Source organism: Mesorhizobium sp. M4B.F.Ca.ET.058.02.1.1, assembly GCF_003952505.1.
Lineage (GTDB): Bacteria > Pseudomonadota > Alphaproteobacteria > Rhizobiales > Rhizobiaceae > Mesorhizobium.
Map to the genome: position 1 here is coordinate 6,139,538 of NZ_CP034450.1, position 230,686 is coordinate 6,370,223.

186 protein-coding genes, 1 tRNA gene and 10 pseudogenes (2 of these 197 cut by a window edge) are annotated in these 230,686 nt (G+C 62.9%); 84 read left to right on the forward strand and 113 right to left on the reverse strand.

Annotated features, from left to right (window positions below; genetic code table 11):
* Positions 1 to 150, forward strand: the 3' portion of a protein-coding gene (locus EJ073_RS29965) for an NAD(P)-dependent oxidoreductase (protein ID WP_126058805.1). Its footprint begins 717 nt before the window's first position; only the last 150 of its 867 coding nucleotides appear in the window; its start codon lies beyond the left edge, outside the window; its stop codon occupies positions 148 to 150.
* A gap of 18 nt (positions 151 to 168) precedes the next feature.
* On the opposite strand, the gene EJ073_RS29970 is transcribed toward EJ073_RS29965, so the two are convergent.
* Together EJ073_RS29970 and EJ073_RS29975 are read right to left on the reverse strand one after the other, a co-directional pair.
* A complete protein-coding gene (locus tag EJ073_RS29970) occupies positions 169 to 684 on the reverse strand; it encodes a TIGR00645 family protein (RefSeq protein WP_126058806.1) in 516 nt (171 codons plus the stop codon).
* A 283-nt stretch (positions 685 to 967) separates the two neighbouring features.
* Positions 968 to 3,229, reverse strand: coding sequence for an OmpA family protein (locus tag EJ073_RS29975; RefSeq protein WP_126059389.1), 2,262 nt, complete (start codon positions 3,227 to 3,229; stop codon positions 968 to 970).
* 199 nt (positions 3,230 to 3,428) lie between these two features.
* On the opposite strand from EJ073_RS29975, the gene EJ073_RS29980 reads away from it, so the two are divergent.
* Together EJ073_RS29980 and EJ073_RS29985 are read left to right on the forward strand one after the other, a co-directional pair.
* Positions 3,429 to 3,875, forward strand: a complete 447-nt coding sequence (locus EJ073_RS29980) for a YcgN family cysteine cluster protein (RefSeq protein WP_126058807.1) — start codon at positions 3,429 to 3,431, stop codon at positions 3,873 to 3,875.
* A gap of 221 nt (positions 3,876 to 4,096) precedes the next feature.
* Positions 4,097 to 4,480 carry a hypothetical protein gene (locus EJ073_RS29985; protein ID WP_126058808.1) on the forward strand — a complete coding sequence of 128 codons (384 nt, stop codon included), beginning with the start codon at positions 4,097 to 4,099 and terminating at the stop codon, positions 4,478 to 4,480.
* 181 nt (positions 4,481 to 4,661) lie between these two features.
* Here the strand turns inward: EJ073_RS29985 and EJ073_RS29990 are convergent, their stop codons facing one another.
* A complete protein-coding gene (locus EJ073_RS29990) occupies positions 4,662 to 5,381 on the reverse strand; it encodes an SIMPL domain-containing protein (RefSeq protein WP_126058809.1) in 720 nt (239 codons plus the stop codon).
* Between the two features lie 133 nt (positions 5,382 to 5,514).
* Here EJ073_RS29990 and EJ073_RS29995 point away from each other — a divergent pair.
* Positions 5,515 to 5,590 (forward strand) — tRNA-Ile (locus tag EJ073_RS29995).
* A gap of 6 nt (positions 5,591 to 5,596) precedes the next feature.
* Here the strand turns inward: EJ073_RS29995 and EJ073_RS32660 are convergent.
* A complete protein-coding gene (locus tag EJ073_RS32660; RefSeq protein WP_245455421.1) occupies positions 5,597 to 5,794 on the reverse strand; it encodes a MarR family transcriptional regulator in 198 nt (65 codons plus the stop codon).
* Between the two features lie 4 nt (positions 5,795 to 5,798).
* Here EJ073_RS32660 and EJ073_RS32665 point away from each other — a divergent pair, with 4 nt between their 5' ends.
* Positions 5,799 to 6,272: a hypothetical protein gene (locus tag EJ073_RS32665; protein WP_245455422.1), complete on the forward strand. Its 474-nt coding sequence runs from the start codon at positions 5,799 to 5,801 to the stop codon at positions 6,270 to 6,272.
* Positions 6,247 to 7,284, forward strand: coding sequence for an MBL fold metallo-hydrolase (locus tag EJ073_RS30010; protein ID WP_126058812.1), 1,038 nt, complete (start codon positions 6,247 to 6,249; stop codon positions 7,282 to 7,284). The genes EJ073_RS32665 and EJ073_RS30010 overlap by 26 nt, the downstream gene beginning before the upstream one ends.
* Before the next feature lie 52 nt (positions 7,285 to 7,336).
* On the opposite strand, the gene EJ073_RS30015 is transcribed toward EJ073_RS30010, so the two are convergent.
* Positions 7,337 to 8,284: a LysR family transcriptional regulator gene (locus tag EJ073_RS30015; protein WP_245455423.1), complete on the reverse strand. Its 948-nt coding sequence runs from the start codon at positions 8,282 to 8,284 to the stop codon at positions 7,337 to 7,339.
* Positions 8,285 to 8,442: 158 nt separating this feature from the next.
* On the opposite strand from EJ073_RS30015, the gene EJ073_RS30020 reads away from it, so the two are divergent.
* From EJ073_RS30020 to EJ073_RS30040, 5 genes are all read left to right on the forward strand, one after another.
* Entirely contained in the window at positions 8,443 to 9,189 is a 747-nt protein-coding gene (locus EJ073_RS30020; RefSeq protein WP_126058813.1) for an RraA family protein, read from the forward strand.
* Positions 9,182 to 10,192 carry a D-2-hydroxyacid dehydrogenase family protein gene (locus EJ073_RS30025; RefSeq protein WP_210211266.1) on the forward strand — a complete coding sequence of 337 codons (1,011 nt, stop codon included), beginning with the start codon at positions 9,182 to 9,184 and terminating at the stop codon, positions 10,190 to 10,192. The genes EJ073_RS30020 and EJ073_RS30025 overlap by 8 nt, the downstream gene beginning before the upstream one ends.
* Before the next feature lies 1 nt (position 10,193).
* Positions 10,194 to 10,982: an SDR family oxidoreductase gene (locus EJ073_RS30030; protein WP_126058814.1), complete on the forward strand. Its 789-nt coding sequence runs from the start codon at positions 10,194 to 10,196 to the stop codon at positions 10,980 to 10,982.
* Positions 10,983 to 11,015: 33 nt separating this feature from the next.
* On the forward strand, positions 11,016 to 12,332 hold the full coding sequence (locus EJ073_RS30035; RefSeq protein ID WP_126058815.1) for an MFS transporter: 1,317 nt from the start codon (positions 11,016 to 11,018) through the stop codon (positions 12,330 to 12,332).
* A gap of 81 nt (positions 12,333 to 12,413) precedes the next feature.
* The gene (locus EJ073_RS30040; protein WP_126058816.1) at positions 12,414 to 12,800 is read left to right on the forward strand and encodes a RidA family protein; all 387 of its coding nucleotides are present in this window, start codon (positions 12,414 to 12,416) and stop codon (positions 12,798 to 12,800) included.
* A gap of 22 nt (positions 12,801 to 12,822) precedes the next feature.
* Here the strand turns inward: EJ073_RS30040 and EJ073_RS30045 are convergent, their stop codons facing one another.
* Positions 12,823 to 13,341, reverse strand: a complete 519-nt coding sequence (locus tag EJ073_RS30045; protein ID WP_126058817.1) for a MarR family transcriptional regulator — start codon at positions 13,339 to 13,341, stop codon at positions 12,823 to 12,825.
* A gap of 93 nt (positions 13,342 to 13,434) precedes the next feature.
* On the opposite strand from EJ073_RS30045, the gene EJ073_RS30050 reads away from it, so the two are divergent.
* Positions 13,435 to 14,901, forward strand: a complete 1,467-nt coding sequence (locus EJ073_RS30050) for an MFS transporter (protein ID WP_245455424.1) — start codon at positions 13,435 to 13,437, stop codon at positions 14,899 to 14,901.
* A gap of 33 nt (positions 14,902 to 14,934) precedes the next feature.
* Here EJ073_RS30050 and EJ073_RS30055 read toward each other — a convergent pair whose 3' ends face one another.
* Positions 14,935 to 16,095, reverse strand: coding sequence for an FAD-binding oxidoreductase (locus EJ073_RS30055; RefSeq protein WP_126058818.1), 1,161 nt, complete (start codon positions 16,093 to 16,095; stop codon positions 14,935 to 14,937).
* Positions 16,096 to 16,205: 110 nt separating this feature from the next.
* On the opposite strand from EJ073_RS30055, the gene EJ073_RS30060 reads away from it, so the two are divergent.
* The 5 genes and pseudogenes from EJ073_RS30060 to EJ073_RS30080 all read left to right on the forward strand — a co-directional run bounded on the left by EJ073_RS30060 (position 16,206) and on the right by EJ073_RS30080 (position 22,932).
* Positions 16,206 to 17,111, forward strand: coding sequence for a LysR family transcriptional regulator (locus EJ073_RS30060; protein ID WP_126058819.1), 906 nt, complete (start codon positions 16,206 to 16,208; stop codon positions 17,109 to 17,111).
* A 90-nt stretch (positions 17,112 to 17,201) separates the two neighbouring features.
* Positions 17,202 to 19,279, forward strand: a pseudogene (locus EJ073_RS30065) (hydantoinase/oxoprolinase family protein).
* 4 nt (positions 19,280 to 19,283) lie between these two features.
* Complete coding sequence (locus EJ073_RS30070; protein WP_126058820.1) at positions 19,284 to 21,269, forward strand: hydantoinase B/oxoprolinase family protein; 1,986 nt, start codon at positions 19,284 to 19,286, stop codon at positions 21,267 to 21,269.
* Complete coding sequence (locus EJ073_RS30075; RefSeq protein ID WP_126058821.1) at positions 21,266 to 21,568, forward strand: (2Fe-2S)-binding protein; 303 nt, start codon at positions 21,266 to 21,268, stop codon at positions 21,566 to 21,568. The genes EJ073_RS30070 and EJ073_RS30075 overlap by 4 nt, the downstream gene beginning before the upstream one ends.
* Positions 21,565 to 22,932, forward strand: coding sequence for an FAD/NAD(P)-binding oxidoreductase (locus EJ073_RS30080; RefSeq protein ID WP_126058822.1), 1,368 nt, complete (start codon positions 21,565 to 21,567; stop codon positions 22,930 to 22,932). The genes EJ073_RS30075 and EJ073_RS30080 overlap by 4 nt, the downstream gene beginning before the upstream one ends.
* 39 nt (positions 22,933 to 22,971) lie before the next feature.
* Here the strand turns inward: EJ073_RS30080 and EJ073_RS30085 are convergent, their stop codons facing one another.
* Positions 22,972 to 24,297 carry an FAD-binding oxidoreductase gene (locus EJ073_RS30085; protein ID WP_126058823.1) on the reverse strand — a complete coding sequence of 442 codons (1,326 nt, stop codon included), beginning with the start codon at positions 24,295 to 24,297 and terminating at the stop codon, positions 22,972 to 22,974.
* Positions 24,298 to 24,520: 223 nt separating this feature from the next.
* Between EJ073_RS30085 and EJ073_RS30090 the strand changes: the two genes are divergently transcribed.
* Positions 24,521 to 24,997: an Lrp/AsnC family transcriptional regulator gene (locus EJ073_RS30090; RefSeq protein WP_126058824.1), complete on the forward strand. Its 477-nt coding sequence runs from the start codon at positions 24,521 to 24,523 to the stop codon at positions 24,995 to 24,997.
* On the opposite strand, the gene EJ073_RS30095 is transcribed toward EJ073_RS30090, so the two are convergent.
* The 14 genes from EJ073_RS30095 to EJ073_RS30160 all read right to left on the reverse strand — a co-directional run bounded on the left by EJ073_RS30095 (position 24,893) and on the right by EJ073_RS30160 (position 39,270).
* Positions 24,893 to 26,356 (reverse strand): FAD-binding oxidoreductase, encoded by a 1,464-nt coding sequence (locus tag EJ073_RS30095; protein WP_348627225.1) that lies wholly within the window; start codon positions 26,354 to 26,356, stop codon positions 24,893 to 24,895. The two genes, EJ073_RS30090 and EJ073_RS30095, sit on opposite strands and share 105 nt — an antisense overlap.
* Before the next feature lie 29 nt (positions 26,357 to 26,385).
* On the reverse strand, positions 26,386 to 26,739 hold the full coding sequence (locus EJ073_RS30100; protein ID WP_126058825.1) for a cupin domain-containing protein: 354 nt from the start codon (positions 26,737 to 26,739) through the stop codon (positions 26,386 to 26,388).
* An 11-nt stretch (positions 26,740 to 26,750) separates the two neighbouring features.
* Positions 26,751 to 27,443: an ABC transporter permease subunit gene (locus tag EJ073_RS30105; RefSeq protein WP_126058826.1), complete on the reverse strand. Its 693-nt coding sequence runs from the start codon at positions 27,441 to 27,443 to the stop codon at positions 26,751 to 26,753.
* 1 nt (position 27,444) lies between these two features.
* A complete protein-coding gene (locus tag EJ073_RS30110; protein WP_126058827.1) occupies positions 27,445 to 28,158 on the reverse strand; it encodes an ABC transporter permease subunit in 714 nt (237 codons plus the stop codon).
* 58 nt (positions 28,159 to 28,216) lie between these two features.
* On the reverse strand, positions 28,217 to 29,032 hold the full coding sequence (locus tag EJ073_RS30115; RefSeq protein ID WP_126058828.1) for a transporter substrate-binding domain-containing protein: 816 nt from the start codon (positions 29,030 to 29,032) through the stop codon (positions 28,217 to 28,219).
* 40 nt (positions 29,033 to 29,072) lie between these two features.
* Positions 29,073 to 29,849 (reverse strand): amino acid ABC transporter ATP-binding protein, encoded by a 777-nt coding sequence (locus tag EJ073_RS30120; protein ID WP_126058829.1) that lies wholly within the window; start codon positions 29,847 to 29,849, stop codon positions 29,073 to 29,075.
* Positions 29,850 to 30,311: 462 nt separating this feature from the next.
* Positions 30,312 to 30,791: an Lrp/AsnC family transcriptional regulator gene (locus EJ073_RS30125; protein ID WP_126058830.1), complete on the reverse strand. Its 480-nt coding sequence runs from the start codon at positions 30,789 to 30,791 to the stop codon at positions 30,312 to 30,314.
* 78 nt (positions 30,792 to 30,869) lie between these two features.
* Positions 30,870 to 32,525, reverse strand: a complete 1,656-nt coding sequence (locus tag EJ073_RS30130; RefSeq protein ID WP_126058831.1) for an ABC transporter ATP-binding protein — start codon at positions 32,523 to 32,525, stop codon at positions 30,870 to 30,872.
* On the reverse strand, positions 32,522 to 33,373 hold the full coding sequence (locus EJ073_RS30135) for an ABC transporter permease (protein WP_126058832.1): 852 nt from the start codon (positions 33,371 to 33,373) through the stop codon (positions 32,522 to 32,524). Before EJ073_RS30135 ends, EJ073_RS30130 begins: the two co-directional genes overlap by 4 nt.
* Positions 33,370 to 34,320 carry an ABC transporter permease gene (locus EJ073_RS30140; protein ID WP_126058833.1) on the reverse strand — a complete coding sequence of 317 codons (951 nt, stop codon included), beginning with the start codon at positions 34,318 to 34,320 and terminating at the stop codon, positions 33,370 to 33,372. The genes EJ073_RS30135 and EJ073_RS30140 overlap by 4 nt, the downstream gene beginning before the upstream one ends.
* A gap of 88 nt (positions 34,321 to 34,408) precedes the next feature.
* On the reverse strand, positions 34,409 to 36,019 hold the full coding sequence (locus EJ073_RS30145; protein ID WP_126058834.1) for an ABC transporter substrate-binding protein: 1,611 nt from the start codon (positions 36,017 to 36,019) through the stop codon (positions 34,409 to 34,411).
* 64 nt (positions 36,020 to 36,083) lie between these two features.
* A complete protein-coding gene (locus EJ073_RS30150; protein ID WP_126058835.1) occupies positions 36,084 to 36,806 on the reverse strand; it encodes an HAD-IA family hydrolase in 723 nt (240 codons plus the stop codon).
* Positions 36,807 to 37,046: 240 nt separating this feature from the next.
* Positions 37,047 to 38,420: an aspartate aminotransferase family protein gene (locus EJ073_RS30155; RefSeq protein WP_126058836.1), complete on the reverse strand. Its 1,374-nt coding sequence runs from the start codon at positions 38,418 to 38,420 to the stop codon at positions 37,047 to 37,049.
* A gap of 10 nt (positions 38,421 to 38,430) precedes the next feature.
* Positions 38,431 to 39,270: a GNAT family N-acetyltransferase gene (locus EJ073_RS30160; protein ID WP_126058837.1), complete on the reverse strand. Its 840-nt coding sequence runs from the start codon at positions 39,268 to 39,270 to the stop codon at positions 38,431 to 38,433.
* 313 nt (positions 39,271 to 39,583) lie between these two features.
* On the opposite strand from EJ073_RS30160, the gene EJ073_RS30170 reads away from it, so the two are divergent.
* A complete protein-coding gene (locus EJ073_RS30170; RefSeq protein WP_126058838.1) occupies positions 39,584 to 40,252 on the forward strand; it encodes a haloacid dehalogenase type II in 669 nt (222 codons plus the stop codon).
* Positions 40,253 to 40,269: 17 nt separating this feature from the next.
* Positions 40,270 to 41,544, forward strand: coding sequence for an FAD-binding oxidoreductase (locus EJ073_RS30175; protein WP_126058839.1), 1,275 nt, complete (start codon positions 40,270 to 40,272; stop codon positions 41,542 to 41,544).
* A 65-nt stretch (positions 41,545 to 41,609) separates the two neighbouring features.
* Here EJ073_RS30175 and EJ073_RS30180 read toward each other — a convergent pair whose 3' ends face one another.
* The 6 genes from EJ073_RS30180 to argE all read right to left on the reverse strand — a co-directional run bounded on the left by EJ073_RS30180 (position 41,610) and on the right by argE (position 48,184).
* Positions 41,610 to 43,067, reverse strand: coding sequence for an NAD-dependent succinate-semialdehyde dehydrogenase (locus tag EJ073_RS30180; RefSeq protein ID WP_126058840.1), 1,458 nt, complete (start codon positions 43,065 to 43,067; stop codon positions 41,610 to 41,612).
* 17 nt (positions 43,068 to 43,084) lie between these two features.
* Entirely contained in the window at positions 43,085 to 44,128 is a 1,044-nt protein-coding gene (locus tag EJ073_RS30185; protein ID WP_126058841.1) for a tartrate dehydrogenase, read from the reverse strand.
* A 10-nt stretch (positions 44,129 to 44,138) separates the two neighbouring features.
* Positions 44,139 to 45,602: an aldehyde dehydrogenase family protein gene (locus tag EJ073_RS30190; RefSeq protein ID WP_126058842.1), complete on the reverse strand. Its 1,464-nt coding sequence runs from the start codon at positions 45,600 to 45,602 to the stop codon at positions 44,139 to 44,141.
* Positions 45,603 to 45,745: 143 nt separating this feature from the next.
* The gene (locus EJ073_RS30195; RefSeq protein WP_126058843.1) at positions 45,746 to 46,099 is read right to left on the reverse strand and encodes a cupin domain-containing protein; all 354 of its coding nucleotides are present in this window, start codon (positions 46,097 to 46,099) and stop codon (positions 45,746 to 45,748) included.
* 24 nt (positions 46,100 to 46,123) lie between these two features.
* Entirely contained in the window at positions 46,124 to 47,047 is a 924-nt protein-coding gene (locus EJ073_RS30200; protein ID WP_126058844.1) for a glyoxylate/hydroxypyruvate reductase A, read from the reverse strand.
* A 12-nt stretch (positions 47,048 to 47,059) separates the two neighbouring features.
* Positions 47,060 to 48,184 carry an acetylornithine deacetylase gene (gene argE / locus EJ073_RS30205; RefSeq protein WP_126058845.1) on the reverse strand — a complete coding sequence of 375 codons (1,125 nt, stop codon included), beginning with the start codon at positions 48,182 to 48,184 and terminating at the stop codon, positions 47,060 to 47,062.
* A 237-nt stretch (positions 48,185 to 48,421) separates the two neighbouring features.
* On the opposite strand from argE, the gene EJ073_RS30210 reads away from it, so the two are divergent.
* Positions 48,422 to 49,324 carry a GNAT family N-acetyltransferase gene (locus EJ073_RS30210; protein WP_126058846.1) on the forward strand — a complete coding sequence of 301 codons (903 nt, stop codon included), beginning with the start codon at positions 48,422 to 48,424 and terminating at the stop codon, positions 49,322 to 49,324.
* A gap of 278 nt (positions 49,325 to 49,602) precedes the next feature.
* A complete protein-coding gene (locus EJ073_RS30215; protein WP_245455425.1) occupies positions 49,603 to 49,965 on the forward strand; it encodes a hypothetical protein in 363 nt (120 codons plus the stop codon).
* 212 nt (positions 49,966 to 50,177) lie between these two features.
* On the opposite strand, the gene EJ073_RS31805 is transcribed toward EJ073_RS30215, so the two are convergent.
* The 5 genes from EJ073_RS31805 to EJ073_RS30235 all read right to left on the reverse strand — a co-directional run bounded on the left by EJ073_RS31805 (position 50,178) and on the right by EJ073_RS30235 (position 52,777).
* Positions 50,178 to 50,351, reverse strand: a complete 174-nt coding sequence (locus tag EJ073_RS31805) for a hypothetical protein (RefSeq protein ID WP_189347354.1) — start codon at positions 50,349 to 50,351, stop codon at positions 50,178 to 50,180.
* A 33-nt stretch (positions 50,352 to 50,384) separates the two neighbouring features.
* Entirely contained in the window at positions 50,385 to 51,512 is a 1,128-nt protein-coding gene (locus EJ073_RS30220) for a hypothetical protein (protein WP_126058848.1), read from the reverse strand.
* A 14-nt stretch (positions 51,513 to 51,526) separates the two neighbouring features.
* Complete coding sequence (locus tag EJ073_RS30225; protein WP_126058849.1) at positions 51,527 to 51,835, reverse strand: hypothetical protein; 309 nt, start codon at positions 51,833 to 51,835, stop codon at positions 51,527 to 51,529.
* An 11-nt stretch (positions 51,836 to 51,846) separates the two neighbouring features.
* Complete coding sequence (locus EJ073_RS30230; RefSeq protein WP_126058850.1) at positions 51,847 to 52,323, reverse strand: hypothetical protein; 477 nt, start codon at positions 52,321 to 52,323, stop codon at positions 51,847 to 51,849.
* 268 nt (positions 52,324 to 52,591) lie between these two features.
* Complete coding sequence (locus EJ073_RS30235) at positions 52,592 to 52,777, reverse strand: hypothetical protein (RefSeq protein ID WP_126058851.1); 186 nt, start codon at positions 52,775 to 52,777, stop codon at positions 52,592 to 52,594.
* A 94-nt stretch (positions 52,778 to 52,871) separates the two neighbouring features.
* Here EJ073_RS30235 and EJ073_RS30240 point away from each other — a divergent pair, with 94 nt between their 5' ends.
* From EJ073_RS30240 to EJ073_RS30280, 9 genes are all read left to right on the forward strand, one after another.
* Positions 52,872 to 54,545 carry an aromatic/alkene/methane monooxygenase hydroxylase/oxygenase subunit alpha gene (locus EJ073_RS30240; RefSeq protein ID WP_210211267.1) on the forward strand — a complete coding sequence of 558 codons (1,674 nt, stop codon included), beginning with the start codon at positions 52,872 to 52,874 and terminating at the stop codon, positions 54,543 to 54,545.
* A 241-nt stretch (positions 54,546 to 54,786) separates the two neighbouring features.
* Positions 54,787 to 55,845 carry a 2Fe-2S iron-sulfur cluster binding domain-containing protein gene (locus EJ073_RS30245; protein WP_127405949.1) on the forward strand — a complete coding sequence of 353 codons (1,059 nt, stop codon included), beginning with the start codon at positions 54,787 to 54,789 and terminating at the stop codon, positions 55,843 to 55,845.
* 52 nt (positions 55,846 to 55,897) lie between these two features.
* On the forward strand, positions 55,898 to 56,956 hold the full coding sequence (locus EJ073_RS30250) for an aromatic/alkene monooxygenase hydroxylase subunit beta (protein WP_126058853.1): 1,059 nt from the start codon (positions 55,898 to 55,900) through the stop codon (positions 56,954 to 56,956).
* A gap of 17 nt (positions 56,957 to 56,973) precedes the next feature.
* Positions 56,974 to 57,342, forward strand: coding sequence for an MmoB/DmpM family protein (locus EJ073_RS30255; protein WP_040968968.1), 369 nt, complete (start codon positions 56,974 to 56,976; stop codon positions 57,340 to 57,342).
* Positions 57,343 to 57,427: 85 nt separating this feature from the next.
* On the forward strand, positions 57,428 to 58,450 hold the full coding sequence (locus EJ073_RS30260) for an amidohydrolase family protein (protein ID WP_126058854.1): 1,023 nt from the start codon (positions 57,428 to 57,430) through the stop codon (positions 58,448 to 58,450).
* A 5-nt stretch (positions 58,451 to 58,455) separates the two neighbouring features.
* Entirely contained in the window at positions 58,456 to 59,253 is a 798-nt protein-coding gene (locus EJ073_RS30265) for an iron-sulfur cluster assembly protein (protein ID WP_126058855.1), read from the forward strand.
* 76 nt (positions 59,254 to 59,329) lie between these two features.
* On the forward strand, positions 59,330 to 60,961 hold the full coding sequence (locus EJ073_RS30270; protein WP_126058856.1) for a molecular chaperone GroEL: 1,632 nt from the start codon (positions 59,330 to 59,332) through the stop codon (positions 60,959 to 60,961).
* A 38-nt stretch (positions 60,962 to 60,999) separates the two neighbouring features.
* Positions 61,000 to 62,043, forward strand: a complete 1,044-nt coding sequence (locus EJ073_RS30275) for an NAD(P)-dependent alcohol dehydrogenase (RefSeq protein ID WP_126058857.1) — start codon at positions 61,000 to 61,002, stop codon at positions 62,041 to 62,043.
* 70 nt (positions 62,044 to 62,113) lie between these two features.
* Positions 62,114 to 62,803, forward strand: a complete 690-nt coding sequence (locus tag EJ073_RS30280) for an MIP family channel protein (protein ID WP_126058858.1) — start codon at positions 62,114 to 62,116, stop codon at positions 62,801 to 62,803.
* Positions 62,804 to 62,884: 81 nt separating this feature from the next.
* Here EJ073_RS30280 and EJ073_RS30285 read toward each other — a convergent pair whose 3' ends face one another.
* The 7 genes from EJ073_RS30285 to EJ073_RS30315 form a co-directional block, all read right to left on the reverse strand.
* On the reverse strand, positions 62,885 to 64,966 hold the full coding sequence (locus EJ073_RS30285) for a sigma-54-dependent Fis family transcriptional regulator (protein WP_126058859.1): 2,082 nt from the start codon (positions 64,964 to 64,966) through the stop codon (positions 62,885 to 62,887).
* Between the two features lie 69 nt (positions 64,967 to 65,035).
* Positions 65,036 to 65,509 (reverse strand): hypothetical protein, encoded by a 474-nt coding sequence (locus EJ073_RS30290; RefSeq protein ID WP_126058860.1) that lies wholly within the window; start codon positions 65,507 to 65,509, stop codon positions 65,036 to 65,038.
* A gap of 175 nt (positions 65,510 to 65,684) precedes the next feature.
* Complete coding sequence (locus tag EJ073_RS30295) at positions 65,685 to 67,109, reverse strand: O-antigen ligase family protein (protein ID WP_126058861.1); 1,425 nt, start codon at positions 67,107 to 67,109, stop codon at positions 65,685 to 65,687.
* Between the two features lie 175 nt (positions 67,110 to 67,284).
* Positions 67,285 to 69,255 (reverse strand): asparagine synthase (glutamine-hydrolyzing), encoded by a 1,971-nt coding sequence (asnB, locus tag EJ073_RS30300; protein WP_126058862.1) that lies wholly within the window; start codon positions 69,253 to 69,255, stop codon positions 67,285 to 67,287.
* Between the two features lie 81 nt (positions 69,256 to 69,336).
* A complete protein-coding gene (locus tag EJ073_RS30305) occupies positions 69,337 to 70,128 on the reverse strand; it encodes a class I SAM-dependent methyltransferase (RefSeq protein WP_127406357.1) in 792 nt (263 codons plus the stop codon).
* A gap of 46 nt (positions 70,129 to 70,174) precedes the next feature.
* The gene (locus tag EJ073_RS30310; RefSeq protein WP_126058864.1) at positions 70,175 to 71,194 is read right to left on the reverse strand and encodes an NAD-dependent epimerase; all 1,020 of its coding nucleotides are present in this window, start codon (positions 71,192 to 71,194) and stop codon (positions 70,175 to 70,177) included.
* A 27-nt stretch (positions 71,195 to 71,221) separates the two neighbouring features.
* Entirely contained in the window at positions 71,222 to 72,502 is a 1,281-nt protein-coding gene (locus tag EJ073_RS30315; RefSeq protein WP_126058865.1) for a nucleotide sugar dehydrogenase, read from the reverse strand.
* Between the two features lie 245 nt (positions 72,503 to 72,747).
* Here EJ073_RS30315 and EJ073_RS30320 point away from each other — a divergent pair, with 245 nt between their 5' ends.
* The gene (locus EJ073_RS30320) at positions 72,748 to 73,878 is read left to right on the forward strand and encodes a glycosyltransferase family 4 protein (RefSeq protein WP_126058866.1); all 1,131 of its coding nucleotides are present in this window, start codon (positions 72,748 to 72,750) and stop codon (positions 73,876 to 73,878) included.
* 141 nt (positions 73,879 to 74,019) lie between these two features.
* Here EJ073_RS30320 and EJ073_RS30325 read toward each other — a convergent pair whose 3' ends face one another.
* On the reverse strand, positions 74,020 to 75,801 hold the full coding sequence (locus EJ073_RS30325) for an ABC transporter ATP-binding protein (RefSeq protein WP_245455426.1): 1,782 nt from the start codon (positions 75,799 to 75,801) through the stop codon (positions 74,020 to 74,022).
* Between the two features lie 177 nt (positions 75,802 to 75,978).
* On the opposite strand from EJ073_RS30325, the gene EJ073_RS30330 reads away from it, so the two are divergent.
* The 3 genes from EJ073_RS30330 (at position 75,979) to EJ073_RS30340 (ending at position 79,822) form a co-directional block, all read left to right on the forward strand.
* The gene (locus tag EJ073_RS30330; protein WP_126058867.1) at positions 75,979 to 76,845 is read left to right on the forward strand and encodes a hypothetical protein; all 867 of its coding nucleotides are present in this window, start codon (positions 75,979 to 75,981) and stop codon (positions 76,843 to 76,845) included.
* Between the two features lie 79 nt (positions 76,846 to 76,924).
* The gene (locus tag EJ073_RS30335) at positions 76,925 to 78,151 is read left to right on the forward strand and encodes a glycosyltransferase (protein ID WP_126058868.1); all 1,227 of its coding nucleotides are present in this window, start codon (positions 76,925 to 76,927) and stop codon (positions 78,149 to 78,151) included.
* The gene (locus tag EJ073_RS30340; RefSeq protein WP_126058869.1) at positions 78,152 to 79,822 is read left to right on the forward strand and encodes an O-antigen ligase family protein; all 1,671 of its coding nucleotides are present in this window, start codon (positions 78,152 to 78,154) and stop codon (positions 79,820 to 79,822) included.
* Here the strand turns inward: EJ073_RS30340 and EJ073_RS30345 are convergent.
* Together EJ073_RS30345 and EJ073_RS30350 are read right to left on the reverse strand one after the other, a co-directional pair.
* Positions 79,780 to 81,744 carry an acyltransferase family protein gene (locus tag EJ073_RS30345; protein ID WP_245455793.1) on the reverse strand — a complete coding sequence of 655 codons (1,965 nt, stop codon included), beginning with the start codon at positions 81,742 to 81,744 and terminating at the stop codon, positions 79,780 to 79,782. The genes EJ073_RS30340 and EJ073_RS30345 overlap by 43 nt on opposite strands.
* 184 nt (positions 81,745 to 81,928) lie before the next feature.
* Positions 81,929 to 83,941, reverse strand: a complete 2,013-nt coding sequence (locus tag EJ073_RS30350) for an acyltransferase family protein (RefSeq protein ID WP_189347688.1) — start codon at positions 83,939 to 83,941, stop codon at positions 81,929 to 81,931.
* Positions 83,942 to 84,352: 411 nt separating this feature from the next.
* Here EJ073_RS30350 and EJ073_RS30355 point away from each other — a divergent pair, with 411 nt between their 5' ends.
* Together EJ073_RS30355 and EJ073_RS30360 are read left to right on the forward strand one after the other, a co-directional pair.
* Positions 84,353 to 85,366, forward strand: a complete 1,014-nt coding sequence (locus EJ073_RS30355; protein WP_189347686.1) for an NAD-dependent epimerase/dehydratase family protein — start codon at positions 84,353 to 84,355, stop codon at positions 85,364 to 85,366.
* Between the two features lie 203 nt (positions 85,367 to 85,569).
* A complete protein-coding gene (locus EJ073_RS30360; protein ID WP_245455427.1) occupies positions 85,570 to 86,151 on the forward strand; it encodes an MraY family glycosyltransferase in 582 nt (193 codons plus the stop codon).
* Between the two features lie 334 nt (positions 86,152 to 86,485).
* On the opposite strand, the gene EJ073_RS30365 is transcribed toward EJ073_RS30360, so the two are convergent.
* From EJ073_RS30365 to EJ073_RS30375, 3 genes are all read right to left on the reverse strand, one after another.
* Positions 86,486 to 87,931 carry an adenylate/guanylate cyclase domain-containing protein gene (locus tag EJ073_RS30365; protein WP_126058873.1) on the reverse strand — a complete coding sequence of 482 codons (1,446 nt, stop codon included), beginning with the start codon at positions 87,929 to 87,931 and terminating at the stop codon, positions 86,486 to 86,488.
* A 127-nt stretch (positions 87,932 to 88,058) separates the two neighbouring features.
* Positions 88,059 to 90,284: a mechanosensitive ion channel family protein gene (locus EJ073_RS30370; protein WP_126058874.1), complete on the reverse strand. Its 2,226-nt coding sequence runs from the start codon at positions 90,282 to 90,284 to the stop codon at positions 88,059 to 88,061.
* A gap of 514 nt (positions 90,285 to 90,798) precedes the next feature.
* Positions 90,799 to 90,984 (reverse strand): hypothetical protein, encoded by a 186-nt coding sequence (locus EJ073_RS30375; RefSeq protein ID WP_126058875.1) that lies wholly within the window; start codon positions 90,982 to 90,984, stop codon positions 90,799 to 90,801.
* Positions 90,985 to 91,075: 91 nt separating this feature from the next.
* Here EJ073_RS30375 and EJ073_RS30380 point away from each other — a divergent pair, with 91 nt between their 5' ends.
* From EJ073_RS30380 to EJ073_RS30390, 3 genes are read left to right on the forward strand one after another with little or no spacing between them, the layout of a single operon-like run.
* A complete protein-coding gene (locus tag EJ073_RS30380) occupies positions 91,076 to 92,290 on the forward strand; it encodes a glycosyltransferase family protein (protein WP_126058876.1) in 1,215 nt (404 codons plus the stop codon).
* Between the two features lies 1 nt (position 92,291).
* Entirely contained in the window at positions 92,292 to 93,536 is a 1,245-nt protein-coding gene (locus EJ073_RS30385; RefSeq protein ID WP_126058877.1) for a glycosyltransferase family 4 protein, read from the forward strand.
* Positions 93,533 to 94,684, forward strand: coding sequence for a glycosyltransferase family protein (locus EJ073_RS30390; RefSeq protein WP_126058878.1), 1,152 nt, complete (start codon positions 93,533 to 93,535; stop codon positions 94,682 to 94,684). The genes EJ073_RS30385 and EJ073_RS30390 overlap by 4 nt, the downstream gene beginning before the upstream one ends.
* A gap of 37 nt (positions 94,685 to 94,721) precedes the next feature.
* Here EJ073_RS30390 and EJ073_RS30395 read toward each other — a convergent pair whose 3' ends face one another.
* Positions 94,722 to 95,393, reverse strand: coding sequence for a class I SAM-dependent methyltransferase (locus EJ073_RS30395; RefSeq protein WP_126059396.1), 672 nt, complete (start codon positions 95,391 to 95,393; stop codon positions 94,722 to 94,724).
* A 153-nt stretch (positions 95,394 to 95,546) separates the two neighbouring features.
* Between EJ073_RS30395 and EJ073_RS30400 the strand changes: the two genes are divergently transcribed.
* The 3 genes from EJ073_RS30400 (at position 95,547) to EJ073_RS30410 (ending at position 99,887) form a co-directional block, all read left to right on the forward strand.
* Positions 95,547 to 98,261, forward strand: coding sequence for an ABC transporter ATP-binding protein (locus EJ073_RS30400; protein WP_126058879.1), 2,715 nt, complete (start codon positions 95,547 to 95,549; stop codon positions 98,259 to 98,261).
* 187 nt (positions 98,262 to 98,448) lie between these two features.
* The gene (locus tag EJ073_RS30405; protein ID WP_126058880.1) at positions 98,449 to 98,898 is read left to right on the forward strand and encodes a cyclic nucleotide-binding domain-containing protein; all 450 of its coding nucleotides are present in this window, start codon (positions 98,449 to 98,451) and stop codon (positions 98,896 to 98,898) included.
* Between the two features lie 134 nt (positions 98,899 to 99,032).
* Entirely contained in the window at positions 99,033 to 99,887 is an 855-nt protein-coding gene (locus EJ073_RS30410; RefSeq protein WP_126058881.1) for an MBL fold metallo-hydrolase, read from the forward strand.
* Position 99,888: 1 nt separating this feature from the next.
* Here the strand turns inward: EJ073_RS30410 and EJ073_RS30415 are convergent, their stop codons facing one another.
* Both EJ073_RS30415 and EJ073_RS30420 read right to left on the reverse strand, forming a co-directional pair.
* Positions 99,889 to 100,653 carry a polysaccharide deacetylase family protein gene (locus EJ073_RS30415; RefSeq protein WP_126058882.1) on the reverse strand — a complete coding sequence of 255 codons (765 nt, stop codon included), beginning with the start codon at positions 100,651 to 100,653 and terminating at the stop codon, positions 99,889 to 99,891.
* Positions 100,650 to 101,738, reverse strand: coding sequence for a glycosyltransferase family 4 protein (locus EJ073_RS30420; protein ID WP_126058883.1), 1,089 nt, complete (start codon positions 101,736 to 101,738; stop codon positions 100,650 to 100,652). Before EJ073_RS30420 ends, EJ073_RS30415 begins: the two co-directional genes overlap by 4 nt.
* Before the next feature lie 91 nt (positions 101,739 to 101,829).
* On the opposite strand from EJ073_RS30420, the gene EJ073_RS30425 reads away from it, so the two are divergent.
* The 7 genes from EJ073_RS30425 to EJ073_RS30455 all read left to right on the forward strand — a co-directional run bounded on the left by EJ073_RS30425 (position 101,830) and on the right by EJ073_RS30455 (position 111,572).
* Entirely contained in the window at positions 101,830 to 102,990 is a 1,161-nt protein-coding gene (locus EJ073_RS30425) for a DUF3095 domain-containing protein (protein WP_126059397.1), read from the forward strand.
* 459 nt (positions 102,991 to 103,449) lie between these two features.
* A complete protein-coding gene (locus EJ073_RS30430; protein WP_126058884.1) occupies positions 103,450 to 104,790 on the forward strand; it encodes an adenylate/guanylate cyclase domain-containing protein in 1,341 nt (446 codons plus the stop codon).
* Positions 104,791 to 104,932: 142 nt separating this feature from the next.
* Entirely contained in the window at positions 104,933 to 106,828 is a 1,896-nt protein-coding gene (locus tag EJ073_RS30435; protein ID WP_126059398.1) for an ABC transporter ATP-binding protein, read from the forward strand.
* On the forward strand, positions 106,825 to 108,723 hold the full coding sequence (locus tag EJ073_RS30440; RefSeq protein WP_126058885.1) for an ABC transporter substrate-binding protein: 1,899 nt from the start codon (positions 106,825 to 106,827) through the stop codon (positions 108,721 to 108,723). Before EJ073_RS30435 ends, EJ073_RS30440 begins: the two co-directional genes overlap by 4 nt.
* A gap of 2 nt (positions 108,724 to 108,725) precedes the next feature.
* Positions 108,726 to 109,724, forward strand: a complete 999-nt coding sequence (locus EJ073_RS30445) for an ABC transporter permease (protein ID WP_126058886.1) — start codon at positions 108,726 to 108,728, stop codon at positions 109,722 to 109,724.
* On the forward strand, positions 109,721 to 110,902 hold the full coding sequence (locus EJ073_RS30450; protein WP_126058887.1) for an ABC transporter permease: 1,182 nt from the start codon (positions 109,721 to 109,723) through the stop codon (positions 110,900 to 110,902). Before EJ073_RS30445 ends, EJ073_RS30450 begins: the two co-directional genes overlap by 4 nt.
* A 190-nt stretch (positions 110,903 to 111,092) precedes the next feature.
* The gene (locus tag EJ073_RS30455; protein WP_126058888.1) at positions 111,093 to 111,572 is read left to right on the forward strand and encodes a class I SAM-dependent methyltransferase; all 480 of its coding nucleotides are present in this window, start codon (positions 111,093 to 111,095) and stop codon (positions 111,570 to 111,572) included.
* Positions 111,573 to 111,593: 21 nt separating this feature from the next.
* Here EJ073_RS30455 and EJ073_RS30460 read toward each other — a convergent pair whose 3' ends face one another.
* Positions 111,594 to 113,009, reverse strand: a complete 1,416-nt coding sequence (locus tag EJ073_RS30460) for an adenylate/guanylate cyclase domain-containing protein (protein ID WP_126058889.1) — start codon at positions 113,007 to 113,009, stop codon at positions 111,594 to 111,596.
* Positions 113,010 to 113,114: 105 nt separating this feature from the next.
* Here EJ073_RS30460 and EJ073_RS30465 point away from each other — a divergent pair, with 105 nt between their 5' ends.
* Entirely contained in the window at positions 113,115 to 114,038 is a 924-nt protein-coding gene (locus EJ073_RS30465) for a hypothetical protein (protein WP_245455428.1), read from the forward strand.
* A 173-nt stretch (positions 114,039 to 114,211) separates the two neighbouring features.
* Positions 114,212 to 114,736, forward strand: coding sequence for a GNAT family N-acetyltransferase (locus EJ073_RS30470; protein WP_126058890.1), 525 nt, complete (start codon positions 114,212 to 114,214; stop codon positions 114,734 to 114,736).
* A 228-nt stretch (positions 114,737 to 114,964) separates the two neighbouring features.
* Here the strand turns inward: EJ073_RS30470 and EJ073_RS32670 are convergent, their stop codons facing one another.
* Entirely contained in the window at positions 114,965 to 115,102 is a 138-nt protein-coding gene (locus EJ073_RS32670; RefSeq protein ID WP_245455429.1) for a hypothetical protein, read from the reverse strand.
* A 105-nt stretch (positions 115,103 to 115,207) separates the two neighbouring features.
* On the opposite strand from EJ073_RS32670, the gene EJ073_RS30475 reads away from it, so the two are divergent.
* The gene (locus EJ073_RS30475) at positions 115,208 to 116,191 is read left to right on the forward strand and encodes a hypothetical protein (protein ID WP_245455430.1); all 984 of its coding nucleotides are present in this window, start codon (positions 115,208 to 115,210) and stop codon (positions 116,189 to 116,191) included.
* Between the two features lie 79 nt (positions 116,192 to 116,270).
* Here the strand turns inward: EJ073_RS30475 and EJ073_RS30480 are convergent, their stop codons facing one another.
* Together EJ073_RS30480 and EJ073_RS30485 are read right to left on the reverse strand one after the other, a co-directional pair.
* A complete protein-coding gene (locus tag EJ073_RS30480; RefSeq protein ID WP_126058892.1) occupies positions 116,271 to 119,156 on the reverse strand; it encodes a trifunctional glycosyltransferase/class I SAM-dependent methyltransferase/polysaccharide deacetylase in 2,886 nt (961 codons plus the stop codon).
* A 219-nt stretch (positions 119,157 to 119,375) separates the two neighbouring features.
* On the reverse strand, positions 119,376 to 121,148 hold the full coding sequence (locus tag EJ073_RS30485) for an adenylate/guanylate cyclase domain-containing protein (RefSeq protein ID WP_126058893.1): 1,773 nt from the start codon (positions 121,146 to 121,148) through the stop codon (positions 119,376 to 119,378).
* 241 nt (positions 121,149 to 121,389) lie between these two features.
* Here EJ073_RS30485 and EJ073_RS30490 point away from each other — a divergent pair, with 241 nt between their 5' ends.
* The 5 genes and pseudogenes from EJ073_RS30490 to EJ073_RS30510 all read left to right on the forward strand — a co-directional run.
* Positions 121,390 to 124,689: an adenylate/guanylate cyclase domain-containing protein gene (locus tag EJ073_RS30490; RefSeq protein WP_189347385.1), complete on the forward strand. Its 3,300-nt coding sequence runs from the start codon at positions 121,390 to 121,392 to the stop codon at positions 124,687 to 124,689.
* 19 nt (positions 124,690 to 124,708) lie between these two features.
* Positions 124,709 to 125,389 carry a redoxin domain-containing protein gene (locus tag EJ073_RS30495; protein ID WP_126058894.1) on the forward strand — a complete coding sequence of 227 codons (681 nt, stop codon included), beginning with the start codon at positions 124,709 to 124,711 and terminating at the stop codon, positions 125,387 to 125,389.
* Between the two features lie 482 nt (positions 125,390 to 125,871).
* Positions 125,872 to 126,867, forward strand: a complete 996-nt coding sequence (locus EJ073_RS30500; RefSeq protein ID WP_348627276.1) for a GlxA family transcriptional regulator — start codon at positions 125,872 to 125,874, stop codon at positions 126,865 to 126,867.
* A gap of 396 nt (positions 126,868 to 127,263) precedes the next feature.
* Complete coding sequence (locus EJ073_RS30505) at positions 127,264 to 128,829, forward strand: BCCT family transporter (RefSeq protein ID WP_126058896.1); 1,566 nt, start codon at positions 127,264 to 127,266, stop codon at positions 128,827 to 128,829.
* 169 nt (positions 128,830 to 128,998) lie between these two features.
* Positions 128,999 to 129,676: pseudogene (locus EJ073_RS30510) on the forward strand (TerC family protein); the annotation flags it as partial.
* 360 nt (positions 129,677 to 130,036) lie between these two features.
* Here EJ073_RS30510 and EJ073_RS30515 read toward each other — a convergent pair.
* The 4 genes from EJ073_RS30515 to EJ073_RS30535 all read right to left on the reverse strand — a co-directional run bounded on the left by EJ073_RS30515 (position 130,037) and on the right by EJ073_RS30535 (position 133,822).
* The gene (locus tag EJ073_RS30515; RefSeq protein WP_126058897.1) at positions 130,037 to 130,684 is read right to left on the reverse strand and encodes a helix-turn-helix domain-containing protein; all 648 of its coding nucleotides are present in this window, start codon (positions 130,682 to 130,684) and stop codon (positions 130,037 to 130,039) included.
* A gap of 217 nt (positions 130,685 to 130,901) precedes the next feature.
* Positions 130,902 to 131,348: a pyridoxamine 5'-phosphate oxidase family protein gene (locus EJ073_RS30520; RefSeq protein ID WP_126058898.1), complete on the reverse strand. Its 447-nt coding sequence runs from the start codon at positions 131,346 to 131,348 to the stop codon at positions 130,902 to 130,904.
* Positions 131,349 to 131,703: 355 nt separating this feature from the next.
* Positions 131,704 to 132,318, reverse strand: a complete 615-nt coding sequence (fixJ, locus tag EJ073_RS30530) for a response regulator FixJ (protein WP_126058900.1) — start codon at positions 132,316 to 132,318, stop codon at positions 131,704 to 131,706.
* Entirely contained in the window at positions 132,305 to 133,822 is a 1,518-nt protein-coding gene (locus EJ073_RS30535) for a PAS domain S-box protein (RefSeq protein ID WP_245455794.1), read from the reverse strand. Before EJ073_RS30535 ends, fixJ begins: the two co-directional genes overlap by 14 nt.
* A 171-nt stretch (positions 133,823 to 133,993) precedes the next feature.
* Between EJ073_RS30535 and EJ073_RS32680 the strand changes: the two genes are divergently transcribed.
* Together EJ073_RS32680 and EJ073_RS30545 are read left to right on the forward strand one after the other, a co-directional pair.
* The gene (locus EJ073_RS32680) at positions 133,994 to 134,455 is read left to right on the forward strand and encodes a DUF6455 family protein (protein ID WP_245455431.1); all 462 of its coding nucleotides are present in this window, start codon (positions 133,994 to 133,996) and stop codon (positions 134,453 to 134,455) included.
* Between the two features lie 157 nt (positions 134,456 to 134,612).
* Positions 134,613 to 135,161 carry a hypothetical protein gene (locus EJ073_RS30545; RefSeq protein WP_126058902.1) on the forward strand — a complete coding sequence of 183 codons (549 nt, stop codon included), beginning with the start codon at positions 134,613 to 134,615 and terminating at the stop codon, positions 135,159 to 135,161.
* Between the two features lie 41 nt (positions 135,162 to 135,202).
* On the opposite strand, the gene EJ073_RS30550 is transcribed toward EJ073_RS30545, so the two are convergent.
* From EJ073_RS30550 to ccoN, 9 genes and pseudogenes are all read right to left on the reverse strand, one after another.
* A complete protein-coding gene (locus tag EJ073_RS30550; protein ID WP_126058903.1) occupies positions 135,203 to 135,901 on the reverse strand; it encodes a CBS domain-containing protein in 699 nt (232 codons plus the stop codon).
* Positions 135,902 to 136,005: 104 nt separating this feature from the next.
* Positions 136,006 to 136,158: a cbb3-type cytochrome oxidase assembly protein CcoS gene (gene ccoS, locus EJ073_RS30555; RefSeq protein ID WP_126058904.1), complete on the reverse strand. Its 153-nt coding sequence runs from the start codon at positions 136,156 to 136,158 to the stop codon at positions 136,006 to 136,008.
* Positions 136,155 to 138,446, reverse strand: coding sequence for a cation-translocating P-type ATPase (locus tag EJ073_RS30560; protein ID WP_126058905.1), 2,292 nt, complete (start codon positions 138,444 to 138,446; stop codon positions 136,155 to 136,157). Before EJ073_RS30560 ends, ccoS begins: the two co-directional genes overlap by 4 nt.
* Positions 138,443 to 138,937 carry a FixH family protein gene (locus EJ073_RS30565; protein ID WP_126058906.1) on the reverse strand — a complete coding sequence of 165 codons (495 nt, stop codon included), beginning with the start codon at positions 138,935 to 138,937 and terminating at the stop codon, positions 138,443 to 138,445. The genes EJ073_RS30560 and EJ073_RS30565 overlap by 4 nt, the downstream gene beginning before the upstream one ends.
* Positions 138,934 to 140,498, reverse strand: a pseudogene (gene ccoG / locus EJ073_RS30570) (cytochrome c oxidase accessory protein CcoG). Before ccoG ends, EJ073_RS30565 begins: the two are co-directional and overlap by 4 nt.
* 165 nt (positions 140,499 to 140,663) lie before the next feature.
* Positions 140,664 to 141,527: a cytochrome-c oxidase, cbb3-type subunit III gene (gene ccoP / locus EJ073_RS30575; protein ID WP_126058907.1), complete on the reverse strand. Its 864-nt coding sequence runs from the start codon at positions 141,525 to 141,527 to the stop codon at positions 140,664 to 140,666.
* 2 nt (positions 141,528 to 141,529) lie between these two features.
* On the reverse strand, positions 141,530 to 141,679 hold the full coding sequence (locus EJ073_RS30580) for a CcoQ/FixQ family Cbb3-type cytochrome c oxidase assembly chaperone (protein ID WP_019860163.1): 150 nt from the start codon (positions 141,677 to 141,679) through the stop codon (positions 141,530 to 141,532).
* Positions 141,680 to 141,690: 11 nt separating this feature from the next.
* Positions 141,691 to 142,422, reverse strand: a complete 732-nt coding sequence (gene ccoO / locus EJ073_RS30585) for a cytochrome-c oxidase, cbb3-type subunit II (RefSeq protein ID WP_126058908.1) — start codon at positions 142,420 to 142,422, stop codon at positions 141,691 to 141,693.
* Positions 142,423 to 142,432: 10 nt separating this feature from the next.
* The gene (ccoN, locus tag EJ073_RS30590; RefSeq protein WP_126058909.1) at positions 142,433 to 144,043 is read right to left on the reverse strand and encodes a cytochrome-c oxidase, cbb3-type subunit I; all 1,611 of its coding nucleotides are present in this window, start codon (positions 144,041 to 144,043) and stop codon (positions 142,433 to 142,435) included.
* 240 nt (positions 144,044 to 144,283) lie between these two features.
* On the opposite strand from ccoN, the gene EJ073_RS30595 reads away from it, so the two are divergent.
* Positions 144,284 to 144,700: a hemerythrin domain-containing protein gene (locus EJ073_RS30595; RefSeq protein ID WP_126059403.1), complete on the forward strand. Its 417-nt coding sequence runs from the start codon at positions 144,284 to 144,286 to the stop codon at positions 144,698 to 144,700.
* A 28-nt stretch (positions 144,701 to 144,728) separates the two neighbouring features.
* On the opposite strand, the gene EJ073_RS30600 is transcribed toward EJ073_RS30595, so the two are convergent.
* Positions 144,729 to 145,457 (reverse strand): Crp/Fnr family transcriptional regulator, encoded by a 729-nt coding sequence (locus EJ073_RS30600; protein ID WP_126058910.1) that lies wholly within the window; start codon positions 145,455 to 145,457, stop codon positions 144,729 to 144,731.
* Between the two features lie 134 nt (positions 145,458 to 145,591).
* On the opposite strand from EJ073_RS30600, the gene hemN reads away from it, so the two are divergent.
* Positions 145,592 to 146,965 (forward strand): oxygen-independent coproporphyrinogen III oxidase, encoded by a 1,374-nt coding sequence (gene hemN / locus EJ073_RS30605; RefSeq protein WP_126058911.1) that lies wholly within the window; start codon positions 145,592 to 145,594, stop codon positions 146,963 to 146,965.
* A gap of 18 nt (positions 146,966 to 146,983) precedes the next feature.
* On the opposite strand, the gene EJ073_RS30610 is transcribed toward hemN, so the two are convergent.
* The 5 genes from EJ073_RS30610 to EJ073_RS30630 all read right to left on the reverse strand — a co-directional run bounded on the left by EJ073_RS30610 (position 146,984) and on the right by EJ073_RS30630 (position 150,767).
* Complete coding sequence (locus EJ073_RS30610; RefSeq protein ID WP_245455432.1) at positions 146,984 to 147,400, reverse strand: potassium channel family protein; 417 nt, start codon at positions 147,398 to 147,400, stop codon at positions 146,984 to 146,986.
* A 96-nt stretch (positions 147,401 to 147,496) separates the two neighbouring features.
* Entirely contained in the window at positions 147,497 to 147,946 is a 450-nt protein-coding gene (locus EJ073_RS30615; protein ID WP_126058913.1) for a group III truncated hemoglobin, read from the reverse strand.
* A gap of 24 nt (positions 147,947 to 147,970) precedes the next feature.
* Entirely contained in the window at positions 147,971 to 148,843 is an 873-nt protein-coding gene (locus tag EJ073_RS30620; protein WP_126058914.1) for an SUMF1/EgtB/PvdO family nonheme iron enzyme, read from the reverse strand.
* Between the two features lie 71 nt (positions 148,844 to 148,914).
* Positions 148,915 to 150,018, reverse strand: a complete 1,104-nt coding sequence (gene nirK / locus EJ073_RS30625) for a copper-containing nitrite reductase (protein WP_126058915.1) — start codon at positions 150,016 to 150,018, stop codon at positions 148,915 to 148,917.
* A gap of 302 nt (positions 150,019 to 150,320) precedes the next feature.
* Positions 150,321 to 150,767, reverse strand: a complete 447-nt coding sequence (locus EJ073_RS30630; RefSeq protein WP_126058916.1) for a pseudoazurin — start codon at positions 150,765 to 150,767, stop codon at positions 150,321 to 150,323.
* A gap of 248 nt (positions 150,768 to 151,015) precedes the next feature.
* Between EJ073_RS30630 and EJ073_RS30635 the strand changes: the two genes are divergently transcribed.
* Positions 151,016 to 151,720, forward strand: a complete 705-nt coding sequence (locus tag EJ073_RS30635) for a Crp/Fnr family transcriptional regulator (RefSeq protein WP_126058917.1) — start codon at positions 151,016 to 151,018, stop codon at positions 151,718 to 151,720.
* On the opposite strand, the gene EJ073_RS30640 is transcribed toward EJ073_RS30635, so the two are convergent.
* The 7 genes and pseudogenes from EJ073_RS30640 to EJ073_RS30670 form a co-directional block, all read right to left on the reverse strand.
* The gene (locus EJ073_RS30640) at positions 151,717 to 151,932 is read right to left on the reverse strand and encodes a DUF1858 domain-containing protein (protein WP_126058918.1); all 216 of its coding nucleotides are present in this window, start codon (positions 151,930 to 151,932) and stop codon (positions 151,717 to 151,719) included. The genes EJ073_RS30635 and EJ073_RS30640 overlap by 4 nt on opposite strands.
* A 108-nt stretch (positions 151,933 to 152,040) precedes the next feature.
* Positions 152,041 to 152,124: pseudogene (locus EJ073_RS30645) on the reverse strand (DUF779 domain-containing protein); the annotation flags it as partial.
* A 48-nt stretch (positions 152,125 to 152,172) separates the two neighbouring features.
* Positions 152,173 to 153,204: an extracellular solute-binding protein gene (locus EJ073_RS30650; RefSeq protein ID WP_126058919.1), complete on the reverse strand. Its 1,032-nt coding sequence runs from the start codon at positions 153,202 to 153,204 to the stop codon at positions 152,173 to 152,175.
* 25 nt (positions 153,205 to 153,229) lie between these two features.
* On the reverse strand, positions 153,230 to 154,036 hold the full coding sequence (locus EJ073_RS30655) for an ABC transporter permease (protein ID WP_126058920.1): 807 nt from the start codon (positions 154,034 to 154,036) through the stop codon (positions 153,230 to 153,232).
* A pseudogene (locus tag EJ073_RS30660) lies at positions 154,026 to 154,951 on the reverse strand (ABC transporter permease). The gene EJ073_RS30655 and the pseudogene EJ073_RS30660 overlap by 11 nt, the downstream one beginning before the upstream one ends.
* The gene (locus EJ073_RS30665) at positions 154,935 to 156,080 is read right to left on the reverse strand and encodes an ABC transporter ATP-binding protein (protein WP_126058921.1); all 1,146 of its coding nucleotides are present in this window, start codon (positions 156,078 to 156,080) and stop codon (positions 154,935 to 154,937) included. Before EJ073_RS30665 ends, EJ073_RS30660 begins: the two are co-directional and overlap by 17 nt.
* A 1-nt stretch (position 156,081) precedes the next feature.
* Positions 156,082 to 157,740, reverse strand: a complete 1,659-nt coding sequence (locus tag EJ073_RS30670) for an amidohydrolase (RefSeq protein ID WP_126058922.1) — start codon at positions 157,738 to 157,740, stop codon at positions 156,082 to 156,084.
* Positions 157,741 to 157,898: 158 nt separating this feature from the next.
* Between EJ073_RS30670 and EJ073_RS30675 the strand changes: the two genes are divergently transcribed.
* The 5 genes and pseudogenes from EJ073_RS30675 to EJ073_RS30690 all read left to right on the forward strand — a co-directional run bounded on the left by EJ073_RS30675 (position 157,899) and on the right by EJ073_RS30690 (position 163,128).
* Positions 157,899 to 158,630 carry a GntR family transcriptional regulator gene (locus EJ073_RS30675; RefSeq protein WP_126058923.1) on the forward strand — a complete coding sequence of 244 codons (732 nt, stop codon included), beginning with the start codon at positions 157,899 to 157,901 and terminating at the stop codon, positions 158,628 to 158,630.
* A 343-nt stretch (positions 158,631 to 158,973) separates the two neighbouring features.
* Positions 158,974 to 159,344 (forward strand): annotated as a pseudogene (locus EJ073_RS33030) (cell division protein FtsZ); the annotation flags it as partial.
* A gap of 216 nt (positions 159,345 to 159,560) precedes the next feature.
* Entirely contained in the window at positions 159,561 to 159,878 is a 318-nt protein-coding gene (locus tag EJ073_RS33035) for a hypothetical protein (RefSeq protein WP_348627277.1), read from the forward strand.
* 476 nt (positions 159,879 to 160,354) lie between these two features.
* Positions 160,355 to 162,817 carry a caspase family protein gene (locus EJ073_RS30685; protein ID WP_245455433.1) on the forward strand — a complete coding sequence of 821 codons (2,463 nt, stop codon included), beginning with the start codon at positions 160,355 to 160,357 and terminating at the stop codon, positions 162,815 to 162,817.
* 29 nt (positions 162,818 to 162,846) lie between these two features.
* Positions 162,847 to 163,128, forward strand: coding sequence for a hypothetical protein (locus EJ073_RS30690; protein WP_245455434.1), 282 nt, complete (start codon positions 162,847 to 162,849; stop codon positions 163,126 to 163,128).
* 72 nt (positions 163,129 to 163,200) lie between these two features.
* Here EJ073_RS30690 and EJ073_RS30695 read toward each other — a convergent pair whose 3' ends face one another.
* A complete protein-coding gene (locus EJ073_RS30695; protein WP_189347288.1) occupies positions 163,201 to 163,776 on the reverse strand; it encodes a hypothetical protein in 576 nt (191 codons plus the stop codon).
* Between the two features lie 194 nt (positions 163,777 to 163,970).
* Here EJ073_RS30695 and EJ073_RS30700 point away from each other — a divergent pair, with 194 nt between their 5' ends.
* Entirely contained in the window at positions 163,971 to 164,507 is a 537-nt protein-coding gene (locus EJ073_RS30700) for an OmpA family protein (RefSeq protein WP_189347287.1), read from the forward strand.
* 54 nt (positions 164,508 to 164,561) lie between these two features.
* On the opposite strand, the gene EJ073_RS30705 is transcribed toward EJ073_RS30700, so the two are convergent.
* The 9 genes from EJ073_RS30705 to tagH (EJ073_RS30740) all read right to left on the reverse strand — a co-directional run bounded on the left by EJ073_RS30705 (position 164,562) and on the right by tagH (EJ073_RS30740) (position 179,147).
* Positions 164,562 to 166,202 (reverse strand): caspase family protein, encoded by a 1,641-nt coding sequence (locus tag EJ073_RS30705; protein ID WP_126058927.1) that lies wholly within the window; start codon positions 166,200 to 166,202, stop codon positions 164,562 to 164,564.
* Positions 166,203 to 166,407: 205 nt separating this feature from the next.
* Positions 166,408 to 168,828, reverse strand: coding sequence for a M23 family metallopeptidase (locus tag EJ073_RS30710; RefSeq protein ID WP_126058928.1), 2,421 nt, complete (start codon positions 168,826 to 168,828; stop codon positions 166,408 to 166,410).
* A complete protein-coding gene (locus EJ073_RS30715) occupies positions 168,825 to 169,331 on the reverse strand; it encodes a DUF1036 domain-containing protein (protein ID WP_245455435.1) in 507 nt (168 codons plus the stop codon). The genes EJ073_RS30710 and EJ073_RS30715 overlap by 4 nt, the downstream gene beginning before the upstream one ends.
* An 11-nt stretch (positions 169,332 to 169,342) precedes the next feature.
* Positions 169,343 to 170,173: a hypothetical protein gene (locus EJ073_RS33040; RefSeq protein ID WP_348627227.1), complete on the reverse strand. Its 831-nt coding sequence runs from the start codon at positions 170,171 to 170,173 to the stop codon at positions 169,343 to 169,345.
* A 38-nt stretch (positions 170,174 to 170,211) separates the two neighbouring features.
* Positions 170,212 to 171,792: a protein kinase gene (locus tag EJ073_RS33045; protein ID WP_348627228.1), complete on the reverse strand. Its 1,581-nt coding sequence runs from the start codon at positions 171,790 to 171,792 to the stop codon at positions 170,212 to 170,214.
* Positions 171,789 to 172,571, reverse strand: a complete 783-nt coding sequence (locus EJ073_RS30725) for a protein phosphatase 2C domain-containing protein (protein WP_126058929.1) — start codon at positions 172,569 to 172,571, stop codon at positions 171,789 to 171,791. The genes EJ073_RS33045 and EJ073_RS30725 overlap by 4 nt, the downstream gene beginning before the upstream one ends.
* Before the next feature lie 159 nt (positions 172,572 to 172,730).
* Positions 172,731 to 176,261 carry a type VI secretion system membrane subunit TssM gene (gene tssM / locus EJ073_RS30730; RefSeq protein ID WP_126058930.1) on the reverse strand — a complete coding sequence of 1,177 codons (3,531 nt, stop codon included), beginning with the start codon at positions 176,259 to 176,261 and terminating at the stop codon, positions 172,731 to 172,733.
* A 22-nt stretch (positions 176,262 to 176,283) separates the two neighbouring features.
* The gene (gene tssL / locus EJ073_RS30735) at positions 176,284 to 177,789 is read right to left on the reverse strand and encodes a type VI secretion system protein TssL, long form (RefSeq protein ID WP_126058931.1); all 1,506 of its coding nucleotides are present in this window, start codon (positions 177,787 to 177,789) and stop codon (positions 176,284 to 176,286) included.
* A 287-nt stretch (positions 177,790 to 178,076) separates the two neighbouring features.
* Entirely contained in the window at positions 178,077 to 179,147 is a 1,071-nt protein-coding gene (gene tagH / locus EJ073_RS30740; protein WP_126058932.1) for a type VI secretion system-associated FHA domain protein TagH, read from the reverse strand.
* A 257-nt stretch (positions 179,148 to 179,404) separates the two neighbouring features.
* Between tagH (EJ073_RS30740) and tssI the strand changes: the two are divergent.
* From tssI to EJ073_RS30755, 3 genes and pseudogenes are all read left to right on the forward strand, one after another.
* Positions 179,405 to 181,731 (forward strand): annotated as a pseudogene (gene tssI / locus EJ073_RS30745) (type VI secretion system tip protein TssI/VgrG).
* A 13-nt stretch (positions 181,732 to 181,744) separates the two neighbouring features.
* Positions 181,745 to 182,167, forward strand: a complete 423-nt coding sequence (locus EJ073_RS30750; RefSeq protein WP_126058933.1) for a DUF6484 domain-containing protein — start codon at positions 181,745 to 181,747, stop codon at positions 182,165 to 182,167.
* Positions 182,164 to 182,508 carry a hypothetical protein gene (locus tag EJ073_RS30755; RefSeq protein WP_126058934.1) on the forward strand — a complete coding sequence of 115 codons (345 nt, stop codon included), beginning with the start codon at positions 182,164 to 182,166 and terminating at the stop codon, positions 182,506 to 182,508. The genes EJ073_RS30750 and EJ073_RS30755 overlap by 4 nt, the downstream gene beginning before the upstream one ends.
* On the opposite strand, the gene EJ073_RS30760 is transcribed toward EJ073_RS30755, so the two are convergent.
* The 19 genes and pseudogenes from EJ073_RS30760 to EJ073_RS30850 all read right to left on the reverse strand — a co-directional run.
* Positions 182,509 to 183,003 carry a hypothetical protein gene (locus EJ073_RS30760; RefSeq protein ID WP_126058935.1) on the reverse strand — a complete coding sequence of 165 codons (495 nt, stop codon included), beginning with the start codon at positions 183,001 to 183,003 and terminating at the stop codon, positions 182,509 to 182,511.
* A complete protein-coding gene (locus EJ073_RS30765) occupies positions 183,000 to 183,419 on the reverse strand; it encodes a hypothetical protein (protein WP_126058936.1) in 420 nt (139 codons plus the stop codon). The genes EJ073_RS30760 and EJ073_RS30765 overlap by 4 nt, the downstream gene beginning before the upstream one ends.
* 233 nt (positions 183,420 to 183,652) lie before the next feature.
* On the reverse strand, positions 183,653 to 184,399 hold the full coding sequence (locus EJ073_RS30770) for a DUF4150 domain-containing protein (protein WP_126058937.1): 747 nt from the start codon (positions 184,397 to 184,399) through the stop codon (positions 183,653 to 183,655).
* Positions 184,399 to 185,418, reverse strand: a complete 1,020-nt coding sequence (locus EJ073_RS30775) for a 3-oxoacyl-ACP synthase (protein WP_126058938.1) — start codon at positions 185,416 to 185,418, stop codon at positions 184,399 to 184,401. The genes EJ073_RS30770 and EJ073_RS30775 overlap by 1 nt, the downstream gene beginning before the upstream one ends.
* Complete coding sequence (locus tag EJ073_RS30780; RefSeq protein ID WP_126058939.1) at positions 185,415 to 186,512, reverse strand: DUF2169 domain-containing protein; 1,098 nt, start codon at positions 186,510 to 186,512, stop codon at positions 185,415 to 185,417. Before EJ073_RS30780 ends, EJ073_RS30775 begins: the two co-directional genes overlap by 4 nt.
* Positions 186,512 to 187,039: a type VI secretion system-associated protein TagF gene (tagF, locus tag EJ073_RS30785; protein ID WP_126058940.1), complete on the reverse strand. Its 528-nt coding sequence runs from the start codon at positions 187,037 to 187,039 to the stop codon at positions 186,512 to 186,514. The genes EJ073_RS30780 and tagF overlap by 1 nt, the downstream gene beginning before the upstream one ends.
* Positions 187,036 to 190,572: a type VI secretion system membrane subunit TssM gene (tssM, locus tag EJ073_RS30790; RefSeq protein WP_126058941.1), complete on the reverse strand. Its 3,537-nt coding sequence runs from the start codon at positions 190,570 to 190,572 to the stop codon at positions 187,036 to 187,038. The genes tagF and tssM (EJ073_RS30790) overlap by 4 nt, the downstream gene beginning before the upstream one ends.
* Before the next feature lies 1 nt (position 190,573).
* Positions 190,574 to 191,905, reverse strand: a complete 1,332-nt coding sequence (gene tssL, locus EJ073_RS30795) for a type VI secretion system protein TssL, long form (RefSeq protein ID WP_126058942.1) — start codon at positions 191,903 to 191,905, stop codon at positions 190,574 to 190,576.
* A gap of 4 nt (positions 191,906 to 191,909) precedes the next feature.
* Positions 191,910 to 193,243 (reverse strand): annotated as a pseudogene (tssK, locus tag EJ073_RS30800) (type VI secretion system baseplate subunit TssK).
* A 49-nt stretch (positions 193,244 to 193,292) separates the two neighbouring features.
* Positions 193,293 to 193,745: a type VI secretion system lipoprotein TssJ gene (tssJ, locus tag EJ073_RS30805; protein ID WP_126058943.1), complete on the reverse strand. Its 453-nt coding sequence runs from the start codon at positions 193,743 to 193,745 to the stop codon at positions 193,293 to 193,295.
* Positions 193,746 to 193,748: 3 nt separating this feature from the next.
* Positions 193,749 to 195,134, reverse strand: a complete 1,386-nt coding sequence (gene tagH / locus EJ073_RS30810) for a type VI secretion system-associated FHA domain protein TagH (RefSeq protein ID WP_126058944.1) — start codon at positions 195,132 to 195,134, stop codon at positions 193,749 to 193,751.
* Positions 195,131 to 196,197, reverse strand: a pseudogene (gene tssG, locus EJ073_RS30815) (type VI secretion system baseplate subunit TssG). The gene tagH (EJ073_RS30810) and the pseudogene tssG overlap by 4 nt, the downstream one beginning before the upstream one ends.
* A complete protein-coding gene (gene tssF, locus EJ073_RS30820; protein ID WP_126058945.1) occupies positions 196,161 to 198,035 on the reverse strand; it encodes a type VI secretion system baseplate subunit TssF in 1,875 nt (624 codons plus the stop codon). Before tssF ends, tssG begins: the two are co-directional and overlap by 37 nt.
* A gap of 1 nt (position 198,036) precedes the next feature.
* Positions 198,037 to 198,792, reverse strand: coding sequence for a type VI secretion system baseplate subunit TssE (tssE, locus tag EJ073_RS30825; protein WP_126059406.1), 756 nt, complete (start codon positions 198,790 to 198,792; stop codon positions 198,037 to 198,039).
* Positions 198,779 to 199,234, reverse strand: a complete 456-nt coding sequence (tssD, locus tag EJ073_RS30830) for a type VI secretion system tube protein TssD (protein WP_126058946.1) — start codon at positions 199,232 to 199,234, stop codon at positions 198,779 to 198,781. Before tssD ends, tssE begins: the two co-directional genes overlap by 14 nt.
* 48 nt (positions 199,235 to 199,282) lie before the next feature.
* A complete protein-coding gene (gene tssC / locus EJ073_RS30835) occupies positions 199,283 to 200,791 on the reverse strand; it encodes a type VI secretion system contractile sheath large subunit (RefSeq protein WP_126058947.1) in 1,509 nt (502 codons plus the stop codon).
* A 3-nt stretch (positions 200,792 to 200,794) separates the two neighbouring features.
* On the reverse strand, positions 200,795 to 201,334 hold the full coding sequence (gene tssB / locus EJ073_RS30840) for a type VI secretion system contractile sheath small subunit (RefSeq protein WP_126058948.1): 540 nt from the start codon (positions 201,332 to 201,334) through the stop codon (positions 200,795 to 200,797).
* A gap of 6 nt (positions 201,335 to 201,340) precedes the next feature.
* Positions 201,341 to 201,865, reverse strand: coding sequence for a hypothetical protein (locus EJ073_RS30845; RefSeq protein ID WP_245455438.1), 525 nt, complete (start codon positions 201,863 to 201,865; stop codon positions 201,341 to 201,343).
* A gap of 104 nt (positions 201,866 to 201,969) precedes the next feature.
* Positions 201,970 to 202,785: pseudogene (locus tag EJ073_RS30850) on the reverse strand (type VI secretion system ImpA family N-terminal domain-containing protein); the annotation flags it as partial.
* Positions 202,786 to 203,119: 334 nt separating this feature from the next.
* Here EJ073_RS30850 and tssH point away from each other — a divergent pair.
* Together tssH and EJ073_RS30860 are read left to right on the forward strand one after the other, a co-directional pair.
* Positions 203,120 to 205,957: a type VI secretion system ATPase TssH gene (tssH, locus tag EJ073_RS30855; protein ID WP_126058949.1), complete on the forward strand. Its 2,838-nt coding sequence runs from the start codon at positions 203,120 to 203,122 to the stop codon at positions 205,955 to 205,957.
* 341 nt (positions 205,958 to 206,298) lie between these two features.
* Positions 206,299 to 207,792: an aldehyde dehydrogenase family protein gene (locus EJ073_RS30860; protein ID WP_126058950.1), complete on the forward strand. Its 1,494-nt coding sequence runs from the start codon at positions 206,299 to 206,301 to the stop codon at positions 207,790 to 207,792.
* 45 nt (positions 207,793 to 207,837) lie between these two features.
* Here the strand turns inward: EJ073_RS30860 and EJ073_RS30865 are convergent, their stop codons facing one another.
* The 4 genes from EJ073_RS30865 to EJ073_RS30880 form a co-directional block, all read right to left on the reverse strand.
* Positions 207,838 to 209,175, reverse strand: a complete 1,338-nt coding sequence (locus EJ073_RS30865) for an HlyD family type I secretion periplasmic adaptor subunit (RefSeq protein WP_126058951.1) — start codon at positions 209,173 to 209,175, stop codon at positions 207,838 to 207,840.
* A gap of 19 nt (positions 209,176 to 209,194) precedes the next feature.
* Positions 209,195 to 210,889, reverse strand: a complete 1,695-nt coding sequence (locus EJ073_RS30870) for a type I secretion system permease/ATPase (RefSeq protein ID WP_126059407.1) — start codon at positions 210,887 to 210,889, stop codon at positions 209,195 to 209,197.
* Between the two features lie 184 nt (positions 210,890 to 211,073).
* On the reverse strand, positions 211,074 to 216,881 hold the full coding sequence (locus EJ073_RS30875) for a VCBS domain-containing protein (RefSeq protein ID WP_126058952.1): 5,808 nt from the start codon (positions 216,879 to 216,881) through the stop codon (positions 211,074 to 211,076).
* A gap of 685 nt (positions 216,882 to 217,566) precedes the next feature.
* On the reverse strand, positions 217,567 to 218,364 hold the full coding sequence (locus tag EJ073_RS30880; RefSeq protein ID WP_126058953.1) for an IclR family transcriptional regulator: 798 nt from the start codon (positions 218,362 to 218,364) through the stop codon (positions 217,567 to 217,569).
* 235 nt (positions 218,365 to 218,599) lie between these two features.
* Here EJ073_RS30880 and EJ073_RS30885 point away from each other — a divergent pair, with 235 nt between their 5' ends.
* Genes EJ073_RS30885 through EJ073_RS30900 form a run of 4 tightly spaced genes read left to right on the forward strand, consistent with a single transcriptional unit; the run spans position 218,600 to position 223,109 of the window.
* Positions 218,600 to 219,652 (forward strand): ABC transporter substrate-binding protein, encoded by a 1,053-nt coding sequence (locus tag EJ073_RS30885; RefSeq protein WP_126058954.1) that lies wholly within the window; start codon positions 218,600 to 218,602, stop codon positions 219,650 to 219,652.
* A 27-nt stretch (positions 219,653 to 219,679) separates the two neighbouring features.
* Entirely contained in the window at positions 219,680 to 221,179 is a 1,500-nt protein-coding gene (locus EJ073_RS30890) for a sugar ABC transporter ATP-binding protein (protein ID WP_189347298.1), read from the forward strand.
* Positions 221,176 to 222,141, forward strand: coding sequence for an ABC transporter permease (locus tag EJ073_RS30895; RefSeq protein ID WP_126058956.1), 966 nt, complete (start codon positions 221,176 to 221,178; stop codon positions 222,139 to 222,141). Before EJ073_RS30890 ends, EJ073_RS30895 begins: the two co-directional genes overlap by 4 nt.
* On the forward strand, positions 222,138 to 223,109 hold the full coding sequence (locus EJ073_RS30900; protein WP_126058957.1) for an ABC transporter permease: 972 nt from the start codon (positions 222,138 to 222,140) through the stop codon (positions 223,107 to 223,109). Before EJ073_RS30895 ends, EJ073_RS30900 begins: the two co-directional genes overlap by 4 nt.
* Here EJ073_RS30900 and EJ073_RS30905 read toward each other — a convergent pair.
* A complete protein-coding gene (locus tag EJ073_RS30905) occupies positions 223,083 to 224,024 on the reverse strand; it encodes an amidohydrolase family protein (protein ID WP_126058958.1) in 942 nt (313 codons plus the stop codon). The two genes, EJ073_RS30900 and EJ073_RS30905, sit on opposite strands and share 27 nt — an antisense overlap.
* A gap of 65 nt (positions 224,025 to 224,089) precedes the next feature.
* On the opposite strand from EJ073_RS30905, the gene EJ073_RS30910 reads away from it, so the two are divergent.
* The 6 genes from EJ073_RS30910 to EJ073_RS30935 all read left to right on the forward strand — a co-directional run.
* Positions 224,090 to 225,412, forward strand: coding sequence for an alanine racemase (locus tag EJ073_RS30910; protein ID WP_126058959.1), 1,323 nt, complete (start codon positions 224,090 to 224,092; stop codon positions 225,410 to 225,412).
* A gap of 36 nt (positions 225,413 to 225,448) precedes the next feature.
* Positions 225,449 to 225,793, forward strand: coding sequence for a RidA family protein (locus EJ073_RS30915; RefSeq protein WP_126058960.1), 345 nt, complete (start codon positions 225,449 to 225,451; stop codon positions 225,791 to 225,793).
* Positions 225,794 to 225,802: 9 nt separating this feature from the next.
* Entirely contained in the window at positions 225,803 to 226,813 is a 1,011-nt protein-coding gene (locus tag EJ073_RS30920; RefSeq protein ID WP_126058961.1) for a succinylglutamate desuccinylase/aspartoacylase family protein, read from the forward strand.
* Positions 226,814 to 226,852: 39 nt separating this feature from the next.
* Positions 226,853 to 228,031, forward strand: a complete 1,179-nt coding sequence (locus tag EJ073_RS30925; RefSeq protein WP_126059408.1) for a hypothetical protein — start codon at positions 226,853 to 226,855, stop codon at positions 228,029 to 228,031.
* A 67-nt stretch (positions 228,032 to 228,098) separates the two neighbouring features.
* A complete protein-coding gene (locus EJ073_RS30930) occupies positions 228,099 to 229,160 on the forward strand; it encodes a glycosyltransferase family 4 protein (RefSeq protein WP_126058962.1) in 1,062 nt (353 codons plus the stop codon).
* Positions 229,161 to 229,205: 45 nt separating this feature from the next.
* On the forward strand, positions 229,206 to 230,686 hold the 5' portion of the coding sequence (locus EJ073_RS30935) for an amylo-alpha-1,6-glucosidase (protein ID WP_126058963.1). 682 nt of this gene lie beyond the right edge of the window; 1,481 of the gene's 2,163 nt are visible here — the first part of the coding sequence; the start codon lies at positions 229,206 to 229,208; its stop codon lies off the right edge, out of view.

The window sequence follows — 230,686 nt, forward strand, 5'->3', positions numbered from 1 at the left end:
TTCTACATCGACGAGGAGGTGCTGCGTGCCGAGGGCGTCAGCGATTTTTCCATCTATTCGCCGGGCGCGACAGGGCCGCTCGCCGGCGACTTCTTCGTGCCGGACGAGGTGTTTGCCCGGACGGAAAGCAAGATCAAAACCATCTACTGACGGGCAGCGGGCGAGGTCTCAGTCCTCAACTTTCTTGCCTTTGGCCAGACCCATCAGCCGGTCGATATAGGCCAGCATCAGCGCCGAGAGGACGAAGGCGAGGTGGATGATGGTCAGCCACATCAGCTGGTCGGTGGTGTAGGAGACGGAATTCAGGAAGACCTGAAGCAGGTGGATCGAGGAGATGGCGACGATGGTCGAGGCGACCTTGACCTTGAGCGAGCCGACATCGATCGTGCCCAGCCAGTGCACCTTGCCGTCATTTTCGTCGAAGCGACTGACGAAGTTCTCGTAGCCGGAGATGATCACCATCACCACCAGCGAAGCGACCAGGGCGGCGTCGATCAAGCCGAGTATCTTCAGGATGGTGTCGGTGTCGCCGAGCGACAGCGCGTTAAGGACGAACTCGTAGAGCTTCTTGCCGAACGACACCGCATAAATGGCGAGCGCGAGGCCAAGCCCGATATAGAACACGACCAGCAGCCAACGCGAAGCGAGGATGATCGATTCGATCGCGAGTTCGAGACGTTTCATGCGCCGGTTCCGCTTTTGGTTTCAGTTCGCAAGGTCAAACAAAACCCCGCCGGAGAGGGCCGGCGGGGCTCATGTGTCCCGCTGGAGTCGGGACAGGGCAGGGAACGCCCTGTCCCGAATCTGGGTACATCAATCCGGCAATTCAATGATTTCGCTCGAATCGAAGCTGAATTCTTCTTGAGCCCCAAACCCTTGTGAGCATTGCCCATCCCGGCAGGATCGGGATGGGCGCGCTGTTGTCGCACTGAATCCAGAAGCCGCACTATGCTTCTGGAACGGCGGGCTAATTCGCGCTGGCCACTGGCGCCACCAGCGAGGTGATGCGGCGGATGGCAACACGACGGTTCTCGCGGTTTGGCCCTTGCGTGTCGACCTTGAGATACTCCTCGCCATAGCCCTGCGTCGTCAGGTTTTCGGGTGGGATGCCGAAGGCATTGGTGAGCGCCTCGGCGACCGCCTCCGCTCGCCTGTCCGACAAGGCAAGGTTCGCCTCGGGCGTGCCGACCGCATCGGTATGGCCCTCGATCAGGAAGGTTTCCGCCGGGTTCTTCTTCAGCAGCTTCTCCATGGCAGTGGCTACGCCTTCCAGCTTCTGCACCTCGGTGTCCGAGATCGTCGCCGAGCCGAACTCGAAGTTCAGCGTGTCGAGGTCGATGCGGCGGGCGATGTCGCGCACGCGGGCAGAGCGCTTGACCTCGTCGACCGAGTAGAGGCGCTGCACCCTTTCGACGGGCGGCTGTTCGAGGAAGGTATAGTACTCGTCCGGGTCCTCGACATCCTCCGAATCCAGGATGTAATCGCGGCGCGAGATGGTGAGCCGCATCGGCGGCAGGTCGTCGCCGGGATCGCGCCAGTCGTCGACATCACGGTAGTAGCGCTCGTCGACATAGCTCAGCACATATTCGCGGCCGTCGGGCGTGATGCGCGAACGTTGGATGACGTCGCCATAACGGTTGCGGATGGTGACGATCTGCACGCCGTTGTCACGCTCGACGATTTCGCGAATGCGGCCGCCGGACAGATCTTCATAGTAGACATTCCTGGCGCCGCGATGCATGCGCGGCGCATCGTTGCTTTCGACGATCGTCTGGTTGTTGAATTGGATGATGACGCGGTCGCCGAATTGCTTGAGGACGTCGGCGCCTTGCGGACGCGGACGGCGGCTTACGTCTTCCTCTTCAGGCGCGCGCTCGACGCGCGTGCCTTTTTCCTCGGTCACCGGAACGATCTTTTCAGGCTGGATTGCCTGCTGGGCCGACTTGTCGTCGGTTGGCGGCGGTCCCTGATCGACAGGAGCCGGCTTCGGAGCTTGCGCCTGCTCGCCGTTCTGCCGAACGGGCTGACCGGCTCCCTCGGCGTTCTGGCCTTCGGTGGTCTGTCCGCCGGCACTCTGGCCGGCCTGATCCTTACCGCCCTTGTGCTTGCGTCGGGCGTCCTTCTGGCTGTCCAGAAGCGGCGCTTCGTCCGGGTTGGCCGTGGCCTCGCCCTGGGCCGGGGTTTCACCCTGCGCGGGCTGGGTCGCCTGTTCGCCAGCGGCAGGCTGCTCGCCGGTTGCGGGCTGTTCTTCCGTCACCGGCTGCTCGCCGACAAGTTTCTTGCCAAGCTTCTTCTTGTCCTGAGGCTGTTCGCCCTGGGCGGGAGCTGCCTGCTGCTCGGTGGGCACGGGAAGCGGTTCAGTCTGCGGGACAGGCTCGCCGGGTGCCGCCTGTTTGGCCGGCGCCTGCTCGGCGGGCGCAGCCTCGATCTGCTGATCCTGCTTGCGCTTCTTCTTGCGCAGATTGTCCTGCCGATTGTTGTCGTTTGCCGGCGCGACCTGGTCTGAAGGCTGTTCGGCGGGTGCCGCTTCGATCTGTTGCTGGTCGCCTTTCTTCTTGCGCAGTTTGAGCGGCTGCTCACCGTTCGACGGAGCCGCCTGTTCAACTGGCTGATCCGCTGGAGCTGCTTCGATCTGCTGCTGGTCACGCTTCTTCTTGCGCGGCTTGATCGGCTGCTCGTCGTTAGCCGGAGCCGCCTGCTCGGCGGGCTGTTCGGCGGGTGCTGCTTCGATTTGCTGCTGCTGTTCGCGCTTCTTCTTGCGCAGGTTGTCCTGCCGGTTGTTGTCCGCCGGCGCGATCTGTTCGGCAGGAGCCGCTTCGATCTGCTGCTGGTTGCGCTTCTTCCTGCGCGGCTGCTGCTCTTCGGCGGCAGGCGCGGCTTGTTCGGCCGGCGCCTGTTCCGTTTCCTGCTGTTGCTGTTCTACCTTGCGCTTGCGTGGTTTTTGTTCCTGCTCGGCGGGTGCGGCCTGCTCGGCCGGCGCGGATTCGGTTTGCTGCTGCTGCTCGCGCTTCTTTTTCTTGGGCTGTTCCGGTTCAGCCTGCTGGTTCTGCGCGCAGGCTTCGGCTGATTCCCCCTCGGCGCAGCTCGCTTGCGCAAGAATCAATGGCGCGGCGGCGTGCTGCATGGAGCCGAAAACGGCACCGCCCTGCAGCGGGTACGCGCCCAACGGCGCGGATGCCATCAGCAGGCCGATCGCGGTGCCTGCCAGAATCCGTGGTTGGCGTTTCATTTCAAATTCTCCTTGTGGGGTCCCATCCCTGCCCAAAACTTTCATCATCGGGATTTGGTTCCGACGTGTGGGCATTAGCGGCAACGAAGGACGATTGACCGGCGTTTTGAAGGCAACTTCGTGTTTTTCATATGATGCATGTGTCATTTACGCCACTGCCGCGCTTGACCTTGGCGCCGGCCGGGGCCACATCCGCGCAATGGGTGCGCCGTTCTGGAAAACCAAGACTCTTGAGGCGATGACGCCGGTCGAGTGGGAATCGCTCTGCGACGGTTGCGGGAAGTGCTGCCTGTCGAAGCTCGAGGACGAGGACACCGGCGAGATCTACTGGACGAGCGTCGGCTGTCGGCTGTTCGACGCCGAAAGCTGCCGCTGCGCCGATTATGCCAACAGATTGGCCCGGGTTCCGGACTGCGTTGGGCTGACTCCGCAGAATGTGCGCACTATCAGCTGGCTGCCCAGGACCTGCGCCTATCGGTTGATAGCTGAGGGGCATGACCTCTATTGGTGGCACAGGCTGGTCTCGGGGAGCGACGAGACGGTGCACGAAGCCGGCATCTCGATCCGCGGTCGGGTCAAGGCCAAGGAAACCGACCTTGCCGAGCCGGACGACTATTTTGACTATATGCTCGACGACGAGCCCTGAACCGATTTTCGCCGCAAACCGATAGGAAATAGCACGCGCCGGATCGGCCTCGGCCGGAACCGGCGGGGCCGTGGGGCGTTTGGGGTCCGGCCGCTCACAACCGATGGCTTGCCGGATGAACCGAAGATGAATGGACGGTTCGCAGAAGGTTCAGACAGGCAGGCGCATTCTCGCACCATCGGCTCACAAGGGGCGAGAGCCCTCAACAAGGAGAGAAAACGATGTTCAACACGATCAAGACGGCAGCCCTTTCGGCGCTGGTCGGCCTCGGCACGCTTGCCGCCATTCCCGCCGCCCATGCCGACAGCCTCTATCTCGGTTTCGGCAACAACCAGGATCCCCGCTTCGGCGTCTACACCGGGGACGATGACGGTTACTACCATCGCCGTCACCGCTCGGATGATAACGATTGGCGTGACGACCGCGGCTGGCGCCGGGGCTGTTCGCCGGAGCGCGCGCTCGACAAGGCCGAGCGCATGGGCTTGCACCGTGTCCGCATCGTCGATGTCGGCCGCCGCACGGTCAAGGTTATGGGCCGCCAGTACGGCGATCGCGTCGTGGTGGTATTCGCCAATGTGCGCGGCTGCCCGATCATCTATCGCTAAGGAACACAAGCCGGCCCCGGCTTGAACGCCTAGCAGAGCCCCTTTCCGCCAGGGCGGAAGGGTGCGGCTCAAGAAGAACCCCGGAGGACTGGTCCTCCGGGTTTTTCATGCGCAGCAGGGGTCGGTCACAGCCGGCCGGACCTGCGTCCGGCCCCGCCGACGCAAGCCGGCCGGACCACGCTCACTTCAATTCGAAGGTGACGGTAACCTGCACGGCGTAAGCGTTCTCGCCCGCCTGCACCGGGACCGACGCGCCCGCGGCATCGAAGGCCTTGGCGTTGATCGGCATCGGCGGCGGCGCGATGTTCTGGTCGGTAATCTCCAGCACCCGGCCGATGCTGACACCGGCGGCCTCGGCCAGCGTCCTGGCCTTGGCCATGGCGTCGGCGACCGCCTTCTTGCGGGCCTCGGTGACAGCGGCGGACGGGTCTTCGTTGGAGAAGGCAATGCCGCCACCCTGGTTGACGCCGAGCGACACCGCCTTGTCGAGGATATCGCCGGTCTTGTCGATGTCGCGGATGCGCACCGAAAGCGTGTTGGTCACCTGGTAGGCGACAAGCTCGGCCTCCTGGCTGCCGTCCGGCTTGTTGGTGTAGTTGTAGCGCGGATTGATCTGGATGCCCGCCGTCTGCAGGTCGCGGTCCTTGATGCCGGCCGATTTCATCGCCGCGATCACCGCGGCCATGGCGTCGTTGTTGGCGTCGAGCGCGGCGCGCGCGGTCTTGGCCTCGCGCATGACGCTGAGCGTCAACAGCGCGAGATCGGGCGCTGCGGTCGCATGGCCTTCGCCCGACACGACGATGCGGGGCGCGGCTTGCGAATCGGCGGCGCCGGCCGCCGCCGGCAAGGCGATGGCGGCAGCAAGCGCCAGGGGCATGAGGGGCAAAAGACGTCTGGTCATGAAAATCTCCTCGGTCTGCGAACCAGTCGCATCTGGCAACTAGAGCGCGAATATGGGCTGATTTGGGCGATCGCTGCCAGCCCGCCCGGAAAGCCTTGTGCCGAGGAAGGAAAAACACTAAGCCAGCCGCGTGGGGCCTGTAGCTCAATGGTTAGAGCCGGCGGCTCATAACCGCTTGGTTGGGGGTTCGAGTCCCTCCGGGCCCACCATTGTTGTTACAAGGCATAGTTTTCCGCTCCGCGTCGCGTGCGGTGGACACTCACGCCGCGGCGGTCTTGCGGATCGACATGCCGCTCGATCAGCCCCTTTGTTTCCAGATCACGCAGCACCGGCGACACATTGGTGCGCTGCAGGCCGGTCGCGCCGGCGATCTGGCTGGGCGTGGCCGAGGCGTGCAGGACGAGGTGGCGCATCGCCATGACCTCCGACTGCGACAGCTGCACGGCGCGCTCGTCCGCGCGGTCGATGGCCCGAGCCGGCGGGCTGCATGACCTTGGCGTGCATGTGCTGCTCGCCGGTGCCTTCCTGCCGATCGCCGATTTCTTCATCGTCAACGTGGCGCTGCCGACGATCCAGGCCTCGCCCAAGGCGCCGGCGGCGCTCGATTTCGGCCACTGCTTGAGGGTTCGGCCTTCCTTGTTAGCCTGCGCCGGCCTTCCAGCATGTCGCGCATCGTGTCCAGCAGGGGTTATTCAAGGGAGTAATAAGGCCGCCCCTGACAATGAAATTAGACGGGCTTGCTATTTCCGGGAACAGTACGCGCACGAGATCGCGGCCCGGATGCAAGACTTCGGCAACGAGGAACTTGCGGAAGGGCTTCCTTCCATCCGCAGTGCCGCGCCAGAGCGCAGACAGAGGTTGGAAAATGGTCGCCCCCCGGCTAACGCTTGATCGCCTGTTCAACGACACCGACGCCCCTGTCCAGCCCGGGTCGAGCAATAGCGATGCCGTCAATCCCACCCGTCGCGCCTTTTTGGCTGGCGGCTGCCTTTGCCTTGCCTGCAGCTTTGCGGGGCCTGTGCTCGCTGATGCGCCCATGGCGAAAAGCCGGGCGCCCGGTTTCTATCGCCTGACGGTCGGCGACTTCGAGGTGACGGCGCTGTCCGACGGCACCAATATGCTGCCCGCCACGAAGTTGCTGCGAGGCGACCCGGCGCGGATCGAAGACGCTTTGAAGCGCGACTACCTCGGCGACGTCGTGGAGACCTCGCACAATTCCTTCCTCGTGAACACCGTAGCCAAGCTGGTCCTGATCGACGCCGGTGCGGGCTCGCTGCTGGGAGCAACTACGGGCCAGCTGGTGGGCAATCTGCGCGCGTCGGGGTATCGACCAGAGCAGGTAGACGAGCTTTACCTCACGCATCTGCACACGGATCATGTCGGTGGTCTTATGGCCGGCAACGATCGGGTCTTTCCCAATGCAATCGTGCGTGTCGACAAACGGGACACGGACTTCTGGCTTAGCGAGGCAAGCCTGCGCGCTGCTCCGGCAGAGGCGAGGCGGTTTTTTGAAGCCGCGGTCGCATCGATCACGCCCTATATGCGAGCCGGCAAGCTCGCCGTCTTCGAAGGCGACACCGACCTCGTGCCCGGCGTGCGCGCCCAGGCAGCCTACGGGCACACTCCCGGGCACACCATGTACGTGGTCGAGAGCGGGTGCGAGAAGGTCGTGCTGTGGGGCGACGTCGTGCATGTCGCTGCCGTGCAATTCAAAGATCCCTCCGTCACCATCGGGTACGATGGGGACGCTTCGGAGGCCGAAAACGTGCACAGGCTGGCTTTCGCGGATGCGGCAAAGAACGGCTACATCGTCGGCGGCGCGCACATATCGTTTCCCGGCCTGGGTCGCGTGCGCCACGACGCCGAGAATGTCTACACCTATGTGCCCTTGAACTACGGCTAGACGTTTGCCGGGAGCACAGTCGCGCGTAAGTCGTTCCGCTTCGCAAGGCAGGCTACACCTGCCCAGCGGAGGCTTCTTTTCCACTCGGCGGGACACCCAAGGGTGATCCGCAAACGTCTGCTACCAGTGCCCGAAACCATTGGTGGGCGGGGTGGGTGTGCAGTCGTTCGTGCCAGATCAGCTTGTAGAGCAGTTTCTCCGTCTCGAACGGCAGGTCTCGCACCACCAACCGGGGCTCATCAGTGACGGCGCGCCAGGGCCCGCTGAAAAAGCCAAGCGGCACGCAGGTGAGAAGGTCACTGCGCGAGACGATCCTCAGCGCGTCGGAAAAATGATTGACCACGGCAGCGATCGTCCTTGTGCGCCCCGTCAGGCTGAGCCAGCCATCCACCAATCCCAGCCCCAGGCCTGATGGGGTCACCAGAACATGCGCCGCAGCGGTGAACTGGTCCAGGGTCAGGCCCTGGGCCAGATCGTGCCCGCTGCGCATGACGCAGACATAGCGATCCGTCCGCAGACTTTGCACATGCACTTCTCTCGGCAGCGAGGCAAACATGCCTACCGCGCAGTCGAGCGTGCCGCGATCGATTGCGTCCAGCGAGGCCTCATGGGTATGGATGGCGAAAGAAACGCGGGCGCGTGGGGACGCTGCCTGTAACCTCAGTGCGATCGCGCTGACCGCTTCCATCGCCAGACTGTCTGTGATCGCGATCCGGAAACTGGTCGCGCCCGATGCGGGATCGAAGTCGTCGGGCGCGAAGGAGGCACGGATTGCCGTAAGCGAACGATGAAGTTCAGGCCACATCGCGACCATGCGTGAAGTAGGTTCGACCCCGGACGCGGTCTTGAGAAAGAGCTGGTCCTTGGTCAGCTTGCGGGCGCGCCGCAGGGCATTGCTGACCGCAGGTTGACTCATCGCCAGGCTCGAGGCCGCGCGCGTTACATTTCTTTCCAGCATGATGGCTTCAAGGACTGCGATCAGGTTCAGATCGAGGCGCACGTTATTCACCTGGGAAATGATGCTCGTGTCTAAATCTAAATTGGACGCGCCGAACCGGACAGGCAATCCTGTTTCGAACGAGCAGCCGAACACATGCGAGTGAATACGTGAACCTCGCAGCCGGTGGTAAAAGCTCCGTACAAAACAGAGGACACGTCATGAATGATCTCGCTTTCGCGGACGTATTGCCGAAGCTCACCGGCAAGATCAGCGCCGAGCGCATCCGATTGATGCGAACGCCGCGGCCGTCGAAGGAATTGATCGACGGCTTCAAGCGGATCGGCGACGCCACGAGCGTCATTTCGGATATTATGGATGAGCTTGGCATCACCGGTGTCGTCGGCGCATCGACGCTGAAGCCGACCTTGCCCTCGGCTTCGATTGTCGGTCCGGCGCTCACGGTGCGCAACATCCTGCAGCGCGAGCATGTCTACGAGACGGCGAGAAACCACGTCAATCGCATGGCGGAGTTCGAAGCTCACAACCTGGCGCTGCCGGGCGACGTGATCGTCATAGACGGCGTCGCCGGCGTTTCCAACATGGGCGGGATTTCGGCCCAGACGGGAAAGAGGCAGGGGGAAGCCGGAGCAATCGTCTTCGGAGGGATTCGCGACCTCGGGCATTCGCGCCGGGTCGGATATCCGCTTTGGGCCACGGAGGTCACGCCGGCGACGGGCAAATGGCGTATCGAAACCGTGGAGATCAATGGCGACATCCAGATCGCCGGCATAAGGGTAGGGGCGGGCGACATCGTGGTCGCCGACGAAACCGGTGTCTGCTTCATCCCGATCGCGCGAGCCGCCGAGGTTCTCGCGAAAGCGTTGAAGAAGTCGGCGTTCGAAGAGGCAAAGTGCGAGGCGATCGACTCCGGCGTCGCCGTAGCGGACCTGCCCAGCAATGCGTAACGCGACAAGAAATTCATCGCGAAAACTGCGCGTCGCCATCATCAACGATTACCAGGACGTGGTTCGCACGCTGGATTGCTTTTCCAAGCTGGAGGGCCATGACGTCAGCATCTGGACCGACATCGTCGCGGATATCGACGTCCTGGCGGACCGGCTGTCCGATGCGGATGTGCTGGTACTGATGCGCGAGCGAACCCGGGTCGGTGAAGACCTGCTCTGCCGCCTGCCCAACCTGAAGCTCATCAGCCAGAACGGCCACATTCCCCACATCGATCTGGGCGCCTGCGACAGGCACGGCGTCATCGTTTCCTCCGCGGTCACAGCGCGCCCGTCCTATTCCACGGTTGAACTTACCTGGGGGTTGATCATCGCAGCGATGCGCAACATCCCGTTTGAAACCGCATCGCTGCGCCAGGGCCACTGGCAGACGACCATCGGGCTTGGTCTGAGGGGCCGTGTTCTCGGCATCTACGGTTTCGGCAGATTGGGCTCGATGGTCGCGCAGATCGGCAGGGCCTTCGGCATGGAGGTGCTGGTTTGGGGCCGCCAAGGCTCGCTTGCCCGCGCCCAGTCCGAGGGCTTCAAAACCGCTTCCGACAGGGCCACGTTGTTCAGGCTGTCGGATGTTCTCAGTTTGCACCTGCGGCTGACTGCCGAGACCGCCGGTGCGATCGGTCCTGATGACCTGGCCCTGATGAAGCCGACCGCATTGCTGGTGAACACCAGCCGCGCCGAATTGATTCAACCCGGAGCGCTGGTGGCGGCGCTGAAGAGCGGCAGCCCCGGAAAGGCCGCCATCGACGTCTTCGAACGCGAGCCGCTTACCGATGCGGCCGATGCCCTGCTCGGGCTTCCCAATGCGCTGTGCACGCCGCACCTCGGCTACGTTGAACGGGACAATTACGAATTCGCCTACGGCAACGCGTTTGACCAGATCGTCGCGTTCGCCGAGGGGAACCCGATCAACGTCCATAGTGTCCATGACCTGAGACAGGATCACTGAAATGAACCTCGAACTCGACGACAAGGTCGTCCTGATAACCGGCGGCAGCAAGGGAATAGGGCTGGCTTGCGCGCGCGCCTTCGCGAGGGAAGGTGCCCGCGTGGTGATCGTATCGCGCAGCCAGCAGAACCTGGACGCCGCAAAGGCGAAGCTTGCTGCCGATGGCCTGTCGGCGGCGAGTTTCGCCGCCGATCTGTCGGACGGGCTTGCCGCGAAGCAAATGGTCGCCATCGTCGAGGACCAGGTGGGCCCGATTGCGTCACTGGTCAATTCGGCTGGAGGCGCCAGGCGAGTTCCTCCCGACGAGCTGACGCCAGACAAGTGGCGCATTGCGATGGACGCCAAATTCTTCACCTACATGAACGTCATGGACTATGTCCTGCCTCTGATGGTGCAAAGGCAGGCCGGCACAGTCGTCAACATCGTCGGCACGGGCGGCAAAGTCGCCTCACCCATGCATCTGCCCGGCGGAGCCGCCAACGCAGCACTGATGCTCGCCTCGGCGGGGCTCGCGGCTGCCTGGGGGCCGGCGGGCGTGAGGGTCAACGTGCTCAATCCCGCCGCTACCATGACCGAACGTCTGCAATTGTCGCTCGAAGTGGAATCCAGGATGACCGGCAAGACGCCGGAAGAGCTGCTGCGGCTCAATGAGCAGCGGATACCGCTGCGGCGCTACGCACGGGCCGAAGAAGTGGCCGACGCCGCGCTTTTTCTCGCCAGCGCAAGATCCTCATACGTGACCGGCGCTTCGCTGACCATGGACGGAGGCCTCACACCATTGGTCGTTTAGCGGGCCGTCGCGAGGAAACTACGGGAGGAAGAAATGTTCACTTGGTACAAAGAGTTGACGGAGCGAGAGCGGAACACCTTCTGGGGCTGTTTTGCCGGCTGGGCCGTCGATGCGATGGATGCACAGCTCTTCAGCTTCGTGCTGCCAATTCTCATCGCGGCCTGGGGAATGTCGACGGCACAGGCTGGCTATCTGGCAACGGCAACGTTGCTCTCCGCGGCAATTGGAGGATGGGCCTGCGGCTACCTCGCTGACCGCTTTGGCCGGGCCCGCATCATGCAGCTCACGATCCTGTGGTTCTGCAGCTTCACCTTCCTTGCTGGTTTCGCGCAGGATTTTCAGCAGCTGATGTTCCTGCGCATCCTGCAGGGGCTGGGCTTCGGCGGCGAGTGGGCCGCCGGCGCGGTTCTCATGGGCGAGATCATCCGCGCCGAGCATCGCGGCAAGGCCGTCGGAACGGTCCAGAGCGGCTTCGGCGTTGGATGGAGCGCGGCCGCCATATTGGCAGGATTGGTCCTGGCGTATTTTCCCCAGGACTATGGATGGCGTGTTCTGTTGATGATTGGCGTCCTTCCTGGCCTTCTGGTTCTCTATCTGCGCCGTAAGCTCGAGGAGCCGGAGATCTTCGTCAGAACGCGCGAGCTCGTCGAGAAGACCGGAAATCGTCCGGGATTGGGCGCGATCTTCCAGCCGGAAACATTGCCGACAACGGTGCTCTCGTCGTTGCTTGCATTCGGCGTGATTGGTGTCGGTGGCGCGATCGTCAACTGGCTGCCGACCTTCATGAAGACGGTGCGCGAGCTGTCGCCGGGCGCCTCGGGATATTATGTCTTCGTGGTGACCGGCGGTTCGTTCTTCGGATTCCTGGCGAGCGCATATCTGGCCGATCGCCTGGGCCGGCGGCGGACGTTCCAGCTGTTTCTGCTGTGCTCCTGGTCGATCACCATCGCCTATATGTTCCTGCCGCTCTCGGGTTGGCCGCTGATTGTCCTCGGCGCGCCGTTCGGCTTCTTCACGATCGGAAACTATGCTGCGCTGGGGCCATTCTTCACCGAGCTTTTCCCCTCCGCCATTCGCGCGAGCGGTCAGAGCTTCGCCTATAATTTCGGTAAGGCGGCCGGCGCGGCGGCTGTGTCGATGATCGGGATACTGGCGCAGCATATAGGCCTGGCGGAGGCCATCGGCCTGGTCGCACTGCTGGGCTACAGCATCGCGTTTGCCGCAACCCTCATGCTGCCTGAGACGCGCGGAGTTCAACTGACCTCCAGCTATGAGCCTTCCGCGCTGCGTTCCGATATCGGTGCCGCTTCGCCGCAGGGCCAGACCCCGGCCTTGCGCGCGAGACGATAGCCGTGCGGATGCACACGCGGGCGCCGGGATCGCAAGATACCAATCGTTTCATCGAACACACCTCGCGAGGTCAGCAAAGCGATGCGCAAGAGCATATCGGTAAAGGGACTGAGCCACCGGCATCCAGTTCCCAATGCCTGCCGGATCGGCAGCATGGTGTTTTCGGGAGCGGTTCATGCCGTGAACCCGATCACGCACGATTTGCCGTCCGAAATGGCGGATCAGTCGGCCAACCTATTTGCCAACATGCGTGCCATCATCGAGGCCGCCGGCGGCAGCGTGGAGAACATCGTCAAGGTGGACATCTATCTCCGCGACAGCGGCGACCGGAATGCCGTGAACGAAGAATGGCTGCGAATGTTTCCCAATCCCGAGTCACGGCCGGCACGACATGTTCAACCGCTGCCGCCAGACAGTCCGTTCCTGGTGCAATCAGAATTCATCGCAGTTATCAAGGAAACTTCTTGATCTCGGCACAAGAGCCTGGGGGCTAAATGTCGTGCCGGCGGACCGGGTCTCGCACCGGCTTGTCGCTGACGTTTGGCCGCGTCGCGGTGAGGCCAGCTTCAATAGTCTTGAGAAGCGCGACCGCGGCGTCGAGACCGGCGGTATCGCCTCCGGCGGCGGCGGAGACGGCGGAGCCCCATTCCTTGCGCACCAAGGCATAGTTTTCCGCTCCGCGCCGCGTGCGGTGGACACTCACGCCGCGGCGGTCTTGCGGATCGACATGCCGCTCGATCAGCCCCTTTGTTTCCAGATCTCGCAGCACCGGCGACACATTGGTGCGCTGCAGGCCGGTCGCGGCCGCGATCTGGCTGGGCGTGGCCGAGGCGTGCAGGACGAGGTGGCGCATCACCATGCCCTCCGACTGCGACAGCTGCACGGCGCGCTCGTCGCTGTAGCCCCGGAACTGGATCTCACGCGCAACGATCAGGATGAGGTCGGCCAGGTCGGCCCAGCGGACCGTCAAGGGGCGAGCTTTGCGGGCGGTAGAATCGTCTTTGGTCATGGAAGTGGAGTTTACAGACCGCGCGCGAATATGTATATAACCATAATGATTATATAAACATAACTATCGTCATATAAGTATATGGAGACTCCCGTGACCCATCCGACATCTGCCGGTCCTGTCCGGCATTCCGCGCGGTCGATGGCCCGCGCCGGCGGGCTGCATGACCTTGGCGTGCATGTGCTCCTCGCCGGCGCCTTCCTGCCGATCGCCGATTTCTTCATCGTCAATGTGGCGCTGCCGACGATCCAGGCCTCGCTCAAGGCGACGCCGGCGGCGCTTGAGCTGGTGGTGTCGGTGTATGGCGTGGCCTATGCGGCGATGCTGGTGCTGGGCGGCCGGCTCGGCGACCGTTTCGGCCGCCACAGAGTGTTTCTCGCAGGGCTTGCCGGCTTTATCCTGGCGTCGCTCGCCTGCGGCTTGGCGCCGACCATCAATGCGCTGATCGCGGCCCGGCTGCTCCAGGGCGCGACGGCGGCGATGCTGGTGCCGCAGGTGCTGGCGACCTTCCAGGCGACCTTGCCGGGAGAGCGCAAGACAAGGGCGATCGCGCTTTACGGCGCGACCTCGGGCATTGCCGCGATTGTCGGCCAGCTCGCCGGCGGGCTGCTGGTCAGCGCCGACCTGTTCGGCACCTCCTGGCGGCCGATCTTTCTCGTCAACATCCCGCTCGGCATCATCGTCTTCTTCGCTTCCCGGCTGGTCGTGCCGGCCAACCGCTCGCCGCATCCGGCCGGCATCGACCTGCCCGGCACCGTGCTGTTCGCGGCGACGTTGACGGCCCTGCTGGTGCCGCTGACCGAAGGCCATTCGCTCGGCTGGCCGGCTTGGACCAAGGCGATGCTGGCCGCCGCCGTGATGCTCGCAATGCTCACCGCCATGATCGAGAAGGCCACGGAAGCGCGGGGCGTGGTGCCGCTTCTGCCGCCCTCGCTGCTCAGCCTGCCCTCGATGGCGCGCGGGCTTGCCATGGTCACCGTGTTCAGCGTCGGCTTTGGCGCCTTCATGTTCGTCTTCGCGCTCACCGTCCAGAACGGGCTCGGCGCCAACGCGCTGCAAAGCGGATTGGCCATCCTGCCGATGGCAATCATGTTCTTCATAGGCTCGGTGGTTAGCCCGCGCGTGATCGGGCGCTTCGGCCGCGCCGCGCTGGCGGCGGGCGGCATCGTCCAGGCGCTCGGCCTGGGATTGCTGATCGGCATCACGCTAGCCGGCTGGCCGAGGGTCAGCCTGGTTGAACTGGCGCCGGCCCTGGTGCTGATCGGCGCCGGCCAGTCGATGCTGTTTTCAGGCCTGTTCCGCGCCGTTCTGGGCGACGTTCCCTCCCATCTTGCCGGCGTCGGCAGCGGTGTGCTGATCACGCTGCAGCAGTCCGGCCTGGCGCTCGGCGTCGCGACGCTCGGCACGCTCTATCTGGCGTTGGAACCAACGGGCATCGCGCAGGCCTTCGCCACCGTCATCGCCAGCCAGCTTCTGATCATTGTTGCGCTGGTGCTGTGCATCGGGCTGCTGCCTCGGTTCAACAAGCACCAAGGACATGCTCAGCCAGTGGAGCTGTGACCCTAAAACAGCGTCGAAGCCGCTACCGTCCGCTCAGGCTGCAGGGCAATCGGTGGTCGTCGATTCCTTGCTGCTTCTCCAGGCGCGGCTGAAGCGGTCGACTCTGAAATCGTCCAGCGGCGTTTCGCAACGGCCGGTCGTGATGAGTTCGGCCATGGCGTCGCCGACGCCCGGACCGAGTTGGAAGCCGTGTCCGCAGAAGCCGAAGGCGTGGAACAGGCCCGGCGTCGTCGCCGAGCATCCCATGACCGGCAGCATATCCCGCACATAGCCCTCGCAGCCGGACCAGGTGCGGATGACCGCGACCTTTGCGATTGCCGGCAGTAGCCGTGCGACGGCGCGCAACTGTAACGGCAGGCGCATGGGGTCGGCTTTTGCATGGCCGGGTTCGAGGTCCACCGGCGCCCTTTCGGCCGCGCCGCCGAAGACGATGTTGCCGCGCTCGACCTGGCGCAGATAGGCGCCGTACTCCTTGTCGCGGGTCCAGATGCCGACTACGGGGAGAATTCTGTGCGGCAGCGGCTCGGTCACGCCCATCTGCGGGCCGCGGGCGTCGAGCGGGACCTCTTCGCCGAACTGCGCGGCGATGCGCGCGCCCCAGGCGCCGGCGGCATTCAGCAAACACTCGGCGGCGAACGCCCCTTTTGAACTGGCGACGACGAAGCCGGAGCCATTGCTGCTGATCCTCTCGACCTCGGCTTCCTCGATGATTTCCGCGCCCAGCCCGCGGGCTGCCTCGGCAAAGGCTGGCGCGATCAGCCGCGGATTGCCACTGCCGTCCCGCGGCGAGAACGACGCCGCGATCGCGTCGTGGCCGAGGCCGGGAAAGCGGGCACGGATCTGGCGCGGGGTCAGTTCCTCCAGATCGAGCCCCCAGGGCCGCGCGGCTTGAGCATAGGCCCGCATGTCGGCGAGACCGCCCTTATCGAAGATCAGCCGGAGGTGTCCGGTGGCGCGGAACTCCACGTCACGGCCAAGCATCCTATCGGCCTCGCCCCAGAGCCTGAGCGAGCGGTGGGCCAGCGGCAGCTGGGACAGATGGCGCCCGCTGCGGCGGATGTTGCCGAAGGAGGCGACGGTTGCCCCGGTGCCGATTCGGTTGCGCTCGATCAGCGTCACGCGCGCGCCGCGCCTGGCCAGGAAATAGGCCGAAGCCGTCCCCATCAGGCCGCCGCCCAGCACGATCACATCCATAGCGGCCCCTTGCAAACAGTGCCCGAATTCTGACGGATCTTGTCGGCGCCGCGCCGATGCGTCAAAGATGGGTTTGGACGCAAACCATAAGCTTGACCTATGGAGTGGCAATGCGGGCGCGGCAGCTCGAAGTGTTCATCGCAGTCATGCGCGCCGGCACCGTGACCGCCGCGGCGCGGATGCTGAACATCTCCCAGCCTGCGCTCAGCCAGATCCTGCTCCACACCGAGGACGAACTTGGCTTCACGCTGTTCGAGCGCGTCAAGGGACGGCTGCGGCCGACGCCGGACGCGCTTGAGATTTTCGCCGATGCCGAAAGGCTGTCGGCGGGGCTGGAGGGCCTGCGGCGCAAGACCACCGACCTGCGCCTGGGTCGGGCTGGCCTCGTACGTGTCGCGGCCTCGCCGCCGCCGGCCATGGCGATATTGCCGCGCGCTTTCACCAGTTTCGGCGCGCAGCATCCAGGCATTCTGCTGCGTTCCCACATGGCGCCGATCGCAGCCATCGTCGACATGCTGCGCGCCGGCGACGCCAGCCTGGGCGTCGCCTTGGACGACCGCCTGCCTCCCGATATCGAGGCGGAGGTGATCGGCAGTGTAGGCTTCGCCTGCCTGCTGCCGGCCGGGCATCCGTTGGCCAGGAAAACCGAGTTGACGCTCGCCGATCTTGCCGGAGAGGAGCTGATATCCTATCGCGGAAACACCCGTCCGGCAGACGAACTCGCCCACGCATCCCGCGCGCAGGGCGTGGCGCTTTCGCCCTCGCTCGAGATCGACGTCTCCATCTCCGCCGTCGGCTTCGTCCAGGCTGGTCTCGGCATCGCACTCGTCGACGCCCTGCTGCCTTGGCAGCAGTTTGCCGGGCTTGCCGTCAGGCCGCTGGCGGCGGGGCCGGAATTTCCGATCGCGCTGCTCACCTCGCGCACACGCGCCCTTGCACGGGCCGATGAGATGATGCGCGACCAGATCCGCGCCGCTTGCTCCGCCGTTCTGGGCGGCGGCAGGGCAAAGGCATAAGCAAGCCTTATATGTTTGCCCATCTTCCATCTTGGACCCGGACCGGCCAGCCGTGCCAGCTTTCTGCAGGCAGACAGGAAGGGACGAACCATGGATGGGGTCATCATTGGGGATGAGGCGCAAGGCGGAGCCGACTGGAAGGTCGGCGTCGATATCGGCGGGACATTCATCGATTTCTGCGCGCTCGAAGCAAACTCCGGACGCGTCGCCTCGCTGAAAGTGCTGACGACGCCGGAGGACCCGGGCGCCGAGCTGATGACGGGTCTCACCCTTCTGGGCGAACGCGAAGGTTTCGATCCGACCCATATGACGCGCTTCGTGCACGGCACGACTGTCGGCATCAACACCATCATCCAGCGCAAGGGCGCGCCACTGGCGCTGTTCACCAATGCCGGCTTCGAGGACGTCATCGAGCTGGCGCGGCTTCGCATGCCGGACATGTATTCGCTGTTCTGCGCGCGGCCGGATCCGCTGATCCCGCGCGACATGGTGTTCGGCATTCCGGCCCGCATGCGTGCCGATGGAAGCGAATCCGAGGCACCGGACATGGCGGCGGTGGAGCGTGCGGTGACGGCGGCAAAAGCGAACGGGGCGCAGGGGATTATCGTGTCCTTCCTCCATGCCTGGCGCAACTCCGCGCAGGAAGCCTCGGTGAAGGCGGCGATCACCCGTCTTGCGTTCGACCTGTTCGTCTTCACCTCGGCCGAGGTTTGGCCGGTCATCCGCGAATATGAGCGCAGCTCGACCGCCATCCTCAACGGCTATGTTCATCCACGCGTCTCTGGCTACCTGACGGCGCTGGAAGAGCGGCTGAAGCGTCGTGGCGTGCCGGCCCGGCCGATGCTGACCAAGTCGAATGGCGGGCTCATGAACGCCGCCGAAGGCAAGCGCGCCTGCGTCAACATGCTTTTGTCGGGAACGGCCTCAGGCGTCATCGGCGCCTCGTGGCTGGCGCGCCAGGGGGCGAAGACAAGGTGCTGACCCTCGACATCGGCGGCACCTCGGCCGACTTCGCGCTGATCATCGGCGGCGAGGCGCAGTTCGGCACCGGCGAGCTGATCGGCGAATTTCCGCTCCACATCCCCTCCGTGTCGGTGAGCTCGATCGGCGTCGGCGGCGGCTCGATCGCCAGCGTCGATGCGCAGGGCGTGCTGCGCGTCGGACCGGAATCGGCGGGTTCGACGCCGGGGCCGGCATGCTACGGCCGTGGCGGCACGCAGGCGACGGTCACGGACGCCATGGTGGTGTGCGGATGGCTCGGTCACAGCGAGATGGCCTATGGCCAGCTCCGGATCGATACCGGGCTGGCGCATAGCGCGGTCGGCGAGCTTGCCGCCCGGCTCGGCCGCCCGGTCGAGCAGACCGCGCAGGCGATCCTCGACATCGCGGTGTCGGAGATGTTCGTCGAGGTCGAAAAGCTGGCCTCGCGCGCCGGCGTCGACCTGCGAGAATTCACGCTCATGCCCTTCGGCGGCGGCGGCCCGATGCTCGGCGCCTTCCTTGCCCGCGAACTCGGCATGAAACGTGTCATGGCGCCGCGCCGCCCCGGCGTGGTGTCGGCGCTGGGCGGGCTGGTGGCGGACCTGCGCGGGGATTTCATACGCACCATCTTCAGCCCGCTGACGGCTGCGTCGCTCCCCGAGATTCGCGAGGCCTTCGATGCTCTCGCGCAAGAGGGGCGTGACTGGCTCGCGGCGCAGGGGCACGACGCGGCGGCTGAGCTCACTCTCTCCTGCGACATGCGCTATCTCGGCCAGAGCTATGAGATCGAGGTCGTCCTTTCACCGCAATGGCTGGCGGGCGCCAACCCGGAGGCAATCAAGCAGGCCTTCCACCGCACTCATGAGCAGCTCTACGATTTTCACGACCCCGTGGGCGAGATCGAGCTTGTGAACGTGCGGCTGTCCGCCATAGGCGCGGGGCCGAAACTCTCCTTCCCGGAGACAGACGAGATCGGCGCCGCCGCCATCCCGGCGCGCCGGCTCCCTGTCTACACCGGCGTGAGCGTCGAGACCGTCGACCTCCACCAGCGGCAGACCCTGGTGCCGGGCAGCACCTTCCGAGGGCCTGCCGTGGTCGTGCAGGAAGACACCACCTTCGCCATTCCCGCGGGAGCGCAGGCGCGCGTCGACCGCCACCTCAACCTTCTGCTGACCTTCGCGGAGTGACGCCATGTTTGACCGGACAAACCTTCAGGTTCTGGCGAACCACGCCCGCGCGGCCGCCGAAAACATGGCCCACACGCTGCACCGCACCGCGCACTCCGCCTTCGTCAAGGAGACGCAGGATTTCACCGTGATGCTGATGGACTGTGCGGGGGCGACCTTCGCCGTGCCGATGGAACTCGGCGCCACGTGGTATCCCGGACTTTCCTACCACCGCGCGATCGCGATGGTCGACGACTACCGACCTGGAGACGTCGCCTTCACCAACGATCCCTATTCGGGCCATGTCGCCACGCACGCACCCGACACGCATCTGTGGAAGCCGGTCTTCGTCGACGGCGAGATCGTCGCCTGGACCGGAGGTCACATCCACAACACCGACATGGGCGGGGCGGTGCCGGCTTCGCTCAGCCGGGCGCTGACCGAGATCCATCAGGAAGGCATCCGCTTCCCGCCGATGAAACTGGTGCGGGAGGGCGTCTTCGACGAGACGATCCTGCGCATCATGAGCACCAATGTGCGCAAGCCCGACCTCAACATCGGCGACATCAAGGCGCTTGTCGGCGCGCTCAACACCGGCGAGCGCAAGATCCAGGCAATGGTGCGGAAGTTCGGCAAGGCCGGCTTCATCGAAGGGGTTGCCGCGCTTCTCGATCATGCCGAGGCGCAGGCGCGCGACGTGCTGCGCGCCATGCCCGACGGCACCTGGGAATTCGCCGATTACGCCGACGAGGATTCGGTCGAGGCCAATCCCTGCCGGCTGAAGCTGACGCTGACGATCAAGGGCGACGAGGCGGTGCTCGACTTCACCGGCTCCGATCCGCAGTTGGGCTCCTCGCTCAACGTGCCTTCAGGTGGCGACCCGCGCCACACCATGCTGCTGGTCGGCGTCTACTACGTGCTCTACACGCTCAACCCGAAGATCCTGCTCAACACCGGCCTTACCCGGCCGTTCACCTGCATCACTCCCGAGGGATCGGTGCTGAACCCGGTCCACCCCGCAGCCGTCGGCATGCGCTCGCTCACCTGCGCCCGACTGCGCTCGGTCATCTTCGGCGCCTTCTCGCAAGCAGTGCCCGAGCGCCTGCCCGCGGCGCCGGCCGGCAACAACTGCATCGTCAACGTCATGACTGTCGACGAGCGCAGCAGCCGGACGGTCATCGCCGCGGTTAACCCGGTGGTCGGTGGCGGCGGTGCGATGCCGCATCGCGATGGGACCAACGGATCGGGCGCCGATGCCGCCTATCTCAAGAACACGCCGATCGAAATCACCGAGACCGAGACCCCGGTCGAATTCGTGAAATACGGGCTCGCCAGGGACAGCGGCGGGGCGGGCCGCTGGCGCGGCGGGCTGGCGACCGAGATGGCCTTCCGCGTCTTCGCGCCCGACTCCAGGATCACGGCGCGCAACCGCGACCGCAGTTTTTTCCGTCCCTGGGGCGTGCTCGGCGGTAAGGCGGCCGGCCTGTCGGACATGGTCGTCAATCCGGGGACCGAGCACGAGCGGCGGCTGGGCAACATCGACACCGCGGTGCTGCAGCCCGGCGACCTGCTCGATATCCGCTCCGCCGGAGGCGGCGGGCGCGGCGATCCGCATCTGCGCGAACCCTGGCGGGTCGCACAGGACGTTCGGCGCGGCTATGTTTCGGAGGCATCGGCGGAGCGCGACTATGGCGTCGTCCTACGCGACGGCGAGGTCGACGAGCAGGCGACGGAAAGGCTACGCGCGCGGCACAAGCCGTCCGCTGGCCATTTCCATTTCGGTCCAGAGCGCGACGGCTACGAAGCGCAATGGACCCCTGCGGCATACGACCGGCTCACCGCCATACTGAGGGACCTGCCGATCCACTGGCGGTTCTTCGCCAAGACCGAGATCTTCCGCCGCATGAGAGGGCGCTCCGGGCCGGAGGGCGTGCAGGCGGCCTTCGATGCGGCGTGCGAACGGTTCCCCGAACTGCCGCGTCCTCGCCCGGTGCGAGAGGCCGCTGAATGATCAGCGCCGGCCGCATCGTCCGGCTGGCCGAGCGCGACCGGGTAGAGGTGAATTTCTTCCTCGATGGCGAGATGCGCAGCGCGCTGGCCGGCGATACGCTGCTGACCGCCATGCTGGCGTCGGGACAAGCCTTACGAAAGTCCGAGTTCGGGCCTGAACCCCGCGCGGGCTTCTGCCTGATGGGAGCCTGCCAGGATTGTTGGGTCTGGCAGGAAGAGGGGCCGCGCCTGCGCGCGTGCACAACCCCTATCGATGAGGGCATGCGGCTGCGCACGACGCCGCCGGAGAGCTGGCCGTGAGTGACGCTTCATCGCCGAAGATCGTGATCGTCGGCGCCGGTCCGGCTGGCATAAGGGCCGCGGCGGTGCTGGTCGAGGCCGGGCTGCACCCGATGGTGATCGACGAAGGCAATCGCGCCGGCGGTCAGATCTATCGTCGCCCACCGGACGGATTCGTCCGCACGCCGGGGCAGCTCTATGGCTCGGAGGCGGCGAAGGCGCGCTCGCTGCATGAACTGTTCGACCGGTTGGCCAAGGAGGGGCGCCTTACCCATTGCGCAGCGAGTTCGGTCATCGCCGCGCAGGAGGGACGGCTGCACGTGCTGGGGGAGGACGGCGTGCAGCTAGTCAACTATGACCGCCTGATCCTTGCCACCGGCGCATCCGATCGCGTCGCCCCGGTCCCCGGCTGGCAGAGCGCCGGTGTCTACAGCCTCGGCGCGGCGCAGATCGCGCTCAAGGCGCAGGGCGTGGCGCTTGGGCGGCGGATCGTCCTGATGGGATCGGGGCCTTTGCTGACGCTGGTCGGCGCCCAACTCGTCAAGGCTGGAGCGGATGTGGTGGCGGTGCTGGATACATCATCCTGGCGCCAGCAGATGCGGGGATTCCGGGGGCTCGCCGCCCGGCCGCTGGTCGCGCTGCGCGGCCTGGCGCTGCGGGCGAGGCTCGGCGACCGTTACCATGCGGGCGTGACCCTCGAGCTGATCGAGGTCGACGAACAAGGTGTCACCGCGATGCGCTGGCGCGACACCGGCGGCCGCGAACGCGTCACCCCGTGCGACATGATCGGCATGGGTTGGCACTTGCGGGCGGAGACGCATCTCGCGGACCTTGCGGGATGCGCCTTCGCCTATGACGAACAGTGGCGGCAATGGCTGCCGAAGACCGACGAGATGGGTCGCGCCGGGAATGGCGTCTACCTTGCGGGCGATGGGGTTCGGCTCCTGGGGGCGGACGGCGCGGAGATTGCCGGGCGCCTTGCGGCGGTGGCGTGCCTTGCCGATCTCGGGCAATCGGCGCCGTCAGCCAACGCCGATCTGCGCAAGCTCGCGCGGCTCGAGCGCTTCGCGCGCGGTCTGGCCCGCGCCTTTCCCTGGCCGGAGGCAATGGCGCGGGTGTTCCCTGACGACGCGATTGTTTGCCGCTGCGAGAACGTGACTGCAGGAGACATACGCCAGGGCGTGGGTTTCGGCGGCGGTGAGGCCAACAGGGTGAAATCGCTGTCGCGCGTTGGCATGGGGCGCTGCCAGGGGCGCTACTGCCAGTTGGCTGCCGTCGAGCTTGTTGCGGCACAGGCCGGCTGCACGCCCGGCGCCGTCGGCCGGTTTCGCGGACAGGCGCCTGTCCGACCGGCGCCTATTGGCGCTCTTCTGCGGAACGGCTGACGCAATTGGGGATGCCGCGCATTGATGAGGGGTCAAATCCTAGAAATCGGCAACCTTGCCCCAGGCCGAGGCTTCGAAGCGGCGCGGATGGTAGGATGTAGGATCGACGATCGGTTCCGACCCGGTCACCAGATCGGCGACGAGATGACCGGCGCCGGGCCCGATGCCAAAACCGTGTCCCGAAAATCCGGCGGCGAGGAAGAAGCCCGCAATGCTATCGATCTCGCCGATGGCGGGCACGCCGTCCGGCGTGCTGTCGATGTAGCCGGCCCAGGCAGCGCTGATCTTCGTCTTTCTGAGGTCGGGCAGAAGTTCAAGCGCACGGGCATGGGTCAGACGGATGGTGGCCCGGTCCGGAGCCGGATCGAGGATGCGCATGCGCTCCATCGGCGTCGGCTGGTCGAGCCGCCAGCGCTGCAGCGTTTCGTGCCCCGAGCGCACACCTTGCAGTCCGCCAGGCGCGAGGCTGCGCCACCGTTTCAGAAACATGGGCAGGAACTGCGACGAGAAGCGCAACTGCTGCGGCGTCACGTCGACGCGACCGCGCCCGCTGATGGCAAGCGTGTAGCCGCCGTCGCCGCGACGCGTGGCCGAGATCCTCGCCGTGTGCAGCGCATCCGGCAGGCCTTCGGCGCCGGGCGAGACGGACAGGATGGAGGAACGGATCGACGCCTGCGGAAAGCGGAAACCGAACTGCCGGCAAAAGGACGACGCCCAGGCGCCGCCGGCCATGACCGCCACTTTCGTGCGGATCGTTCCGCTCTCGGTGACCACGCCGCTCAGGCGTCCGCCCTCGGTCTCGATGCCTCGCGCGGCGCAATTCTGGTGCACGCTGCCGCCGAGCTTGAGGATGGCGCGGGCGACCGCGGGCGCGGCCCGCGACGGGTCGGCGGTGCCGTCGCTCGGCGAGAAAACGCCGCCCTTCCAGGTCCGGCCCGTGGCGCCGCCCCGCTCGCTGGCCTCGGCGCTGTCGAGCATATGGGTGGTCACGCCGGCCGTCCTGGCGAAATCGCGCCAGCGCGCCCAGCCGGCCAGTTCCGCCTCGTCATTGCTGAGATAAAGCAGGCCGCAGCGGCGAAAGCCGGTGTCTTCGCCGGTCGCCGCCGCGAAGCTGCCCCACAGATCGAGGCTGCGGGTCGCCATCGGCAGTTCGCGGGCGTCGCGGTTCTGCTGGCGGCACCATCCCCAGTTCCTGGAGGATTGCTCGGCGCCGATGCGTCCCTTTTCGACAAGCGCGACCTTCATGCCGCGCCTGGCCAGATAATAGGCCGCGAACACGCCGACGATGCCGCCGCCGATCACCACCACGTCCGCGGATTGCGGCAGTTTGCCAGATGTCTCGATTTGCTGCAGCGGCGCGCGCATGGTCTCTCTACCTTGAAGCGCCAATCTAACGCGTTGCGCAGGCAGCCGCTGCCGCAGTTGAAGCCGAAGCAGAATTTTATTTCGGCAGCTCGGTCGAAATCGGAACTCGCTGCGTTTCAAAGCGGTGTCCGCTCGGATGGACAGGCCCGCGGGCTGTGGTAGTGTCAAGGTTGTTGGTACGGCAGCATTTTGTGCTGTGGGCATGCGATCTTTGGAGACGGCCATGAAACTGGATCGGATCGACATCAAGATTCTCTACGAATTGCAGAAGAACGGCCGCATCACCAATGTGGAACTGGCCGACCTCGTGCATCTGTCGCCGAGCCCTTGCCTGATGCGGGTCAAGAAACTGCAGTCGGAAGGCTACATCGAGGGCTATTCCGCGCAGGTCAACATCGGCAAGCTCGGCCAGACGCTGACCGTGTTCACCGAGATCACCTTGAAGAACCACCGCCAGGTCGACTTCGCCCGTTTCCTCGCTGTTGTCGAGAAGATCGACCAGGTGATCGAATGCCACCTCGTCTCGGGCGGCTACGATTACCTGATGAAATTCGTCACCGCCGGCATCGGCGAATACCAGACGATCATGGAGCGGCTAACCGACATGGATATCGGCATCGACAAGTACTTCTCGTTCGTGGTGCTGAAGTCGCCTATCGTCAAGGCGCACATGCCGCTGCCCAGCCTGTTCCCGATGTGAGGCCTTACGCGCGATCATCGAAATAGGAAGGTCAGCCTTTGGGACTCTCCTTCTTGCCGCGCATGGCGCGTTTGTCCCTTCGTTCGTAGAACGAATAAACCAATGGGATGAACCAAGGCTTGTCAAGGTATAGCGGCACTGCCTTCGGTGGCGGATCGAAGTCGAAAGCCGACTGAGCCCTCTCTGTCTGGCCAAGGAGCTTGAAGGCGGCCTTCTTGCCGAGCCAGCGCGCCCAAACCACACCGAACCGCAGAACCCGGTGGCGTAGACCGTATCGCCAACCGTAAACATTCGCGGAACCATGTCGCGGTTCATCGCGACTTGGCCGAACCAGCTATGCGTTATGCCCATCTTTGCCAGTTCGGGAAAAATGCGCCCAAGCTCCGAGCGCAGATGTGTGGTGGGCGCCAGCGGATCCCCTTCCGTCGTGCCGTCGCGTCCGCCGAATAGAATGCGCGTGCCATCCGGCGACGGCCGGTAGTAATAGCTGAGCTGTCTCGTGTCGCCGTGCATCATCTTCTTCGGCATCAGCCGGTCCATCACGCTTTCGCCCAACGGCTCGGTCGCTATGATGCGGCTCCGCACCGGCACGAGGCGACGGCGCAGCCAAGGATCGAAGCCGTCCGTGTAGGCGTCGGTGCATACCAGCAGCTTTTTCGCCGACACCTCGCCGCGTGACGTTGCGACGCGCACACCACCAGCCTCTTGGCTGGTCCCCAGAACCGTTGTGTTCTCGTGAATGACGGCATCGGTTGTTCGGGCGACCCGCAATATGCCCGACAGCAGCTTGGCAGGATGAAGGCCTCCGATGTCCATCCGTACGAAGCCGCCGGCGTAGAAGTCCGTGCCGATATACCGCGATACTTCCTTGCGGGGGACCGCCGACGTCTCAATCCCGAGGAAACGGTTTAAAAACTCGGCGTGGCGGCTGAATTCATCATATTCGCGATCGTTTACCGCGCCATCGAAGAGACCCGAGAGGAAGAAGTCGCACTCCACCCTTTCGGTTTCGAGGAAGGCTGCCAGGTCCTGTCGCGCCGCCTTTCCTTCCGCCAGGATGCCATCGGCCCGAGATTGACCGAACCTGCGGATCAATTGCTTGCGGCTCGGCCTTATGCTGCCGCTCGCCATGCCGCCGTTTCGGCCTGACGCGGCCTGCCCGATGGCTTGCCGGTCGAAAAGCTGGACGCTGCATCCGGCTCTCGCCAGTTCGATGGCCGCCGACAGCCCCGCATAGCCGCCGCCGACGATGGCGACATCGCATCGGGGGACCAGCGGCACCACAGGCAAGGCAGAAAATGCGCAATCGTCCCACCAGTACGGCGTGGCCTTGAACGGACGCGAGGCGGTCGTATCCATGGTGTGCATCTGTGATCCGATCAACGCGCTCAATCGCGCGAGACCCAGAGCTTGCGGGTGGCTTCGATCACCCGCCAGACGCCCGTGAATCCAGGGTGCATCACAAAGGCGTCGCCTGCCGAAATGCGGCGCGGCTCGAACCCGTCCTCGATGAGTTCCGAAACTCCCGAAAGGATGTAGCAGACTTCGAAGGTTCCGCCTTTTATGGAGCGATAGGCGCCCGGCGTGACCTCCCATACACCGGCCCGCACTTGGCCGTCAGCGGTTTGCGCGATATCCCATGTCAGGAAACGGGGATCACCATCCACGCGCCGTTCCGGCAGCGGTTCGCCTTTCCTGGGTTCGGGGAGATTGTTCTGATCGAAAAAGGTAAGCTTGGACATGGGGCACCCTTTCAGCGCGCGGCATGCCGCTCGAAAGACAGGCGCCTTTCGATGGCATGCAGAGCAGTCAGACAGACGACGTTGATTGCAAGGTAGAAGACGGCGGTGATGACGAAGATTTCCATGATGGCGAACGTCTCGCTCATCAGCCGTTTGGCATGGCCGGTGATTTCAAGCACCGTTATGGTGGAGGCAAGGCTTGATTCCTTGACGATAACAGCGACTTCGGTGCTGTAGGAAGGCAAGGCCTGACGCAGCGCCAGGGGAAACTTGATACGGTGGAAGACCACCAACCCGGACATACCGCAGGCCTCCGCCGCCTCGATCAGTCCGCGCGGCAGCGAGAGCAGGGCAGTACGGAAGATCTCCGCCGTATAGGCACCGGTATTGAGAATGACGGCAAGGATGGCAGCGTGCAGGCTGTCGCCGATCAGCCACCACAAAACCGCGTTGTGGCGTATGAAACCTATCTGCGCGAGACCGTAGTAGATCACAAAGACCTGCACGAGCATCGGTGTGCCCCTGAAGACCGCGCAGTAGAAATCGGCGCATTTGCGAACCGTGCCGATCTGGGAAATGCGGGCTGTCGCCAGTAGTATGCCGAACGGCAACCCGATGCCGACCCCGAAAAATGCAATCAGCAGAGTCGTCTTAACGCCGACGAGCAGAAACGGAGCCGCATAGGTGACGATGCTGAAGTCCATCCTAGCCTCTACTGAATCCGCGATTGAAATGTTTTTCGACGCGGTTGAACAGAACCTGGCTCGCCACGGTCATGGCGAAAAACATCGCTGCCGCCATGCAATAGAAGAGCAGCGGGGAGCGGGTGATTCCCGCGGCGACCGCTGCGGCCCGCATCAGTTCCTGCATGCCGACGACGGATACGAGCGACGTATCCTTGATCGTCATTTGCCAAACGTTGTTGATCCCGCCCAGAGCCAGCCTGAGAGCGAGCGGCAGGGTCACGCGGGAGAAGGTGATGCGTGGCGACAACGAAAGCGATCGGGCCGCCTCCAGAAGGCCGGCGGGAACAGCCTGCAAGGCGCCTCGTATGACTTCTATCGAGTACGCGCATGAGATGGCGGAGATCGCTATAATGCCGATAAGGAATGGATAGGCGTTTTCGGCGCTATCCGCGTAGCCGAACGCCGAGGCAATTCTCTGCACCCAGTCGACGGAGCCGAAGAACAGGAGATAAATGACCAATAGTCCCGGAACGCCGCGGATGACGATGCTGTAGGCATCAACAAGCTGTGAAAGACCAGGGACCTGACGCCAACGAAGGATGGCAAGCGGTATCGCCGCCGCCAATCCTACAACCACGCCGACAAAGCCGATCAGAAGTGTGATACCGGCACCGCGCAGCAGCGCAAGGAGCCAGCCCTTCTCGACCATCAACATCCAGATATCGTGCAACATGAAACATTCCATCAGATCGTCGCGGCATTGCCGCGACGATCTGTTGCCTGTCGGATGATTACTTGTTGCACGCGATGGTGTAGTCGTCCTTGAACCAGTTTTCCGAGGCGGCCTTCACCTTGCCGCTATTGATCATGTTGCAGAGAGCGCCGTCCAGCTTGGCCTTGAGTCCGGTATTGCCCTTGCGCAGGCCAACACCCATGCCATAGCCCAGCGCTTCGTGATCGTCCGCTCCGGTAACCTTGACGTCGATGCGGGCAAAGCTAGCGCCGTCCGGTGAGCCGAGGAAATCGACCCAGGTCGGGGAATCGCCGAATGCAGCGTCAAGCCGGCCTGCCGCGAGATCGGAATTCTGCTGGGTCGTGGCGTCGTAGGTCTTCAGATCCGCAGTCGGAATATGTTTCTTTATAAACTGCGCGTATGTGGTGCCATTCACAACGCCTATGGTCTTGCCAGCCAACGCGTTCTCGATTTCCGCAAGACTCTTCAGCCCAACGGACGGAGAATCCTTCGGAACCACAAAATACTGCGGTGTGGTTGCGTAGGGGACGGAGTAGTCGATCTTCTTCTTTCTCTCGTCGGTGATGCCGAGACCCGAGATGATGACATCAAAGCGATCGCTGTCCATCGACGGAACCAAGGAACTGAAGGTCTGCACCACGAATTTGCATTTGACCTTGAGTTCGGCGCAAATGCCGTTGGCGATATCGGCGTCGAAGCCGGTAACGTTGCCGTTGGCATCGGCCATGCTGAACTGCGGCGCGTCGCCTTCTGTGCCCACGCGCAAGACACCATTCTGTGCCGATGCTGCCCCTATTGCCGCCATCATGAGTCCGGATGTGCAGATTGAGCGAAGTGCGTTCTTTATGAGCATGCTGAGTTACCCCTCTTTGCCTTCTGTTTGATGGCCGTCATCAGGCGGCGGTTGAAATAACGCTGGATAGGAACCGCTTCACCGCTTCGGATGCGGGATTTCGAAACAGTTCTTCCGGCCCGGCATCCTGCTCAACGGCACCCTTGTGCAGGAATATCATTCGGTTCGACACCTCCCGTGCGAACCTCATTTCGTGCGTGACGAGAAGAATAGTCGCCCCCTCATCGGCAAGCGTTCTGATGACCTTCAAGACTTCGCTGACCAGCTCGGGATCGAGCGCGGAGGTTGGTTCATCAAAAAGCATAAGCTTGGGCTGCATCGCCAAAACGCGCGCGATTGCCACGCGCTGTTGCTGCCCGCCCGAAAGCTGGCTCGGATATCGGTGGCCAAAGTCGGCCATGCCCACCTTGGATAGAGCGCAAAGCGCTGTTTCATCCGCCTCCCGCTTGCCCTTCTTCAGCACGTAGATCAGCGCCTCGGTTACGTTCTCAAGCACAGTTCGATGGGGCCACAGGTTGAAGCTCTGAAACACCATTCCGATGCGGCGACGGAAAACTCTGATATTGGTCGCGTTGACGATTTTCGTTTCGTGGCGTTCGTTCTGCGATGCGGAAATCGCATCGCCCATCACCTCAACCTCACCCGAACTCGGGGTCTCCAGAAAATTGATGCATCGTAGCGCGGTGCTCTTTCCCGAACCGGACGAGCCAACGAGCGAAATGACCTCGCCTTGCCGCATCAGGAAGCTCAGCCCGTTGAGAACGCGGGCCGCGCCGAACGCCTTGCGAAGTTCGTGAACTTTCAGAACGGGAGCCATGCCGAAGCACCTCCTGTCCGTGCCGTGGTGAAGGGATGTAGAGCCGATCGACGGTCCATTTCGGCGACATCTTCGCTGGTCGTCATTCTCGGCTCCCTAGGGGGCATCGCAGAAACAGACGAATTTCGGTTCGACGAAATCCGGCGACGGATGATGTCGCGACCCCTCCCGTTCAAGGCCGACTGCTTCCAGCTGCATTCCACCCTCAAGGATTACAAAGCATGACCTCAGCTTATGTCCGTCGGGGTACGCAATTCCGTCTTATTCAATTGAATTTCCGCAGAATTCCTGCCAATTCTAGGTTTGTAAGAGGAAACGCTCCGAACGCGTCGGACTCTGACCGCGACTGGGTAAACTAGTTCTTCGGATCGGCGCTCACCTCGCGCCCATTTTCGCGGCACGTTCTTGCAGAGATTCAGATCACGGGCTGCCTGCAGGCCGTTGACAGGCCTAAACGCATTATCAATCAAGAAAATGCTCGAAATCGATTGGCATGGAAAACCCAACCTTCACTCGATCCATGATAACCATTGTCTTGAACCCCTTGATGTCGTGATTTTCGTAGAAAAATCTCCGAGTAAAAGCTTCATAATCTTCCATGCTTCGGGATGTGACAATGAGAACGAAATCTGCTTCTCCCGTAACGTAGTAGCCGTTCATCACTTCCCGAGTCTGGCGGATCGATTGTTTGAAGCGGTCGACGATGTCAGCCCGTTCGCGCTCGAGCGAAACCAGCACGAGCATCGCAATGGGCCGGCCGACAGTCTTGGGTTTCACGATCGAAACGTCAGCTTCGATTGCTCCCCCTTCCCGAAGCCGTTTGAGACGACGCTGGACCGCCGTTGCCGACAGGCCGACCATTTGACCAAGCTCTTCCGTGCCGTGGCGATTGTTGGTCTGCAGAATACTAAGCAAGCGAGAGTCCAGTCGATCAAGCTTCATTCTGCCTGCCTGCGCGTTGATCTGGTGACACAATCGTGGCTGAAAAACTTGCCGTCACCCCTCAGTCTTCCGATGTAGTCAGCGGTGGCCGTACTGGCTGACGAGCTGGGGGTCGCGGACAAGGCCGTCGAGCCACGTCGGGTCGAGCTTCGGCACCGAAGAGAACAGTAGCTTGGAATAGGGGTGGGCGGGCGCCTTCACCTTGTCTGGCGTGATCTGCTCCACACGCTGCCCATTGTACATGACCATGATCTCGTCGCAGATGGCCTCGACGACCGAGAGGTCGTGGCTGATGAAGATGTAGGAGAGCCCCAGCTCGCGCTGCAGCTCCTTGAGCAGTTCGATCACGGCGGACGCCACCACCGTGTCGAGCGCCGAGGTGATTTCGTCGCAGATGATGAGCTTGGGGTCGGCCGCCAACGCGCGCGCGAAATTCACGCGCTGCTTCTGGCCGCCCGAGAGCTCCGATGGATGCCGGTAGCGCAGCGCCCTCGGCAGGCGCACCATGTCGAGCAGTTCGTCGACGCGCTTCGAGCGCGCCTGCCTGTCGAGCCGGTGATAGAAGGCGAGCGGGCGGGAGATGATGTCCTCCACAGGCTTGGCCGGATTGAGCGCGGTATCGGCGTACTGGAACACGATCTGCATCTCGCGCAGCTGGTCCTGGCTGCGTTTCCTGGCGGCGCGTTGCAGGTCCTTGCCATCGAAGACGATGTCGCCGGCAGCGGCCGGATGGATGCCGGCGATGACGCGCGCCAGCGTCGATTTTCCGCAGCCGGATTCGCCGATAACGCCGAGATTGCGCCCCTTTTCGACGACCAGGCTGACGGAATCGACCGCGCGGATAAGTGGCAGTCCGTCAGCCCGCATCGCGCCATAGCCGGCCGTCACATTGTCTATACGCAGCAGCTGCTTCGTCCCGGCATCTGCGTCGGCTTGCCCTTGCCGCGGCTTCGGTTCGAAGGCGGCTAGCAGTTCGCGCGTATAGGGGTGCCGGGCAGCTGAAAGGATTGCCGCTGTGGTGCCTGTCTCCTGCACCTCGCCGCCCTTCAGCACCACGATGCGGTCGGCGATCTGGGCGACGACCGCGAGATCGTGGGAAACATAGACACCTGCGATCCCGCCCGCCCGCATGACCGACTTGAATGCCTTCAGCACGTCGATCTGCGTCGTCACGTCGAGTGCCGTCGTCGGCTCGTCGAAGATCACCAGCTTGGGATCGCTGATGAGCGCCATGGCCGCCGACAGCCGCTGCAATTGACCGCCCGAAACCTGGTGCGGATAACGGGCGCCGATCCCTTCGGGGTCCGGCAGCGACAAGGCCCTGAACAGCTCGACGGCGCGTCGGCGGGCCTGTTCGGGCGGCATCAGCTTGTGGATGCGCGTGACCTCGATGACCTGCTCCATGATGGTGGAGGAGGGGTTGAAGGAGGCGGCGGCACTTTGCGGGACATAGGCAATGTCGGTGCCGCGCAGCCTGGCGCGTTCCTTTTCGGAAAGGGCGGCCATGTTCTTGCCGTTGACGTTGATCTCGCCGCCGGTGATCCGGCAGCCGGGCCGCGCATAGCCCATCAGCGAGAGCGCCACCGTAGTCTTGCCGGAGCCGCTTTCGCCGATCAGGGCGACGATCTCGCCGTCGGCGATGTCGAGGCTGACGCCCTTGATGATCTCGACAAGCCGTCCGGTGTCGGTCGTCGCCTCGATCCTCAGGTTCCTGACCTCGACGAGATTGCTCATGCGTCCCGGTCCCTGATCTTCTGCGGCAGGTTGTCGATCAGCAGGTTGACGCTGATGGTGAGGCTGGCGATCGCCAGCGAAGGCACGATGACGGCGGGGGCCGCGAAGGGCAGGCCGCCGATGTTTTCGCGCACCAGCGCGCCCCAGTCGGCGAGCGGCGGCTGCAGGCCGAGCCCAAGGAAGGACAGGCCGGAGAGCAGCAGAACGATGAAGACGAAGCGCAAGCCGAAGTCGGCGAGCACCGGGCGGATGATGTTGGGCAGGATCTCGGAGCCGACGAGATAGAGGGTGCTCTCGCCGCGGACACGGGCGACAGTCATGAAGTCCATGGTGTTGATGTTGACGGCGAGCGCGCGCGCGAAGCGATAGGAGCCGGGGATATAGATGACGGCGAGCGTCAGGATCAGCACCGGGATCGACGAGCCGACGGCAGCGACGACGACAAGACCGAACAGCTTGCTGGGGATGGAGTTCATGGCGTCCAGGAAGCGGCTGAGGCAGGTGTCGAGCCAGCCGCCGGTGACCGCCGCTATCATGCCCAGCACGACACCGGAAAAGCAGGCGATGGAGACGGCGGCGAGCGATATGCCGACGGTGTAGCGCGCGCCCATCAGAACTCGCGAGAGCATGTCGCGTCCCAGATAGTCCGAGCCGAGCCACAGCCCCTGACGCATCGGCCCGAAATAGTCGTCGTCGACGATGTCGCCGATGGGATGGGGAATGATGTAAGGCGCGAAGATCGCGACCAGTGTCCACGCCAGGATGACCAGCGAGGCCACGACGCCGACGAGGTTGTAGCTGTGGCCCAGGAAGGACCGCCGGGAGGCTGCCGCGCGCGCCATCGTCATCTCAGCCTCGGGTTGGACATTATGGCGACGATGTCGGCGGTCGTGATGAGAAGAAGGTAGCCGAGGCAGAAGATCATCGCGCAGCTCTGGATCAGCGGCAGATCGCGGGTCGCGACCGCATCGACCATCAGCTTGGCGATGCCGGGATAGTTGAAGATCGTCTCCACGATGATGACGCCGCCGACCAGATAGGACAAAGACAGCGCGATCGCGTTGACGATCGGCCCGAGCGCATTGGGCAGCGCGTGTCTCAGCACCATGCGGCTGCGCGAGGCGCCTTTGAGGAGAGCCATCTCGACATAAGGCGTGGACAGCGTTTCGATTACCGCGGCGCGCGTCATGCGGATCATCTGGGCGGAGATGACGAAGGTGAGCGTGATCACCGGCATTGCATAGATGCGCACGAGATCGGTCAGCGAATGCGCCTCGTTGACCGACGACAGCGCCGGCAGCCATCTGAGATAAACGGCGAAGAGCAAGACCGCCAGCGTCGCGACCATGAACTCCGGCACGGAGATGACGCCGATCGAAAGCACGGTGACGGTGCGGTCGTAGACGGAGCCGCGCAACATCGCGGCGGTGATGCCGAGCGTCAGCGCCAGCGGCACCGAGAGCAGCGCGGTGATGCCGGCGAGCTTCATGGTGTTGACCAGGCGCCCGCCGATCAGAGCCGCAACCGGCATCTCGTTGGCATAGGAGGTGCCGAGGTCGCCGTGGAGCAGGCCGACAAGCCAGCGCAGGAAGCGCAGGATCGCCGGGTCGTTGAGATGCATGGCCTCGCGCAGGCCGGCGACCGCCTCGGGAGTCGCCGCCTGGCCGAGCAGGATCGACGCGGTGTCGCCAGGCAGCATGCTGGTGGCGAAGAACACGGCGAACAGCACGATCAATAGCGTGATGGCCGCGATCCCTAGCCGCTTCAGCACGAGGTTGAGAACCCCAGACGTCATTGAAAGCGCTCCCTGCGGTGCGTTCGGCCAACCATCTTGCGCAATGCAGTGCCGGGGGACCGGCTGACCGGCCCCCGGCAGTCGCCTCTCAGGCTTCGAGCCAGAGATATTCCGCCATTGCGTAGCCCATCATGCCACCGAGCGGGTTCGCCTCCAAACCCTTCACCTTGCTGGAGAGGGCATCGACGTTGGAGATATAGGCCGGGATGATGGTGCCGGCCTCCTCGGAGACCATGACCTGCATCTGGTTGTAGATTTCCTTGCGCTTGGCCTGGTCGAGCGAGCCGCGCGCCTCGACGAGCAGCTTGTCGAACTTCTCGGACTTGTACTGGCTCTCGTTCCAGGGAGCGCTGGAAGCGTAGAGGAGCGAGAACAGGATATCCGGCGTCGGGCGCGGATTGATGTTGCCGAAATGGACCGGCGCCTTGAGCCAGTAATTGTCCCAGTAGCCGTCGGACGGGACGCGCTGGACGTCGAGCTTCATGCCGATATCCGCTCCGGCGGCCTGGATGATCACCGCCATGTCGATCGACGAGGTCGCGGCGTCGGACGCGATCACCGGGATGGACTGGCCGAGCAGGCCTGACTTCTGGAAGTGGAACTTCGCCTTGTCCGGGTCGAATGCCTTCGGCTTGAGGTCGGCGTTGTGGAAGATGTTCGCCGGCGAGACAGGTTGATCATTGCCGACCTCACCAAGGCCGCGCAATGCCGATTTGACGATCTGCTCGCGGTTGACGAGGTACTTCATGCCGGCCACGAAGTCGGCCTTGCTGCCCGGATCCATGTCGAGCCGGATGTTGAGGTCCGTGTAGTTGCCCGCGGTCGTCTTCGACAGTTCGAAGCCCTGCTGGCTCTCCAGGAGCTTCATTGAGCGCGGATTGATCGCTGCGGCAAAATTGATGTCGCCGGAAAGCAGGGCGTTGACGCGGGCGCTGTCGTCGGTGATGGCGATGAACTCGAACGAGTCCAGATAGGGCTTGCCCGATTTCCAGTAGTTCTTGTTCTTGGTGACGACCGAACGCACGCCGGGTTCGAACGTCTGCAGCACGAAAGCGCCGGTGCCATTGCCCTTGGAGAAGTCGGTGGTGCCGTCCGCCACGATCATGAAATGGTGCAGCGCCAGGATGGTCGGCAGGTCGGCATTCGGGTCGGCGAGCGTGATTTCGACGGTCGACTTGTCGACCGCCTTGAAGCCGGTCATCTGCGCGGCGATCTTGGCCACCTTGGAGCCGACCGCTTTGTCGAGATGGCGCTTCAGCGAGTAGACGACGTCGTCGGCCGTGAGGTCCTTGCCGTCGTGGAAGGTGACACCCTTGCGCAGCTTCACGGTCCAGGTCTTGGCGTCCTTGCTGTCGAAGCTCTCGGCCAGCTCCATCTGCGTGACGCCATCCTTGTCGAGGAAAGTCAGGCGGTTGTAGAGCGAGCAGCAGCGGACATAGTCGGTGGAGAGCGACGCCTTTGCCGGATCGAGCGTGTCGGCGGTCGAGGACGACCAGCCGGCCGCCTTGAAGCTTCCGCCGGAAACCGGCTCGGCGGCGACGGCCTGGCTGGCGCGGCCGAGCACCAGGCTGCCCGCGGCGACCGCGGCGCCACCGGCCAACAGCATCTTGAGGAGTTCGCGGCGGCTCGCGCCCCGCCGGATGGCGTTCTCGACCATGGCGTCGTCTGCGCTGGTCCAGTTCGTGATCTTGTCGGTCATGTCATTCCCCTTTCTGTTTGTTTGGTCGGCATGCTCGTCTTGCTGCGGCTGTCCGGGCTTGGGTTCAGGCTCGTTCCTTCAGGCTTTCCCGAACGGCCGCCGCAAGGGAGGCCATCGAGGTGAAGTGGTAGTCCGGCACGGTGAAGCGCTCGGGCTCGATCGTGCCGCCATAGCCCCTCTGGGCATGCCGGCGTTCGATCCAGCAATTGGTCAGGCCAAGTGCCCGGGATATGCCGATGTCGTGATGCTGGCTTTGCGCGACGTGCAGGATGTCGTCCTTGCTGTCGCCCCTTGAGGCGACGAAATCGAAGACCTTCTGGAAGAACGCCGGATCCGGTTTCTCCGTTCCGGTATCGTCGGCGGTGAAGGTGGCGAAGAAGGGCGATCCGAGCTGCTTCTCGAAATGGTCGAGGGCCCAGCGTCGGGCATTGGTCATGGCAATCAGCTTGTGCGATTTCGCGAGGTCCGCCAGCGCCGCCGCGCTGTCGGGGAAACCTTTCCAGACGCAGGCGGAATCGCGCAGGCGGACGCCGAATTTCTCGTCTGCCGGCAGGCCGAGCTGCGGCGCGATGACCATGTACACACGCACCAGATCGTCGGGAAACAGGCCGGCATCGGGCATGTAGCGGGCCTGCCGGTAAAGGGCCAGCGCGGCTTCGCCATCGATGGAGACGCCAGTCTCGGCGGCAATCCCGGCCAGGCAAGTCGTGATGCCGCCTTCGAAGTCGATCAGCGTGCCGACGACATCGAAGGTCATGTACTTGAATTCGCTGAAAGCCCTGGCCAAGAAACTAGCTCTCCTCTGCGCGATAGCGGATTGCATGGTGCTGAACAGAACAAAATTCGGTGCTGTCCGGGGCGTTGGCCTTTTTCGAAAGCCCATAAATCCGCGCTTTCTGGCCTTGTCTTATAGGCAGTCTGGCACTTCCCCCGCGCTGGATTCGCCGAAAAGGCGTGAGGGGGCGGCACAAAATTGCGAAATCGTCTGCCCCGGCGATATTTCGAGATACGAAAAATTCGTCGCCCGTCATGCCAGGGCCTGACGGACGTCGGGATCGTCCAGCGTCTGGTCGAGCGTGAGGCGCGTGCGCTCGATGATAGCGTCGACGTCGCCGTCGGTGCAGCAGAGCGGCGGCGCATAGCCGAGGACACCGTTGGCAAAGGCGCGGATGATGAGACCGTTGTCCCACGCCCGGTCGAAGACGCGCCGCGCCGGTATGGCCGACGCCGGAAGCGGTGTTTTCTTCGTCTTGTCGACCACCAGCTCGATCGCGGCCAGCATGCCGCGACCGCGCACATCACCGACGAGCGGGTGGTCGCGCAGGCTTGCCAATCCTATCATCAGGCGGGCACCGGCCTTGATGCCGTTCTCCAGAAGGCCGTCTTCATAGAGCTTCAACACCTCGAGCGCGACGGCGGCGCTGACGGGATGGGCCGAATAGGTGTAGCCGTGGCCGACCGCAGCGGCGCCCGCGCCATCGGCGATGACGTCGTAGACATGATCGGCCATGAAGACGGCGCCCATCGGAACATAGCCTGAGGTCAGGCCCTTCGCGGTCGTTATGAAATCGGGAACGATGTCCTCGTCCGTGCAAGCGAACAGGGGTCCCGTGCGGCCGAAGCCGGTGATCACCTCGTCGGCGATGAACAGGATGCCGTACTGCCGGCAGAGCTCGCGTATCGCCTTGATCCAGCCCTTCGGTGGGACGATGACGCCGCCCGAGCCCTGGATCGGCTCGGCATAGAAGGCGGCAACCCGCTCCGGTCCGATCTCCTCGATCTTGGCCTTCAGCGCGGCGAGCGATGCCGCGGTGATCGCGTTGCCGTCCTCGCCTACCGGGTTGCGATAAGGGTAGGGCGAGGGGATCTTGTGCTGCCATTCAAAGGGAATGCCGAAACCGGCGTGAAAGGCGGGCAGCGCGGTCAGGCCAGCGCCGACCACCGATGAGCCGTGATAGCCGTGCTCGATGGAAATGAACTGGTCGCGTTTCGGCTCGCCCCTGGCATTCCAGTAGTAGCGGACGAAGCGGATGGTGCTGTCGACCGCGTCCGAGCCGCCGAGGGTGAAGAAGACGTGATTGAGATTCCCCGGAGCGCGCTCGGCGAGTTCCGAGGCGAGGCGAATGGCCGGCTCCGAGCCGAGGTCGAAATAGGCGGTGGCATAGGGCAGCTCGCGCATCTGCCGGGCCGCCGCCTCGACGATGCTGTCGTGGCCGTAGCCGGCATTGACGCACCACAAGCCGGCGAAGCCGTCAATCAACTGCCGGCCGGATGCTTCGGTCACGGTGGCGCCCTTGGCCGATTTCAGGACACGCACGCCGAGCGCCTCATGGCCGCGGTATGAGGAGACCGGATGGACGAGATGGGCGCGGTCGAGTTCAATCAGGGAATTGGCGAGCATTGTTGTCCTCCTAGCCGAGCGCCTGGTTGGCGAGGGCGTAAACTTTTGGCCTGGCCGGTTCCGACCTCGGCTTGGGCGGACGGTCCATGGCCACGCCGCCGCCGACATGGACGAGACCGATTTCCTCGAGCCAGCCATCGATGCCGGTCCGGCTGTCGGTATCCACGCGCAGGAAGGCGCCGGAGCGCGGCGCGGCGAAAAAGCTGATGAGGGCCCTGGCGTCACCGGCGCTTCCCGCGATGACCGGACCGATCACTTCGCCGCGTCCGAAAGGACGGATCGCCGCATAGGCCTCGATGGCGCCGTTATGGCGGATGATTGCGAAGTGGCCGCGCTCGGCCAGCGCATTGATCAGGGCTTCCCGGTCGGCGCCATAAGCGTCGCGATCGAGCGCTTTGATTTCCGGCAGATCGCCAATGCTTGCGGCTTCAACGCCGTCGGGCGCGTCAAGCTCCGTCACTTTCCCCTGATGCTGCAGGATCGCACCGGAGCGCACGAAGCCGAGCTTTTCATAGAGCGGCTCGCCATCCGCCGTCGCGACGAGCCGTAGCGGACGGTCGCCGGCAAGGGTGATCGCCTGATCCATGAGTCGGCGCCCGAGCCCCTGGCCCCGCACATTCCTGTCGACGATCACCATGTTGATCATGGCGCAATCATTGCCATAGGGCGTTACCAGGATGGTGCCGGTGACACGGCCCTGGTCGTCGAGCGCGACAGCGCCGCTCGAGAGCTGCAGCGCCATCTGCCAGTCCTGCGCGCGATGCGGCCAATTCTCCTGGCGAGAAAGCGCTACCGCACCCTCTATATGGTCCGGCCCGAAGGCCTGGAGTTCGATCTCGCCCTGCTGCATGAGGCATCCTTCCGTCTGCTGATCAAGTCTCGGCCATCGGCGCGCCGCAGATCGTCTGAAGGCTTTGGCCTGGACAGTATCTTTCGCCGTAGCGCGAGGCATGCGCCGCATCTTGTGCTGGCGCGCCCGCCGCGGCGGACGCGCTTCACGTCTCGCGCGACGACGTAATCGCCACACCAGATGTGCCAAACCGGATGGCGGATACGGAACTTTCTGCTTTCGGGACGCCGATTTCGGTCAGGTCGGCCGCCTTCTGCCGTCCTATGATGAATTCATCCGAACGCGGATGTGCTTCCACCGGAGATCGACGGACATGGCTTCCTTCAGGCCCAAATACATCACCTTCGACTGCTACGGCACGTTGACCAATTTCCAGATGGCGGAAGCCGCACGCGACCTCTACGGCAGCCGGCTCGACGAGCCGCGCATGCAGGAGTTCATCAAGAATTTCGCGGCGTACCGGCTGGACGAGATCCTGGGCGACTGGAAGCCTTATGCCGACGTGATCCACAATGCGCTCGAGCGCACCTGCAAGCGCAACGGCGTTGCCTTCAGCCCGGACGACGCCAGGATGGTCTATAAGCGCGTGCCGACCTGGGGGCCGCATGCCGACGTTCCGGCCGGCCTGGCGAAAGTCGCCAAGGAAATTCCGCTGGTCATCCTGTCCAACGCCATGAACGCGCAGATCATGTCCAATGTCGAGAAGCTCGGCGCGCCATTCCATGCCGTCTACACGGCCGAGCAGGCACAGGCCTACAAGCCGCGCTTCAAGGCCTTCGAATATATGTTCGACAGGCTGGGCTGCGGTCCGCAAGACATCCTTCACTGCTCGTCGTCATTCCGCTACGACCTGATGTCGGCGCACGACCTCGGCATCAAGAACAAGGTCTGGGTAAACCGCGGCCACGAACCGGCCAACCCGCACTACGGCTATGTCGAGATATCAGACATTTCGGGTCTTCCAGGCGTGGTCGGTCTCTGAAACAGGGCGGATTGCCGATGAGGTTCGTCTCCTACTGGCACGACACGGCTCCCGACTTTTCCGGCGCGGCGCAAGGCCCGGTCGAGGGTCACTACGATGCCGCCATCATCGGCGGCGGCTTCACCGGTCTCGCCGCCGCCCGCCAACTGGCGAAGGCCGGCGCGAAGGTGGCGGTGCTGGAGGCGGAGCGGGTGGGCTGTGGCGCATCCGGGCGCAATGGCGGGCACCTGAACAATGGCCTCGCCCATAGCTTCCTCTCGGCCAAGGCGGAACTCGGCAAGGAACGCGCAATCGCGCTGTACCGAGCGCTCGACGACTCCGTCGATACCATCGAGGCGCTGGTCGCCGAGGAAAGCATCGACTGCAACTTCCGCCGCGCGGGCAAGCTGAAGCTCGCCTCCAAGCCGCAGCATTTCGAAGCGATCGCCCGCAACTTCGAGGCCGTCCATGCCGAGGTGGATCCGGACACGGCGCTGCTGTCGGCGGCGGATCTCAAGTCCGAGATCGGTTCGCCCTTCCATGGCGCGATGCTGTCGAAGAAGAGCGCCATGATGCATATGGGCCGCTATGTGGCAGGCTTGGCCACGGCCGCCACGTGCCACGGTGCCGTGATCCACGAGAACGCGGCAGTGACCGACCGCAAGCAGGCCGGTAGCAGGCATGAATTGACCACTTCGCGCGGCAAGATCAGCGCCGACAACGTGCTGGTGGCGACCGGCGCCTACACCACGCCGAATTTCAATTATTTCCGCCGCCGGATCATCTCCGTCGGCAGCTTCATCATCGCCACGCGGCCGTTAAGCGATGCCGAGATCGCCGCGACCATGCCCGGCAACCGGACATGCGTGACCTCGATGAACATTGGCAACTACTTCCGGCTTTCACCGGACCGACGCCTCATCTTCGGCGGCCGCGCGCGCTTCTCGGCGACATCGGACCAGCGCTCCGACGCCAGGAGCGGACAGATCTTGCAGGCTGGCCTTGCAGCAATCTTCCCGCAGCTCGCCAAGGTCGAGATCGACTACTGCTGGGGCGGGCTGGTCGACATGACCAAGGACCGTTTTCCGCGGGCTGGTTACCATGACGGCGTCTGGTACGCGATGGGCTATTCCGGCCACGGCGCGCAGCTTTCCACCCATCTCGGTATGATCCTGGCCGATGCCATGCTCGGCCGCGAGGACCGCAATCCGCTGAAAGGGCTCGAGTGGCCTTCGATTCCCGGCTATTCCGGCAAGCCCTGGTTCCTGCCGATGGTCGGTCTCTACTACAAGGCGCTTGACCGGATACAATGAGGGAGTAGGGGAGTAGGGGAGTAGGGGAGTAGGGGAGTAGGGTACAGGCGCTCATTCCCTACTGCTTACTCCCCTATTCCCATATGAAAGCTCTTCATCTCGAGATATTCCTCGATGCCGGCTTGCGCGCCCTCACGTCCGAGGCCGGACTGCTTGACGCCGCCGAAGGGGGCCACCTCCATCGAGACCGAGCCGGTGTTGAGCCCCACCATGCCGAACTCCAGCGCCTCGCCGACGCGCCAGGCGCGTTTCAAATTCTCGGTATAGAAGTAGGACGCAAGTCCGTAGGGCGTGCCGTTGGCCAGCGCGATTGCCTCTTCCTCCGTCTCGAAGCGGAAAAGCGGCGCGACCGGGCCGAAGGTTTCCTCGCCGGCAAGCTGCATATCCTTCGTGGCGCCGCTCAGCACCAGCGGCGCGACATATTGAGGACCCTGAGGCAGCGCCGGCTTGTCGGTGATGATCGTCGCGCCCTTGGCGAGCGCGTCCTCGACGTGACGGTTGATCTTCTCGACCGCCGCCATGTTGATCATCGGTCCGATGGCGATGCCGGGTTCGGTGCCCGGCCCGACCTTCATGGCGTTGACGCGGGCGGAGAGCTTGGCGGCGAAGGTCTCGTAGACACCGGCCTGGACGATGATGCGGTTGGCGCAAACGCAGGTCTGGCCGCCATTGCGGAATTTTGAGACCAGTGCGCCCTCAACGGCGAGGTCGAGGTCGGCGTCGTCGAAGACGATGAAGGGGGCATTGCCGCCGAGCTCCAGGCTGAGCCGTTTCACGCTGTCGGCCGCGCCGCGCATCAGCAGCGAGCCGACCCGCGTCGAGCCGGTGAAGGAGATCTTGCGCACCGTCTCGTTCGCCATGATCTCGTTGCCGATCTCGGCCGGCATGCCGGTGACGATGTTGATGACCCCGGCGGGAATGCCCGCCCGCTCGGCAAGCACGCCGAGCGCCAGCGCCGAATAGGGCGTGAATTCTGACGGCTTGATGACCACCGTGCAGCCTGCGGCCAACGCCGGCGCGACCTTGCGGGTGATCATCGCATTGGGAAAATTCCACGGCGTGATGATGCCGCACACGCCGACCGGTTCCTTCAGCACGATGATGCGGCGGTCTTTCGTCGGCGACGGGATGGTGTGGCCGTTGATGCGGCGTGCTTCCTCGGCGAACCATTTGACGAAGGAGGCGCCGTAGCGGATCTCGCCTTTGGCCTCGTCCAGCGGCTTGCCCTGTTCCGTCGTCAGGATCAGCGCAAGATCGTCCAGATGCGCCAGCATCAGCCCATGCCAGGCCTCCAGGAGGGCAGCGCGCTCGGCGTTGGTTTTCTTCTTCCAATCCCCATCGGCAGCAGCCGCGGCGTCTATGGCCGCGCGGGTCTCCGGAGCGGCCATGTCGGGCACGGTGCCGATCGCGGCCTGGGTCGCCGGATCGATGACATCGACCGTCTTGCCGGAGTCGGCGATGACCCATTCGCCGCCGATCAAACCGGCTTCGCGGAAGAGGCTTTTGTCTTTCAGGTTTCTCATCGAAAACGACCTTGCAATCAGGTGAGCGCCGCGACGACGGCAGCGGTGATGGCTTGTGTGCGATCCTTGCCGGGGCTGGTTCCAATGCCTCGCGCGGTTGTCGCCTCGAGCGCCTTCATCATGCGGCCGGCGGCAGCCTTTTCGCCGAGATGATCGAGCATCATGGCGCCGGACCAGATGGTGGCGATCGGGTTGGCGATGCCGAGATGGGCGATGTCGGGCGCCGAGCCGTGCACCGGCTCGAACATCGACGGCGCCGAACGGTCGGGATTGATGTTGGCGGAGGCGGCATAGCCGAGCCCGCCCTGGATCGCCGCGCCGATGTCGGTCAGGATGTCGCCGAACAGGTTGGAAGCGACGAGCACGTCGAGGCTCTCCGGCGCCATGATCATGCGCGCCGCGAGCGCATCGACATGATAGCTGGTCACCTCGACGTCCGGATAATCCCCCGCAAGCTTGCGGGTGACCTCGTCCCAGAACACCATCGAGTATTTCTGCGCGTTGGACTTGGTGACGGAAGCAAGCTTGCCCCGCCGTGATCGCGCCTGCTCGAAGCCGAAGCGCAGGATGCGCTCGACGCCGGCGCGGGTGAAGATCGATGTCTCCACCGCAACCTCGTCCAAAGTGCCCTGGTGCACGCGCCCGCCGGCGCCGGAATATTCGCCCTCGGTGTTCTCGCGGATACACAGGATGTCGAAGCTCTCCGCTCGCAGCGGTCCCTTGACCCCAGGCAGCAGGCGGTGTGGCCGGATGTTGGCGTATTGCACGAATGCCTTGCGGATCGGCAGCAGCAGGCCGTGCAACGAGACCGAATCCGGCACCTCCGCCGGCCAGCCGACCGCACCGAGAAGGATGGCGTCGAAGCCGCGCAAGGTCTCGATGCCGTCCTCGGGCATCATGCGGCCGGTTTCCTTGTAGAAGCGGCAGGACCAGGGGAACTCGGTGCCCGTCAGGGCAACGCCGTCCTGTTTGGCCGCAGTCTCCAGCACCGTCCAGGCGGCGGCGGTGACATCGCGGCCGATGCCGTCACCGGGTATCAGGGCGATCGAGTAGGATTTCATCGGCATCCCTTCACAGGCTGACCAGGACGCTCTTGGTCCTGCGGTTGGCGAGATAGGCGTCGCGGCCAAGGTCCTTGCCGATGCCGGAGCGCTTGTAGCCGCCGGTCGGCAGGATGTGGTCGCGCGAGCGGCTGTAGCGGTTGACCCAGACCGTGCCCGCTTCGAGCTTGCGCGCCAGACGGATCGTACGCGACAGGTCGGAAGTGAAAAGGCCGGAAGCGAGTCCGTAGGTCGGATGGGAGGATAGCGCCAACGCCTCGTCCTCGGTCTCGAAGGTCTGCACTGTGAGCACCGGGCCGAAGATCTCCTCGACGATCGCGGGATTGACCTGATCGACATCAGCGATCAGCGTCGGCTCGTAGAAATAGCCGGGGCTGTCCATGGCGGCGCCGCCGGTCAGGCATTCGCCGCCGGCCTTGACCGCAGCCTGCACGATGCTGTCGACACGCCCTCGTTGCCGCTCCGAGATGATCGGCGAATAATGCGTCGCCTCGTCCCAGGTCGGGCCGGGCCACACCGCCTTCATCTTCACCAGGATCGCGGTCGTCAGCCTGTCGGCCACGCTCTTCTCGACGATCAGCCGCGTGCCGGCGACGCAGGCCTGGCCAGCGTTGAAGGTGACGCTGCCGGCGATCGCCGTCGCCGCCTTGTCGAGGTTGGCGTCGGCAAAAACGATCTGCGGGCTCTTGCCGCCGAGCTCCAGGGTCATCGGCTTGACGCCGGTGCGAGCGACGTTCTCCATGATGGCCGAGCCGGCGCGGGTCGAGCCGGTGAAGCTGACCTTGGCGATCTCGGGATGCCCGGTCAGCGCCGTTCCGGTCGTCGGACCGTCTCCCAGCACCACGTTTATCAGCCCTGCCGGCAGACCCGCCCTTATGGCGAGTTGCGCCATACAGACAACCGAAAAGGGTGTCATTTCCGACGGCTTCAGCACGACCGCATTGCCCGCGGCCAGCGCCGGACCAAGCTTCCATCCGGCCATCGAGATGGGAAAATTCCAGGGGGTGATCGCGCCGACCACGCCATAGGGCTCGCTCATGATCATGCCGAGACTGGCGTCGTCGGTCGGCACGAGCTCGCTGCCTTCCTTGTCCGCGAACTCGGCAAAGAAGCGGATCTGCTCGGCCGTCACCGCGATGTCGCCGGCGATGAGCTGACCGACGGGACGGGTGGAGCACAGCGCTTCGATCCTCGCCAGCGTTGCGGCTTCGGCCTCGATCAGGTCGGCCCAGGCCTGGAGCGCCCTGGTACGCTCGCGCGGCCGGACGCCGCCCCAGTTGCTGGCCTTCAGCGCCGCCTTGGCGCTCTCCACCGCACGGTCGATCATGTCGGCGCCGGCCACGGGGCAGGCGGCATATTCCTTGCCGTCCGACGGCCGGCGCATCTCGATCGCGCCCTCGGCCGCGATCATTTCCCCGCCGACAAAATGGCCGACGGGAAGGGGAACCGTGTTCGGATCGAAGCTCAGGCTCATGGGCAACCACCTAGCGTTGGCCGCAGCCTAGCGCGGGCGGGCAAGCAGCATGCATCGTTCGGCGAACCGCTGCGGACGATTGTTGCGTGCCGGCCGCACGCGACGGCAAAATCTGTCGCTGCCCTTGAAACTGCGCCGACCGTTCAGCCGACCGTCACGTAGATCTTGCGCACCGTTTCGATCGTCTTCCAGACCCCGGTGAAGCCCGGCTTCATCACGAAGCTGTCGCCAGCCCGGTAGGTCACCGCCGGGCCGGCATCGGGGGTGATTTCGACGACGCCGGAGAGGATGTGGCAGAACTCGAATGTCTCGCCCTTGATCGAGCGCGTCTCGCCCGGTGTCGCCTCCCAGACGCCGGTATGGACCAAGTCGTCCTTCGCGGCATCCTGCGCCCAGGTCTTGAAGGCAGGGTCGCCGGCAATCAGCCGCTCCGGCAATGCCTTGGATTCGCGTGGCGAAAAGTTCGGATTGGTGTCGACGGATTTGAGCAGGGACAAAGCATGGCCTTTCGGTTTTGGACTTCAATAGCCGCGCGACCGCTCGACGAGCCCGATGGGATCGAGACCGGCGCGGTGGCGTCTGATGTTTTCGATGACGGCGCGGGCGGCGGTCGCCGGCTGGGTGACGCTGGCGATGTGCGGGGTCAGGATGATCTTCGGATGCGCCCAGAACGGATGGCCGGAGGGCAGTGGTTCGGGATCGGTGACGTCGATCATCGCCGCCGACAGATGGCCGCTGTCGAGCGCCGCGACAAGCGCTTCGTGGTCGAGCTGCGGCCCGCGGCCGGTGTGGACGAGCGCCGCGCCCTCGGGCAGTTTCGCGAACAAGTCGGCATTGAGGAAGCCACGTGTCTCCTCGGTCAGCGGCAGCAGGCCGACCAGAATGTCGCTGGCCGCAAGCATCTCCTGCAGCCCGGGCCGGCCATGATGGCAGGTCACGCCCTCGATCCGCTGCGGCGAGCGGCTCCAGCCAGCGAGCGGGAAGCCGAAAGGTTTTAGGCGATCAAGGACGGCCTGGCCGAGCTGCCCGAGGCCGAGCACGCCGATCCGGCGCAAGGCGGCCTGAAGCTGCGGTATGTCGCGCCATTCGCCAGCGCGTTGCTGTGCCAGATATCCAGGGAGGTTGCGGTGGAGCGCAAGCACGGCAAGCGTCACATATTCCTGCATCATGCGCACGATGCCTTCCTCGATCGTACGCACGATCTTCACCTGTTCCGGCACGGTATCGAGGCGGAACTGGTCGACGCCGGCGCCGATGGAAAACAGGATCTCCAGGTTCCTGTAGCGCGCGAGGTCTTCCGGCGCAGTCCAGGTGATGAGATAGCGTACGGCGTCGGGATCGACTGTTGCTGCATTCGTCGTGAAGGGGATGTCCGGCAGTTCCTCGGCGAAGGCCTCTGCGAAGACCGCGCCGCGGCGCGCATCGGAATTGAACAGGAAGGTCATCCCCGTTCCCCTTCAAGCCGCGCAGTGGGCGCCCAGCGCCTCGATCAATCGCTGGCAGGCGGCGAGCTCGCTGGCGAGGATGTATTCGTCGGGCTTGTGGGCGCGACCTATGTCGCCCGGGCCGCAGATGATCGCATCGAAGCCGGCGGCCTGGTAGAGTCCGGCCTCCGTGCCGTAGCTGACGGCGGCGAGCGGCGCTTCGCCGGTCAGCTCGGCCAACAGTGCCGCCAGGCTCGAGTCCTGCGGCAGCGACAGCGCCGGATAGGCGCTCATCGGCGTCCACTCGATCCGAAAGCCGTCGACCGCAAGGGCTTCGGCTCGCGCCCTGACCGGCGCGAGCAGGCTGGCCGGGTCGACGCCGGGTATGGCGCGGGCCTCCAGGTCCAGCGTGCAGGTGTCTGGAATGATGTTGACCGACTGCCCACCCGTCACCACGCCCGCCTGCAGCGAGGAATAGGGCGGCTCGAAGGCGGGGTCGAACGGACCGCACGTCAGCCGCTCGGCTTCGCTGACGGCCGCGCCCAGCGCAGCGGCCATGGCATGGATGGCGTTGAGCCCCAGATCAGGCCGCGATGAATGGCCGGACCGCCCGTTGACCGTCACCCGAGCCGCCGCCTTGCCCTTGTGGCCGCGCACGGCGCGCATGCCGCTCGGCTCGCCGACGATGACGCCGAGCGGTTTCGCGCAAAGTGCGGGAAGGCGCGCGATCAAATGCGGCACGCCGCGGCATCCGACCTCCTCGTCATAGGAGAAGGCGAGATGAATCGGTCTGGCCAGGCGCAGTTTCGTCAGTGCAGGCACAGCCGCGAGCACCGCTGCCAGAAACCCCTTCATGTCCGTGGTGCCGCGTCCATAGAACCGTTCGCCTTCCCGGCGCAGCGTGAAAGGAGCCGAGCTCCAATGTGGCTCGCCGGCGGGGACGACGTCCATGTGGCCGGACAGGATGAAGCCCGGCACATCGGCGGGGCCGATCGTTGCGAACAGGTTGAAACGATCGCCCTCAGGCCCTGGGAGCAGGCTGACTTGCGTTCCGTGCTGCGCAAGATGGGCCTCGATCCAGCCGGCGATGTCGCCATTCGGCTCGCCGGCGACCGATGGAAAGGCGACGAGACGGTCGAGGATGTCGAAGACGTCCATTCCAGCCCTTAAGACATTTCGGGTCGCCGGATCGGTGTCGGCGACCGTATGCTGCTAGATTTTGGGAGAGGATGTGCGCGTTCTTTCGCGATTGCGTGCCGAAAGCGGAAGTGTTTCAGTTGAATCTAGCGTTGGCGCGCGGCTTTCGAGCAAATCCTACCGGTCTGCTTGTTTAGCGTTGGCGGAGAGAGGGTGACCATCGACGCGTCATCTCTAGTGCGGCAATCTTTCAGGGGCATGGCATTGAAGCCGTCCGGAAGCTTGAAAATCGATACCTTCTCGATGCGCATCGGCGACATCGAGGGCATCGATCTCGATCGGTTGCACGGGCACTCCCTGTCCGTCGGATGGCCGCACCGGGCCGAAGACTGGCAGTTCCTGCGCGAATCGGGGCGCGGCTTCGTGGCGCTCGATGAGATCGGCCGCGTTCTCGGTTCGGCCATGTGGTTCGCGCACGGCACCGATTTCGCCACCGTGGGCATGGTCATCACCTCGCCGCGACTGCAGACGCTCGGCGCAGGACAATGGCTGATGAAGCGGGTCTTCGAAAAGGTCGCCGGGCGCGATCTGCGCCTCAATGCAACACGAGCGGCAAGACGGCTCTATCTTTCGCTCGATTTCCAGCCGGAGAAGACCGTCTACCAATGCCAGGGCATCGCCAGAGCGGAGACGATGGGTAGACTGGCGGAGACAAGGGGCGATATCCGGACTTTGGGCGACGGCGACATTGCCGCGGCGATCACGCTCGATGCGGCGGGATTTGGCGTCAGGCGCGCGGCGCTGATCGCAAAGCTCTTCGCGCACTCGGCCGGCTATGGTCTTTTCAAGGGCGGCAGGCTGAAAGCCTTCGCGCTCTGTCGCCCGTTCGGGCGGGGCCATGTCGTGGGACCGGTCGTGGCGGAAAGCGACGTCGACGCCGTGGCCGTCGTCCGGCCGCACGTGGTCGACCATTCAGGATCTTTCCTCAGGATCGATACGCATATGGACAATGGCGACTTCGCTGCCTTCCTGTCGCACAGCGGCATGCCGGTCTTCGACACGGTGCTGACCATGTCGCTGGGCAAACGGCTCGCCGATTTTGCCGTCGCAGGCGCGGCTATGCCGAAGACCTATGCTCTGGCGAGCCAAACTCTCGGATAGTTCGGTGTTTTCGTCGGCAAAAAGGCGCCGGCCAACATTCAACCATTGCAAGGTGCGATCTGAACGTTCCGAGCAACTGGTACAGCGACACTCCAGTTGGCGATGCGATTCTTCCCATCGTTTTCAACACATCCTCGCTCAGTAAGAGTCTCCCGGGGCTTTCATCCTGACATAAATGCGCCAACCGCCATGTTAGAGTCCCACGATCGAGGACAGCTGCTACGTGCTGTTCTGAAATGAGAGGAGCGTTTCCCACGTCCAGGATCAGCCGTCGCACCGTGCTCTTCCAGTCGGGCACCACCGTTGTCGCCTTGACCGCATCAGCCACGGCACTCGCCACCGAGGCACCGCGTCGAGAAGGAGAACCGTCGAACGAACTGCGAGCGTTGATCAACGCGCATAAGACGGCATACGCAGCGTTCAACAAAGCCGTCCATGAAACGGGTGGCAACAGCCGCGACTACGATGAGGCCAGCCGAGAAGAGGAGAGGGCGCTGATCTCCATCTGCGCCTTTCCCGTGGCCACGCAAGGCGATCGCTTTGCCAAGGCACGATATCTTCTCGAGATCGAGGCGCGCGGCGAACTAGATTTGCCAGAGCACATGCAAGCTCTGCTCCACTCCACGATGTGGACGGTATGAGATCGCGGCATTATGGCGAGTGGTTCTCCATCTGATCGGCGGCATGGATGCGCAATGCTCTCTGACCTCTTGGGCAGCTTCGCGCCGCATGCCGGGACACTCAAGCAGCCGTGTTTCGTCTACCAAATGCGAACCTCTTTGGCTCCTAGTCCCAGGCGATTTGCACCTAGATGCGGTCGTTCAAGGCACGACGAGCGGACAGTCTCGTTGGTCTAGTTGGTCTTCAATTGACCAACACGGTTCTCGGCAATCCATCGGGCGGCGAGCACAAGGGCTCCCATGCTGAAGTCCTTGCCGTGCTTTGCCACCATTTCTTCCGACAAATTGGCGAGCCGTTCAAAGAATTCATCCTTGCTCCTGTCTTCGGGGGTGAGTTCGGTTTGCATTCTCTTCTCCTGTTGTTAGCGGCCTGCATTGGCCTATTTGAACATCTGCGCGGGAAAGGTGACGATCGCGACGGTACCATCGACGGCACCCACCGCCAGGTGGCGTCCGTCACCGGACCAGCCGAGCGCGGTTACTGCGCTGCCCATTGGCCTGACGAGGAGTTCGTCCCGCGCGCCGATCTGGGCGATGGTGATCCGGCCGTTGGCATAGCCGGCCGCAACCAGTCTCTTCTGCGGATGCGCGGCCACTGTCTCGACCGGCACCAGCCCGGCGCGACCTGTCTCCAGCGCGCCAGAGGTCTCTCCTTCAAGCGGCGGCGCAGTCATCGACCAACCGGCGATCCGGAAGGCGCCCGATGCAAACAGAGCGTTCTCTGGCAGGCTCCAGCACACTGTACGGACCGGCGTTGGAAATCCCGAGACGATCTCAGCCCGGCCATCAGTCATGCTGACCAGGGCAAAGCCTCCGGTTTCGAGCCCGCAGGCCAGCCAGGTGCCGTCGCCACTCCAGCGGATCGATACCGGGCGCGCCGAAAAGGCGAAATCACGTATCGCGGTGGCCTCGCTTTCGACCATCCAGATCGATAGCCGGTTGTCCAAGCTGCAGGCAAGGCGCCTTCCGCCTGGCGAAAAGGCCAGCGCATCGGTCGACGGGGTCGCACCGTGGTGCAGCCTTGTTGCGGCGCTTCCGCCGCGCGACAGGAAGATGTCCTGCCCATTGCTGACAGCTGTCATGGCCGTCCGAGGGCTGTAATCGAAGGCGACGGCCGGTCCGTCAATCTTGGCCAGCGTCTCCATCACAGTGCCGTCCGCTGCCAGATGCACCACTTTGCCGGCCGCCGTTCCGACCAGGAAGCCGGACCCAAGGTAGCTTGCGAGCGGGACATCGCCTTCTCCCATCGCGGCGGTAGTTATCAATGGTGCCGGTGCTCTTTCCCTGGGGCGGATCGTCGTTTGGCCAAGGTCGCCGCTCACCCTGATCCGCGATTCCGGCGGCTCCTGGTCCGCGACCGCAGCTATGGCAACCGTCCCATCAAGGCCGGTGAAGGCGACAGCCGAGGCATCGGCGCTGAAGCGCAGGTCGGCGACCGCCGACGGGCGGCGCCAGCTTCTGGCCAGCAGGTCGAACAAGGTCAGGTTCTGTATCGCGTGCTGGTTCATGGTCCTTCCCTTCGTCAGTTTCCGGTCTCCGCCAGGCAGCGGTCGACGTCGTCGATGTCGCCTTCGGCGGCGGCGATGCGCTCCTCGCACGTCGTGCATGCGTGTCTGAGTGCCGCGGCGCTCTCCTCGGCTTCATGCAAGTCTCGCACCAGTTGCACGTTTGGACCGCTTCGGCCGATCTCGAGCTCCAGGCGCAGCACGTCCATCTCGATACCGGAGAGTTTCTGGTTGAGCCGCTGCGCCTCCGAGGTCAGCGCCGAGACCGTGGCGACAAGATCGAGGCGGCGGGCGAGCAACGTGTCGCGTCTTTCGGTTTGGCCCATCGGATGCTCCTTCATTTTTCGTTTCCGCGCATCGGTCCTGGCGGTTGCTCGAACGCCGCCAGCAATCCGGGCAGTGTGCCGGCCTGCGACCGGAACTGCTTTTCGGCGGTCTCGATGTGGCTCTTCAGCTGATCCCAGATGTCGACGCGCATCACCGATGTTGTGTCGCCGGTGAGGCGCTCTATCTCCTCGACACGGAACTGGCGCGAGAGCGAAACGCCGGAAAACACGAAGTCGCGCAGCAGGATCGCGTGGTTCTCGATGAACAGATGGATCATCGGATGGGTTACCGCGGTGACGCCGCCGGCAGCAAGCTCGGCCCGGATGAAATCCTGAAAGTGGCTCTGGAGGCGAAATTGGCTCTCGCCCAGGAAGCGCATGACGAAGACCAGATCGCGAGGCATCAGCCTGACAAGATCGCCGGCGATGTCGTCTGGCTGTCGGGATATTGGCGATGGCAGGCCTTGGCTGTCCTTTTCATCAGGCATGGGCTCTCTCCAATGCTGAGCCGCATGGGCCGCCTCTTCAAAATAATAGAGACAGGATAGAATTGAATAGATGAAATCTGTTTTATGAATGCTGCGAGAGCTAAGTAAGCATTTCGCAAATGCGAATTGAGTATAAATATTACAGGCGTAATTTACATCTGTAAAATAACGTTACAGTTGGCTGCCGCGTTTCGCGGCGAAGTGAACGGCGATTGTTTCGAACGGCCGGCGTTGGGCTTTTTTCAAAACTGGCACGGCGCTTGCTTTGTCACTTGCATAAGAAGCCCATCGCACTTTGCGGTGCCAAAAGAACGAAGGAACGGAGGAAGCAGGTCAGGTCCGCTTCGGTACGCCCATCGCAGCAGCGGTTGGCACCGGGCGCTGCCGACACCTCGGAAACCTTTGCCGCGATCCACTCGAACAGCCCGACGATCAGTCGCGCCTGAATGCGCAACCCTTTGTCGTGCCGTTCGCACTCTCACTGGCGGCGTTGATTGCCGTCTCACGCCCGGATCAAGGGATCCGCGGCTCAAACCTGGTGGAGGCTTATGACGATGTCGTCTCTGACGCTCAACAAGATCACCTCGCAACGCGGCATTTCCGTAGGCGAGGCGACGAAGAAGATTTCCGACCTCGGTTGGAACCCGACCTATGTCCAGGAAGCGATGACGTTTCCGACCGACTACAAGATCGCCAAGGCGCCGCGCGATCCGATGAAGCAGGTGCTGCGCTCTTATTTCCCGATGCAGGAGGAGAAGGACAACCGCGTCTACGGCGCGCTCGACGCTGCCCTTCGCGGTGACATGTTCCGCAATGTCGAGCCGCGCTGGGTGGAATGGATGAAGCTCTTCCTCGCCATCATTCCCTTCCCGGAAATTTCCGCCGCCCGCTCGATGGCGATGGTGGCGCGGCTGGCGCCGGGCGAGGACCTCAGAACCGGCTTCACCATGCAGATGGTCGATGAGTTCCGTCACTCCACCATCCAGATGAATCTGAAGAAGTGGTACATGGAGAATTACATCGACCCGGCAGGCTTCGACATCACCGAAGAAGCCTTCGGCAAGTGCTACGCAACCACCATCGGCCGCCAGTTCGGCGAGGGCTTCATCACTGGCGACACGATGACGGCCGCCTGCATGTACCTGACCGTCGTGGCCGAGACGGCGTTTACCAACACCCTCTTCGTCGCCATGCCTTCCGAGGCCGCACGCAACGGCGACTATGCGCTGCCGACCGTTTTCCTGTCGGTGCAGTCCGACGAGAGCCGGCACATCGGCAACGGCCACTCGCTGCTGATGGCCGCCCTGAAGGAGCCGGAGAACCATCTGCTGCTCGAGCGCGACCTGCGCTACGCCTTCTGGCAGAACCACGCCATCGTCGACGCCGCCATCGGCACCTTCATCGAATATGGCACAACCAACCGCGACAAGAACAAGGAGTCTTACGCGGAGATGTGGCATCGCTGGATCTATGAGGACTACTACCGCACCTACATGCTGCCGCTCGAGAAGTACGGTATCAAGGTCCACCACGACGACGTCCAGGCCGCCTGGGAGCGCATCACCAAGAAGAATTACGTCCACAAGGTCGGTCAGTTCTTCGCGGTCGGCTGGCCGGTCAACTTCTGGCGCATCGAGGCCCAGACCGACAAGGACTTCGAGTGGTTCGAGCACAAATATCCGGGCTGGTATGCGGAGTTCGGCGACTTCTGGAAGTGGTACGCCAAGCTCAGCCGCAAGGGCGAAAAGGTGCTGCTGTTCAACAGCGACGTCGGCTACGTCTATCCGCACCGCTGCTGGTCGTGCCTGGTGCCTTGCCTCATCCGCGAGGACATCGTGGTCGACGAGATCGACGGGCAGCTGCACACCTTCGCCCACGAGCTCGACCGCTGGACTGCCGTCGAGGCCTTCGCCGACGAGTACCAGGGCCGTCCAACGCCCGCGATGGGCCGCTTCAGCGGCAAGCGCGAGTGGGAGACGCTCTATGACGGCTGGGATCTCGCCGACGCCATCAAGGACCTCAACTTCGTCCGCTCCGACGGCAAGACGCTGATCCCGCAGCCGCATCTGCGCTTCGAGGCCGACCAGCAGTGGACGCTCGACGACGTGCGCGGAAACGTCCTCGGCTCGCCGCTCAAGGCGCTTCGCGGCATGTCTGCGGCCGATCGGGAGAAGCACCTCGCCGAGTATCGGGCCGGCTTCACCATCACGCCGTTCAATTGACGGTCAGGCGGGCCGGTTGCCGACGGCCCGCCCACCGCTTGGTGGTCAACATGACACGCGCCCGCTTCGCCCTGCCCATCGCCATCGCGGCCTGGGCTGCAATCGCCGCAACCGTCTTCACTGTCACCGGGACGCGTCCGCCCGCCGACGACTGGAGGAAGGTGACGGCAGGCTACAAGGGCTCGCTCGGCCAGAAACCAAGAGCACCAGTGAAGATATTCGCTATCGGGAGTCCAATCAAATGACTGACGCTCACACAGTGCGCCTGGAGCCGGTCGGCGTCGAATTCGAGGTCGAAAACGGCGAAACGGTCCTGAACGCGGCATTCCGCCAGGGCATCGCGCTGCCGCATGGCTGCAAGGAAGGGCAATGCTCGGCCTGCAAATGCGTACTGCTCGAAGGCGAAGTCGACATGCTGAAATACTCGACCTTTGCCCTCAACGACATGGAGAAGGATAGCGGACACATCCTGTTGTGTCGGTCGATTGCCTATTCCGACATGCAGGTCGAGCTCCTCAACTACGACGAGGAGGTTCTGGCGAAATCAATCGCGGTGAAGACGTTCAAGGGCCGGATCTCGAAGTTCGAGCATCTGACCCACGACATCCGCGGCATCGAGATCGAACTCGGCTCGCCGATAAAATTCTGGGCTGGGCAATATGTCGACATCACGGTCACCACGCAAAAAGGGGAGACGATTACGCGCTCGTTCTCCATGGCAAATACGCCGGACCAAACCCAAAAACTCTCCTTCATCATCAAGAAATACCCCGAAGGAAAGTTTTCCGGGGAACTCGATTCCGGAGGCATCCGTGTCGGAGCCGAGGTCACCGTCGTCGGACCCTATGGAACCTGCTTCCGGCGGGAAGAACGGCAAGGTCCCCTGATCCTTGTCGGCGCCGGCTCCGGCATGTCGCCGGTCTGGTCGATCCTCAACGATCACCTGAAGAGCGGCGAGAAGCGGGACGTCTACTTCTTCTACGGCGCGCGCACGCCAAGCGACCTGTTCTATCTCGACAGGATCACCGAGCTCGCCGGAAGCCACCCGGAGCTGAATTTCATCCCGGTGCTCTCGCACGTCAACGGCGAGGCGTGGGACGGCGAGCGCGGCTTCGTGCACCAGAGCGTCGATGCCAAGCTCAAACAGCTGGCGGTCGACGGGCAGGGCGACGTCTACGCCTGCGGTCCGCCGCCCATGATCGATGCGCTGCAGCCGGTCCTGTTCATGAACGGGTTCGAGACCGAACGCATCTTCTTCGACCGGTTCACCACGTCGTCCAGCGCCACCCCGGCCCATTGAGGTGGGCCGGAGCCAGCGACACCAAAGCAACTGCAACAAGGGAGTGAAGACAATGGTAGCAACGTCGAGTTCAGTCGGATCGGGAGCCGCGGGAGCCGCGATCTTCGCCGATTCGGACAGCCGGAAATATCGGTACTTCGAGCCGAAGGGCCAGCGCGCCACCCATTACGAGGATGTCACGGTCGACGTGCAGCCCGACCCCGAGCGCTACCTGATCCAGGACTGGATCATCTCCTTCTCGAACGGCAAGGGCGCCTACGTCAAGGACAACACGGCTGCCAGGAGCTCGAACTGGCATGCCTTCCGGGCTCCCGATCAGGAGTGGGAGCGTACGCACTACCAGCGCCAGTCGAAGATCGAGACGATGGTGCAGAGCGTCATCACCAACGCCCGCCGCGCCGGCGCGCCGAAGACCTTCGACAAGGTCTGGTCGAAGCTGCTGCAGGCGCATCTCGGAGCCTGGAAGCATGCCGAGTTCGGCCTGGGCACATCGCTCATGCAGGCGCAGCGCTACGGCTACACGCAGATGATCAACAATGCGACGCTCACCAATTCCTCCTACAAGCTCCGGCTGGCCCAGGACATCACGCTCTATCTCGCCGAGATCGGCATGGACATCGCCGGATGGGACGACGAGCTCGGCAAGAAGCACTGGCTCGAGGACGGCGTGTGGCAGGGCACCCGCGAAGCGGTCGAGACCATCATGGGCATGGCCGACTATCTGGAGCAGTACTTCGCCATCAACATCGTCTTCGAGCCGCTGGTTGGCGAACTGTTCCGCTCCGGCTTCCTGATGCAGGCGGCGGCGGCCAACCACGACTTCATCACGCCGCCGGTGATCTCGGCGGCCGAAGCCGACTACGAGCGCAACCTCGCCAACACCATCGACCTGATCTACCTGCTCGCCAACGACGAGACGCACGGCGCGGCCAACAGGAAGCTGTTCCAGGGCTGGGTCAAGAAGCACGGCGCGCTCGCCGACAAGGCAGCCGCCGGCCTGCAGCCGATCTGGTCGATGCCGCATTCCAAGCCGGTTTCGTTCACCGACGTTCGCGCCCAGTCCGAGGAACGGATTGGCCGGATCCTCGGCGAACTCGGCCTCAAGCGCTGAATAGGGGAGAACACATCATGTCAGTAGCAGCACGCGACGCTTCGCAGTCTAACATCTTCAAATCGATGAAGGACATTACCTTCGAGCAGACGATCTCGCACCAGTGCGGCGTCACCATGAACGACTCGGTCGAGGCGCGCGCCATCGCCGAATTCATGGGCAAAAAGCCGGGAGTCATCGTTACCTACCAGCCAGCCATGATCCGCATCGACGGCAACGGCAAGCTGATCTTCAAGATGGACGAGATCAGCGAATATCTGGGTCGCGAGATGACCGCCGAAATCTTCGAGGTCAACACCTCCACCCACTACGGCCGCATGGTGCGCATCGACGACAACACGGTGATCCTGTTCGGGAACATGGACGAGGTCTTCGAATACATCTGAGCAACGATCCGGCGCGCCGCCCGGACGCGGCGCGCCGAAACCTTCAACACAACGCCCCACCAACACGACGACTGCGGAGGCAAGAATGTACAGGACACCTGAAGGCAAGGACATCTTCGTGGTCGATGGCCACACTCATTTTTGGGACGGCAGCCCGGAGAACCAGAGGAACATCCACGGCAAGCAGTTCATCGACTGCTTTTATGCCTATCACACAAACCTGAGCCCGAGGGAGCAACTTTGGCCGAAGGGCAAATTTGAGAAATACAGCGCCGACGATCTTTATCGCGACCTGTTCATCGACGGTCCGGATGACGTTGCGATCGTCCAGTCCACCTACCTGAAGGACTTCTACAAGAACGGTTTCAACACGATCGAGCGCAACGCCGAGGTCGCCAAGCGCTACCCGGACCGCTTCATCGTCAACGGCTCCTTCGATCCGCGCGATGGCGAGAAGGCGCTGGAATACATCCACTTCATGAAGGAGACCTACGACGTCAAGGGTGTGAAGATGTACACGGCCGAGTGGAACGGCGCCTCCAAGGGCTGGAAGCTCACCGATCCCGATGCCTACAAGTGCTTCGAGCTCTGCGAAAAGCTCGGCATCAAAAACATTCATGTCCACAAGGGCCCGACGATCATCCCGCTCAGCAAGGACGCGTTCGACGTTCACGACGTCGACCACGCGGCGACGGATTTCCAGGGCCTCAACTGGATCATCGAGCATTGCGGCCTGCCGCGCCTCGACGATTTCTGCTGGATCGCGACGCAGGAAACCAATGTCTATGGCGGCCTGGCGGTAGCGCTTCCCTTCATCCACTTGCGCCCGCGCTATTTCGGCGAGGTCATCGCCGAACTGCTGTTCTGGCTCGGGCCGGAGAAGCTCCTGTTCGGTTCCGACTACGCGATCTGGACGCCGCGCTGGCTGATCGAGAAACTCTGGGCCTACCAGATCCCGCAGGACATCGCTGCAGAACGCGGTGTACAACTGACCGACGAGATCAAGGAGAAGATCCTCGGCCTCAATGCCGCGCGCCTCTACAACATCGACATTGATGCGAAGAAGAAGGCGCTCGCAAGCTCGCCCTTCAGCATCGCGGCGGAGTAGGGGCCATGGCAACCGCCAGCGTTTCCGGCAGCCGCGAGGAGGAAGTCTGGCGGCGCCTTGGCGAGGTCAACGACCCGGAACTCGACGAAGCCATCACCGAGATGGGCTTCGTCGAGCGGGCCGAGATAACCAGTGACGGCACTGTGGAGGTCGACTTCCGCCTGCCGACCTACTGGTGCTCGCCAAATTTCGCCTTCCTCATGCTCGACGGTGTCCGCAAGGCGCTCGACCGGCTCTCCTGGTCGCCTGCCTATCGCGTGAAACTACACGACCACATGTTCGCCGAAGAGGTCAACCGCGGCATCGAGGCGGGCAGGACTTTCGGCGACATCTTCGCCGAGCTTGCCGGGGACCAGGATATCGACGCCCTGCGCGAAACCTTCAGCATGAAGGCCTTCAAGCGGCGCCAGGAGGCGGTCTTGCGCGGTCTGCGGGAGCACGGCCTGACGGATCGCGAAATCCTCGGCATGGATCTGGCGGCATATGATGCCGCCAGCTTCGAGCCGGGCGAGGCGGCCGCGCAGAAGCCACGGTACCGGGCGGCTCTGCTCCAGCGGTTTGCTGACCGCTGTCCAGGCGATCCGGTCTTCGTGACGTGGGAGGGGCGACAAATCCCGCCCGTCGCGCTCAGCGCCCACCTCGCCGAGCTGCGCGGCGTGCGCGTCAACATGGAGTTCAACGGCGCGCTTTGCCGTGGACTGAAGCAGACAAGATACAAAGAACTGAGTGTGGTCGACGGCGAGCCGACGCTGGTCGACTTCATCATGGACCGCGTGCCGGCGCGAAGCGCGCCGGCCGTCTAGGCAACGTCGAAAGCAACGGCCTCCCTCGCACGAGGCCCCCAACCAACAAGCCGCCCGTAAGGCGGAAGGAGGAGTCATGCCTAAAATAATGCTTCACAATTCGCAGGCCCGCCGGGCCCTTGCCCGCGGCGTCTATAGGCTGGCGGCGGCCGTCGAACCTACGCTTGGCCCCAAAGGCATGAACGCCATGATCGACCGGCCGATCGGTACGCCGATGGTGACCCGCGACGGCGTCAGCATCGCCTCCGAGATCGAACTGCATGACCGTTTCGAGAACATGGGCGCGCAGGTCGTTCGTGAAGTGTCGATGCAGACCAACGAGGTCGCCGGCGACGGCACCACGACCGCCATCGTACTCGCCAACGCGCTCATCCAGGGTGGCATCGAGGCGAATGAACGCGGCGCCAAATCGGTCGATCTCTGCAAGGGCATCGACCGCGCGGTGGCGGCGGTGGTTACTGCCCTCAAGGCCTCGGCCAAGCCCGCCAAGGGCAACGGCATCCTCGCCTCGGTCGCAAACATCGCCGCGACCGACGCCAGGCTTGGCGCGCTGGTGGCGGAAGCGCACGAGCGCGTCGGGGCGGAAGGCGTCATCACCACCGACTTCAGCGTGACCACCGAGACCACGCTTGACGTGGTCGAGGGCATGTCCTTCGACCGCGGCTACCTCTCGCATCACATGGTCACCGACCAGGAGAAGATGGAGGCCGTGCTCGAGCGGCCTCTGATCCTGATGACCGACCTCAAGATCAAGGACCCCAAGGCGCTCGAGACTACCCGCCGCATCGCCGACGAGGCCGGGCGGCCGCTGCTGATCGTGTCGGAGGAAGTGTCGCCGGAGGTGGTGGTGACCCTGCTCGGCAAGCAGGGGTCCGGGAAATACCTCATCGTCCATCCGCCGGAATACGGCCATTGGCGCAAGGCGATGATGGAGGATCTGGCGATCATCACCGGCGGCAAGGTGATCGCGCGCGATCTCGGCGGCCGGCTGGAGGACATCACAGCCGAGGATCTCGGAACGGCCGAGCGGGTGAGGACCAGCGCGTCCTATACCTCGATCATTCGCGGTGGCGGCGACCATGCTGCGATCGCGTCGCGCCGCGCCCAGGTGCAGCGGCAGTACGAGGCCGCGCCGCCGAACATCGAGCAGGACAAGCTGCGCGAGCGCCTGGCCAAGCTTTCCGGCGGCACGGCCATCCTCTACGCCGGTGGCGTCACGCCCGTCGAGCAGAAGCGGACGATCCAGCTGATCGAGGATTCTCTCAATGCCGTGCGCGCCGCCTCCGAGGAGGGTGTCGTCGCCGGCGGCGGCTCGGCGCTGGCTCAGATCGCGCCCCTGCTCGACAAGGTGGCGGCCGAGGCGGAAGGCGACATCGCCGAAGGAGTGCGCCTGGTGCGCTCGGTGTTGTCGCGTCCGCTGTGGCGCATTGCCGCCAATGCCGGCGCCGATCCCGAAACCGTGGTGGCCGAGGTCACCCGCGTCAATGGCGGTTATGGCTACAACGCATCGGCCGGCAGCTACCAGAACATGTTCGAGGCCGGAATCATCGATCCGGTGCGCGTCACCTACACCGCGCTCGCCAACGCCGCCTCCGTGGCGACGCTGATCCTCACCACCGAAACACTGATCGGCGATCTCGCCGAGGACGAGGACCCGACCGCCGGCCCGGCACGTGGCGGCGGTTCGGAAAAGCTCGGCCGCGCCTGACGCGCATTCCAACGGAACGATTTGGAAAGGACACGACGATGAAAGCCGCCAGACTCTACGAATACGACCCGCACATGAACGTGAAGCTCAAGATCGAGGACGTCGTCGCGCCGACGATCACGGCCCCTGACGAGGTGATCGTGCGGGTCGGTGCCGCCGGACTGTGCCGCACCGACCTCCACATCATCGAAGGGGTGTGGAAACCGACCATGGATCCTGACGGCAGCCTGCTGCCTTACATCATGGGCCATGAGAATGCCGGCTGGGTCGAGGAGGTCGGCAGCGGCGTCCGATCGGTCAAGCGCGGCGACGCCGTGATCTGCCATCCGTTCCGCTCCTGCGGCATCTGCCTCAACTGCCGGCATGGCGAAGACATGTATTGCGACAATGGGCAGTTCCCCGGCCTCGGCATGAATGGCGGCTTCGCCGAATATTTCATCACCAGCGAGCGCTCACTCATCAAACTCAACGCCAATGTCACGCCGATCGAGGTGGCGCCGCTGGCCGACGCCGGCATCACCGCCTACCGCGCCGCCAAACGGGCGGCGAAGCTGTTGCGGCCAGGAAGCTACTGTGTGCTGCTCGGCATCGGCGGGCTCGGCCACATCGCGTTACAGTCGCTGCACGCGATTTCGGGCTGCCGCATCATCGCCGTCGACCGCGAGCCGGCGGCGCGTGTGCTGGCCAAGGATCTTGGCGCCGACTTCGTCCTCGACGGCGGGCCGAACGTTGTCGAGGAGGTAAAGGCGATCACCGGCGGCGGCGCCCATGTCGTCATCGATTTCGTCGGTGAACTCGGCGTCGAGAACATCTGCTGGAAGATGGTGCGCAAGGGCGGCCAGCTCTTCGTCGTCGGCTACGGCGGCGCGGTCAACGTTCCGACCGCGCATCTGGTCATCGAGGAGATCAACATCGGCGGCAGCCTGGTCGGCAATTTCACCGAGCTCGTCGAACTGATGGAGCTCAACGCCGACGGCAAGGTGAAGATGCACTACACCGAGTACAACCTCGCCAGCATCAACACCGCGCTCGACGACTTCAAGAACCGGCGCTTCACCGGCCGCGGCGTCATCGTTCCCTGAACCACCTGGACCGGATCCACGCCAAACGACCGCGTCGGTTCCGATCCGTCATCTGCAAGGAGAGGAATTAATGAACAAGTGCATCTGTGAATTCGTCGGCACCTTCGCGTTGGTCTTCGTCGGCTGCGCGACGGTTCTGTTCATGCGCTCCGAGGTCGGCCTGCTCGGAGTCGCCCTGGCATTCGGCCTGTCGGTGGTGGCGATGGCCTATTCGATCGGGCCGATTTCAGGCGCGCATCTCAATCCGGCGGTGAGCCTCGGCGTCTTCGTTTCCGGCCGGATGAAATCCAATGACCTTGTCGGCTATGTCGTCGCGCAATGTCTGGGAGCGATCGTCGCGTCGGCCGTGCTCTACGTGATCGTCCAGGGCAAGGGTGGCGGCTATGACGTCGCCGCGAATGGTTTTGCCCAGAACGGCTGGTCGGCCTATTCGGCGACTTCGGCGTTCCTGTTCGAAGCAGTCGCAACATTCCTGTTTGTGCTCGTCATTCTGCGTGCCACAGCCGAAGGCGGCGCGGGCGCTCTGGCAGGCCTGGCGATCGGACTGACGCTGGTCGTGATCCACCTCGCCGGCATTGCTGTGTCAGGATCCTCGGTCAATCCGGCCCGCTCGCTCGGGCCTGCTTTGTTCGCCGGTGGAACCGCGCTGTCGCAGCTCTGGCTCTATATTGTGGCCCCTTGTCTTGGCGCCGCCGCAGCCGGGCTGGCGGAGCGCGCTGGTGTGATCGGAGCCGGCGAAAGGGTGTCGCAGCCGGCCTGACCGACTGCCGCCTGCGGCTCCCTTTTGGCTGAAATCCTCCCAAACCATGGCATGAATGGCATGGGTTCCCTTTTCCCCTCGTCAAACGAACTCGCGCCGGATGCCGTATTGCTCGAGCTTGCGATAGAGTGTTGGCCGCGAGATGCCGAGCCGCTGCGCGACCCGGCTAAGATTGCCATTCTCCACGGCAAGCGCATTTTTCAACGCCTGCCGTTCCGCCTCGGCGAGCGTGCCTTCAGGCACCTCCGGCGAGATGACCGCAGTGTCGCTCGACTTCGCGCTCTGTCCGGATGCGGGGGCCGTGATCTCCGCGGGCAGATCGTGAAGTCCAATATCTCGGCCGCGCGCCAGGACATGCAGACGTCCGACAAGGTTCTTCAGCTCGCGCACATTGCCCGGCCAACGATAGGCGAGCAGCGCGGCAAGCGCTTCGTGCGAGAATTCCAGCGGCTCCTCGCCTGAGGCTGCGGCGATCCTGCGGTTGAAATGCTCGACCAGCAGAAGCACATCCTCGCCGCGCTCACGCAGCGGCGGCACCGTGATCGAGACCGCGCCAATTCGGTAATAGAGATCACTGCGGAAGCGGCCCGCGGCGACTTCCTGCTTGAGATCGCGGTTGGTCGAGGCGACCAGCCGGACGTCCACAGGCCGGCCTCGGCTGTCGCCGATGCGGTTGACCACCCGCTCTTCCAGAACGCGCAGCAGGAATGGCTGGATCTCGAGCGGCATTTCGCCGATTTCGTCGAGGCTGAGCACGCCACCATTGGCAAGCTCGAAAACGCCGGGCTTGCCGTCGCGCGAGGCGCCGGTGAAGGCGCCGCCGACATGGCCGAACAGCTCGCTGCCGAACAATTCCTTTGTGATGGCGCCGCAATTCATCGCAATGAAAGGATCGTTTGCCGTGCGCCGGCTGCCGGCATGGACAAGCCGCGCAAACAGCTCCTTGCCAACGCCAGTCTCCCCTTCGACCAGCAGCGAGGCGACGCTGTTCGAGCGGGCAACGCGACAGGCGACATCGACGGCAGCAAGCAGCGCCTCGCTTTCGCCGACGATCATGGCGGCCGCGTCCTGGAGGTGCTTGTCCGCCTCCCGGTGGGTCACGCTGGAGACTGCAGGCGCCGACGGGAACACGAGCGCCGCGCCGCGCAGGTCGCCGTCGAGCTTGAGCGGCGTGATGTGGCAGGAACGCAGATGGGCCGGCAGCGCCCTGGCGATATCGGCCTCCGAGCCGGACGAAGGAAGGTTCATCAGCCAGCGCCCACGCCCAGCCTCCATCCGACCGTCCGTCATTTCAGTGGCTTCGCCATCGGGCACGTTGTTGCGGAAGATGGCGCGGCCACGATGATCGAGGATCACCAGCCCGTCTTTCCGGCGGTAGCTGGAAGCCGAGGAGATGAAAGCCTCGAGCAGGCGCGTTCGTTGCTCCGCCTGCTGCTCGGCCAATGCCTTTTCGATCTGCCGGGCCGTTGCGGCGACCAGAGCGGTGTTATGCGGCCGGAAGATCGGCGAATAGCCCGACAGGTCGACGACACCGATGATCTTGCCGTCCAGTGGATCGCGGATCGGCGCACCGGCGCAGGTCCAGGACTTGATGCCGGCGCAGAAATGCTCGGCAGCATGGACGAAAGTCGGCTCCCCGGTCCACAGTGCCGTACCTATGCCATTGGTTCCGACAGCGTCCTCGTTCCATTTGCCGCCGATGGCAAGGTGGATATCCATGCCGTTATGCAGTGTCTTCTTGTCGCCGATAGCGTCGATCAACACCCCGTCGCTGTCGGCAAGAACCAGCATAGCGCCTGTTCCCTCCAGCAGCTGGCCGATGGAGGCGAAGGACCGACGCGCCGCCGCGAGCAGTTCGGCATTGGCCCGGGTCAGAAATTCGATCTCGTCGCGATCGCTGTTGAGCGGGGCTTCATGCCCTTGCGCATTGATGCCGCCGGTTGCGCTGCGATACCAGGAGTCGTGAATGAGCGAGCGGACGTGGCTTGGCTTGATTGGATCGCGGGCACATTTGGGTTCGTCGGCCAGAAAATCTTCCCAGGCGCGCATGGTGGCGCGCTCGTCATAATCGATGTTGCCCAGAACCATTTGCCTGCCGGCTGACGGCGCACGCGCCGGAAGAGCATCGATCTTCATCTGACTGGGACCCGGATCACGTTTCATTCAGTCATCACGGAACCTTTGAGACCATCGCTATGTGTTCTCGGCGATCCGGACGTCGCGTCCAATTGGTTAGCCGATGCCGAGCTTGGCGCCGATTTCGGCGGCAAGCTGTTCTTCGGAGTAAGCGCCGGTGAGGCGCATCCCATCCATGTCGGCAAGCTTGGCAGCTACGGTTTCGTCGACCGGCGCGAAGTAGCCATTCTGTTTCGTCGCCAGCACGAAAATCTGTTCCCGGTCGCGATCGCGTACGTCGCCGATGTGATGGAGCTGGCGGCCCGTGTTTTGATCCTTCGAGACCACGCGACCGTTGATGCTGATATGGACAGACGGCCTGGCTTCCGACGCCGACACCGGGGCACCACCAACGTGGATGATAAGGCCCTCGACCTTTGGCAACTGGCGTGGCTTTTTGGAAGCTGAATAACCGCCGGCGCTGAGCTGGTCGGCAAGGCGGACGATGGTGGAGCGATTTTGCTCGATCAGTCGTTTGATCTGTACGTCCTCGCGCCGCGGGCCATCCCGCTTGGAGATGATCTCGACCATGAATCCTCCCAGATTCGTTGGCAGTGCTGTTAGGGCAATTCTTCTCCTTTGCAGCGAACCTTACACTGCCACAGTCGGGTTCGCCATTCATATTAGTTAGCGCCGAAATAGGTGTCGTTGGTAGCAGGTGGCTGCTACAAAGGGCTGGTACTCGTACGTCTGAGTAATGCCCGCGTCAGGCTGCCTTGGCTTGCCCGTTACCAGCCATACGACCCGGTCCAAATCCCTGCATAGCCAAACGCACCTGCGACGCTTCCAGGGAATCGAGCTCGGCATGGTCGAGGTCGTCGTGGCCGAGAACGTCCATTATCCGCCTGGTGGTCGGACCGGGGATGGCAATAGGAGCTTTTTTTATCGGTGGCACCGTGCGTCCGCTAGCCAGGTATGTTCCGGAAACCAGGAACACCATCAGCGTCGAATCGAGAATGTCATGGCCGACAAGGGTGCCGGTCAGGCCGCCAATGACATAGACGATGACGGTGACGACGATCATTGTCGCACCGAACCGCTCGACTGGATCGGCACTGAGGCGCAGGACCCTTGCTGCGTTCCAGACCGCCGCGCCGAAGATTGTCGCGAGAGCCAGAGCTCCAAGCAACCCGGCTTCGACAAGAGCGGTCAAAAAGCCGTTGTGAAAGTGGTTGAAACCTTGGTTCGTCCCAAATCGCTCCTTGAATCCCTCCTGGGTAAGCGTGCGACTGGCGGAAATGCCGTGGCCGAAAAATGGGGCTTCACGAAATGCATCGAGGCCTATGTCCCAGAGTCCAACCCGCAATCCGAGTGGAGTGGAATGATCGCCTCTGGTGGTGAGGGCCTGCCAGTCATCGAAGAGGAAATGAGTGCGATCCACGATGATCGGAAATGTAATTGCCGCCGTTAACAAGCTGGAAGCGCCTGCTACCACCAGCAACCGCCTCATATTCGCTCGAGTGAACCTCCGGCGATTGACCACAAGGATGGCGACAACGGCAACCAATAAGGCCACCCAAACCATACGCGAGCCCGAGTAGACAGTCGCCACGACCCCGGCGAGTGCGGCGACAGAGAGTGGCTTCCAGGCTTTCTCCATTCCCGACAGAGCGCCCGAAAGGCACATCATCACGGCGAGACAGGTGACAGTCGCAAAAACGATCGGATTTCCAGCCCCCCCTTCTGCCCTGAGCATCCCGATCCAGTAATATTGGACGATGGCGAGGACCAACGCACCGCTACAGGCCGCAGCGCTCGCAAGCACAGCAATGCGCGCAAGGCTGGCCTTATCGATGATGCTCCAGGTCGAATAGGAGATCGGGAAGAACAGCAAGGTGACCAGCGGCAGGAAATACGCGACGTCAGCCCGCAGCGTACCGTTGACGATCGAGGCCAGAACCATAGCCGCGCAGTAGGCATAGATCGCAATGGTCATGGCAAGCATCGGCCGGTCGACATTGAAGCGCCGCCGTTTGGCTGCCAGCAGCAGCACCGACCAGAGTGCGCCGCCATGAAAGACGAAGCTCACCGCCGATCCCAGCACAGGTGGCGAAAAGAAACAGGCGATGGAGAAGTAGATGATGACCTGCGCGGGTGTGAGATGCCGCCGGAGCGATATGAACGGGTTCAATGCCTTGCTTCGCAATCTTCCAGATTGTGCACGGATCGTTCGAAGGTCCCCGCCATCCCTTTTCCCGAGCCGGTATAGCCGCTGGCTCCGGTATCCGATAGTGCAATACCGCCGCGCCCCGCAACCGGCTGTGAGGGCGGGCAGTCCTGACTGAAATTGTCGGCCACGCGCCACCTCAAGCCGCGACAGCCGTTGAAACTCCCTGGTGTGCTTCCCGCCATGATTGGAACATCAATACGTCCCAGAGCGGATACTGGTGGTTGCGCTGTCCAGAAAGGTGTTCGGACCAAGCGCGCCGAATCGCCTCCGGCCGGAAGAAGCCATCTTCGCGCAGCCGGCGCTCGTCGAGCAGCGCCTCGGCCCAATGGCGCAGCGCACCGCGCAGCCAGGTGTCGATCGGTACGCCAAAGCCCATCTTTGGGCGTTCGATGAGCCCGCGAGGGATATGCCTGTACAGGAGTTGCCTGAGTGGCCACTTCGTCTTGTTCTCGGCCCGCAGGATGGAGAGCGGCAACGAGAGCGCGAAGCCTACCAGCCGATGGTCGAGCAGCGGCACGCGGGTCTCGAGGCCGACAGCCATTGCCGCGCGGTCGACTTTCACCAGAATGTCGTCCGGCAGATAGCTCATCATGTCGAGATACATCATCCGCTCGACGCTGCCCGGTAAGGTCGGAAGTGCTTCCAATCCGGTCAGCATCGTGGGTGGCTCGACCGCATCGGGAATGATCTCGGACGGCTCCCAGTGCGAGCAGAGACGACGATAGACGTCGTTCATGGTTCGAAGCGAAAGGACCGACGCCGCCTTGTGGATCTTGTCGCCTACCCGCTCGCGCCGAAGGCGTCGCGGCAAGAGCGGCATGATCCCGTCTGCGACGTTGTCATACAGTTCGGGGGACGGCAGTGTTGCCAGGCTGGCCGACACGCGACGCAGGCCGATCGGGATGCGGGAAAGCTTGTTCCAGAGCGCGTCAGCGAGCGCGTAGCGCGTGTAACCGGAAAACAACTCATCTCCGCCGTCGCCCGACAGCGCAACGGTGACACTGCCACGCGCCAGTCTGGAGACGAGGAAAGTCGGGATTTGCGACGAGTCCGAAAACGGCTCGCAATAGATGCCCGGCAGTTGCGGCACGACGTCGAGGGCGTCCCGGTCGCTCAAATATAGTTCCGTATGGTCTGTGCCGAGATGGCGCGCCACATGTTCGGCATGATCGGCTTCGTTATAGCCGGCTTCGGCGAATCCGATCGTGAACGTTCGCACAGGCCGCGAACTGATCGACTGCATGACCGCCACGATTGCGGAAGAATCTATGCCGCCGGAGAGGAAGGCGCCGAGCGGTACATCGGCTATCATCTGCCCTTCGAGTGCGCGGCGAAGATGGCGCTCGACTTCGTCGACCGCTTCCTGTGGGCTTCCTTGAAAAGGTTCACGGCGACCCTGTTCCGCGACCTCCCTCGCGCTCCAATAGCTCTCTACGCGTGGCTCGCGCACAGGATCGGAAAGAACGAGAAGGTGGCCAGGTCTTAATTTGCGGATGCCCTCATAGATGCTGTACGGCGCGGGAATGTAGTTGTGGCGCATCAATAGCGCCAGCGCATTCCGGTCGATCGCTGGGCGCCAGTCGGGAAGCAGATGAAACGCCTTGGGCTCGGAGGCGAAGGCAAACGCCTTACCAACACGGCCATAATACAGGGGCTTCTCCCCCAGGCGATCGCGCCCGAGAAGAAGGGTTCTCTCTTTCCGGTCCCACAGGCCGAACGCGAACATGCCTGTGGCCAACTCAAGAGCTTGTTTTAGCCCCAGTTCCTCGATCGCAGCCAGAAGGACCTCGGTGTCGGAATGCCCGCGCCAGGCACGATCGCCATGTTCCCGATCGAGAAGCGTGCGCATCTCACCGTGATTGTAGAGTTCGCCGTTGAAGACGATGACGTAACGGCCGCCGTGCGAAGTCATGGGCTGGGCGCCAGCCGATGACAGATCTATGATTGCCAGCCGTCGTTGACTAAGCGCGACACCCGCCTCAGCATCAGTCCAGACGCCGTCGCCGTCCGGCCCTCGGTGCCGGATCATGTCGGCCATGCGACGTACAGTGGAGGCGCCGCTGCTCGTCGCGGCCACGCCACCCACAATGCCGACAATACCGCACATCCGGCGTCGTTGCTCCCATGATGGCCTGTCCCCGAGTCCTGTTCTCTATGCAAAATCAGAGAGAGGAAAATCGGGCGGCTATTAATCCGTTCGCACGAAACACCATTGACCGCAGCCGGTTCCGAAAAGGCCGATTCCTGGAGTGACGTTCAGGCGCTGCTTCGTGCGAAACCCAAGCTTTTCCACGGCCGTCTCCAGCTCGACAGCCGAGGTGGATTGATAGGGGTACCCGCCAAGCCAGTCGTCGACATCCGCCAAGAACTCCATGCCCCGGCGTTGGCGATAGTTCTTTACGAAAGAGATCGCGTCCCGATGCCGCAGCGTTCTTGCCAACATATAGGCGCAGACAAAAAGCGCCCTTACCGGAGGTCGCAGCCACTGATGGGAGGAGTAGAGCCTCTTTTCGACCGTCCACAGCCCGCACAGCGGCGTCTTCAGGTAGATCGCAATTCCCAATCGCCCCCCGCGACCAACGAGATCGGTCGCATTGCGGATCGCTGCCCACATATCGCCCGTATGGTGCAGGACACCCCACGAGTAGACAATGTCGAACGTCCCGGACGGGAGCGACGCTTTATCGAGGATGTCGGCTCGCTCCACACTCCATTCCGCTCCCGACGCAAACCGGGAAAGAACGGCTTTGGTTGTTTCGACGCAGCGGACGTCGTAGTCGAGCGCCCGGACCTTCGCCGCGCCTAGCCGAAGGGCGGCCGCCGAATGCAGGCCCGATCCGCAGCCGATGTCCAGAAATGTCTTCCCGTCCAAATCGCCCACCAGACGGCGAAGATCCTCGCAAGCCCGGTCCAGGTGTTCGTCCTCGAAGCGCGCGGCGAGCTCGGACCAGTTGCGGCCGAAATCATAGCGCGCGTTCATTGGCTTCCCATCCGTCGTCCTTTTCTCAAAGACCAAGGGAATCGGATCATACTCGATAGAATTCCCGATACCATTCCACGAAACGCGGAACCCCGATTTCGACCGGAATCTTCGGCTTGAAGCCGGTCGCCTCTTCAAGTGAGCTGACATCTGCGAAAGTTGCCGGGACGTCACCCGGCTGGAGCGCCATGAGGTTGCGGTTTGCCTTCCGCCCGAGTGCGTCTTCCAGCACCTCGATCAAGCGGTTCAGCTGAACGGGCGAATTCCCGCCGATATTATGGATCCTGAAAGGCGCGCTGCTTGTCGCGGGGTCGGGGGCCGAACTCTTCCATTGCGGATTTGCTGTTGCGGGCTGCTGCATCACGCGGTCAATGCCCTCGACAATGTCGTCGATATAGGTGAAATCTCGCTGCATGTTGCCATAGTTGAAGACGTCGATCGGTTCGCCAGCGAGAATGGCCTTGGTGAAGATGAACAGGGCCATGTCTGGCCGTCCCCAGGGACCATAGACAGTGAAGAAGCGCAATCCTGTCGTCGGCAGGCCGAAAAGATGGCTGTAGGTATGCGCCATCAGTTCGTTGGCCTTCTTGCTTGCGGCATAAAGGCTCAGCGGATGGTCCGCTGGATCGTGAACGGAGAACGGCATCCGTGTGCTGCCGCCATAGATCGAACTGGAAGACGCATAGACCAGATGGCCGACCGAGGCACGTCGGCATCCCTCCAGGATGTTAAGGAAGCCGGTGAGATTGCTTTCCGCATAGGCGTGCGGATTGGTAAGCGAATAGCGAACGCCGGCTTGGGCTGCGAGATTGACCACGATCTCCGGAGTGACCGAGAGAAGAAGCGCAGAAATGCGATCTCGGTCGGTGAGGTCGATTTGATCGAAACGAAAATTCGGAAATTCTTTCAAGCGAGCGAGCCGGGCTCGCTTCAGGTTGATGTCGTAATATTCATTCATGGAATCGAGGCCGACAACCTGCCGGCCATCAGCGAGAAGCCTCTGGCAGAGGTGGAATCCTATGAAGCCAGCCGCGCCGGTGATCAGAATCGGCCTGGTCGATGTCAATGTGTACTCCTAGGTTGCAGGCCGAGCTCACAGGCTCCAGTATTTTATCACTCCAGGAACTTCATTCGGCTTGATGGCCGACTTGACGTCGAACAGCGTTCCACCTGGCCTGATCATTTGGAAAATACGGGATTTCTCCCTCGATAGATAATGCTTGTGAGGAACCGCCAGAACAAGCGCCTGCAAATCGTTTATCTCGTCGAGTGGCAGGATTGTTTCACCATATTCGCGTCGAGCGGTTTCGGCATCGGCAAGAGGATCGTGGACCTTGGGGGCAATGCCGAACTGCCTCAGTTCCCTGACCATGTCGAAAACACGGCTGTTGCGCAAATCCGGAACATCCTCCTTGAAGGTCAGTCCGAGAATGCCGACGGAAGCTCCCTTCACGGGCATATCTGAACGGATCAGCTGTTTGACCACTTGTTGAGCAACGAAGGCTCCCATGCCGTCATTGATGCGGCGGCCGGCGAGGATGATCTGCGGATGGTAGCCCTCAGCCTCCGCCTTGGCGGTCAGATAGTACGGGTCGACACTTATGCAGTGGCCACCCACGAAGCCCGGCTTGAACGGAAGAAAGTTCCATTTCGTTGACGCGGCATCAAGGACGTCCTGCGTCCGAATATCAAGCCGCTCGAAGATCATTGCGAGTTCATTCATCAGCGCGATGTTGAGATCGCGCTGCGTATTTTCAATTACTTTCGCGGCCTCGGCCACCTTGATCGACGGGGCGCTGTAGACACCGGCATCGATGATCCGGCTGTAGACGCCCGCCACACGCTCCAGCGCTTCGGTATTCTCGCCAGAGACGACTTTGACGATTCGTCGCAGCGAGTGTTCGCGATCGCCGGGGTTGGCTCGTTCAGGTGAATAGCCCAGCGCGAAGTCGTGAGGATGCCGCAGACCGGAAATCTGCTCGATGATGGGTCCACAAAAATCTTCGGTAACGCCGGGATAGACCGTCGATTCGAAGACGACGACCGCGCCTTTGCTCACCACTTCCCCGACGAGTTCGGATGCCAGCTTCAGAGGAGCGAGATCGGGGGCACGATTGATGTCGATAGGGGTGGGCACGGCAACCACGAAGAAAGTAGCGCCTTTCAACATCTTCCGGTCGGTCGTAAATACGATCGACGATTCCTTGAGCTCCGTGGCGTCAACCTCTCCCGTACGATCGACGCCGTCGCGCAGCTCGTTGATTCGGCGCTCGCTGATATCGAAGGCGATCGTTGCCGGGAAAATCTTTCCAAACGCGACGGCTACTGGAAGGCCGACATAGCCTAGGCCGATTACAGCAATGCGTTCGGTCATCCGTGGATTTCCTCAGGTCGCTTATGACTCGAGGCGCTTGTATGGCAGGCGGTGGGTTAATTCAACGATGCGTCGTTGCGAAGGCGGAAGTCTCCACTCAAAAGAAGTCCGCCGCCGATGCCTGTACCACTCAACAACTCAGACCGACCGATACTGTGGATAACATGCCGCAGGGTTGGGTTTCGGGACCCGAGACCTTACAAGAGGCGGCTGGCCTGCTGCAATCAGCCTAAGATGTTGAACGCATGAACCGTATCGTCGTCATTGTGAGCGAGCCAAAGTCCCTTGCAACCACTCGAGGACATTTTCTCCTTGCGCTGCGTGTGGCCGGATACGAAGTTCATGCCGCGGCGCCGTTCGATGAGATGACCGTGCGATGGCTGACCGGAAACGGCATTCGTTTTCATCATCTGCCGATGGCGCGCGCGGCAGTCGGCCCGATCGGCGATGCGATTTTGGCGCTCCGTCTCTACAGAAAAATACGGGAACTCAGACCTCAGGTCGTGTTGACCTGCGCAATCAAGCCAATCGTTTATGGCATACCCGTAGCGTTGATTGCACGCGTCCCGCGTCGGCACGCGCTTATCACTGGCCTCGGCTATGCGTTCACGGACCGCCATAAATCGCTGCGCTGGAGGGTCATCAACGCCGCGGCTCGACTTCTTTATGCAGCAAGCCTGCGCGGCGCCACGACGGTGACGTTCCAGAACGAGGACGATCGAGATGATTTCCGTCGCCTGGGGCTCCTCGGGCGGACCCCAGCCAGTGTCGTCAACGGTTCAGGGGTCGACCTGGATCGTTTCAGGGTTGCGCCACTGCCGGAGGAGCCGCGATTTCTTATGATCGCCCGCCTGCTTCGCGACAAAGGCCTTGCCGAATACCTGGGTGCCGCGAAGCTGGTGAAGGCGGTCCGGCCGGAGGCTCGCTTCGACCTGGTCGGTGATACGGATCCAAATCCCGCGGGATTTCCGGTCTCGGAGGTTGAGGCAGCCGTCGCGGACGGAACGATCCGCTATCACAGGGGTGTCGAAGATGTCCGTCGGGTGATCGCCGACTCGCGTATTTACGTGCTTCCCTCCTATCGCGAGGGCACATCGCGCTCGGTTCTGGAAGCAATGGCAATGGGTCGTCCGGTGATAACGACGGATGCGCCAGGCTGTCGCGCGCCGATCGTCCCCGGGGTAAACGGCCTGTTGGTGCCGGTCGGTGCCACGACCTCCCTGGCCGAGGCCATGATCCGTCTGATCGACAACCCAGATGAGGCCAGATGCATGGCCAGGAACAGTCGGTCGATTGCCGAACAGCGCTATGATATTCAGAAAGTTACTGCTCATATGATGGAAATCATCGAAGGCGGGCAATGGGCCGCAGGATGACATCTGCAGAAAAGCCAGCGTCGAACCGATATGAATTCGGAGCCTATTGGGCTTCATTCATCGACAAGTCCTACTCCGCTGAACGCCGCCAGGCGGCGGCCGGCAAGCTCCTGTCCTTCCTGGGCAAAGACCGAACGGAGACTAGGCGATATGCGGCTGGCCGTCTTCGATCGTTACGATCTCGTCGCAATTTTCGACCGTCGTGAGGCGATGCGCGATGATGAGGACTGTCAGATCAGCGGGCAAATCACCGATTGCCTCCATGACAGCTGCTTCGGTCTCATTGTCGAGCGCGCTTGTTGCTTCGTCAAAAACGAGCAAACTCGCCTGTTTATAGAATGCCCGCGCTATGCCTATTCGTTGGCGCTGGCCGCCGGACAATCGCACACCGCGTTCGCCGACCCGGGTTTCATAGCCCTTGGGCAAGTTTTCGATGAAGCCCGCCAAAGCTGCCTGCTGCGCTGCGTTGCGAACACGTTCAAGATCGATACCGGCGGGGTCGATGCCAAACGCTATATTCTCGGCGATCGAAGCGTCCGAAAGGAAGATACTCTGGGGGACATGGGCAATCTGCCTCTGCCAGGCACGTCTAGTGCCTCCATCAAGGGGCTTCCCGTCGATCTCGATAACTCCACTTGTCGGCTCGAGTAGGCCCATCACGAGATCGACTGTCGTGCTCTTCCCGCTCCCTGTCTTGCCTACAAATCCGATCTTTGCGCCCTTCACGATGGTGAGATTGAACCGTTCGATAACCGGCGGCTGATCGGGCGCGTAGCAGAACGATAAATCCTTCAGCACAATTGCCTGATTGAATGGCAAGCGGCTCGGCGGAGGTGCCTGTGCTTCTGCTGGGAGTGGCGCTTCGATCGTCTTAAGAACCGCTTCGACGCCGGCGATATTGCCTAGCACGAGCGCCCAGTTTGCATAGATCAATTGCATCAGGGGCACTAGACGCTGCGCGCCAAGGGCAAACGTTCCCAGCATAGGCAGTACCTGCCCGGCGTTGTTTGTCCTTGTGATCAGGAAGTAAGCAAGTGCGGCGATGATCACCATCCCAGTGGCTTCGATCGCGAATCGAGGAGTAGCGGCCGCGAGAGCGTTCCCCGAGTAAGCGCGCTGTAAATGCCTGTCGAGTTCTTCGAAACGGGAAAGGAAGTAGGGCTGAGTGTCATTGATGATGACATCGCGAATGCCACCCAAGCCCTCTTGCACGGACCGAATGTCTTCCGCCTGCATTCGCTCTATCGTGCGGGCATTCGTCTTGAGATGTTTGCGAATGAAGAGCGACATGGCGAGATAGGCCACACCCAATCCGGCAAAGATCGCAAATGTGATGAATGAGCTCAACGCGAACATCGCCGCAACGACGAACACGCTGATGATCGCTCCCCCAACCGCTTGGAGGATCGGGAGGAGAACGTTCATGTTGATGATGTGGACTTGGCGAAGTGTCGCCAGCACCGAACTGGAGCTATTCGATAAGTGATAGCTGTAGGGTTGGTAAAGTGCGCGCTTGTAAACTCTCACGGCGATCTCGTGCCCAAGCGAAAAGACAAAAGCATGAGTCGCTCGCGAGAGCAGGATCCGCACCACCCCAGCGATCACTACCACTACCGAAAATAGCGACAGCAAGGGCAGAAGGCTGTCGCTCGAACTGGCCGAACCGAAACCCTGCAATTGGCGTCCGATCCATGACTGACCTATTGAATCGGGATCGGTGATCTTGGCCAGAAACGGCAAGAGGGCACCGAGCGTCGCGGCCTCAGCGATAGCGCCGAAGGACATTAGAACCAGAAGACCGAAAAACTGGCGGCGCCGGCGCCTCGATAGCTGCGCCCACAAGCGCCGAAGCGCGTCGGTCGTGCTGTCTAGGGTCTGGGTTCCGCTCAATGCCAAGGTATCGCCCGCATTCTCGACGTTCATTGCGCATGGGCGCCACAAGGAAACAAGTCGCATGTGGCGCCAATTGACAATTTCTGATCTCGGATCGTCAAAAGCCATCCACAAGCTGGACCATTCAGGGCAGCTTCGAACGTGCAATTGTGATATCTCTGTACTACTAGCAGCGAGGAAAAGGCGATTCTAAGTAGGAGCCGTCAGTTGGGCGCCGATCGGTTCTGGCAGTCCTTGGGTCTCTGCCTGACTGGGCTAGGGGCGGCGTTTCTGCTCTTTGTCGCTGCTTATCCCCTCGGCCTCGTCCAGGCCTATCCGACACCCCCCGCGGAGGCTATTGAGGGACCGCTTGGGTTTGAGAAGAAGATAGAGGATTTGAACGGCCTTTATCGCGAAGCGAATGAGCCCAAGCAGGTCTATCTTGAGCGCCTGACAAAGGCTGTCGCGGGCGGCGTGGTGCATTACTGGACGGAAGGGGACCGTTGGGCGGCCACTGACGCGCGCTATACGAAGATCAGCGTTTTCGACAACTACGTCATCTGGCTGCTCGGTCGGCTTCCTGCATACCACGACAGCTTTCAAAATTACGAGTTTTTGACACCCCGAAAGGCCTTAGATCGCGGTTACGGCTTTTGCTCCCAGGCCTCAAAGATTGTCTATTCAATCCTTACGGAACAAGGCATTCCAGCGACGATATATAGCGCGGAGCAGCACACGATCGTCGAGGTCGATGGTAATGTTCTCGATTCCGATTATGGCGTCCTAGTACCCCATCCTCTGGCTCTTGTAGAAAGGGATCCGTCGATAGTCGATTCCTACTATTCGGACTACGAAGATATGCTGCCTCTTTTGCATGGAGCCTACGGTCAACCTTGGCATCAGCTTGGAACGCCAGAAGGCTTTCAGAGTGCCCGTTCTTACGAGACAATTTTCGACCGGCTGAAGTGGCTTCCGCCAGTCATGCTGCTGCTCATCGGCGTGTTGTTGGCAACTAGCGGGCTGCTTCGGCGCCGACCGTTCGTTTCTGCCCCGAAAATCTTTGCCTTCGGTCGTTCGTCCAATCGTGGAGCTTAGGGAGTGCTTTGCGCTTGCTTGAGGTCTATGCCTATGGCATGCGACGGCTAAATCGGAAGTCGGCGGCGATAGAGTCTCGATGAATTATGCTCCAGCAAAGACATCCGCTGTCGTTCCTTCGACGGCCATCGCCAAGAGCCGCCGTAAGGGCGTACTTTTTGTGATCGGATCGCTAAACCTTGGCGGCACGGAGAGCCAACTCGTACTGCTCGCCAAGGAACTGGCATGCCGAGGATGGAGGGTCGAGGTTTTTGCGCTTACGCCGGTAGGCGACGTACTGGCCGAACCTCTGACCCGAGCCGGCATACCAATTTTCTATGGCCGCCACCGACCGAATTCCCTCGCCGCCGGTTCAAAGACGTCGCCGGGTTTGAAGGAGTTGATGGTCCTCCTGGCCGCGGCCACTTGGGTTTTCAGGCGGGTGGCTTGGACACGACCGGGCGTGGTCCATGCTTTTCTGCCGCTGACAAATTTCCTCGGCGCCCTGGCCGGACGGTTAGCGTTGGCACCGCTTATCGTCACATCTCGACGCGGCCTCGGCAGCCATCAGGAACGCTGGCCTTGGCTAAAATGGATGGATCGGTTCGCTAACCGTTTTTCCGATTTCGTGGTTGCGAACTCTCTCGCTGTCGCGGCAGACACGGCGGCGCGGGACAACTACAGCATCAACCGCATCAAAATTGTCGCAAACGCCCTCGATTTAAGCCGGTTCGACAATATCGGCGATCGTCGCAATGGGACCCGGGCTCGACTTGGTCTCGCCCCAGATGACGTGGGCATCATCATTGTCGCCAATTTGATACCGTATAAAGGTCATGACGATCTAATCGAGGCGATTGCCCTTGCGAGCAAAGTGCACCCGAACATCAAGCTCTTTATGGCCGGGCAGGACCGGGGAATCGGATCGGCTCTGGCGCAGAAGGCTGAAAGCCTCGGCATCGGGCGCAAAGTGCAAGCTCTCGGAGTTCAGAGCGATATCCCTGGTTTACTCGCTGGTATGGATGTTGGCGTGATCGCGTCCCATGAGGAGGGCTTTTGCAATGCCTTGATGGAGAAACTGGCGGCCGGTCTCCCGGTAGTCGTCACAGACGTAGGCGGAAATCCGGAGGCAGTCTCAGGCCTGCCAGGATGTGTTTTGGTACAACCTCATGCTCCCACTGATCTCGCTCGAGGTTTGCTGGAAATAGTAGACCGTCTGCCAGAGCGCAAAACGGACCAGGAGTTTCGCCAACGGACAATGCGCCAGCGCTATTCGATTGAGGCTATGGCCGACGCCTATGAAACCCTCTACCTCACGGGGAAATGAATGAGCGGCGGGGTTGCTGATGTGGATCGCTCACTAGGCCCAGCATCGTCGCTGCAAACGAACCTGGTGAACCTTTCTGCCGGCTTCTGCGCTTTCACAGTCGTTGTATATCAGGCCTGGTTCATGCCTTTCTCCCTGCCCTTGTTCACCGGGCGAGATGGCTATCTCAGGTTGGCCTTGTACGCCCTCTATGGCGTTGTACTCATCGTCTCTTTCGCAGTGGTAGTGACGCGGCGTGACGTGCGCAAAGCTATTTCGCCGCTGGCAATCGGCGCCGTGGTGGCGGTCGTGCCAATCGCTCTGCATCCTCTTGGGATCGTCAACAGGAGCTATTTGACAACTCTTGCTCTTGGTGGCTCTGCACTCACTCTGATGCTTACGTTTGCGCCTCCGATTGTGCTGCGGCTGTCCGCTTCGGTTACGGCCCTCAATGCTATCGTTTGCTTCTTGGATGTGCTCTTCACCCATGGCTTTACCACTACAGTTGGCCGCGCGGCGGGGTTAGCAGTCAACCCGAATGTGGCCGCTGCGGGACTCTTGCTCGGCGGCGCGGCGAGCTATCGCGCCGTACCTAAGGAATGGCGCCCAGGTTTTCTCGTCCTGGTTGGGGGGGCGCTTTCAATCACCTTGTCCCGCTCCACTATTCTTGCCGCCGTCGCCACCGTCTTCCTTCCAAGTGCTGCTGGCATCTGGCAATACTATAGAGCTGGCCGAAGATTGCGGATCGGCACCGCTGCTTGGACGCGGGCTCTCGCCGTGGCTCTTGTGCTGCTATCGGCAACTTTCGTCGCACTGACCACTAACCGCTACTTTCGAGCTGCCATTAGCCAGTCTTTCGCAGGAGTGTTGGCCGTAAACACGGACCTTAGTGTGGCAGGCGAAGCTGTCGACACGTCGCTTGCCCGGCCAGCGGTTCCGATAGGACATCCTCCCCAAACAGATGACGCGAGACCGCTTTCGGTCGAGCCGCCCCAATTGGCGCCATCTAGAAACGTCCCAGCTCTACCCGAGGAAAGCTTGCCAGGAGATGTCGCCACTCCCCCCAAAGCGATTCCGTCTGCAGCAGGCGCGGCCAGGATCCAGGCCCTCAGCGAACGGCTGAGAGGTGAAGGTAAGAAGAATTCTATCTCGGCCCGAGCTCTGTTCTTGGAACGCGGCCTACTTGCATACCAGACAGGCGGTTTCTTTGGTCGTGGGCTGGAAGAGGCTCATGTCTTTGTTCCTCACAACACGTTTGTCCTTTTTGCTATCGCTTTCGGCCATATCGGCTGGCTAGTGCCACTCGGCTTCCTCGTCTCCGCCTTCTGGTTCGTTCGTGACGCTGAAGATCTGCCACTCGGAGTCGCCCTCTTAGGCGTTATGCTGACTTCGCATGATGTCTTACTGACGCCGAGTTTGTTCATACCCGTGGCTATCGGCATAGGCAGCATGCTCGCCGCAAAGACCAATCCCAGCCGAAGCAGGGAAGCATATTCGAGCTTTGCCTTTGGAATAGGCGGAGGCGTCGGGTTATTCGCTGCCGCTTCCATTGTCCTGTTGATTTCGCCGCCGATCGGTGTCGATCTCCGGGCTAATCCGCTCTACTTCATGCTTTTGGGGACCGTCATCGCCTGGGCTGTTGCGACGCTTTATTTGTTTTGTCGCTCTCGTCGAAGCGGCCCCGGCGCGTAGGCGAGTCGCTTGGCGATTATCCGGCCTGCCGAAGGTCGATCGACCGGGACGGTCAGATCATCTCGGAGCATCTCGATGATTTTCGGAACAATAAGCATTGCGCCGAAGATGGAGAGGTGGTGATCGTCGACGTAGAGGCTGTGCCCCGCGCTGTTTGTCATTCGGCATTCCGCGGCGGGGCAGATCGCGTCCAGCGGATCAACGAATTGAAACTGGGAATGGTGCCGCGCGAAGGCCGTGAAGGCCGCTTTGAATGCGCCGTGCTCTACCCGCGAGGACACTGGGCATGGAAGGGAGAAATAGTTCGGCCTGAGAGCACAGATCAGGTTCGTGTTTGGAGCGTGTCCGACCAAGATGACCGGTCCGCGAAACCCGGCGTACAGCTTGGAGATGTCTTCAAGCATTGTCGGAAACAGCTTTGCCAGATCAGGGATATCGACAGGCGCTCCATCAGCCTTCTTTTCGAGAATGTTGCGGTATCCTGGCCAGCGCTGAGCTTGGACGATGGCTGCGATCCCCCCGGCGTTCAACCAACGGGCTGCTTGATCTGTTGCGGCTCGACAATGTTGCGTGACCGCGCCTCTAGGCCGGCTCTGAAGATCCGCTCCGAAATGGCAGCTGCCGGCTTGCGCTAGCAGGAAGTGAAATTCCTTTCCGCCAAGCTCTTCGAGGGCGCGGGTGTAGTGGTCAACGTGCGAGTCTCCGACAATGAGGATCTTCGTTGGGCTTTGAAGATTTCCGAATTCGCAGAAATCCTCACAGCCACGAGAGCCCTTGATCGATTCCAGGGTCGCGCGATCGGCCAGTTCACCTCCCGCGATAGCCGATGGCGACCGCCAAGGCATACCGCCCCACATGGAGTAGCTGACCAGCGAGAAAGCAAGCAGACCTGCCAACGCAAGCCCTGTGGGTCCGACGAAGCCGCGGCCAGCACGATACGGCTGTTCAACGAAGTGAAACATCATGACTGCCAAGGCGAGAGAAAGGAACCCGACGAGAACGGCCTCTCTCGGCAGCAGCGGCCGCAGAAGGCCATATTCACAGAATACGATCAGGGGCCAGTGCACCAGGTAAAGTGAATAGCTGATGCGCCCGATATAGGCTGCAGGGCCATTGCGTAGAACAAGCCCCACACGTCGTGAGCGATCCGCGTACAGCACCATCGCAGCTCCGACCGTAGGCACTAGCACATTGAGGGCGGGTGCGTGTGCCGTGTCATCTAGAAAGAAGACGGCGCCGCCTATGAGCACCAATCCAAGCAAGGCGAGGAACTCGTGGATAGCCAAGGCTCGCGGCTGTGGAAGCCAGACCAATGCCGCGCCACAAGCAAATTCGAAGACACGGAAAGGCGTATTGTAAAAGACGGTCGCTCTGCCGTCCGAAAGCCATTCGGCAGTCCGCGTTCCGGCAAGCAGCCAAAATGAGCCGTCCTGGAATGCGAAGATGAGCCAGAAGCCCAAAACCGTGATCGCCAGGATTGGCCAAACCATCCGACGTCGGAATAGGGCGAGCAAACCTGAAAGCAGGAGCGGCCACACGCAATAGAACTGCCACTCAACACTCAGGGACCAAGTGTGTAGCAGTGGCTTCATACGCGCGGCCAGGTCAAAGTAGCCGGATTCTCGCCAGAAGAGGACGTTCGAAACCCCGAGAGTGGCGGCCAAAAGCGACTCTGCGAAGTTCTCCAAATGCGGTGGAGCGAATAGAAGAGCCGCAGCAATGCACGACAGGGCCAGTGTCGCAAACAGAGCCGGCAGCAGCCGGCGGGCGCGGCGCCGATAGAACTGCGCTAGGCTGAAACGCCCCCGGTCGATATCGGCTGCAACAATTTTCGTGATCAGAAAACCGCTGATTACGAAAAAAACATCGACACCGACGAAGCCACCGGAAAATCCGAAAACCCTCAAATGAAAGCAGAGCACTGCCAAAACAGCGAGCGCTCTAAGGCCATCTATCTCTGTCCGATGACGGTTCAGCCTGTCCCGTGTTGCGAATGACGCGGCCGAGGTGGAACCGGCTTGCTCCTCAACGGGTCGGGCAACGCTGCTTTCCCGCCAAGCCGCGCCAGCCGTAGTTGAAGAAAGGGCTTGGCGGCTTCGCATGCACCTAGTTGCTCTTGCGGGTTGTCGGAGGCCGTGGAACGTTCATGACCGATACCCGAGTCTGTCTGTCATCAGCGGCGAGAGCCTGGTAGAGGCCCATCATCCGAGCGAGTAAGTCGTCGGTCTCCGGCTTCAAGTTTCTGCGCATATGTGATGCGTCGCGGTAAATGAACTCACCATTGATGTAGGTGGCGCACTGCCGGTTCGGGCACATCCCTTTGAGCGGATCGACAAAGAACACCCCATCATGCTCAGTGAGCGACGCCAGCGCGACGACCGTCGGTGACCACACCCTCAGGATCCGGTCGCTATCTATATCGGTCGAGCAACGCCTCAATATCCTTTCGCGCATCGCCGCGCATGAGGTCAAATCCAGGCCGGGCCCCGGCACCTGACCAATGATTCCAATGCGCCGTTCGGGAGCGGTGATTTCTTCAACGAGGCTTCGCAGACCGTCGCGCATCAGCAGGACTTTGTCCGCTTGCCTGCCGTCGTCAGCAACGACATTGGTGTAGGCAAGGCTTGTCCAGGCAGAGGACAGCACCACGAGGTCGACGTCCGTGCGCTGTCTCAGCATGCTGACCACGGCCTTTCGGGACGATGCGCAGCTTTCCCGGTAGTTAGGCTGCTCCGGAAAGTCGCGATGGACACCTTCTCCGAATGCGGCCGGGCAGGCATGATAAAGAAAGAAGGCCGTATTCTCCCTTTGGCCAACCGCATCCAATAGTGGGGCGAGATGCTCCGCATGGCTGTCGCCCCACAGCATGGCATGGCGTGCCGCCTTGTCCCAAGGTGCTCCGAATGCGCAAAACGTGCCGTCCAGTTCGCTTATCTCGACCATCTGCGGACATGGCCAATCCCACATCACCTCGAGGCTGCGCATCGCCTCGACCTCCTTCGGGATCCTGCTGGCGATACCCCCGCCTTGGAAGATTGAATTGCCGCCCAGACCAACGATCAACGCGGTGGTCGCGCCGGCGATGACGGTTCTCAACGGAGGCTGCCGCAGTCGGCGAACGGGTTCTTCGACGAATCGCCAGGACAAATAAGCCGTCACCCAGGCTGCCGCGATGAGGATCAGCGCTTCGCCCGCTGTCGGCATCGCACCGCCGGCATAGTGACGGAAAAAGACCAGAATCGGCCAGTGCCAGAGGTACAGGCTGTATGAAATTTTGCCTGTGAAGCGGAGAGGCGCGCTTGAAAGGACCGCCGTAGCGATAGACGGGGAACAAGGCCAGACGAGCAAGACAGCCCCAGCCACTGGGGCGAGTGCATTCAGTCCCGGAAATGGCTGGCTCGAGGATAGCCAGATGGCGCTAGCGGCTATCAGGCAAAGGCCAAACAGTCCGAATGCCTCGGAAGTGCCCCGGCGGCCGATCGGTGGAACAAAAACCAGCAGGCCGCCTAGCGCCAGTTCCCAACCCCGGCTGAAGGGAGCATAGAACGCTTGCTTGGGATCGACTGCCACCAGGTAAAGGGCAATCGAAAAGCTGGTCAGCGCTACAAGGCAGATCGCCGCGACGATCGGTGACTGATGGCCCCGCCACAATCGGCTGGCGATGAACAAGAGGGCTGGCCACACGAGATAGAACTGCTCTTCGACGCCGAGGGACCAAAGATGCAGGAGCGGCAGAAGCGTCGCCTCGCGGTCGAAATAGCCCGTATTCCAGAGGAAATAGTAGTTCCCAAGGCCGGCAGCGGAGAAGGCCGCACTGCGCCCAAGGCCGGCATAGTCACCCGGGAGCAGGAGAAACCAACCCGCCGCGAGCGACAGCCCCATCATCACCAGCATTGCTGGCAGGATACGACGCGCGCGCCGACCGTAGAATTCGGCGAGCGACAGTTCGCCGCCCTCCGCAACCAAAAGGCCTGTGATCAAGTAGCCCGAAATGACGAAGAAGATATCAACGCCGACGAATCCCCCGGGGAAACCGGGAACGTCGAAATGGAAAAGGATGACGGTGATGACCGCGATAGCGCGCAAGCCGTCGACGTCTGCCCGATAATCGAACTTCAAAGGTTCCCCCGAGCTATCTGTCGAAACGTCATGGCGTGATTGCAATCCGTGAGTCGATGGCGCGACAAGGCGCGGCCGGCGACGTTGCGATTCCAATAGTCTCACCGATACATTCGAATACTACCGTTTCCTTGCAATGCTAAACTGCGAGAAACATGGGGATACCGTGACAATTCATTTCACGCTAGAACGACAAAAACCTACACAGGTGTACCGGAATCAGTTCTGCCCTGTTGGGCTAGGGCGTCTGGCTCCCGGTGACATGTCGGACGCTTGTTCGTTGGAGATATCGAGGACCGTCGAAAAACTCGGTCGACTTGTAGAAAACGAGTTGTTCAACGTGTCCTCGACTGTATAGAAAGGCTATCCCGTGAGAGGCGAGGGCCACGGGTCGTTCTGGAGGCGGCAACTTTGGACAACCATAGCCCGGACGTGGTTGAATTCGGCCCGCGGACACATGTCCTGGTTACAGGTGGCGCGGGCTTTCTTGGATCGGCACTGGTCGATCTGTTACTTGACCGCAATTGCAGCGTAACCGTCATCGATGATCTCTCGAACGGCTCGCTTCGCAACCTTCCGGTCGACAATCCCCGCCTGACGATCCGTACCTTCAGGGTCGGCAGCCCGGCCTTCAATGCGGCGGTCCATGACGAGGTTGGCCTGGCCGACGCCGTATTCCATCTGGCGAGCCCGATCGGGGTTCAGCTTGCCCACACGGAACGCTTTGCTGTCACCAGTGGCATTCTTGAATCAGGTTGCGCAATCGTCGAGGCGTGCCGGCTGCACCGGCGTCCGCTTCTTTATACATCGAGTTCGGAAGTTTACGGCTCCGGGCGCGACCGTCCGATTACCGAGTCTGATCCTGTGGTGACGGATCTCCGACCGCGATGGGGATATGCTGCCGCCAAGGCAGCGGTTGAGCATCTGATCGCCGGACTGTTTTTCGATTTTGGCATTCCTGCCTGGATTGTCCGGCCGTTCAATATGGCTGGGCCGCGGCAGCGCTCGGCGACCGGCCTTGTGCTGCCGGTATTTGTGAACTCGGCCTTACGGGGCGAACCGCTTGTCGTTCACGACGACGGCGAGCAAAGGCGGGCATTCCTGCATGTTGCCGATGCCGCCGAAGGGCTGCTCCTGGTCATGCAGTGCCGATCCTTGCAAGGACGACCGGTCAATCTGGGCGGCAGCGAGGCGGTGCAGATCGGAAATCTCGCAAGGATGGTGGTTGAGGCGACCAAGACGAACGCGCCGATCGTCATGAGGTCTTCCAACGCGGTCTATGGCGAGAGGTTCGCCGTAACGCATGATCGCGTACCGGACACGAGTCTTCTGAGTACCATGACAGGTTGGCGCCCGCTGCGAAGCACAAGGCAGACGATTGTCGACTGCATCGAGCATATGCGTACCGAACGAGTGATGGCTTGACGCCTGGCTTATTGGTCCCGGTCATCGGGGCCCTGCTCATCGCGGTTCCTTGCGTATGGCTGTTCGCTCGCCTTGCTAGGCGCATTGGGGCCGTCTCCAAGGTCAAGAGCGACCGATGGCACACATCGGGCGAAGTCCCTCGACTTGCAGGGCCCGCCCTACTGATTGCGATGTCCCCATGGCTTCCGGTTGGCCATATCCTGTTGCTGGCTCTTTTCTGCCTTGTCGGCGCGCTCGACGATGTCCGATCCCTTTCCGCCGGCGCCAAGGCAGCAGCGTTGGCCGCGGCAGCGATACTTGCCGGGATCATCACTGGTTTTTGGTGGGTACCGATCGTCATTTGGATCGCCTGCAACGCGGTCAACATGCTTGATCATGCCGATGGTCTTGCCGCGAGCACAATCGCAGCCGCCTCCCTCGGCCTTGGCGGTGATGCCGGGCTGGCCTGCGCCGGGGCGTGCGTCGGGTTCCTTTGCTTCAACTATCCGCCCGCCCGCGTCTTCATGGGCGATAGCGGCAGTCTTCTGCTCGGCGCGGCGGTCGTGCTTCACGCTTCTGAAAGGGGTTTCGGCTCCTCATTAGCGTGGCTTGCCGTCCCGCTGATCGACGCAATATTCGTTATCATCCGCCGTCTGCGGCACGGACGGCAGCCTTGGATTGGCGGCACGGACCACCTTGGCCACACTTTGCTGCGTCTGGGCGTAGGCGGTAAGACCTTGCCGGCTCTCTATGGGGTGACGGCACTCGCGATCGGCCTCGCATTCACTGCTTGGCAAAGTTCATAGAACCAAATGGATATCATCGTCCCAGGCCGCCATCCGAAATCGCAACCTGGCACGCTGCGAAATAATATTCCCTAATTGTGGAGCGCCGCAAAGATGGCTTTGCCGATGGCGGGTGCGACGACGCTCTGCCAGGCTCGCCGAGGCCGGATCAGCCCTGCCTTTGGAGCAAAGACGCGCGCGCCGACCCCACTCTTAGTCCATCTTTCGTGTGCTTGCGATGACCATTCGCCATGCCGATGACCGAATTCGCGTAGCAGGCCTCGCCGGCACGTCGAGTGAACTCGGAAAGATCGATGCTGCGATCTCCTGAAAAGGAGTTGGCACGTAATCGGGCCTATCCGCGCTGGATGCGATAGACAGTTGCGTCACCTTCCACACCTCGAAGCGGCGCGTCAAAAGCCACGACACGGTGGCCGGCAAGCATTTCGCTGACCCCGGGCGCGGAATGGAGCGCCTCGGAAATGCAGATCTGTCCGGCCTCTGCCAGGGACTGCACGCGCGCGGCGACATTCACGGTCTGGCCGAAATAATCGAGGTTGTCGTTGAGCGTCACGGCGATCGACGGTCCACAGTGGGCACCGATCTTGAGGATGATCCCCGGCCCCTCATGGTCGCCGTTGAAGCGATCGATTTCTTCAAAGATGTGGAGTGCAGCCGAAATCGCATCCGACGGTTGCGAGAATACGGCCATCACCGCATCCCCAATCGTCTTGACCACCGCTCCGGAATGTTGCTGGACCGCAGCGTTGACCAGAGCGAAATGCTCGCGGACCAAAGCATAGGCGTTGAGATCGCCAAGGCGCTCATACATGGCGGTCGAACCCTTGAGGTCCGTGAACAGGAAGGTGATCTGCCGGATGCCCAGCCCCTCCTTCTCGTCGACACGTTCGGACCGGAAGAGCTGGCGGAAGGTTTGCCGCGCAAGCAGCGCTCCACCGGAAACATAAGGGTCGAAATCGAGTGCCGGCTTGGTGGTCAGCGCGACAAGCTCGGGCGGCCAGTTGATGACAAGCAACGAACCTCGCACCGGCCCCCTGTTCGCTACCTCAATGGCAATCGGACCAGGCGGCACAGCGGGCAACGCCGGCAAGAAGCGTTTGCCGTCGTAATCGACCTTCAGGAGTGTCGGCGCTGATACCGGGTCGCCCGATATTGGCACAGCGAATGCGGCCTGTGTCTGCACGTTGACGCCTGCAAGGGCGCCCGGTCCCAGGTCGGCGCGGAGCACTGTGGTGGTGCCGGGCGGTAGAAACGTCATGCCCCGAACGAAGCCACGCAGAACGTCGAGAAAGCGAACGTCTTGCCCCGGCAGCCGCCCGTCATGTCCGAAGTGGAGTTTCCAGTGAAAATCCTCGACAGGGAGCGTCTCGGGATTGTGGTAGGGAAGGTGCCGTAACTTCGGCGATACCGAAAAGGTGACCTCGATGAAGTCGTCGAGGTCGGTGTCGCCCGATACGTCGCACAGGCCACAGACGTAGTGGGTCCTCAGTGTGCGCAGGGCGCCGAAACTATCGAGCACCATCCCGGACTGGGGACAGAGCACATCCCAGCTCATGTCGAACACGCCACAGCGGGCGGCATGAAGGAAGAGGTCGATTGCTTCAGGCTCGGCGATTGCGCGGTCGCGAGCAAAGGCTAGCGGATTAACGCGATAGAGTGAGTGGTCGTCGGCGCTCCTGATCAGCGCCTCGAATTTCGAGATGACGCGTGGGCTCCAGGCTCGCGCCTGCTCCACCTTGGTCATCTTGCTTTCGAGAAGACGATCGTTGACTTCCGTCACACCGGATCCTCAACCTAGCCTCGCGACAGCCTACTAAAAAAGCCAGCAGGATGCGAATGGTTTGGATTCCTTTGTTGTACGACAGTCTGTCTAGGAGGATGTGCACCAGAGCAGGTGTCACGGTTTCCTACTCCGTTGTGCTGGCTTTTTTTCTGCGCCGATTGGTGTGCGACTGCGCGACTGCCATTTTTAGCTCGGGTTTGGCCTCCACAGGTGCATTCTCTGCCCCATGTGAGTTCTGTAGCCCCTCGACGTGGACGGTCGGAAATGGGAGTTCGATGCCCTGCTCCTTGAAGACCTGGCGGAGGCGTACATAGAATTTGCGTTTCATACTGAAGGCGCCTCCCGGTCTTGTTGTGACCTTGACCCTCAATACGATGCCGTACTCGCCGAACTCCTGCACGCCCTGCATCTTGATCGGTGAGAGCACCCAGTGTTTGAATTCGGGATCTTCCGCCAGTTCGAGACCTATTCGCTTGATCAGCTTGCGAGCGAAGTCGATGTCAGTGTTATAGCCAACGGTGATGTTGAATTTGTCGGTGACCCAGTCACGACTCTGGTTCTGGACTGCACCGAGTTCACCGAAAGGTATTGTGAACAGCGGGCCACGATGATGGCGCAGCTTCACCGAGCGCAGCGAAAAGCTTTCCACCGTTCCCACATAGCGGCCCGATGTAATGTATTCGCCAACACGAAACGCATCATCGAGAAGAAAAAACACGCCTGAAATGACGTCCTTGACTATGGTTTGTGCGCCAAATCCCACAGCGACACCAACGACGCCAGCGCCGGCGATCAGCGGGCCGATCTCGATACCCATTGAGGCGAGCATCATCAGCACCGCCATCACGACGATCACGGCGAGCAGAATGTTCTGGATGATCGGCAAAAGTGTGCGCAGCCGCGCCTGTTGCGGATCGAGGGTCGGGACCTCCTCGTCGTCGATCACCGCGTGCGGCGTTTCGATGCCCAGCTTTCGCTCGATCAAGGCTTTGATGATCGACCAGCCGAAGTCGGCTGCAAGCGCAATGACCATGACATTAATCAAGCCGCGCAATATGAGGTTGGTCGTCGTATCGCTGTCCCGCATGGACTGCATGTTCAGACCCCAGACACGCGCGAGAAAGTAAGCCGCCGCCAGGATCAAGATCATCCGGACTCCGCGATCGATGACAGCGATCGTCACCGCCGGAATCGTGGGCCGGCCGGCGTCGTCCGAACCCGGCCGCAGCACGAAATTGACGCCGCGCTGCGTCAGCACGATTGCCAAGGGCAGGAAGAATGCGGCGAAGGTAAACCAGAACAATATATTAAGACCGGCGATGCGCTGCAGGAACAGAACGACGAAATAAGCTGTCAACAACCATGTCGTTGCCGTATGACTGCTTTGGTGCGCACCATCTCGCTGTGTTCTTGGCCGGCGCCAAACGGCAACCAGCAAAAGCAATAGCAGCACGAAATCGGCGCCCGTTGACAGGACCAGCATTCCATCCTGATCGATGCCGAGACCCGGCAAGAGGATAAACGCGGCGGCGAAGAAGGCGAAGACGCCGACGATCCGGGGCAGCCAATAGAACCAATGGTCAGCCGTTTCGTTGGTGACCGGCAAGGCACGAACCTCGACCGCGTTCTCGACGTTCATGAAGGAAGGGACGAGCATGGCTGCCAGGTACATGCGCACAGCCGCTGTACCGACTGCAGCCAGCAGAAATGTCAGCACGATCTCGCGGATAAGCATTGGCCAGTCGAACAACATGAACGCGCCGGCGCTGCCCAGCGCGAACGAGACGATCAGCAGGCTGGAATAAAGCGTGCGACCGCCAATCTTCTTGGCTCGCCCAATGGGCGTATCCTTCGGCTGCGCGATGATCCAAAGACGAAACGGACGGGTCAGCCTGTACGTTGCCCAGGCGAGCGCCACGCCGGCAGCGATGAACATCGCAATCAGCAGAAATACGCCGGGAGGCCCCTTTCTGGACATATCCTGCATGGTCTCTGCCCGAGCGCGCTCAAACTGGTCTGGCAGCAAAGGCAAAGTTCGCACGATTCTTTCGATATGATGCTTGATCCGATCGAGCGTCGATGATGCCATCGTATTCATCTGGCTCGGGGCGACGGCAGCGTTGGACGATGCGCCGGCCGGTGAAGCTCCTGCCGCGGCAGGCGCTGCCGTTGACCCGGCGTCCTGATTTCGTTGTTCGGCCATCCAGGCCTTCACCGACGGATCGTCGAGTAGCTCGAATAGCTGTTTGACCTTTTCAGGCGGGACGGGCGCCGGCGCCTGCGCCTGTGCCGAACCAGCAAACAAGAGGGCGATCCCGAAGACCAGCGGCCCGGCAACCCGGACAAGCATGGCAGTCAGATCTCCGAGAGTTCGTGTCGGACGCCCAACTCCCAATCGTCGAACCAAGAGTGGCATCGTGCTGTAACCTTCCCCTCAAATCGGCAAGCAACGACATCTATGTCCGTCGTTGCGCCTACCTTGAAGAAACCGATGTTGTGGTGCAAGACATCCTTCCGGGCTAGACCGTTGCGCCGGGTACCTAACAGTGTTTATTTTCCCGGCGGGGCAGGGCATTCCGGCCTCGGCCTGGCGTCCCTGACGAACTAAGTGCTTTGAAAGCAGCATCTGCGGCGACCACGCTGGAGGTCGTGGTTGCGCCTCCAAGCTGGCGGCACCGAATGACAGCACAATGTCGTCGCGCTGTGCATTTGGCAAAAGCGTGTGGATTCGATCCCCTCCATCGGTATGCGCTCGAAACACTAGGCAGTGTGTCTGGGTGTATGGCCGCCGCTTGGGACCCTTCAGATGAAGGACATTTGATGGTGTCAGCGAGGACAGGTGCGAGCGCTTTGTGCGAATGTGGCTACATGGAGGGCTTCGGATTCTTGGCGTCCGTGTACACCTCGAGGTACGAGTTTGGGGTGACGAGCGCCATCTGGCCTTTCGCATCGCGCCGGTCGGCGAAGTGTGCATAGGGGTCGACGAGCTCGCGGATGGCGAGGCGATCTGCGCCTTCTTGGGTAATACAAATTGAAAATTGCGCCTTCATGTTTCAAAACAGGTCGGTTGACCCAGGATGGTTTCGAAGCCAGCGGGTCGCTGACGGTCCTCAAGGCGAGAATTCGAAAAGACGTTCAACCATGACCCAACACGCAGAAAACGCCCGAATTCTCATGTACAGCCACGACACGTTCGGGCTCGGCCACCTGCAGCGCTGCCGCACTATCGCGCATTCGCTTGTCGAGAATTTCCACGGACTTCAGGTGCTTATCATTTCGGGTGCAACGATCGCTGGCGCATTCGACTACCGCGCCCGTGTCGACTTCGTGAAGATCCCCAGCGTCATCAAGTTGCGCAATGGCGAATACACCTCGCTGGAAAAGGATATCGATCTGCATGAGACGCTAAGGATGCGCCAGTCGATTATCCGCCACACGGCCGAGACATTCCGGCCGGATATCTTCATCGTCGACAAGGAACCGCTCGGCCTGCGTGGAGAGATTGAGGACACGCTGTCCTACCTCAAGACGCGGGGCACCACGCTCGTTCTCGGCCTGCGCGAGGTGATGGATGCGCCGCATCTGCTCGAAGCGGAGTGGGCACGCAACGATGTGATGCGCAAGATAGGCCTATTCTACGACAAGGTCTGGGCCTATGGTCCGCCGGATTTCTACGATCCGTTGACGGGCTTGGATGTGCCGCCGGCAGTCAGGGCAAAGATGAGGTTCGTCGGTTTCCTGCAACGGAGCCTGCCGCGGAATGAGTTGCCCGGCCACAGGCCCGAGGGCGACTATATCCTCGTTACCACCGGTGGCGGCGGTGACGGCGCCGAACTGATCCACGACGTCATCGATGCCTATCAGCAGGATCCACGATTGCAGCACAGGGCGCTGATCGTGCTTGGGCCTTACATGCCAGCGCGCAAGCGCAACAAGCTGCTCAGGAAGGGGGCCAAGATCCCCTACATCAAGATCATCGAGTTCGACAACCGCATGGAAGACCTGATTGCCGGCGCCAAGGCGGTCGTGGCAATGGGCGGCTACAACACCTATTGCGAGATATTGTCTTTCGACAAGCCGGCGCTGATCGTGCCGCGCGTCGAGCCTCGGGAGGAACAACTGATCCGCGCTCGGCGCGCAGCCGAACTCGGCCTCATCGAGATGCTTTTGCCGGAAGAAGCCAAGGATTCCCAGCGGTTTGCCGATGCACTGGTGATGCTGCCAGACCGGCCCCGCCCATCACAGAGCAATCCGCATCTGACGCTGGAAGGGCTGCCTCATATCTCCGAAATCGTTGCGGAACTGCTCGACCGGCGGGCCGGCCATCACCTTTCGGTCATCGAAGGACTGAACTGAGTTGCAACGTCGCAAGATCGTCGTGGTTCTGAAGGGCTATCCGCGGCTGTCGGAAACCTTCATCGCGCAGGAACTGCTTGGTCTCGAGCGTGCGGGATTCGACCTAGTGATCGTCGCGCTCAGGCGGCCGACCGATGCAAAACGCCACCCCGTGCATGATGAGATCAAAGCGCCCGTCCATTATTTGCCAGAATATCTGCATGACGAGCCGCTGCGCGTCGTTCGCGCGCTGATTGCTTGTCTGCCGCGGCCGGGCTTCTGGCGCGCACTTAGATCGCTGGCTAGCGATATCCCCCGCGACTTTACGCGCAATCGCGTGCGCCGCTTCGGGCAGGCACTCGTGCTGGCGGCCGAATGGCCGCAAGACGCGGGATGGTTGCATGCACATTTCGTGCACACGCCGGCGTCGGTGACGCGCTATGCCAGCCTGCTTCGTGGCCTGCCCTGGAGTTGCTCGGCCCATGCCAAGGACATCTGGACTTCGGCGGACTGGGATCTGGCCGGCAAGCTTTCCTCGGCGCGTTGGACGGTAACCTGCACGAAAACCGGCTTCGACCGCCTGAAGGAGCTCGCCAACGGCAACTCGTCCGTGCATCTGAGCTATCATGGGCTCGACCTTGATCGCTTCGGCAGCTTTGGCGAGGCGCGAAAACAGCATGACGGCTCAGCGCCGGGCGAACCGGTTGTCGTTCTGAGTGTCGGGCGCGCAGTCGAAAAGAAAGGTTACGATACCTTGCTGGAGGCCCTTGCCCTTCTGCCCGCGGATTTGGCGTGGCGTTTCGAGCATATCGGCGGCGGCGAGGAACTGGAACGGCTCAAGGCGCTGGCGCGAAAGCTCGGCCTGGAGGGTCGCGTCTCCTGGAAAGGCGCGCTTGCGCAGAAGGAGGTGCTGGAACACTACCGAAGCGCCGACATTTTCGCCCTGGCCTGCAGGATTACTGCAAATGGTGACCGGGACGGTCTGCCGAATGTTCTGGTGGAGGCGGCCAGCCAGCGGCTTGCCTGCGTGTCGACCGATATTTCCGGCGTGCCGGAGCTTATATCGCCGGACGAAACCGGTCTGCTGGTGCCGACGGAACACCCTATTGCCTTGGCACAGGCGCTGGAGCGTCTGATTCGTGATCCCTTGCTGCGCGCCCGCCTCGGCGAGGCCGCTGAGGGGCGCGTGCGAAGCAATTTCGATCATATGGCAAGCATCGGACAGCTCAAGCAACTGTTCCAGCAGGAGTGGCAGGCTGCCGAATGAAGCGGCTGCGCGCCTTCTTCTATGTCCAGCACCTGCTCGGCATCGGCCATCTCGCGCGCGCCAGCCGCATCGCGGCGGCTTTGGCCGATGACGGGTTTGACGTAACCGTCGTGACCGGCGGAGCGCCGATCGCGGGGTTTCCGGGACCGGGGGTAAAATCTGTGCCCCTGCCAACTGTCACCTCCGGTGATGAAGGATTTTCAGGGTTGGTCGACCTGCAGGGCAAACCCATCGACGATGATTTCAAGAAGTGGCGCTCAGAGATGCTGCTGCAGGCATTCCGGGATTGCAGGCCTGATATCGTCATTATCGAGGCGTTTCCATTTGGACGCCGGCAGATGCGTTTCGAACTCTTGCCGCTGATCGAGGCCATCGAAGCGACGTCGCCCAGACCGCTGCTGGCGACGTCCGTCCGCGATATCCTTCAGGAGCGCGTCAAGCCGGGCCGAAACGAGGAAACGGTCGATCTCATCAACAGGCATTTCGACCTTGTCATGATCCACGGCGACCCGGCTTTCGCAACCATCGACAGGACATTTCCACTGGCTGGGGCGATCACAGCCGAGGTCACCTACACGGGGCTCGTTGCCGCGCCGCCACCGCCCGCGGCCTCCGAGCGCTTCGACGTTCTGGTGTCGGTTGGCGGCGGCGCTGCCGGAAAACACCTGGTCAGCTCCGCCATCGCCGCCGCTAGGAATGCCAACAACGCTTGGAAATGGTGTTTGATCACCGGCCCAAACCTACCGAAAGACGAATTTGACGCGATCGCGCGCGATGCCACGCCGGGTCTGTCCATCTTCCGGTTCCGCGAGGATTTCGCCAGCCTGCTAACCGGCGCCCGCCTGTCAGTTTCGCAGGCGGGTTACAACACGGTCTGCGATGTCCTGCGCGCGGGTTGTCGCTCCCTGCTCGTTCCATTTGCAGCTGGCGCGGAAACCGAACAAACGGTTCGCGCCCTGATGCTCGAAGAACTCGGTCTTGCAACGGTGCTGATGGAAAAGGACCTGTCGCCTGAAGGTCTGGCGCAAGCGATCGAACAGGCGCTTGTGGGACCGACGCCACCCGGGCATCGTCTCGATCTGGAAGGGGCGCGTCACTCGGCGCAAATCCTGCGCGAGCGGTATCGAACCTGGTCCGTAAGATCCTAACGCGGGTCGCGCCTGGATCAGATTCGCGCAACGCGCTTCAAACAGTTCCAATCAGCATGAAGCGCGTATAGTTCTTTGTCGGCAACTCGCCGGAAAACCTGATCTCCCGCAGCGCCGCCATGGCTTCGAAGGCTGCCAGTGAAGCCACGCAGTTGATGTGCGTCGGCTCGCTGAAATAGTCGTTCGATTGCAGAAGCACAGTCGTGCCCCGCGGAAGCAGAGCAAGCCAGGCGCTGAGATCGGCTATGTGTTCGCAGCTTGTATTGACAACCAGGTCAGGTTGCCCGGCCGCATAGTCGAGTGCGTACATATCGTCCGTCAGCGCCCGGAACCGATCGCCGGCTTCCCGGTTGAGGGTCCGGGCGACCGGCGCGACTTCGGGATCGATGTCGATGCTATCGACCGCCGCGATGTCGAAGCGGGCATCGTTGAAAAGCATTGCCGGCAATACGCCGTACCATCCGCCCAGCACCCATATGCGCCCGAACCGGCCGCTGCAACTTTCGAACAGCCTGTCGAGCGCCCACATCTTGCAGGCGACCTGCTTGTGGTTGAAGGCATTGGCGATGTCGGCCTGCGGATGCTTGGCTATGACGCGCGCCAGCCCTGCAACGAGAGGGTGCTTGACATAGGCGGCAATTCCCCGCGTGAGGTCCAGGGCCTGTTCGTGCCCGTCCGTGCCGGCATTGCGTGGTTGCGTGATATCCATCATATTCGCCTTGTATGTTGGGATTTCGGGCGACACAACGCAATCTTGCCTCCGCCTCGCAGGCTTTGAACGTGTCGCCAGCGCTGATTGCCGATGCGCCGTTCACCAGCAGATGCTTTTACTTTGCTTTAGACCGAAGGTTCACAGTCGCATATGGAACCCAGCCTAGCCCGCTATATCTGGAGGCACACCAAGAAGCAGCAGATATGGATATTGCTGATCGTTCTGCTGTCGATGATCCCGTATTTCATGTCCTTCGACCTGCCGAAGCTGATCGTCAACGGCCCGATCCAGGGCAAAGGTTTCGAGCAACCGGGAGCCACCCAGCCATTCATGAGACTGCACTATGACCTGCCGTTCATTGGCGAGGTCCAGTTGTTCTCCGGCTTTCAGCTCGACCGCACGGCAACGCTGCTTGCCCTCAGCGTCGTGTTCCTGTTGCTGGTCGTCATCAACGGCTTGTTCAAACTCTACATCAACACCTACAAGGGCCGCCTCGGCGAACGCATGCTGCGGCGTATCCGCTTCGATCTGGTCGATCGAGTGCTGCGGTTTCCGCCGTTTTACTTCAAACGGGTGAAATCCGCCGAAGTGGCGACCATGGTGAAGGACGAGGTGGAGCCGCTGGGCGGCTTCATCGGCGACGCCTTCCTGCAGCCGGTGCTGCTCGGCGGCCAGGCGCTGACGGCCATGCTGTTCATCATGGTCCAGAATTTCTGGCTCGGAATGATAGCGGTCGTGATCGTGGTGATCCAGATCGTGCTGATCCCGCGAATGCGGCGGCGGCTGATCGTGCTCGGTCGCGAACGGCAGCTGACGGCGCGCGCGCTTTCGGGCCGGGTTGGCGAAATCGTCGACGGCATCGGCGCGGTTCACGTCCACGACACGTCAAACTACGAGCGCGCCGACATAGCTGCCCGGCTCGGGCTCATCTTCAAGATCCGCTTCGATCTTTACCAGTGGAAATTCATGGTAAAGTTCCTCAACAATTTTCTCGCGCAGCTGACGCCCTTCCTGTTCTACATGATCGGCGGGTATCTGGTCATCGAGGGGCGGCTGGACGTCGGCCAGCTCGTGGCCGTGATCGGCGCCTACAAGGACCTGCCCGGACCGATGAAGGAACTGATCGACTGGGATCAGGCGCGGCAGGATGTCCAGGTCAAATATCAGCAGGTGGTCGAACAGTTCACCGTCGACGGTGTCATTGCGCCGACAATCGGGGCATTGACGATCGAAGCCCCCGGTCCGATGACCGACCCGCTGTCGGCGATCGGTCTGTCGATAGCGGACGATGGCGGTGCATTGCTCCTCGACCGTATCTCCGTCCAGGTCAAGCCGGGTGAAACGGTGGCGCTGGTCAGTACCGCAACAGGTGGAGCGGAGGCGCTTGCAGAAGCCTTCGCGCGCCTGAACCGGCCGAAAGGCGGCAAGGTCGCTTCGGGCGCCCACGACCTGCTTGAACTCCCCGAAGCAGTGACCGGCCGGCGCATGTCCTATGCCTCGTCGGATGTTTTCCTGTTCCAGGCAAGCCTCCGCGACAACCTGCTCTACGGGTTGAAGCATGCGCCGCTGACATCGGTGACTTATGACGGTGCTGCGGCAGACCAGCGCCGCTGGAACATCCACGAGGCGCGCCGGTCGGGCAATCCGGATCATGATATCCAAAGCGACTGGATCGACTACGCTTCCGCCGGCGCTACCGGCCCGCACGACCTCTTTGAAGCCGTGCGCCGGGTGCTCGACGCGGTTGTTCTGTCGCGCGACATTCTGGATCTTGGCTTGCGCTCTTCGGCCGACCTGACGCGTCACACGGAGCTTGCCAGGCGAATCGTCGAACTGCGTGCGGCGCTGCGAACGCGGCTGGAACACGAAGGGCTGAGCGGACTGGTGGTTCCGTTCGAACCCGGCGCCTACAACAAGGAAGCAACGATCGGCCAAAACCTGCTCTTCGGCGCTGCCGCCGGCCCCGAACTGGCCGACAGGGCTCTGGCGGCCAATCCCTATTTTGCTTCTGTGCTCAGGCAAGCCGGCCTCGACCGCACGCTCTACGAAATGGGCATGGAGATCGCGGACCAGGCGATCGAGCTGTTTGCCGACCTGCCGCCCGATCACCAGTTCTTCCAGCAGCTCGCCTTCATGAGCGCCGAGGAGATACCCGCTTACGAAACCTTGCTGCAACGGCTCAAGAACCGTGCCTACGAGGCGGTTTCAGAGAACGATCGCGCCATGATCGTCACCTTGAGCTTTGCCTATATCGAGCCCCGGCACCGCTTCGGCCTGCTGAGCGACGAACTGATGAGCAAGATCGTCGCTGCTCGCAACGGGTTCTATGAAAACCTGCCGCCCGAGCTGCAAAACGCGGTCGAACGGTATGATCCTGCCAAATACATTGCCGCGGCTACTGTCATGGACAATGTCCTGTTCGGGCGCGTGGGCAACAACCATCCCGACGCACCGGACCGCATACGCTCCATCGTCTATGCCATTCTTGACGAGCTGGGGCTTTATGCCGAAGTTCTGGATGTCGGTCTGGACTTCAACGTCGGCTCCGGCGGCAGGCGGCTGACCGGTGGACAGCGACAGAAGCTCGATGTTGCCCGCGCCCTGCTCAAGCGTCCCGATTTTCTCATTCTCAACCGGCCGCTGTCGGCGCTCGACCAGCGCATGCAGGATAAGGTGCTGCAAAACGTGCTCGAGGAGGCCAGACGCGACGGCCATTCGCCGGCAATTGTGTGGGTCGTGACGAATCCGGCAATGGGGATGATGTTCGATCGCGTTGTCGTCTTCGACTCGGGCCAATTGGTGGAAGACGGAACACACGAGACACTTTTGGCAGAGAGCGGTATCTTTAAGGAATTGCTATCATAGAGCATTGGACATTCAGATGGGATCATTCTGGCGGTGGGAGCTTGTGGCAAGATCAAGGGATTCGGGTTTCCGGCTGATCGGCCCGCCACCTTTCGCGTGGTTCGTCTCGCCGTCCGGAAACAGAATTGATCCCATCGGGGTGTCGGTTGTTCTAGTCTCGCAGACGTGAATGGGAAGGTTCGCGACAATGCTGCTCAAGGATGAGGTTGGAATGCTGCAACGCGTTCCCTTGTTCTCTGGCATAGAGCCGACAAAGCTCAAGCTGCTTGCGTTCACATCCGATCGCGTGAGCTACAGCGCCGGGCAGATCCTTTTCCGGCAGGGCGATGAGGGCGACGCCGCCTATGTCATCCTTTCAGGCAGGGCGGATATTCTGGTCGATTCCGACAACGGACCGATAAAAGTTGCCGAACTGCTGCCAAATTCGATCGTTGGCGAGATCGCCATATTGTGCAACAGCTCCCGCACGGCCACCGTCAGAGCTGCCAGTCCGGTGGAAGCCTTGAGAATTCGCAAGGATCATTTCCTGAGGCTTATGAAGGAGTTCCCGGAAATGACCATCGAGATGGTTCGGGTTCTTGCCGATCGCCTGAGCCATACGACCGCGGATCTGATCGATGCACGAAGCGCCAAATAACGAATGATTTGCGCTCGATCCTTCGCCGTGATGGCACTGGCCCTCTCACGGACAAGGTCACCAGGAGGAAGACCTGTCTCGCCTAGCAGCAGTTGTTTGGCTACGATGGCCGAGGGGGACTACGAAGGGCTTGCATGGACGACGACGTTTTCCTGGTCAGGTTTTGGGGCGTGCGCGGCAGCATTTCGGTATCGGGGCCAGAATTCTCTCGCTATGGCGGCAACACAAACTGCATTGAGATGCGATGCGGTAAGCATACGCTTCTGTTCGACGCGGGCTCTGGCTTGCGGCCTGCCGGCTGGGCGCTTCGGGCGTCGGGCGTGACCGATACCGACCTGTTTTTCACCCATTGCCATTACGATCACATCATCGGGCTGCCGGCTTTTAAGCCGATCTATGACCGGAGCGTCAAAATCAGGCTCTGGTCCGGGCATCTTGCAGGACGCATGACGACGCGGCAGATGGTAGATGAGTTCATGCGGCCGCCTTGGTTTCCGGTGAGACTGGACGTCTGCAAGGCAAGCCTCGACTACCGCGATTTCGTATCCGGAGACGTGCTTCGGCCGCGCCAAGGGGTGGTGATCCGAACCGGCAGTCTCACCCATCCCGGTGGCTGCATCGGCTACCGGGTCGAATGGGGTGGCCGCGTCGTTGCGGTGATCACAGACACTGAGCACGAGCCGGGCAAACTCGATCAGGCGGTGCTCGGCCTGATCGAAGATGCCGACCTCGTCATTTACGATTGCACCTACACCGAGGAGGAAATGGAGCGCTATCGCGGCAACGGGCACTCGACATGGCAACAGGGCGTCAAGCTCTGTGAGGCCGCCGGCGCGCGGGGGCTTGCGCTGTTTCACCACGATCCGTCGCGCACCGACGATGAGTTGGACGAGATGGAGAAATTGGCCAAAGACAGGTTTGCCGGCGCGTTTGCCGCCCGGGATGGCCAGAGGCTCAAATTTCCAGTCTCATTGCGGAAAAAGCGCTGAACTATTTTCCTTTGCCGGCGCAGCGCCCGATCAATGTCCTGACCGGAAGCCATACACAGGCCTCAGTCTGTGTGGTGACTGTGAGCAGCCGTTCGAGGAAAAGCCAGGCCGATTCATCATGCACGAGATGGTGGGTGAGCAGGCCGACCGGTTGGCCGCCGTCGAATGCATGCCGCAGTTGCGCGATGATGGCCTGAACCAACAGGCCATGATCGCGGCAACCGCGCGTGCCATGCCAATCCATGATGTCGACATTGCTGTTGATGACCGCCAGCGAAGCCGGCTTCGGCGGCCCATAGACCGACAATGCGGCAAATCCTATCGATCCGAGGTCGGGTACCAAGCCGGCGTCGATCCTGTTCCAGGGTGGCACCAGCATCGGAACGGCACGTGCGCCGTGCAGGCCGGCTACGTGCGACAGCCCACGGGCCAGCTCATCGAGCACCGCCTCGCGTGGCCGATGCGGGCCGAGCTCCTGCTTTTTCTGGTCCCCGGGCGCATGATTTCGGTGCGCCCAGCCATGGATGGCGACCGTGGCATGCGGCGTCTCGTCAAGCCGGGCGACAAGCTTCTCATCAGTCAGGGCCGGAATCACGGCCAGGGTGACCGGAATCGCGAATTCACCGGTGAGGTCGAGCAGCCTATCAAGCGCAGGCGTCGGATCCACGGCGTCATCGTCGCGCAGCCAGAACTCTGCCTTACGGCCCGCTCGTTGCAGGCTCGCCAGTTCCTCCACCAAGGGTTGCCAGATCTGATCGGGTGTCATGAAATCGGGATCTTCGCAAGAAGTCCGGCCAGACGCGCCGCCGCAACACCGAGGGAACGTTCTTCAAGGATGAAACGTCTGGCTTGTGCGGCCATGATGGTTCTTTCGTCGCTACGGGTCAGAAGCCTTTCAATGGCAGAAGCGAATGCCGCCACATCGCCCGGCGGCGTGAGAAACCCGGCTTGGCCATCCCGCACGACCTCCGGCACCCCGGCGATGTCCTGCGCCACCACTGGAAGGCCGGCGGCCTGTGCTTCAAGATAGGCAACGCCATAGGCCTCGCCGAAACCCGGCCAGACGTAAATTCCCCCACTGTACAGGACATCCGGTACGGCGGCTGGCTCAATCGCGCCAAGCCATTCGATACGGTCGGCGGGCAAGCCGGCGAATTGCGCTTTGACCTCTTCACGGGCAGGCCCGTCCCCGACGACAGACATGGTCCAGGGCAGGTGGCCGATCGAACCGAGCGCCTGCGCCAGCATGCGATAGCTTTCGACTTTGTCGCCCGGCCGCATCATGGCGACGGTAACTAGCCGCGTCGAACAACCCCGCGCCGGCGTTTCCCGGAATGCCGATGTGTCGATGAAGGGCGGAAGCATGCCGAGAGCGGCGTCGGGTATCGCATCTGCCAGTCCCTGACGATCCCTTTGCGTGAAGCAGATGTTCAGCGCCGCCTGTTCGACGGCTCGCGCCACCAACGCTTGCGTATCGGCCCACAAACCGGCGTTGCGCCGCCTCGAATAGGAGGCTTCCGCCGTCACATAGGGGACGGCAAAGGCCGACGCCAGTTCGGGTCCGATCAGGTCGGGCGCCTTGTAGTAGAGATGATAGGAGAACCAGAGATCGGGCTTGCCGTCACGATCCCAAAGTCTTGTCAGCCGCGCGGCTTCCTCTCGGGCTTCGATCTTGAGCGCATCGAAACTTTTCGACTCCGGTTCGCTTAGATAGAAGCGTATTTCGGATGCCAGTTCGACGCTATGCCCTCCATGTTCCAGCGCCTTGACCAGCGTCCGTGCCATCTGGCGGTCGCCGGAGGCAACGGGATGATTGGGTGACTTCAGCGGCGCGTAAAAGGCAATTCGCATTTCCGGACCCTATCATCGCAAAGCCAGCGCAAGTCAATTTCGAGCACGATCGACTTCACCTTCAAGCAGTGGAATGTGCTATTTGATGCTCATGGAAACAGCCGCCGCGTCCGACCCGTTTGTCGCTTCTCTGCCGGTCTTCGCAAAGTTCGAAAGCGTTGCCGATATCGACAACTACAAGCCTCTCCCCGATGGCTGGGCTCTGGCCACGGCCGACATCGTCGGCTCGACCAGGGCGATCGAGGCAGGGCGCTATAAAACCGTCAACATGGCCGGCGCCAGCGTCATTTCGGCGCTGCTCAACGCGCTGGGTCGGCAAGACCTTCCCTTTGTCTTCGGCGGCGACGGCGCGCTCGTGGCGTTTCCCGGCTCGGCGCTGGAGGTTACCCGCAACGCGCTGGCGGCTGTCCAGAGATGGGTGGCAGACGAGCTGGACCTCACCTTGCGTGCTGCAATCGTGCCGATAAAAGATATAAGAGCGCAAGGCCGCGACGTCCGCGTGGCGAGGTTTCAAGCCTCAGAAGCGGTCTTCTATGCCATGTTCGCCGGCGGAGGCGGCAGTTGGGCTGAAGCCGAGATGAAAGCGGGGCGCTACCGCATCGATCCTGCGCCGGCTGGCGCGCGGCCGGATCTGACCGGCCTGTCCTGCCGCTGGAACCCGATCGAAGCCCGGCATGGCGAAATCGTCTCGATCATAGCCATACCGGGGGCGTCGCGTGACTTGCGCGGTTTTCAGTTTCTGGCGTCCGACATCATCGCCCTTGCCGGCAGGCAGGAACGCGATGGCCACCCGGTACCGGTGAACGGGCCGGACTACAGTCTGCTGCCTGCCGGCCTCGATATCGAGGCGCGCGCCACGGCGCCGGCAGGACGGCGGTGGTTAACGAAGCTGTGGGTAATGTTCCTGATGACGCTTACGGCTGTCACCGATAGATATGGCTGGACGATCGGCAGTTTCGATCCGAAGATCTACAAACGCGACGTGGCCAGCAACTCGGATTTCCGGAAGTTCGACGACGGCTTGAAGATGACCATCGACGTTGACGCGGATGTGTTGCAACGGATCGAGAACCGGCTGAAGCAGGCGGAAGAGGCGGGCATCTGCAACTATGGCCTGCACCGCCAGAAATCGGCATTGATGACATGCCTGGTCGCTTCGCCGCTGCAGCGCGATCACCTTCATTTCATCGATGGCGCGGCCGGCGGCTATGCCGTGGCTGCCGCAAGCCTGAAGGCGAAGGTACCGGTTTGATGACGGCTTTGCGGAAATCGATCTTCCGCAATATGCCTCGGCCAATGGTTCTTGGGACCCAAGTCACCATGGGAACGGACAGCCTGTCCGGAGTTGACGGGAAACCAGATTTATTGGACGCCTCACCTCCGGATAGTCGACACACGCAATGTTCTTTGGCCGCCTCGGGCTGTCTCGAGAGACGGTGTGAAGGCCTGACGGCGTCCGGGTCGGCGAATTTTTGCCCGATGTCAGTATCGTGATTGCACTCTGCCGGCGCCCTCGCCACATAAGTCGACATGACATAGATGCAGTTACGCCTGCTCCTTGGCTGCGAGGATAGTCATCCGAGAAATTCTTCGCCGCTTTTGCCGCCGAAGCCGGCCTCGTTGACTTCGGGCGACCTATTGGGCCGTTGGCGGACTGTGTTATGGCGGATCAACGGATAATGGCTTCGTCTTCGACGGGTTTCGAGAGAGCATGAGTAAAACGCAAGCAGAAATTTCTACCATTCTCATGGATAAGGTTGCAGATTGGCTGACCCAATCGGCGCTGGCGGGCAGCGACCTGGAAGCCTTGGTAAAGGGCTTTTGCGAACGGCTGGCTGCTGCCGGCCTGCCGCTAAAGCGGGTGCATTTGAGCTTTTCGATGCTGCACCCGCTTTATGATGCGCTTGGCTTCACGTGGATTCGCGGCCAGGGCATGGAAGTGGAAGGCTTCCGGGTTGAGCCCGGCGAGCCGTCCGACAGATTCCTGACCAGCCCGTACTACCATCTGCTCAGCAACAAGCTCGACCATCTGCGACGCCGGATCGACCCGTCATTGCCGCCGGAGTTTCCGATTTTCGGTGAACTCGCGCTTATGGGCGTCACCGACTACATGGCTTTCGTACATCCCTTCAGCGACGACACAAGTCAGGGCATGATCGGGTCTTGGTCCACCGACGGTACTGCAGGCTTCAGCGATAGCATGATTTCAGCGCTGCTTCGCATCCAGAGCCATCTCGCGATCGCAACCAAGATGGCGGTGCTTACCAAGCTCGCCGACAACATGATGACCACCTATCTCGGCGGCGACGCCGGCAGGCGCGTGCTTGACGGTCAGATCAGGCGCGGCGAGGGCGATACAATCCGGGCCGCACTTGTCATGGGCGACATGCGCGGCTCGACAAGGCTTGCCGCAACCTCGGGCCGTGAAATCTATATCGATACGCTGAACCAGTTTTTCGACGCCGTTGCCGCACCTTTCAATCGCAAAGGCGGGCAGATCATGAGTTTTATTGGGGACGGCTTCATTGCCGTATACCCTTGCGAACGGCACCGTTCGCAGTCCGAGATCGCCTGCCAGGCTGCTCTTGCGGCAGCGCATCAGGCTACCGCGCGCGTCGTGGATCTCAATCTGCGCCGAAAGCAGCAGGGGTTGTCCGACATAAAATTTGGCATCGGCCTGCATGTCGGCAATGTGATGTTCGGTAATGTCGGGCTTACCGACCGGCTCACATTCTCTGCCTTCGGCTCAGCTGTAAACGAGGTCCAGCGCCTCCAGATCCTGACCAAGAAGTATCCGCACAGCGTTCTCGCCAGCAAGGACTTCGCCAGCTATTGCGGCGCAAACAGCTGGCTGACGCTGGGCCATGAGGAGCTGACTGGCATCAAGCAGAAGCTGACGGTGCTTTCACCCGATCTGTCGGGTGCGCTCGCACTCGATGAGGACGGTGCGATGGAGACCATTCACGATCGGAAATCGGAGGCCGAGCAGGTCATGCTGCTGCACCGCGATGCCGCCCGGCTATCGGCGGGAGACCCGAGCAAGCTCCAGTAAGCGTAACGAACAGCCCGAACGCCCTTGGCAGGCCGTCCGGGCGCAGGTTCCGCCACTGGCCCGCTTCGAATCCAAGTTGCTACAAGCTGGCAATGCGGTAGTCTCGCTTTCTGGGAGCTGCCAGAGTGGGACTGGTGTGAGAATGAATTCGGGCGTTGATCTGCTACGGATCGAGGATGTTGGCATCTCTTTTGCCATTATTGGGGGACCCTTGCATGCGGTCAGGCGCGCAAATCTTCGCGTCCTGCCGGGCAAGGTCACCGCGCTTGTAGGCGAGTCAGGTTCCGGAAAATCGGTTCTCAGCCAGGCAGTGATGGGCATTTTGCCGAACACAGCCCATGTTCGCGGCCGTATCCTGTTTTCCGACCCTGAAAAACCCGGCATGACGCAGGATATCCTGCAGATGCCGCGTGATGGACCCGAAATCCGAGCGTTGAGAGGGAGCCGCATCGGCAAGATATTTCAGGAGCCGATGACATCGCTGTCGCCGCTGCACACGATCGGCAACCAGGTCAGCGAATCCCTGCAGATTCATACGCCCATGGCTCGGGCGGAGCGCAAGGCGCGGACCGAGGAAATGCTCAGCCTTGTCGGCTTTCCCAATCCCAGGCGCGCTTACGACATGTATCCCTTTGAACTTTCGGGAGGATTGCGTCAGCGCGCGATGATCGCCATGGCGCTTATCTGCCGGCCCGCCCTGTTGATCGCCGACGAGCCGACGACGGCGTTGGACGTCACCATACAGGCGCAAATCCTGCAATTGCTGCGCGGGCTTCAGACAAAGCTGAACATGGCGATGCTGCTGATCACGCACGACCTCGGCGTGGTCGCCAATGTCGCCGACGAGGTGGTGGTCATGTACCATGGCGAGATCATGGAAGCGGGACCCGTCGAGGCGATATTCCGCCGGCCAGGCCACCCTTACCTTAAGGGTCTGATGGCAGCCGTTCCGCATTTCGACCTGAAGCCTGGCGAAAGGCTAAAGGCGCTCCGCGAGGTGCCGGTGAGTGTCGGGAACCTGCTCGGCGAGCAGACGGCGCCGGCATCGAAGGGGCCGGACGACCTCCTGCTATCGGTCAGGGATCTGAAAAAGACCTTCACTATCCGCAAGTCCGGATGGTTCGGCGGGGATCATCAAACCTCTGTTCGTGCCGTGGACGGCGTGAGCTTCGATATCAGGCGGGGTGAGTGCCTGGGTCTGGTCGGCGAAAGCGGCTGCGGCAAAACCACCGTCAGCAAGATCCTTATGCGGGCTGTCACCCCTAGCGGCGGCTCTGTGATCTTCAACGGCCGCGATGGGCCGATCGACGTCCTGGAAGGCGAGGGAGATGCCCTGCGTATGCTGCGCGCGAAAATCCAGATGGTCTTCCAGGATCCGGTTTCGTCGCTTTCACCTCGCATGACGGTGGAGAACATCTTGAGCGAGCCGTTGGAAATCCATCAACGTGGCAATGCCGCGTCCCGACTTGCCACGGTGAAGAGCCTGATGCAGGCAATCGGGCTCGATCCGCGCTTTATCAAGCGTTATCCGCACAGTTTCTCCGGTGGGCAGCGTCAGCGTATCGGCATTGCGCGCGCCTTGGCGCTGGGGCCTGAACTCCTGATCTGCGACGAGCCGGTTTCGGCGCTCGATGTCTCTGTCCAGGCGCAGATACTGAACCTTCTGAAGGACCTGCAGAAGGAACTGGGTCTGACCTACCTGTTCATATCCCACAACCTGGCGGTGGTGGATTACATGGCAGACCGCATCGCGGTCATGTGCGGCGGGCGTATCGTCGAGCTTGCGCCGCGCGAAATTCTGCTTAGGAGACCGATCCACCCCTACACACGCTCACTGGTTGCCGCAGTACCTTTCCCTGATCTCGACAGGCCGATGGATTTCAAGACGCTGAAGCTCGGCGGCGCTTCCGACACCAGCGCTTGGGGACCGCAATTCCGCGACGAGGGCGAAGAGGATACGCTGTCGCCGCTCGACCTTGGCGGCGGCCACCTCGTGCTGGCCCGACGTTCGGCCGATGTCAGCGAGCTACGCCCTTGATCAGCCGGCGCACCGTCCTTGGGCTCATGGCTTCGGCATTTCTGCCGAATACGTCAAGCGCCGGCGATCTGGAGCCGGAATTTCTTCAGCCGCGGCTGCAGGCCGGGGCGCTGCCGGCACTCGCCGAACGTCTGCCGAAGCGCCCGCGCGCGTTGAATCTCGCTGCGATCGGCCGGCAGCCCGGCCAGTATGGCGGCACGCTGCGCACGATCATCGGCAGCCAGAAAGATATCCGGCTGATGACGATCTATGGGTATGCTCGCCTGGTCGGCTATGACGAAAAGCTCAACCTGCAACCCGACATTCTCGAAAGTTTCGACGTAGCGGATGATCGCGTCTTCACTTTCAAGATACGGGAAGGGCATAAATGGTCTGACGGTGGCACGCTGACGCCGGAGGATTTTCGCTATTGTTGGGAAGATGTCTGGCTGAACGATGAGCTTTCGCAAGGCGGGCTCGCCCCAGCCCTGCTGGCTGACGGCAAGCCGCCGCGCTTCGACATCGTCGATCCGTTGACGGTCCGCTATAGTTGGGATGCGCCCAATCCCGACTTCCTGCCCAAGCTCGCTGCTGCTTCGCCGCTATCGCTTGTTCTGCCGGCCGCCTATCTCAAGCAGTTCCACAAGAAATATCAGGATCCATTCCGGCTCGCCGGCCTGATGAAGGAGAACCGGGCCAAGAAATGGACGCTCCTGCATATCCGCATGTCGCGGCAGTATCGCCCGGAGAACCCGGATCTGCCGACGCTCGATCCCTGGCAGAACCGGACCAAGCCGCCGGCCGAACAGTTCGTCTTCGAGCGGAACCCGTTCTTTCATCGAATAGACGAGAATGGCCGGCAACTACCCTATGTTGACCGCATCGTCATGAATGTCAGCTCGTCGGCGATCATTTCCGCCAAGACCGGTGCGGGCGAGAGCGACCTGCAAAGCATGGGAATTGACTTCGCCGACTACGCCTTCCTGAAGGACGCGGAGAAGCGGTACCCGGTGAAGATGCATCTCTGGAAACGCACACAGGGTTCGCGGCTGGCGCTGCTACCCAATCTGAATTGCGCCGACCAGGTGTGGCGTGGCCTTCTTCGCGACGTTCGCGTGCGCCGCGCACTTTCGCTCGCTGTGGACAGGCGCGAGATCAACATGGCCGTGTTCTACGGATTGGCGCAGGAAAGTGCCGATACGGTCCTGACGGAGAGCCCGCTCTACCGGCCGGAATTTGCCAAAGCCTGGGTCGCCCATGACCCCGACCAGGCCAATGCCCTGCTCGACGAGGTCGGGCTTCAGACGCGTGACGATGACGGCCTGCGGATACTTCCCGATGGACGCCCGGCGCAGATCATCGTGGAAACGGCCGGCGAAAGCACGCTGGAAACCGACGCACTCGAACTCATCACCGATCACTGGCGCAAGATCGGCATTGCGCTGTTTATCCGGACTTCGCAGCGCGACATCTTCCGCAGCCGCGCGCTTGGCGGCCAGATCATGATGTCGATGTGGTCGGGCATCGACAATGGCGTGCCGACCGCCGACATGAACCCGTACCAGCTGGCCCCCACCATCGACGACCAGCTGCAATGGCCGCTCTGGGGTGCTCACTACTTGTCTCACGGCACGCTCGGCGAGGCGCCCGATCTTGCGCCTGTGGTCGAGTTGATGGCTTTGCTCAAGCGCTGGAATGCATCGACCGAAGCCACGGAGCGCGCCGAAATCTGGAATTCAATGCTGTCGATCTACACCGATCAGGTGTTCTCGATCGGCACGGTGAACGGAACGCATCAGCCGGTTCTGGCATCCTCGCGGCTGCGCAATCTGCCTGAAAAGGCGCTCTACGGCTACGACCCGACAGCCTATTTCGGTGTCTACATGCCGGATACATTCTGGCTTGGAGAGACCTGAGCGTGCTTCGATATATTGTCTGGCGCATCGCCGTGATGGTTCCAACGCTGCTGGTCATATCGGCGCTGGTGTTCACGATCATCGAACTTCCCCCTGGCGACTATTTCGACAGCTATGTTGCCGAGCTTCGGGCTCAGGGCGAAGCGGTGGATTCCGATCGCATCGAGATGATGCGCAAGGACTATGGTTTCGACAAGCCGCCGATCATTCGCTACTTCTACTGGGTCGGCGGGATGCTGCACGGCGATTTCGGCTATTCCTTCGAATATGAGCTGCCAGTTCGCGACGTCGTCGGGGAGCGAATGTGGCTGACCGTGCTGGTTTCCTTCGTCACGATCGTCTTCACCTGGCTCATCGCCTTTCCGATCGGCATGTACTCCGCCACGCATCAATACAGCTGGGGCGACTACGGCCTGACCTTCTTCGGCCTTCTCGGCCTTGCCATTCCGAACTTCATGCTGGCGCTGATCCTGATGTATTTCGCCAATATCTGGTTCGGCACGTCCATCGGCCATCTCATGGACCAGCAATATCTCAGCGAGCCGATGAGCTGGGCCAAGGCGAAGTCGATCCTCGCCCATCTTTGGATCCCGGTTTTGATCATCGGCACCGGGGGCACGGCAAGCATGATCCGGCGGCTGCGCGCCAACCTGCTGGATGAGCTACACAAGCAATATGTCGTGACCGCGCGCGCCAAAGGCCTTCATCCCTTTAAGGCGCTGGTCAAATATCCGCTGCGCATGGCGCTTAATTTCTTCATTTCGGACATCGGCTCCATCCTGCCGGCCATTATCTCCGGCGCTGAAATCACGGCGATCGTGCTGTCTTTGGAAACGACCGGGCCGATGCTGATCAAGGCGCTGCAGAGCCAGGACATGTATCTGGCGGGGTCGTTCCTGATGTTCCTCGCTTTCCTGACGGTCATCGGAGTCCTGATTTCCGACCTGGCGCTGGCGCTGCTTGATCCACGAATTCGTTTGCAGGGCGGCAGCACCAAATGAACACGCAATCGCCGCTGCCCGCTCCGGGTGCCCCACTGCAACACTACGTTTCCATCGCGCCCTTTGACCTGCAGTCGGTCGAGGCGATGACGCCGGAGCAGTCGAAGGTTTTTCAGGCGTCACAGTTGCGGCTGATGTGGTGGAAATTCCGACGGCATCGGCTTGCCCTTATATCCGGCATGTTCCTGGCAGCGCTTTATTTCGGGATACTGATCTGCGAGTTCCTGGCACCCTACAATCTGCACACGCGCAACATGGACTACATCTATTCGCCGCCGCAGCGGGTGCACCTGTTCCACAACGGCCAGTTCGTCGGGCCGTTCGTCTATGGCCGCCAGATGACGCTGGATATGGACACGCTCAAGCGGAACTACATCGAGAGACAGGATGATGTACAGCGGATCCGCTTCTTCTGCAGGGGCGACGGTTATCGGTTCTGGGGTCTGATCGAAGGTGACAGGCACCTTGTCTGCCCTGCCGAAAACGGCCAGCTCTTTCTTGCCGGCACTGACAGGCTAGGGCGCGATGTCTTCTCGCGCGTCATCTATGGCGCACGCATTTCACTGACAATCGGGCTCGTCGGCATCAGTTTCAGCTTCCTGCTTGGCATAGTCATCGGAGGCCTGGCCGGCTATCACGGCGGTATCTTCGACCTGATCGTTCAACGGATAATCGAAATTCTGCAATCGATTCCCAGCATTCCGCTATGGCTGGCTCTGGCCGCGATCATGCCGATGACCTGGAGTCCGATCCTGATCTATTTCGGCATCACCGTCATCCTCGGGCTGCTCGACTGGACCGGACTGGCGCGGGCAGTGCGTTCAAAGCTTCTAGCCTTGCGCGAGGAGGATTACGTTCTGGCCGCGCAATTGATGGGCGCCAGCAGCAGCCGCATTATCCGGCGGCACCTCATTCCCGGTTTCATGTCGCATCTGATCGCGACGGCGACGATTTCCATACCAGGCATGATCCTGGGCGAGACGGCGCTCAGCTTCCTCGGGCTCGGACTGAGGGCGCCGATAACCAGCTGGGGCATCCTGCTCACCGAGGCGCGCAGCGTCAGCGTGATCGCGTTCTATCCATGGCTGCTTTTGCCGATGCTCCCCGTCATTCTCGTCATCCTGGCGTTCAACTTCCTAGGCGACGGCTTGCGGGACGCCGCAGACCCCTACAAGTGACATCGCTGTCCCGCCGCGCGCCGGGCCCGCCGGCTGCACCGGCAAGACCCCTGTTGGCAGCCTGTTCGGTTGTTGCGGTGTTGATCGTTCGCCTCTATATGCGGCGAGGCTCGATCGGGGGTTTAACCCGTGAACCGTTATGGTCGCGGGCATTGCCGATCACTTGAGCCGGTTCAGGACACAGACGCATATGTCTCGCCTCGAGAGCTTCATCCGCAGGCTGACCGCACAGCGCGACATTCTCGATCAAGTCTGCGCGGGGGTGGCGAAGATCGAGGGCCCCGTGCTCGAACTCGGCCTCGGCAACGGCCGGACGTTCCATCATCTGCGCGAGCGCCTGCCCGGACGCCGGATCGTGGCATTCGACCGCGCGCTCGCCGCGCACGCCAGCTCAATCCCCGAAGCTGAAAACCTTGTGCTCGGCGAAATACGCGAGACGGCGAACAGGTTCATTGGCATAGACGCCGCCCTTGTTCATGCCGACATTGGCACCGGCTATGACGATCGCGATGCAGTGACCGCTACCTGGCTTCCCGATCTGACCGCGCGCCTGCTTCGCGTCGGCGGCATCGCGGTCAGCGGCACGCCGCTCGACCACCCGCAGTTGCAGCGCCTCTTGCCGCCGCCTTCGGTGCCCGCAGATCGTTATTTTATCTATAGGCGCGTGTAAGAGCCGGAACGACTCAGGTCTTCAAGGGATCGTATATACTGCTATCTCTCGCTCAATGCCGCGCAGCGAGACCTCGTGGGCTACGGGCGTCAGCGCGTTCCTGTGCAACAGGTCGGCGGTGAGATTGTCGTCGACCACCGCGCGAGTGGCGAAGATCGCCTGTGCGTTGGCAAGGTTCTGGACCCGCGACGCAATGTTGACCGTCTGGCCGAAATAATCCTGCCGCTCGTTCAAAGACACGGCGATGCAGGGGCCGGCATGGACGCCGATCTTGAGCAGCAAATCCTCGCGCCCGCTCGTGTCGTTGAGCGCACGCATCGCATCGCGCATCCTGAGGGCCGCGGCAATCGCACGATCGGGCGTCGCGAAGGTCGCCATAACCGCATCACCGATCGTCTTCACCACCGCGCCGGCCTCCGCCGCCACGATCTCGTGCAGAATCTGGAAATGCGCGCGCACGAGATCGAAGGCCGCAAGGTCGCCCACCCGCTCGTAAAGCGCGGTCGATCCGCGCAGGTCGGTGAACAGGAAGGTCAGGCTGGTAATCTTCAGGCGCTGGTCGATGTCGAGTGTATCCGTGCGATAGAGATCGCGGAACGTCTGGTTGGTGAGCAGGCGCTTGGCGGTGAGGAAGGGCCGGCGTTTGCCCAGGAAATCATGCAATGCCTCGCCGGCGATGAAGACCGTCGGCAGCACGCGGGTTTCGGTCCTGTTTTCCAGCGAAATGCGCAACGGGCCAGGTTGCATCTCCAGCGTCTGGTTCTGGATATGGTCGCGGTCGAAGACTAAAGAGAGACTTCGGCGCTCCTTTGTTGGTTCGCCCTTCACGTCGATGAACTGCGCTGAATGGGTGACCGGCTCGAAGACGATAATGAATTCGGACGGAAGCTGTATGGGCAGAACCGCCTTTTCACCGGGCGCAAGTTCGATATCCTCCAGCGAGAACGCTTCCAGCTTTTTCGCGAAATCCTCATCCGGGACATCGACGCCGGACGCCCAGTAGATCTGGCGGAAATATTCCACCATCGGCAGTTCGTGTGGATTGTGGGCCGCAATCCTGCGTATGCGGGGACTGACGGTGAATGTCACCTCGACCATCTCGTCGAGGGTCGGCGAATAGCCCTGCGAGCACAGTGCGCAGCTGTATTCGTCCTTCTGAAGGGTTTTCAGCGTGGCGTTGGTGTCGAGCACGCCGCCACAGCCGGGGCACAGGACATTCCAGGAAATGTCGAAGATGCCGACCCGCGCAGCATGGAGAAAGGCGCTTATGGCGCGCTCCTCGTCGAGGCCATGCTTGCTGGCGAAGGCCAGCGTATTGATGCGGCAAAGTTCACGGTCCTCGCCCTCCGCGATGGTTCGCTTGATCGCTTCGATTGCCAGTGGATCGACATCGGTCGATTGCCGCAGAAGCGAGAACAGATCCTGGGCTTCGTTCATCGTGCAGGCTCCGGAAAATGCGCCCTCGAGGCGAGTTGACCGGACCGCGCTTTGGTCCGAGTGCCCCATTTTACGTCGAAACGGACCGTACGGCCATTCGAATAGATGAGCCTGGTGACAGTTCAATTCCCATTCGGCAGATTTTCACCGGCCGCAAGCGGCACTTTGATGGTATATAGGCATTCATCTTTGGGGCTCGCTCCCATGCCGACATCCAACAACCCACCGTTTCCCGCGGCCCTGCGCCTTTTCTCTGTGGCGGTCATCATCGTCTTGATCGTGGGCGCGGGCCTGTTTTTCGCGCCTGTGCTGGTCAAGCCGCGCTGGCCTTGGGCCGTCACGCCGTTCAATGCCCGCTTCCTCGGCGGCTTCTACACCGCCGAAATGGTCGTGATGGCGGCGCTCCTGTTGTGGAATCGCTGGTCGCCCGGCAGGCTCGTGCTCGTCATGGCCTTCATCTTCACCGTCATCGTGTCGGCGGCTTCATTCATCAATCTCGGCTATTTCAACTTCGAGCGCAAAGCACCGTGGCTCTGGTTTTTGGTCTATCTTGGCTCGGTCGCGGTATCCGGGGTGTTCCTGTGGCGGGCCAGGGCGCGTCCTTCGGCAAAAGGCGTGACGTTAAGCGCCGCATGGCGCGGCTACATGCCGGTGGAATCGGCGATCCTTGGGCTCTATGGCGTCGGCCTGCTGCTGTTTCCCCTGACATTCAGCAGCACCTGGCCATGGCCGGTCGATGCCTTCCACGCTCAGGTCTATAGCGCCATCTTCCTCGCCGGTGCGGGCGGCATATATCTTGTGTGGAGAAGCGCGCCGCGCGAGGAACTGCTGGTGCTCGGCCTGGCGCAGTTTCTGGTTGGCCTGCTTGCCATCCTTGGCCTCGTCATCACCGACGCCGCGGTGCACCGGATCGGCTGGACGGCGACCGGAACATTGGCGTGGCTCGCCCTTTTCGGCTGGATCGGCATCAGCGGCGTCTTCAAACTGTACGTCGCCTCTCGTTACTTTGGCTCGCAATCGGCATCATAGATTGCAGAGACGGCTGGATTTTCAGGTGACGTCCGGTGCATCGTGCCCAGCCGATTACCATAGAGCATTTCATCGTTCCAAAGGAAACGGCGAACTGCTCTATCTTTGTTCGGACGCAATTCCGGGCGGAAAACCGCTTACACTTTCCTGGAATTGCTCTAGCCGGGAACGCCATGAACAGCACGACTTCGCCATCCTCCGAGAAAATCCAGCCGCAGCTCCGACCCGTGCGGCCAAGCGATGCGGAGGCGCTTTGCACGATCTTCAACATGCCGGGCTTCCGCTGGGGCACTTTCAGGATGCCCTTCGAGAGGGTGGAGCAGGTGGAGCGGCGCATCGCCAAGTCCGGCCAGGAAACCACCTGGATCGTTGCGGAGCTGGACGGCAAGGTCGTCGGCCATGGCAGCTTGGTCGTGCAGGGTTCGCCGCGCCGTTCGCATATCGGCGAGATCAACATCGGCGTCGACGATGCCTTTGTCGGCAAGGGCATTGGCTCTGCCATACTTGGCGCGCTGCTTGACGTGGCCGACAACTGGCGGGCCCTGAAACGGGTCGAATTGACGGTCTATGCCGACAACGAACCGGCCATCCGTCTCTACACCAGCCACGGTTTCGAGGTCGAAGGTCGGCATGTGAAGGCCGGCTTTACCGACGGGCAGTACCACGACCTGCTGAGCATGGCCCGGCTGCGATTCTAGGATCCGCTGTATGGTCTTAACTGTCTGGTCTCCCTTGGCGTTTGCACCGCAAGCGGCTAGACGGGACCAATGACCGCCGTCTTTGATCCACCCCCTACGCCCCCGGCGGAAATTCTGGCGGTGCTTTCGCTGCTCTGCCCGGAAGTGGTGCGTGACATCGAGCAGAACTGGAATTCACAGGTTTCCGATTACGCCCGCCATCTGTGGCGGCCGGTGGCAAGGCCTGCATCAGGCCCGGCGATCGCTGCCCGCTCGATCCTGCGCGAAGTCCTGCATCAGCGCCTCAGTGTGATTGTGCAGCCTGAGGAGATCGGCAAGGCCCTCGAAGAGTTCGAGCACAGACCGGTGATTCAGTCCGGCCTGCATTGCCTGCTTCTGATGGACCGGATCACCTTCGATGCCCTCCTGCTTGCCTGGCTCGGCGCGGTCGAAAGCGGGCTGTCGGCCTTCTTCGCTTTCATGGGAACGACGATGACCATGGAGACAATTGGCCGGGAGGGGCCGGGCTGGCTCGATGTCGGCGACGACAAGGTCAACCTGTTTGGCATGGGCCGCCACAAACTGTGCCGCAAAAGCGCCTGCGCGGCCGGTCCCGTCTCCCTCAACAAGCGTGCGCTCGAAGCAGTCGGCGATGAAACCGATGCCAGCCGCTGGCTGGGCACGCTGCTTGCCAGCCAAAACAAGGTGTTTGGAACCGCTGCCGATGCGCTGACAGCCCTCAACGAGGATCTGGTCACCAATTGGGATCGTTCCGGCATGGCCCTGCCGGTTTTCATCGATGATCGGCTCGCCGCGGTTGCTGTAGCGCGGCATCTGGAAGATGACGGCAGCCTTCTTTCCAAGCTGCTCATCGAGCCCGCAAGACGCCAGCGCCTCGAGCATGCCTTGCAAGAGGCCGCATCGGGACCATTCGGCAGATTCCTGCCCAATGCCACGGACTATTTCTGGGGTATCCGCGAGCAGCGAGTACGCAAGCTCGTGCTGAAGAACGGGCACCTGATCGAGCCTGACAGGCCGCATGGTCTTTCCATCCCGTTCGAGCGGCCGCAGCTTGGGCAGGCGCTGCTGGATGGCGTGCTGCTGCCGAACTTGTTCCTGATGTTCCTCGCCCTTGCCATATTGCCGCGGGTGCGGGTCGTGGGCGGCCTGAGGCAGATCGGCTATGTAGCGCTTTTCCACTCGATCCTGCTGGCTGCGCTAGACGAAAACGTGCCGCAAGAGCGCGATCTGGCTGCGGAGCTGCAGGTACGGGAAAATGCCTGGGGCACTCGGGTCATTGATGAGAAGACCTCGGTCCGCGAGCAGCTTGCCGGCTTGCCGGAGGGGGCGCTCTTCCCGGACTTGCTTCGGCAATACCGATTGCGGACATTTGCCGAGACGACCGAAGACCTGAAACTGGTTCGTGAAAACGCCCGATGGCGCAAGATCGGCCAGGCAGGAATCAAGGCGACCTGAGCCTCTCACGTCAGGCCCTATTTCAGGGGGATGTTCTGGTGCGCAACCGCAAGCGAGGGCGGCGTCTGATCCAGTCGCATCATTCGAGCACCGCCTCGACAATGGCAACAAAGTCATCGAGCGAGCGATCCCCGCGAACCTCGATGCGCGGAAGGTCGATGGGATCGCAATCGAGGTCCGCCGGCCCGTGTCTACCGCCGAAGCCGATCCGATAGCCGCACTCCCTGGCCAGCCGGCCAAGCCTTCGGTCGGTGACAGAGAAGGGCGCCGCGAACGCCGTGGTTGGCCGACCGATCCACCGTTCGATGACCATACGAGAGCGCAGGAGCTCGGCGGCCAGGCCAGAACTCGACAGACCATCGATGGCGCGATGCGTCGCCAGATGGCTTCCGAAGAACGCACCTTCGGCGGAGAGGCGTCGCACCGTCCCGGCGTCCATAAGCTGCGTCGGCGGGCCGATCTCGGCGTCCCAGCGTGCGCTTTCACCCACCAGGTCCGTCACCAGGAACACTTCCGCGGTCAGGTCGTTCGCGCGCAAGGTCGGCCAGGCATGGTCGGCAAAGTTCTGGAAGCCGTCATCGAAGGTGATGAGCACCGGGCGGCCAACGAAAGGGCTGCGGTTGGCGATGAACCCTTCCAACTGCTCGGAATTAATCGCGTGAAAGCCATTGGCGCGCAGCCATCTCATCTGGCTGGCGAATGCGGTGGGCGTGAGCCGAAAGCGGGCGAGCGCGGCCGGACCATCGTCGGAGACGCTGTGATACATGAGGACAGGGATACGCTGCCGCCGCTCGTTACGCGCGACGTCGCGGCGCAAGGCCCGCGCCCCGCCCCAGACGATATTTCGCGCGACGCTGATTTCGATAGGCGCGCGGATTGGCACATAATCGATCACCGGTTCCGTCGCCACATCGTCCGGCGACAGCCGGCGGAAGCGGTCAATACGGTAGAGCTCGGTCTGGATCGATTGCTCGAGCACGAGACCTTCGGTCGCTGCCAGCGTCTCCGAGATCGCTTTTGCACCGAATGTGTTCCAGTCGAAGCCCGTCCTTTCAACATTGTCACGCAGCACGAATGCGTGCGCGCTGATGAAACTGCCGCCAGGCGCCAATGCTTCGGCGAATTTTTTGGCGATGCGCCGCAGCTCGGCGAGATCATCCAGATAGTAGAGCACTTCCGAACAGAAGATCAGATCCATCCCACCCGGCAGCGTGTCGGCAGCGAAATCCAGTACGCCGAACTCAACATTCGGCTGATCGCTGCATCGCGCGCCCGCCCGCTCGATGGCTATGGCGGAGATGTCAGTTGCGGTCAAACGGCCCACACGCGGCGCCAGCTGCCGCGTGAAGTGGCCCTCCGCGCAGGCCAGCTCAAGCGCCCGTCCGATGGGACCGGCAGGAAGGATTTCGAGCTGCCGCTCATATTTTTCCTGCTCATAGCGCGAACCGTAGCTCCAGGGATCCTCGGTCGCGAAATAGCTATTCCAGAACGCCGTGCGATCACTCCTATCCGTGGTCCGTGCTCGGCGCGGCGTTGCAGGAGGTTCTGCGGGTTCGGCGCTCGACCGAACCAGCTCCAGCGCTTCCGCGGCCAATTGCGCGAGTTTGCCGAAGTGGCTGTCCGGATCAGACCGGCGTTCCGCTGTGGATAATGCCTCGGCACTGTCTGAAAGCCGGTCAGGGGGCAGGATGTCCAGGATCAATTCGATCCAATGATCCGTTGTCACTGTTCCGAGTACGCCGAACTGCACGACAGCGTCGATCTGGCCATCCATGATCAGATGGGCATAGATTTGATCGGTTCCTTCCGGCAGTTCGGTCGAGGTCGGATTTCGAGCGTCGACGCGAAGTCCAAGTGTCCGCGCCAGACTGCGCGGCGCGGCAAGATCGTCGGCCTCGAGAAGCATCTGCTCAAGGTGATACTGGACGCGGCGAGCCGCGGCGGCATTGTCCCAGACCTTGCCGAGTCCGATAATCAACTCAGTAATAGCGCCGCCGAACCTGTCCCACCTGGCAGCCAATTGCGCCGGCACCGACAGGCTCCCTACCATAAGGCCATCGACGGCCACCCTGGCGATCTCACGCGCCCACTTACGTGCTACCGGAAGCGCGCGCAGGGACTGCGGGTCGATCGGGAGCGAGCTGCGGCCGCAATCCGACGCGGTGTTCCACAACGCGAACCATGCGAGGGCTTCGGAGGCGGAGCAGCCGTTCGCTTCTATCGCACCATTGGCGTGAGCCGCTGCCGGGTCTTTGACCCTGGAATCAGGAGAAAAGCCGCGGGCGATCACGATTCCCGCATCTGCCAGCATCTGCGTCGAATCGCGGGAGAGCGAGTTGGGGCTGATCCGATAGAAAGCGAGCGGCTCGTCGACCATTACCCAATTTTTGCCCAGGCGTGCGAGGCGCTGCCACAGATCCCAGTCCTCGCAGGTGCGCAGCGACACATCGAAACCGCCCAACTCGACAATTGTCTCCCGGTCGACCAGCAGCGCGTGAGTACAGACGGCACACTGGCGGGCGAATGTTTCGAAGGGCTGGATCGCGACCTCGGTTGAGATGCTCGACGGGGTGAGTTCGCCATCGGGCATCACACGCCGAGAACCGCAATAGACGGCCGCCGCATCGGCAGCGGTTTCCAGTGCGGCCAGCATTTTCGCAAGGAAGCTGGCATCCACCCAATCGTCCGCATCCAGAAACATGAGCCAGTGGCCGCGCGCTGTCGAAATCCCGCTATTGCGCGCGGCGGCGGCGCTATACGCGCACGACCTCAACGTCCGAAATCGGGCATCGCGCTGCACATAGCCGGCGATGATCGAGGGGGTGCGGTCTGTGGAGGCGTCGTCGACGATGATCGCCTCCCAATCCGCCATTTGCTGATCGAGAAGGCAATCGAGCGCGCGCGCCAGCGTCGCCTCCGCGTTGTGCGCAGGCACCACGATTGAAACCAAGGGGTCATGCGCCACGCCGTCTTACCCGCGCCTGGTTCGAGGGGAGAACAAGGGTTCCGAAACGTAGCCGGCGATTTCCTGGTTCATCGAGCTTTGGTTTTCTTCGGCAAGAGTCGGCTGTCAAAAACGGATGATGGCATCGGATGGCAGTACTGCTCTGTCAAGATCGGCGCGATCCAGAAACAGGCAAAAAGGATCGACCGCAGCTCAAGGCCCGCCCCCTGACTCACCCTGTCATTGCACGATACCGGCTTTGCGGAGCCCGTCCACCGCGACTTCGAAATCGGCAGGGTTCTTGTAGGGCAAGACTTTGCGACGGTATTCCAGCGAATAGTCGGGATTGACGCGAAGCACCTCCTCCCATGCCGCGCGGGCCTCGGCGAAACGGCCCAGATGGCCGTAGCAGGCGGCTAGAAGCGCGCGCGAGACGTCGGTGACGGCGTTGCGAGCCAGCCGTTGCATCAAAAGGTCAACGGCCTCTTCGTACCTCCCTAATTGAAACTGGGCCAAAGCCTGGAAGTGCAGAAGCACGTCCGGAAAGTAGGGATTCAAGGTCTTCCCCCGGGCGAAACTCTCGAGGGCCTCCTCGGATCTGCCCGAATAGTACAGCGCCTCGCCGAGGATGACGTGCCCTTCGGCGAAGTTCGGATTGAGGACGATCGCGCGCTCGGCCTCGTTGATGGCGCCGTCGTGCCGTCGAGTGTACAGCTTAGTGATAGCCAGCGCCCAGTGCGCCCAGGGATTGCTGCCATCCAGCGTTACCGCTTGCGTTGCGACCTCTTCCGCTTGCGCCATCGATTCCGACGGCGACGCACTCCACCTGTTCAGGTAATCGAGTCCGTGCGTGAGGGCGAGGAAAGCGTGAGCAGAGGCAAACGTCGGGTCCAGTTCGATGGCACGTTGCAGGAGGTCGCGGGCTGCGATGTTCGTCTCCCTCGTCAGCCGGTGCCACAGTTCCCGGCCCCGCAGGAAATAGTCATACGCCTCCGTGTCGCGCGAGTGCTCGGGCGCCAGCCGCTGACGGTCACCGTCAGTCAGATTGAGCGCCAGCGCACCGACGATCTGCTGCGTCACGTCGTCCTGCACGGCGAATATGTCGGTCAGGTCGCGGTCGAACCGCTCCGCCCAAAGATGGCCGCCCGTAGTTGCATCGATGAGCTGTGCGGTGATGCGCACCCTGTTCCCCGACTTGCGTACGCTGCCCTCAAGTACATGCCGCACGCCGAGCTTCGCGCCCACCTCCTGCACACGGACGTTCTGGCCCTTGAAGGTGAACGACGAATTGCGGGCGATGACGAAGAGCTGCGACAGTTTGGACAGCGCCGTGATGATGTCTTCAGATATGCCATCGGCGAAGTAGTCCTGTTCGGTGTCCCCGCTCATGTTGGCGAACGGCAGGACGGCGATCGACAGCTTCGGCGGCGCTGCCGTCGTCGGCCGGCTCGTCGCGGTTTCCGAGGCCGCGGCCGCCTTGGTCGCGGCGCTGCCGACTTGCAGCGAATAGACCCTGATCGGCTCGGCGATGTTCTTGAGCTGCGTGCTCCCGAGATCGCTGACCGAGAGGTCGAGCCTCGCCTTGACCTGGCGATAGGCATCCTCGGACAGGCAGATAGCGCCGGGCGACGCGACGCCCTCCAAACGCGAGGCGATGTTGACGCCGTCGCCCATCAGGTCGCCGTCACTTTCTTCCACCACATCCCCCAGATGGATGCCGATCCTGAACTCGATGCGACGGTCCTGCGGCACGCCGGCATTGCGCTCAACCATACCATTTTGAACCTCAACGGCGCAGCGCACGGCATCCACCACACTGCGGAACTCAACCAGCGCCCCATCCCCGGTGCGCTTGATCACCCGCCCGTTGTGCACTGCGATGGTGGGATCGATCAGGTCGCTGCGCAGTGTCCGCAATCTTGCCAAAGTAAGATCTTCGTCCGCGCTCGCGAGCCGGCTATATCCGACCACATCTGCAGCCAGGATTGCCGCTAGCTTACGATTCTCGCTCATGGTCCATCTCCTCATCTCCACGATAGCAGGAAGAAGGAGGGCAAGAGGGAACTTTCGCAAACGATGGCTACCCAGCGGTCCGGATCGGCAGCGCTCTGCCACAGGGTCCACACGGGTCGCTCGACGCCCATTTGCGCTGCCGCTTGCTGGTAGACGGCTATCGGTTCATGCTTGTGAATACCGTGACCGTGAAGCGCTAAGCGAGATCACGCCGTCACGGCCGCAAGTGAGGTCTTGCTCTATGGAGTGCTCAGGCTGCGGTTTCGAGGTTGAGGGCGGTTTCGCTTTCTGTCCGAAGTGTGGCAGGCGCCAGCCCGTGCCATGCGCCGGTTGCGGCTACCTCTGCGCACCTGATTTCGAGTTCTGTCCGAAATGTGGGGCAAGCCTCGGCGCGCCGGCAAAGGGCGTTGAACGGCCTGCTCCGACACCAAGCCGGACGATTGAGCCGCCTTCTCGAACTCCGTCGCTGCTTGCGAACATCGAGAGCGAAGAACGGCTGCATCCCGTCTCTGACGCCGATCGCCGGACGGTAACGGTCCTGTTCGCCGACCTTTGCGGCTTCACGACACTCAGCGAGCAGCTCGACCCCGAGGTCATGCAAACGCTGCAGAACGAACTGTTCAAGGAATTGACAGCGGCCGTGCGAAACTTTGGTGGTTTCGTGGACAAATTCATCGGCGATGCACTGCTCGCTTTGTTCGGTGCACCGGTCGCGCACGAGGACGATCCGGAACGTGCGCTCCGCGCCGCTCTCGACATGATCGCCCGGACGGCACGGCTCGGCGAACGCACCTCCCACTCCGGCTCGCCTCTGTTACTCCACATCGGCATAAACACCGGTCCGGTCGTTACTGGAGGATTGGGCATCGGCGCCGCCAAATCCTATTCGGTGACCGGAGACACAGTGAATACGGCGCAACGCCTGCAATCGCTGGCCGCACCGGGTGAGGTGCTGGTCGGCGAGCTCACTCACAGGCTGACCCGGCATGCCTTCTCTTACGAGTCGCTGGGGGATGTCGTGCTTCGCGGCAAGGCTGGCAGTGTGCTCGTCCATCGACTGGATGCACCGCTTACGGCGCCGCGCGCGGCGCGCGGGCTCGAGGTGCTCGGCCTCAGTGCGCCGATAATAGGTCGCGGTGCGGAGCTGAATAGAATGCTGGCGAGCCTCGACCAGGCGTGCGGCGGCTCGGCCCAACTTGTCCGCCTCGTCGGAGAAGCCGGTATCGGGAAATCGCGGCTGGTGAAGGAGTTCGTCGCCCGCGTCGGCGACGAGGATCGTTTTCGCAACGTCGCCGTGCGGCAGGCCACGTGCTCACCGCTGGGCGAACAATCATTTGGCGCCTTGGGCGCAGTGGTGCGCAGCGCTGCCGGGATGATGCAAAACGACAGCGGGGACGAAATGCGGGGCAAGCTCGCGGGCTTGCTTACCGATCTCGGCCTGCAGGGCGAGGAGGCGAAGCGGCTGATGCCTTTGCTCTACCATGTGCTTGGCCTTGGCGACCCCGATGCCACCCTGCAGCATGTCGAGCCCGAGCAGTTGCGGCGGCAAATTCTCTACGCGGTCCGCACCATCATCGAACGGCGGCTTGCGTTGTCGCCGCTTTTGATTGTCGTCGAGGACCTGCACTGGGTCGACGCCGCGTCGCTCGAGGCACTGCGTTTCGTGATGGACAGGTTGGAACGTACGCGGTTGATGTTGCTGGTCACGCATCGTCCGGCGCCGGACAACGACCAGCTCGACTCAAGTCGGGTCAGTCACACAGCGCTCAGGCTTTCGCCGCTCAACAGTAGTGACGGACGCAGCCTGCTGGCGGCGCTTTTCGGCGAGAGCTGGGTAAGCTCCGCAGGCGGGCTTGTCGACCAGATCCTCGAGCGCGCGGGTGGCAACCCGCTTTTTGTCGAGGAGATCGTTCGCGGCCTTATCGATGGCGGTGTCCTGATGCGCGAGGGCCAGCGATGGCGGACCGTGGCAGGCGAAGTCGCAACCGGCATTCCCGCCACTATCCAGGCAATGTTGCTTGCCCGCGTCGACCGGCTGCCCCCGGAGGTGCGCCGGTTGGCCCAGGAAGCCGCGGTAATCGGCCCGCGCTTCGATGCCACACTTCTGAAAGCGGTGACAGCCGACCCCGGCCGGTTGGAGGCAGGCTGCGAATTGCTTTGCGATGCGGAAATCATCGAGGAGGTTGCAGGATCAGGCTCGGTCTCGTCGCAAAGCTACCGCTTTACGCAAACATTGCTGCAGGACGTGATCTACCAGAACCTGCTCCTGCAACGCCGGACCGATATCCACGGGCGGGTCGGTACCGCCTTGGAGCAACTGTGCGGCGACAAGCCGGAACGGCTCGAGGATTTGACCGCGCTCGGTCATCATTTCGCACAGAGCGCCGAGCGGGAGAGGGGGGCGCATTACCTGCAGGCGGCGGGCGATCGCGCTCGCATGATATACGCCAACGACGACGCGCTTCGTCTCTACGAGCGAGCACTGACTGCGTTGGGCGCGATCGGGCAAACACCGCTCAAACTGGCAATTCAAGAGCGCATTGCCGATTTGAGCGGCCCGCTAGGCCGCCGCGAAATCGCGCACCGCCACTACGAGACGGTCTTGCAGGCATACCGCGAATCCACCGATCGTGTCGCTTCGGCGCGCGTTTTGCGCAAGATCGGGCGGCTGTTCTGGGATGTCGGCAAGCGGGACAACGCGGAATCCCGCTATGCTGAAGCGGCAGCGCTCCTCGATGGAGCTGATGCCCCGATCGAGCAGGCGCATCTCTGGCAAGAACGTGGCCGACAGGCGTTCCGTAGCGGAGATCACGCTCTCGCCGCAAAATGGGCGGACGCGGCGCTGGATTGCGTAAGCACTCTGACAACGGAGCATGTTTCCGAAGGAGGGGCTGACGCCACTCTCGTGACCGCCGAGGCACTTAATACCAAGGCTGTTGCACTGGCTCGCCTTGGACGAAACCGCGAAGCCGTTGGCCTGGTTGAACGTAGCATTGAATTGGCCGAAGCCGCCGGTCTACCCGGCGCGGCGTGCCGCGGCTACACCAATCTCGGCGTGCTTTACACGACCATCGATCCCGCAAAGGCAATCGAGGTCTGTCGGCGCGGTCTTGAAGTGGCGCGCCATATTGGTGATTTGGGTTTCCAGGCGCGCCTCCTCGCCAATCTCGCGGTTGCTTGCTGCACTTTCACGGATCGCTGTCCAACGGAGGGCGTGCCTGCTGCCGAGAAGGCCATCGAGATCGACCGGGCGCTCGACCAGCGCGAGCACCTGCCGGTGCCGTTAATCGTGCTTGGGCAGATCCACCAGTGCAATGGCCGTCCGGAACTGGCGGTTGGGTTGTTCCACGAAGCACTGGACGTAGCCCGCGAAACGGGCGAGCCCCAACTGCTGTTTCCGTGCTATGATGGTCTTGCAACGCTTAGTCTCGACCTCGACAATCTGGCCGAGGCCGAACGCTACTTTTCCCTGGCGCAGGGCATATGCGCCCAGCACGGGCTCGACCCGGAAGCGCTTGTGGTGCTGCCTTTTCTCGACTAGCCGGGGTGGGAGGTTGGAAATGGCCGCGCGTATTGACTTGATACCGCTTCAGCCGGGCGACCGAGCGCCGAACGTGGTACTCGACGCCATTACCCAGGAAGGCAAGATCGCGCTTGACGACTTTCGCGGACAAAAACCGGTGTTGGTCGGCCTGTTTCGAGGTCTGCACTGTGCGTTTTGCCGGCGCCATATTGCCGCCCAGGCGCGGCTTGATCCGGAGCTGCGCGAAAAGGGTGTGGGGAGCCTGACGGTGGTCAATACGCCGATCGAGCGGGCGCGTCTCTATTTCCGCTACCACCCGATGCCGAATCTGCTTGCGGCCTCCGACCCTGAACGCGCTTCACATCGTGCTTTTGGATTGCCCAATCTCGAATTCACCCAAGACGAGACGAACTGGCCGTACAAGGTCTCGATGGCAGCGGTAAAGGATATGAGGATCGACATACCAGGCGAGTTGCCCGGTCCCATGGATCCTATCGCAGCCGGCGAAATCCTTGGCAAAAAGGACCACTACGAAATGACCGAAGCCGACGAGCAGATGATGGCAACGGGACACGGACAACTGGTCGGTCAGTTCCTGCTGGATCGCCAGGGGATCGTCCGCTGGAGCTTCACGGAGGTTCCAGAGGGCGGGCGATACATGTTTGCGGCGCCAAGCCCCCAGGAGCTGATGTCAGCCGTGTCCCAAGTCGCCCAATAGATTTGTAGATGGCTCCGTATCGTGGGGTCGCTGCCACAGCACCCCTTCCAATCGTCAGCATGCCGTCAATGGCGGCGGGAGCCATTCCACACCATCCGACCGCAGAAAAGACTGCAATGAACCAGTTGAGGCGTCAAAGAGGGGGAGGGGTCACCCTATTGCTCATGACACAGCTTTCAAATCACTCTTCGTCCTGGTTGTTGGGTTCGCCAGGACCATATGAGAGGGTACGATGGAAACGGATTGGCGAACAATCCGCTAACGTATTGATTTCATATAGGAAACGTTGACCCACCGGGCCCACCATTCCAAGGTTTCTATTTCGCAGGGTCGATCTGCTCTCGCCGTGGTGCGGTTTCCGGTACGCTCTCCCAGCCGCTTAAGAGCCGGAGTCTACGCAATGGTGACAAGCAAAAAAATTCTGTCGTCGATGGCGCATTCACGACATCCGGTGCGCGACACGGACGTTAGTCACAGTGAACATGTCTGAACATCCGATCAAGCGCTCGCTCGTCTTCTTTCTGGTGCCGGATTTCACCATGGTCGCCTTTGCGACTGCGCTGGAGCCGATCCGCATCGCCAACCGGATGCTCGGCTACGAAGCCTATAAGTGGCGGCTGGCTAGTATCGACGCGCGGCCCGTGCCCGCTTCGAGCGGCGTGCTGTGTGCGGTCAACACCTCGTTGCAGGACGAGCGGCGGATGCTGGCTGGCCCCGACAGGCCATCGATGGTCATCGTCTGCACCGGCATCAACGTCGAGCGTTATTCGAACAAATCTGCCTTGGCCTGGTTGCGCGAGGAACATGCTCGCGGCGTTGCGATCGGCGGCCTCTGCACCGGCGCCCATGTGCTGGCGGCTGCCGGGTTGCTCGCCGGCAAACGCTGCGCCATCCATTGGGAAAACCTGCCAGGCTTCGCCGAGGCATTTCCGAACGCGCATGTGTTTGCCGACCTCTTTGAGGTCGATCACGACATCTACACATGCGCCGGCGGCACGGCCGCTCTTGACATGATGTTGAAGCTGATCGGCGATGATTTTGATGAATCCCTGGTCAGTCGCGTCTGTGAGCAGGTGCTGACCGATCGGGTGCGCGGCGCAAGCGATGGCCAGCGACTGCCTTTGCGAGCGCGGCTCGGCATTCAGAATTCGAAAGTGCTGACCATAATCGAACTGATGGACGCTAACCCGTCCGACCCAATATCCGTGGGCGATATTGCCAAGCAAGTCGGACTGTCGCGACGGCAGATCGAGCGTCTTTTCCGCGATGAGATGGGGCGCTCGCCCGCCCGTTATTATTTGGAGATACGCCTCGAGCGTGCACGACATATGCTGATCCAGTCATCCGTGCCGATAGTCGAGGTGGCCACCGCATGCGGCTTCATTTCAGCGTCGCATTTTTCCAAATGCTACCGCGAACTCTACGCCCAAACGCCGCAGCAGGAACGATTGGAGAGGAAATACCCCGCCGCCTCATAGGCGTCATCAATTTTGTCGCTTCCACGACTGGTTCGGCCAGGTAGCCGGGCGAGCGTCTACTGGCGCCGCGCTTGGACAGCGACCAATCCGACTGGCTCGACATAGGATTTCGCAGAGCGCCGCAGCATGGCCTGCCTTTGCCCGGGTAGGCTCTTCCCTACCCGGGATCTACCGGTTCCCCACCGACCCGCCAGATTCCTCCCATCCTTCCCTGCCCACCCTTTCTACCCTGACGGGTGTGGTGGAGGAGGGTCAAATCCGACACTTCGAAACGGCGCCAACGGCGAACGCTTCACGTTCGTCGTCCGCGACCTTGGTCTCGCAGGAGGTCGGGTCTTTGACGTCCAAGGGGAGTTTTTTAGGAACTGGTTTCGAAATTGATTTGGGAGGTCACGCATGTCGACTACAAGCAGGTTACGGGGCATAGATACGGCGGTATTCTGGCCGGCCCTAACCATAACAGCCGCGTTCATCTTATGGGGAGCCACTGCCCCGGATAGCCTCGCCTCCGTGACGAACGCCACGCTCGCGGCGATCATCAATGGTTTCGGATGGGGCTTTGTTGTCTCGACGGCTATGTTTCTGGTCTTTGCCGGGTTCCTGGCGATCAGCCGTTTCGGCAAGATCCGACTTGGAGCCGACGACGAGTTGCCGGAATTCACTACCGTTTCGTGGGTGTGCATGATGTTCAGCGTCGGCATGGGCATCGGACTGATGTTCTGGGGGGTTGCCGAGCCGGTCTTCCATTTTGGCGCGCCGCCTCACGGGCTGGCCGCCCCGCAGTCCAAGGAAGCTGCGCTGATCGCAATGGAATATGCCTATTTTCATTGGGCGCTGCACCCTTGGGCGATCTACGCCATTGTCGGTCTGGCTATCGCCTATTTCACTTACCGCAAGGGCCTGCCCATCCTGATCTCGAGCGCATTCACCCCCTTGCTCGGCAGCGCGGTCAACGGACCGATCGGCAAGACGATCGATATTCTCGCCCTCATCGCCACGCTGTTCGGCACTGCGACATCGCTCGGCCTTGGCGCACAGCAGATCAACAGCGGTCTGAATTTTCTCTGGGGAACCGGCGAGGGAACAGGCATTGCCCTTGCGATCATCGCTGTGCTGTCGGTGCTGTTCATCCTTTCGGCAGTGTCGGGAGTCGGCAAGGGCGTCCAGTTCCTGAGCAACATGAACATGGTTGTCGCCGCCGCCTTGCTGCTCTTCCTGGCCGTTGTCGGACCGACCGTCTTCATCCTCAACACCTTCACCGAAGCGCTCGGCGAATACCTGACCAATCTCGTCACGATGTCGTTCCGCACCGCTGCCTTCAGCGACGGCAAATGGCTGAGCAGCTGGACCATCTTCTACTGGGCGTGGTGGGTTTCCTGGGCACCTTTTGTCGGCGTTTTCATTGCCCGCATCTCCAGGGGGCGGACGATCCGCGAGTTCGTCATCGGCGTTCTGCTCATCCCGAGCGGCGTAACCTTTCTCTGGTTCACCATCATGGGCGGCACCGCGCTGCACTCTGAACTGATGGGGGTCGGCGGACTTGTCGAGGCGGTCAACACCAAGGGTGCCGCCATCTCGCTGTTTGCCCTACTCGAACAATATCCGGGAACGGCGCTCACCTCGTTCGTCGCGATCTTCCTTGTGGCGATCTTCTTCATCTCGGGAGCTGATGCCGCCTCGATCGTGATGGGTATGCTGTCGTCACGCGGCACGCTTGAGCCCGCGCGCATCGTCGTGGTCCTCTGGGGCGTCCTAGCGGGCGCGTCGGCCTGTGTGCTGCTGGTGATGGGAGGCCTGGAGGGCCTGCAGACCGCGTCGATCATCGCGGCAGCACCCTTCCTTGTCGTCATGGTCGGGCTGTGCATCTCGCTGTGGATGGCGCTGCTGGACGACCTCGAAGGGCGGGGTGAACCCGCCTCTCTCCTGCCCGAAGCCCAGCCTGTCACGGCAGCGGCAGAATAGCTACAGCACCGCCATTCAGGCGGCCAACAAACCGCATCTGAAAATGAACTTCAGGTGCGGTTTGCCGATCCGCGCCGCCGCGACCGGCGCTCCTCATCGTCGCCACCGGCAGCGCGACAAGATCAAGCCAAAAGCAAATCCAACTGGGTGCCCGAAGGGAGGGCGAAAGATGATAACCGACCCGCAAATCTGGCTCAGCCTGCTGACGCTTACAGCGCTCGAAATCGTCCTGAGTGTCGACAACCTTGTCGTGATCTCGGTTCTGGTCAGCAAACTTGCTCCCGAGCTGCAGCCAAAGGCGCGGTTTCTCGGAATGGCGCTGGCCCTCGTTCCGCGACTGATCCTGCTGCTGTTCATCGGGTGGATCATTGGCTTGACCGAACCTTTGTTCGAGGCCTTCGGGCACGGCTTTTCCGGGAAGGATCTCATCCTGGCAGGCGGCGGTCTGTTCCTCATCTACAAGGCCACCCAGGAGATACATGCAAGTCTCGAGGGAGAAGAGGGCCACATTGGTGCCACCGTGCGCGCAGGTTTCGTAGCCGTCGTGTCGCAGATTGCCCTGATCAACCTCGTGTTTTCCATTGACTCGATCGTGACCGCCGTCGGCATGGCCAACCAGATCTGGGTCATGGCCGTCGCTGTCGTCGCGTCGATGGCCGTCCTGATCGCGGCCGCCGGACCGGTTGGAAAGTTTGTCGATGCTCACCCTACTGTGAAGATGCTGGCACTCGGCTTCCTCATCATGATCGGCATGACGTTGGTCGCGGATGCCTTTGGCGTCCATGTCCCCAAGGGTTATATCTATTCAGCGATGATCTTCTCGATGGCGGTCGAAGGCGTGAACATGCTGCACCGCCGAAAAGCCAGGCCCGTTCATTTGCACAATCAGTATGGGCCGGAGGTTGCGGTTGCGGCCAACGGCGGACACACACGATCCGTAGCGGTTTCTCAAACCCGCAAACAGGCAAATGAAGCCTGACCGTTATACACCCTCCGGGCCCACCAAAGCACTGTCTACCGACTGATTTCCTTTATTTTTATTGGAGACCTCGAAATCTGGGACTCGAAACCCACCGGCGCTCGAACCGCTCCAAGCGACTCTCAGCCGCTTTGGCTGGAAGGCTGCCCGACGGAATGCGTGCCCTGTGGCTTGCGCCTCAAGGCGTCGTGAATCCGCGCGATGCCCTTGCCATGACCAGAGTTGGACTCATTCACTCATATCGCGCAGCGCGTCCTGTCTAACGATTTCGATGCAGCGCAGGCTGAGCAGGCGAATGACGCCTCGCTCCTTCAGCTTGGTGAAGACCCGCGAGACGGTCTCGATGGTGAGGCCGAGATAGTCGCCGATGTCCACGCGCGACATGGGCAGTTCGACTTGCCGCAGACCACCTTGGCGCTCTGCCAAATCGACCAGGAACGCCGCGATACGTTCTATGGCGTTCTGGCGGCCGAGGACGAGCAAGTGCTCTTGCGCCCTTGTCAGCCCCTTGAGCGCGAGCGGCAGCAGCTGCTGCGACATGTCAGCCCCGGCCGCGGTGCGAAACACGCGGACACCGGTGGCGTTGATCGCTTCGGCGAAGAAATGATGTGTCGTGTCGGCTTCGAAGCCGAATGTCTCTCCAGGCAAGTGGAAGGCGCTTATCTGCCGGCGACCATCGGCAAGCAAGCGGTAGACACGGACGGCGCCGAACTCGACCTGGTAGAAGGCGCCAGCCTTCTCGCCCTGGGCATAGATTTCCGACCCGGCGGGGAAGAAGCTGATTGGCTGGACCGGCACCGAGCCAAATGCCACCTTCAGGTTCGGATTGGCTGGCTGTAAGGGAATTGAAATCCTTGCGGTGGTGTAGGCGTTCATCGCTGCGTCCCCGGTTGACCGTTGTCACAGCAATCGCTCGAATTCACGGAGCGCGAAATTCGGTTATGTCCCTACGGGAAACTACGTAGAACCCGTCATAGGCGGACAAGGGTCCTCTGGGATTGCAGAAGCAATCAAGGTCGACAGCCATCGGGCAGCGCCGTGCATGCCTCGAAACAGGCCGCGCCGGGGCGGCCATTCTTTGGCGGCAGAAGACCTACTCAATTGCTTCCCGGCCCGACACCTCGCCAATGAAGATGCGGAAGAAGACATGCGGACCGCCATCGGAAACGGCAGGCAGGACCGGTTTGAGGGCGCCTGGCTCCCACCAGTCGGGGTGCTTGCTCAGCACTGACCACGCATGATCGCGCTGAAGCTTATGACCGATCCGGTCAGGCAGCTCTTCATAGCGGCCGTCGACAACAACGCTTCTCCAGCCTCGGCCTTGGCCGCGCTCATCGACCTGGACCGACACCAGAGGGTTGGCCCGCATCCAGTCGATCTTCTTGCCGGGCATTGAAAACGCATAGAGATGGTTGTCAGCATGCGCGTAGTACAACGGCACGACGTAGGGTTGCCCATCCTTCGCGCACGCCAGGTGGCCTAGGCGATTTGCGGTCAGCAATTTCGTGCATTCCAGGGCAGAAAGTGTGCGGATCAGCATCGGTGCGATCTCCTACTGCTCGCGGCCATCCGGGTGCTCCGGTTCGGGCTCGCAAGCCCAAGTTCGCGCATTCGGCGATTTCGGAAAATGATTCAGATCAAGGCGAGGCCTGCCATCTCGCGCATCCTAGGGCGATGTGGAAGCCTATCCTAAGCGCCCCGTTCGAATGCGATCTCGAACTCGCCGTCCTCGACGAGGATGGCGAGCATGCGCTTGTATTTCCCTGCATGAGGACGCGGAACGGATGGAAGAACGCGACGACGGGCGCCTATATCGACATCCACCCGACCCATTGGCGCGACTGGGACGCGCAGAGGGCGCCGACAGATGACCGCAATTCCGTTCCTCAATTACCCTAGTGCTTGGGATCCAGGATCAGCGCCATGCGAACCAGGTGCGACAGGCTGCCGGCGGCCATCTTGCTCATGACATTGGCGCGATGGATTTCGACCGTGCGCGGGCTGATTCCCAGATCATAGGCGATCGTCTTGTTCGGCAGACCCGACACAAGCCCATCCAGCACCTGCCGCTCCCGCTCCGAAAGCGTTGACAGCCGCCCGCGGATTTCCGCGGATTGCGGGTGGGTTGCATCAACTCGATTGCGATTGCCCAGCGCTGAACGGATCGCGTCGATCAAAATGTCGTCGTCGAACGGCTTTTCGATGAAATCCGCAGCCCCTTCCTTCATCGCCTGAACGGCGAGCGCGACATCGGCATGACCCGTCATGACAATGACCGGAAGCCTGTGCCCGCGAGCCCTCAGCTGCCGCAGGAACTCGATGCCGTCGATACCTGGCATGCGCACATCGGTCACGATGCAGCCGTCGACATTGTCGGTGGCTGAAGCCAGGAAGGCTGTCGCGGATTCATGCAGGCGCACGGCAAAATCGGCTGTCGCGAGAAGAAAACCGAGCGACTTGCGAACTTCGACGTCATCGTCGACCACATGCACGAGATCATTCCCGGCCATTGGCAACCTCTTCCTTGTTCACGATGCGCAAGGTGAACCGGAAAGCGGTTCCTCCAGACGGCATTGCCTCGGCCCAGATATGACCGCCGTGCGATTCGACGATTGTGCGGCAAATGGAGAGGCCGACGCCCATGCCCTGCTTCTTAGTGGTGACGAAAGGCTGGAAAAGCTGGGCGGACACCTCGGGCGAGAGGCCCGTGCCCGTATCGATCACGCTTACTTCGGCCATACCGTCGTCCCTGGCAATCGTCATGACATGCAACTCGCGACGTGTCGCGCCCTGCATGGCCTCCACCGCATTGCGCATCAGGTTGAGCAGAACCTGCTGAATCTGGATGCGGTCGGTCAGGACCAGTTCGGCCGCGGGATCGAGCTTGTAGCTTACTCGCATATCGGCTTCTCTTGCGCCAACGAGAGCCAGGGACGAGGCTTCCTCGATCAGTGCCGGCAGGCGCTCGACCTGGCGCTCGCTTTCACCTCTTGAGACGAAGTCGCGAAGGTGCCGGATGACATCTCCCGCCCGCAAGGCCTGCTCCGCTGCCTTTTCAACGGCCTCCCTCAACATCGGCGCATTCTCTTCCGTGCTTCTTTCGAGCAGCCGGCGGCTGCCCTTTAGGTAATTCGTGATCGCGGTCAGTGGTTGGTTGATCTCATGCGCAAGCGTCGAGGCCATTTCGCCGAGCGCGGTGAACCGCGCCATGTGAAGCAGCTCCTGTTGCTGCTCCTGTATTCTTGCTTCTGCCCGGTGACGCTCGGTCAGATCGCGGCAGAAGCCGGTGAAGAAGCGTCCGGTTCCTGGATGCATCTCGCCGACGGAAAGCTCCATGGGAAAGGTCGAACCATCCTTGCGCATTCCCGTGACAGTGCGGCCAAGCCCGATGATCCGGCGCTCTCCGGTCGCCAGATAGCGGCGCAGGTAGGCGTCATGCTCGTCGCGATAGGGTGCCGGCATCAGCAGGCTGACATTCTGGCCTATGACTTGGCTCGCTGCGTAGCCGAACAACGTCTCGGCGGCCGTGCTGAAGGATTGAATGCGACCTTGTTCATCGATGACGACCATTGCATCCGGCACCGTTGCCAGGATCGAACGCAGATGGTCCTCACGCAGCCGAAGTGCGGCATTCGCAAAAGAGAGCTCGCTGACATCCGTGCCTTCGACGAAGATCGCAGTGGTGCGGCCATCGCCGTCCTGGATCGGCTGATAAACGAAATCCAGGATGCGCTCTTCTGCCGGCTCGCCTTGCTTGTTGCGAAGAGCGACCTTCACGCCTTGGCCCCGGTATGGCTCACCGGTCTTGTACACATCGTCAAGCTGTTCGAAGAAGCCTTGGCCTTCGAGCTCGGGAAGCGCCTCACGCACCGGCTTCCCAATCACCCGCCTGTCGCCGATTAACCGCTGATAGGCGGCATTGGTCAGTTCGAAGACATGGTCCGGCTCTCGCATCAGGGCCATGAAGCCCGGAGCCTGCTCGAACATCTGCGACAAGACGGATCGCAGCATCATCCCGCCGGCCGACGAAATAAGCGCTTCGTTTTGGCTCACCTGAGGTCCTTGGGTGCCACGCTTGCAAGAGGGCTAATTATCACTCCTGGCCGCGCACGCAAAACCAATCCAGGCAAAAGCGCTCGGATGAGTCAGGGGTCGAACTGGCCGAGCGTTTCGGAGCGCACTTTGTTGGCCCTGGCTGCCGATTGTTCCGCCCTCGTCGAGACGGCCTTTGGCGGCGTCACGTACTCCGCATGCATCGCTTCATGTCGTATTGACCGCCGGCCGAAACGATCCTTGCAAGCGGAGTTGCCTGTTGACCAAGATCAAGGCGGCGACCCCCGGCATGGCAAAGATGGTTGGGAAACAGGAGTGATCCCAATGACTTTTCTCGACTATCTGATTTCAGTAGACGCCAGGACCGCCCTGATGGGGCGCATGATGCAGAAGCTCGGTGTCGACAGGCAGTTGAAGGTCATCGCGGACCATGCCGCCGTTACCAATCGGGCGGTGGACCGCTGCCGCTCCTGCGGCCACCAGGATGAATGCTCGACCTGGCTTGACCAACACCTGCAAGCCGACGATCCGCCAGATTACTGCCGCAACCGCGACCTCATCGCACGGCTGCAGCACGCGGCCGGCCGGCAGTAGTTGCTTTCAGAGGCTGCCGACGCTCAGGTAGCGTCCCATGGCTTGCGCGTAGCGGGGAGAGGTTTGCGAATGCCGTTGGAGGTCCGGGTTTGACGAGAGCCGCCGCGTCAAACCGAGCTTTGCGGTTGATGGATGTGCGCCCACGGGACCGGCAGTTTTGAGTACGCTATTTTTCCTGGAAGCATTTCTGCTTTTCGTCGCGCCGGGGCCAACCAACGCCCTTCTGATGGCAGGGGCTGTCAAACGCGAAAAGGCGGTCAGGCTTTTGATCGCGCAGGCCTGCGGGTACGGGATCGCCGCCGCCTGCTGGTTTTCGCTGCGTCCCTGGATGCCGCCCGGTGCCATCGAGGCACTGAAGCTGGTCGCCGCCGCATGGCTCGTAGTCCTTGGCCTGCGCCTGATAACAAGTGCCCGGATCAACGCCTCCAAGGATGGCGGCGCCATTTCCGTCCTGGCAACCAGTGCCCTCAATCCGAAGGCGTCTATCTATTGCCTGGCAATCGTGCCGACAGACGCCGCAGCGCGGGCGCTGGCGATATTCTGGATTGTTCTCCCGATTATCACGGCTGCCACGGGATCGGTGTGGCTTCTACTCGGTAGCCGGCTTGGCGAAGACGGAAGAACAACAGACAGGGTAGCGGGCACGGCGCTCATTGCATTCGCCATGCTGCTGCTTCGACCATTGATACCCCTGATCGCGACCTAAGGTTGGTCGCCACCGCTTGCTGCCGACTTCTGTCAGACCTACTAGGACACAAGCACAACTGACAATGGTCCCGCGCAGAACAGGCTGTCCTTGACCGCCTTGACGCCTGCAACGTTCTCCGCGGCAACCACAGCCGCCTTCCGCTGGCGCTCGTCAAAGATTGCGCCGCTCAGTTCGACAGTTCCTCGGTCGACACTCACCCCGATCAAGCCCCCGTTGCTCCAGGCTTGGCGTTTGAGCTCTGCCAGAACGTTCTTGCGGATGGAGTCGTCATCAGCCGTCGTCGCGCCCGATTTCGGCAGGACGCACAACAGCGCGCGCAGCAGGTCCGTGCGCGTGACGATGCCGACGAGCTTGCCTGCCTGGACGATCGGCACATTCTTGATCTTGTTCTCGGTCATCAACCCGACAATCTCGGCGAGCGAGGCACCGGGCGGCGCCGACACGACCTGACCTGTCATCACCTCGTCAACTCGACGTCCGCTTGCCAGGACGTATTCGTTGGCCAACTTGCCGGGGCCGACGACAAACTCCAGCCAGCGAGGACGAACACGCTGGGTGCCGAGCTCTTGACGGCGCAGGAAATCACCCTCGCTGATGATGCCGGCAACTGTCCCGTCATCGCGGACGACCGGCAGGCAGCCGATCTTCCTGGCGAGCATCAGTTCGGCCGCATCGGCGATCGACGCGCCCGGACCTACGGTGACGACCGGCGTCGTCATTATGGCTTGGGCCTGCATTGCTGCCTCCTGATTTCCATCCAGCCCTTTATCGGATGCCGCCCATTGTCGGACGATTGAGCGATCGGGTCATTGACCTGCGTCATTTCAGAGGAGCGGCGCAGTCACTTTGGCGGCTCATCCCGATCGATCAGAATGCGCGCCGCGGCCCCATCAAGATCCTCGTACTGACCGCTCCTCAGGGCCCACAGGAAGCCAGTCAGTCCAAGCGCACCGAGGAACAGCGCCACCGGGATGAGGTAGACGAGCGTCGTCATGAGGGTCGAACCAGCAGGCCGGGGGGTGCGCGCCGATCTTGCGGAGCGCTTTCAGCCGATGAACTTTTCGCTGAGCCTTGCAGTCGCAGGGCGTTTCCGATCACAAGCAGCGACGAGGCGGACATCGCGACCGCTGCGATGAGCGGCGTCACATGCCCAGATATGGCGATCGGCACCGCAAACGCGTTGTAGACGATCGCAATTGCGATGTTCTGCCCGATCAGTCGGCCCGCCTTGCGGGAAATGTCCAATGCCAAAGGCACAGCCAGGAGGCTTTCGCGCAGGAAGACGAAGTCGGCGGCATTGCGACCGACATCGGCCGCGGTCGCCGGGGCCATCGAGACATGCGCCGCACCAAGCGCGGGCGTGTCGTTCAGCCCATCGCCCACCATCAGAACCTTGTGGCCCTGCCTCGACAGAGCCCCGATCCGCTCGACCTTGCCGGACGGAAGCAGCGCCGGAACGTAGCTGTCGATATCCAGCGCCTTGGCGACTTCGGCACAGGCATTGGCGGTGTCGCCGGACAGCATCTCGACGGATACGCCGGCATCCTGCAACTTTGCGAGCGCTGCCTTGGCATCGGAGCGCGCCGCATCCTCGAACGCGAAGGCGGCGACGATCGTCCCGTTCTTCGAAAGCACCGTCCCGCCATAGCCGCCATATTTACCTTCGCCGCCGGTCCGTGCCTTCCATCCAGCCCATCCGCGCCGGCCGAGACGCCAGGTGTTGCCCTCTGTGCTGGCCTCGATACCAAAGCCTGGGTGCTCACCGACGGATCCGAGACTGGGTTGACCGGAAAAGCCCGCGAAACCGGCTATGGCCTTCGAGAACGGATGGCGCGAATGCGCGGCGATGTCTGCCGCGATCGCCAGCATGGTCGGGTCGATGGACGGCGCGTTGACCAGCCTTGGCTGGCCGAGCGTGAGCGTCCCGGTCTTGTCGAACAGTGCGGTATCGATCGCCGCCAGCCGTTCCATGGCCGAACCATCCTTGACCATGACACCGGCTTCGAACAGGCGTCGCGCCGCGACCACCTGCACGATCGGCACGGCGAGGCCGAGCGCGCATGGGCAAGTGATGATAAGAACGGCAATTGCGATCGTCATTGCCAGGTGCCAGTCGCCGGACGCGACCATCCAGCCCAGGAACGTCAGCAAGGCCGCGAGGTGGACCACAGGTGCGTAGAGGGCAGAGACCCGGTCGGCGATCCTGCGATACTGGGAGCGGCCACCTTCTGCGGCTTCCATGAGCCGGACCATTTCGGCCAGGAAGGAATCCTTCGCGGCGGCCGTCGCCTGCATTTTCAGCGGACCGGTGAGATTGAGCGTGCCGGCCTGAACCTGCGCCCCCAGGCCCACGGTGCGGGGCGTGCTTTCCCCGGATACCAGCGAGCAATCGAGATCCGAGTTTCCGCTGAGGATGTTGCCATCGACCGGAATTCGCTCTCCGGCGGCGATGAGCAACTCCATGCCGGGTTCGATCTCGCCGACCGGCAGGTAGTCGCGGATGCCATCGCCACGCAGCACTACGGCGCCGCGCGCTGCGAGCCGTGCCAGTCCGTTCACCGCGGTCCGTGCCCGCTCCCGCATCACATGATCCAGTGTGCGGCCGATCAACAGGAAGAACAGCAGCGACACCGACGCGTCGAAATAGGCGTGGTCGCCGTGGTTGATCGTCTCGTAGAGGCTCATAGCGTAGGCCAGCGAGACGCCGACAGCGATCGGCACATCCATGTTCATGCGTCCATGACGCAGCGCATTCCAGGCCGAGCGGAAATAGATGCCGCCGGCGAAGGCGAGCGCGGGGATGGCGATCAGTGCAGACACCCAATGAAACAGATCGCGCGTCGGCCCCTCGGCGCCGGACCAGACGGACACCGAAAGCAGCATGATGTTGCCCGCCGCAAAGCCGGCGACCGCGACGGCGCGGATCAGTTCCGAGAGCGTCTTGTCCTGGCCGTCAGCCTCCGGATCGAACAGGTGCGCATCGTAGCCCAGCCGCCCAAGCGTGGCGACGATTGGCGGAACCTCGTCACCGTGCCACCGCACCGAAACGCGCTTTGTCGACAGATTGACGCGCGAGCTCTCGATACGCCCGAGCTTTCCAAGCGCTGTCTCGATCGTCTGAATGCAGGCTGCGCAGTGAACCGCCGGTACCGAGAGATCCGTTTGGCGCAGGTCCCCGCCAAGCGAGCGGCTAGCCAACCGCATTTCCTGGCTTGACGGCAGGGCGGCTGCGCTCTCGTTCAGAGCCAACGCCATTTCAGCGCCCGGTGCACAACAGCTCATTGCAGCGCTCCATGGGAGATCATGATTCTACGGACGTCGCGATAGGGTTCCGCGAGACCGGCATCGGCATCGACTTCGACGATCCAGACGCCATCTCTCGGCGTGTGCTGCGCTGCAAATTCTTGGCCCGTGGAGGCCAGAATGATGGACTTGTCCTCTGCCTCGTAGGCGGGGTGGCGAAACAAAACCTTCACCGCGTGCAGGGGAACGGGTTTGCCTGCGGCATCGCTGAGGCCGTAGCGGACCTCACCCCATGCGATCGTCAGTTTGCCGGTCCAGCCGAGCGCCGCCCGCGCGCGCCCTTCCTCGGCCTTTCGGTTAAACTGCTGGCTCGCCACATAGGTGTTTTCGACAACGAGCCCGGTCCAACTCTTGCTGGCCAGCGTCGCCATGGTCAGGTTGACGCCAATGACCACGCCGAAGAAGCCGAGAATAATGAACAGCATATGCCGGCCGGTGAATTCGCGGGATTTCTGCGAATGGGCGCTCATCTGGCGGGCTCCGGTGCATTGAACGTGGCCGTGTATTCGGCGGATTCGAGGCCGGCCTTGTCCTCGATCAGGAACTTGAAGCTCTGCGCGGCGCCGCCGATCTGGTCGGCTGGCTGGCGGACGAAGACCTTCAGCGTCTTCAGCCGGTCGGGATCGGCCAGGGTGGCGAAAGAGCGGGCGGGGGGAAGCTCAATGCCGACCGCGCTCATCTCGGCGCCCGGCAGGCCTTGCAATGTGACGACGATCGTCCTCGGCTCGGGGATCATGTTGAGCAGCTTGACGGTGTAGCCGTTGCGGATCGAGCCGTCCGAGAGCGTCACGAATTGCGGATTGCGGTCGTGCAGGACGTTGAGCTCCAGGCGCTCGCGGGTCAGCAGCGAATAGAGCAGCGCGAGCCCGACCGCCGACCATGCGCCCAGATAGATGAAGGTGCGCGGACGGAAGATCTTGCGAATGTGGAAATGCGCCAACTTTTCCGAAAAGGCGCCGTCGGCAGTTCGCACCAGCGAGGGATCCACCGGGCGTGACCCCCCGCAGTGGCCACAGCCATGTTGGCATTGTAGTCGGACAATGTCGCATAGGAGATCAGTCCGCGCTGCCTGCCGAGCTTGTCCATCACGCTGTCGCAGGCATCGATGCAGAGCGCGCAGGTGATGCATTCGAGCTGCTGACCGTCCCGAATGTCGATACCCATCGGGCAGACAGCGACACAGGCATTGCAGTCGACGCAATCGCCAACTAGCTGTCCGGCGGCAAGGGCTTTCTTGGCATGGCGCGAGCGGGGCTCGCCGCGCCAGTCATTGTAAGTCACAGTGAGCGAATTCTCGTCCAGCATGGCGGCCTGGATGCGCGGCCATGGGCACATGTAGGTACAGACCTGTTCGCGCATCAGCCCGCCGAATGTGTAGGTGGTCGCCGTCAGCACGAGGATGGTCACATAGGCGACCGGCGCGGCCGTGCCATGGAAAACCTCACCGGCCAGTGTCGGCGCATCGGCGAAATAGAAGATCCAGGCGCCGCCGGTTGCTGCCGCTATCACCAGCCAGATGGCGTGCTTCGATGCACGCAGCACCAGCTTGCGTGCCGTCCATGGGCCGGCGTCAAGCTTCATGCGGGCGTTGCGATCGCCTTCGATCGCCCGCTCCACCACCAGGAACAGGTCGACCCATACGGTCTGCGGGCAGGTATAGCCGCACCAAGCGCGGCCGACCGTGGATGTAATCAGGAAGAGGCCGATGCCGGCCATCATCAGAAGTCCAGCGACGTAGTAGAATTCCTGCGGCCATATCTCGATGAAGAAGAAGTAGAAGCGGCGGTTGGCGAGATCGAGCAGCACTGCCTGATCGGGCGCGAACGCGCCGCGATCCCACCGCAGCCATGGCGTCAGGTAGTAGATGCCCAGCGTGATCGCCATCACCAGCCATTTGAAGCGGCGAAAGCTGCCTGAAGCGCGTTTCGGGAAGATCTTCCTGCGCGGGGCATAAAGCGGCTGCCGGACCCTGGCGGAGTTGACCGCCTCTGCCTCCAGCCGTTCCACCTGCGTCTGATCCAGCACCTTCATCTCCATTTGCGCACGACCGATAATCCCGCCCGAGCAACTCTTGCCGCCGGACGGGCTTCGCCGCGTTGATGCAGGTCAATCTTCACATGACGGAATGAAACGAGGCCCGGCGCTGGCCGGGCCTCTACGCTTTGGCGGCCGAGGGCCGAGAATAGGCCCCGCCTCCTATTCTCCGCCGCCAAGCGAATGGACGTAGACCGCAAGCTCCTTGACCTTGGTCTCGCCGAGACGTCCGATCCAGGCTGGCATGACGCCATGTTTCGGCACGCGGACCTGGGCCGCGATGGCCATCTCGCCCGATCCGTAGAGCCAGATCGCATCGGTCAGGTCGGGCGCCCCGAACTCCCTGTTGCCCTTCGCATTAGCGTCATGGCAGGCGACGCAATTTTCCGCGAACACCTTGGCGCCGGGCTCGATCAGGCCTTTGTCCTGGACCGGACCGGAAAGGCTGGCGACATAGGCGCTGACCTGCTTGATCTGGTCGCCCGTGATGATGTCGCCAAAGGCAGGCATTTCCGATTGCCGCGTATCAGGATTGGAGGCGAAGCGGATGCCGTGCATGATTGTCTGCTCGAGCTGCTCGGCATTGCCGCCCCACAACCAGTCGTCGTCGTTGAGGTTGGGGAAACCCGCGGATCCTTGGGCGCCTGAGCCGTGGCACTGCACACAATTGACCTTGAACGTCGCTCCGCCGGCCGCAACCGCGAATTCACGCAGCGCGTCATCAGCAGCGATCTCGGAGACGGTCTTCGCCTGGATGGCGGCGACATACTTGCCTTTTGCGGCTTCGGCAGCGGCCAACTCGTTCTTGACATCGTTGCGGCTGGAGTAGCCGAGCACGCCCCTTGTCGCCGAAGACAGCATTGGCCACGCCGGGTAGGCGATGGTGTAGCCGATCGCCCAGGCGATGGTGATGTAGAAGGTTATCACCCACCAGCGGGGAAGAGGGTTGTTGAGCTCCTTGATGCCGTCCCACTCATGGCCGGTCGTCGAGATGCCCGAGACGTCGTCGATATGCTCTGTGCTCATGATCAGTCGTCCTTGAGGGGAATGCGGGCGGCTTCGTCAGCTTGGCTGCGACCGCCGGGCCGCAGTGCGAAGGCAATGCATCCGACAAAGAACAGCGCCATGGCGAGCAGGCCCCAGCTGTCGGCGAATTCCCGCATCAGATTGTAATCCATGGTCGGTCTCCTCAGCGGTAGCCGGCGGCTTCGTCGTAGGTCTTGAAATCGACCAGAGTGCCGAGCATCTGGAGATAAGCGACCAAGGCATCCATCTCGGTGACCTGCAGCGGATTGCCGTCGAAGTCGCCGACCTTGGCTTTCGGATAGCGCTTTTCCAGGCCGGACGTGTCGGCACTGGGATCGGCCTGTGCCATCAGATCGGCATTGGCGTTGGCGATCATGTCGTCGGAATAGGGGACACCGACCCGGCTGTTGGCGACCAGATGCGTCGAGAAGTTCTTCACCTCGACCGGCGTATCCTTCAGGAAGGCATAGCGAGGCATGATCGATTCCGGCACCACCGAACGCGGATCGGCGAGGTGCTGCACATGCCAAGCGTTGGAGTAGCGATCGCCGACGCGCGCGAGATCGGGGCCGGTTCGTTTGGAGCCCCACTGGAACGGATGATCGTACATCGACTCCGCCGCCAGGCTGTAGTGACCGTAGCGCTCGACCTCGTCGCGGAACGGCCGGATCATCTGGCTATGGCAGAGATAGCAGCCCTCGCGCACATAGATGTTGCGCCCCGCGAGTTCGAGCGGCGAATAGGGCCGCATGCCTTCGACCTTCTCGATCGTGTTGTCGAGATAGAAGAGCGGTGCGATCTCGACGATGCCGCCGACAGTCACCACGAGCAGCGAGCCAATGAGAAGAAGCGTCGCGTTCTTCTCGATGATTGCGTGTTTGTCCATCAAGCCCATGTGTGGCTCCTTATTCGGCAGGCTGGAGGGCGGGCTCGGAACCCGGCAACGGTTGCTCCTCGCGCTGGTAGCCGAGGATGGTCATGGTGATGTTCCAGGCCATCAGCAGCGCGCCGGAGAGATACATCGCGCCGCCCGCAGCCCGCATCACATAGTAGGGATGCATGGCAGCGACGGTTTCGGCGAAGGAGTAGACCAAGAAGCCCTGCTCATCATATTCGCGCCACATCAGGCCCTGCATGATGCCGGAAACCCACATCACCGCGGCGTAGACGACGATCCCCAGCGTGGCCAGCCAGAAGTGCCATGTGACGAGCCGCAGCGAATACAGACGCTCGCGGTTCCAAAGTTTAGGCACCATGTAATAGATCGCGCCGAACGAGATCATGCCAACCCAGCCGAGCGCGCCGGAATGGACGTGGCCGATGGTCCAGTCCGTGTAGTGCGACAGCGAGTTGACCGCCTTGATCGACATCATCGGACCTTCGAAGGTCGACATGCCGTAGAAGGCGATGGCTACGACCATCATGCGGACAATCGGATCGGTGCGGATCTTGTCCCAGGCGCCGGAGAGCGTCATGAGGCCGTTGATCATGCCACCCCAGGAAGGCATCCACAGCATGATCGAGAACACCATGCCCAGCGTCTGCGCCCAGTCGGGCAGGGCGGTATAGTGCAGGTGATGGGGGCCCGCCCAAATGTAGAGAAAGATGATCGCCCAGAAGTGGATGATCGAAAGCCGGTAGGAGTAGACCGGCCGGTTCACTTGCTTGGGCACGAAATAGTACATCATGCCGAGGAACCCGGCGGTCAGGAAGAAGCCAACGGCGTTGTGGCCGTACCACCACTGCGTCAGCGCGTCCTGAACGCCGGAAAAGGCGGAATAGCTTTTCGAGCCCAGCAGCGAGGCGGGCATTGAGAGGTTGTTGACGACATGCAGCATCGCGATGGTGACGATGAAGGACAGGTAGAACCAGTTCGCGACGTAGATGTGCGGTTCCTTGCGCTTCAGGATCGTGCCGAGGAACAGGATGAGATAAGCGACCCAGACGATGGTCAGCCAAAGGTCCACATACCATTCGGGTTCGGCGTATTCGCGGCTCTCGGTGATGCCAAGCAGGTAGCCGGTCGCGGCCATGACGATGAAAAGCTGATAGCCCCAGAACACGAACCAGGCGAGATCGCCGCCGAAGAGCCGGGCGCGGCAGGTGCGCTGCACAACATACAGAGACGTGCAAAGCAGCGCATTGCCGCCGAAGGCGAAGACAACGCCGGATGTGTGCAGCGGCCGCAGGCGGCCGAAGTTGAACCAAGGCTGGATGTTGAGGTCCGGGTAGGCAAGCTGCAAGGCAATGATCACGCCGACCAGCATGCCGACGACGCCCCAGAACATCGTTGCGATGGCACCGTAACGGACCGGCCCATCCATATAGGCGGAGGGATCAATCGGGACGGGCGCTGCAAAGCTCGTGTTGCGCAGGAGGACAACGACAGAACCGAGCAACACAAAGAACAGCACCCACATGTGCTGCCGGAAAGGTTCGTCGACACCAAAGCCGGCTGCCACCAGCGCCAGGAAGGTGAAGAAGCACAACAAGACAATTTCCGTGCCGAATTTCATGGCATGTCCCGACCTTGGATTCTGGTGCGCGGACGTCGATCCGCATCGGCACCAATTCCGCAGTTGCTGCGGTGTCGCCTTGATCCAGGTCAAAGCCGCCTTGTTTTGGATTGGGCAGCCTCGATCCAGCCAAGGGAGACTGCATTGAGCGGGGAGCAAGGACCGTCGTTGTTCGATGCGCGCAGCGAAGACGCGATGGCTTCGGCGCGAGTGGGCAGGGAGGCGATCCCAGCCGCGGTGATGAAGCGCGCGCATTGGGAGAAGCTGCAGCTCTGCGTTGCCCTGGAAAGAATTGCAGACGCCTTGCCAGGCGTCGATCGTCTGAAGTGCCTCGGCACGGCCAACGCGATCGTTCCGCTGCTGCGCAGCATTCATCGATACGAAGAGACGGTCATCTTTCCCGCCTACGAGGTTGCGGTGGCGGCCAACAATGCGGGTGTTGCTTCAATCCAGCGGCTGCGCGCCGAGCACGTCGAAGACGAATGCTTCGCCGACGAGATCACTGAAATTCTGCTGGCGATCGGTCACGGCGAGAGGGTAGATAATGCAGAAGCCATTGGCTTCATGTTGCGCGGTTTCTTCGAAAGCCTGCGCCGGCATATAGCGTTTGAACGCGAGCACGTGCTGCCGCTGATCGGGATCCCAGATTCTGACTAGAACCGCAACGGCGCCGGCGACGCCGGGTCTAGGCGCCGGAGCGCTGCTCCAGCCGTCCGAGACTGTCCACCAAAACGCGCCGGTTGTTCTCGATCCGGATGACGCCATCGGTTCGCAGCCTGGTTAACTGGCGGCTTACCGTCTCGATCGTCAGACCGAGGAAATCCGCGATATCCGCGCGCGTCAGCGGCAGATCGAAAGTCGCCGACCTAGCCGCCGGGTCGGCTGTGGGGTCGATGTTCCTGGCGATCATCAGGAGGAAGCTTGCCACCTTCTCCGACGCAGTCTTGCGGCCCAGCGTCACCATCCAGTCGCGCGCCTCATCGAGCTCGTTCAGCGCCTGCTTGAGCAGGCGATGTTCGAGCTCCGGCGATTCCTTCATCATGCGTTCGATGGCCGTCTTCGGGAACGAACAAAGGGAGACAGCCGTTGCGGCCTCCGCGTTGATTTCGCTTTCCGCCTTGAACGGACGTCCCAGAAAATCCGGCGCGAACTGGAGGCCGACAATCTGCTGGCGTCCATCCGAAAGGCTCTTCGTCAGTTTCACGACGCCGGAAAGTATGTTCGAATAGCTGTCGATGGCCTGGGCGTCGCCGATCAGTTCGGCCCCGGGCTCGACACTGTGCCTTGACGAGGTTCTGGCGAGCCCGACGAGCTGGTTGGGATCGAGAGCGCCGCAGACGCCGCGATGCCGCGCTTCGCAGGACTGGCAAAGCACGGGAATGCCGGAACTGTGAACGTCCTGTCTGACTGTCATTTCATCGCTCGAGGTCAAGATGCAGGCAGAATACCACCGCTGCCTCGAGAATCGTTGCGTCAGTTTGTCCTTGCCGTCAGCTGCTTTGACGAAGATCAAGGACGCGGCATTCTGGCGTTTCTAGGGTGCCGCTCATGCAGACAAATGCGGCCAACAACAGCCAGGCAAGTTTGACCGTCGCGGCGGGCGAAAACGTTCCGCGCTACACGAGCTATCCGACTGCGCCGCACTTTCACGCCGGCGTTGACGCGATAACGGTTCGCGGCTGGATGAACGCGCTCGAAGGCGATGACGAGATTTCACTCTACCTGCATGTCCCCTATTGCGACAGGCTGTGCTGGTTCTGCGCATGCCATACCAAGCAGACAAGACACTATGCGCCGGTAACGACTTTTCTGAGCGCTCTGCACAGGGAGATTGAAACGGTCGCGCAGCTTGTGAGCGACAGGGGTCGCATCCGAGCCGTTCATTTTGGAGGCGGTTCGCCGACCATGTTGAAACCCGACGACATGCTGGCGCTCGGAAAACTCCTGCGGCACCTGTTCGAATTTCTTGAGGACGCCAGTGTCAGCGTCGAAATCGATCCCAACGACATGGACGAGACCCGTCTGGACGCCCTCGCCGCAATCGGCATGACCAGAGCCAGTCTTGGCGTACAGGACTTCGATCCCAAGGTGCAGAGAGCGATCAACCGCGAACAGAGCTTTCAGTTGACCCGCCATGTTGTGGACGGCACCCGCGCGCGCGGCGTGAGATCCGTCAATCTGGACCTGCTTTACGGGCTGCCGCACCAGACACTCGAAAGCGTTGCCTCGACGGTCACGCAGGCGCTGACGCTGGAGCCCGACAGGATTGCGTTGTTTGGATACGCGCATGTACCGTGGTTCAAGAAGCATCAAACGATGATCGACGATGCGTGGCTGCCACAGTCCGCCGAACGGTTGGCTCAGTCGCAGCTGGCAGCTCAGCTGATCGTGTCAGCCGGATATGAGGCAATCGGAATAGACCACTTCGCAAAGCCGGATGATGCGCTCGCCATCTCGGCTCGCGCCGGAAAGATTCGTCGCAATTTCCAGGGCTATACCGAGGATCGGTGCGAAACCCTGATCGGTCTCGGGCCATCCGCCATCAGCCGCTTCCGGCAAGGCTACGCACAGAACATCACCGCAACGGGCGAGTACGAGAAGGCTGTGAACAGCGGACAACTCGCGACGGGCCGCGGCATCGAGCTGAGTGTCGACGATGTCGCGAGAGGCTGGATCATCGAACGCCTGATGTGCCAATTCCGCTTTTCGGCCATCGATCTGGTGGAGCTCTTCGGATCGGTCGGCGAAGAGCTGCTCCTCGTGGCAAGCCGCCTGGCCATCGGCGGCGCCGGCAAGATGCTTGCACTCGACGGCGAGACCTTTGTCGTGCCGGAGGAGAGCCGCCCCATCGTCAGGACAGTGGCGGCGAGGTTCGATAAATATCTCGAAAAGCGAACGGGCAGACATTCCGTGGCAGTCTGAAACGGTCCGGGCGGCCGGTCAAAAGTGCTCGCCAACCCTGAACGGGCCGATGCGCGTTCCGGCCGCGATCAGATAGGCGGTCGACCAGCCGAGCAGGAGAAAACCGTTCACCCCTTCCAGTGCCGCCAGCACGCGCCATGCGTGAACAGGCACGATGTCGCCATAGCCAACCGTCGAGAAGGTGATGGTGGAGAAGTAGAGCGCCGTCTCGAAGTCGGGCAGGACGCCGAGCATGCGATACACCCCGGCCCACAACCAGACCTCGGCTGTCATCACGGCAAAAAGACCCATTACCACGCTGATCATCGCAAGAACGCGGCTTCGCCGGCCATGCATGCGAAATCGCGCCACCAGATGTCCCATCGCACGGGTGACCGCGATGAGGCCGAAGGTGTGAATGACGACCGTCAGGCTTATGACGATCGTGCCGACCAACAGGTTGAGAGCCATGGGAGAAAATTAGGAACCGCGAGAGATGGTTTCCTTGCGCGAGATCAAACCTGAAGTCCAGGCAGGTTCCGCCAGGGCCAGCTATCGGCCACCGACTGTCGAAGTGGGTGGAAGCCGAAAGAACATCGCCAGTTTCAGGCTCGTCGCTATCCGCTGCGCCCGGTCGACAAACACTGCCGCTGTCTCCGGAGCGAAGAGTTCGGCCGCCGTCTGACCAAACAGGGCGCGCCAGATCTCGAAATCGGCCTCGGTGACATCCTTGAGTTTGAGATGAGCGGGCACCGGGCGGCCGTGATAGTCACCGCTCTTCAGGATGACGGAACACCAGAAGTCCGTCATTTTCTCCAGGTGCGGCTGCCAATCACCGGTGATCTCGCGTGCGAAAATCGGCCCAAGCCGTTCGTCGTTCCTGACTTTGGTGTAGAACTCGCGGACCAGTTTTCCGATCGACTCCCGATCGACACCGGCGTGGTCCAAGGGTTGTTCCGCGACGGGGCGCACCCTGTCGACCAAAGCTGATTTCGAGGTCATCACATTCTTTCGTTACTGCTGCTATCAGGACAATCCCAGGCGCCGAAGGGCGGCCTGCACGAAACCGGGCCGGTCGCGGACAAGCCGGAAACCCAGATTGTCGGGCGGCGTTCCGACGGCGCAGCCGCCGCTTTTGCCGTCCCGAATGAAGTTCGACATGTAGGTGCGGTGGAAGCCCTCCACGGCGTGCACCCCGCAATTGTCGATCGATCTGGCGATATCCGCACCGCCCCCAGCGACCGTCGCATGGACGTAGCATGTCGCAGTCCATTCCCAGATGTTGCCGGCAACGTCCGCCAATCCCTTCGAGTTGACACCAAAGGCGCCCTGTACCCTTGGTGCAGGATCCGGCTTCCGGCCTAGCGCGCTCTCGAGGCGATATTGGGCCAGCCAGCGTCGCGCGGGGTTGTTCGGGTCGCCATTGCCGCCCTCGATGTCAGCCCGGAATCGTTCGCCCGCGGCATAGGCCCACTCCGTGTCCGTGGGCAACCGCCATGCCTCACCGGTACGGGCTGACAGCCACCTCGCATAGGCTTCGGCATCGAGATAGCTCACACCCGTGACGGGAACGGTGCCCACGCTTGCCGTGTCAGCCGGCTTGCAGGCGTCGTCCGCCACGCAACCTGCATATTCCGAAACGCTTACCTGGTACTTCATGATTTCCAGCGGTGCATCGATCGTCTCCTTCACGACGGGCGCCGCGACGGGATGGTTTTCCTGGAGGAATTCCCCCGGCTGTGGGTGATAGAACGAGCCGGGCCCGAGCACCAACAGTTCGCGCACGGCCATCGGTTGAAGGGTCTCCAAGGAGCTCGTGTCGAGCGCATGGGTTATGCCCATGCCGATCAACGCGGCAGCTGCAATCGTTCCGGAGGCAAAGAGAGGGTCAAAGGACATCGCATCAAGTCCGGCCGTGAGTGCAACCCGTTGGCTCCGCCGCGGGTTGCACCGAGGTTCCGATCTCCCGCCTATGAAGCGATCGCCCTGGGCGCCTCGACCTGCATCATCAGGTCGTCGTCCCAGCTGCCGTCGACCGTGAAGTGCGCGGTCGCGCCAAGCTCCACCGCCTCGATCAGATTGTGGTTCACATAGGCGTAGATGCCCGGCTGCAGGAAGGTATACAGCGCCGCCCCAGCCGACCCGCCGCGGATGAACCAGGTTTCCATGTCCTTGGCCGGCGGGTTGGCAAACTTGCCCCCTTCCCAGACGAAGTCACCATGGCCGCCGATCAGGTGCGGGCGGGTGTCGCGATTGGCTTGCGAGTGCACGATCAGGACGGTCTCGCCGACCTTGGCCTTCATGGCGCTGTCGCCAGTGAGCGATCCCGCCTTGCCGTTGAACACGACATGGGTCGGGATCAATCCGCGCATGACTTTCACGGTGTCGTCATAGTTGTCGCCGGCCGACTCGTATTTCCTGAATTTTCCCTGCTCGTCGCGGGGGATGTAGAAGTCGTTCTCGCCGATATAGTAGATGCGGTCATAACGGACCGGCTTGCCCTTGTCGTCCTTGAGGCCGTCGCGCGGCAGTATCATCACGGCACCGCTCATCCCCGACACGACATGCCACGGGATCATCGCGCCGCCGGGCGCGCAGTGGTAGACGAACGTCCCGGGGCGCGTGGCCTTGAAGCGCAGCGTGACCTGCTCGCCGGGATTGATCAGCGTCAGCGCGCCGCCGCCAAGCGCGCCGGTGGCCGCATGGAAGTCGATGTTGTGGGCGAGCGTATTGGTCTCGGGATTGATCAGGGTGAGCTCGATATAGTCGCCTTCATGCACGACCATCAGAGGGCCAGGGATCGAGCCGTTGTAGGTCATCGCATTGAGCTGCGTGCCGTCGGCATCGATGACCATCGGCTTCTCCTCGATCGTCATGGTGAATTCGACGACCTTCGGGCCGCCCTTGGCCACCTGCTCATGAGCGTGGACGAACGGCGGCGCCACCAGGGTGGCCTTCTCACGCGGCAGCCCGGCGACGTCCTTCGCGCTTGCCGTGACTGGCATTGCAACAACGGCCGCGGCAGCGGCCGCGGTAAGAACAGAACCCAACAAAGCTTCGCGTCTCGTAAGCATTTTCCATCTCCTTGGCTCTAGCAACTTGATGTCCTCACAATAATCTCGGCTCTGGCCACGTCTTTGCGCTAACGCAAATCCAATACGCTTGGTACGGTTTCGTGTTTTAGAGATGGATGCACCAATGCGGACGCCGACCCGTGGGCAGAGGCATCTGTGGATCGACCAACGGTTTCGTAGGGAGAGGCATCGGCAGTGCGGCACGAAGCCTGTAAAAGACAGGCCGGACCAGACCGCTCCCCCGGTCTGTCCGGCCTGTGCCTCCGGAAGATTGCAAACCGGAGGGCATCTATGAAATCAGATCAGTTGGAAGCGGTTTTGGTCGCTTCGGCGAATAACTCGGCAAATACGGGTTTGGCCTTTCCGATCTGCTTGACGGCTTGGGCCGCTTCGAGGTTGACAGGTTTGCCGACGACGATCAGCGCCACCATGCCCATGCCGTAGTGCGGAGCGCACTTCACGCCGTAGACGCCCTCCTTGGTCAGGGCCACCGCGACCTCCTCATTGGGTTTTCCCTTGAAGGCTTCGGCGCCGTCCGGGATCATGTCCTTGATGCTTTCGGCATTGTGGGACTTGTCGGTCGGTACGAACTTGATCGTGTCGCCGGGTGCTGCCCGAACAAGGGCGGGCTGGAAGACCATTGAGCCTTTCTCGCCCTTGTTCAGCATCTGCACGACGTGTTCTTCGGCATTGACTGCGCCGGCGAGGGAGAGCAGGGCAACGGCCGCGGCGATCAGGGGAAGTTTCATTTGGAAATCCTTTCTTGGGTTCGTCACGGCATCAACCGTTGCGCCCCCTTTAAGCCACCAGACGGTTCGGCGATTTGCGCTGGCGCAAACTCGCGACCAAAACTTCCCTTGGGCTTCTCATGGAGGGTGGCGCGCATGGACGAGAGCCGAAGCACGCTGCTCTTGCCGCCTGTCGGTCGCCCATGAGACATTCCCTGACCAGATGGACCGTGATGCACTGGCAGCATCAAATTCGGGAGGGGACAGAGTTGGGTAGCCTCGATCGCTCGCTGATTGCCGGGCTGCCTGTCTTTGCGGGTATGGCCGCCGCGGATCTCGACCGGATAGTCGGCCAGGCTCGATCATTGAGGATCGCCAAGGACCAACCGCTGTTCGAGCAGGAACAGGAAGCTCATTCCTTTTTCCTGCTGCTCGACGGCCATGTGCGCGTCGTGAAATCGACGCCGGATGGTCATGAGGTGACGGTGCGGTACATAAGTCCAGGCGAGTTGATGGGAATCGCCCATGCACTTGGCCGCACCACCTATCCGGCAAATGCTATCGCCGCCGTCGATTGCGTGGTTCTTGCCTGGCCGAGCCGCTTGTGGCCGGAATTCGCAGCCGATTTCCCCAGTTTCAGCGCCAATACGTACAAAGCCGTAGGTAGCAGGCTGCAGGATGCTCATGCGCGCGTCATCGAAATGGCTACAGAGCAGGTGGATCAGCGGGTCGCCCACGCGCTGCTCAAGCTGGTCAAGCAGACGGGCAGAAAGACAGAGGAGGGAATCCTCATCGACTTCCCGATCTCCCGCCAGGATATTGCCGAGATGACGGGAACAACGCTCCATACGGTGAGCCGACTACTGTCGTCGTGGGAAGACCAGGGTTTGGTCAAAAGCGGGCGCCAGAAGGTGACCGTGGTAGAGCCTCACCGGCTCCTTTTGATTGCGGAAGGCCGCGCCGAGAAGAGCTAGTCGGAGCCGGAACTCTCGATTGCAGTCCACAAATCGCGACTGAGTTGTTCGTCGTTCAGATTGTGCTCTCGTGCTGCGTCGGAAACGGTGTGGAATGAAGCAATCGGGCAGCCGACGCAAAGCATGCCGTGCTGGAGCACGACCCGGATGGCCGCCGGCGACCTGTGCATGATTTCGTCCATCGTCGCATCGTCGCTGAATTTGCGTTTCATGCCGCTTGCCCACGCTTGGAGGCGGCATGCTGCATCTGATTTCCGGGATGCTCGTTGCGCCAAGACAAAGAAGAAGCAGCCTGCTGCACATCGCGGTTGAACAACGCAGACCGTCGACCGCGTCAGGAACCGCTTCTCCCGCCCGTTATCCAGCGAGAACATGCCGCCTCGGCAAGGCACCACGTCGACAATGTGACCGGGGGCTCCGGCGGAGGATGGACCTCCGCCGGAGCGCGCGCATCACTTCATCAGGTCGGTCCAGATACGGGTATAGAGTTCGTCGACCTCGGCGGGGCAGACTTCCTGCCAGCCACCGGCGGCAATGTACTCCGCCGGAATGTTCAACTCGGGCGCGGCCTTGATGTCGTCGCGCATGAATTGGGTCGAGCCCTTGATGCCGTTGGCATAGGTCGCGAAGTTCGAAATCAGGGCCGCGTTTTCAGGCGCCATGATGAAGTTCAGGAACTTCTTGGCATTGTCCGGATGCGGCGCGTCGGCGAGGATTGCCACGCTGTCCATGAACAGCGAATAGCCTTCCTTGGGGAAGCCGAGCTTTATGTCGGCATTGACCTGCCGCGCCCGGAATGCGGCGCCATTGTAGTAGAGCTGGGCCAGCGTATCGCGGCTGTCCATCTTTTCGATGCCGTAATCCATCGAGACCCAGGACTTCTTGGCTTCGAGCAGCTTGTCTCGAACCTTCTTCAGCAGCGCCTTGTCTCCGGTGCACCAAGTGCCGCCCATGTACCGGATGGCGGCATAGAGAACATCGTTCTTCTCGGGCACGACATTGATCTTGCCCTTCAGTTCCTGCGGCGGATCGAGCCAGATTGCGCTGGTGTTGATGTCACCCTTGTAGACGGAAGTGGCAACGACCGGCCCAGTCATACCCCACTGCCACGGCACAGAGTAATGACGGCCCGGATCCCAGCCGACATTCACCCAGCGTTCGTCGACATTCTTGAAATTCGGCATCTGGTCGGGCCGCGATTCAAGGAGGAGACCCTCTTTGATCCAGATCGGCACGAAATTGGCCGACGGAACCACCATGTCGAAACCCGAGCCGCCCGCCCTGACCTTGGACAGCGCGGTATCGTTGGAGTCGTAGTCCGTCACCGTGACCTTGATGCCGGTTTCCTTCTTGAATTTTTCCAGGAGTTCCGGGCTGGTGTAATTGCCCCAGTTATAGAGGCTCAGTTCTTCCTCAGCGAGGGCCGCTGAACTTGCCGCCGCGAGCAGCATCGCCGATGTCAGCGCCGTCAATATGGATCGCATGCTTGTCACTCCTCTGTAAGGTTGATTATTTTTTGCGGTTGATCAGATGCACGGCCGTCACCAGAAGGATCGAGGGCACCAGAAGCATGGTGGCGGCAGCATTGACTTCGGGGGTCATGTCGCGACGGATCTGACCCAGCATGTAGGTCGGCAGGGTTTCCTGTCCGCCGGACTTCACGAGATCGGTGATGACGACATCATCGAGCGAAATGACGAAGGCCAGCATGAAACCCGCTATGATGCCGGGCGCCAGCCTCGGAAGCGTCACATGCAGGAACGTCTTCCACGGATCCGCATAGAGATCGGCTGCCGCGGTTTCGAGGGTCAGATCCATGCCTTCCAGCCGAGCGCGGATCGGCAGATATGCAAACGGGATGCAGAAGGCCGTGTGCGCCAGGACCAGATAGCCGGTGCCCGAGTAGCCGGTTGCCGACTTGACTGCGGCGAACACGATCAGAAGCGAGATGGCCGTTACGATTTCAGGAACGATCAGTGGCTGGTTGATCAGGGCGTAGGAGACCAACTGCCCGCGATAGGCGTCGGTTCGGGTCATGGCAATGGCGGCCATCGTGGCCATGACGGTCGCCAGGACGCCGGCCACGGTGGCAAGAAACAAAGAGAAGAGAGCTGCATTGATGATCAGGTCGTTGTGCCAGGCCTTGACGAACCAATCGAAGGAGAAGCCGCCCCAGACGCCGAGCGAGGAGGTCGCGTTGAAGGCGAACACGACGAGGATGAGGATCGGCAAATAGAGAGCGACGATCGCCGATCGCGCAATAATGCTGAAGCCTGGCTGCGCCTTCAGATCGAATGCGTGCTGACTAGCGGCCATGCGCATTCTCCTTACCCGAACTTCCGCGGATGTAGATGATGAGCGCCACTGTCACGATCACCAGGAGGCAGATGGACAGTGCTGCGCCGAGGGGCCAGTTTCGACCCTGACCGAACTGCAGTTCGATCAGGTTGCCCATCATCATGTTCTTTCCCCCGCCCAAGACGCGCGGCGTCACATAGGCGCCGATTGCGGGGATGAAGACGAGGATCGATCCGGCGATCAGGCCCGGCTTGCAGGAGGGGATGACGATATGCCAAAGCACCTTTGAGCGCGTCGCATAAAGATCGTACCCTGCCTCCACAAGGTTGAAATCCATGCGCTCAAGGCTCGCATAGATCGGCAGCACCATGAGTGGCAGGTAGACGTAGACGAGCCCAGGAGAACCGCCCCGTCCGTGAACAGCATCTGCATGGGCTTGTCGATCAACCCGGCCCAGATGAGGATATTGTTGACCGGCCCCTGATTGGACAGGATGCCCATGATCGCGAAGGTGCGGATCAGAAGATTGGTCCAAAAGGGGATCGTGATCAGCAGCATCCATTGCGACCGGACCTGCTCGGGCCGGGTCGCAATGTAATAGGCGGTCGGGAAGCCGATGAGCAGCGTGGCTAGCGTCGTGACCAGTGCCAGTTTGATGGAACGCCAGAAGATGATGAGATTGGCATCGGCCAGTACGAGCGTGTCGTCAAAGGGATCCCGCTCCACAAAGACGTTCGTCCAGCCGTCGAGGCTGAACTGACCGAGTGCGACCCCGCCGAAGGCGCCCTTTGCCATCACCGAATAGACAAGCATCACTGCAAGCGGCCCGACAGAGGCGATCACGATTGTCGCCAGGGCCGGCGCCTTGAGCAACCAGCGGCGCCGGCTTTCGGCGGTTCGGCGTGTGGCCGCCATCTCAGCGATGCCGGACATGTTCGCCTCCGAGCAGCCGGGCGCTACGGCTATGGATTCGCAGCCATACCTGTGTGCCGGACGTCCTGATTTTCTCTTGTTCCGGGCTGTTGGTCAGGCGGGCTGTGAAAGTCGAACCGTCGTTCAGGCGCAATTGAAGGCGGGTGTCCGTCCCAACGAAAACCTCGTCCTCGACGACTGCAGGAATGCAGTCCGATGACGGGGCGTCGAGGACGTCGACATGTTCCGGGCGGATCAGGACCTGAACCGTCCCGTCGCCGGAAGTTCCGGCTTTGCCGTAGGCGGTAGCGACAGCGCCAGCAATTCTGACCTGGTGAGCATCCGCAGCGGCCTGCCCGACAAGCCGGCCGCTCAGAATGTTCGATTCGCCGATGAAGTCGGCGACGAACCTATCCACCGGAGCGTTGTAGATTTCCCGCGGACGGCCAACCTGGAGCACCCGCCCACGGTTCATGACGGCAATGCGGTCGGACATTGCCAGGGCTTCCTCCTGATCGTGCGTCACGAAAATAAACGTGATGCCGGTTTCAGTTTGGAGCCGCTTCAATTCGACCTGCATCTCCTTTCTCAGCTTGTAGTCGAGGGCCGACAACGGTTCATCGAGCAAAAGCACTTCCGGTTGCGGAGCCAGAGCGCGGGCCAGGGCGACACGCTGCTGCTGCCCGCCGGAGATCTCACTGGTCCGCCGGTCGGCAAGCGTTTCCATCCGCACGAGTTTCAGCATCGCGGCCACGCGATCCACGCACCTGGACTTCGTCCAGCCCAGCATTTTCACTCCGAAACCGATGTTCTCGGCGACAGACATGTGGGGAAAGAGCGCGTAGTTCTGGAAAACCGTGTTGATTGGCCGCCGAAACGGCGGAAGCGCCGCAATGTCCTTGCCGCGGAGCAGGATTTGTCCATTGGTCGGAAAGTTGAACCCAGCGATCAGCCTCAAAAGCGTCGTTTTTCCGCAACCGGACGGGCCCAGCAACGTAAAGAACTCGTTTTCGGTAATGTCGATCGACACATCGTCAAGCGCCAGGAAGGCCGAGGCGCCGGTGCCATAACTCTTTTGCAGGCCGATCGCCTGGATCGCCAGGCGACGATCCGCGGTTTGCGGTTGGGTGGGTTGGGACAATGCCAGCATATCAGGCCTCGAAGGTAACGCGACCGCCGCAGACGGTGAGTGCAGGTGAGAGGGTGTTGATCTCCCCGGGTGAAACGGCCTCGATATCGCCGGATAGGAGGACAAAATCGGCGAAATGACCGGGTTTGAGTTGTCCCTTCCGGTCCTCCGCGTGTTCGGCATAGGCACCTTCGATCGTATAGGCGGCAATCGCCTCGTGGAGGGTGTAGCTCTGGTCTGGCAGATGCGGCGCCCAGGGCTCGCGGTTGACGGCCGCATGGATGCCGGCCAGGACGTCAATCCGCGCCACCGGCCAATCCGACGCAAAGACAACATGGGCTCCCGCCTGCTTTAAAGTCCGCCAGGCATAGGCAAGCGGCCAGCGATCGGGCCCGATGCGGGTCTTGGCCGGTTCAAGCGGGAAATCCATCACGCCCGGGGGATGCGGCGGCTGCATGGACGCGATCGCGCCAAGGACAGCAAAGCGCGGAATGTCGCTGGGCTGGATGACCTCGATATGCTCGATCCGGTGGCGCGCGTCCCGCGGGCCATTGGCCTTCATGGCGGCTTCATAGCCGTTCAGGACCGCGCGCACCGCACCGTCGCCGATCGCGTGCACGGCGATCTGCAGACCGCGCCGGTCCGCCTCGGTCGCCATTTCCGTGAATTGGGCCTGCGTGAAGAGCGGTTCCCCGGTGAAGTCGGGCCGGTCTGCATAGCCGTCGACGAGATAAGCGGTGTAGCCTTCGATCACGCCGTCATAAAAAGCCTTCACGAGACCGGAGTTCAGCCAGTCCCCGCGATAGTCGTCATTCATGCGGGACGCCTTTTCCAGCATGTCGACCGTCATGAAGTTCTTGAAATGGAAGGGAACCTTGACGCGGCAGAGCAGGGCGCCCTGATCCTGGATCTCGTCGAGCAGTTCCAGTGTGTAAAGATTTCCGTCCATGTTGTGGATCGACGTGATCCCGTGCCTGGCGCACCAGGCCAGGGCGGCTTTTATGGACGCCCGGTCCAGCGCCCTTTCCTCTGGCGTTGGCGGTTCGGGCGGCTCGCCTCCCGTGGAAAGCCCCAGCGACGAACGAAATGTGCCGGCATAGACATTGACCGGTCCGAAGGCCTCGACTTCGCGCAGTTCGCCGGTAGCAAGGCCATCGCCGCCCATGACCACCTCGTTGCCGGGGCCCAGGGCTTTGCCGTGGAGAAGCCGGACTTCCTCTAGCAGTATGGTGTTGGCCCACATTGTGTGATGGTCAAAGGCCACGAAGGCCAGGGGCCGGTCATCGAGGATGCTGTCGAGGAAATACCGGTCGATCGGGCTGCCATCGAGCATGTCATAGTCGGCACCCTGGCAAAAAAGGACCTTCGCTTCCGGATTTGCCGCGGCGTGAGCCCGCACTTTTTCGCGGATCGCGGTTTTACCCTTCGTGCCCGTCAGCAACAGGTCATTGAGGATGGCGCCGCCGCCAAACACATGCATGTGCGCTTCGATGAAGCCCGGCAGCACGCTTCGGCCGGCAGCGTCGATCATCCGCGTCAAATTGCCGGCAAACGGCAGCACTTCGGTTGCGTCGCCAACAGCGAGAATTCGTCCATTTGCGACGGCCATCGCAGAAGCCGCCGGCCTGGCCGGGTCCATGGTCAGAATCTTTGCGCTCGTGACCACTATGTCCGCTTGCATCAATGACGCTCCCCCAGCCTGCCCAACTTCCCTTCCGGTTAGGGCAGCAATTGGCTACATTTTTTGAATACTTTGTTGTATACACTATGCGCTTGTGAATGCGTGAGTCAACCGGTACCTATTTGCCGCGTTGACGCCAGCCGGTGTTAGGAGCCCCGATGAACGACGTTGCCCGCGGACATTTGCGTCAGTCGACCTACGAATCGATCAAAGCGATGATCGTGACCGGGCAGCTGTCACCGGGCAGACGAATTACGGAACTCGAGCTCGTCGAACAGCTTCAGGTCAGCCGGACGCCGGTGCGCGAGGCACTTAATCGATTGGAGCGTGACGGGCTTGTGGTCGAACGTCCCCGCACGGGATTTGCGGTGGTTCAATTTGACGAAACGATGCTCCGGAACGTCTTCGACATCCGGGCAGAGCTGGACGCCTATGCGACGACCTTGGCGATCGCCCGTATCACCCTCGATGAAGTGGAACTGCTGCGCGGCTTGGTCGCGGATTGCGAGCGCCTGGCGCAAATCGACCCATCTCCCCGTGCCCGGCTGGAGGAGATGCAGACCGGCATGGAAATCCATCGCGCAATCGCGCGATTTAGCGCCAACGTCATGCTCGCGGAAATGCTGAACGGACTTTTGGACAAGTGCCAAGTCTATGTGTGGATGGAATTGACCCAGCTGAACGACTGGAAGGCGGCGCGTGACGACCATCATATGATTGTTGAAGCGATCGCTGCCGGGGACGCCGACACAGCCTGCCGCGAATCCCGCCGTCATATCCGGCAATCGAGGGATGGCATCCTGGACCTCATGCTCAGACAGCGTGATCTGCGCGACCTGTATCTATCCCGAAACGAGGAGTCGCAGACCCGACCGGGTCTGGCTGTTTGAGTATCAGGCTCCCCATGCGACAAAGGCTTTTTGCCGACGACAATAGCCCTGGAACGACTGAAACAGGCGCAAAAGCTCGAAGCTTCCGGTTCAGGGCAGGGCGTTGCCCTTGGACAGACGTTTGGCGGACCTTGCGGGGAGGCGTCCGCTCTGATTCCCTGCCTTTGGTGGGGGTCGCCTGATTCGTGTGCTCGTTGCTCCGGTTCCGCTTGATAGTGCGGCGGGGCAGCAGGTGATTTCGCTAGAAAGATGAAAAATGACCGCCAAGCCGGAAATCCTGGAGATGAGGCCTAAGATCACCGTTGTCGGCGTCGGCGGCGCCGGCGGAAACGCCGTCAACAACATGATCTCCGAAGGCTTGCAGGGCGTCGAGTTCGTCGTCGCCAATACTGATGCCCAGGCGCTCACGATGTCGAAGTCGTCGCGGCTGATCCAGTTGGGCGCGCATGTGACAGAAGGTTTGGGGGCCGGATCTTTGCCACAGGTCGGCAGCGCGGCCGCGGAGGAATCCATAGACGAGATCATGGATCATCTCGCGGGAACGCATATGTGTTTCATCACGGCGGGCATGGGGGTGGCACCGGGACAGGCGCGGCGCCGGTTATTGCGCGTGCCGCACGCGATGCCGGCATCTTGACGGTGGCGGTCGTTACCAAGCCTTTCGTGTTCGAGGGCAAGCGCAGGACCCAGGCCGCGGAGGAAGGCATAGAACGCCTTCGCGAGTGCGCCGATACGGTGATCGTCATCCCGAACCAGAACCTCTTCAGGGTCGCCGACGCCAGGACCACGTTTGCCGACGCCTTTGCCATGGCAGACCGTGTTCTCTACGCGGGTGTCGGATGCATCACGGATCTCATCGTGAAAGAAGGCCTGATCAATCTCGATTTCGCCGATGTGAAGTCAGTGATGCGGGACATGGGCCGGGCGATGATGGGAACCGGCGAGGCTTCTGGCGAGGGCCGTGCAAGGACTGCGGCCGAGGCTGCGATCGCCAATCCGCTGCTCGATGAGGCTTCCATGACAGGCGCCAGAGGCCTGCTCGTGTCGATCTGCGGCGGCACGGACATGACGCTGTTCGAGGTCGATGAGGCTGCGACACGGATACGGGAAGAGGTCGACGCCGACGCCGACATTATCGTGGGCGCCATCTTCGACCAGGCATTGGCCGGGAAGTTCCGGGTATCGGTCGTCGCAACGGGCCTGCGCAAGATCATGGACATTGCACAGCCCGAGCAAAGGACCGCTTGAAGCGCTCGGCCTGTCCAACGGCGACGCACTTGCCGCACTGTCGCTCAACCTTTGACCGAATCCAGCCGCAAACCCGGCGTGCCAGACCGACCAGCCGATCATTCCTGCTCGACTATCGTCGCGTCCTGGAGGCGATGAGCATCGCGCGGATGTTCGCGGCGAGGCGGCCGCAGCACGTTGCCGACCGCACCATCGACAAGCCGGCTCAGATCATTGCGGAACCTCCGCCTCTAGGGTAATTTAGAAACTGATTGGATGAGGAATGCGCCCGCATTCGCCTTGGCGCCTCTCTCAGTTCCTGTATCGGCAGATTGTGAACTCTTTAACAGACCCTGACACCGCAAGCTGCGTTCTTGTGGTCGACAGGTCATAGCAGTTAAGGATTTGCCATGCTGCGATGCTGCGCGTTCATTGCAGCCTTGATCATCGTGAGCCTCGCGACGTTCGACGCTCACGCCGATCGAAGGGTTGCCCTTGTGATCGGCAATTCCGAATATCGTGAAATCCCGGCGCTCAAGAACCCGGACAAGGATGCCGCGGATGTGTCGAACACGTTTCGGCTTGCCGGCTTCGACGTGTTCGTCGCCAAGGATCTCACCAAGCTCGAATTCGAGAAGCAGTTTCGCAGCTATCTGGCCGCCGCCGACGGCGCCGACCTGGCTGTCGTCTACTATTCCGGCCACGGCTTCCAGATCGGCGGCGAGAATTTCCTGATCCCGGTCGACGCCTCGCTGAAGAGGGCGGCCGACATCGAGGTCCAGGCGATCAAGCTCAACGATGTGTTGGAGCAACTGCGCTCGAAATCGAAGATCCAGGTGATCATCCTCGACGCCTGCCGCAACAACCCGTTCCCGCGCAAGGACTACTGGCTGCGGGATCAACTGATCACCGCCGGCAATGCCGGCCTCGCGCAGGTCAAGAGCTCGCTGAACACGCTGATCGCCTTCGCCACCGAACCGGGCTCGGTCGCCTATGACGGAACCGGTGACCTTAGTCCCTTCTCATCGGCATTTTCGCGCCGCGCGCTGGCGCCTAACCAGGAGATCCGCGCCGTGATGGCCGCGGTGCGCCGCGACGTCGTCCAGGCGACCGACGGCAAGCAGGTTCCCTGGGAAAACTCCTCGCTGATCGACGAGGTCGTGCTGATGCGCCGCGCCACCCGGCCCTCGCTGCCGCCGGTGCTGGAGAAGGTCGTGTTGTCGGGGGTCGGCCCGGTCGATCTCGGCCTGCCGCAGCCGGTCGATGTCGACGGCGGAACCGTCACCGTCAGCATCGAGAGACCGCCGGCTCTCGGCCGCCTGACGCTGGACGGCAAGCCTGTCGAGGTCGGCCAGCCGATCCAGGGCAAGGACCTGCCGCGCCTGAAGATGGATGTCCCCAAGGGCGCCGCCGCGCAGGACGAGGTGGATATGCTGGCCTACGCCACGCATGACGACTGGGGCGGCCAAAGCCAGGGCATACTGGTGTTTCGCGTCAAGAGCGGCGAGGGAGCCGATGGTCAGCAGATCATGGCCTCGCTGGAGGCCGAGCAGAAGCAGCAGATCCTGGAGCGCGGCATCCAAATCACCGGCGCCGCAGAGGCGATCGAAAATCGTGACATCGGTGTTCCGGTGGGCGTCGGCCCGGTTGCGCTGAACCTGGATCTGCCGACGAAGGACCCCGCGGTCAGCCTGAAAGTCGCGAGCTATCCGGCAACGGGAACGCTATCCCTGCCTGACCGAACACTGACGCCCGACTCAAGCCTAAGGGCCGACGAGGTCGAGCACCTGCGGTACGAACCGCAGATCGGCACCGTCAAGCCGCTCATAGTCGGCCTCGAAATCCGGGCCGACGACAATTCATCCAAGCCCGCCAGCATGAAACTCTCGCCAAGCGTCGATCCATGCGACACGGCCGCCGGCGAACCGCTCGACCTGCAAGGCGTGGTCCCCGGCCTGTTGCCCAACGAGATCGGCGCCGGCGCGGTGGACGCGTGCGAGACGGCTGTGAAGGCTTATCCGGATGTACCCCGCTTCCGCTATGAACTCGGACGCGCTCTGCTTGCCGTGGGCAAGGTCGAGGATGCCAGGACAGCCATCGAGGAGGCCGCGAAAAGGGGGCATGTCCGCGCCGTCTTCGAACTCGGCTACCTGCATGCGACCGGAACCGGAACCGCTCAGGACCGCACGCAGGCCAATGCCCTCTACAAGGCTGCGTCGGACAAGGGCGATCCCTACGGCATGACGTCCTGGGGGCGCGCCCTGTTCAACGGCTACGGCGTCAGGCCCGACACTGCAAAGGGGTTGGACCTGCTGCTCAAGGCCGCGGCGATGGGGCACACCTATGCCATGAACGATCTCGCCGCGATCTTCACGGAGGGCCGCAACGGCGTGACCGCCGACCCGGATCGCGCGGTTGCCTTCCTTCAGGCCGGCGTGCAGCGGCAGGACATGTATTCGATGAACCTGCTCGGCCGGAACTATCTTAGCGGCCAGGGCGTGGACAAGGATCCGAAGATGGCGCTGACGCTGTTTCAACGGGCCATCGATCTCGGCCAGCCCTACGCTCCAGCCAGCCTTGGGCGCATGTACCGGGACGGCTCCGGCGTGGAGCGGGACCTCGCCGAGGCACAAAGACTGTTCGAGCTAGGGACCATGCGCGGCGATCAGTCCGGCGCCTACGATCGCGCGGCTCTCGAAATGCAGAAGGGCGACAAGGCCAATCAGGCCGTCGCCGCGCGTTTCCTCGCTTTCGCGGCCGCGCTCGACCTTCGCAAGGAGCTGCCGGAGGCCAGGAAGACGCTGGCAAAATTCGCAGCGAAGCCGAAAACGGCGGCGCTGGAGCAGTTGCAACAGGAACTCAAGTCGAAGGTCGCCGCGACCGGCTCGCTGGACACTCAGCTGATCAACGCGGCCAGAGGGGTGTGGGAAGAAGCCAATCCGCGCAGGGACCTTTTCTGATCAACCGGGAGGCAATGGTGGGCAGGACATTGAAGCAGGCAATCACCGCAACAACGCTGTTCGGCTTCATGGTGGCGCTCATGGGCTGCACGTCCCTGATGCCCAAGGCCGAGCCGACACCGGTGGCGGCGAAGCCGCAGCAGAAGGTGGTCCGCACGACCCCTCAGACCACGGTCGTCAAACAGAAAAAGGTGACCGCCAAAAAAGTGGTAAAGCCGGTTGAGGAAACCACTGTGACCGCGCCTGTTGTTCCCACTATGGGAGGCGGTGGGAGCGGCGGAGGCAATAGCGGCGGCGGCTGGGGAGGATGACCAAGCATCCAGGGCAGCCGGCTGCGATGACCGTGCGCTGCGCCACTGGCTTCAGCACCGCTTCACAAAGGCCTAGGCATCCGCAGATTGGCGCAGCGCCTCGATCTCCGCCGTCTGGATGCCCATTTCGACGAAGGCTGAAAGCACGGAAAAGCGATCGGCGAGCGCGACACGTGCCAGCCCCGCCAGTATCCCGGCATTGACCGCATGGGCGGCGGGGAACGGCCGCATCACAGGCATCGCCGCCTCGTCCGCGGCTAAACCGCCGTCGCGCCATATCACGGCCAGGGCAATCCAGGCGACCGGCGTCGTCGGCGGCATCGCCACGGCCCTGCTCAGCGCCGCATGGTGCCTGGGATTGTCCGGCTCGCTGACCCAGTCGCCGACAAGCATGAGCAACTCCAGGTCCTGCCCGTCGAGCAGGTCGCGCAGGTGGCTCAGGCATTCATGAGCCCACCAGACCGCGGCCCGTTCGGCGAGCAGATAGGCACAGAACGTGATTGCTTCCTCGGGCACCGGCCCGGCGAGCAGGGCTCGGCAGAACTCGATCGAGGCCTGTTCGGTCGGGAGGGCGCTCATGTCCCCGGCGACAGCGGGACAAGCCGTGAAAAGGTCCCGTGCCGTTTTGTATCGGAGCTCATTGGCCATGGCCGCCACGCCTTTCCCCGAGGAATAACAGCCACTCAAGCGCCCGGCGAGGCGCCGGTCAAGTCTTGCTCGACGGGCAGGCGGCCATCGCCGGCGATGCCGGATATTTTCGGTGTGGCCGACAGACAATCGCTTCGGAATTTGATATGATCCGCGGCCGGCGAAATCGGATGCTTCAAACGGGAGTAACGGTTATGCGAATGGGCAGTTCAGCCTTTGTGTTGGCGGTCGTGCTTGTGTCTGGCCAGGCTTTTGCCGATCCGCTGCAGAAATCGGAAGACATTGTGAAGTTTTTTGCCGGAGCGGGCAATCTCGGCGCTTCGCGCGGGATTTGCGTCGGCACCGAGGACGAGTGCAAGAGCAAGGCCGAGGCGAAGGACGCGCCGGCCAAGAAAACCGGCCTCGACATGATGATCAATTTCGGGCTCGATTCAGCCCAGCTCGACACGACCGCGCGCACCGAGCTCGACGAGTTCGCCAAGGCGTTGAAGGACCAACGGCTGAGCTCTTTCAGCTTCGTCGTCGAAGGTCACACCGACGCCTCCGGCTCGTCCCGCTACAATCAGGAACTGTCACAAAGGAGAGCGCAATCGGTGGCCGCCTTCCTGACGGCCAATGGCGTTGCCGCCACCAGGCTCGAAGCGATCGGCCTGGGCAAGACGCATCCGCGCAGCGCCAACCCGTACGATCCGGTCAACCGCCGGGTCGAAATGCGGATCAGGACGGAGTAGCACCCCTCATTTGCGTCGGCAGGCGCCCTTTGCGGCAGGCCCGGGTTCCGGCCGTCACTTGTTGAGCACGCCGCCCACAGCCACACCGGTGCCGAAGATCAGCGCCTTGGTCAGGAAGTCGTTGTTGTTGTCCTGGGGCGGCGGGGGTTCCTCCCGGCCGACCAGGGTGTCGCGGTTGCGCTTCTTCTGAACGACCTGCTGTTGCTTCTTGCGCTGCTTCTGCACCACCGGCTTCGGTGCGCGGGCCTTCTGCACCACCTGTTTCTTCGGCGTCGTCGCGCGGGCCTGGTCGGCGGCGTGCCTGGCGCGCACCGCCTCCATCATCGGGTCCGTCTGGACCACCAGGAAGGCCAGTTGCTCCCGCGTCAGGAAGCCGGTCGGCGGCAGGCCGTTCTCCTCTTGCCAGTCGCCGATCGCCTGGCGGGTCTTGGGGCCCATATTCCCGTCAACGCTGCCAAGTTCGTTGCCGAGGACCTCGATGCGCAACTGCAGATCGATGCGCCCCTCGCGATCGAGACCGATGGCGCTTTCCGTCAGTTCGCTGCCCAGCGCCTGCTTCATTTCGTCCGAAATGCCGACCGACGTGCGCACGGCGGAGCCGGAATTGGCGTTCGCCTCGTCCGTATCGAGGGCCGCGACCTGCTTGTCTTCGGCTTTCGGGTCCTGCAACTCGTCGATGTTCAGCTTCGCCACCGTGGCGAAACGGCCGTTCGGGAACTGTTCGAGATAGGCCTCGTAGAACGGGATGGAATTCTTCTTCGAGGCCTCGTCCCACAGACGCTGCTCGACTTCCCATGACGGAGGTTCGCCGACCACTAGGGCGGGGGTCGAAGTGGCCGCGGCGCCGGGTGTCTCGGCTGCGGGTTTTGCCGCGGGCGTCGCCTCGACAGGTTTTCCCATGAAGACCTCGCGCCCCAGCGAGGCATTGTGCCACGGCCGCTGCCGGCCTTGCGTGGTCTCGGTCACTTCGCCGCGCACGCGCGTCAGCGCGCTCTGGATCTCGACGCCCGGCTCGGTCAGGTGCCTGGCGAGGGCGGTCGAATAGGGACTGTTGACGCCGTTGCCATCGAAAGCGATGGCGCCGGGATCGGTTGCGTAGGCAATCAGGATGCCGCCGGTGCCGACACCGTCCGATTTGGCCTCGACCGGCGCCAGTCCGGCCCCCAGCGAACGGCTCTTCGGCAGCGCGGCGGCAAGAGTCCTTGCCAGCGGATTATCGCGGCAGGCGTCGAGGATGATGACCCCGACCGCCGGCTCGGGCGGCAGCGCCGACATGAACTCGTCGATCTGGATGGTGCGGGTCTTGAGATAGGCCGGCGACGTCAGCTCGGCATCGACCGGAATGAGGAAATTCTTGCCGTCTACCTGCATGCCGTGGCCGGCGTAGTAGATGACGGCGAGGTCGGCGTCGTAGGATTGCTCGGTGAACCGGCTGATGAGGCTGTGCATGCCCGCATTGTCCTGGTCCAGGCCTTCGATAACCTCGAAGCCGGCGTTGCGCAGCGTCGATGCAATGAGCTGTGCGTCATTGGCGGGATTGGGCAAGGCGACGGCATGGACGTATTTGCTGTTGCCGATCACCAGCGCGACGCGTTTGGGGTCGGGCGCGACGCTGTCGGGCGCGGCGGCCTGGGCGGCGAGCGAGGCCAGGACAAACAGGATAAATCCGCTCAGAAAGACGGCGAACGCTTTCATGGGTCAGCCCTCCGCCCCAACGGGGCGCGCTAGTGGTGTCTGCACATGCTAAAATTCATCCGCGACACAAGTCGCTTCTGCCAAAAATGGCGTCTGGGCGTCTGTGACCCCGGCCACAGTTTTGGTTCACAAAAGGCCCAAAAAAGTTCGCCGATAATAGCACCTGGCAGGGGGAACACCAACGACCCCACCGGTCGAGGGGCGGTCAAAGAGTGTTCTGAACCGAGCTAATGAGGGCGGTGAGGGCCTGCTTGTACTTTTCGAATTCCGGCGACGTCTGGCGGATCTCGGTCGTGGTCGTCGTCTGCTGGCCCGCGTCGGTGGCGACCCGGGCGACCTTCTGGCCCATTTTCCGTTCCGCCCAGTCCATGACGTAGCTGGCCGTCTTGCCGGTTAGGAACGGGTTGGCCTGGATGACGGCCGATCCGAGCACCGCGCTCAGTTGCGTCGAGCCCGGCGCCGCCAGCACCTGGGCCGCGCCTTCCATGCCGAGGAAATGACAGAGATAGAGCCGCCCGGCGGTGATCTGGTGCCCGCGGGCGCGGAGATAGGCCTCGCCCTCGCGCGCCAGGTTGCGCACCATCTCGCGCGACAGCGTGGCGTCGTAGCGAAGCGCGAGCAGGTCGGCGGTCGACAGCGAGCGGGCGAGATCTGGCCTGTAGGTGTTCATCATCCGGATCCAGGTCTTGGTGATGAACTGGCCGGCGCCGGTCGCGGAGGAAAGCGGGTTCTTGGCCCGCGCGCTGCCGCCGCTTTCGACATGGACGATGCGGTCGGTCAGCGTCTCGACGGCAGCATCGCCGGACCCGCCAGAACCGCCTGAAACGTAGCTGGCAACCGTGGTGACCGTTCCCAGCGGATCGATCGCCACGCCGGCCTGGTAGAGCTCGAAATGCAGATGCGGGCCGGTCGAAAGCCCGGTGGTGCCGATATAGCCAATGACGTCGCCGGCCTTCACCTTGGTGCCGACGCCGCTCGCGAGCGCGAATTTCTGCATATGCGCGTAGCGCGTCTCGCGCCCGTTGGGATGTGAAATCTTCACCAGATTGCCATAGCTGCCGCCATCGCCCTGAAAAGTGATCTCGCCATCGAAGGCGGCCATGATTGGTGTACCGATCGGAGCAGCCCAGTCGACGCCCTTATGGATCCGAACCGTGCCGAGGATCGGGTGCTTGCGCGGGCCGAAGGTCGAGGTCATGACCCCGCTCACCGGGGTGACCATGCCGTTGGTCACGGCCAGCGAACGAACCTCGTCATTGCCGGTGACGCACGCAAACTGGCCGTCGCTTTGCTGGAAAACGAAACAGTCGAGGCTTTTCTCGGTGCCCTGGACGCCGACATAGAGGACCCGTCCGGAGATCTCGCTTTGGCCGCGAGGCGTTTGCGAATAGATCAGCACCAGGCGCTGGTCTTCACTGGCGAAGGCGTCGAGATCCTGCCCCCGCGACAGATACATGATCGCCTCGCCGATTACGCTGGTCGGAACCTTGTTGCGTGCGGCCGTCGAATAGATCGCGTCGAGCAGACGATACTGGCGCTTGGGCCCGCCCTCGTCGGATGCGCCTGAATAGTTGAATAGATCCTCGCGGACCCATGGGTCGACGCCCGACACGAACGCTCCCTCGGCGTTGCGCGTCAGTGTCCCGACATAGACGTTCCTGGCGTAGATCGAAACCTGCATGAGCGACGCTGTCGTCGCTTCGCGCGTCGGCCTGAAGCCACGCATGGCCACGACATGGCCCGGTTCCAGGCTTTCCCGTTTGAACAGTGCCTTCAGCGCCTCGCCGGCGAGTTTCGCATCGTCGGCCGAGAAATGCGCGTCAAGCACGACGCTGTCCAGGCTGCGGTCATTGAGGATTTTCACGAACGTGTCTTCGGTCGCCTCGAAGCGCTGGTACTCGCTGGCGACGGTCGCGACGGTCGTATTGTTCTCGATCTCGGTCTTCTTGAAGGCGGGAAGGGCGGCTTCGCCCTGATCGACGGTCTCACCCCAGCCAGCCTCCGGATCGTCGGCATCTGCCTTGGGCGCCGGACCGTCAGGCGTTTCGCTCTCGTCGGGCGCCTGCTGGAGTTCGTTGTCCAGGTCGCCTTGCTGGTCGCCGGTTGCAGCCGGCGCGGGTGGGGCGGGTTGCTGATCGGGTGCGGAAGCCGGGGGCTTCGGAGGGGTCTGCCGCTGCGCCTGGAAGAAGGCGAAATCCTCCTGTGTCGAGGGGATGGTGGTCATGAACTTTTCGCTGGCGCTGAGCATCACGTCGGACAGGATCTCGAGTTGCGGCGAAATCCCGGCCTGGTCGAGCTCCGCCGGCCGCGCGACCGCATGGCCTTTCGCCGAGGTGTCGGCATCGGGGGCGAGGGTGATCCACATCGGGTCCCCGGCGAGATCGATTATGGCGGGCACATAGACCGACGCGTCGGCCGGGACATCCTCCGTGCCCTCGACAGCCTGCAGTTCCTCGTCCTCGTCGCCGAACGACCAATAGTCGGCGGTAAGATAGAAACCCATGGCGGCCGCAGCCAGGACGATCGCCGCAAGGCCAACGCCGAAGCGGCGCCAGACCTTGCGCCTGCGCAGCGCCAGCCGCGCCTCCCTTTTCCGCCTGAAGCTCGTGTCGATGCTGTGAGTCACGGGCTGTTTCCGGTCAGGAAGAAGGTCCAGCGCACCTGTTCAAGCGTATCGACTTCGACAAACCGCGCGGCGATGTGGCCGCGCTGCCAGCATTCGTTAATGCCGCGGATCGAGAAGCGGCGCCGGTCGATGCACATTTCGGTCGAGCCGCCCAGGATCGCATGGCCGAACACGTCCGTCGCATAGATGTAGATGTAGCGGTTGGTCAGCTCCTCGCGAATGACGTTCACGCACTGGTTGGCGCCGATGGTCCACCAGCCGTCGGTCTGGTCGGCATTGTCGACCTTCTGGCCGACGGCAAGATTGACGACGTCGAGGGTCTGATTGCAGACCGTGAACTCCGCGCGGGCGTGGCCGATCGACAGGATCGTCAGCAGTGCCGCGAACGGGATCGCGGCAGGCCTGGCGCGGCCGATCAGGCCAAGCAGGGTTCGGGCCCGATCACGCAGCTTGCGTGGCGGGACGACGGGCGGGAAGGAAGAACGCGAGCGGCGGATTTCCATCGGCGTCCATGCTACCCGCCGAGCCGGAAATATTTGGCGGTGGCGGAGTAGTCGGATCTGTTGGCTTCGATCTCGTCAAGGATCCTGGGCAGCAGCGCCGAAACCGGGGTTGGTGCAGAGAAGACGGCGGCCTTGACATCCCGCGGGCCCGTGATCACCAGGATGATCTGCGGCAGCACCTTGCCGGCGGCTTTGTCGGCGGCGCCGAGCCCGATCGGGATGCTGAAGGTCGCCCTGTCAGGTTGCGCGACGATGCGGTCATCGAGGTTGAAGGCTATGCCTCTGTGGTCGATCAGGAGTACGTTGGAAATCAGGCCGCCACGCGTCACCAGCGTTCCGCCGATCGGCGAGCCGTTCGGCACCAATGTCCGATCGAGGACGAGCCGCGGCTTGTCGGCGCCGGTGCGGCCGAGAAGATGCAGAAAATTGGTGACCTCGCATTGGGCGGGCTCAATGAGGCGCACGCTGATATCCGGCTCGACCTGGAACCGCGCCTGGAAGTCGGACATCATGCGCTCGAACGGTTGGACCGCAGTGCCAAATCCCTCGATAGCGACGGCGTTGTCGGTTGCCGATGTCATGGTGGCGTAGAAACAGTCACCGCCGCTGAAGTCGCTCACCCAGGAAGCGCGCTGCGCGGTCTCGTTGGCGGGAGCCGCCGGCGGAACCTGGGGCTTGGGCACATTCAAGACAACGGTCTCATTCGGCTGCTTGGCTGCGGGCGGCTCAGGCTGCGGGCTTGTCGTGGTCGCCGCTTCCGGCGGAGTGGTCGCGCCGTCGGGAGCCTTGTCGGCCGCCTTCGGCTTGGCCGGTTCGTTGGCCGGTTGCTGGGCCTTCGGCATCTCCGCGACATCCGGCTTGACCGGCGCCGGCGCCTTTTCTACCGGCGGCGAGACCGGAGTGATCGCTTCCGGCGGCGAAGCAGGGGCGATTTTGGGGAGTGGCGCCGCCGTCTGCTGGCTGTCGCTTGGCTGCGGCGCCGCCGGAGCCTTTTCGGCGGGCGCTTGCGCCTCGACCGTCGGGGCTTTGGTCCCTCCTGGACCGGCGGGACGGGTTCGGCCGGCCGCGCCGGCGCCGGCTTCTGTCCGGTCCCGGCTTCCGCCTGTTTTTCGGCCGGCGCGGCGGCGGGCAGCACTGGCTTTTCAGCCGGAGCCTGGCCTGCCTCTGTGCGTGGTGTTTGGGACGGCTCCGTTGCCGGTTCGTTGCCGGGCGCCCTGGCAGCGCTCTCAGCCGGTGTCGGCTCCGGTGTTTTCGAGGGAGAAAGCGTCGTCTTGCCGGCTGGCGGCGCGGCAGGCGTCAGGATGCCGCTGAAATAGATACCAGCTGCCGACACCACAGCCAGCGCCGCCACGGCGGCGATGGCGATGGAGCCGGTCCTCGCATCTCTCCGGGAAGCATCGGGCACGACCGCGCGGGCAGGGGTGGCTGCCGTCCGAGGGCGCGGTTCGGCAAGGTGCGCGGGGCGCTGATGCGGGACGAAGCGTTGGCCGTCCGGAGTTGCCGAAGTCTGGGCCTGCAGCCTCCCAGGAGCCGGGGGCGCGGCGGTGCGATGCAGGTCCGAGCGGTCGCGCGGCATGGCGGATACCGGCGGCCTCGTCTCCTCGTCGGCGTCGCGGGTCATCCTGGCGATCTCGGCCATGCTGATCGGCCGATGCCGCGGGTCCGGTTGCAGCATCGCCTCGATGATCTCCCTGAAATCGGCATCGATGTCGGAAAGATCCGGAACCGTTCGGCGCTTTTCCACGATTTCGAGCTGAGAGCCGCTCATGTCGATCGGCTTGCCGCGCAAGGCGGCGGCCAGCACCAATCCCATGCTGTAGATGTCGGACTGCTCGCTGACCTCGGCTCCGTAAAGCCCCAGCTGTTCGGGAGAAACGTAGTTGTACTTTCCGGCGAACCTGCCGCCGATCAGCGTTTCTCCGCCGACGGCGGCCGAACGCGCAATGCCGAAATCGATGATCTTGGCGCGGTCGACCCGGCCCCCCGGCAGGATAATGTTGTCCGGGGAGAGGTCGCGATGGATCGCTCCCGCCTGATGCACGGCGCTCAGGCCGGAGGCGAGGCGATGGCAGAGCTTGCGCACGTCCTCCACGGGCATGGCGCCACGCCGCATGACATCGAACAGCGACTGGCCGTCGACGAATTCCATGGCCAGGTAGGGTCGCCCGATGCCGGGATCGATGGTGAAGACGTGGTAGCGCACGACCGCGTCATGCGACAGGTGATTGAGGATCGACGCTTCCTTGCGGAACAAGGACAAGATCGTCTGGTCGCGGGCGAATTCCGGCAGGACGATCTTGATTGCGACGTGGTCGCCGGTCTGGATGTTGTGGCCGCGATAGACCTCGCCCATCCCGCCGGACGCGATCCGCTCGTCAAGCTCGTAGATGCCGCTGAGTTGTGTGCCCACGCCGGTGTTGGCAAGGCCTGGCGAGACGCGCGTCTTGTCGTCGGCGCTCATCGGTCCCGACCCTCGGTGGGCGGATGCGGACGGGGCGCCTGGGCGTTGCGGCGGTCGCCGATCTTCACCAGTATTATGGTCACATTGTCGGTTCCGCCCCGCGCCAACACTGTTTCCAGCAGCTTCTCGCAGGCCGCCTGAGGCGCGGCGGACAACACCGCACCCTCGATCTCGGCGTCGCTGACATGTGCCGTCAGCCCGTCGGTGTTTAGCACGAAAACGTCTCCCGGCATGGTCTCGCCCTGCTGGTAGTCGATGACGATCTCGTCGCTGACGCCGACCGCGTGGGTGATGACGTTGCGGCGCGGCCAGGTGAGCGCTTCGGCGGCGCTGATCACGCCTCGGTCGAGGAGCTCCTGGACTTCGGTGTGGTCTTTCGAGATCTGCGAGATCGAGGCATTGCGGACAAGATACACGCGGCTGTCGCCGGCCCACAGGCAGGCAAACCGTCCGTCCATCACCAGCAGGGCCGCGAAGGTGGAGCCGATGGTTATGCCGCGGGTTTCGGATATCCTGCGGATTTCGGCATTGGCCCGGCTCAGCCTGTCCTCGAAGCGCGCTCGAAGGTCCGGCGCGGAGCTTGCGATGCCGATCGTCGCCAGGTGGTCGATGATGCTTGCCGACGCCACCTCGCCGGCATCATGCCCGCCCATGCCGTCGGCCACTACCCACAGGCCTGTTCGCGGCTCGACCAGATAGTTGTCTTCATTGTGGTCGCGCACGCAGCCTTTGTGGCTTACGCCGAAGCTTTCAAAGGGAAGGAGGGCGACAGTGTTCAATTTGCCACCAAGCGCTTCGCAAGCGTCCTTCGCGGCGCGCCCTCGGGCCGCCGCTCGCGCCACTCTGCCACAGGCGCGAACATTAGAGTATCTAAATCACGGTCGGTACGCCGACCGTCCGGGATTGTCGTCGACGTGGCGGAGAGCCAAAAAATCATCTCAGAATGCCTTCGGGCAACTGAACCCGGCAAGCGCTGGAAGGAACAGCGGGTTGGGTTCGGAGTTGCTCTGGATCGTATAGGCCACGTCGCGTCCGCCGATCACGAAGCGGGCTTCCAGATTACCTTCGCTTCCGCTGACGGAGGCCTTGTCCATGAGCCGTTTCAGCGCCCACGGGCCGTCGAACTTGATGGCGGATTCCCGGCCGGGCATTTCCGGCGCAAGGCTCAGGCTGGCGGAGCCGGAAGCCGCGCCGCTCGGCCAGTTCAGCGTGCCCGGCGCGTTGCCCGTCTGGCTGCTTTGAACGGTCTGGCCATCGACGTCCAGCATCGCGCTGTCGGCATCGCCATGCAACGAAAAGGGCGTGAAGGTGATGCTGACCAAAGGCACCGAGCCGCCCGAGGGAAAGAAGGCGGCGCGGATTTCCGCTGCCGACTGGAAGGTCTTCAACGTGGCTTTCGAGAGGTCGCGACCGAAGCGCTGGTCCTGTTTCCAGCTCCAGTCCTGGCCGGTCATGTCGATCAGCGATGCGAGATTTTGCGCGAAAAAGCGGTCCATCAATCCCCCGGGGGCGAACAGCTTGGCGAAGTCCGCCATAGCTATGTCCTCCGTGCTGCCGCTGGCGAAAGGATAGCGGCCATTGACCATCTCCTCGCAGGGCCGCGTCACCGTCTGGTCGAGCAACTGGTTCAAATTCGCCACCGAGGTCTCGGCGACATTGCCCTCGAACTCGTCAGCGGCCGCGTTGACCATCCGGGCAAGCGGTTTGGGCAGGCGCGAGACGTTGGCGCGCAGGGTCGAGACCTGAAGCTGCAGGTTCGTGTTGACGCGCTCCGTCTCCGAGGGAACGTCCGCCGCCAGCTTCAGACTCTGGTAGATGTCGCGAAAGTTCTGCGTCAGCGCGTCGATCGGGCGGCGTCCGGCAGGACCGCTCACCAGGGCCTGGAATGACCTGAACTGCGCCTCGACGTTGGCGCCCGGGCCCTGCGAGCCCGCCGAGCCGGCGCGGCTCTGCGACTTGCCGGCGGCCATCTGGATGCCGATGCGGGCCAGGCCCTTGGCGATGCCCGCGGCGTCCGGCCGCTCGGCCGTGCCTGCCTGGACATCGAGGGACTGGCTTTCCCGGGTCAGGGTGGTCTCATCGGCAATCGCGCTGAACAGCTGATCGATCGGCGAGTTCGGCGAAGCTGCGGCGGAAAGTGCGATATATTGTGGCTTGTCCTTCAGCATCGCCTTGAACCGCAGCTGATCGAGAATGCCGTTCCACGCCGCGGCAAACTCCTTGGCATAGCGATCGAGAAGCTCGGGTCCGAGCTTGAGCAATTCCTGATCGATGCCACCCTGCTCGCCGCCGCCGCCGAGTACCCACCGGTCGTCGACAAGCATCTGCGCGATGCGTGAGAGCTGCTGGAGATAGAAATCGCTGAAGCCGGCATGGGTGTAGATGCCGGGAATGCGAAGTCCCGATAGATCACTGCCGTCGACACGCTCGAACAGCAGCGGCGCTTCCGGACCGGCCTTGAGCGAAACGGAAAAATCGCTCAGGGCTGCCGCATGGAGGGCCGACTTGATCAGGGCCGTGGCGCGGTCGGCCAGGCTCATGCGTCCGAGTGAGCGTTGGGCGGCTTCGACAAGTGGCTGGTCGAGCTTGAAAACCGGATCATAGGCGTCGTCCAGCGCCAGCATGGCGCGCAGATGTTTTTCGAGCTGGGCCCGACCTTCGCGGTTGTTTTCGCCGGGATAGCGGTTCTGTTCCCAGTCCTGCCGCATCCAGGAGACGATCAGCTCGTCGTCGACCTTCGGCGCCTTGCCGCCCAGCATCAGATAGATCTTCAGCGGCTCATAGAGCATCGCCCGATCGGCCATCCTGGCCTGGATCGTGCGCTCGGCCTGCAGCAGCAGGCGCGATCGGAAGCTTCGCTCCAGCGCTTGCCGGTAGGCCGTCCTGGCCGCTGAAAGAAGCCGTTCGCGCTGGCTGAGGCCGAATGTCTCCTCGATCGGCGTCGGCGCGTCGCCGGTCTCGAATCCGGCCGGCAGGTTGCGCAACTGGTCGAGCGGGCCAATCACGTTTTCGAGGTCGACGTCGGCGACCTCTGTGCTTTTGAGCAGCGGTTCCGCCGCCTGGCGGTATTGGCTCATGGCCTGCGTCGTGGCGGCGAGCAGCGATCTGTTGGCCGTGAAGCTCAGCCCAAGCGCGCCCAGGGCGATCGCGGCGGCCAGGACGATCGCGCCGATGCCGCCATATCTGGCGATCGCGGCGCGCCTTTCGGCTGTCCTGTCGTATGAAACCCAGCCGGCCTCGGCGAAAATGACGTCGGCCAGAACATCGTGGAGGAAAAAGCTCTTGCCGGTGCCGGACAGATGCGCCTGCGAACTGCTGCCGAAACTGCGCCCGATCGCGCCCAGCACCTGGTCGATCGGCGTTCCTTCCTGGGTGCCCGAGGAAAAATAGAGGCCGCGCAGGCTGACGTTTACCTCGCTGCGGGAGATGTCGAACAGGCTGGTGACAAAACCGGTAACCCGGCCGCGCAATGCGCCGAACTGGGCCGGAAAGCCGAAGATGGATATGCGCGCGACCGGATCCTGCTCTTCCTGGAGCCGGTCGGCCATCTCGTCCGCCAGGCGCCCGGCCAGAGCGTCGAATTCGGCCGGAACCTCACCGGCCATGTTCTTGTTGCGGTCGGTGGTCTGGAAGGTCGCGCCCCACACCTTGCGCCTGCGCGCCTCGTCGAAGCCGCCGAAATAATCCATGAAACCGGAGACGAGGTCGGCTTTGGTGAACAGCAGGTAGACCGGAAACTGGATCCTGAGCGTTTCATAGGTTTCGCGCAGGCGACTTCGTATCTCGGCGACATGGGCGTCAAGCTGCCGATCGTCGAAGCTCATGAGGTCGGCAAGGCTGACTGCCAGGATGACGCCGTTAATCGGCTGCCTGGCGCGGTATTTCTTGAGCAGCGACAGGAAGGCGAGCCAATTCTTCTTGTCGCGGGACTGATCGGAATCCTGTGTCGTGTAGCGCCCGGCGGTGTCGATCAGCACGGCCTCGTCGGTGAACCACCAGTCGCAGGATCGCGTGCCGCCAATGCCGGCCACCGGCTGCGCGGTGCCGGAACCGGCAAGCGGAAAATTCAGACCGGAGTTGACCAGCGCCGTCGTCTTGCCCGCGCCGGGTGGGCCGATGACGATGTACCAGGGGATCTCGTAGAGGAAATTGCGCTTTCCGCTCGAGCGTTTGAGTGCCGCGATGGCCTCGCTCATGCGGGCCTCGAGCACCTGCGAATCGTCATTGTCGGCGTCGTTGCGCACGATCGCGGCTTCAAGCGCCTTATGCGCCGTTCGCCTTTGCCAGAACCGGACCGTGTAGAAGAGCGCCGCCGCGGCCACGACCACGCCGACGATCGCGGCGCGCAACCAGACCGGCCCGAGTGGGCGCGCATCGGCATAACGGATCAGTGGTCCGGCAAACCAGACGGCTGCCGCGAAACCGGCCAAGGCGACGACGTTGAGTATGCGCAGCAGCCAATGCGTCATGGGCGCTTCCGAGGGGCCGCGCTCATAATGTCTCCTCCTTGGGGATCATCACATCGACGCGGCGGTTCGTGGCACGGCCTTCCGGGGACGCATTGTCGGCGATCGGCTCGTCTTCGCCCTTGCCGTCGGTGGTGATGCGCGATGGGTCCTTGACGCCGGGTGCCATCATCGCCGCGACGGCTTTGGCGCGGGCGACCGAGAGGTCGAAATTGGACTTGAACGTGCTCGATTTGCGCGGTTTTGCGTTGTCGGTATGACCGATGATCCTGATCGGCCCCGGTTCGGCGTCGAGAGCCGTGGCGATGTCTGCGGCGACGGACTGGAACTCCGGCTTCACCTCGGCCTTGCCGGGTTCGAACGTCAGGGCGTTGTTTATTTCCACCACGATGAAGCTGCCTTGCGTGCCCACCGCCAGCCCGCCGCGCGCCAGATCCTCGGCTAGCGCCGCACGGATGCGGTTGATCTGGGTGAGCGCGACGGGGGTTGGGGGAGGCGCGACTTTTGCCGGCTCGGCCGAGGCAGCCACGTCGGCGCTCTCGATTGTCACCGGCGTCGATGGATTGAGCGCCACAAGCTCGCCGGCGACGGCGTCACCCTCATTGGTGATGAAGACCCGCAAGGCAAAGAAGGCCGCCGTCAGGAGACCCGAGGTGACGGCCGCGACGGCCCAGAGCGGCAGCCGCGCTGACGGTCGCGCCATTGTCGCCGCCAATCCCTGCCAGCGGGGTGAAATGTCGTCGTCGGGCCGCGCCCTGAAGTAGCGAAGCGTGTCGAAGACGTCGCGTCGGACACGTTCGAGGTTGCTGTCCTGGCGCGCGAGGCCGCGATACTGACCTTCAAACCCCAGCGATAGGCAGGCATGCATCAGTTCGAGCAGGTCGTAATGCGCTTCCGGTTCGGCCAGCAGCTTGTTCAGCGCCTCATAGAAGCCGGCGCCGGCGGACTTGATGCGAAAGAACCGCGACAGCATGCCGTGCCCTGCCCAGCCGTCCCCCTCGGGCCAGGGCAGGTTGCCGACGAGATCGTCAACGGTTTCGCAAAGCGCAAACTTGGCGATCCGTGCGTCCTCTTCGGCAATGCCCGACTTCTGCATCGCCCGATCGAACCTTTCGATCGCCTCGGCGATGTGCAACGCCAGCGGTTCGGCACGTCTTTCGACCGGGATAAGTCGGAGCTGGCCGAGCAGCATCAGCAAGGGCGCGGCGGCGGCGATGATCGGGTTTGCCGTGGGGTAGGTGATGCTGCCGGTGGCGTCGAGGAGGACGTCCTGCTGCGGCCCCGACGAGGGCGCGGTCTCCAAGGGGCCGGCATTGGACGTCGCCCCTTGATAGATCACGGTTCCGGACACCCAGCCCGGCGGCATGTGCTGTCCGCCCTGCGGATCGAAAACCGTCGAATCCCGCACAGGCAGGGGCTGCCCGCCATCGGCGGATGCCGGCGGCGCCGGCGCCGGCTTTTGCCTGCGTCGTGGATTGGCGCGAATGACGGTCTTGCCGGCGGGGCCGAAGGGATCGTCCTTCGAGCTCATTGCTGGCCTTCCGTCCGCGCATGGCGGCCGTGCCGGCGCGCAAGACCAGAATGCGTGCCCTGCTGACGCGGGGAGTGTCCGATGGAAGCTAGGCTACAGAACGCGATCCCGCCGTAACATGACATTTGCCGCAGACCCCTGGGTCATTCAGCCGTAACCGCCTGGCGAACTGTCGTATGTGATCGTAATCTCAGAAGCGTCCGATTGGAACCATATGCGCGGAACCGCCCGGATTATTCTTAACGGCGGCGGTGTAGGGATCCGGCTCTGGCGCCGGAATTTACACGCTATTTTTGCTTGTCGGCCTTGGCATAGGCTTCGGCGAAATAGGCCAGGAATATGTCCAGCATGCCGTTTTCGTGGGCTTCCTCCATGGTCCGCCAGGTCGCAACGAAAGCATCCCAGGCCTGGCTTTTCTTCGAACTGAACGAGGTGGGCGGAAGCTTCCTGCCGATCGCCTCGGGAGACAGGTCGTCAAGCAGCCGGGAGAGCGCCGCCTGCATGGCCGCATAGGTGGCGAATTCGTGGGTCTTGAGATCGCGGAAGGCGTCTTCGACACTGTGCCTGGCGTCCAGGTAGCCGGCCCTGCGCCGCGCGAACATGATTTCCAGGATGTCGTCGGTTCCGGGCACGAATTTGAGGGGATTGTTGTCCGCTGCGCTGATCATCGTGCGGTGCGTGCTCTTGGCCAGGATCTTGGCGGCCGCGCGGGCCTTCAGCAGCAAGGCCAATTGTTCTACCGTCGTCCGCAGGACCGCGCCGATCTCGGCGGCAACCTCATGTGGGTCCCGCGATTGAAGCAGATCCGGCGAGATGCCGGCCGCCCGCGCGATTTCCCTGAGCAATTCGTCCGCAACGGGGCGCTGCGCGGCCGAAGGCGGCGCGGCTGCCTGCAGCAGGGAAGACGTCGACGCCGGCGCCTGGCGTTGCTCGCGCGAATTGAAGAACGGCTCGTTGCCGAATTCCTGGGGCCGGCCCGTCGATGCCGGCAATTCCCGTTGCGTCGAACCGGATCTCGGTTGGGGGTGACCCGTCACGCCGCGCTCGTCGTCGATGGACACGAAGATGACATAGCGGCCGATCAACAGCCGGTCGCCATGGCCGAGGCGATGCGGCGCGGCCAGGCGCTGGCTGGACCCGTTGATGAAGGTGCCGTTGCGCGAAACATCGTGAAGCCAGAACGCGCCCGCCTCATAGCGGACCTCGCAATGCCGGCCGGAAATGAACTTGTCAGGGTCGGGCAGGGTCCAGTCGCAATTTTCGCGTCCGATTTCAAAGCTGCGGTCGCGCGAACCGTAACCGAGCGGGAGACCGGCGGGCGCGGCCTCGACATTGTTGATCTGCAGACTGATGAACATATGAAAGTGCCGCCGACCGCTGATCGATACTTCGCCATTCTAGCAGCTTGCGAGGACAACACGACAGCAGCCTCTCACAACCGCCTCCGGAGCAAGGTTTGCCCGCCCTTGGTTCCTTTTGGTTGGCAGGAAAACATATGGTAGGCTGAACGAAGCCTGGTGTGGCAATCCGGGAAGTCCCCGAACGTGATGCGGTTAACATAGGGGGAACTTCAAATCCGTCACACTGGCGGCCGCGTCCTGGAGGGGCACGACCCATGCCGAACGAACGTGCCACGGTTGTGCAGACGCCGTTAGGCGCCGAGCTGTTGACCTTCACCCATCTTGTCGGGCGCGATGAGATCAGCCGCTGCTTCGCCCATACGGTGGGGTTTGTCAGCACCAACCACAATGTCGATCCGCTGAAGATGCTGGGCGGCGCCGTTTCGGTCGAAGGCGAATCCGATCCGAAGCGCTGGTTCAGCGGCCTGGTGTCGGAGTTCCGGTTAACCCGCATCGAGGACCGGCTGGCCTACTATGAAGCGGTCATCAGGCCATGGCTCTGGTTTCTCGGCAACACCACCGATTGCCGCATCTTCCAGAACATGACCGCCGTCGAAATCGTCGAGAAGATCTTCTCAAAATACGGTACGGCGAAATTCGAGAAGCGGCTGCAAGGGTCCTATCCCTCGCGCGAGTACTGTGTGCAGTACGACGAGAGCGACCTTGATTTCGTGCAGCGACTGATGGAGCACGAAGGCATCTTCTATTTCTTCGAATACGACGAGGGCAAGCACACGCTCATTCTGTGCGATGCGATGAGCAAGCTGAAGGCGGCTCCGGGCTACGATAAGGTGCTTTACAATTTCGAGGGACAGGGCTCGCGGAGGGATGTCGAATACATCACCGAATGGGTCCCGGGCAGCGAGGTGCGGCCCGGCGCCTATGCGCACACAGACTATGATTTCGAGAAGCCTGGCGCCGACCTCATGGCCAAGTCCGCCCAGCCGTTCAGCCACAAGGAGGCCTCGGGCGAGAACTACCGGCATCGCGGAGCGCATCTGGATGTGGGGCGGGGCGACAGTCTTGCCGGGATCCGGCGCGAAGAACTCCAGGCCTTGCACCAGCGCAGCGCGGCTGCCGGAACCGTGCGCGGCCTCCATTCCGGTTGCACGTTCAATCTGGAGAGTTTTCCGCGCGACGACCAGAACCAGGAATATCTGGTGATCAGCGCCGAATACAGGTTGTTCGATCCAGGCTACAGAACCCAGAGCGAGATCCACGCCGAGAACTTCAAGATCGTGCTCGGCGTCGCGCCCACTTCCTTGCATTACCGTCCGCCGCGGATCACGCCGCGGCCGATCATGCGCGGCCCGCAGACAGCGACGGTGGTCGGCCCTTCGGGCGAGGAGATATTCACCGACAAATATGCAAGGGTGAAGGTGCAGTTCCACTGGGACCGCCTGGGCAAGAAGAACGAAAACAGCTCGTGTTTCGTGCGAGTCTCGCAGACCTGGGCCGGCAGCGGCTGGGGCTTCATCCAGATCCCGCGCATCGGCCAGGAGGTCATCGTCGATTTTCTCGACGGCGACCCGGACCTGCCGATCATCACCGGCCGGGTCTACAACGCCTCGCAGATGCCGCCCTATGGGCTGCCGGGCAATGCGACGCAATCAGGCTGGAAATCGAACTCGTCCAAGGGCGGCGGCGGCTACAACGAGTTGATGTTCGAGGACAAGGCCGGTTCCGAGCTGGTCAATTTCCAGGCGCAGAAGGATCACAACCTTCTGATCAAGCACGATCGCACGAAGCTGGTCCAGCACGACCAGTCCGATCGCATTGACCACGACGCCAAGCACTCCGTCGGCCACAACCTCGACGAGGACGTCGGCAACAACAAGACGGTCAAGGTCGGCGTCGACCAGACTACGAACATCGGCAGCAACGACACCGAGACGGTGGGCAAGGACCGATCGCTGACGGTGATGGCGAATGAGACGATCCACGTCGTTTCGAACTCGACGGAGAATATCGACGCCAACCATTCGCAGACGGTGGGCATCGTGCAGACGATCACGGTTGGCGCGGCGCGTGTCGATACGGTGGGGCCTCCGAGACACGAAGCGTCGGTGCGGTGCAGTCGAACACGATCGGCGCGTCGCGGTCGGTGAGCGTGGGCGCGGCGCAGAGCCATGACATCGGAGCGGGAGACAGCTGGAACATCGCGGCGGAGCAAGCCGTCCAGGTCGGTGCCGACCAGAACTTTAAGATCGCAAAGAATCAAGGCACCGACATCGGCGCTGACCGCTCCGCCAAGATTGCCAAGGACGATCTTACCGAGGTTGGCGGCAATAGTGCGCTCAAGATTGCCAAGAAGAGTTTGGTGGACATTGGTGAGGATGGCGGGATCAAGGTTGGCAAGACGTTGTCGATCGAGGCCGGCGACGCGATCGTCATCAAGTGCGGATCAGCTGCGATCGGCATGAAGAAGGATGGGACGATCACCATCGAGGGCAAAGACATAACCGTCATCGGGTCCGGTGAAATCGAGGTCAAGGCCTCAAAGAACATCACCATGAAGGGCAGCAAGATCAACCTGAACTGAGAGATCATTCAGAATGGCCAGGACGGTCGCGAAAATTGAGGGCGTCGTAATCGGGATCTTCCTGGGTTTCGAGGATTCGGCCCCGCTGGTCGTTTTCCCTGGGAACCCGGAGCAGACGGCGCTCCAGGCACGCAGCCTCACCGAACTGACATCTTCGATGGTCGGCTCGGAAGTGGCGCTGCTGTTCCAGGGAGGTGACCCGCGGATGCCCCTGATCGTCGGGCGCATTGTCGATCCTGGCCGGAAGTCGGCGACACGGGTCATTCGGGACGGCGAGAGCGTGCAAATCAACGCCGACGAACGTCTTGAGCTGCGTTGCGGCAAGGCCACGATTGTCATGGAGAAGGACGGGCATATAACAATCCGCGGCACCTATCTCGTTAGTCACGCAAGCGCGTCGAACCGCATTCGGGGCGGTTCGATCAACCTGAACTGATGGCTGTTCCGGTGCTTCGCGAGATCGTACGCCAGCACGCGGAGATGGCTGCCTTCCTTTGGACGGTTTACGACTACCATTTGCTTCATCCAGAAGAGAATCCCGACATGGATGAAGATCGTCTGGCGCGATTGATAGAGCGGCTGGAAGCGCATCTGGACGGATTGCGGGTCGCGGGCGACATCGGCCGCGAGATTGCCAATGACCGATTTGCCGAATATCCGGAGGCGGGCGAATTGTTCGTCGTCAGGATGCTCCAGCCCACGGTTCAGCCGATAGCCGTGACGCAGCTGAATCTCGCGAGTGTGCGCAAGTATCTCGCCGCCCATCTGCCGCGCTGACTACTGGATCAGGCGAAGGTCGGTGCCGTCATAGTCAAGCTGCAACGAGTTCCATTTCTTGCCGTCGAAGCGCCAGGCAATGCCGCCTCCGACAAGATAGAGATATTCAGTGTCTGAACGCATGTCCCAGCCGGTGCCGGCGGGGTGGAACTCTACGAGCTGGTTGCCTTGTTCCCGGTAGATGCCGAATTCGCTGTCGCCCCAGTACACCTCCCCCTGAAACTGGTGAACGCAGAAAAACCTGCTCTTGGGCGCTTCCAGTTCGATCATTTCCTCGTTCACCACGCGGATGCATGTGCCATCATTGCCGCAGGCGCGAACGACGCCGTCCGGCGTTACGAAGACACCCCAAAGATCGTTTTCGATAGGCAGATCGATTGCCCGCCATCCGTCACCGACCAGCCGCTGCAGAGTTCCCACCTGGCCTACGCAGTGGATAAGATCGCGCCGTGGTCCGTGCACGTCGCGCAGGCGATGAGGCCGATCGGCTTTCAAGGCCGACCAGGCATTTCCGTCGAACGCCCACGACTGCCCTTGTCTCCAACCAGGAGGGTGAGACCGTCGTCATAGGACCACACACGCTGCATCAGATTCTTCGCGACTTTCGTCGAGGTCCAGTTGCCCCCGCGGTAACGCCAGACGACCCTTCCCACTTCAAGGGCAAAAAGGTTGGTGAGGCTGGGGGAAGCGAGAGACGCCAGCCATTCTTCAAGCTTCAAGGTTTGACTTTGGGTTCCCGGTGCGAAGCTGCTGACTTCGAAAACAACGGAATAGGCGATGTCGTGGTCCTGCGTTCCGAGTTCGAAAAGCAGGGCACAGTGATCCCGCCCGAACGGTACGATCTGCATGCATTGGGCATGGTAGCGCGGGTCCCGGAGGATCGTTTCGATGTCGTTGGTGAACTTGCTCACGGCTAACTCCTACCTTGTCATGGCCCTGACGTCTTTGATGCTCATAGGTGGCTTGCCGGTCGCTTTCCTATGCTCGTTGATCTTTTCCTGGATGTGAGCAAGGAAGACCGCGACCAGACAGGCGGCCACTCTTGCCTTCTCCGCGGCTGATTTGCCGGCCATGTTCTCGTGATTCTCCACCGACGCTTCAGCGCAGGTGTCGGTGAACTCACCTAGGTTCGGATCGTCATTCTTCAGGCTGTCACGACATACCTTGCTCTTGTCGTAATGGTCCGTGCCGGTGGTTTGACCGTTCCTGATGCCGCTGGGCTTGGTGTCGCCCTTGGTCCATCTGGAATGCATGCAAAGGCAGGGCGCGTCGTCACATTTGTAGTTCTTGAACTTGGCCTTGGTCTTATTGCGGTTGCCGGACACTGCCATGAACTGATTTTCGACATAGTGTTCCGACCATTCCCCTTCTTGCTGTCGCACGTGCTGTCGCCGTGGCGGTGAAGAACCATATCGTTTCTGGTCAGGATCGTTTTGCACGAGACGCCATCGACCTCCCACTGCGCCGCATGCGTCATCGGCGGGGTGTTTGCTTGGGGCGAAGCGTGATTGTTCGTCGCGAGATCCGTATGGCGAACGACTGGCTCGCCATCGAACTTCACGTCGCTCGACCAGGAATTGAAATATTCCTTGCCGGTATTCTTGGACGTGATGACGCCCTTCTTCGCCGCGCAACCGGCCTCGGTGCCGGATGTCTTCGTCAGGTAAGACTGGTTCTTGATGTTGACCGTCTTGCCGGCGATCTTGACGGTACCCGTTCCCTTGTCGGTGTCCGATGCAAAGCCGAAACTCGGATAGGGGACCGGTACGCCTGGTGGGGTGGCCGGATTTTCAGGCGGCGTGAAGCACACGTCCGGAAACGCCCCCAAGGTCTTTGCGTCGACGGCTTTGCCGGAAATTTCCAGACCGTTGGCAAAAACGTTCGTCGACATCAGCTTGCAGCCGCAAATATAGCGGCGCCGCACGCACCACTGTCGTTGGACGCTTCGATCAGGACCGGATTGCCCTTGTCGTAGCCCTTCCGGGCCGCGGTCCATGCCATACCCATCATCATGGGCACGACGGCCGCGCCGATGTTGCCCAAGGATTCGGTCGGCGACAACAGATCCTGGAAGGCATGGCGCCCCCGGACCAATCTCAACGATGCCAGTGCTGTCTGCCGGAACCAGTATTGCTCGCCCACGAGATCAGACATCCGGTAGCCAACCCCGTTCATTTCGATGCCGGTCTGCTCAAGCGCCACTCGGTAGGCGGTCGTCATCGCGTCGCCTCGAAGAGGGAGATCTTCCTTGTTGTAGATCGAAGCAAGCTCACGAGTCAGACCGAGACCCATCAACCGCAGAGACCTGATATTCCGTTTCGACAACAAGACTGCGGCGGCGGCTTCGCCTGGAATGAAGCCATTCGGGTTCTGCGGCGCAAGAATGCGGCTCTCTCCGATGTAGTGGCGAATGGTCTCCGAGGTCAGATAGCTGTCGACGCCGACGATCATGATGTAGGGCGTTTCGCCGGAGGACATGAGCCGCCGTGCCTGCTCGAGCGCGACATGTCCGGAGGGGCGACCATGGGCGATTACCCTGGAGCGCGAATATGCCTCGACCTCCACGATGTCGGCGATGCGTCGCAACAGGTTGGCGGGACTGCGCACGGGATGGCCCGGCCTGCCTTCCTCGCCGATGCATAGGATCAACGCTGTTTGGCCGCGTGCCTCAGGAGCCCCGCTGAACGCTTCGACAATTGCGCCCGCGGCGAGATGCGCAATGCGCTTCTCGCCGATCCAGGTTCGGGGAATCGGTACCGGCGCCCCAATCAGCCAGCCGCCACGCGGTCCGCGAAAACGTGTCTCTTGAAACCCGTCCAGTTTCGCACGCATGGCTGCGCACGAAGACGGGGCGTCGAGGCCGACAGCCGTGACCATGCCGATCGAGGCGATCGCAACCGACCCGTTCATGCTTCGCTGTCCGTGGGGATTTTCAGATTGGCGCGGATATATTCCTTACCCCGATCCATGGCGCGCAGCATGGACTCGCTCGGCGGGCCGACCCAGCACTCGGTAAACTCCAGGATCATGCGCTGGATCCTCTGTGAGACACGCCAGACCAGGGAAAATCGCCGGTTCTCCGCATCGACAAGCAGGGTGTCCGGCAGCACGCTGCCATCGAACACCCTTTGCTGGTGCTTGAAGAACGTCATCGAGAGTCCGGTCGCGGGAAGGCGAAAGCCGAGCCGTCCTTCCGGCGTCAGGTTGACCAATTGCATCTCTTCACCACCGCGCGGATGGTCGATCTGCTGATCGACCGGCGCCATTTGAAAATAGCGCTCGTCGAAATCCGGCGGCAGGAATGGGAAAATGTTGTCGGCCCAGTTGTCGTCATAGGTGCCGCCATACTCGATGCGGCCGGGCCAGCCCCGGCCCATCGGCCCGAAGCTCATCGGCCTGTAGTCGCCGAACGGCGAGCGGATCTCTTCGCCGACGGCCTGTGTGTTCGGCAACCGCAGGCCGGGAACAAGACGCTGGTTCCTGGTGCGCGACCAGCCGGTGCCGACCGGGTTGTGTTTGTAGCTGGCGGGCAGCTTGTCCTCCGGGTCCAGCCGGTCGACGCCGCCCCAGGCGACGTCATAGGAGATCGGCAATTTGAGGAAGGGCTGGGGCGAGGTCGTTGTAAAGACGGGGCCGATGGCGCGCCACTCACGGTGGCCGACGACTTCGAACAATTTCGACCAGTTGCCGACCTTGATGCCCACCGGCACCCGCTCCGCCGGGCGCCCTCCGGGCGCATAGGCAAAGCCATTGACGATCACGTCGCAGCGCGGCTTGCGGAAGGCGAAGTCGGACTCCCACAGCGTGGCCGAGAACCCGGGCGCCCCGGTGGACATGTCGGCCATGACCAGAGGCACCTGCTGGGCCGATTTCCGCACCTCTCCGCCAGACGTCGCCGGAAAATCGAACGTACCCTTGACGATAACCACGATGTGCTCATGGCCTGCGACATCGGTTGCCGTCGTATATTCGTGCGGATAGCCCATCTGGTTCCAGATCTGCATCAGCTGGTCTCCCAGGTGGCGGCGAAGATCTGCTCCAGCGTCTTTTGCGGCTCCTGCGCATCGACGTCGAAAATGTCCGAGCGGGCGGTCCACATCACTAGATCGTCGATGACGTCGCTGTACTGATCGACAGCCGGCACGGGTAACCCCGTCAACGCTGCATCAAGTTCGTCGGGCGTCCGCTCGCCTCGCTGCGCGGCGAAGGCCGCTTCTTCGATGCCTTCGAACCAGGCATCGGCGTAAGCGAGCTTCAATGGCGCTTCGGCTATCCGCGCAACGACGCTCAAGGGAAACTGCCGACCAACGCGGTCGGCGCTCTGTAAGATGATGCCTGCTGAGGCGCCAAACAAAGTGGGGCCGGCGAGAAAGCGCAAAGCAGTATCTGGCCGCCACGTCTCCAGCCCAATCAGCGGCACGATCTGCTGCGCCAGCCAGCGATCCCAGACGCGCACAAAATCTCCCGTCAGCCGCCGCGACACGAAATCGCCGGTGGCGGGGATTTTGCCGTAGAAGCCCGGCAGGATCATATCTGCGGCGGACATGTGAACTTCTTGAACATTTCGAGGTTGTAGGGGTTCTCGACGCTTGCCGCCTTGAGCTCGAAATCGGCGTACATGCCCTTGGTGCCCAGGCGCAGGCTGTAGACATCCGACAGCGAGGTGCCGGTGAAGCGGCCGGCGCGCAGCATCCTCAGCCATGCCCAGCTGCCGGTCTCGTTGAGCATGATCTCGGGCGAGCCGTCGACCGGCTGGAAGGCGAGCGAGATCACGCCGGTGCCGTCCTTGCCGGGCCACGTCATCGGTTGCGGTCGCGTCGCATTGTTGAAGTAGACGAGGTTCTGGCCATCGAGATTGAGCGTCACGCGCGTGACGTTGGGCGACAGGTCCTTGGGCTCCAGCGTGAAGCTCATCACCGGGCCCGTCCCGCCGGGAAAGAGATCGTCGCGGATATGCCTGGCCTGTTCGAACGCCGCCAGCGCCGCAGGGTCGAGGCCGAAATCGGCGCGCCATTTCCATGGCTGGCTGGCGGTGTCGACGTAGCTGATCAGATGGTCGTTGATGAAGGCGTCGATCAGGCCGGACGGCCCGAACAGGCGGGCGAAGTCGCGGACATTGACGTCGACCGCGCTCTCGGGACTGAACGGATAGCGGTCGTTGAGCGCCGCCTGGCAGAACGGCAGGATGTCGGCGCGCCAGATGGCGTTGAGCTCGTTGGTGACAGCCTTCTGCGTCAGGCCGCTAGTATCGCCAGCGATGCCGCCGAGCCAGTCGTCGATTGGGTCGGGCAGGATTTGCGCCTGCCTGGCGACAGCGCCTGTGAGTTCGGCGAGGCCGCCCTGCTTCTTGATGGCATCCTGGGGATCGGGGTTGGCGGTGACCGTCTGCAGCACATTGGAAAGCGCCGTCAGGGCCACTACAGCCGCGTCGAGCGCCGGCGGCTGGCCATCGACTTCGGCGATCGCGCCCTTGAGCCGCTTGAAGTGTTCGGCCACCAGGCTGCCGGTGAGGTCCACCTTGTCGGCGGAGCCCGCGCGCGGCAGCAGCTTTGCCCCGGTCTTGACGACCTTGCCTAGCTTGCCAAGCTTGCCGAGCAGTTTCGAGCCGCCCTTCGCGGCCGCCTTGTCGTCAGCCGGCGCCTCGTCGGACCGGGTGAGGTCCGTCTCCTGAACCACCGCCGTCAGCAGGCGCTTCAATGCGGAATCGGCGCTTGAAAGGTCCTTGAGGTTCTCGCTGGCGACGTTGAGGTCGCTCAACGGGGCGAGCCGCATGTCGCGCAGGAAGCTGTCCCATTGCGCGATATAGTCCTCATAGTAGAGCTTCAGTATGTCTTCCGACAAAGCCGAGACCGAGGTTTCGGAATTCTCCGAGCAGCCGCCGGCGAACACCGCCCGATCCAGCGCCGCCTGGGCGGCAACGTCCTCGACCCGGTCGAGAATGGCATCGTGGAAGCCGGCATAGCTGAAGGCGCCCGGAACGCCGACGCGCAACGTCTTGTCGGAGCGCCGGGCAAACACCTTGGCGCCGTTGGGGCCGGCGAAATTGGCCGGGATCCATTCCTTCACCGCGGCCACTTCCGGATCGGCCAGCAACTGCTTGTAGGCGCGCGCCGGCAGCGAGATCGTGCACACCGTTTTCAGCGCCTCGGCGACCAGTTCCTTGTCCGGAGCGACGTAGTTGTCATCGACCGCCATACGCCGGATCGCGGCCAGTTGATGCTCTTCGGCGTCCGGGCTCGGGAAGGGCGGCGCCGGCGCGAATTCCGGCAGGCTGTTCACCCACCAGTTCTGCGCGAAGTCGGTGTCCATCTGCGACAAGCCGGTCATCATGCGGTAGGTCTTCAGCGCCCCCAGCATGAAGTCAGGGTCGCGGATCTGCCGCCACATGGTCGCCTCGAGCAGCGCGACCATATGCGGCTCGAGCACGTTGCGCAGCGCGTGGTCGTAGGTATCGGCCTGCGCGCGCATCAGCTCCGCCGAGGCCGAGGGTCCGAGCAGGTCATGCGGCGCGTCCGGCGGCGCGGTGCGGGCATTCGTGACCTGGTCCATCGCGGCCAATGCGCCGTCGATGGCCGGCTGCTCCACCGATGCCGGGGCGGCGGTGACGGCGGTCAGTGGCTCCTGAAGCGCCTCGAATTGACCAGCCTGCGCGGTGATTGCATTGCGGTTGTCGAAATAGGACCAGGTAAACAGGCCGGCGGCCAGCAAGGCTGCGACCGCACACGCGGTGGCCGCGCCACGCCAGATCCAGGCGCGGCGACGTTGCGCCAGCGGGTCGAACGTGCCGAGGCCAGCTTCCTTGAAAATCACCTCGGTAAGCAGGTTCTTCAGGAAGAAGCTGCGCTTTTCGACGCGTGGCGCCGGCATGGCGCGGCGCGGAGGCAGCCCGAAGGAAGAGGAAAGGGCTGCCGTCAGCCGGTCGATCGGCGCTCCTTCCTGGGTCGCCGACGTCAGATAGAGGCCACGCAGCCAGGCTGCCTCTTCATAGCGGCTTTCGCCGAACATCGCCTCGATCAGCAGCTGGATCGGCTCGGAAAGGCTTGCGAGTTGGGCGGGGAAGCGGAAGATCTCGGCGCGCGCGGCGAGTTTGTCCTCATCCTCAAGGCGCGGCACAAGGCGTCGCTCGAGCTCGGTCGCCAGCGTGGTGATTTCGCGCTCGACGGTCTTGGCGTCGACGCGCGCATCGAGCGGGAAGGTCGTCCCCCACACCTGTTCGCGCGATGCCGTCGACAGGCCGCCGAAGAAGGCCTCGAAACCCTTGATCAGATCGGCCTTGGTCAGCATCAGATAGACCGGAAGGCGGATTTCGAGCCGGTCGTTGAGCTCGGCCAGCCGGCGGCGGATCTTGCGGCCGTGCGCCTTGATGGCCTCGTCGCCCTCCGAAAGCGTATCGATAGAAAGCGCGACGATCACGCCGTTCAGCGCCCGACGGCCCCGATGCTTCTTCAAGAGGTCGAGGAAGCCCAACCATTCCGCCGCGTCGACGTCAGGCTGGCTTTCCTGCTGGACATAGCGGCCGGCGGTGTCGATCAGCACCGCGTTCTCGGAGAAGAACCAGTCGCAGTTGCGGGTGCCGCCAACACCCTGCAGGTCGTCGGTGAGATCGATGGGGAAATTCAGCCCGGACTGCCGCAAGGCGGTGGTCTTGCCGGTGGCCGGCGGCCCGACGATCACATACCAGGGCATCTCGCGCAGGAACTTGCGCCCGCCGAGCTTGCGGCGCTTCAGCTCGGCCATCACCTCGCCGAATTTTGCGCCGACGGCGGCGACGTTCTCCTCGCCGGGGGTAAGCTGTTTCTCCGCCGCCGGCGCCGCGATCTCGGCAACGAACATGCGGTTGGCGCGGATCGCGCGGCGCTGGGCGACGATGAGCCAGATCAGCCACAGGATGATCAGCCCAGCGATCATGGCGATGCGCACATTGTCGGAGTCGAACGGCGAATAGGGGCCAACCTGGACGATCGGGCCGAAAATCCAGATGACCAGCGAAAGCAGCGCGATGCCGATCAGCGTCCAAAGGAAGCGCGAGGTGAGCACGGCCCAGAGGAAGCGAAGGATGAACATCTCAAAGCCTCTTCTCGACCAGTACCTCTACGCGCCGGTTGAGCGCCCGACCCTCGCGTGTCGAGTTGTCGGCCACCGGATCGGTCTCCGCGCGCCCTTCGGAATGGATGCGCTCCTGCGGCACGCCGGCCCGCACCAGGAGGTCGGCTATGGTCTCGGCCCGCGCTTCCGAGAGCCGCTGGTTGCTCGAAAGCGGGTTGGACCTTTGCAGGCGCACGTTGTCGGTGTGGCCGACGACGGTGATGTTTCCGATGAGTTCCTGGTTGGCGAGGATGACCTTGGCGATGGATTCCACCAGTGGCTCATAGCCTTGGGTCAGCGTTGGCCGTGACGACTGGAAGAGTTCGGGGTTGGAGGACTGGATGACCAGCTTGGCGAGCGACACGCTTTCGGTGCCGCTGAGCGCCCCCCTGAGGTCGTCCGGCGCTTCGGCCTTGAATTCCGGCAGCAGCGCGAAGTCGACCGGTTCCGGCGCAGGCGGTTCCGGCGCGTCGACCTTTGGCGCGGCGCGCGCGATGTCGGCGCGCTGAGGCGGCGGCAGCGCGCGGACGAGCGCCGAGAGTTCCACCGCCTGGCTGCTCAGTCCCATCGAGAGGCCGATATGGACCACGGTGGCGATCACCGCCGCGGCAAGCGCCATCACCCAGATCGGCACGATGAAGCGCTGCGGCTCGTCCGAGGCGATCACGCCTTTCCAGTGTGGCGACAGCGGCGCGCCCTCGGCGTCGGCATCGCGCAGGAAGCGCGCCGCCGCCACGCGAACGGCATTGAGCGATCGGTCGCCGGAGCGGCCGGGCACCCGGTATTTGCCGCGGAAGCCGAGCGCCAGGCACTGGTACTGCAGCTCCAGCAATTCGCGATCCCGGTTCGGGTGGCGCTCCAGTTCGTCGAGACGCGTGAAGAACTGGGTGCCGGCATCGACGTCGCCGCGCAGCATGACCACCAGCGGCTGGCGGGGCCATGCGCTGGCGCCGCCCCAGGGCGTGTTCAGCGCGAGGTCGTCGAGCAGCGCCGCCACCACCCAGGCCGCCTGATCGGCGCGCTCCAGAGACGATCCCGATGTCATGGCGGCATCGCGCGCCCGAACCAGCTCTTCGAGCAGGCGCGTGCGCAATGTTTCAGGGTTCTCCGGCGCCAGGGCGCTTTCAAGCTCGGGCGCGAATTCGAGCAGCGGCGCGAAGGCGTTGATGAGCGCATTGGGATGGGCGCGCGAGCGCTTGACCGGCGCACCCGTCAGCATCGGCGCCATCGGCCGCGGCATCTGGGCGCCGGTCAGTCTGATGCGCGTGCGTTCACGATCCTCCGACAGTCCGAAGGGATCATCCCGGCTCATGATCTCACCTGTTCACCGAATAGCAGTCGACCTGCGGCTCGCTCGGCAAGACACCGGAAACGCCGATGACGAAGCCGGGGGCGTCGAGCAGCGAGGCCCAGTGCTCGCTCTTCTGGTCAAGCTCGAGGCACAGCCGGTCGCCGTCGTAGGGGATTTCGCGCGGCTGTGAATGCAGCGGCTTCAGCGGAATGCCGGGCAGGCGCGACTTCCACAGGCCTTCGAACTGGTCGGCCGCGCCGACCGTCGCCTGATTGACGAAGATCTTGCGCAGCGCATCTTCCGACAGCTCGGACCCGACCCGGATGACGATGCGGCTCGCCACCAGCAGCTTCGGGTTGTCGATGCGGATCTTCCAGACATTGGTCGAGTGCCGCATGACAGGCAGGGCGCGCGACTTGGGCTCGATATAACGCAGGCTCAGGATGAGCGAGCGCAAGGCATCGGCCAGCGCCGTATAGGCGGGCCGGGGGCCATGTGGTCATAGGCCGGCAATTCGCCCAGCCGTCGCGAACTGGAGCCGTAGGTCGCCATCTCGCCAGCGAGGCCGGCAAGCTCGAGGTAGAGCTCGGCCGGGTGAAAGACGTCCTGCGTCAGCATGTGCGCCAGCCGCGGGCGCGCCGCGTTGGCAAGGTGCAGCATCAACAGGTCTTCGACACTGCGCCCTGGTCCGCCCATCACCATCTTGCCATGCGCCTCGGCGATCTGGTCGAGGCCGGTGACGACTTCCAGAAGCAATTGCCGGTACCAGGCCACCGCACCCGTGATCAATGTCGGCGGCAGGAACGTCTCGTCCAGCGAGACGCCACCATCGGCCCGCACGCCTTTGACATCGGCGACGGGCAGGGCGGTGTAGCCGCCAACCGACTTGCCCGGCGCAAGCAACAGCGCCTGCGGCCGGGCAATCTCGATTTCCTCGGGGTCCGAACCTCCTTGCACCGCGTCGCGGACCGAGACGATCCGCCCGTGATAGCGCGCGCCGGTGGATGCGGCGTGCGCCGGATCGAAGCCGACGCCTCCGGGAGGTTCGAGCGGCAGCGCGATCAGCACCGGCCCTGCGCCGGTGTCGGCCGTGACCGGCAAGGGTCGCGGCGCATCCATCATCTCGGGAATGGAGAAGGGAGTTCCATCGGGGAATATACCCCGCGCCGACAAGATGGCGATCTGGCCGGCGTCGAGCAACGACTGATCCAGGGTAAGCTGCTGGAAGCCGAACGTATGCAGTTGCCCGGCCCGCAAGGCGCCGCGCACCGTTGCCTCGAGGAACCGGTCCTGCTGCTGGAAATGCTGGGTCCGCAGAAACAGTCCCTCAGACCATAGCACCCTGTTTGCATCGCTCATGCCGTTACTCTCTGCACGGAGCCACTTCCTGTCTCGCCCTGTCTCGCCGCTAGGCGGAGATACCGCCGCCGCCGAGCGTCACGTTGATGGTGAATTTGGATCCAGGCGAGACCGACTTGGTCGTTCGCCAGCTCCTCCCACCAGGTTCGCGGATCAGCGCGACGAAACCGAGCGCCGTCGCGTTTGGTTCGACCGTGATGGTCTTGGCCGCGGTCTTTCCCGGCGCGACGGAGATGGTGTCGGATCCGATGAGGTCGGCCCCGAGCGCGGACCCTGCATCGCCCTGCAGCGCGAAATAGTCGGCCGAATTGAACTTGCCAGTGCTGCTCAGCCGCATCACCAGGACCGTCACCGGCCGGTCTCCGCCGCCTGGCCCCGGGTTCATGCCGGCTCCGCCGCTCACGTTGACGGTAATCACCGATGGTTTCGGCGGACCGCTCTGGCAGGCCGAAACCAGCCCCGTGGCACCAAGGGCAATGATGAATTCGCGTCGATCGATCATGTCTCACTCCTCCTCATATGCATCCCTAAAATCAGCGCCGACTTCGCCAAGGAAGGTCTTTTCAGCGCTCTCGGCGATCTCACGGTGGCGTTTCCGGTAGAGTTCCCACAGCTTGGCGCCGCGCCCACCCGAAAGCAGCGTGCCGATCGCGGAATTCGACTTCAGCTCATCCTCGATCGCCGCCGGGTCGAAGCGGTCGACCATCTGGCGAAGCGCCGCCTGCACGCCGCGCCAGGCGCGCACGTGATGCTGCGCCAGATCGCGGACCGCGTCCGAGATCGCCGCCTCGCCATCAAGAAAGCCGGGGCTGCGTTCGCCAAGGATGGTTACGATGGCATCGTCGACCGTCGGCAGGAACTTGAGCGGATTGACCTCGGAGGCGCCAACCATCGTCTGGGCGACACGCGCGTTTCCCTTTTCCTCCGAGCGCTTGCGCAGAAGCTGCATCAGCCCTTCCATCATCAGCCGGTACTCCCGCCCGAACTTCTCCATCTCGGCGATCGCGTCGCGGCCGGCGAGATCGGCTTCCTCGACGCCCATGCCGCGCAGGAAGGCGGCGCGAAGCGCCATGTCCGAGTGCGACTGCGACGGGGCCGCCGGCGGCTGACGGACCGGTCGCGGACTGGCGTCCACACGCGGCGCGGGAGGGGGCTCGGGCGCCTGCGCCGGCAAGTCCCATGGGTTCGCTGGTTGCGGTCTTTCGGCGACGCGCTCGCGCTGGCCCGCCGGCCATTCGCCATGCGCCGGAGCGGCCGGCCCGAAACCGAAATCGTCCTGGATGGGCGACGGCTTTGCCGGAGCGGATTCGGCCGCGCCGTTGAGGGAGGGCACAGGATCGAGGCTGAACGGATCGTCGAAGGCCTGAGAGCTGCCCTGGTTCACGTTGGCGCGTGCGAACGCCCCCGGCAGCGGTTGCTCGAACGGGTCCGGCAGGTCGGACGGACGCGGTCGCCGCGGCTCTTCGTCGGATCTGGCCGAAAAGAAATCGTCGTTGCCGATGCTGACCGGCGCGCGAGACGCCGGCGGCGACCGTTCGGCGACAGGCTGGCTGGTGGCCGGCGGCTGCATGGCCGGCGCCTGCAGGTCGACATGGAGTATGTAGTCGCCGAGCCTCAGCCGCATGCCGCTTTGCAGGCGTGCCGACCTGCCGGCGCCGAGCGGGCTGTCGGAGTCGTTTATGAACAGTCCACTGCTCGAGGTGTCGGTGACGAAATAGCCGTCCTGCCCGCCGGTGATCTTGCAATGGGCGCGCGAGACGAACATGTCCGGATCGTCGATCTGCCAGCCGGCGTCGGCGCTGCGGCCGATCACCAGTTCGCCCTCGTCCAGCCGGGTCTGCCTTACCGCCTGGGTGCGTGGCCCTTGCTCCAGCGTCAGCAGCAGACTCATGCCGCGACCTCCGCTATCTCCGGCCGCCATCCGACGATCGTGCGCAGCCGCAGATCGTCAGCATCTCCCCTTTCGGGGGGCCGCGCAAGCCAGGCGGTCCGGCCAAGCTGGACGGTTCCGACGCGAGGCGGCGGCACGGCCTCGCGAGCGAGCACGATACGCAGGTCGACGTCGAGCGTTTCCCCGATCATGTCGCGAACCGCGTGCTTGAACAGCGTCAGCCGCCGGCTGCCCGGCAGAAACGACTTGAAGTCCTCCAGGCCGAGGGGCCGACGCGCAGCTCGATCCTGCTCTGGCGGCTGAAAACGCGCGGGCCGATCGTCGCCCCGCGGCCGAGGGCCGCGTAGGCCTTGGCCAGGCGGCTCTGCAGCGCGGTCGGCACCGATATCCAAGCGGCGACGAACTCCTTGACCTGCACCGGCACCTTGAAGGCTTCGGCGAGATACAGGGTGAGCCGTTCCGGACCGTCGACCTGGCTGGCAAGCGAAGCGGCCTGGCGCAGCTTGACGGTGTCGAGTTCGGGGTCCTGGGTGCCGGGAAGGCCAATGCCGGCCATCGCCTCGAGCATTGCGCGGACGCGGCCGCCGACAGCGCGTTCGACCTGCACTCCCGAGTGGGCATCCGCCCAAGCCCGGTAATACAGGGCAATCATGCGATGCTGGAGGATGTTGACGAAGTCCACAAAGGTCGTGTCGCTGGTCTGCCTGGCATCGGCGCCGGTGAACCAGCGCTGCGACAGGCGATCAAGCACCCAGCGGGTCAGATGCAGCGGCAGCGGACCTTCAGGTCCCATCAGGCCGAGATTTGCAACCGTGACCCGCGCCGGCGCGTTGTCGGCGGCTTCCTGAAAGTCCACCACGTCCCTGGCCGAGAAGCTCAGGCGCACATGCTGTCCGAGTCTTGCCGGCTCGCGTTCCAACCGGCCGGAATGGCCGAATAGGCCGCCCCTGCGTTCGAGCCGGCGCAGCAGCTCGAAGAAGTCGAACGATTGGGACAGGCCCTCGCTCCGGCCCGATCCGATGCTGCCTAGATCAGGTAGCGATTGCCGGGCGTCATCGGCCATGGCACATCCTCCTGCTTCTGCAGCAGCCGCGTGCGGGTCCGCACAAAGCCGTTTATTCCGGCATGGCGGGCGAACAGCCGCGCGAGCAAGGCCGAAAGCAGCAGGGTGCTTTGTCCCGCGAGCACGGACTGGTCCACATGCAACGTTACTTCCGTGCCCCGCCCGAAGCACATCGGCCCGTCGATCTGCAGTCGTTCGATGACCGGGCGCGAGTCGATGCGCACGATCGAATGCACGTTGCGGGCGAGACCCGGATCGCCGCGGTCGGCATAGAGGTCGAGCAACGCATGGAGCGGATCGACACCGCGACCTTCCTTGGCAAGGCTGAGGAAATTGAGCCCGAGCTGGGCCACCAGCCGCCAGGCGAGATTGTCGGCCCTGGATTCACCCTCGGCGCCCGCCGGCAGCGCCGCCGGGATCGCCGGCTGCGGCGGACGCAACGCGCCGATGAGCCTGACCGCCTCGACCGGGTCGCCCGTCTCCAGCGTCAGCGTTGGATTGTCGTCGAGGATCGGCAGGTCGCGATTGGTGCAAAGCGCCATGATGTCGAGGCGCCTCAGAGGTCGGTTCGCCGGGCTTGCGATGGGACGCGAAACGGCCAGGAAGACATCGTCCCCGGTGTAGGAGGTGCGGGTCAGGCCATCGCGCCGCTCATCCTCGGTGGGCCGGCGCGGCCGGCGCTCGGTGGAGTAGACCCAGCCGCTGCCGCGGTTTTGCCCCAGGCTGAAGAGCTCGGGTATTTCGGCGTCGCTGCCCTCGCTCTCGGCGTCCTCGACCCGCGTGACCCGATAGATCTCGAAGTCGCGCGCCCGCGTACGGTCGGCATGCAGTACCTGCCGCGTCCGGCGGGGATCGAGCTCGACGATGTTGCACTCGCGCTCGAAGAGATTGATGATCGGGGTTACGAAGAGCTCGAAATCGGCGGGCGTAAGGTCGGCAAGCTCAGGTACGGGCCGCCGGAACAGGAAAATGACCTCCAGCCCTCCGTCGCATTTGCGCACCACCGGGTTCAGGCCAGAAACCCGCACATAGTGGAAGCGCTCGGGCATCATGAAATATTCCCGCAGCAGGCGGTAGCCTTCGAATGTCGGACGGGTACGCGGCATCAAGGCTTCGTCGTCGCGAATGCCGACCATTTCGGGTTCCGGCAGCGGCGATATCGGGTTGGTCTTGCCCTCGGTGCGCGCGCCAACCGCCGAACAGGCGCCGAAAATGGCGTCAAAAATCAGCGGCGCCTTACTGCGGCCGGCAAGATAGAGATCAAGCTGGTCAAGCGCGAGTTCGTTGAATTTGCCTTTGCCGGTGCGGGTGAGCGCGATGCGCAGCGCCGCTTGGCCGGCCACGCCGCCGACCGGCCCGATGCCGGCCGCCGCCAGTCCGCTGCGATCCTGGAAATAGCTGACCGAGCTGATCTCGATCGGCCACAGCGTGATCTCCTGGGCGGTGGTGAAAGTGCAGCGTGTCGACAGGCCAGGCTGGAGGCCGGAGACCAGCCGGGTGTCGCGCTTCACGACGTGGCCCGCAATCATCGACTGGACCTGCTGGCCGGGTTTCAGCACTGCCATGGCGGTCGCCGGCGCCGGCGTGACCAGATCGGGATAGAGGACGTCGAGCACGGCGCGTGAAAACCGCGAGCGCTCGGCATCGACTTTTAGCCGCGTGCGCGCGGCAAGAAAAGCAACCCCGTCCAGCAGGCGCTCGACATAGGGATCCGGACACGGCACCGTATCGAGCGAAAGGTTGCGAGCTATCGCCGGATGCATGTCGGCGAATTCCGCGGCGAGCCCGCGGATATGGGTCAGTTCTTCCTCGTAATATTCTACGAAGACCCGATCCATCTCAGCTTTCCCTGAATTCGGTCCGCGCCAGGCCGTTGTCGAGATTGATCGTTGTGCGAAGGCGCAGCCGTTCCGGCGTCGGCGTCATGATCAGCACCGCGTCTATCTCGATCTTCAGACCCACACTTTTGTCGCCAAGGGTCACCGTGACGGTCGTCGCGCTTTCCTTCAGGCGCGGTTCGAACGTGGCAAGCACCGAACGGATCTCCCGCGCCAACGTATCGCGGTCGAAGTCTCGCGACGAACGGCCGGAGAAGGAAGGCACGCCGTAATTGATCACGCTTCGGCGCACTTCCGGAAAATCAGCCAGCGAAGGCGGGTCGTCCATCGCCTGCTCCCGCTCGAGATCGGTCAGCAGCGGAACGGATTCGAAGCGCTCGGTGTTGAACAGGGCCTCGATGTCTCGCCGCACGGCCTCTCTCAGCACGCGCGCCGACACCACCACACCGCGGCTTTCGATCTCCGCACGGTGCTCGTCCTGAAAGATCAGCCGGTGCAGGCGCCGCTTCTGGTCCGGTGTCAGCTCCGCATCGGCGTCGATCGCGCGCGCGCTCCCGGCAAGAAATGTCTCCAGCCGCTCCGCGCCAAGCTCGTCCTGCAACAGCCGGCGCAGCCCGTCTATCTCGGAGGTAAGCCCGGGCAGGTCGTTGACGAGGCGGTCCCAAAGAGAGGGCTGGACCGCCTCGCGCGTCGCTCGCGAACTGCCGGCAAGCCGCGGCTTGTTCGCGCCGGGCCGCCGGACCTCACTTGCCGACATAGACATCCATTTCGATTTCGTCGTCCTTGTCGTAGACGAACTTGATCTTCTTGTAGGCGAAGCTGACTTCCTCCTCGATCAGGTCTTCCTCGTCCTCGGCCTGCGACATGTCGTATTCCATGATCGAGGCGTCGGTCAGCGTCACGACCAGATAGTCGCTCGTCTCGCCGTCTATGGTCCGGCGCGCGGAAAACACCACTTCGTCGAGAGCCTTGTTCTCGAACAGCGCCTTCTTCAGATAGGGCGAGGACTTGTCGTAGTGCTTGGTGAACTTGATCATCCCCAAGGCCACACGACCGCGGCGCGAGAGCGAATTCGGATCGTACGGCGCGACCATCTTGTAGTCGACACCATGGATTTCGATCTCGTCCTCGTGGCCGTCTCGTACGCTCGGACCCTTGATATCCGGAACTTTCAGGAAGCCATCGATCTTCACAGGCATTGTCTTTCTCCACCGCTCTCAAACGAAACAAGATCACATTGCTGCAGTTCAACCCTTCACTGACGGGAGTTCTGACACCAGCCGGAGCGAAGCGTTGATGCCCTCCAACTGATAATGCGGGCGCAGATAGAAGCGGGCATTGTAATAGCCCGGCCGGCCCTCCACGCTGTCCACCTGCACCTCTGCCGCGGCAAGTGGGCGCTTGGCGCGCGCCTTGTCGTCGGCGAAGGCCGGGTTGGCCAACACGTAGCGATTGATCCACTCGGTCAGCCAGATCTGCATGTCCGAGCGCTCCTTGAACGACCCAATCTTGTCGCGCGCAATTGCCTTGAGGTAATGCGCGAAGCGCGACACTGGGAAAAGGTAGGGCAGGTTGGCGCTCAGGCGTTCGTTCGACTGCGCATCGGGATCGACCAGGCGACCGGCGCGCGTCTCGTCATCCTGCAGCGAATGGGCACCGATGAAGGCCGCGAGGTCGGTGTTCTTCCGGTGCAGGATAGGCATCAGACCGAGCTTGGCCAATTCCGCCTCGCGGCGGTCGTCGATGGCGACTTCCGTCGGGCACTTCATCGCGATCGATCCGTCGTCGGTCGGGAAGGCGTGCACCGGCAGGTTGAGGACCGTGCCGCCATTCTCGACGCCGCGGATCTGGGTGCCCCAGCCATAGAGTTTGTGGCTGCGGTTGATGTTGACGCCCATCGGGAAGGCGGCGTTCATCCAGACATATTTGTTGTGGTCGCCCTGCACCTCCTCCTCGAAGGTGAAACCCTTCACCGGGACGGTCTCGGTGCCGTAGGGCAGCCGTGCCAGCACACGCGGCATGGTCAGGCCTATGTAGCGCGCATCCTCGCTCTCGCGCAGCGACTGCCACGAAGCGTAGGCCGGGTTGTTCACAATCATCTGAAGGTCCTGCGGGTTCGGCAGTTCCTGCCAGCTGTCCATGCGGAACAGGCGCGGCGAGGCGGCCGCGATGAACGGCGTGTGCGCCGAGGCGCAGATGCCCGAAATGTTGCGCAAGAGGCCGACGTCGCGCGGATGGTTCGAGAATTCGTAAGCGCCGACGATGCAGCCGATCGGCTCGCCGCCCAGCATCGAATACTCGTCCGTGTAGACCTTCTTGAAGATCGGGCTCTGATCCCACATCTGGCCTTCAAAATCCTCGAGGGTGTCGGCCAGCTGCTCCTTGGAGATGTTCATCACCCGGATCTTGAGATGCTTGGCATCGGTCTCGGTGTTGTTGATGAGATACCAGAGGCCGCGCCATGTGCCTTCCATTTCGCGCACTTCCGGCGCGTGCAGGATCTCGTTGACCTGCGTGGTCAGCATCTTGTCGATGCCGGCGATCAGCGACTTGATCGACTTGATCGCATTGGACGAGATGGTGGTGGTCTCGGAGCGGGATTGCGCCGCCAGCGCGAGATTGCGGACGAGCTGCTGCAGCTTCTCGCTGTCGTCCTTCTTGACCTTGAAATCCTTCTCAAGGAGCCCGCTGAACTCCCCCAGGTCAATGGCTTCGGCCTCGGCGGTGACGGCTGCGGTCTTTTGCTGTTCGGCCATGACTTATTCCCCAACCTTGTCGTCGTCAGACATTGCCTGGCTGGCGATCTTGCTCAGAAGCGGCTCGTTGTTGAGAAGCTGCGCGATGCGCTTTTCGGCGTCGACACGGCCATCCATGAAGCCGAGCAGTTCCTCGAGCTGGCGACGCATCTTGAGGATCTCGGCGAGTTGCGGGACCTGCTCGGCGATCTTGTCCGGCGCGAAATCGCCCATCTTGGTGAAGGTGAGATCAAGCGCCAGTTCCTCGTCCTTCTCGGCGCCTTCCGCTTGCGGCAGCGTATTCTTCACCCGCGCCTTCACGCGTGGCCCGAGCGCCTCCATGAACTTGGGGAAGCGGTTGGCGTCGGTCTCGACGAAGGCACGGTCCAACAGCGACTTTGAAGCTTCCCTGGTTTGCGAAGCGCCGGAAAGGTCGGCCATCACGCCCATGACGAACGGCAGTTCTATCGTCGTCGGGCTGCCGTAGGTTTCGACGTCGTAGGCGATCTGCACCCGCGGCGCGCGATTTCGTTCGATGACCTTCGCTTTGCTTTCGGCTGGCATGTGTTGCTACCTTTCATCCTTCTGGGCCGTCTTCTTGGCATCGGGAACGCCGGCCAGAAGCCGGAACTCCTTCAGCCCCGACGGGGCGAGATCTTCCATCAGTTCAACAAAATCCATGTGCACCATGCGGCGCACACGGCGGGCGAGATGCGGGATCGGGCTCGACGGCTCGGTGCGGTCATAGAAAGCGACGACAAGGTCGAGGCACTTGACCACGTCATCGCGCGAGGAAATCCGGTCGGGCAGCCCGGTGCTCTGTTCCGCGTAGCTTGCGACACTTGCCATCGTATCGGCTCCATGACCGTTTCGGACGGGCGTTGCCGGTTCCGCCGGCGGCGGGGAGGGTTTCGCCGCGCCGTTCGCCACGGCGCCGGCAGCCGAATTGCGCTCCAGGGTCGTCAGCAAACGCTGCAGGAACCGTTTCAATTCCGGGACGGCGGGACCGTTGCCTTCGATGCGGGCGTTGAGCGCGGTCTCGACGGCATCGAGGGCCGCGATTGCCGCGCGGGCGTCGCCCAGCAGCGACGTCATCGCCTCGCCGGCCTGACGATCTGCGCCGCGCATCGCCGCGCCGCGCCTCGCGGCTGCGGCGCCGGCGCTGATCGCTGCATGCGCGTTCGCCGCGCCGTTCGCCACGCGCCGGCAGCCGAATTGCGCTCCAGGGTCGTCAGCAAACGCTGCAGGAACCGTTTCAATTCCGGGACGGCGGGACCGTTGCCTTCGATGCGGGCGTTGAGCGCGGTCTCGACGGCATCGAGGGCCGCGATTGCCGCGCGGGCGTCGCCCAGCAGCGACGTCATCGCCTCGCCGGCCTGATCGATCTGCGCCGCGCATCCGCTGCGCACCCGGTTCAAGAGCTGGCTGTGGGCGCTCGCAAGCGCTGCCTTTTCGCTGGCATTCAGCCCAGAGGCCGCTTCCTGGAGCATGACGCGCTCGTCGAGGGCGCCTTGTTCCAGGTCGCGCCCGCTGATCGGCCCGATCGGGCGCGGCGCGAAAAAGATCATCTGCCGCAGGTCTGCCAGCAGGCCTTCCTGGCCGTTCTGGAGATCGAGCAGGGCGTTGATGCGACGCAAGGCCGCGTCGCGCGGCGTTGCACCGGATCGCAGCGCCGGGTGCAGGGTCTCCCAGTGGGCGTCGAACGTCTGCGCAATCAGGCTCAGACCGTCGGCCAGTCCGGCCAGCCGGTTTTCATTGGCCAGGGCGCGCGTGACGATGACCAGAAGGCGCAGATCCCGGCCGCGCGGACGCAATTCCTCGGCCTTGGCAAGCACGGCGGGCCAGTCGATCGGAATGATCGCTTCCGCGGACGGCTTGTTGCGGTCGTCATACTCGACTTTGGTCTGCTGTTCGATCAGGCGCTCCAGCTCATGGAAGGCCGGGTCGTTGCGCAAATCCTCACCTGACGGATTCTCACCGTCGAGAGGATTCAGCCAGAGTGCGAGATCAATCACACCAACCCCCAGGAGCGGCCTTGAGACCTTGCGTGACGCAAGGTTATCACAGTGCGTCACTTTATCACAATTCAAGGACTGCTCAAAAACTAACGGAAGCTAAACGCGACCGTTCTGTCGCCGAAACCCATGGCGTCATTGTCCGGCGCCGTATGTGAAATGCATCGCATAGGCGAGGGCAATTTCGTGTTTGTTTGCCTGGGGATGCGGGGCTTTCCCTGAAACGGAAGATGCTGGGCGAATCGGGCATCGAGGCGCATCATCCATCACATGCTTTGTCAACCTGCCGCTTCTATGGCAGGGTATCGGCTGGCTGATTTCGGGAGCAGGTTCGATGGAACAGCGCCGGTCATCGCAGAGCTTCAAGCGCAAGGAACTGGTTGCCAAGCTCGATGCCACGGGGGTGCGCGCCTTCAAGGCCGCGGCCGACACGGCCAAGCTGCGCGGCAATCCCTATGTCGAACTCGTCCATTTCATTCAGCAACTGGTGCTGTCGGAGCGCTCGGATGTGCAGATGATCGTCGCCGATGCCGGGCTGGATGCCAGCCGGCTGACGGCGGACATGACCCGTGCCATCGACAAGCTGCCCTACGGCGCCACCTCGGTGGAGGAATTCTCCGACCACATCTTCCACGCCATCCAGGAAGGCTGGAACCTCGCGACGCTGGAGTTCGGCGTCGAGGAGGTGCGCAGCTCGCATATCCTGCTTGCCTGCCTGAAGACGCCGGTGCTGGAGGGCCTGGTTTCGAAGATCAGCGCCGAGTTCGACCGGATCGATGCGGACGGCGTCATTTCCCGCTTCGCCGATGTCATGGAAGGTTCGCTGGAGGCCGGCGCTGCCCCGGCCACCCTCGCCACGGAGACGCCGATGAAACACGGCCCCGGCGGGGATTCGGCGCTGGCGAAATATGCCACCGACCTGACGCAGCGCGCCCACGACGGCAAGATCGATCCGGTCGTCGGCCGCGATCCCGAAATCCGGCAGATCGTCGACATCCTGATGCGGCGCCGGCAAAACAACCCGATCCTCACCGGCGAGGCCGGGGTCGGCAAGACCGCCGTGGTCGAGGGTTTTGCGCTCCGCATTGCCCAGGGCGACGTGCCGCCAACGCTCCAGAATGTCAGCGTGCGCATGCTCGATGTCGGGCTGATGCAGGCGGGGGCAAGCGTCAAGGGCGAGTTCGAGAAGCGGCTGAAGGCGGTCATCGACGAGGTCCAAGCCTCCGAGACGCCGATCATCCTGTTCATCGACGAAGCGCACACGCTGATCGGCGCCGGGGGTGCCGCCGGAACCGGCGATGCCGCCAATCTCCTGAAGCCGGCGCTGGCACGCGGCGAGCTTCGCACCATCGCGGCGACGACCTGGGCCGAGTACAAGCAGCATATCGAGAAGGACCCGGCGCTGACCCGCCGCTTCCAGGTGGTCAAGATCGATGAGCCGTCGGAAGTCGTGGCCGTGCTGATGCTGCGCGGCGTCGCCGGCGTCCTGGAACAGCACCATAAGGTGCAGATTCTGGACGAGGCGATCGAGGCGGCGGTTGCCTTGTCGCATCGCTACATTCCGGCGCGGCAGCTGCCCGACAAGGCGGTCAGCCTTCTCGACACGGCCTGCGCCCGCGTCGCCATTTCGCAGCATGCGACGCCTGCCGAAGTCGAGGACATATTGCGCCGTCGCCAGGCGCTCGAGGTCGAGCGCGGCATCATCGGCCGCGAGGCGGCGATCGGCATCGAGGTGGCGGACCGGCAGGTCAGGGTCGATGCCGGCCTGGCCGAAACCGAAGCCGCTTTGGCCGCCGCCCAGGCCCGTTGGGACCGGGAAAAGGCGCTGGTGGCCGAAATCCTTGACCTGCGCGCACGACTGCGCGGCGAGGGCGTGCCGCTCGATCCGGTGGACGCCGAGGAAGCTGCCGGCGGCGAAGCGGCTGCCGCGACCGGAGCAGACGCACCGGAGAAGAAGGCACCCGGGGCCAAGGCGCCGGAGGTGAAAGCAGCGGAAACCAAGACCTCGAAGACGAAGGCCGCGAAAACGAAGGCAGCCAAGGTCGAGGCGCCCGTTGCCGAGGTCGCCGCTTCGCCACCGGATTCCGCCGCCGACCTGGCACGATTGCGCGAATTGATGGGGGAACTTGCCGCGGCCCAGGGCGAGACGCCGCTGATCCTGCCATCTGTCGACCGCAACGCCGTGGCCGCGGTGGTGCAGGACTGGACCGGCATCCCGACCGGACGGATGCTGTCCAGCCAGACCGAGAAGGCGCTCAAGCTCGCCGCCACGCTTGCCGAGCGCGTGGTCGGCCAGGATCACGCGATGGAGATGATCGCCAAACGCGTGCAGACCAGCCGCGCCGGGCTCGGCGCGCCGGAAAAGCCGGTGGGCGTGTTCCTGCTCTGCGGTCCTTCCGGCGTCGGCAAGACCGAGACCGCGCTGGCGCTGGCCGAAACGCTCTACGGCGGCGAGCAGAACCTCATCTCGATCAACATGTCCGAATTCCAGGAGGCACATACGGTCTCGACGCTCAAGGGCGCGCCGCCCGGTTATGTCGGCTACGGCAAGGGCGGTATCCTAACCGAGGCGGTGCGCAGAAAACCCTATTCGGTGATCCTGCTCGACGAGGTCGAGAAGGCGCATCCCGACGTGCACGAGATTTTCTTCCAGGTCTTCGACAAGGGCATGATGGACGACAGCGAAGGCCGGCGGATCGATTTCAAGAACACGCTGATCCTGCTCACATCCAATGTCGGCTCCGAGGTCATCATGGACCGCACCGGGAACGGCACGGTGCGAGCCGGGCTCGACGATCTCGACACCGCCTTGCGCGGCCCGTTGCTCAAGGTTTTCCCCGCGGCCTTCCTTGGCCGGGTGGTGACCATACCCTACTATCCGCTGTCGGATGCGATGATCGAGGCGATCACGCGCCACCAGTTCGCCAAGATCGCGCGCCGGCTGCGAGCCACAAGCGATGCCGAGCTGGTGATCGGCGACGGGGTCATGGATCTGGTCAAGGCGCGCTGCACCGAGATCGAATCCGGCGGGAGAATGATCGACGCCATCCTCACCAACACGCTGCTGCCGGAACTGAGCCGCGGCGTTCTGAACCGTTCGCTCGAAGGCGAAAAGATGACGAAAGTGACCGTCGGGGCTTCCGCGGAAGGGTTCACCTACACTTTCGAATGACCGCCGTTGCTGTCTCGACTGCCGTCGGCCTGGCATCGAAATCAAAGACGACTGGTTTGCCGTGGGTGGGCCAGCGCGCGAAGGTCAGCGGAACGACGTCGTGGTGCCGGAAGATCGCGCCGACGAGCTCGATGGCGCGGCGATCTTCCTGCCTTCGAACGCCGCCAGTTTCGTCACCGGTCAGATGCTCTTGTCGACGGCGGGATGACCAGCTCCGTACAGCGGGCGTCGGGCCCTATGTGTCTTCCTTTGTTCACCCGCGGCACGTTACATAGGCGGTGCTGGTCTGCAACGGCTGCTTTGCTTTCGGCCGGGCGTTTCAGGAACAAGGGTCTGCGGCAATGACGGCATCGGCGAAAGATCTATCCTTGCGCGTTCCCATCGACGGACGGCACCGCAAGATGCTGATCGATGGAAAGTGGCGCGACGCGGCGAGCGGCCGCACCTTCGAGACGCGCAACCCCGCCACGGGGGCGGTGATCGGCACCGTGCCGCGATCCGGTGCCGGGGACATCGACCTCGCCGTCGCCGCCGCGCGCCGTGCCTTCGAAGGACCGTGGAGCCGGTTCAAGCCGTATGAGCGCCAGCTCCTGCTCCTCAAGATCGCCGATCTGATGGAGCGGCATTGGGAAGAGATCGCGCTTTCCGATACGACGGATATGGGCATGCCGATCACGCGCACGCTGGCCAACAGGACCCGCGTGCTCGGCATGTTGCGCTTCTATGCCGGCATGGCCACCTCCATTCACGGGCAGACGGTCGGCAACTCGCTGCCCGGCGAGATCGTGTCCTACACCCGCAAGGAACCGGTCGGCGTCGTTGGCGCGATCATTCCCTGGAACGCGCCTGCCGCCGCCTCGATCTGGAAAATCGGCCCGGCGCTCGCCACCGGCTGCACCATCGTGCTGAAGCCCTCGGAAGAGGCGCCGCTGACGCCGCTGCTGATCGCCGAGATCATGCTGGAAGCGGGCCTGCCGGAGGGCGTTGTCAACGTCGTCACCGGCACCGGCGCCGAGGCCGGCGCGCCGCTGGCCTCGCATATGGATGTCGATAAGGTGGTCTTCACCGGCTCCACCGCGACTGGCCAAAGCATCCTGCGCGCCTCGGCCTCCAACATGAAGCGCGTTTCGCTGGAGCTTGGCGGCAAGTCGCCGGTGATCGTCTGCGCCGACGCCGACATCGAGCGCGCCGTGCCGGTGGCGGCGATGTCGGTCTTCGCCAATTCCGGCCAGATCTGCATCGCCGGCTCGCGGCTCTTCGTCGAGCAGCCGATCTATGAGGAGTTCGTCGAGCGGGTCGCCGCCCATGCGGCAAAGCTCAGGATCGGCGACGGCGCCGATCCGGCAACCGAGATCGGGCCGCTGATCTCTCCCCGTCAGCTCGAGCGCGTCACCGGCTTCATCGCGGACGGCGTGCGGCAGGGCGCCAGGCTGTTGACCGGCGGCGCGCGCGTCACCGAGGGTGCGCTTGCCTTGGGCAATTTCATCACGCCGGGCGTGTTCGCCGGCGTGACCGACGACATGCGCATCGCCAAAGAGGAGATTTTCGGCCCGGTCATCTCGGCGCTGCCGTTCGACACGTTGGATGAGGCGGTGCGGCGGGGCAACGACACGCCCTATGGGCTCGCCGCCGGCGTGTTCACGCACGATATCGGCAAGGCGCACCGGCTGGCCAATCGGCTCCGCGCCGGATCAGTCTGGGTCAACACCTATCACGCGATCGACCCGGCGGTGCCGTTCGGCGGCTACAAGATGAGCGGCTACGGACGCGAAGGCGGCACCGAGCACCTCGATGAGTATCTGAACACCAAGGGCGTCTGGATCAGGACCGACTGAGCGCCCTTTCGATACGGATCACTGATCCGGCCGTCGCCGCGGCGGCTATTTCTGCCGGAAGGCGGTGTGGAACGATGTCACCAGCGGCCCCAATATGTAATCGAGCGCCGTGCGCTCCTCGGTGACGATCATCACCGAGGCCGGCATGCCTGGATAGAGCGATATCTGAGGGGCGGCGGCCAGTTCGGCCGGATCGACCGCAATGTCGGCGACATAGTAGGGAAGGCCTGTCTTGCTGTCGGTAATACGGTCAGCCGAAATGCGGGTGACGTGTCCATGGATGATCGGTATCGAGCGCTGCTTGTAGGAGGTGAAGCGGACTTCGGCCGTCATGTCGGACCTGAGGCTCGATATGTCCTCGACGCGGACCTGCGCCTGGACGATCAGCGAATTCTGCGTCGGCACGATATCGAGGATGGTCTGGCCCGGCGCGACGATCGCTCCGATCGAAAAGACGCTGAGGTCCATCACCTGGCCGTCATAGGGCGCGCGCACCTCGGCACGGTCCATGGCGGCCTGGGCCGCGAACATCTTGGGCACGAGATCGGCCAGGTTGGACTGCGTCTCGATCATCATCGCCGAAAGCTTGGCCCGGCGTTCGTTGGACAGTTGCGCGATCTGGCTCTCGAGCTCGGCCTTGGTCTGCCGGCTGCCGGCAATGGCGCCCAGGTTCTCGTCGATCAGGCCCTGCAGGTCCGAGGCGGATCGGTCGAGCTCCAGGATGCGCGGGCGGGTCGTCAGTCCGGCCTTGAGCAGCTTGCCGAGGCTCGCCTTCTCGTCGACGGTCGATCGCAACTGGGCGCGATAGGAATCGACGCGCGCCTGCTTGCCCTCGATCTGCTCGTCGAGCTCGGCGATCCGCTTCTCGAGGATCTGCCTGGCGCCGGCCATCGAGGCGCGCTGGCTTTCGAGATCGGCGACCTGGTTGGCCATCGCGTCCTGGAGATAGGCCTGGTGCTCGCCCGCGATATCCTTCGGGAAGGCAACTTCCTGGCTGCCGTCGAGCTCGGCCCGGATCCTGGCATCGGTGGCACGCAGCAGGGCGTACTGCTGGGCGTAGAGATTGAACTCGGAGCGCAGCCTGGTGTCGTCCAGCAGCAGCAGGACCTGGCCCTTCTGGACGATATCACCGTCCTTGACGCGGATCTCCTTTATCGTCCCGCCATCGAAATGCTGGAGGCTCTTGCGGTTGCCCTCCACCTTGACGACCGCCTCGGCGAGCACGGCGCCGTTCAGCGGGGCGAAGGCGGCCCAGCCGCCGAAGACGCCGAAGAAGGCGAGTATGATCAACAGGCCGATCAGGGCCGGCATCCGGATCGAGTCCGGGGCCGGGATGCCGGCTTCGCCGGGCAGGCTGCGGTAAGTGAGGGCGCTGTCGCTCAAACGTCTCTCCTCTCGCAGTTCATTGGGTTGCCACGGCGATCGGAGCCTGGCGCTGGTTGAGCAGCGCCACGATTTCGTTCCGCATGCCGAAGGCTTCGACCGCGCCATCGCGCAGCAAAAGGATCTTGTCGACATTGGCGAGCGTCGAGGGCCGGTGCGAGACGATGATGACGGTGCTGCCACGGCGCTTGAGCTCGATCGCGCAGTCGCTGAGCGCGCGGTCGCCGTCGGCGTCGAGGTTGGAACTCGGCTCGTCGAGGACGATCAGGTTCGGGGTGCCGAACACCGCCCGGGCAAGGGCGATGCGCTGGCGATAACCGCCCGACAGCACCGCGCCGCCTTCGCCGATCTGCGTCTCGTAGCCCTGCGGCAGGCGGATGATCATGTCGTGTACGCCGGCGAGCCGCGCGGCCTCGATCACCTCCTGGTCGACATTGGTCTTGAAGCGGCCGATGTTGGCGGCGACGGTGTCGGCGAAGAGCTCGATGTCCTGCGGCAGGTAGCCGATATGGTCGCCCAGCGTATCGCGCCCCCAATGCGACATGTCGGCCCCATCCAGCCTGACGGTACCGCGGCTCGGCTGCATGACGCCGGCGAGGTGCCTGGCTAGCGTCGACTTGCCGGCGCCGGAAGGGCCGACGATGCCGAGGGCCTCGCCCGCCTCGAGCCGGAAGGAGACATCCCGCAGCAGTACTTTCTGCAGGTTCGGAATGGCAAAACTCACCTGCTCGACCGAGATCTTGCCGGAGGGTTTCGGCAGGTTGAACGAGCGTTCGTCCTTCGCGTCGCCGTCGACCAGCCTGCGCACTCGCGCAAGTGCCGCGCGCGCCAGGATCAGGCTGCGCCAAAGGCCGACGATCTGCTCGACCGGCTGCAGGCCGCGACCGAGCAGGAGGCTGGCCGCGAACATCGAGCCGGCTGTGGTCTGCCGTTCGATCACCAGATAGGCGCCGAGGCCGAGGATGAGCGACTGCATGGTCAGGCGCAGGAAGCGGATTAGCCCCGTCATCAGCGCGGCGCGGTCGCTCGCTTGCGCCTGGCGCAAGAGCGCTAGGTTGCGGTCGCGGCCCCAGCGGCGGATGAGGCCGTCGATCATGCCCATGGCACGAACGACCTCCGAATTCCTGAGGCTCATCTCGGTGAAATTGTAGTTGGTCGTCGCGATGTCGTTGGCCTGCTTCAGCGGCGCGCGCACCAGATATTCGTTTAGCACCGCCATGGCGATGAGCAGCAGCGCGGAGCCGAGCGCGAAGAAGCCCAACCAGGGGTGCAGCAGGAAGATGATGCCGATGTAGATCGGTGACCAGGGCAGGTCGAACAGCGCGTGGATACCGCTGCCGGTGATGACCTGCCGGAACGTGTCGAAGTCGCGGATCGGCTGGCTCTGCGAGGCGCCCTGCGACGGCGTTTCGACCGATGCGGCCAGGATCCTGGCCGAAAGCAGCCGATCGAGGCGCGCGCTGGCGCGCGTCAGGATCCAGGCGCGCACCAGGTCGAGGCCGGCCAGCGCCATGAAGGCGACCAGCAGCACCAGCGTCAGCATCACCAGTGTGGTCTGGCTGCCGCTGGTGACGACACGGTCGTAGATCTGCAGCATGTAGAGGGGCGAGGCGAGATAGAGCAGATTGATCGCCAGGCTGAAGGCGGCCGCGACCAGGAAATAGCGGCGGCACGCCCGAAGCGCGTCGTTCACGATCTGCGATTTGCTACCGATACTCAAGATACCCAGCGGAGAACCCGCCCCCAACTGCACGCCCGGACCGATACTACTACCGATCCCTCAATCGGCCACGCGATCCGCTCGTAAACCTGCCGTAAACCTTAATTCGTAAGCAGAACCCGCGGCCGGCGGGAAACGAGGTGAGCCGCGCGTGGCCGCCGGCTCACCTCCTCATTCATCACAGCACGAAGTCGCTCGCGGTCAGGCCAAGCCCGGTGCCGGTCAGCGTGATCTGGAAATCCGCCGTCGCATTGCCGTTGACGTCGACACGCACGATCGTGTTGCTGCCGACCTCAGACCAGGTGATGCTGTTGGCGACGGTAGCCCCGTTCTGCCCGCCGAACAGGAAGGCCTGGTCGCCGGCGGCGGTACTGGCGTCGATCGAGGACAGGTCGATCTTGTCGGTGCCATGCACGAAGTCGGTGATGGTGTCGTTCGCGGCACTTGCCGGGGAATCCGAAACGGCCGATCCGTAGTAGAACGTGTCGGCTCCCAGGCCGCCGGTAAGCGTGTCAGTGCCGACACCGCCGACCAGTCGGTCGTTGCCATCGCCGCCGTTCAGTGTGTCGTTGCCGTCCTGCCCAAACAGCGTGTCGTTACCGGCCAGGCCAAAGATCGAGTCCGCTCCGCCATTGCCGTAGAGGACGTCGTCGCCGTTGTTGTTGCTGGGATCGTTGAGTGTTTCTCCCGCGTTCAAGCCGTTGCTGCCCGTTATGATCTGGAACGTCTCGCTGTACTGATATGCGGGCCCGACCGGGTCGCCGACTTGGGTGGCCTGCACGGTCACGGTGGATATGCTGTTCGTCGTGAGGCTTCCCGAGCTGAGCGTGTTCCCGCTGATCGAAAACAGGTTCGCATTCGATTGCGAGGTGATGCTGTAGACAAAGCTGCCAGGATCTGAGTCGGTCGCGCTCAGGGTTCCGGTGAACTGGAAGGAATTGAAATTCACATTATCCGTTGTTGTGATCGGCGTCAGCTGGATATCGGTCGGCGCAAAGCGCGGCGGGCCGTCGTCGGCGCCGGTGATGGAGATCGAGACCAGCTTTGCGGTGCCATCCTCCGAATAGACGGTAAAGCTGTCGCTCAATGGCTGCCCGTCAGCGAGTGCGTTGACCGTCGGGTTCGAATTGTCGAGCGTATAGGTCCAGACACCGGCTGATGTCACGGTGAAGGCGCCGTAGCCGGACGCGCTGGCCGTCGCGGAATTGACGGCCTGGAACGAGTCCGTGGTGTTGTCGACATCGGTTGAAAGAAGGTCGCCGGTAGCTGTCGGCGTGCCGCCGCCATTGGAGCTGCCCGCTTCGACGACGGCTCCGCTGGCCGTGCCGGTGATCGCCGCGGCATCGTTGGCGCCGTTGATGGTGATATCGACCACCTGCGAGGTGCCGTCGGCGGTGGTGACCGTCACCAGCTCATGCAGCGTGGTGTTCGCGCCGCTGCTGTTGAGCGCCTGAACGGTGGCGTTGTTGTCGTCCAGCGTGTAGCTCCAGGTGCCGGCGGCATCGATCGAGAACGTGCCATAGCTTTTGGCCACGGCGGCCTGGACGTCGAAGGTGGCCGGATTGTCGACGTCGATCGCGTTGAGGTCGCCCCCGGCCGTCGCATCGCCCGGCGTGCCATTGGCAACGCCGCTCTTCTCCGTGACCGAGGTGTCCTGGATGCCGTTGCCGGTAATCACCGCGGCGTCGTTGGTGCCGGTGATGGAGATGGTGATCAGCTGGCTGGTGCCGTCCTCGGAATGGACGGTGAAGGAGTCGCTGAGCGGATCGCCGTCATTGAGGGCGTCGACCGTCGGATTGGTGTCGTCGAGCGTGTAGGTCCAGTTGCCGGCGGCATCGATGGTGAAGCTGCCGTAGCTGGTGCTGCCGCTGTCGGCCTGGAAGACGTTGTCGGCGTTGTCGACGTCGCTTGCCGTCAGCGAGCCGATGGCGGTGACCGGGGCGTCGGCGCCGTCCTCGTCGACCGCGCCGCTGGTGGTGCCGTCGATGATGGCGGCGTCGTTGGTGCCGGTGATGGAGATGGTGATCAGCTGGCTGGTGCCGTCCTCGGAATGGACGGTGAAGGAGTCGCTGAGCGGATCGCCGTCATTGAGGGCGTCGACCGTCGGATTGGTGTCGTCGAGCGTGTAGGTCCAGTTGCCGGCGGCATCGATGGTGAAGCTGCCGTAGCTGGTGCTGCCGCTGTCGGCCTGGAAGACGTTGTCGGCGTTGTCGACGTCGCTTGCCGTCAGCGAGCCGATGGCGGTGACCGGGGCATCGGCGCCGTCCTCGTCGACCGCGCCGCTGGTGGTGCCGTCGATGATGGCGGCGTCGTTGGTGCCGGTGATGGAGATGGTGATCAGCTGGCTGGTGCCGTCCTCGGAATGGACGGTGAAGGAGTCGCTGAGCGGATCGCCGTCATTGAGGGCGTCGACCGTCGGATTGGTGTCGTCGAGCGTGTAGGTCCAGTTGCCGGCGGCATCGATGGTGAAGCTGCCGTAGCTGGTGCTGCCGCTGTCGGCCTGGAAGACGTTGTCGGCGTTGTCGACATCGCTTGCCGTCAGCGAGCCGATGGCGGTGACCGGGGCGTCGGCGCCGTCCTCGTCGACCGCGCCGCTGGTGGTGCCGTCGATGATGGCGGCGTCGTTGGTGCCGGTGATGGAGATGGTGATCAGCTGGCTGGTGCCGTCCTCGGAATGGACGGTGAAGGAGTCGCTGAGCGGATCGCCGTCATTGAGGGCGTCGACCGTCGGATTGGTGTCGTCGAGCGTGTAGGTCCAGTTGCCGGCGGCATCGATGGTGAAGCTGCCGTAGCTGGTGCTGCCGCTGTCGGCCTGGAAGACGTTGTCGGCGTTGTCGACGTCGCTTGCCGTCAGCGAGCCGATGGCGGTGACCGGGGCATCGGCGCCGTCCTCGTCGACCGCGCCGCTGGTGGTGCCGTCGATGATGGCGGCGTCGTTGGTGCCGGTGATGGAGATGGTGATCAGCTGGCTGGTGCCGTCCTCGGAATGGACGGTGAAGGAGTCGCTGAGCGGATCGCCGTCATTGAGGGCGTCGACCGTCGGATTGGTGTCGTCGAGCGTGTAGGTCCAGTTGCCGGCGGCATCGATGGTGAAGCTGCCGTAGCTGGTGCTGCCGCTGTCGGCCTGGAAGACGTTGTCGGCGTTGTCGACATCGCTTGCCGTCAGCGAGCCGATGGCGGTGACCGGGGCGTCGGCGCCGTCCTCGTCGACCGCGCCGCTGGTGGTGCCGTCGATGATGGCGGCGTCGTTGGTGCCGGTGATGGAGATGGTGATCAGCTGGCTGGTGCCGTCCTCGGAATGGACGGTGAAGGAGTCGCTGAGCGGATCGCCGTCATTGAGGGCGTCGACCGTCGGATTGGTGTCGTCGAGCGTATAGGTCCAGTTGCCGGCGGCATCGATGGTGAAGCTGCCGTAGCTGGTGCTGCCGCTGTCGGCCTGGAAGACGTTGTCGGCGTTGTCGACGTCGCTTGCCGTCAGCGAGCCGATGGCGGTGACCGGGGCATCGGCGCCGTCCTCGTCGACCGCGCCGCTGGTGGTGCCGTCGATGATGGCGGCGTCGTTGGTGCCGGTGATGGAGATGGTGATCAGCTGGCTGGTGCCGTCCTCGGAATGGACGGTGAAGGAGTCGCTGAGCGGATCGCCGTCATTGAGGGCGTCGACCGTCGGATTGGTGTCGTCGAGCGTGTAGGTCCAGTTGCCGGCGGCATCGATGGTGAAGCTGCCGTAGCTGGTGCTGCCGCTGTCGGCCTGGAAGACGTTGTCGGCGTTGTCGACATCGCTTGCCGTCAGCGAGCCGATGGCGGTGACCGGGGCATCGGCGCCGTCCTCGTCGACCGCGCCGCTGGTGGTGCCGTCGATGATGGCGGCGTCGTTGGTGCCGGTGATGGAGATGGTGATCAGCTGGCTGGTGCCGTCCTCGGAATGGACGGTGAAGGAGTCGCTGAGCGGATCGCCGTCATTGAGGGCGTCGACCGTCGGATTGGTGTCGTCGAGCGTGTAGGTCCAGTTGCCGGCGGCATCGATGGTGAAGCTGCCGTAGCTGGTGCTGCCGCTGTCGGCCTGGAAGACGTTGTCGGCGTTGTCGACATCGCTTGCCGTCAGCGAGCCGATGGCGGTGACCGGGGCGTCGGCGCCGTCCTCGTCGACCGCGCCGCTGGTGGTGCCGTCGATGATGGCGGCGTCGTTGGTGCCGGTGATGGAGATGGTGATCAGCTGGCTGGTGCCGTCCTCGGAATGGACGGTGAAGGAGTCGCTGAGCGGATCGCCGTCATTGAGGGCGTCGACCGTCGGATTGGTGTCGTCGAGCGTGTAGGTCCAGTTGCCGGCGGCATCGATGGTGAAGCTGCCGTAGCTGGTGCTGCCGCTGTCGGCCTGGAAGACGTTGTCGGCGTTGTCGACATCGCTTGCCGTCAGCGAGCCGATGGCGGTGACCGGGGCATCGGCGCCGTCCTCGTCGACCGCGCCGCTGGTGGTGCCGTCGATGATGGCGGCGTCGTTGGTGCCGGTGATGGAGATGGTGATCAGCTGGCTGGTGCCGTCCTCGGAATGGACGGTGAAGGAGTCGCTGAGCGGATCGCCGTCATTGAGGGCGTCGACCGTCGGATTGGTGTCGTCGAGCGTGTAGGTCCAGTTGCCGGCGGCATCGATGGTGAAGCTGCCGTAGCTGGTGCTGCCGCTGTCGGCCTGGAAGACGTTGTCGGCGTTGTCGACATCGCTTGCCGTCAGCGAGCCGATGGCGGTGACCGGGGCGTCGGCGCCGTCCTCGTCGACCGCGCCGCTGGTGGTGCCGTCGATGATGGCGGCGTCGTTGGTGCCGGTGATGGAGATGGTGATCAGCTGGCTGGTGCCGTCCTCGGAATGGACGGTGAAGGAGTCGCTGAGCGGATCGCCGTCATTGAGGGCGTCGACCGTCGGATTGGTGTCGTCGAGCGTGTAGGTCCAGTTGCCGGCGGCATCGATGGTGAAGCTGCCGTAGCTGGTGCTGCCGCTGTCGGCCTGGAAGACGTTGTCGGCGTTGTCGACATCGCTTGCCGTCAGCGAGCCGATGGCGGTGACCGGGGCATCGGCGCCGTCCTCGTCGACCGCGCCGCTGGTGGTGCCGTCGATGATGGCGGCGTCGTTGGTGCCGGTGATGGTGACCGTCACCGTCTGGGTGTCGGTGCCGCCATGGCCGTCGTCGGCCTGGATCGTGTAGGTCAGCGTCAGCGTCTCGCCGGCCGCCAGGAAATCGAACGCCTGCGGCGTCGAGTTGAAGCTCCAGGTCAGATTGTGGGTCTCGCCCGCATCGGCCGTCAGCGAGGTCGGCGAAACCGTCAGCATGTTGATGACGGCGGCGCTGTCCAGGCTGCCGGTGGTGCCGCCGGGCGACACCGAGGTTACGCTCGCGCTCACCGTGTCGGAGACATCGGCGTCGTTCACCGTCAGCGTGCCGCTCGCCGTCAGCGGCGCACTGGTCTCGGTCAGCGAGGCGGCGTCTTTGTCCGTCGTCACCAGATGGATGTCCGGCTTGTCGTTGGTGCCGGTGAACTGGATGGTGGCCGTGGCCCAGCTCAGCGTGCCGTTGCCGAGCTGGATGGCGTAGGTCACCTTGTCGACAAGGATCTGCCCGGCGGCAAGCGACTGCAACAGTCCGTCGATACTGGCCGTGCTGTAATGGATCGTGCCGTCACTGGCTATCCAGATCCTGGCGCCCAGGAGGCTGGTGTCGGTGGTCCCGGCGGCTCCCGCGCTGTCGTCGGAGCTTGAGTATGTAATGTCCTTGGTCAGCAGGTCCGCCGGCGCATAGGTCTTCGTCGCTATCGACGCACTGACGGTGTCGTCGATGGAGTAGAGCGTTTTGGCCGCCCCGCCCAGGTCGTTCGCTAGAACATTCAGAATCAGGACGCTACCGGCATCTTCCGAAGAAAAGAAGATGTCGTCCTTCGCCTGCGGTGTGTTGGAAAAAGACGTCGTGGTGCCGCCGGCACCGGTGACCTGAGTAGCCATTTTTCACCCCTGTTGTTTAACGACAGACGCCCCACCGCCTGTCGACCCCATTGAAAGACCAGCCGCTTCTTGACTGAAAATGTTGCACGCCCGGCACGCAGATTCCGGCACATGTCGATTGTGTCAGCGCACCCGAAGGCCTCGATGCCGACGCCCAGCGATGGCCAGCACAACGTGTGGCCAGTCACGGGCGGGCTGTGGCTCAAATGGTGATGGCTGCGGCGGTACTGGCCGCCGTGCTGTGTTTCCCCTAGCCCCTTTAGCGTCGCTTAACCCGTTGTTGCCGGTCGGGGGCCATTTTATTCGACGCTTATATTAGGGTATTATTAACCCTGTCAGCGAGGAGGCGTCAACATCCTGCTTGGCATAACAGTTAATATTAGGGCCGCTACTGATATTCGGCGCATGGCCGCAGGACCAGTCGCGCGGCTATCGACGCATCCCGGAACATAGGCCGCGCGCCGGCAGAGACCCGTGGTTAAACTCCGTCTTGCCGCTCATTTCCTCGTGCAGCCAAGAGGGCAGGGACCGATGGCCCGGCGGCGTTGCCTGGCAGCGGACGCGTTTCACAAAGCAGCCCGGCGCATCGGAATCCGGAGCCTCCGCCTTTCAGGCCGAGCATCCTGCGCGTTTCGGCCGGCGTCGCGATCTCGTGGTCGAACTTGGCGAGGCCAGTCGGCAAAATCTAGCTTCCCGCCAGCGACAGGCCGCCGGCGCGTTCGCGCAGCAAGGCCAGCAATTCGCTTCGTCGCGCTTGCGGCGTGTCGACGGGCAGGACGAAGCACAGCGTCTTGTTGATGGCGCCATGGCCGTCGCGGATCGGGGCGGCCATGCACCAGGTGAAGCGGTCGGCGAGCGCCGATGTCTCGCTGAAGCCCTGCTGGCGCGCCAGTTCGACATCGGCGAAGAATTCGCCGGGTGCGATGATGCGGCCGTCCGGAAGCTTGTAGTCGTCAGCCGGGATGAAAGCTCCAAGCTCTTCCCTGCTCATATGGCCGACCAGAAGCCGTCCCGATGCCGTCCACGGGATCGGGACCTCGACGCCGACATCGCTGGAAATGCGGAACGGGCCGGGCGAATCCCGGCAGTCGAGGACGACATATTTGTTGCCGCGCAGACCGCACATCTGAACGGTCTCGCCGGTCTCCGCGGCCATCCTGTCCAGCGTCTCGAGGATGCGACGGTAGTGCGCATTGTGATGCGAATAGGCCCAGCCGAACAGGTGCATCGCGCGGCCGAAATAGACATAGCCCTCGGTGCCGACATTCTCGAGCATCTCGGCTTCGAGCAGGCTGTTGACGATCTCGTAGGTGGTCGAGCGCGGCGCGCCAATCATCTTGGCGAGGTCGCCGACGCGCACCGGCGCACGATGCCTGAGCAGCGCCTCGAGCAGCATGATGACGCGGTCGATGCCGCGGCGGCGCTCGCCGCCTTGCGGTGCAGCGCCACCCGCCTCGATCAGATCGGTCGCGCTATCGCTCATTTCGGCCGTCCAAAATCATTTTAAGTCCTCGTCTCAAGACGCTTGAAAGATGCCAAGGCTCAGTCTAGCATCCCGCCTGTCCGATATACAGACACGATGTCTGAAATACCGGACAGATTAACGAGCCGGACAGAGAAGTCCAGACGAAAAAACGGGCGGTTCCGCAACGCGGCAACCGGCGGTTTTGTCGTCCCGACTCCGCACGCCCGGACACAACCACTGAAGGGGAACAGTCATGATGAAATCGCCGTTTTTCGCATCCGCCAGCGCCCTTTGCCTCGGTCTCGTCTTGGCCTTGGGCGTAGGCTCGCAGGCCAATGCCGCCGCCAAATGCATCAAGGGCGACCGCAAGGCGCCGTACACGATCGGCTGGGCCAACATCTATTCGGTGCCGACCTGGATGAAGCAGACGCAGGGCACCATCGAGGCCGAGGTCGAGGCGCTGAAGAAGCAGGGGCTGGTCGACAAGCTGGTCGTCACCGACGCCCAGGGCGACGCCAACGTGCAGATCCAGCAGATCCAGTCGATGATCGACTCCAATGTCGACGCCATCATCCTGATCGCCGGCTCATCGACCGCGCCGGCGCGCGTTATCGCCGATGCCTGCGCCAAGGGCATCGCTATTATCAACTTCGACAGCCTCGTCGACACCGACCAGGTGACCGCCAAGGTCAACACCGATTCCTCGCAGTGGGGCGACCAGGCCGCCAAGTTCCTGATCGACGCCATCGGCGGCAAGGGCAAGATCCTGATCCTCAACGGTCCGGCCGGCGTCTCGGTCAGCGACGATCGCCGCAAGGGCGCCGATGCCGAGCTCAAGGCTCACCCGGACGTGAAGATCCTGGCCGAGACCAACACACCCTACAATGTCGCGCCGGCGCAGGAAGCCGTCACCAGCCTGCTGTTCGCCAATCCCGAAATCGACGGCATCCTGTCGCTCGGCGGCGCGCTGTCGGCGGGCGCGGTGCTGGCACTCGACAAGCAGGGCCGCGACCAGGTGCCGATCACCGGCGAGAACGCTCGGCAGTTCCTCGAACTGTGGAAGGAAAAGGGCCTGAAGAGCTGGGCCACCATGCAGCCGAACTGGCTCGGCGCCTTCGCTACCTACACCGCCGTCCAGGCGCTCGAAGGCAAGGACGTGCCGGCCTTCGTCAAGATCCCGTTGCCGGTGATCGACAATTCCAACATCGACGAGTACCTCGCCCGGGCCAAGGATTTCCCGGCTGACGGCTATATCTATTCGCCCTACGATGAGGAGCTGTTCAAGAAGCTGCTGGCGCAGAAATAGGCCGGAAGGGTTGTAGCATTGACAACCATGGCTCCGCTCCTAGCCGCGCGGGGGGTGTCGAAGGCCTTCTTCGGCAATCCGGTCTTGCGCGACGTTTCCATCGCTCTCCAGCCGGGCCGCGTGCATGCGCTGCTCGGCGAGAACGGCGCCGGAAAGTCGACCCTGATCAACCTTCTGTCCGGGGCGCTGCGCCCGGATGGCGGGACGATCGAGGTCGACGGGCGCGCGGTGGCGCGCATGACGCCGGCGCTGGCGCGGCAGGCCGGCATTGCCGTCGTGCAGCAGGAGCTCAGCCTGACCGCCAGCCTTTCGATCGCCGAGAATATCGGCCTCGGCGCCTATCCGAAGCGGTTCGGCCTGGTCGACTACAATGAGCTCGCCGCCCGGGCAAGGGCGGCGTGCGACCTCGTCGGGCTGCACGAGCCACTGTCGACGCCCGTCGGGCAACTGCCGCTCGGGCGCCGACAGATGGTGGAGATCGCCAAGGCGCTCTACCGCCGGCCACGCGTGCTAATCCTCGACGAACCGACCTCGTCGCTGTCGGCGACGGAGACGAAAATATTGACCGATCTGTTGGCGCGGCTGCGCCGGGAAGGCATCGCCATCCTCTACATCTCGCACCGGCTCAACGAAGTGATGACGCTCTGCCAGCATGTCACCGTCCTCAAGGACGGCACCTGCACGGCGGACCGCTCGCTGGACGGAACCGACGCCGCCGGGCTGGTGCGGCTGATGGTCGGTCGCGACCCTGGCGATCTCTTTCCCAAGTGGCAGGCTTCCGCCTCGCCGGCCACCGCCATCTCGGTCCGCAACTTTGCGGCCGGCCTGATGCGCGACGTCGATCTCGACATCAGGACGGGCGAGGTGCTGGGCATTGGCGGCCTGGTCGGGCAGGGGCAGGAGGACCTGTTGCTCGGCCTCTACGGCGCCATCCCGGCGAGGACGAAGTCGGCGACCGTCAACGGTGCCCCGGGCCTGCCCGGCGGTGTGCCGAAGGCCAATGCGCTCGGCCTCGTCTACGTGCCGGCCGACCGCAAGCGCGAGGGACTGCACCTGATCCATCCGATCATCACCAACATGATGCTGCCTGCCTTCGCGCGGCTGCCGGCGCTGAAGCTGCGCAGCCGCCAGGCCGAACGCAAGACGGCAAAGGGCCTTGCCGCGCAGCTCGCCATCAAGGGCGATCTCGAGCGGCCGGCGCAGGCGCTGTCCGGTGGCAACCAGCAGAAGGTCGCGCTGGCAAAATGGATGCCGCATGATCCGCTGGTGCTGCTGCTCAACGACCCGACACGCGGTGTTGATGTCGAGACCAAGCGCGAGATCTATCTGATGCTGCGCGCCTTCGCCGCCGCTGGCAAGGCCGTCGTGCTGCTCAGTTCCGACACGCCGGAACTGGTGCATCTGTGCGACCGTGTGGCGGTGGTGCGGGAAGGTCGCATCGCGGCCACGCTCGAACGCACGGCGCTGAGCGAGGAAGCCATCGTGTCGGCGGCGATGGGCGCCGAGAAACAGAAGGTCGCGGCATGAGTACTTCTTCCCCCGCGAAAACCGCCGGTGCCCTCTATTGGCCGGTGCAAGCGCGCCGCAATATCGGCGTGCGCAGCCTGTTCGTCGTCGTGCTCGCATTCCTCATTGCTTATGGCGTGCTGTTTCCTGGCCTGTTCACGGCCTCCGGCTTCGCCAAGTTCACCCAGAGCTGGTTTCCGCTGGCGTTGGTGGCGATGGCGCAGGCGATCCTCATGCTTACGGGCGGCATCAGCCTGGCGATCGGCGCCACCGTCAGTCTCGGGGCGGTCATCGCCGCGACCACCATGGCCGGGCCACTCGGCGTCGCCGGCGGCGCCGCCGCGGTGGCGCTGACCGGGCTCGGCATCGGAGCCGTTACCGGCTTGATCGTAGTGCGGCTTCGCTTGCCGGCGATCGTGGTCACGCTCGCCGGTTCCTTCATCATTGGTGGCGCCGCACTGCTGATCCTGCCAAGGCCGGGTGGCTCCATTCCGGAATGGTTGTCCGACCTGCTGGCCGGCGACACGCCAGCGGCCTTCGTGCTTCTGTTGGCAATCGTTCTCCTTTGGAAGCTCTATCTCGCCACGCCGCTGGGACTGAGCCTCTACGCCGCCGGCGAGAATCCGGTCGGCGCCTTTCGGTCCGGCGTGCCGGTCGATATGGCGCGCGTCGCCGCCTATGCGATCAGCGGCCTGCTCTCGACCAGCGCCGGCCTGTTCGTCGCCGCGCAGACGGGCTCGGGCGATCCGGTGATCGGCAATGCCTTCACGCTCAACTCCATCGCCGCCGCCGTGCTCGGCGGCATCGGTTTCCTCGGCGGGCAAGGCACGATGCGCGGCGCGCTCGCCGGCAGCCTGCTGCTCAGCCTGATGATCAGCGTCATGTTCTTCCTCGGCTTCACGCCGGTGGCGCAGTATGTCGCGCAGGGGCTGATCATCATCGGCGCCGTCGCCATCCCGCAATTCCGTAAGGTGCAGCCATGACAGCCTGGAACGAAAGCGCGGGCGGCAAGCGCGCCAAGGCGATCCTGAAGAGCCGGCCCTTCCTCACCGTGGCCATTGTCGCGGCAGTCTGGATCGGGGCGAGCTTCGCGTCGCGCGGCTTCGGCGCCTATGGCCATCTGCGCTATCTGGTCGAACTCGGCGCCGTGATCGGCCTGGTCGCGGCGGGCCAGACCTTCGTCGTGATCGCCGGCGGCATCGATCTTTCGGTTGCGGCGATCGTCACCGTCAGCGCCATCAGCCTGCCGCTCTTGTCATGGCAGGCCGACCCGACCGGCCTTGCGCCGGTGCTCGCGGTGCTTGCGCTGACCACGGTGATCGGGCTGGTCAACGGGCTCGGCGTGGCGCTGCTGCGCGTTCATCCCATGATCATGACGCTGGCCATGGCGACCTTCCTGCAAGGGCTTCTGATCATCATTGCTGGCGGCAGTGCCGTCACCGCCGAGAACCCGCTGGTGCATTGGCTCGGCAATGCGCGGCCGGCAGGGATTCCGGCGGGCATTCTGCTCTGGGTGGCCGTTTCCGCGATTGTGCTGACGGTCATGCACGCCACGCCGTTCGGCGCGCGCATCTTCGCCATGGGCGCCAATCCGCTTGCCGCGGCCCTGTCCGGCGTGCCGGTGACGTCGACGACACTCGCCGTCTATGGCATCAGCGGCTTCACGGCGGGGCTGGCGGGCGTGCTCGTGCTCGGCATGAACGGACAGGGCTATGTCGGGATCGGCGATCCCTACCTGCTTGCATCGATTGCCGCGGTGGTGCTCGGCGGCACGTCCATTCTCGGCGGGCTCGGCACCTATGCCGGCACCATTCCCGGCGCGATCCTCTTGGTGACCATCACCGCGCTGATCACCGTGGTCAACGCATCTCCCGGTTGGCGCAGCATCCTGTTCGGCTCGCTGATCCTCGGCCTGCTGCTTCTCTCAGGCCGGGAGCAGGCTCGTCGATGACACGTCGTCCAGCCGGTAGATGCGCTTGGCGTTGCCGAAGAACAGCGCCGCCTGCTCGTCCGCGGAAAGGCCCGAAGCAATGGCCTTGAAGCTGTCATACACTTCGTCGAACGAGGCATGCAGGCCGGCGACCGGGAAGTCGGAGCCGAACATGGCGCGCTTCGTTCCAAAACAGTCGATGCAGTGCAGCACCACCGGCCGCAGGCTGTCGAGCGTCCAGTCATGATCGTAGGCGACGAGGTCCGAGATCTTGACGGCAACGTTGTCGTGCTGCGCCAGAAGCCGCAGTCCGTCGCGCCATTTCCGCATGCCATCAACGTCGCGGTCGATCGGGCTGCCGCAATGGTTGAGGACGAATTGCTGATCCGGAAAGGCCGCGGCGAGGCGAGCGGCATCAGCCAGTTGGCGCGGGAACACCATCAGGTCAAAGGAGAGCCCGTGGCGCGCGAGCAGCTTCAGTCCGGAGCGCCAGGCCGGATCGTCCATGATGCCGTCGCGGGCGGCGAAGCGACGCGCCGGATCGGGGTCCCAGCTGAGAATATCGCGCACGCCGACGACGCGATGGAAGGCAGCCTGCGCTTCGATCAGCGCCGGGGCCTGCCGGCTGGCCAACGGCACGTGCACGACATAGCGTGTCGGGATGCCCTGCGACTTGTCCAGCGTCTCCAGCCAGCGGGTCTCGCCGACGCAGTCGTCGGCAGCCCAACCGGCTTCGACATGGACGGTGGCGACGACAGCGTGTCGGGCGGCATCGCGCAGATAATCCTGGGGCAGATAGTTGCGGCGCAGCGGGCCAAGCTCGCCCAGGCCGCCGCGTTCGCCGGCCGTGGGCGTCAGCCAGGGATTGCGGCCGAGACCCAGGTCCCAGAGATGATGATGGGCATCGATGATCGGTCCACCGTAGGGAATGGGCATGCGTTTCTCTCAAGCGATGACCGGCACCGGCAATCTCTCTGGAACGGCGCAAGGGGTAGCATCGGATGAGTGAAAACACACCGGCTCCGCCGCTCGTCGTGCATGAAAATTTTCTGCTCGACGATCGCATCCGCGGCGTGCCGCCAGGCACCTCCGGGCTGGACAGCAGACAGGTCGGGCAACAAGGCTGGCATCCGGCAGACGGCCGCATGTCGCTGCCTTTGCTGACGCTCGACGAGGCCGCCTTCGCTTCGAATCGCGAGCTCTTCCTGCGCTATGTCGCGGAGCATGGCGCCGAGATCGCGCCGCACGCCAAGACGCCGATGGCGCCGGACCTTGCCCGGTCGCTGGTCGAGGCCGGCGCCTGGGGCACCACGGTCGCCGACATCAGGCAGGCGACGGTCATGCTGAAGGCCGGGCTGACGCGGCTGATCATCGCCAACGAGGTTGGCGGTGCGGGCGGCGCGAACCGGCTCGCGGCGCTTGCCGGCGCCTGGCCGCAGGCCGAGCTCTATGTCTTTGCCGATTCTGTCGACGCCGTGGAGGCACTTGCCCAGGCATGGCGCGCCAATGCGGCGCTGGCTCCGTTGCGCGTGCTGGTCGAACTTGGCGTGGCAAGGGCAGGGGCTCGGACGACTGCCGTGGCCGAGGCGATCGCCGACGCGATCGCGGCGACAGGCGGACGGCTGCTGATCGCCGGTGTCGCGACCTATGAAGGCGCGGCCGCGCAACCCGATCCGGTGCGCACCGAGGAGGTGGTGTCGGCGCTGCTGGCAAACGTCGGCGACATGTTCCTCAGGCTGCGTGCGCGCGTCGGCGGCGAGGCGCCGCTGATCGTGACGGCCGGCGGCTCAGTCTTTTTCGACAAGGTGATCGCGGCGCTTTCGCCTGTCGTCGCGAAGGACAGCAATGCGAGGCTGGTGCTGCGCAGCGGCGCCATCTTCTTCCACGATCATGGCGTCTACGATCGATCGCTGGGGGCGGTCGATGCCCGCAACGGTTTTACCGTCAATGGCGCGAGTGTTTCGGCGCGGCGCTTGTTCCGCCCGGCGCTGCGCATCTGGGCCGAGGTGCTGTCGCGGCCAGAACCCAGCCTCGCCATCTGCGGCATGGGGATGCGCGACGTCTCGTTCGACCAAGGCTTCCCGAAGCCGTTGATGGTCCATCGCGCCGGCCATGCGCTTGCGGCGCCGCCGAAAGCCGAGGTCATAAAACTCAACGACCAGCATGCCTTCCTGTCGCTTCAGCCGGGCGACGACATCGCCGTCGGCGACGTCGTCGAGTTCGGCATCTCGCACCCTTGCACCTGCCTCGACCGCTACCGCGTCATCTTCGGCGTCGATGGAAACGGGCATGTGGCGCACGCCTTCCCCACCTATTTCGGCTGACCAGAGCCCTATGAGAGAACCTCGAAAGGATCCGTCATGATCAAGTACTTCCAGTCCGGGTCCCGCATGTCGCAGGCCGTCGTCTATGGCGGCATGGTGCACATCGCGGGGCAGGTCGCCAACGACCGCAAGGCCGGCATCGAGGCGCAGACGAGCGACGTGCTGGCCAAGATCGAGTCGCTGCTCATCGAGGCCGGCAGCAGCAAGTCGAAGCTGGTGGCGGTCAACATCTTCCTGCCGCAGATCGGCGACTTCGATGCCATGAACAAGATCTACGATGCCTGGGTGGATCCGTCACGGCTGCCTGCCCGTGCGTGCGTCGAGGCACGCCTGGCCGATCCGGACCTGCGCATCGAGGTCACGGCGGTGGCGGCCGTCTGAGAGGGAACCATGCACACCGGCCTCGTCCACACGCTCGATTTCGACCGCGACGGCAAGACATCAGGTCATTTGAGCATCCCGTTCTCGATCGACCGCTCGCCCTATTTCCAGGTCAAGGTGCCGATCTGCCTGATCCGCAACGGCGAAGGCCCGTCGCTGCTTTTGATGGCCGGCAATCACGGCGACGAATATGAGGGCGAGCTGTCGCTGGCCAAGCTTGTGCGCAGGCTCGATCCCAAGCGGATCAGGGGTCGCGTCACCATCCTGCCGATGGCGAACGCGCCGGCGGTGATGGCCGCCAAGCGCTGCTCGCCGCTCGAAGGCGGCAACCTCAACCGCGCCTTTCCGGGCGATCCGTCGGGCGCGCCGACCAGCCGGCTGGCCCATTTCCTCGAGACCGAGCTGTTTGCCCGCCACGACGTCGTCTTCGACATCCATTCCGGCGGCACCTCGATGGAGCATCTGCCGACGGCACTGGTCGAACGCAATGCCGACCCGGAGCGTCACCGGCGCGGCGTCGAATTGATGCGCACGCTCGGCATGCCCTATGGCTTCATCGCCGACAACGGCCCGGCGTCGCCGACCTCGATGGGTGCCGCGCGCCGTGCCGGCGCGATCGGCGTCAGCGGCGAGTTCGGCGGTGGCGGCACGGCAACGGTGGATTCCATGGCGCTCACCGCCCGTGCGCTCGACAGGCTGATGATGGCGCTGGGCTTGGTCGAGGCGCCCGTTCTGGCGCCGGAGGCCGAGCCTACCGCTCCAACGCGGCTGCTTTCGCTGTCGCGGCACAGCCAGGGCATCTATGCCACGCGGCGCGGCTGGTTCGAGCCAGCGGTCAGGCTCGGCGACAGCGTCAGCGCCGGACAGCTTGCCGGCTGGTACCACGACCTTGAACGGCTCGACTTCGCCGAGGAAGCCCTGCATTTCGCCGAAAGCGGCATCGTGCTGTCGCGCCGGCTGCACACGATGTGCGAGGCAGGCGATTGCTTGATGCAAGTCGCGGAGCCGGTGGACAGCTGAGAGCAAACGCCGGGCGACGCAAGGAAGCCGAGGATGACCATGCAGCTATCAATGTGGACCTATCCCTGGGACATCCAGGATATCGGACTGGAGACGGTCGAGCGTGATCTCGTCGAGCGTGCCGGGCTCAATATGGTCAGCCTCGCCACGTCCTACCATGCCGGGCGATTCCTGCAGCCGCGCAGCCCGCGGCGCAAGGCCTATTTCCCTGAGGACGGCACCATCTACTTCCAGCCGACATCAGCGCGCTGGGCCGGCCTCGCCATCCGGCCCAAGGTCGCTGACGTGATCAGTGAAGGCGGCGATGTGCTGCGCAAGCTTGCGCGCCGCCGCGACGCGGGCGGGCTCGGGGTTTCGTGCTGGACTGTATGCCTGCACAACACCCGCCTCGGCATGCTTCACCCCGAGGCCGTCACCCGCAACGCCTTCGGCGATGCCAATTACTACAATCTCTGTCCCTCGCATCGCGACGCGCGCGCCTATGTCCGCGCCTTGGTCGCGGACATCTCGCACGGCTACAGGCCGGACCGGATCGAGCTCGAAAGCCCGTCCTTCATGGGTTTTGCGCATGAGTATCATCACGAGAAGGATGGTGTCGGCCTGGCGCCAGAAGACGATTTCCTGCTCTCGCTGTGCTTCTGCCCGTCCTGCCTGGATCGCGCGGCCAAAGCCGGCGTCAATGGCGCGGCGGCGCAAAAGCTGGTCAGGCAATGGATCGCCGAGACCTGCGAGCGTGCGGTGCCGAAGCGGCGCTTTCCCGACTTTCCGGCAAGTGGGCTCGATATCTTCCTGCCTTGGCCGGAACTCCATGCCTATCTCGTCTGGCGCTTCGAGCCGGTGACCAGCCTGGTCTGCGAGTTGCGCGAGGTGGCGCATCCGGCGACGCGGGTGCTGATCATCGACCTCAAGGACGGCTGGCTCGGCGGCTGCGATCTCGCGGCGCTCGGCAAGGTCTGCAACGGGGCGATCCTGTGCGCCTACGACATGCAGGCGGACGATGTCGCGAGCCTGCTCGAGGCCGGCCGCGCGGCGCTCGGCCCGGAAAAATTCCTCGGCACCGGCTACCGGCTCTTCTATCCGGAAATGGCCGGCGCGGAAGTGCTCGCCGCCAAGGTGAAGCCGGCGAGGGCGCCGGGCGTCGACGGTATCAACTTCTACAATTACGGCCTCGTCCCCGCCGCGCGGCTCGACTGGGTCGGCGCGGCGCTGTCCGGCTGAGAAGCGGGGCCCGGAACGATATGCCGGCTGATGCATTTTGGCCCTGTGCCAATCAGCTGGAGACATCATGCGAATTGCCCATGTCGCGCCGCTCTACGAGTCCGTGCCGCCGAAACTCTATGGCGGCACCGAACGGATCGTCTCCTACCTAACGGAAGCGCTGGTCGCTCTCGGCCATGAGGTTACGCTGTTTGCCAGCGGCGACAGCCGGACTTCCGCGAGGCTCGTTGCCGGGCGTGAATGCGCGCTTCGCCTCGATCCGCGCCCGAAAAAATCAGAGATAGCCGCGCATCTGGCGATGCTGGCCGAGGTCCGCGAGCGGGCGCACGAATTCGACCTCATCCACTTCCACCTCAGCCATTTCCTGCATTTTTCCTTCTTCGCGGATATGGCCGGAAGGACGGTGACGACGCCGCATGGCAGGCTCGACTATGTCGACCTGGCGCCCACCTACCGGCGCTTCCCACGCTTTCCGATGGTCTCCATCTCACGCAGCCAGAGAGCAGGGCTGGCCGAGGCCAATTGGCTGGCGACGATCCACCATGGCCTGCCGATCGACATCTATCGGCCCGCTTTCGAGACCACGGAAGAGGAACCGTATCTTGCCTTTCTCGGCCGGCTTTCGCGCGACAAGCGGCCGGACCGCGCCATCGAGATCGCGCGCCGCTCTGGGTTGAAGCTGAAGCTGGCGGCCAAGATCGGTGACGATGATCGTGCCTATTTTCATGACGTTGTTGAGCCGCTGATCGACGGTGACCGCGTCGACTATGTCGGCGAGATCGCCGAGGACGAGAAGGCCGAGTTTCTCGGCAAGGCGGCCGGCCTGCTGTTCCCGATCGATTGGCCCGAGCCGTTCGGCCTTGCTCCGATCGAGGCGATGGCCTGCGGCACGCCATCGATTGCCTGGAATTGTGGCGCCTTGCCTGAGATCATCGATCAGGGCGTGACCGGATTTGTCGTCAATTCGATGGACGATGCGGTCAAGTCCGTGCCGGCATTGCTTCAACTCGACCGTCGAAAGGTGAGGGCTGCCTTCGAAAAGCGGTTTTCCGCCAACAGAATGGCCCGCGACTATGTGGCCGCCTATGGGCGCCTCATCGGTGGTGCGACCGACGCGAAGGCCTCGTGAGAGGCGCCGCCTGATCCGGGGGCGGAGCAAACGGGAAAAAAACATATGACAGAGCTCGACGAGCGCAAGCTTGATCCCGCCGTAGCCCTTGCCGCTCTGGACGAGACCGCGCCGCGCGAGCCGCACCGGCTGTTCGCGCTGAAACAGGGCGACTGCTTCGCGGTGGCCGACGCTTATGGCGATATCCGGGGCGCCGGCGACGGCTTCTTCCGCGACGACACGCGCGTGCTTTCGGAGTTTCGGCTGACCGTCGGTGGCAGGCAAACATCGCTGCTCGGCGCCTCGCTCAGCCAGGACAATGTGCTGTTCACTAGCAATCTCACCAACCTGCCGGTTCAAAGCGTCGGCGGCCGCGACATTCCGCAGGGCGCGATTCATGTCGAGCGCGTCAGGCTAATCTGGCAGGACCGGCTGTTCGAGCGCATCACGCTTTCCAACTATAGCCAGGAGACCTCGGCGATCCGCGTTTCTCTGCACTTTGCCGCCGATTTCCGCGACATGTTCGAGGTGCGGGGCTCGACAAGGGCAAAGCGCGGCACCGCGCATGCAGCCAAGATCGACGCGACGTCGGTGCTGCTTCGCTATGACGGGCTGGACGGGTTGGCGCGCCTGTCGGCGATATCGTTCTCGCAGGCGCCCGATCAACTGACAGACAGCCGCGCCGATTTCCTCGTCGCGGTGACCAAGCGTTCCAGCAAGGTGCTCTATGTCGAGGTCGGTTCGGAGGCTGTCGACACCCCGGATCGCGATCGCTTCCGCGCCGCAGCGGCGCGGGCCCGTTTCGGCATGCGGGCAAAGCGCCGCCACGGCGCCACGTTGCACAGTTCCGGCCGCGTCTTCAACGACTGGGTCGAGCGCGCCCGCGCCGATGTGGCGCTGCTCACCACCGAACTCGCGACTGGGCCCTATCCTTATGCCGGCATTCCCTGGTTTTCGACGGCATTCGGCCGCGACGGCGTGATCTCGGCGCTGCAGATGCTCTGGCTCAACCCTGGTCTGGCGCGCGGCGTGCTTGCCTTCCTCGCCCAGCACCAGGCAACCGAGACGTCGCCGTTCAGCGATTCACAGCCCGGCAAGATCATGCACGAGACCCGCAAGGGCGAGATGGCGGCGCTGCGCGAGCTTCCCTTCGGCCGCTACTATGGCGGCGTCGATACCACGCCGCTCTACATCCATCTCGCCTGCGCCTATGCAGATCGCACGGGCGACATGGAATTCATCGACAGGCTGTGGCCGTCGATCAAGGCCGCGGCGGAGTGGACGGAAGAGGCGAGCCGGGAGACCGGTTTCGTCACCTACCAGCGCGCCGCCGAATCCGGCCTCGCCAATCAGGGCTGGAAGGACAGTTTCGACTCGGTCTTTCACGCAGATGGCCGCATCCCCAAGGGCCCGATCGCGCTGGTGGAAGTGCAGGGCTACGTCTTTGCCGCGTTCCGGGGCCTGGCGGCACTCGCCCGCCGCCGGGGCGGATATGCGGAGGCCGAGCATTGGGAGGAGCGCGCCGAAGCCATGCGCGCGGCGGTGGA

What these genes read in the sequence shown, in the direction of transcription:
- EJ073_RS29970 (WP_126058806.1), bottom strand. Translation starts at nt 684, where the DNA reads ATGAAACGTCTCGAACTCGCGATCGAATCGATCATCCTCGCTTCGCGT.
- EJ073_RS29975 (WP_126059389.1), bottom strand. Translation starts at nt 3,229, where the DNA reads ATGAAACGCCAACCACGGATTCTGGCAGGCACCGCGATCGGCCTGCTG.
- EJ073_RS29980 (WP_126058807.1), top strand. Translation starts at nt 3,429, where the DNA reads ATGGGTGCGCCGTTCTGGAAAACCAAGACTCTTGAGGCGATGACGCCG.
- EJ073_RS29985 (WP_126058808.1), top strand. Translation starts at nt 4,097, where the DNA reads ATGTTCAACACGATCAAGACGGCAGCCCTTTCGGCGCTGGTCGGCCTC.
- EJ073_RS29990 (WP_126058809.1), bottom strand. Translation starts at nt 5,381, where the DNA reads ATGACCAGACGTCTTTTGCCCCTCATGCCCCTGGCGCTTGCTGCCGCC.
- EJ073_RS32660 (WP_245455421.1), bottom strand. Translation starts at nt 5,794, where the DNA reads ATGCGCCACCTCGTCCTGCACGCCTCGGCCACGCCCAGCCAGATCGCC.
- EJ073_RS32665 (WP_245455422.1), top strand. Translation starts at nt 5,799, where the DNA reads ATGACCTCCGACTGCGACAGCTGCACGGCGCGCTCGTCCGCGCGGTCG.
- EJ073_RS30010 (WP_126058812.1), top strand. Translation starts at nt 6,247, where the DNA reads ATGGTCGCCCCCCGGCTAACGCTTGATCGCCTGTTCAACGACACCGAC.
- EJ073_RS30020 (WP_126058813.1), top strand. Translation starts at nt 8,443, where the DNA reads ATGAATGATCTCGCTTTCGCGGACGTATTGCCGAAGCTCACCGGCAAG.
- EJ073_RS30025 (WP_210211266.1), top strand. Translation starts at nt 9,182, where the DNA reads ATGCGTAACGCGACAAGAAATTCATCGCGAAAACTGCGCGTCGCCATC.
- EJ073_RS30030 (WP_126058814.1), top strand. Translation starts at nt 10,194, where the DNA reads ATGAACCTCGAACTCGACGACAAGGTCGTCCTGATAACCGGCGGCAGC.
- EJ073_RS30035 (WP_126058815.1), top strand. Translation starts at nt 11,016, where the DNA reads ATGTTCACTTGGTACAAAGAGTTGACGGAGCGAGAGCGGAACACCTTC.
- EJ073_RS30040 (WP_126058816.1), top strand. Translation starts at nt 12,414, where the DNA reads ATGCGCAAGAGCATATCGGTAAAGGGACTGAGCCACCGGCATCCAGTT.
- EJ073_RS30045 (WP_126058817.1), bottom strand. Translation starts at nt 13,341, where the DNA reads ATGACCAAAGACGATTCTACCGCCCGCAAAGCTCGCCCCTTGACGGTC.
- EJ073_RS30055 (WP_126058818.1), bottom strand. Translation starts at nt 16,095, where the DNA reads ATGGATGTGATCGTGCTGGGCGGCGGCCTGATGGGGACGGCTTCGGCC.
- EJ073_RS30060 (WP_126058819.1), top strand. Translation starts at nt 16,206, where the DNA reads ATGCGGGCGCGGCAGCTCGAAGTGTTCATCGCAGTCATGCGCGCCGGC.
- EJ073_RS30070 (WP_126058820.1), top strand. Translation starts at nt 19,284, where the DNA reads ATGTTTGACCGGACAAACCTTCAGGTTCTGGCGAACCACGCCCGCGCG.
- EJ073_RS30075 (WP_126058821.1), top strand. Translation starts at nt 21,266, where the DNA reads ATGATCAGCGCCGGCCGCATCGTCCGGCTGGCCGAGCGCGACCGGGTA.
- EJ073_RS30085 (WP_126058823.1), bottom strand. Translation starts at nt 24,297, where the DNA reads ATGCGCGCGCCGCTGCAGCAAATCGAGACATCTGGCAAACTGCCGCAA.
- EJ073_RS30090 (WP_126058824.1), top strand. Translation starts at nt 24,521, where the DNA reads ATGAAACTGGATCGGATCGACATCAAGATTCTCTACGAATTGCAGAAG.
- EJ073_RS30095 (WP_348627225.1), bottom strand. Translation starts at nt 26,356, where the DNA reads ATGGATACGACCGCCTCGCGTCCGTTCAAGGCCACGCCGTACTGGTGG.
- EJ073_RS30100 (WP_126058825.1), bottom strand. Translation starts at nt 26,739, where the DNA reads ATGTCCAAGCTTACCTTTTTCGATCAGAACAATCTCCCCGAACCCAGG.
- EJ073_RS30105 (WP_126058826.1), bottom strand. Translation starts at nt 27,443, where the DNA reads ATGGACTTCAGCATCGTCACCTATGCGGCTCCGTTTCTGCTCGTCGGC.
- EJ073_RS30110 (WP_126058827.1), bottom strand. Translation starts at nt 28,158, where the DNA reads ATGTTGCACGATATCTGGATGTTGATGGTCGAGAAGGGCTGGCTCCTT.
- EJ073_RS30115 (WP_126058828.1), bottom strand. Translation starts at nt 29,032, where the DNA reads ATGCTCATAAAGAACGCACTTCGCTCAATCTGCACATCCGGACTCATG.
- EJ073_RS30120 (WP_126058829.1), bottom strand. Translation starts at nt 29,849, where the DNA reads ATGGCTCCCGTTCTGAAAGTTCACGAACTTCGCAAGGCGTTCGGCGCG.
- EJ073_RS30125 (WP_126058830.1), bottom strand. Translation starts at nt 30,791, where the DNA reads ATGAAGCTTGATCGACTGGACTCTCGCTTGCTTAGTATTCTGCAGACC.
- EJ073_RS30130 (WP_126058831.1), bottom strand. Translation starts at nt 32,525, where the DNA reads ATGAGCAATCTCGTCGAGGTCAGGAACCTGAGGATCGAGGCGACGACC.
- EJ073_RS30135 (WP_126058832.1), bottom strand. Translation starts at nt 33,373, where the DNA reads ATGACGATGGCGCGCGCGGCAGCCTCCCGGCGGTCCTTCCTGGGCCAC.
- EJ073_RS30140 (WP_126058833.1), bottom strand. Translation starts at nt 34,320, where the DNA reads ATGACGTCTGGGGTTCTCAACCTCGTGCTGAAGCGGCTAGGGATCGCG.
- EJ073_RS30145 (WP_126058834.1), bottom strand. Translation starts at nt 36,019, where the DNA reads ATGACCGACAAGATCACGAACTGGACCAGCGCAGACGACGCCATGGTC.
- EJ073_RS30155 (WP_126058836.1), bottom strand. Translation starts at nt 38,420, where the DNA reads ATGCTCGCCAATTCCCTGATTGAACTCGACCGCGCCCATCTCGTCCAT.
- EJ073_RS30160 (WP_126058837.1), bottom strand. Translation starts at nt 39,270, where the DNA reads ATGCAGCAGGGCGAGATCGAACTCCAGGCCTTCGGGCCGGACCATATA.
- EJ073_RS30170 (WP_126058838.1), top strand. Translation starts at nt 39,584, where the DNA reads ATGGCTTCCTTCAGGCCCAAATACATCACCTTCGACTGCTACGGCACG.
- EJ073_RS30175 (WP_126058839.1), top strand. Translation starts at nt 40,270, where the DNA reads ATGAGGTTCGTCTCCTACTGGCACGACACGGCTCCCGACTTTTCCGGC.
- EJ073_RS30180 (WP_126058840.1), bottom strand. Translation starts at nt 43,067, where the DNA reads ATGAGAAACCTGAAAGACAAAAGCCTCTTCCGCGAAGCCGGTTTGATC.
- EJ073_RS30185 (WP_126058841.1), bottom strand. Translation starts at nt 44,128, where the DNA reads ATGAAATCCTACTCGATCGCCCTGATACCCGGTGACGGCATCGGCCGC.
- EJ073_RS30190 (WP_126058842.1), bottom strand. Translation starts at nt 45,602, where the DNA reads ATGAGCCTGAGCTTCGATCCGAACACGGTTCCCCTTCCCGTCGGCCAT.
- EJ073_RS30200 (WP_126058844.1), bottom strand. Translation starts at nt 47,047, where the DNA reads ATGACCTTCCTGTTCAATTCCGATGCGCGCCGCGGCGCGGTCTTCGCA.
- argE (WP_126058845.1), bottom strand. Translation starts at nt 48,184, where the DNA reads ATGGACGTCTTCGACATCCTCGACCGTCTCGTCGCCTTTCCATCGGTC.
- EJ073_RS30210 (WP_126058846.1), top strand. Translation starts at nt 48,422, where the DNA reads ATGGCATTGAAGCCGTCCGGAAGCTTGAAAATCGATACCTTCTCGATG.
- EJ073_RS31805 (WP_189347354.1), bottom strand. Translation starts at nt 50,351, where the DNA reads ATGCAAACCGAACTCACCCCCGAAGACAGGAGCAAGGATGAATTCTTT.
- EJ073_RS30220 (WP_126058848.1), bottom strand. Translation starts at nt 51,512, where the DNA reads ATGAACCAGCACGCGATACAGAACCTGACCTTGTTCGACCTGCTGGCC.
- EJ073_RS30225 (WP_126058849.1), bottom strand. Translation starts at nt 51,835, where the DNA reads ATGGGCCAAACCGAAAGACGCGACACGTTGCTCGCCCGCCGCCTCGAT.
- EJ073_RS30230 (WP_126058850.1), bottom strand. Translation starts at nt 52,323, where the DNA reads ATGCCTGATGAAAAGGACAGCCAAGGCCTGCCATCGCCAATATCCCGA.
- EJ073_RS30240 (WP_210211267.1), top strand. Translation starts at nt 52,872, where the DNA reads ATGACGATGTCGTCTCTGACGCTCAACAAGATCACCTCGCAACGCGGC.
- EJ073_RS30245 (WP_127405949.1), top strand. Translation starts at nt 54,787, where the DNA reads ATGACTGACGCTCACACAGTGCGCCTGGAGCCGGTCGGCGTCGAATTC.
- EJ073_RS30250 (WP_126058853.1), top strand. Translation starts at nt 55,898, where the DNA reads ATGGTAGCAACGTCGAGTTCAGTCGGATCGGGAGCCGCGGGAGCCGCG.
- EJ073_RS30255 (WP_040968968.1), top strand. Translation starts at nt 56,974, where the DNA reads ATGTCAGTAGCAGCACGCGACGCTTCGCAGTCTAACATCTTCAAATCG.
- EJ073_RS30260 (WP_126058854.1), top strand. Translation starts at nt 57,428, where the DNA reads ATGTACAGGACACCTGAAGGCAAGGACATCTTCGTGGTCGATGGCCAC.
- EJ073_RS30265 (WP_126058855.1), top strand. Translation starts at nt 58,456, where the DNA reads ATGGCAACCGCCAGCGTTTCCGGCAGCCGCGAGGAGGAAGTCTGGCGG.
- EJ073_RS30270 (WP_126058856.1), top strand. Translation starts at nt 59,330, where the DNA reads ATGCCTAAAATAATGCTTCACAATTCGCAGGCCCGCCGGGCCCTTGCC.
- EJ073_RS30275 (WP_126058857.1), top strand. Translation starts at nt 61,000, where the DNA reads ATGAAAGCCGCCAGACTCTACGAATACGACCCGCACATGAACGTGAAG.
- EJ073_RS30280 (WP_126058858.1), top strand. Translation starts at nt 62,114, where the DNA reads ATGAACAAGTGCATCTGTGAATTCGTCGGCACCTTCGCGTTGGTCTTC.
- EJ073_RS30285 (WP_126058859.1), bottom strand. Translation starts at nt 64,966, where the DNA reads ATGAAACGTGATCCGGGTCCCAGTCAGATGAAGATCGATGCTCTTCCG.
- EJ073_RS30290 (WP_126058860.1), bottom strand. Translation starts at nt 65,509, where the DNA reads ATGGTCGAGATCATCTCCAAGCGGGATGGCCCGCGGCGCGAGGACGTA.
- asnB (WP_126058862.1), bottom strand. Translation starts at nt 69,255, where the DNA reads ATGTGCGGTATTGTCGGCATTGTGGGTGGCGTGGCCGCGACGAGCAGC.
- EJ073_RS30305 (WP_127406357.1), bottom strand. Translation starts at nt 70,128, where the DNA reads ATGAACGCGCGCTATGATTTCGGCCGCAACTGGTCCGAGCTCGCCGCG.
- EJ073_RS30315 (WP_126058865.1), bottom strand. Translation starts at nt 72,502, where the DNA reads ATGACCGAACGCATTGCTGTAATCGGCCTAGGCTATGTCGGCCTTCCA.
- EJ073_RS30320 (WP_126058866.1), top strand. Translation starts at nt 72,748, where the DNA reads ATGAACCGTATCGTCGTCATTGTGAGCGAGCCAAAGTCCCTTGCAACC.
- EJ073_RS30325 (WP_245455426.1), bottom strand. Translation starts at nt 75,801, where the DNA reads ATGAACGTCGAGAATGCGGGCGATACCTTGGCATTGAGCGGAACCCAG.
- EJ073_RS30335 (WP_126058868.1), top strand. Translation starts at nt 76,925, where the DNA reads ATGAATTATGCTCCAGCAAAGACATCCGCTGTCGTTCCTTCGACGGCC.
- EJ073_RS30340 (WP_126058869.1), top strand. Translation starts at nt 78,152, where the DNA reads ATGAGCGGCGGGGTTGCTGATGTGGATCGCTCACTAGGCCCAGCATCG.
- EJ073_RS30370 (WP_126058874.1), bottom strand. Translation starts at nt 90,284, where the DNA reads ATGCTTGTCCGGGTTGCCGGGCCGCTGGTCTTCGGGATCGCCCTCTTG.
- EJ073_RS30375 (WP_126058875.1), bottom strand. Translation starts at nt 90,984, where the DNA reads ATGAAGGCGCAATTTTCAATTTGTATTACCCAAGAAGGCGCAGATCGC.
- EJ073_RS30380 (WP_126058876.1), top strand. Translation starts at nt 91,076, where the DNA reads ATGACCCAACACGCAGAAAACGCCCGAATTCTCATGTACAGCCACGAC.
- EJ073_RS30390 (WP_126058878.1), top strand. Translation starts at nt 93,533, where the DNA reads ATGAAGCGGCTGCGCGCCTTCTTCTATGTCCAGCACCTGCTCGGCATC.
- EJ073_RS30395 (WP_126059396.1), bottom strand. Translation starts at nt 95,393, where the DNA reads ATGGATATCACGCAACCACGCAATGCCGGCACGGACGGGCACGAACAG.
- EJ073_RS30400 (WP_126058879.1), top strand. Translation starts at nt 95,547, where the DNA reads ATGGAACCCAGCCTAGCCCGCTATATCTGGAGGCACACCAAGAAGCAG.
- EJ073_RS30405 (WP_126058880.1), top strand. Translation starts at nt 98,449, where the DNA reads ATGCTGCTCAAGGATGAGGTTGGAATGCTGCAACGCGTTCCCTTGTTC.
- EJ073_RS30410 (WP_126058881.1), top strand. Translation starts at nt 99,033, where the DNA reads ATGGACGACGACGTTTTCCTGGTCAGGTTTTGGGGCGTGCGCGGCAGC.
- EJ073_RS30415 (WP_126058882.1), bottom strand. Translation starts at nt 100,653, where the DNA reads ATGACACCCGATCAGATCTGGCAACCCTTGGTGGAGGAACTGGCGAGC.
- EJ073_RS30420 (WP_126058883.1), bottom strand. Translation starts at nt 101,738, where the DNA reads ATGCGAATTGCCTTTTACGCGCCGCTGAAGTCACCCAATCATCCCGTT.
- EJ073_RS30425 (WP_126059397.1), top strand. Translation starts at nt 101,830, where the DNA reads ATGGAAACAGCCGCCGCGTCCGACCCGTTTGTCGCTTCTCTGCCGGTC.
- EJ073_RS30430 (WP_126058884.1), top strand. Translation starts at nt 103,450, where the DNA reads ATGAGTAAAACGCAAGCAGAAATTTCTACCATTCTCATGGATAAGGTT.
- EJ073_RS30435 (WP_126059398.1), top strand. Translation starts at nt 104,933, where the DNA reads ATGAATTCGGGCGTTGATCTGCTACGGATCGAGGATGTTGGCATCTCT.
- EJ073_RS30450 (WP_126058887.1), top strand. Translation starts at nt 109,721, where the DNA reads ATGAACACGCAATCGCCGCTGCCCGCTCCGGGTGCCCCACTGCAACAC.
- EJ073_RS30455 (WP_126058888.1), top strand. Translation starts at nt 111,093, where the DNA reads ATGTCTCGCCTCGAGAGCTTCATCCGCAGGCTGACCGCACAGCGCGAC.
- EJ073_RS30460 (WP_126058889.1), bottom strand. Translation starts at nt 113,009, where the DNA reads ATGAACGAAGCCCAGGATCTGTTCTCGCTTCTGCGGCAATCGACCGAT.
- EJ073_RS30465 (WP_245455428.1), top strand. Translation starts at nt 113,115, where the DNA reads ATGAGCCTGGTGACAGTTCAATTCCCATTCGGCAGATTTTCACCGGCC.
- EJ073_RS30470 (WP_126058890.1), top strand. Translation starts at nt 114,212, where the DNA reads ATGAACAGCACGACTTCGCCATCCTCCGAGAAAATCCAGCCGCAGCTC.
- EJ073_RS32670 (WP_245455429.1), bottom strand. Translation starts at nt 115,102, where the DNA reads ATGCAGGCCGGACTGAATCACCGGTCTGTGCTCGAACTCTTCGAGGGC.
- EJ073_RS30475 (WP_245455430.1), top strand. Translation starts at nt 115,208, where the DNA reads ATGACCATGGAGACAATTGGCCGGGAGGGGCCGGGCTGGCTCGATGTC.
- EJ073_RS30485 (WP_126058893.1), bottom strand. Translation starts at nt 121,148, where the DNA reads ATGAGCGAGAATCGTAAGCTAGCGGCAATCCTGGCTGCAGATGTGGTC.
- EJ073_RS30490 (WP_189347385.1), top strand. Translation starts at nt 121,390, where the DNA reads ATGGAGTGCTCAGGCTGCGGTTTCGAGGTTGAGGGCGGTTTCGCTTTC.
- EJ073_RS30495 (WP_126058894.1), top strand. Translation starts at nt 124,709, where the DNA reads ATGGCCGCGCGTATTGACTTGATACCGCTTCAGCCGGGCGACCGAGCG.
- EJ073_RS30500 (WP_348627276.1), top strand. Translation starts at nt 125,872, where the DNA reads ATGTCTGAACATCCGATCAAGCGCTCGCTCGTCTTCTTTCTGGTGCCG.
- EJ073_RS30505 (WP_126058896.1), top strand. Translation starts at nt 127,264, where the DNA reads ATGTCGACTACAAGCAGGTTACGGGGCATAGATACGGCGGTATTCTGG.
- EJ073_RS30515 (WP_126058897.1), bottom strand. Translation starts at nt 130,684, where the DNA reads ATGAACGCCTACACCACCGCAAGGATTTCAATTCCCTTACAGCCAGCC.
- EJ073_RS30520 (WP_126058898.1), bottom strand. Translation starts at nt 131,348, where the DNA reads ATGCTGATCCGCACACTTTCTGCCCTGGAATGCACGAAATTGCTGACC.
- fixJ (WP_126058900.1), bottom strand. Translation starts at nt 132,318, where the DNA reads ATGGCCGGGAATGATCTCGTGCATGTGGTCGACGATGACGTCGAAGTT.
- EJ073_RS30535 (WP_245455794.1), bottom strand. Translation starts at nt 133,822, where the DNA reads ATGATGCTGCGATCCGTCTTGTCGCAGATGTTCGAGCAGGCTCCGGGC.
- EJ073_RS30550 (WP_126058903.1), bottom strand. Translation starts at nt 135,901, where the DNA reads ATGCAGGCCCAAGCCATAATGACGACGCCGGTCGTCACCGTAGGTCCG.
- ccoS (WP_126058904.1), bottom strand. Translation starts at nt 136,158, where the DNA reads ATGACGACGCTCGTCTACCTCATCCCGGTGGCGCTGTTCCTCGGTGCG.
- EJ073_RS30560 (WP_126058905.1), bottom strand. Translation starts at nt 138,446, where the DNA reads ATGAGCTGTTGTGCACCGGGCGCTGAAATGGCGTTGGCTCTGAACGAG.
- EJ073_RS30565 (WP_126058906.1), bottom strand. Translation starts at nt 138,937, where the DNA reads ATGAGCGCCCATTCGCAGAAATCCCGCGAATTCACCGGCCGGCATATG.
- ccoP (WP_126058907.1), bottom strand. Translation starts at nt 141,527, where the DNA reads ATGAGCACAGAGCATATCGACGACGTCTCGGGCATCTCGACGACCGGC.
- EJ073_RS30580 (WP_019860163.1), bottom strand. Translation starts at nt 141,679, where the DNA reads ATGGATTACAATCTGATGCGGGAATTCGCCGACAGCTGGGGCCTGCTC.
- ccoO (WP_126058908.1), bottom strand. Translation starts at nt 142,422, where the DNA reads ATGGGCTTGATGGACAAACACGCAATCATCGAGAAGAACGCGACGCTT.
- ccoN (WP_126058909.1), bottom strand. Translation starts at nt 144,043, where the DNA reads ATGAAATTCGGCACGGAAATTGTCTTGTTGTGCTTCTTCACCTTCCTG.
- EJ073_RS30595 (WP_126059403.1), top strand. Translation starts at nt 144,284, where the DNA reads ATGAAGCGCGCGCATTGGGAGAAGCTGCAGCTCTGCGTTGCCCTGGAA.
- EJ073_RS30600 (WP_126058910.1), bottom strand. Translation starts at nt 145,457, where the DNA reads ATGACAGTCAGACAGGACGTTCACAGTTCCGGCATTCCCGTGCTTTGC.
- hemN (WP_126058911.1), top strand. Translation starts at nt 145,592, where the DNA reads ATGCAGACAAATGCGGCCAACAACAGCCAGGCAAGTTTGACCGTCGCG.
- EJ073_RS30615 (WP_126058913.1), bottom strand. Translation starts at nt 147,946, where the DNA reads ATGACCTCGAAATCAGCTTTGGTCGACAGGGTGCGCCCCGTCGCGGAA.
- EJ073_RS30620 (WP_126058914.1), bottom strand. Translation starts at nt 148,843, where the DNA reads ATGTCCTTTGACCCTCTCTTTGCCTCCGGAACGATTGCAGCTGCCGCG.
- nirK (WP_126058915.1), bottom strand. Translation starts at nt 150,018, where the DNA reads ATGCTTACGAGACGCGAAGCTTTGTTGGGTTCTGTTCTTACCGCGGCC.
- EJ073_RS30630 (WP_126058916.1), bottom strand. Translation starts at nt 150,767, where the DNA reads ATGAAACTTCCCCTGATCGCCGCGGCCGTTGCCCTGCTCTCCCTCGCC.
- EJ073_RS30640 (WP_126058918.1), bottom strand. Translation starts at nt 151,932, where the DNA reads ATGAAACGCAAATTCAGCGACGATGCGACGATGGACGAAATCATGCAC.
- EJ073_RS30650 (WP_126058919.1), bottom strand. Translation starts at nt 153,204, where the DNA reads ATGCGATCCATATTGACGGCGCTGACATCGGCGATGCTGCTCGCGGCG.
- EJ073_RS30655 (WP_126058920.1), bottom strand. Translation starts at nt 154,036, where the DNA reads ATGGCCGCTAGTCAGCACGCATTCGATCTGAAGGCGCAGCCAGGCTTC.
- EJ073_RS30665 (WP_126058921.1), bottom strand. Translation starts at nt 156,080, where the DNA reads ATGCTGGCATTGTCCCAACCCACCCAACCGCAAACCGCGGATCGTCGC.
- EJ073_RS30670 (WP_126058922.1), bottom strand. Translation starts at nt 157,740, where the DNA reads ATGCAAGCGGACATAGTGGTCACGAGCGCAAAGATTCTGACCATGGAC.
- EJ073_RS30675 (WP_126058923.1), top strand. Translation starts at nt 157,899, where the DNA reads ATGAACGACGTTGCCCGCGGACATTTGCGTCAGTCGACCTACGAATCG.
- EJ073_RS33035 (WP_348627277.1), top strand. Translation starts at nt 159,561, where the DNA reads ATGGGAACCGGCGAGGCTTCTGGCGAGGGCCGTGCAAGGACTGCGGCC.
- EJ073_RS30695 (WP_189347288.1), bottom strand. Translation starts at nt 163,776, where the DNA reads ATGGCCAATGAGCTCCGATACAAAACGGCACGGGACCTTTTCACGGCT.
- EJ073_RS30700 (WP_189347287.1), top strand. Translation starts at nt 163,971, where the DNA reads ATGCGAATGGGCAGTTCAGCCTTTGTGTTGGCGGTCGTGCTTGTGTCT.
- EJ073_RS30705 (WP_126058927.1), bottom strand. Translation starts at nt 166,202, where the DNA reads ATGAAAGCGTTCGCCGTCTTTCTGAGCGGATTTATCCTGTTTGTCCTG.
- EJ073_RS30715 (WP_245455435.1), bottom strand. Translation starts at nt 169,331, where the DNA reads ATGGAAATCCGCCGCTCGCGTTCTTCCTTCCCGCCCGTCGTCCCGCCA.
- EJ073_RS33040 (WP_348627227.1), bottom strand. Translation starts at nt 170,173, where the DNA reads ATGCCGAAGGCCCAGCAACCGGCCAACGAACCGGCCAAGCCGAAGGCG.
- EJ073_RS33045 (WP_348627228.1), bottom strand. Translation starts at nt 171,792, where the DNA reads ATGAGCGCCGACGACAAGACGCGCGTCTCGCCAGGCCTTGCCAACACC.
- tssM (WP_126058930.1), bottom strand. Translation starts at nt 176,261, where the DNA reads ATGACGCATTGGCTGCTGCGCATACTCAACGTCGTCGCCTTGGCCGGT.
- tssL (WP_126058931.1), bottom strand. Translation starts at nt 177,789, where the DNA reads ATGAGCTCGAAGGACGATCCCTTCGGCCCCGCCGGCAAGACCGTCATT.
- tagH (WP_126058932.1), bottom strand. Translation starts at nt 179,147, where the DNA reads ATGTTCATCAGTCTGCAGATCAACAATGTCGAGGCCGCGCCCGCCGGT.
- EJ073_RS30750 (WP_126058933.1), top strand. Translation starts at nt 181,745, where the DNA reads ATGGCCAGGACGGTCGCGAAAATTGAGGGCGTCGTAATCGGGATCTTC.
- EJ073_RS30770 (WP_126058937.1), bottom strand. Translation starts at nt 184,399, where the DNA reads ATGTCGACGAACGTTTTTGCCAACGGTCTGGAAATTTCCGGCAAAGCC.
- EJ073_RS30775 (WP_126058938.1), bottom strand. Translation starts at nt 185,418, where the DNA reads ATGAACGGGTCGGTTGCGATCGCCTCGATCGGCATGGTCACGGCTGTC.
- EJ073_RS30780 (WP_126058939.1), bottom strand. Translation starts at nt 186,512, where the DNA reads ATGCAGATCTGGAACCAGATGGGCTATCCGCACGAATATACGACGGCA.
- tagF (WP_126058940.1), bottom strand. Translation starts at nt 187,039, where the DNA reads ATGATCCTGCCGGGCTTCTACGGCAAAATCCCCGCCACCGGCGATTTC.
- tssM (WP_126058941.1), bottom strand. Translation starts at nt 190,572, where the DNA reads ATGTTCATCCTTCGCTTCCTCTGGGCCGTGCTCACCTCGCGCTTCCTT.
- tssL (WP_126058942.1), bottom strand. Translation starts at nt 191,905, where the DNA reads ATGAGCCGGGATGATCCCTTCGGACTGTCGGAGGATCGTGAACGCACG.
- tssJ (WP_126058943.1), bottom strand. Translation starts at nt 193,745, where the DNA reads ATGATCGATCGACGCGAATTCATCATTGCCCTTGGTGCCACGGGGCTG.
- tagH (WP_126058944.1), bottom strand. Translation starts at nt 195,134, where the DNA reads ATGAGTCTGCTGCTGACGCTGGAGCAAGGGCCACGCACCCAGGCGGTA.
- tssF (WP_126058945.1), bottom strand. Translation starts at nt 198,035, where the DNA reads ATGGATCGGGTCTTCGTAGAATATTACGAGGAAGAACTGACCCATATC.
- tssE (WP_126059406.1), bottom strand. Translation starts at nt 198,792, where the DNA reads ATGTCGGCAAGTGAGGTCCGGCGGCCCGGCGCGAACAAGCCGCGGCTT.
- tssD (WP_126058946.1), bottom strand. Translation starts at nt 199,234, where the DNA reads ATGCCTGTGAAGATCGATGGCTTCCTGAAAGTTCCGGATATCAAGGGT.
- tssC (WP_126058947.1), bottom strand. Translation starts at nt 200,791, where the DNA reads ATGGCCGAACAGCAAAAGACCGCAGCCGTCACCGCCGAGGCCGAAGCC.
- tssB (WP_126058948.1), bottom strand. Translation starts at nt 201,334, where the DNA reads ATGCCAGCCGAAAGCAAAGCGAAGGTCATCGAACGAAATCGCGCGCCG.
- EJ073_RS30845 (WP_245455438.1), bottom strand. Translation starts at nt 201,865, where the DNA reads ATGACGTCGCTGCTGGGCGACGCCCGCGCGGCAATCGCGGCCCTCGAT.
- tssH (WP_126058949.1), top strand. Translation starts at nt 203,120, where the DNA reads ATGGAACAGCGCCGGTCATCGCAGAGCTTCAAGCGCAAGGAACTGGTT.
- EJ073_RS30860 (WP_126058950.1), top strand. Translation starts at nt 206,299, where the DNA reads ATGACGGCATCGGCGAAAGATCTATCCTTGCGCGTTCCCATCGACGGA.
- EJ073_RS30875 (WP_126058952.1), bottom strand. Translation starts at nt 216,881, where the DNA reads ATGGCTACTCAGGTCACCGGTGCCGGCGGCACCACGACGTCTTTTTCC.
- EJ073_RS30880 (WP_126058953.1), bottom strand. Translation starts at nt 218,364, where the DNA reads ATGAGCGATAGCGCGACCGATCTGATCGAGGCGGGTGGCGCTGCACCG.
- EJ073_RS30885 (WP_126058954.1), top strand. Translation starts at nt 218,600, where the DNA reads ATGATGAAATCGCCGTTTTTCGCATCCGCCAGCGCCCTTTGCCTCGGT.
- EJ073_RS30890 (WP_189347298.1), top strand. Translation starts at nt 219,680, where the DNA reads ATGGCTCCGCTCCTAGCCGCGCGGGGGGTGTCGAAGGCCTTCTTCGGC.
- EJ073_RS30895 (WP_126058956.1), top strand. Translation starts at nt 221,176, where the DNA reads ATGAGTACTTCTTCCCCCGCGAAAACCGCCGGTGCCCTCTATTGGCCG.
- EJ073_RS30900 (WP_126058957.1), top strand. Translation starts at nt 222,138, where the DNA reads ATGACAGCCTGGAACGAAAGCGCGGGCGGCAAGCGCGCCAAGGCGATC.
- EJ073_RS30905 (WP_126058958.1), bottom strand. Translation starts at nt 224,024, where the DNA reads ATGCCCATTCCCTACGGTGGACCGATCATCGATGCCCATCATCATCTC.
- EJ073_RS30910 (WP_126058959.1), top strand. Translation starts at nt 224,090, where the DNA reads ATGAGTGAAAACACACCGGCTCCGCCGCTCGTCGTGCATGAAAATTTT.
- EJ073_RS30915 (WP_126058960.1), top strand. Translation starts at nt 225,449, where the DNA reads ATGATCAAGTACTTCCAGTCCGGGTCCCGCATGTCGCAGGCCGTCGTC.
- EJ073_RS30920 (WP_126058961.1), top strand. Translation starts at nt 225,803, where the DNA reads ATGCACACCGGCCTCGTCCACACGCTCGATTTCGACCGCGACGGCAAG.
- EJ073_RS30925 (WP_126059408.1), top strand. Translation starts at nt 226,853, where the DNA reads ATGCAGCTATCAATGTGGACCTATCCCTGGGACATCCAGGATATCGGA.
- EJ073_RS30930 (WP_126058962.1), top strand. Translation starts at nt 228,099, where the DNA reads ATGCGAATTGCCCATGTCGCGCCGCTCTACGAGTCCGTGCCGCCGAAA.